Source organism: Pseudomonas brassicacearum (assembly GCF_003732265.1).
Classification (GTDB): Bacteria; Pseudomonadota; Gammaproteobacteria; order Pseudomonadales; family Pseudomonadaceae; genus Aquipseudomonas; species Aquipseudomonas brassicacearum_D.
The window spans coordinates 113,598-344,283 of sequence record NZ_MOBK01000002.1; the positions used below are offsets into that span (position 1 = coordinate 113,598).

Here is a 230,686-nt window from a genome sequence, read left to right on the forward strand (position 1 = left end):
ATCTCCTCGCAAGCCAACATGGCGGAGATTTGATTCAGCTTAGCAGTGCCTTGGCGAGTACGACGCTCTGCGTAACGCGTTGAACGGTGGGCTTAAACCTTTTGCTCGTTGCTTATGCCGTGCGGTACGTGACCGGTGGCGACGACTTCGCGGGCCAATTCGCAATGACCGGCCTGATCGTCGAAAAACACATCGGCGGCGAACGCTTCAAGAAACGCCGATTTGGTCAGGCCACCGAGAAACAGTGATTCGTCCAGGCGAATGTCCCATTCGCGCAATGTACGAATCACGCGCTCATGGGCCGGCGCCGAACGCGCCGTGACCAACGCCGTGCGGATCGGGCAGTCGTCGTCGGGAAACTCACGCTGCAACAGATTGAGAGCCGCCAGAAAGCCTTTGAACGGCCCTCCGCGCAACGGCTCTCGGGCGGCTTCACGCTCGCTGGCCTGAAACGCTTCCAGGCCACCCGACTGGTAGACCCGCTCCGACTCGTCGGAAAACAGCACCGCATCGCCGTCGAAGGCAATCCGCAATTCATCGCTGGCCGCGCGGCTGGCACCGCCCGACAGAATGGTCGCCGCGGCAAAACCGGCCTCCAGTGCGCTGCGTACGTCTTCGGCATGTGTCGACAGAAACAGGTCACAGCCAAAGGCCTTGAGATACGGATAAGGACTGCGCCCGCCGACAAACGCCGCGCGGGAAATCGCCAACCCGTAGTGATGAATCGAGTTAAACACCCGCAACCCGGTGTCGGCGCTGTTGCGCGACACCAGGATCACCTCGACCCGGGCGCGGCCGAGCAGGGTATTGAGGTTGAGGAGTTTCTGCACCAGCGGGAAGGCATCACCGGGTTCGAGGATTTCGTCCTCGTGCTCGATCTGGTATTGCCGGTAAGCCTCGACGCCGCTCGACAGATACACCTTGTGGCTTTCACTCAGGTCGAACAGTGCCCGCGAAGAAATCGCCAGCACCAGTTTGTCGTCGATAGTCTTGGCCATGCCCTTCCCCCCTGATTGATCGACTCAGGTATTGCGTCGATCGATAAAACTCAAACTGCGATACAAGGATTCGATCAACGGCAATTCGCACCCTGCCGCTTTGGCCGCAGCCAGGGGACGCGCGTAAATCGCGGCCAGTTCCAGCGGTCGCTTGTGCAGGAAATCGTGGTACATGCTCGGCCAATAGTCCGGCATTTTTTCGGTCACCATGAACAGATGGTCGGCGTAACCGGCCGGTACGTCGTGACCACAGGCGATTGCGCCCTGCACCACTTCGGCCATCAATGCCTTGATCAGTTCCCGGCTGTCTGCGTCGGCCATCAATGGCGTGGTGCTGGCCCCCAACAGAACCGACAGACCGTTGTACGGAACATTCCAGACCAGTTTTTGCCAACGTGCCTGGTGCAGGTTCGGCATGGCCTGGGAATCGATGCCGGCGCTGCGGAACAGCCCCGCACCCTCTTCTACAATCGCCATGCGCGCCGCTTCATCAGCCGCGGGACCACTGTGGTAGCCGATGTTGACGGCGCCGAGTGCCTGATGGGTAATTTCCCCTGGGCCGGTGCGATGGACACAGATAAAACACAGCCCGCCGAGCAGGTGCAAAGCGTCAGGAAGCAACTCGCGCAGGCTGTCTTCGACGTCCAGCCCATTCTGCAATACCAGCACTTTGGCGTTCGGAGCCGCCGCCTGAATGATGGCGGGGGCCAGGTCGGCATTACTGGTGGTTTTGGCACCGACCAGCAACCAGTCGCAGGCGGGCATATCTTCCGCCGATGAATAGGCCTGAACCGGGTTCAACGTCAGCGCGCCATGCGCCGCGCTGTCGAGTCGCAACCCGCGCTCGGCCACCGCTGAAAATTCACTGCGCAGCAAGAAGTGCACATCGAAGCCGGCACGCGCCAGCATCATCCCGTAGAACCCGCCGATTGCGCCGGTCCCGATCACACCGATTGTCGGCCTGGTCACTGCCCCCATCATGGCAACTCCTCTGCTGTTTTTATCAGCGCCCGACCGACCGCTTCATTGAGTTCGGTACTGGTCAGGCGCGATTTTAATGCCCCGAAGAACTCACCGTCGCGTATGACAAACAGCGCCGGCAAATGAAAAACCTGATAACGCTCGACCACCCCGCCATTGTTCCCGGCATCGATCCAGCACAGTCGATCGACTGTCAGATCGAGCCTTGGCAATTGCTCACGGGCAAATCGGCAACTGGCGCAGCCGACACTGGTGAAAATCACCAGGGAAACGCCACGCATTGCCAGCAGCCGTTGGTCGGCATCGAAATCGGTCAGTTCCAATTCGACCACTATACTGGGGGAAACAATGTCAGATGGCCGACACAGGGAGTCCGTGTTCATGGGACGTTTTATTCCTCATCCTGACGATGTGCCCGTCGAATTAACGTTGCTCACGCATGAGTGCATCTCGCGACAGCGCTTGCACACTATCAGCCTCGGGGGCATGGCTTGCAATTATCACCGGGCCTGGCGCCATGGCACGGCGCTCGAAGTGCGCATGCCGAGCCTTAACCCCGATTTGCGCTATCTGGGCTATGTGGCCTGGTGCCTGCGGCGCAAACGCGGCTACCTGGTGGGCATCGCTTTTGTCGACGAGCAGATGCTGTTCAGTGCCCGCATGGGCGAGCAAGTGTGCCAGATCGAACGCTATTGCCGCCTGCATGACGCGCACGACGACTTGCAGGGTATTCAGGCGCTGGCCCTCGAATGGGTCCAGGCGCATGCCGACGAGTTCTCTCACGACACCGTGCGCAAGGCATTTGCACAGGCTGTGCTGGATTAAACAGGCGTGTGCCCATTGTCGAGCAGGCGCCTAACGCGCTAAGGTTCGGGTCCCCGACGCGCTTAATTTGCTGTGCTCCGCCGCGCGGGTTCGCTGGCGGCCGGCACCCGTGACCTGACGAGTAAACGATGGCTGATTTACCGATCAACGACCTAAACGTCGCCTCCAACGAGACGCTGATCACTCCTGATCAGCTCAAGCGTGACATCCCCCTGAGCGACGCCGCCCTGCGCACCGTCACCAAGGGCCGCGAAGTCATTCGCAATATCCTGGATGGCACCGACCACCGCCTGTTCGTCGTCATCGGGCCTTGCTCGATCCACGACATCAAGGCTGCCCACGAATACGCCGAGCGCCTGAAGACGCTCGCCGCGGAAGTGTCCGATACCCTGTATCTGGTCATGCGTGTGTATTTCGAGAAGCCGCGCACCACCGTCGGCTGGAAAGGCTTGATCAACGACCCGTACCTGGACGACTCGTTCAAGATTCAGGACGGTTTGCACATCGGCCGTCAGTTGCTGCTGGATCTGGCCGAAATGGGCCTGCCGACCGCAACCGAAGCCCTCGACCCGATCTCCCCGCAGTATCTGCAGGACCTGATCAGCTGGTCGGCCATCGGCGCGCGTACCACTGAATCCCAGACTCACCGCGAAATGGCTTCCGGCCTGTCCTCGGCCGTCGGCTTCAAGAACGGCACCGACGGCGGCCTGACCGTGGCGATCAACGCCCTGCAATCGGTTTCCAGCCCGCACCGCTTCCTGGGCATCAACCAGGAAGGTGGCGTGTCGATCGTCACCACCAAGGGCAACGCCTACGGCCACGTAGTGCTGCGCGGTGGCAACGGCAAGCCGAACTATGATTCGGTCAGCGTCGCGCTCTGCGAGCAAGCGCTGAACAAGGCGAAGATCAAGCCGAACATCATGGTCGATTGCAGCCACGCCAACTCCAACAAGGACCCGGCTCTGCAACCGCTGGTGATGGAGAACGTCGCCAACCAGATTCTCGAAGGCAATCAGTCGATCATCGGCCTGATGGTCGAGAGCCACCTGAACTGGGGCTGCCAGGCCATCCCGAAAGACCTCGCCGACCTGCAATACGGCGTGTCGATCACCGACGCCTGCATCGATTGGTCCGCCACCGAAAACACCTTGCGCAGCATGCATGCCAAGCTCAAGGACGTGCTGCCCAAACGCGATCGCACCTGATCACCGTTATAGCGCACACAAAAACGCCAGGCTTAAACCTGGCGTTTTTTTATGCGTTCGTTTTGGTCACAGCTTGGCGGCGTGCCGCTGGTGACGCTCCATGTAGCGCTCAACGTAGGAGCACGATGGGATGACGGTGTAACCCATTTCATCAGCGTACTCCAACGCCTTCTCGGTCAATGCCGCAGCGATGCCGCGTCCCCGTAGAGCGTTGGGCACGAAGGTGCGATAGATATCCAGGGTCTGTTTTCCCAGATCCATATAGGTCAGGTAGGCACGATGACCGTCCACATTGGTCTCGAACTGATGACCAGCCTGGTCATGGTGGATGGACAACGCCTCGCTCATCACTACTCCTCGCGGGTCTTGAATTCTGACCCCTACCTTACCGATGTTTTTCCGGCGAAGGAACATCTACGCCACCCCGTGCCAATGGACACCGAGAAGAACAGCACCGATCTCGCGCAACCGAGCACGTATCAAATAGTAGGCACCATTGGCGAAAATGCTCAAGGTGCGCTCGTCATCATGCTCAGCCAGCGGGTGCTGCTCCGGGTACGCAGGGACGGCTCGACCGACGGTCTTTACGGGTCGCAAGCCTGAACATTGCCGGATATTGAGACATAAGACGAATCCGCCCTCTTAAAGTCACCTCTAGATGGATAAAGATTATGAGAGCCACTGCGCAAAATTCGAACAGAAGTATGGACGAACTCATTTAGCCAGACTTTAGCCAAGACTGAAAAAAAACCCCGTGAGTGCGCGGAACTTTTTTTGGGCGGCTCGCTCATCTCGGGCCTCGCAGCTGGATATTTTTTAAACAATGCAGTTAAAAGTTGCTCGAAAAAGAATCAACGCCTACAATTTTTTTTGCTTCTTGCTTTACGTCAGTTTACTTACGAGTAGTAATGAGTAGTATGTACGCCGGCTATTTCCTCACTCTGAGGAGACAGCTAACTTAATAGAAAGTCCTTGAAGGGGAACACGATGAACAACGTTCTGAAATTCTCTGCTCTGGCTCTGGCCGCAGTTCTGGCTACCGGTTGCAGCAGCGCATCGAAAGAAACCGAAGCACGTCTGACCGCTACTGAAGACGCAGCTGCTCGCTCCCAGGCTCGTGCAGACGAAGCTTACCGTAAAGCTGATGAAGCTCTGGCTGCTGCTCAAAAAGCACAACAGACTGCTGACGAAGCTAACGAGCGTGCTCTGCGCATGCTGGACAAAGCTAGCCGCAAGTAATAATCCCTCGGGATTGTTATCAAGCCGACCCATTTTTTGGGTCGGCTTTTTTATTGCCTGGTGTTTCCTGCCGGATCGAGTAGGAGGCGGGGTTGCCCCCGCCGTCCTCTCACACCACCGTACATACGGTTCCGTATACGGCGGTTCCTGCCTACTGACAAACAACGTCAGCGAGCTTGGTTCCGTTGATGTGTCGCCTGCGGTATCTAAGCGCCCAGACCGGCCCTCGGAGCTTCCGGCTCCTACCTCCTGATGGTCTCGACCCCCGCTACGCGGAGTTTCTGCTTTACGCCCCAACAGAGATCACACCCGACTATCCACTCATGGCAGGTTCAGCCCTTCATTACTCCGGTTTCGAGCAACTACTACGGCCTCTGCTGACTTCTGTCGCCCATCCCGTCATCTCGCGACGCCGGTAGCACGTGGCAGGCTAAACAGATCTCCCAGGGTAATTCGCGCGACCTTCCTGCTTATGCCTGTCGGATCTACGTCACAGCATTCCGTGCAAGTATTGGGCTTTGAAGATATTGGCCTTCTTACCCCGCTGCACCGCCTAATCCGCTTCCTGTTCGTCAGGCCAGCATTTTGCCTCGGGCTTCCTTCAGATTCGCAGTCACCCGCGACACCCTTGCCTCTGGCTAACACTTCCCCTTGCCGGGTGTGTAGAGGACTTTCACCTCCAAGTCACCAGCGTGGCCACCACAGCCAAGCTGGTTGCGCTTACGCGCAACGCGCCATGCCTGGCGCACCAATAAAAAACCCGTCGACGCGGTGTGCGTCGACGAGTTGTTTTCAAGCCTTACTGCAATGGATCGAGCGGTGCACTCGAGACCATCGGCGCAGTCCCATTAGGTACCGCGATTTCCACCGGCAGACCATCTTCAGCGGCGACCACGTCACGCACCACATCCCAGTTCATGCGCAGGTTGTTGGTGATGTCTTCACGCTTGAGCATCGCGTTGATCACCGAGGTGTGCTTGTCGACCACCGACGGGTTGCCATTGTCATCCAGCGGTGTGTGCGCTTCGAGATACACCTTGCCGCCACTCACGCCAAATTTGTACGGATCGTTGATGATCCGTACCGACGTGCCGACCGGCACCATGCCCGCCATTTCCAGCACGTTATTGTTGAACATGCGGAAGCAGCCGTGGCTGGTGCGCATGCCAATGCCGAATTTCTTGTTCGAACCGTGAATCAGGTAGCCCGGAGTGCCCAGGCTGAACTTGAACGGCCCCAGAGGGTTGTCCGGGCCGGCTGGCACCACATTCGGCAACGGATCCCCATCGGCGGCGTGCTCGGCCTTGATCGACGCTGGAGGGGTCCAGGTCGGGTTAGGCGTTTTCGCGGTGATGGTGGTGTGGGCGATTGGCGAACCCCAACCTTCGCGACCAATCCCCAGCGGGAACGTGTACACCACGTTCTTGCCTTTGGGGTAGTAGTAGAGGCGGTATTCAGCCAGGTTGATCACGATGCCTTCGCGCGGACCCGGCGGCAGGATGAAACGGGTCGGCAGAATGACTTCAGTGCCGGCGCCCGGCAACCATGCATCGACACCCGGGTTGGCCGCGATCATTTCCGTGTAGCCCAGGTCGTAAGCGGTACCAAGGTCGGCGAAGGTATCTTCGTACTTGGCCTTGATCACCTGTACCTGGCCGATGATGTCTTCACCGGGCGGTGGCAGGGGAAACTCCAATGCTGCAACTGGACCGGCCATACAAAGGGCGGCAAGAGACAGGCAGCGGGTGACGGCAGGAAAACGCGGCAACATCCGGAAAGTCCTTCGCATGATCGACAAGGGTATAAAAACGCGATTGTACACCGCCGCCCGGAATTTCGGGGAGTTGGCCGATAGCACGCTATCTTTTAGGCGTTAGAGCTCGAAACGCAGCTCTGGCCAGATCGGCGAGGTGCCGCGCTTTTGTGATTCCAGGATGGCCCGGCACAGCGAGCACAGGCGTTGGTCCTGGAACACCCGACGCTCCACACTCGACCAGCGTGGTTGTGCCGGCAGCAGGCTGCCGCACAAGGTTCGGTCCGCCGAGCCGCCCAGTTCCAGTTGACGGGTTACCAGATGCACCCGCACTTCCTGGCAGGCGAACAGATCCAGCTGTTCGTCAGGCTCGATCAGTTGGTAGGCAAAAAGTGACCAGGCAGGACGCGGCATCGGGGGCTCCAAATCGGGGGCCGCCACCTTAGCCGAAAGCCTGCGCCTAGAAAAGGGTCATAACAGCGGTTTTAGCGTAGGCCAGACATTATCCAGCAACTTGTCCTGAGCCCCGGCCGCCGGGTGTATGCCGTCAGCCTGCATCAAGTCCGGATGACCGCCGACGCCGTCGAGGAAAAACGGCACCAGCGCGATGTTTTTCTCGGCGGCCAGCGTGCTGTAGACCTTGGCAAAGGCTTCGGTGTAACGAACGCCATAATTGGGGGGCAGTTGCATGCCCAATAGCAGAACCTTGGCACCGCTTGCGCGAGAGCTGTCGATCATTGCCGCAAGGTTTTGTTGCAATTGAGTCGGAAGCAATCCACGCAGCCCGTCATTGCCACCCAACTCGAGGATGACGAGTTCCGGTTTATGCTCTGCAAGCAGCGCAGGCAGGCGCGCCTGGCCTCCGGCACTGGTGTCGCCACTGATGGAGGCGTTGACCACTTTATCGTCGAAACCTTCGTGCTTGAGCCGTTGTTCGAGCAGTGAGACCCACCCCAGCCGGGTATCCAGTCCGAAACCCGCGCTGATACTATCGCCAACGATCAGGACAGTACCCGCCGCTGCGTTCTGGGCCATGCACATCAAGGCCAGGCCAGCACTCAAAAACCACACACGCATCGGATTCTCCATGGGCGCAAGCATTCTCACCGCGAAGAACCTCAGCAAAGTGGTTCCCAGCGCGGAAGGTGAACTGACTATCCTGCACGAACTCAGCCTGGAACTGAACAAGGGCGACAGCCTGGCCATCGTCGGCGCGTCCGGTTCCGGCAAATCCACCCTCCTCGGCCTGCTCGCCGGGCTCGACCTGCCCAGCAGCGGCGAAGTCACGCTGGCCGGGCAAGGGCTGAGCACCCTCGATGAAGATCAACGCGCGCGCATTCGGGCCGAGCATGTCGGTTTTGTGTTCCAGTCCTTTCAGTTGCTCGACAGCCTCAACGCCCTGGAAAACGTCATGTTGCCGCTGGAACTCGATGGCCGCAAAGACGCTCGCGAGCGTGCCACCGAGTTGCTGCAACGGGTCGGCCTGGGCCAGCGCCTGACCCATTCACCGCGCCAGCTCTCGGGGGGTGAACAGCAACGTGTAGCGATTGCCCGGGCGTTTGCCGCCGAACCCGACGTGCTGTTCGCCGATGAACCGACCGGCAACCTCGACAGCCACACCGGGGAGCGCATCAGCGACCTGTTGTTCGAACTCAATCAGGAACGCGGCACGACGCTGGTACTGGTGACCCACGACGAACGCCTGGCACATCGCTGCCGGCGCCTGATCCGCCTTGAAGCCGGCCTGCTGGTCGCCCCACTGGAGCCTTGATGGCACGCCTGCCGCTGTTGCGCCTGTTCAGTCTTGCCATCCGCCAACTGCTGCGCGATGCCCGCGCCGGTGAATTGCGCGTGCTGTTCTTCGCCTTGCTGGTGGCTGTGGCGGCGAGTACCGCCATCGGCTACTTCGGTGCCCGCCTGAACGGCGCCATGATGTTGCGCGCCACCGAGTTTCTTGGCGCCGACCTGTTGCTCGAAGGCAGCTCACCGGCGCGACCCGAACAGATCAAAAGCGGCACGGAACTGGGGCTTGAACACGCTCAAGTGGTGGAGTTCTCCAGCGTCATCGCCACCGATAACGGCATTCAACTGTCCAGCATCAAAGCGGCTGACGCGGTCTATCCACTGCGCGGCGAACTGAAAAGTGCCCCGGCGCCTTTTGCCCCGGAAGAACCCGGCGGCGGACCGAAACCCGGAGAGGCCTGGGTCGAGGCACGACTGCTGACGGCGCTGGATCTGAAGATCGGCGACAGCATCGACGTCGGCATGAAAACCCTGAAACTGGCGCGCGTCCTGACCTACGAACCCGACCGGGCCGGCAACTTCTATAGCCTCACGCCACGGGTGCTGATCAACCTCCGCGACCTCGCCGCCACCGGCGTGGTGCAACCCGGAAGTCGGGTCAGTTACCGCGAATTGTGGCGCGGCAAAGCCGAGGCACTGGAAACCTATCGCCAACTGATCAAGCCAGGCCTGGCCGCCAACCAGCGCCTGCAGGATGCCCGCGACGGCAATCGGCAAATTGGCGGCGCGCTGGGCAAGGCAGAGCGTTACCTGAACATGGCGAGCCTGGTCGCGGTCCTGTTGTCCGGCGTGGCGGTAGCGCTGTCGGCCACGCGCTTCGCCACGCGCCGCTTCGATGCCAGTGCGCTGCTGCGCTGTCTGGGCCTGTCACGCCGGGAAACCATGGTGTTGTTCAGTTTGCAGCTGGCGGTCCTCGGGTTGCTCGCCAGCCTCAGTGGCGCCCTCCTCGGCTGGCTGGCACAGCTTGGATTATTCGCGCTGCTGCATGATTTGCTGCCGACCGATGTACCGCCCGGTGGCCTGCTGCCGGCCATCGCCGGGATCGGCACCGGGTTGGTGGCACTGGCCGGATTCGCCCTGCCACCGCTGGCCGCGCTCGGTCGCGTGCCACCCTTGCGCGTGTTGCGCCGGGACATGTTGCCGATTCCGTCCAGCACCTGGATGGTCTATGGCGCCGCCCTCGGCGCGCTCGGCCTGATCATGTGGCGCCTGAGCCTCGACCTGGTGCTGACCTTCGCCTTGCTCGGCGGGGGCGTGATCGCCGCGCTGGTGCTCGGTGGCTTGCTCTTGCTGCTGCTCAAAAGCCTGCGTCGGCTGCTGGCCCGCGCTTCGCTGCCCTGGCGCCTCGGGCTGGGCCAACTGCTGCGCCATCCACTGGCCGCAGCGGGACAAGCCTTGGCCTTCGGCCTGATTCTGCTGTCCATGGCGCTGATCGCATTGCTCAGGGGCGAACTGCTGGACACCTGGCAGAACCAGTTGCCGAAAAACGCACCGAATTATTTTGCGCTGAACATTCTGCCGGCGGACAAACAGGCCTTTACCGATCGCCTGATTCAACTGTCGGCGCAGTCCGCACCGCTCTACCCGGTGGTGCCGGGTCGACTGATCAGCATCAATGGCGAGCCGGTGCAGGACATCGTCAGCAAGGATTCGGCGGGGGATCGAGCGATCCAGCGCGACCTTAGCCTGACATGGGCGGCGGACTTGCCGGCGGGCAACAAACTCACGGCGGGCAACTGGTGGACCGAGCAAACACCGGACGAGGTTCCCGGTGTGTCGGTTGAAGGCAAAGTGGCCGAAAGCCTGAAGCTCAAGCTCGGCGATCACCTGGTGTTTACCGTCGGCGGAGTCAATCGTGAAGCGAAGGTCACCAGCCTGCGAGAGATCAACTGGGACAACTTCCAACCGAATTTCTTCATGATCTTCCAGCCCGGCACCTTGAAAGATTTGCCGGCGACTTACCTGACCAGTTTCTATCTGGCGGCCGGACACGATCAGCAGATTGTCGATCTCTCCCGCAGCTTCCCGGCAGTAACCATTCTGCAAGTCGAAGCCTTGCTGGAACAGCTGCGCAGCATCCTCGCCCAGGTCACGCTGGCGGTGGAATATGTGCTGTTGTTTGTACTCGCGGCGGGGATGGCGGTGTTGTTTTCCGGCCTGCAAGCGACACTCGATGAACGCATTCGCCAAGGCGCCCTGTTGCGCGCGCTGGGGGCCGAACGGCAGTTGCTGGTGAAGGCCCGGCGGATCGAGTTCGGTTTGCTCGGCGCGGTCAGCGGCTTGTTGGCGGCACTGGGTTCGGAACTGGTGAGCCTGGTGCTTTACCGCTACGCCTTCGACCTGCCGTGGCACCCGCATCCATGGTTGCTCGTGCTGCCGGTGATCGGCGCGGTGCTGATTGGCGGCGCCGGGGTGTTCGGTACGCGTCGTGCGTTGAACGCCAGCCCCCTGACAGTGTTGCGCGAGGGTTGATAGACTCGAACCTTGCCCATTACAAGAAGTAGCCATGAGCCGTTATCGTCCACCCCGCCCCGCTGGCACCGCGCTGATCACCCCCGAAGGTGAAGCGCGGATGCGGGCCGAGTTTCATGAACTTTGGCATGTACGGCGACCGCAGGTAACGCAGTCGGTGAGCGAGGCTGCGGCGCAGGGTGATCGTTCCGAGAACGCGGAATACACCTACGGCAAAAAAATGCTGCGCGAAATCGACAGCCGTGTGCGCTTTCTCACCAAACGGCTTGAAGCGTTGAAGGTGGTCAGCGAAAAGCCCAGCGATCCGAACAAGGTCTATTTCGGCGCTTGGGTCACGATTGAAGACGAAGACGGCAAAGAGTCGCGCTATCGCATTGTCGGCCCGGATGAGCTGGACCTGAAACTGGGGCTGATCAGCATCGATTCACCCCTCGCCCGGGCGCTGATCGGCAAGGCGCTGGACGCCGAAGTTCGGGTCCAGACGCCGACCGGTGAGCAATGCGTGTACATCGTGGCGATTGAGTATCCGTAAACCTTAGCGCCGGGTTATCAGGCCTTGTCGGGCAACGCGGGTCAGTTGTTTGATCACTTCTGGCGCGTCTTCGAGGCTCGGTGATTGAATCACCGCCAGGTCAAAGCTGTCGCTGGCAAATCGAGCCAGTGATTCGCCGTCTTCGACAAACTGGATCAGGAAGGCTGCAGGCCCGCCGGTACGACGTGGCCAGCCATCGAGGTAACGCAGCAGCGTCGGCTGATGTTTACCGCCAAGCAGGATTTTTGGATTGCGCTGGGTGAGATGTGCCGTGATCGGCGCGGGACGTACTACGGGGCTAAGTGCGTTCATCAAGTCGTGTCTCTGCCTCAAAATTCTGCATGGCAGGTGAGAGGCAACACCGAACCAGCGCTTTAGCGGTATTTCGAAGCCTGTTTCAAGCTTCTATCGGCAACTGGATGAGTCACCTGGCGCCCCGCAAGTAGCTGTTTAAATCGGCGCATGGGCAACATCCTAGAGAAGCTGACCGGACAGTGTCAAGAATGACGCGCAACAAAAAGGCCCGCGCAATGCGGGCCTTTTCGTTGAGCCAGAGCGGTCAGTCGGTGATGGCGCGGTCCAGCGACAGCTTGCCGGCACCTTCGATCAGTACCGCGATGCTGCCACCGAGCAAGGCCAGGGCGAATTCATAACCGTTGTTGGCCATGAACAGACCGTTATGGATGTGCACCGAGAAAATCGCGACCAGCGAGAGGAAGGTCAGGCCCAGTGCTGCCGGACGTGTCAGCAGACCGATAATCAATGCCAGCCCACCGAAGAACTCGGTACCACCGGCCAGAATCGCCATCAGGTGACCGGGTGCAAGGCCCAGGCTTTCCATGTACTGCGCGGTGCCGGCAATGCCGTAGCCACCAAACATACCGAAGAGTTTCTGCGCGCCATGAGCGGCGAAGATGACCCCGACGACAATCCGTATCGCGGTCAGACCGAAACCGGCGCGGGTAAACAGTACCTTGTTGATCAGTGAGCTCATGCTGTGTCATCCATTGTGAGTGCGTGTTCGTTGGGCGCCATATTAATCGATAAAACAAATGTAAAAAGCGCAATAATTGCGACATAACAATCAGTTTAGTCGATTATTTACGAGAGATCACTTTTTGTCCCTGCGGCTCCAATGACTCCCTCTCACGATCGAACGCCAAGTAATACTTGTTCACGCTATTAACATAGCTGACGGGCCCCATCCCCACCTGCTCCATGGCAATGCGCTCGACCTGGAAGAACCACTGATTGGGATTCAGGCCGCGCCGCCGGGCTTCGGCGCGCATGCCCTGAACCCGCTCCGGGCCAATGTTGTAGGCCGCCAGCACGAACGCCATGCGCTCACGTTCGTTGAGCTTGGGGCTGGCGAAGAACTTGCGGCGGATCATGGCCAGGTACTTGGCCCCGGCCTGGACGTTGGCGTCGAGGTCCTGAATGTTGTTGACCCCCACCCGCTGGGCGGCAGACGGGGTGATTTGCATCAGGCCGGTGGGGCCACCACCGTTGCGGGCGCTGGGTTGCAGAGCCGACTCCTTGAACGCCAACGCCGCCAGGTTCAACCAGTCCATGCCTTGGGCATCGGCGTGCTTCTGCAGCACCGGTCGCAGTTTTTCCAGGCGCTGACGGTCGGCTTTGGCCAGTGGATAGTGCACTTGGTACAGCCGCCGATAAATCCGCAGAAACGCTACGTCCTGGTCCGACGGCTTCTTGTACGTCGTCAAAAAGCGATCAATGCTCGCCCGCAACATTGATGCGTCACGGCGCACAAACCAAAATTCTTCGCCCGGATCACTGATCAACACCTGCTTGTCGAAACGCAATTTTGGCAGGATCTTGCCCCAGCGCTCGGCAATCGGTTGCTCAACGATGGTCAGGTGAAAGATTCCGCCCTGAACCATTTCCAGCACGTCTTCGACGGCCAGACTCGGATCGACCCACTCGATCTTTATCGGTGCCAACTTGTGCAGTGCGAGTTTTGAATTGATCTGGCTCACGGCATCGCCGGCTGCGCTGCCGGTGGGCAACGCCAGGATCTTGCCTGAGAGTTGTTCGACTCGGGTGTAACGCCGCTCGCCCTTGATCCCCACCAGCACCAACGGGATGTTGCTGGCGATCGGTTCGCTGCTGCTGACCGCGTGGCCAGGCTGCAAATCGAGCAACTCCCCGGGCGCGACCAGATCCCCTTCCCCGCGCTGCAAGGCGCCGAGCAGTTGATCCTTGGCTTTGGGGATGATCTTGAGGGTGACTTCCTGACCGTCGCGGGCGTGGCCGTTGAGGTATTGCTCGAAGGCGCGCAAGCGGTGGTATTCGACGCCGATGGCCTGGCCCTGGACTTCGCCGGAGCTGTTGCGGCTTTGATTGACCAGCACCCGCAACACGCGGCTGCTGCGAATCTCCGCCAGGTCGCGCACCTTGGCCGCCGGCACGGCTTGCAGCGGGCCGGCCAGACGTGCGACCGCCGGCATTGGCAGCAGCAACGAACAGCACAGCAGTAGCAAAATCGAGGGACGTGTCATCCACTCTCCGGAAAGAATACTGGGCCGATTTCCAAAAAAAACACGAAATCGAACGTCAGAAACAGAGCGCCATGAGCGCTGGCAAAGTGCGAAAGACTGGCACAGTGATGGCACCTTGACCACCCCGGCCTGTCTCGCGGCATCAAGAGACAGCTTCAACTCGTTGTAGTTCTTGGCTTTTCTTATAAATCTACAGCTCTGATATGCTTTCCGGCCTTTGGTCCGAGGTAGCACCATGCAACTCATCGATATCGGCGTCAACCTGACCAACCCCAGTTTTGCCGACAAACACCAGGCCGTACTCGACCGCGCGTACGCCGCAGGGGTTTGCCAATTGGTCCTGACCGGCACCAGTGTCGAGGGCAGCGAACAGGCCTTGGAACTGTGCCAACAGTTGGACGAAAGCGCTCAACGCCTGTTCGCCACGGCGGGCATTCACCCGCATGCGGCCAGCGACTGGAACGCTGACAGCGCGCAGCGTTTGCGCAGTTTGCTCAAGGAGCCGAACGTGGTGGCCGTGGGCGAATGCGGGCTGGATTTCAATCGTGACTTCTCGCCACGCCCGCAGCAGGAAAAGGTCCTCGAAGAACACCTGGCGATGGCGGTCGAATTGCAGTTGCCGGTGTTTCTGCATGAGCGCGATGCCAGCCAGCGACTGTTGGAAATCCTCCGTGATTACCGTGATCAATTGCCGGCCGCCGTGGTGCACTGCTTCACCGGCGAAAAGAAAGCCCTGTTCAGCTACCTCGACCTGGATTTGCACATCGGCATCACCGGTTGGATCTGCGACGAGCGCCGGGGCACGCATCTGCATCCATTGGTTAAGGAAATCAAACGCGGCCGTTTGATGCTGGAGAGCGATGCGCCTTATCTGCTGCCACGCAGCTTGCGGCCAAAGCCGAAGAATGGGCGCAACGAGCCGGCGTATTTGACTGAAGTGTTGCGGGAAGTGGCGTTGCATCGTGGGGAAAGCGAAGGAGATCTGGCTGATCACACCACTGCCTGCGCACGAGCTTTTTTCGGTCTGCCCACAATCCCCCAATAACCACAACTCAAATGTGGGAGCGGGCTTGCTCGCGAAGGCGGTGTGCCAGTCTATGTAAATCTCGACTGATACGACGCTTTCGCGAGCAAGCCCGCTCCCACATTTGATTTGTGGTGCATATTGACCCATATCAAATTCAGAATCTTCGATAGCGGCACAATGATGGCACCTTGCCAATGCTGTTTCCGCTATCAGAGAAGACCTCCATGGGTGCCTGGCTTAGCAACATTTCGCTGAAATACAAATTCTGGGCGGTCAACGCGGTCGCTTTCTTCACCACCCTGTTGCTGGTGCTGTACGCCGTGCAACTCGAACAACAAGCCCGCAGTCACGCCGCACAAGCGTCCGCCCAGGCACAGGCGCGACTGCTCAGTGCCTGGCCCTCCGGACAACCGCTGCCCAAGGCCGACAACCTCCTGACCTTCGGGCGCGGACAGGCGCCATTGTTGAACGGTCAGCCTCTCCTGGAACTGACCGACAACCACGGCTGGGTCGAGATCAACTCACTGCCGTTGTTCGGCGACAACCCGTTGATGGGGGCAGAGATGTTCACCCGTGCTGACGGCCAGCAAGTCGCGGTGATCGCTTTGGCCCCGAGCCTGAACCAAGTCTTCAGCGAGCGTTTTGCCAACTACGCGGTGGCCGTCTTCATCCTGATGCTGGCGATGTTGGGCGCTTCGCAACTGTTGATCCGCTTCCTGCTGAGTCAGCTCAACACGTTGAAAGATGTGATGCTCCACGTCGAAAAAACCGGTGACCTGTCCGCCCGTGTGCCGCTGGCCGGCAAGGATGAAGTCGGGCAGATGGCCAACGCCTTCAACGCGATGCAGGCCGGTTACCAGCGGGTGGTCAACACCGTTGCCAGCACGGCCCGGCAACTGGATGTCGGTGCCGCGCGCCTGGCTTCGAGCATGAACGAAGTGCGCCACGGCATGCTCGGCCAGCAAAGCGAAACCGATCAGGCCGCCACGGCGATCAATGAAATGACCGCCACCGTCTATCACATCGCCCAGCACGCCGGCGCCACCCGCGACCTCTCGCAAACGGCGGACTCATTGGCGGGCAGTGGGCAGCAGGTGGTCAGTCGCGTGCAAAAGTCGATTGCCGGGTTGTCCAGCGGTGTGCAGCAGACGGCGGAGATGATTCAGCGCCTGGCCGAGGACAGTCAGAAAATCAACGGCGTGGTCGGCGTGATTCACAGCATTGCCGAGCAAACCAACTTGCTGGCCCTGAATGCGGCCATCGAAGCGGCACGGGCGGGTGAAATGGGTCGGGGCTTTGCAGTGGTGGCCGATGAGGTGCGTAACCTGGCCAAGAGTGTGCAGACTTCCACCGACGAGATCACCCTGATGGTCTCCGCCTTGCAGGCCGGGACCCGGGACGCGGTGGACTTCATGCAGGAAAGCTCCTTCAAGGCCGATGACTGCGTGAAGCAGGCTCAAGAAGCTGGCGCCGCGCTGGCCGAAATCACCAGCGCTGTGGCGCAAATGCGTGAAAGCAATACGCAGATTGCGGTGGCGGCCGAGCAGCAAAGTCAGGTGGCGGAGGAGATGAATCGGGCAGTGGTGAGCATTCGTGATGTGACCGAGAACACTGTGCAGCAGACCATTAATTCCGCGACCACCAATCATGAGCTGGCGGCGTTGGCTGGGGAGTTGAGCAAGGCAATCGGGCAGCTCAAACTCTGAGGGCCCCTTCGCGAGCAGGCTCGCTCCCACATTTAATCGCATTCACCTGTAAGAACTCGGTCAACTGTGGGAGCGAGCCTGCTCGCGAAGGCGTCAGCCCGGTCAACATCAATCCCGAACTATCACCCCCATAGCCAACCTCGATTCGCCGACCGCCCTGCCCCCACCTATTCTTCAATCATACGGTCAACACGGATTGAGGAGTTTCAACATGGGCAAACGTCACCCCAACCTACCCGCCTGGCAATGGCGCGCGTACCCGAACAATCACCAGCACCCGACCAACCTGGTATTGCACCTGATTGCCGTACCGCTGTTCATCGTCGCGTTTCTGCTGATTGTTTCCGGGGTGTTCAGCCTGAGCGTGTTGAACATCGCCATCGGCGTGATCGGCCTGCTCGCGGCGCTGGGTCTGCAACGTCACGGTCACAGCCTGGAGGTGCAAGCCTCCGAGCCGTTCAGTGATCGCAAAGACGCGGTGTCACGCTTGCTGGTCGAGCAGTTCCTGACCTTCCCGCGGTTTTTCCTCAGCGGCGGCTGGTGGCGCGCCTGGCGTGAGCGCCATCGTCGGCACTGATCAGGCGAAAATCGTCACCGTCTGCCGGCTCATGGCGATCAACCGTCCGTCCGCGCTCCACAGTTTCGCCGCCGCATGACCGTAGCCGTCTGCAGCATGCTCGGTTTCGACCAGGTATTTGCACCAGTCCAGCGTGCTCAGTTCCAGCAACGGCTGAACGAATTCAATGGTCCAGGTCAGGGTGCTGCCCATCGCGGTTTTTTTCAGGTGCGGCAGCAAGGACGGCGGCCAGGCATCCACCAGCGCGAGGATATGCGACTCGGTGACAGCCTCTTCCTTCACATCCCCACGCAACCGAACCCAACCGCCCATTTGACGAGAAGTGTTGCCGGTGAACGGCATGCCGCCGACAGCCCAGCGCATTGCCAGATGGCGCATGAACTCCGGAATCACGCCGGGGATGAAGGGCAATTCCTGACACTCATCCCAGTGCTTCATATCTGGAGCAGGCTCGGCAGTGACCGCCACCTCGGAAGGTCGCGAGGCGCCGAAGCTGCCCTGAATCAATGTCACCACTTGCCCCTTCTGCATTGCCCGGCCCAGCACCTGGCTGACGGCTTTGCCTTCGCGCAACACCTCGACTTCAAAGCTGACGGGCACTTCAGGCTCGACCGGGCCGACAAAGGTGATCGCCAGCGAACGCACTGGCCGGTCTGCCGGGACTTTTGCGCGCATGGCTTCGTATTGCAACGCCGCCACCAAACCACCAAAACTGGCCCGCCCCTGGGCCCATCCGGCCGGAATAGACAGCTCCAGCGGTTGCTGGCGGACGGCGTCGAGCAGATCGCAAAAGCGCATGAAGACCTCAGAGACTGGAAAAAGAAGAGAGAATCTTACCCAGCCAGCGATGTGGATACAGCACCTGTTCCGGCCAAAAGTACTGACAGAAAAGCCGCACCCGAGATTCCAAACCCGACACACAAACAATGTGGGAGCGGGCTTGCTCGCGAAAGCGATGTGTCAGTCGACATAGATGTTGAATGAAACACCGCTTTCGCGAGCAAGCCCGCTCCCACATTTCTATTTGTGGTGTTTTCAGGATTTGAAGCAGGTGGCGCTGAGTTTGTCGAGAACACGGTCGGCGCGGGCTTCAGCGTCAGCCATGGTGGTTTTCCAGACCGCGACACAAGGCTGCAAGTCCGCCTCCTCTTGCGCCCTGGCCAGCCATTGCCAACTGTCGTGCCAATCACCCAAAGCCCCCTGCGCCGATTTCAATCGGGGCAAGGCAGCCTTCGGCAATCGGTCCAGCTCGGGATAGGCCTCGATGCCATAGCGCACACGCTTGATCAACAGGCGCAAGCGATGACGGTCGTGGGCCGGGTCGTGCAGGGCAACGTCGAGTTTCTTCCACTGTTTGCCCAAGCGTTTTTCAATGCGCTTGCGCAGCCCCTTGAGCAACCCCTGACGCTGGGATGCGCGTAAAAAACGCGGAAAGGCATCGAAGATCATCAACAACTGCGCCAACTCGGGACTGACCGCCACCGCCGGATACGCCTCAGCCATCAGCGCCATGCGCCGGTGTGCGGCTTCAGGTTGACCGTGCTCAAGCAAATACGCCGCCAGCACCTCGCGATCGCGCAACGGCGTGGTCAGCTCGCCAACCCGGGACGCCGCCGCTTCCACCTGCTCGACACCGGGCAGGCCGCGCAAGGGTCGCAACAGGCTGCGCAAACGGCGAACCGTGGTGCGCAGGTCGTGCAACGCTTCAGGGTCAGTGCGGGCAGTCAAACGCGCCTGACAGGCCAACAAGCGGACTTCAAGGCCCAGGACATGAGCCACCAACCGATCAACCAAATCAGACATCGTTTACTCCCTGAATCGAGTGTCCTCTATATCACCGCTTCAACGACCGGCACGCGACTCGCGAATGTAGAAGCGCGCTTTCTCGGCCTTGCTGGTGCAGCCTTCGTAGGCTTCGAATTGTTGCTGGGTCTTGGCGCCCGTCAGCAACGACAGGGCCTTGGAGTAGCTGACAGTCCCGGCGAAACCTTCGGCCTTGGCCAAGTCTAGCTCATGCCACGCGGCGTCAATCTGGCTGCCGCAGCTTTCGCGGTAAGCCGTTTTGCCGGCGCAACCGGCGAGCGCCAGCGCAATCAAAGGTACGCAAATCCAGGCTTTCATCAATACCACCTCAAGATAGGTCAACAGTCGTGCAGGTAAGACGGCCCGGCGCGTGAAAAGTGCCTTGGCCGCACACAGCAAACTCACTATAACGCGCGCAAGAATAGCCAAGTGCCGCCATGGAGTGTCGAAAAAACGACGCCCTCGGCCCATCGAGCGACCTTGGCGATTGAAGCTCGCCCCTTGATGGGTGCATTGTTGAACCTTGTCAGACGAGGGCGATTCATGAAAAAGCGTATCGCACTGGTACTGGGCTCGGGTGGAGCCCGGGGCTATGCCCATATCGGTGTCATTGAAGAGCTCGAACGGCGTGGTTACGACATCGCCTGCATTGCCGGTTGTTCCATGGGGGCGGTGGTCGGCGGGATTTATGCGGCTGGCAAACTTGACGAATATCGCAACTGGATCGAAAGCCTGGATTACCTCGACGTGTTGCGTCTGGTGGACGTCAGCTTTCGGCTTGGCGCGATTCGCGGTGAGAAAGTCTTCGGGCAGATCCGCAAGATCGTCGGCGAGATCAATATCGAAGACCTGCGCATTCCCTACACGGCCGTGGCCACGGACCTGACCAACCAGCAGGAAATCTGGTTCCAGGAAGGTTGCCTGCACCAGGCCATGCGCGCCTCGGCGGCGATCCCCAGCCTCTTCACCCCGGTGATGCAGGGCAACCGGATGCTGGTGGATGGCGGCATCCTCAACCCTTTGCCGATCGTGCCGGTGGTGTCGAGCCATTGCGACCTGATCATCGCGGTCAACCTCAACTCCACCAACCAGCGCCACTATCAACTGCCGGTGATCCAGCGCCCGGCGGCGTTCAAGAGCCGTTTCGACAGCCTGATCAATTCACTGGGTTCGAAGTTGCCGTTCCGGCGCAAACAGGCCGAACAATTACTGCTTTTGGAAAAGGAAGCGTTGATGGCCGAAGCAGCGGACATCAACCCCTGGATCGAATCCGCCGAACCCGAAGCGCAGCAACCTGCAGCCGCTCCCGAGCGCGAAGGCGCGCCGAAGTCGGCCACCGGTTCGTTCATCATCGATAACGTCGGGCCGGCGTCTTTGCTGGACCTGATCAACCAGAGTTTCGAAGTGATGCAGACGTCACTGGCGCAGTACAAGATCGCCGGATATCCGCCGGATATCCTGATCAACGTGCCGAAAAGGGTTTGCCGGTTTTTCGAGTTTTACAAGGCGCCGGAGTTGATCGCGCTGGGACGGGAGATTGCGCGGGATACGCTGGATCGGTATGAGAATGAGCGTGAACCCTGAAGTTCTCGGGTGAATCCAAGGGCCTCTTCGCGAGCAAGCCCGCTCCCACATTTATCGAGTTCCTCAATTGAGAATGCGGTCGAATGTGGGAGCGGGCTTGCTCGCGAAGGGGCCAGATAATCTGGCACAAAACTAAAGACCACCCTCACTCAACAACCGATACCCAACCCCCGCCTCAGTCACGATAAACCGCGGCTGAGTCGGATCATCCGCCAGTTTCTGGCGCAAATGACCGACCACAATCCGCAGGTAATGACTGTCCTCGGTATGCGTCGGCCCCCAGATGTCCTTGAGCAATTGCTGCTGGGTAATCACCCGCCCCGGATGCCGCGCCAGTTGCGCCAGCACCGCGTACTCCTTGCGTGTCAGCGCCACCTCAACGCCATCGAGCAGCACCCGCCGATACGCGAGGTCCACGGTCAACGGCCCGAACGTCAACGCCGCCTGCTGGGCTTCACCGACTGGCGCCTGGCGCAACAAAGCGCGCACCCGCGCCAGAAATTCCTGAATGCCGAAGGGTTTGGTCACGTAGTCATTGGCGCCGCCATCGAGTGCTTCGACTTTCTGCCCTTCACCCGCACGCACTGACAGCACCAGCACCGGCACCGTCGACCATTCGCGAAACTCGCGCAGCACTTGCTGGCCGTCCATGTCGGGTAAACCGAGGTCGAGCACCAGCAAGTCCGGTTTGTTCAGTGCCGCTTGCGCCAGGCCTTCAGCGCCGGTGCCGGCCTCCAGCACTTTGTAGCCTTGGGAGACCAGACTGATACGCAGGAATTTACGGATTTGCGGTTCGTCGTCGATGACCAAAATGGTCGCGGTCTGGCTCATGGTTTCTGATCGCGGCATGGGGATGTCCAAAGGGTATCAGGCTTCACTTCAGCGCTCACTTTCAAAGGCCGGTTGTTCCTGCAAGGGCAAGTGAAGCGTGATGCATGTGCCGTGTCCTTCAATGCCGTCGGCGACGCTGATCCGACCGCCATGCGCACCGACCATGCCCTGACAGATCGCCAGCCCCAGCCCGGTGCCCTGCCCGCCCCGATCACCGCGCGCGGCGGTGTAGAACATGTCGAAAATCTTCGCCCGTTCCTCTTCCGGAATCCCCGGTCCCTCATCACTCACCGAGAAAAACAACTCGTGGTCATCTGCCCCGGCGCGCAATTGCAGTCGCCCATGCTGCGGTGAAAATCGCGCGGCGTTTTCCAGCACGTTGACCAACGCCTGCTCGATCAGCGCCGCGTGGACAAACAGCAGCGGCAACTCCGGCGGCACGTCGGTGCTGACCTGCAACGGCGCCAGCACGGCGCGCAGGCGGTTGAGTGAACTGCCGACAATGTCGGCCGGCGACACCCAATCACGCGCCAGCTTCAGCGCGCCGTGACCGAGGCGGGTCATGTCCAGCAGGTTCTGGATGTAGCGATCGAGGCGCTCGGCTTCATCGCGAGTACCTTCGAGCAGTTCTCGGCGATCCTCCAGCGGGATCGCTTCACCGAGGGCCAACAGGCTGTCGATGCTGCCGCGCATGGAGGTCAGCGGCGTGCGCAAATCATGGGACACCGAGGCCAGCAAGGCACTGCGCAGTTGCTCGGTTTCCCCGTGCAGTCGCGCCGCTTCGAGGTCTTCGGCCAATTGCGCACGGGCCAGCGCCTGCGCCAGCGGTTGGCTCAACGCAGTCAACAAACGCCGACGCTGACCGCTTAACGTCTGGCCCTCTTTGGCGCACACGCCCATCAATGCCAGTGGCCCGTCTTCAACGGATAACGGCCACCACCACCAACGCCCCATGGGTAACGTGCCGGTGCCTGCGCCCGCCGGTTGATCGTGTTGCCAGGCCCAATCGGCCGCCGCGCGTTCGGCTTCGGAAAACTCCAGCGGGCCGCCGGTTTCGACTTTCCAGCCGCCCTGCCCGTCTTGATTGAGCAGGCACAACTGCAAGTCACTCCAGCCGTTGAGGTGCTGGGCGGCGGCGCTGACTACGGCTTGGCGATCGGTGGCGGCGGTCAGTTTGCGCGACAGGTCGAGCAGTTCGGTGGTCTCTTCCTGGGTGTCACGCAATGCCTGCAATTGCCGGCGTTGCCGGGCGGCGAGGTTGCCGGTGAGTGCCGCCATCAGCAGGAAGAACAGCAAGGTCAGCACGTCTTCTTCGCGCTGGATGGCGAAGGAAAAATTCGGCGGAATGAACAGAAAGTCGTAGGTCAGAAACGATAGTGCCGCACAGGCCAGCGCCGGGCCAAGACTGCTGCGCACCGCCACCAGCAGCACCGCAGCGAGAAACACCAGCGAGATATTGGGCAGCGGCAAAATACTCGCCACGCCCCAGGCCAACGCTGAGGCCAGAATCGTCGCGACCAACGCCAGCGCGTAGTCGAACCACACCAGCGATTGTGCCGAACGCTGGCGCGGCTGATGCGGTAAGTCATCGCTATCGAGGACGTTGATTTCCAGTCCGCGCGCATCGCGCAACAAGCGTGAGGCCAAACCACCACCGAACAGGCGCCGACGCCACCGCTGTCGCGACTGACCGACCAGCACCAGACTGGCGCGGCGTTCGGCGGCGTGCTGGATCAGGGTTTTCGCGACTTCGCCGGCACGCAGCAACACCACTTCACCACCGAGGCGCTCGGCCAATTGCTGGGCACTTTGCAGACGCAAACGCGATTGCTCGTCGCGCACACTGCCGTTGTCGACATGCACCAGGCTCCACGGCAGATGCCGACGTTGGGCGACGCGACTGGCGTGACGCACCAGGCGCTCGGCCTGGGCGTCGCCGTCGACCCCCACCAACAGACGCCCGCGTACCGCTGGCGCCGCTTGACCGAGTTGGCGATAACCCTGGGCCAGGTCATTGTCGACCTGCGCGGCGGCGGTTTGCATCGCCATTTCGCGCAGGGCGGTCAGGTTGGTCTGGGTAAAAAATGCGTCGATGGCCGCCCGCGCCTGCTCCGGCACGTAGACCTTGCCGTCGCGCAGACGCTCAAGCAATTCACGCGGTGGCAGGTCGATCAGCAGCAGCTCGTAGGCTTCTTGCAGCACCCAGTCCGGCAGGGTTTCACGCACCTGCACACCGGTGATGCCGCGCACTTGATCGTTGAGACTTTCGAGGTGCTGGACGTTGACCGTGGTGAACACGTCGATGCCGGCGGCGAGCAATTCCTGGATGTCTTGCCAGCGTTTGGTATGGCGGCTGCCGGGGGCGTTGCTGTGGGCCAGTTCATCGACCAGCACCAGTTTCGGCTTGGCCGCGAGCAGTCCGTCGAGGTCCATTTCTTCGAGCATCACGCCCCGGTATTCCGAGCGCACCAACGGCTGCTGCGGCAAGCCACCGAGCAGCGCTTCGGTTTCGGCGCGGCCATGGGTTTCGACCACGCCGGCAATGACTTTCACGCCTTGGCGCAGCTGGGTGTGAGCGGCTTGCAGCATGGCGTAGGTTTTGCCGACACCGGGCGCGGCGCCGAGGAAAACCTTGAGCCGGCCACGGCCATCGCGGGGCAAGTCTGCTAACAACGCGTCGGCGCGGCCGGAGTCACTCATGTTCGGGGATCTCTTTCATTCAGGTGTTATTGGGGTGACTGCTATGCCGTCTTCGCGAGCAGGCTCGCTCCCACAGTTTGGAATGCATTTCCCTGTGGGAGCGAGCCTGCTCGCGAATGGTAGCGCCACCGATCTACAGCTTTTCCAGCGCAATGTTAAGCGCCAGCACATTCACCACCGGCGGCCCCACCAACGGCTGCTCGATGTGCGCGTCCAACAATTGTTGCAGCGTAGACACCGGCAGATTACGCGCGGCGGCAACACGCGCCAGTTGATAGGCAATCGCGGCCGGTGGCAAGTGCGGATCGAGGCCGCTGCCGGAGGTGGTCAGCATGGCCAATGGCACAGGCCCCTGCCCCGGTACCAGCAGTTTGTTGGCATCGTCGATCACCCGTGTTGCCAACGCCGGGTTGCTCGGTGAAAGGTTACTCGCGCTGCTCGACACGGTGGCAAACGCACCGGCGGATGGGCGTGGATGGAACCAGGCGTCACCGACAAAATCCTGGGCAATCAGGGACGAGCCACGGACCTTGCCGTCGGCGTCGCGCACCAGGCTGCCATTGGCTTGATCCGGGAACGCGACCTGGGCGACACCGGTGACCACCAAGGGGTAGGCGACGCCGGTGATCAGGGTCATCAGGACCAACAGGCTCAAGGCCGGACGTATCATTGTGGACATTTCAAAATCCTCGAATTCGGTAAATAACTCAGGTCTGGAATTTGCCACCAAACCCTGTGGCGAGGGGGCTTGCCCCCGTTCGACTGCGAAGCAGGCGCCGACCCGATGTATGCGGTGTGTCTGAATGGTCCGGCTTGGGGGCTGCTGCGCATCCCAACGGGGACAAGCCCCCTCGCCACAACAGCCCACACCACCTAATCGATCATCAAACCAGATGCAGCGCAGTGAGCAGCATGTCGATCGCCTTGATGCCCACGAACGGCACCAGAATCCCGCCCAATCCGTAGATCAACAAATTGCGTCGCAGCAACGCCGCCGCACTCGCCGCTTGCACTCGCACGCCACGCAAGGCCAGTGGAATCAGCACGACGATGATCAAGGCGTTGAACACAATCGCCGACAGAATCGCGCTCTGCGGACTGGTCAGGTGCATGACGTTCAGCACGCCCAGTTGCGGGTAGATCGAGGCGAACAGCGCCGGCAGGATCGCGAAGTATTTGGCCACGTCGTTGGCGATGGAAAAGGTCGTCAACGCGCCGCGGGTCACCAGCAATTCCTTGCCGATCTGCACCACGTCCAGCAGCTTGGTCGGGTCGCTGTCGAGGTCGACCATGTTGGCCGCTTCGCGCGCCGCTTGGGTGCCGTCGTTCATCGCCATACCGACGTCCGCCTGAGCCAATGCAGGGGCGTCGTTGGCGCCGTCGCCGCACATGGCGACCAGGCGACCGTCGTTTTGCTCGTGACGGATGCGCGCCAGTTTTTTCTCCGGCGTGGCTTCGGCCAACACGTCGTCTACGCCCGCTTCAGCAGCAATCGCGGCGGCGGTCAGCGGGTTGTCGCCGGTCACCATGACCGTGCGAATCCCCAGTTTGCGCAGCTCGGCGAAACGCTCGCGGATGCCGGGTTTGACCACGTCCTTGAGGTGAATCACACCGAGCAGTTTGCCGTCGGCGCAGACCAGCAACGGGGTGCCGCCGCTCTGGGCGATCTTGTCGACTTCCCGGGACAGCGATGCGGCCAAGTCAGCGCGCTTCAGGCCGACGAAGGCCAGCAACGAATCCACCGCGCCTTTGCGATACACGCGGCCCTGATAGTCGACACCGGACAGACGGGTTTCAGCGCTGAACGGTACCGCTGTCAGCAACTCGGCGGCGGGTTCTGGTTGTGGCTGAGTGCCGCGCAGGTACTCGACGATGGATTTGCCTTCAGCCGTGTCATCGGCCAGCGAGGCGAACAACGCGCCCTCGGCCAGTTCCTTGGCGGTGACGCCCGGGGCTGGATGCACCGCGGTGCAGCGACGGTTACCGAAGGTGATGGTGCCGGTCTTGTCCAGCAACAGGACGTGTACGTCCCCCGCCGCTTCCACGGCACGACCGGACTTGGCGATCACGTTCAAGCGCACCAGACGGTCCATCCCGGCGATACCAATGGCGGACAGCAAACCGCCAATGGTGGTCGGGATCAGCGTGACCAATAACGCCACCAGGAACACCAGCGGCAAGCTGCCATTGGCAAAGTGGGCGAACGGTTGCAGGGTCACGACCACCAGCAGGAAGATCAGGGTCAGGCCAATCAGCAGGATGTCGAGCGCCACTTCGTTCGGGGTTTTCTGGCGTTTGGCGCCTTCGACCAGGGCGATCATGCGGTCCAGTGTCGATTCGCCAGGGTTGGCGGTGATCTTCACCAGCAGCCAGTCGGACACCAGTCGGGTGTTGCCGGTGACGGCCGAGCGGTCGCCGCCGGACTCACGAATCACCGGCGCGGATTCACCGGTAATCGCCGCTTCGTTGACCGCCGCGATGCCTTCAATCACTTCGCCGTCACCGGGGATCATTTCCCCGGCTTCGACGCGCACCACATCGCCCTTGCGCAGGCTGGTGGCTGGCACCACCTGAAAGGTGCCGTTGCTGGTTTTGCGACGAGCGCTCAAGCCTTCGCTGCCGGCCTTGAGGCTGTCGGCGCGGGCCTTGCCGCGACCTTCAGCCAGGGCCTCGGCGAAGTTGGCGAACAGCACGGTGAACCACAGCCACAAAGCGATTTGCGCGGCGACAAACGTCGGCACGGCGCTGTCGGGAATGAAGCACAGCACGGTGGTCAACACGGCGGTCAGTTCGACCACCAGCATCACCGGCGCACGCTGCAATTGCCGTGGGTCGAGCTTGACGAAGGCTTGCACCAGCGCCGGGCGCCAGAGGGCCGAGATCGCTGTTTTCGATTGTTCCGGCGCCTTGACGACGGCAGTTTTAGTTACGGGCATATTCATCATTGATTCCTCAGAAGCCCATGCTCAAGTGTTCAGCAATCGGACCCAGCGCCAGCGTCGGCAAGAAGGTCAAACCACCCACCAGCAAAATGGTCACGGTCAGCAGGGTCACAAACAACGGGCCATGGGTCGGGAAGCTGTTCTGGCCGATCGGTGCGGTTTTCTTCATCGCCAGGCTGCCGGCCAATGCCAGTACCGGGAGGATGTAACCGAAGCGACCGATCAACATGCCAAGACCGAGCATCAGGTTGTGGAACGCGGTGTTGGCACCGAAGCCGCCGAACGCCGAACCGTTGTTGGCACTGGCCGAGGTGTAGGCATAGAGCAACTGACTGAAACCGTGGGCGCCAGGGTTACTCACCGCCGCGACCGGACCAGGCAGGCTGGCGGCAATCGCGCCGAGCACCAATACGCCAACCGGCATCACCAGCAGGGTCACCACCAGCAATTGCACTTCCCGGGCTTGCAGTTTCTTGCCGAGGTATTCCGGTGTACGGCCAATCATCAGGCCGGCGAGGAACACCGCGATCAACACGTTGAGCAACATGCCATAGAGCCCGGCACCGACGCCGCCGAAGATCACTTCGCCGACCATCATGTTGACCAGCGCGACCATGCCGCTCAGCGGGTTAAGGCTGTCGTGCATGCCGTTGACCGAACCGTTGGATGCAGCAGTTGTGGTCACCGACCACAGCACCGTCGCGGTGGTACCGAAACGCGCTTCCTTGCCTTCCAGCGGCGCGGTCTGTTCGACGGCGACGTTGTTCAGGGTTGGGTTCGGCTGGTATTCAGCCCACAGCGAAGTCGCGCCGCCGATCAGGAACAGCGCCAGCATGCAGGCGATGATCGCGCGGCTCTGACGCAGGTCTTTCACGTAGTGGCCGAAGGTGAACACCAGGGCGACCGGAATCAGAATGATCGAGCCGACTTCGAACAGGTTGCTCCACGCTGTCGGGTTCTCGAACGGGTGCGCCGAGTTGACGCCGAAGAAGCCACCGCCATTGGTGCCCAGTTGCTTGATCGCAATCTGGCTGGCGGCCGGGCCGAGCGGGATCACTTGATCGACGCCTTGCAGGGTCACGGCATTCACGTACTGGGCGAACGTTTGTGGCACGCCCTGCCAGACCAGGTACAGCGCCAGCAGCAGGCACAGCGGCAACAGGCCGTAGAGGGTGGCGCGGGTCATGTCGACCCAGAAGTTGCCGAGGGTCTTGGTCGACTTGCGACCGATACCGCGACACAGCGCAACCAATACTGCCAGGCCGGTAGCAGCGCTGACGAAGTTTTGCACGGTGAGACCGACCATCTGGCTCAGGTAGCTCAACGACGCTTCGCCGCTGTAGGCCTGCCAGTTGGTGTTGGTCATGAAGCTGACGGCGGTGTTGAACGCCAGCGTCCATTCCTGGCCCGGCAGGTTTTGCGGGTTCAGTGGCAGGTGATCCTGGAACAACAGGATCGCGAACAACAGCAAGAAGCCCGCAAGGTTGAAGGCGAGCAAGGCCAGGGTGTATTTCTGCCAGCTCTGTTCAGCCTGCGGATCAACGCCGGCCACGCGATAACAGCCGCGCTCCACCGGCCCGAGAATCGGCGTCAGCCACGTGCGCTGACCTTCCATTACCTTGTAGTAGAAGCGCCCGAGAAACGGCGCCGGGACCAATACCACCGCGAAAAACGCGAGGATCAGCCAATAATCATAACTGTGCATAGCCGCTCCTAGTTCCGGTCCGCGCGCAACAGCGCAACCAACAGATAAATGAACAGCCCCACTGCCAGTAGCAGTGACACTCCGTCCAGAACGCTCATGGAAGTTCTCCGTGTTACGGCGTATTGCCGCGTGTGGAGTCATTGTCGGCAGGGAGGCTGTAAAGGAACGAGATCGAGGGTGCGGGCGGGGCATAAAGAAAGCGTAAAGAGTGGGTTTATGCGGGCGTTACAGCGTGGTTTTGTGGTGGATCGGACGGGCCCCTTTGCGAGCAAGCCCGCTCCCACATTCAACCGCGTTCCATCAGCAGAATTGCGATCGAATGTGGGAGCGGGCTTGCTCGCGAAGGCGGCATTACAGGCAACAACGCTCTGAACTGGCGCACAAAAATGCGCACATCCAGCCGCGAACATCCCCGATACGACACCTTTTTACCCTTTACGACTGCTATGACAACACTGGCACGCCCACTGCAAACACCCTCCCCCGAGCATTCCAAACCGTTCAGGGAGCAACCGCATGAACACACAACTCAAACCCACGCTGGGCACGTTGCACCTGTGGGGCATTGCCGTCGGGCTGGTGATTTCCGGTGAGTATTTTGGCTGGAGCTACGGCTGGGGCGTCGCGGGTACACTGGGCTTTCTGGTGACCTCGTTCATGGTCGCGACGATGTACACCTGCTTCATTTTCAGCTTCACCGAGCTGACCACGGCGATTCCCCATGCCGGCGGCCCCTTTGCCTACAGTCGCCGCGCCTTTGGCGAAAAAGGCGGATTGATCGCCGGACTGGCGACGCTGATCGAGTTCGTCTTCGCGCCACCCGCGATTGCCCTGGCGATCGGTGCTTACCTGAACGTGCAGTTTCCGGCCCTCGACCCGAAACACGCGGCGGTCGGTGCGTACATCGTGTTCATGGGTCTGAACATCCTTGGGGTGAAACTCGCGGCCACATTCGAGCTGGTAGTCTGCGTACTCGCCGTGGCCGAACTGCTGGTGTTCATGGGCGTGGTCGCGCCGGCCTTCAGCTTCAGCAATTTCGCGTTGAATGGCTGGGCCGGCAGCGATGTGTTCGGTGCCCCGGCGATTGCCGGGATGTTTGCGGCGATTCCATTTGCGATCTGGTTCTTCCTCGCCATCGAAGGCGCCGCCATGGCCGCCGAAGAAGCCAAGGACCCGAAACGCACGATTCCCAAGGCTTATATCAGCGGCATCCTGACCCTGGTGTTGCTCGCCATGGGCGTGATGTTCTTCGCCGGCGGCGTCGGCGACTGGCGCACCCTGTCGAACATCAACGATCCACTGCCGCAAGCGATGAAAACCGTGGTTGGTGAGAGCTCCGGCTGGTTGCACATGCTGGTGTGGATCGGTCTGTTCGGGTTGGTGGCGAGTTTCCACGGGATCATTCTCGGCTACTCGCGGCAGTTCTTTGCCCTGGCCCGGGCCGGTTACCTGCCAACCTCCCTGGCCAAGCTGTCGCGCTTCCAGACGCCGCACCGGGCCATCATCGCTGGCGGCGTGATCGGCATCGCGGCGATTTACAGCGACGGCCTGATCAACCTCGGCGGCATGACGCTGACCGCAGCGATGATCACCATGGCCGTATTCGGTGCGATCGTGATGTACATCATGAGCATGCTCAGCCTGTTCAAACTGCGCAAAACCGAACCTAACCTGGAGCGTACCTTCCGTGCGCCGTGCTATCCGCTGGTGCCGATGATCGCGCTGGTACTGGCGGTGGTCTGCCTGGTGGCGATGGCCTGGTTCAACACCTTGATCGGGCTGATCTTCCTCGGCTTCATGGCGGCGGGTTTCGTGTACTTCCTGCTGACCGCGCAATTGCGCGCAGATGCACCGGCGGATGCAATGTTGACCGGGCTGTAAACGGTTCAGGTGCGGTTGGCTTATCAGGCATAGAATGGAACCACTGCGAAAATCCATCGCTCAAAGTGGTATGCACGATCGATTGGCGACCTCCGCCAATCGGCCTGCCCTCAAGGAGAGCCCTATGCCCTGGTATGCCTGGTTGATTCTGGTCGTTGCAATCGGCTCGATCGTTGGTGGCTTGATGATGTTGCGAGACACCGCCACCAAGGTCGACCTGACCGAAGAGCAACGTAAACGCGTCGCTGAACGCAATGCGGAAATGGATGCCAAGGAAGCACAGGACCGCTAACCCGAAAAAACCCTGTCATTCTCTGTGAATGACAGGGTTTTGCGTATTTACTTTTCCCAATCGGCCTTGGCAATGTGCAAGCCATGCAGCCCTTTGTAGGCCGCACGCTCCGGCTGGCTCCAGCCTGCCAGCAAAGACTCTTCCAACCGATAAATCTCCACGCCCAGCGGCCGACATACCGTCAGCGGATCCTGCGCATCCGGCCCCCACATGGCCAGCGACAGATCACCACCTGGACAGGTCGAGAGCGCGCACAGCAAATCGATTTCGGCAAAGAACTCCAGGTAATCGCCCTTCTGCGCCGGACAGGCTTTCATGAAGTACAAGTCGTCATGGTTGAGGCCGGTGCACTGGAAAATGTTCAGCACGTCATGCACGTCGAACTCGGTCAGGCCATGGGACAACACGGCACGGGTCAGGTTGGAGTGGCAGTGATGATGAAAGTCCTCGCCAGTGAGCATTTTGTTCACATAAGGATCGCAGCGGGTGCCGAGTAAATCGTGCAAGCGTCCACCATGTTCGTCGATGCCATAACTCGCCAGGCTGTCGTCGGTAATGGTCACCAGCGGCCGCAAAAAAGGCAGGTTCGACCAGAGCCGGTCGTGGGTGCTGACGTGGGCGCCCTGCAGCTGACGGGTGCGTGCCGCCCACAAGCGTTCCCGTGGGTCGTGGGCATTCCAGACGTTGAAATCTCCCACTTGCGGCCCGACCGGTGTGGTAACGCGAAACACATGGCCTGCCGGCACGTTCCAGGCGCGGCCGGTGCGGATCGGAACTTCGAACTGCTCGATCAGCGTACGCCCTTCCTTCGCATCACGAATCCGTTCGTAGAAGGCTGTATCCACCTGCAACGCCGAGCCTTTGCTGACTTGATAGGCCGCCGGATAGTCTTTGTACATGGCACGAATCCTCGATCAGTGATGGGAAGAAGGGGTACATATCTGCAACAGAAGGTGTTCCGAATCATCCAGGTAAAGGCTCATGGCATCCGCTGCTGCGCGAGTGTCCCCCTCGGCCAGCAAGGCATGGATCTGCCGGTCACGCGCCAGCCATGGCGCCTGAAAACGTGATTCATCGGGAGCGGTGGAGAACACCAGGCGCAATTGCGCGACAACGTTGGTGAAGAACTCATCAAACAACGGACTGCGCAACAACCCGACTATGTGTTGATGAAAGGCCAGGCTGTGAGTGCCGACGGCACGCCAATCCTCGCGTTCCCTGGCCAGCTCGGTGGCTTCCAGGGCCTGGAGCATCCGTTCGGACTGATCGTCGCGCAGCGGTTGGCTGGCGTTGATGGCTTGCAGTTCCAGGGTGCGCCGGACCGTGAACAGGTCCCGCACGTCCACGACGCCTAGCCTGCGCACGCTCACACCTTTGTTGCGGATATACACGGTCAACCCTTCCTGACCCAAGCGGTGCAAGGCCTCGCGGATCGTATTGCGAGAAGCGTTATAGGCAGACACCAGATCGTTTTCCACCAACGCCATACCGGGCACCAATCGACCGCCGATGATGTCGGCACGCAATTCCAGTGTGATGTGGTCAGCCAGGGACTGTCCGTTGCTCATGCGCTTCGCCTTATGATTGTTCAACAATCTCTGGCTAATGAGTAATCACTATCCATGCCAGTTCACGCAGTGTTCAGGACGGAGTTGGACGCATCTGCATGCTGTTTAGAAGTAGAAGTACAGTCACCATCCCATTTTCATTGGTTAAGATGGCGCATTGTTGCGGAGATTTCAGATGCGTTACTCGCAGGACCATAAAGCACAGACCCACCAGCGCATTATCAAGGAAGCGTCAGCGCGATTCCGCCGCGACGGTATTGGTGCGACTGGCCTGCAACCGCTGATGAAAGCGCTGGGGTTGACCCACGGCGGCTTTTACTCACACTTCTCGTCCAAAGACGAACTGGTCGAAAAGGCGTTGCAAGCGGCTGGTGATCAGTGCGACGTCGTCTGCGCCGAGCTATTCGCCCAGGAGCGCCCGCTGGAGACGTTCATCGACACCTACTTGTCTGAATGGCACCAGACTTCGCCGCATGAAGGATGCCCGTTGCCGACCATGTCCTCGGAACTCGGCTTGCGCGGGCAGCCAAGTCCGACCTCGGACGTGGTGCTGAACGCACGCCTCCAACAAATAGAGAGCACCCTTGAAGGCGAAGATGCCGCTGACCAAAGTGTCTTCATCATGTCCGCCCTGGTCGGCGCATTATTGCTATCGCGCAGTGTCGAGAGTCCGGAACTGGCTCAGCGGATTCTCGACGTAACCCGCGCGTTTCTTAAACAGCCTCAGGATTAACCCTGCCAGCGCTTGAACAACACGCTGGCATTGACCCCGCCAAACCCGAAGCCGTTGGACAACGCGTACTCGATAGCCATTGGCCGTGCCTGACCGTGGACGATGTCCACCCCTTGCGCCGCCGGGTCCGGGTTATCGAAATTCAAGGTGGCCGGCACGATCTGATCGCGAATCGCCAACAGCGTGAAGATCGCCTCAATCCCGCCAGCGGCACCGAGCAAATGCCCGGTCGCCGATTTGGTCGACGTCACTGCCACCTTGTTGTCTGAACCGAACAACGACTTGATCGCCGCCAACTCGCCGAGGTCGCCCACGGGCGTCGACGTAGCGTGCGCATTGAGATGTTGCACCTGGGCCGCCGAAACACCGGCCTGCGCCAATGCCAGCGACATCGCCCGGCGCGCACCATTGCCATCTTCAGGGCCCGCCGTCAGATGGTAGGCATCGGCGCTGGTGCCGTAGCCGACCAACTCGGCTAACGGTTGCGCCCCGCGCGCCAAGGCATGCTCCAGGGATTCAATCACCAGCAGGCCCGCGCCCTCGCCCATCACAAAGCCGTCGCGATCACTGTCGAACGGCCGGGATGCACGCTCCGGGGTTTCGTTGAAACCGCTGGACAAGGCACGCGCCGCCGCAAACCCGGCAAGGCTGACCCGATCGATCGCCGCCTCCGCACCGCCGCACACGGCAATGTCCGCTTCGCCGCAACGAATCAGCCGCGCCGCATCACCAATCGCTTGAACCCCCGCCGCACACGCCGTCACGGGTGCGCCCAACGGGCCTTTGAACCCGTACTGGATCGACACATGACCCGCAGCGAGGTTGACCAGGAACGAAGGAATGGTGAAAGGCGACAGTCGCCGCGGACCACGGCTGTCGGTGGTGCGCACTGCATCGGCAATGGCGCCGAATCCGCCGACTCCAGAACCGATGATGGTTGCGGTACGTTCCTGGGCTTGCGGGTCGAGCGCCTGCCAACCCGCCTGCTCCAACGCCTGCCGCGCAGCTTCCATGGCAAACAGAATGAAGCGGTCCATCTTCTTCTGCTCTTTGGGTGGGGTCGCCCGATCCGGGTCAAAACCCGCCTCGGCATCCTCCTCGACAGTCGGCACCACGCCGCCCACTTTCGCGGGTAAATCGGCGACCACCTCGTCCGGCAAATTCCGCAATCCGGAACGCCCGGCCAGCAGACGCTCCCAGACAGCTTCTACACCGCTACCCAATGGAGACACCAGGCCCATGCCGGTGACAACTACTCGACGATCACTCATGCCGTAATTACCTCAATACGATTGAAGGTGTTTCATTTGTAACGTGCGGCGGCGGTACTTTTGGAAAGATTCGGCGCCATGACCAGGCGGGCCTTTACAAAGTCGTCCCACTCGGCGGCGTTTGGCAACGATGGAATGGTGACCAGCTCACCTTGGTCGAGGCCGGATAACGCCGCATCAACCATTTCACCTGCTTCCATGACCATCTCCGCCGGAATCTGGCTGGCGTCAATGCCGGAGCGCTCCCAGATTTCGGTGCGCGTGACGCCCGGCAACACGGCCTGGACCTTGACCCCGGTGCCATCCAGTTCGGCATTCAAGGATTGGGTCAGGCTTAACACATAAGCTTTACTGGCGCTGTAGGTCGCATTGAAGCGCTCCGGAAACAAGGCCACCACCGACGCAATATTGATGATCGAACCCCGTCCCGCCTTGGCAAAACTGGCGGCAGCCGCCGATGCCAGGCGTGTGACCGTGGTGACGTTCAATTGAATCAGCTTTTCCAACTGTTCCATGTCGGCATTCGCCAGCAGACCATCCGACGCGACACCAGCGTTGTTCAACAACAGGCTGATACTCGAATCGCTGCGAAGTCGTTGTTCGATCTTCAGCACATCATCCTTTTGTGTCAGGTCTGCCTTGAGCACTTCTACCTGAACACCGTGCTCGGTGCGCAACTTGCTCGCTGCCGTCTCTAGCCGTTGCTCGTCACGAGCGACCAGCAGTAAATCAAAACCACGCGCTGCCAACCGCTCAGCGTAAATCGCACCGATACCGGAAGATGCGCCGGTGACAAGGGCCGTACCTTGGGACTGGGTGGAAGTCATGACTGTGCTCCAGGGAAATACTTGAGGAAAGTGAGCGTCTGAACATCAGCACGCTTCAGCGGCACGCGAATGAATTATAGGCATAATATTAGAAGCATATGATAGCCATAATTTTTTATCAGCCGATGAAAGGCGTCTCACCACCCTATTGCCAGAATGCAAAAAGGCCGGTCAATGACCGGCCCCTGGCGTTGAGTTACAAGCTTAGTTCACCTGAAGCTTTTCGCGGTTCTTGTCCAGAATCGCTTTGCCTATCCCTTTTACTTCCAGCAGTTCGTCGACGGACGAAAATGGCCCATTACTCTCACGATAAGCAACAATCGCCTTGGCTTTGGCCTCACCGATACCGGACAGCTCGCGCTGCAATGTCGGTGCATCAGCTTGATTGAGATCGACTTTGCCAGACTGCGTCTTAGGGGAAATGTCCAGCACCGAAGGTGCGTTGGCAGGCTCGGGTTTCACAGCTGGCGCGGCGATAGCGGCAATAGAGGCGCTGGTGAGCAGGGCAAAAACCAAAGAGTAGAAATAGCCAGTACGCATAAATGAAGCTCCATAACATCGTTTGAGAAAGCAGCTTTTCCGAAGCTGCCTTCCAAACTTAGGCGATGGGATGGAACTGTCAAAAGTGTGTCGGTTACAGGATGTGAAACAATCAGGGCTCGAGGCGGCGTTGTTGGTAGATCCAGTCGACGATCTCCCCGTCAGGCGTATACCCACTGACGGTTTCGCGCAGGAGCTGGCGAACGCGAGCGTAGTCGTCCTGATCAACGGCCACCAATAACTCCGTCAAACGCCCCTTGAGGATGTCCCAGGGTAAATGGTCCTCATTGGCACTCATGATCATCGGATGCTGGGTGGCCGCGACGTTGTCACCAATCAACAGCTCCTCATAGAGTTTCTCGCCCGGACGCAGGCCGGTAAATTCGATAGAGATGTCTCCTTGTGGATTCTTCTCCGAACGAATGCTCAACCCCGACAGGTGAATCATTTTCTCAGCCAGTTCGACAATCTTCACCGGCTCGCCCATGTCCAGGACGAACACATCGCCACCCTGCCCCATAGAGCCGGCCTGGATCACCAATTGCGCGGCCTCGGGAATGGTCATGAAATAACGAGTTATCTTCGGGTGGGTGACCGTCAACGGGCCACCGGTCTTGATCTGGCGGTGGAACAGCGGGATGACTGAACCCGACGAGCCCAGCACGTTACCGAAACGAACCATGGTGAAACGGGTTTTGTTAACGCGTGACACATTAGCCTTGTCGCCGAACAAGACGGGAGCAATTTCGCGGCTCAGGGCTTGAAGGGTCAACTCGGCGAGACGTTTGGTGCTGCCCATCACATTGGTGGGGCGAACTGCTTTATCAGTGGAGATCAGCACGAAGTTGGAAACACCCGACTGCAATGCCGCCTGGGCTGTATTGAGCGTCCCGATCACATTGTTCAACACGCCTTCGGCAATGTTGTGCTCCACCATCGGCACATGCTTGTAAGCGGCAGCGTGATAGACGGTGTCCACGCGCCAGGTCTTCATGACATCGAGCAGTTTGTGCTGATGACGGATGGAACCAAGGATCGGCAGCAACTTGATCGAAACCGACTCACGAATGCCACGCTGTTCCAGTTCCGAGAGAATGCTGTAAAGGTTGAACTCGCTGTGTTCGAACAGTAGAAGTGTGGTCGGTCTTAACGAGAAGATCTGCCGGCAAAGCTCTGAACCAATCGAACCACCGGCCCCGGTGACCATGACCGTCTTGCCTTTGATACAACGTTCAAGCAAATCGGGTTGCGCCGGCACGGCGTCGCGTCCCAGCAGGTCCGCGATGTCGACTTCCTGAATGTCCTCGACCTTCACTCGACCGCTGGCCAGATCGGTGAAGTTAGGCACGCTGCGCACATGCAGCGGGTAACCTTCCAGCAAATTGAGAATTTCCCGGCGCCTGGCTCGTGTCGAAGATGGCAGCGCCAGCAGAATTTCCTGCGCACCGGTCACGTCGATCATCTGCTGGATATGTTTGGGCTTGTAGACCTGCAGCCCGGAAATAGAGCGGTCGGCAATGCTGGAATCGTCATCGATAAACGCGACCGGGCGCATGACCCGGCCCATCCGCATGGCTGCCACCAACTGATTGCCCGCCACACCTGCACCGTAGATCGCCACTTTGGTCAAACCATCATCGCGGCTGGTGAAGGGGACATGCTGCGCAGCGGTGAACCAGTCACCCATGAAGTACTGACGCATGCAAAGGCGCAGGCCGCCAATGATCACCAGGCTGAGCCACCAGTAGTTGAAAATAATGGAGCGCGGGACGACAGCCTCGTGGTTGCTGTACCAGTAAACCACCAGCGCCAGGATCAACGATGAGAGGCTGACCGCCTTGATAATGGCAACCAGGGCATCGTTGCCAAAATAGCGCATGACCGCACGGTACATGCCGAATCGGATGAACAAAGGAATCGCAACAACCGGAGCGCAGACGAAAAGCCAGAAGTGGACTTTGAAAGGATTGATCATCTCATCAATCCCCAAACGCACGATAAACGCCATCCACAGCGCCATCCAAACGAGAACGACGTCTGTCAGCACCTGAATCAACCGCTTCTGTCGACGCGGAAGTGCCAGCAAAAACATGCGCAGTTTATCCATATACCCCTGTTCCAATCTGCCTACTCCCTTGCTTGACCCGGTAAAACCCATTGTACGTAGGTAGGGTGTGCCATCACAGAAAAAAAACGACGAGAGGGGGTGTCAGTGATAGTGTATCGGGCTCCGTTGTGGCGGACGGTCGATAACCATTTTGAGTTTTGACGACTCAGACAACCATCCCGCTACCTGTTCAAGGTAGCTCACGCGCAACGCACACGACAGGAACGCGCTGCTTTGAAAGCGTAGGTCGGTGAGGTTTCAACTCGCTGACTTCAGGAAGAAAATGTTCTTCTGGTTGATGCGGGGGGAGTCGCAAATGGCTGGAAGGCTGCTCCTGTGCATTCATCCCTGATATTCATGAACAACGCTGTCGAAATGCTCAATCAACTGACTCACCCGAGCAGGGAGGTGAAAATGGCTGAGAAAATATGCTCTTCCACTTTCTCCCATCATTTCAAGCCGCTTACGGTCGCTTCCGTATAACTCCAGTACCGCCTCGGCCAACTGCAAAGGGTTTTCCGCCGCACAATCAAGCCCGGCTTTAGCGTCCGCCAGTACCTGTGCCGTCTGACCGTTGCAACTGGCAATAATAGGTTTGCCGGCAGCCAGATAGCTTTGAAACTTGCTGGGCACCGTTGCCGCCAGAATCGGGTCATCGCGCAGGGTCAGCAGCAAAACGGAAGAAGCGTCGTAAATACTCGTAATTTCCTCCGGCGAAACACGCCCGAGCAACTCGATATTGGACAACTGCTCGTCATGGATCATGTTCGCAATCGTGTTTTCCATACTTCCGCTGCCGACTACAAAAAAACGAATATCTTCGTAAGCCTGTAAAATTCTGGCGGCTTCAACAATGGTCGTACACGACTGGGCTATCCCGATATTTCCAGCAAAAACCACGGAGAAGTGGCTTGAAATGCAGCTGAGTGCCCCCCCCCCCAGATCATTTGCTCCGGTTGATTCCGCAGCCGAGTTAGGGAAAAACTTTATTTTCCCCCGATTGTTGGACAGGCGCTGGACCGAGTCACGAAACCCTTCGGATTGAATCAATATTGAATCCGAAAAACGGTAAATGTATCGGACAACGTACTCTATGATTTTGAGGACGCGGCGATTGTTAACAAAGCCGGTGGCCTGCAAGGACTCAGGCCAAATATCCTGAACCCATAAAACAAGCGGGGCTCGCTTGAGCCAGGACACAAAAATCGCAGGCATTGCCTGAAGCAAGGGTGAAGGTGCGTAGACGAAGACCACATCAAATTTGCGCCCACGCAGTGCCCATGGCCCCAGCAAATAACCCGACGCGATGAACGACAGGTAATTAAGTATCAGCCCCTTGGCCGAGCTTTTTCCTCTGGAACGCAATGGGAGCCTGATTATCTCGACACCTTCACGCTGCTCAATCTGAACGCCCAGGGCGCGGTAACCTGAGAAGATCTCACCATCGGGGTAGTTCGGTTTGCCAGTCAGCACCGTGACGTCTGCACCTTGCCTGCATAACTCAGCAACCACTTGGTTGATATGAAAGTTCTCTGGCCAGAAATATTGTGTCCATACCAGCACTCTCATCGCAGTACTTCTTCCAGAAACGCCTCAGGACCGTGCATCGGTTGAGGGCATTCAGCTATACCGAGATGGCGCTTGACCGCCCGGGCGATAGAGACGTGGGAATCAGGGTTGAAGGTCTCAACCGGTTTGACAACGTCTCGAACGTAATCAAGTTCGGCAGCGATAATAGGTAGATTTCGCTCATTGGCTTCAATCAATGGCAATCCCAGTGACTCGGTTGTAGAGGGATATATCAACGCCGCCGATTGGTCATACAACGCTGAGACCTCAACTGGAGTGAGCTGTCCAAGGTTAGATACGTTTAGCTGCCACTGTAGCGTAAGTTGCTCAATCAGGGTGCAAAGCGATGATCCTGAAGGCACCGTCAGTGCCAGACTCGGACGTATCCCTTGTTCCGCCAACAGACACCACGCTTCCAAGAGTTTATGGTGGTTTTTGTGAGGATCTGCACTGGCAATGTACACAAAATCAAAACGACTACCCTTCGACATACTGGCGCTGTGACCCGAAACAACGAATGGGCAGATAACGACGACTGCCTGCGGGCCCAAATATGTCTTGGCTTGAATCGCCATGGAAGGTGTCTGGACGATAAATTTTTTGACCCTGCGGGACAGCGCCTTGACCAACAGCCTTTCCACGGACAAACGAATTCTCGTCCTGAAAGGGTAGTCTTGCAGCGTGTCCTTGGTCAGAAGAATCCTGTTCTGCAAAAAAACGGTCACCTCACCCTTCAAGGGCAATAACGGTACTAAACCGTGAAAGCACAGCACAACATCCTGATGCGAAACCCGGCACCAAAGGCGCAACTCAGCCACCAGTCTAGAGAGGAGTGTCGGGCGGACAAAGCGTCTTTCTCCTCGAGTAGGTGGCAAATACCCTTCTGCGCGAATATCCAGGTGCTCAAAATCAATGCTCAACTCAGGCGCCGAATACAGAGCCTGCAGAAGCGTCAGCCCTCCACCGACGTGTACATTGGGAGCATGTAAAAACAGCTTTTTCTTAATATTCAAGGAAACTAACGGCCTCGATGGAAAGTCAGCATACGAGCGACAAATCGGCGTATAGCCTGTCTGGCTTGAGGTGAAAATAATGTACGGGCAAGTCGCCTTGCGATCCTGACGCTGGAAGCGACCAATTGTGCGCCAAGAACCCGGACGAAAGAAGCTCCATACTTTCGCGCCATGCCCGCGCAATATTCCGCTGCGCCATGAAACCCTCGCTGCCAAAGCCCTGATGCCAGTCGCAGATAGCTGGCGCCGATCTCTGAAGGCGTATTTCCGGGTACCTCAAAAGGCTCAATCGACTTCACAAACCCCAAGTAAAGATTTCCCGCTTCTTCGAAAGCCAGGTCGGCGATCTTGTGCGTATCCTGATGTGCGTGGCTTCGAGCCCCTACCAGCACCTTGGGAATGTGAACAAAGCGATGGTCAATCGCCATTCGAAACCAAAGCTCGTAGTCCTGTGTCGTTCGTAAACGCTCGTTAAAAAATCCTGCGGTATCGAACGCTGATCGTGGAATCAATAGACTGCAACCGTGTAATGCACTCTCGGAAGTGATCCAGTAGCGAAAGTGCTCAGGGTGCACGCCAGGCATAGTTACCGGTGTAGCGTTCGCCACACGGTTATCGGTGAAAATCGAATAGTCGGAGTAAACGATGGTTCGTGGAATCCCATACGCCGACAGGAATGCGATCTGGGTGGCGATCTTCTCTTTGACGTAAAGATCATCGTGGCTGAGCCAGGAAAAATACTCACCTGACATTTCCTCTATTGCCAGATTCAATGCAGATGCAACACCGCCGTTCTCTTTCGACACGTAACGAATCGCGCCACCAAACGACTGAGCTACGCGTTCTGTTGCACCACCGTCATTACTACCGTCATTGACGACGATAATCTCAATAGCTTCATAGGTTTGGGCAAGAGCACTGTGTATTGCGTCAGCCAGAAAGTTAGCACCGTTATACACGGGTATAACAATCGTAACCAACGGCTTAAAACTACCAGACACAGGATTTGTCTCGCGGGAAAAACTCATAACTGTTACCACCCTGCCCCTGCCCGACATCAAAAATAGCGCACGCAGGATTCATTACTGCGAACTCGTCTTTTTATAAAATTTCGCGTTACTATAAAACATCGAAACGATCATACCGGGAATGTTAACGATCAACATGCCCACTCGAAAACCGAGATAAATCGTTGCAAAAGGAGCAACACGAGCTGAGAGCTCAACGCAAACTCTAGAGAACACAGACTCACCCACTCCGAGCCCACCAGGTGTAATGGGAATAACAGAGAACAGGTTGCCAAAAACACCAGCTATCGCGGTAACCTGCGGGTTTGCAGAGAATGGAAATATAGACGCAATCATTACCATGCCGACGATGACGACACCTGTCGCCAACACTGACAACCCCCAACAAACAATCAAGGTCGGCCATGCGCGAAAATACATAAGAATGGTAACGCCAAAAGGATGCAAGTAATGACGAACCTTGTCAGGAAAATAATCGATTACCGAAAAACGTAAAGCGAAAAAAATGCCGAACATCGCGAGCACTACGCCAGCGACGGAAATACAAACAAGCAACTTCAGTAAACTTATATATTTAAGTACATCGGTGCCAAGTGCAAGCTCAGCCTTGAGGAAAAAGGTTAGGATTGCGGCGATTGAAACCAGGCCTATCATCGCGAAAACACGATCAGTTACGATAGACAGTAACGCAGTGGATCTGCCGCTTTCCAACAGCCGAAAGATTTGCACTCCCTTAACTGCATCCCCCCCAGCAGCCCCGGGCAACCAAGTAGAAAAGAAACTACCTATCAACTGAAGGTTTATAACAACTCCCAGCGGGATGTTGTTGCCTGCGGCTCGCAGTAATAACCACCAACGCAACCCACTGATTAAAATTCCAAAAAAAAGACAGGTTAACGCGGGGATAAAAAAATTCAGGTTTTTGAAAACAACCGATATCGACCCAAAATCCAGCTGACCGCTACTCAGAAGAAAGGAAATCAACACAGCAGCCAGCGCTATTTTGACAATTAGGAAAATGTGGCCTTTTTTTATACAACCCATAAAATCCAGCACTCAATCTTGACATTATTAAAAAACGCAAGCAGAAGATTTGAAGCTACTACGAGAACAAGTCCGATCCTAATCACCCGCCGGACTTTACGGCCGAGTATAGATAAACCGGCTAGGTTTTTCATCTACAAAGTGATGTCTTAACATCACGCCGTCGCCTGATACACTTCAGGGGAATCGTCGGTCGCTCAATCGAGCTACCCTCCCCTGCTCAGGATCGCTCACTGTGCCAGACCCAATCGGCGATGAACGAGTGGATCAAGATGCTTGCGTCGCGCGATCAAAATCATTAGAAGCAACAACGTAGACAACGAAGCAGCAATTGCCCACGGCAAAGTCCGTGGCTGATACTCCATTCGTATAATATATTTACCAGCGGGTACTACCACCCCTCTAAAAGCTTTATTCACTTTTATGATAGGCACTTTCTTCCCATTCAATACAGCAGCCCAATTAGCATGCCAGTTATCCGTCAGCACCACCAAGGACTCTTGTTCAACCTCACCCGAAATAACCACCTCGGCATTTCTATAAGTATCTATAGAAGCAGGAACAAGGTGCTTCCGGTAATCTTCCGACAACACCGCTTCTTCTTTGTCCCCCCCAGCCATTGCGCTGACTGAAAAAACGCGAGGAGCCACATTTCTATTTTCGATAACGACAGTGGCTAAATCTCTATACACCTCATTAAACCCCAGACCCTTGAGTTTTTCCTGATAAGCCGTATAACTCGAAGGCAACAACAAATACTTAACGCCTATGAAATCAATTGACTTCCAGTCAAACGAATTTCGCTCGGGCAAGTCTCGAATCGAAATCAACGACGGAAATGAACCAAGGGGTGCACCGGGATGAGCACCCAGCCTTTGACTACTTTCCAGGTCTATGGATGAATAGAAGAAATCCCTATACGCGGGCAGCCCACCTTGATTAAGAGTAGTCATCTCCTGAATATTAAAGGCCGAGCCGAGCTCAGGATATAAGCCACTCTGCCCAAAATTCAACGTACGATAAACTCCTATATGATTTTTTACGTACTGGAGTGCCGGTGGCATATTATTGAAGAGATCATTTCTTTGAAATCGAATCATTTTTCCCGAGACCAAAAGCTCGGCAAACATTACGACTATAACAATCAATAGCAACGAATATGCAACCTGTGTATTGAACCACCACTTGTGGACTACCAAAAGTATACCAATCAATACCACTAGCATCACAATAGACATCAGCGCGCCTATTTTGTAATCCAGTCGAGGCGACTGAAGGCCGAACATATAATAAATTTTGACGAGCGCACATACTCCGACAAACATCAATACAACGCTCGGCCACATTCTAAAATTTTTAAACTGTAGGTTATTAACACCAACACCAATAAGGACAACCATTGGGAACATAATGACTGGCCACCAATACTGACTGCCGATATTCCCAATAATTGGCAATTTCGAGAAAACCACCTGAATCCATATAGGATCGAACAAACGGACTACTACGAATGCACAGCTTGCCTGGCATAGCACGACCAACCATTTAAACCGTGAAAAACGTTTTGCAATCGCACACCCAGCAAGGCCAATCGCTATAACACCGCTATGAAATACAGTGTTACCCGTGAAAGATAAGCCTGTGCCCTCGAATGAAACAGCGTTGGGCTCTGCCGCATTATAGGACTCGAAAAAATGCGAAGAAGAAAAGAAAGAAGCTACTGCGTTCGGAAACCTGAGACTCGAAAAATTTCTTTTAGAATAATCCTCAAGAGTACCAATACTTCTCAAATTTTCCATTAACGGAAAGTAAAGAGGGGCTAACAATAGAACGGCCGCTAACAAACTCATTCCAAGCATCAAAATTAATGTCAGACCAAGCCTTATCGAATATCGACCACTTTGAACATGACCAATCAAAAACCCGCCGACAATAATCCCGATCGCGATCAGCGACGTGATAGTCGTCGGCATAAAAGTGCAGGAAAAAAATAGTGCAAACGCAAAGACAGCCATACTCCAGCGAAACACTGAAGCACGCTCAATAAACATTAGCGCAGTATAAATGCATACGGGCACATAAAAATAACTTTGGGTTACATTTGAACCAAGATTGGCTGTTATGTACCCATTCAAAAGATAAAATACACTGGCCGCTGTTGCCGCTGCTGGAGAGAGTCCCAGAATTTCCCGCACGATGCGGTAAGTGAAGAATACGCCAAAATACAGCGCCATCAGAATGACAACATTGAAGACCAGCGAACCTCCACCTAGGATCGCATTGACCAGAGTTATCGCTGAAAACTTCTGGTCAACCAGCGCTTCCGGTCCTAAAGCACCTGCCGCCGAATATGGATTCCAATAAGGAGACTCACCAGTTTTAATAGCGTGCACCATGAATTCGATCATGGGTTCCGATTGATAAATGGCACCACCATTATCATTGTACCCAGCCCACCACCCTATCGAATTAGGGATAGGGTAAAACGGACGCAGAGGAATTCCACTAACTGCCGCATATACCTGGTCCGTTAACCGCAGACTGGCATGATTAAATACCACATCAGGAAAAGCGGCCAATATCAGCACAAGCGCAATCGCACAAGCCTCAAGGACACGCCGACTTATTGGTAATCGTTTTAATAACGAGGCGATTAAATTAGGCACCAGACGTCCAATACATTATCCGCACACACCATCAGAACCAATAAACAAGTTTGGTTTTATGCAAAAAGGCTCGAACCAGGCAATATCCGAAACCAAATCCTTCCTTGCGAAAAATAAATTTTGATACCCCACGCTCACGCACACCTTGTGCGCCCGCGATATATTTGACCTCCCCGCCCATAAGAATGGATTTGAAAGTAATTTCCGGGCTGATACTAAATCTGTTTTGGCTGAGTCCTAACCCTAACGTCTCTCTTCTTCGAAACATCTTGAACGCATAAGTCGAGTCAGGAATGTAATGACCCACCGCGATCCGCACTCCGATTCGGAAGAAGAACTGAAAAAATTTGTATTTAAAGGGAATAGTACCGTCATCACCCTCCTGGATATAACGGGAGCATTGCGCTAGTACGGCGCCCCCTTCCATCTCGCGGTAAAGCGCGGGAATCAGGTGGATAGGATCCACCGCATCCGCCGAGACGAAAATGCAGTAGCGGCCAATACCATGCGCCGCACCGTACCGAACAACAGCACCGTAGCCACGGCGATGCAAGGAACGACTGATAACTCGAACAGGAAGTTGATCGCTGTTGGCATCCCCCCAAGCGGAGGCGAGACTGTAAGTCTCGTCATCACTTTTATCATCAACCACGATGACTTCAGTGGTGAATGCCTGGCCGGTGACCGCGGCTTTGACGCTCTCCAGAATGCCTACAATGTTTTCCGCCTCATTCAAGCAGGGGATAACAATAGTCAGGTCAATTGGATCCTCAACGGATGAAGCCGCCCTTGGAAAATTTTCAAGCGGTGAGTGAATCGATTCATTTATGGTCATTTTGCCCCCTAAATTGAACCTGTCCTCAGGTGGCTTCTATTAAAATTAATAGCTACCCCACCAGTTTTGCTGAATACGGTATCAACCGGGTCAGTGCTGCCAGCACCAGACACACCGCAAACGTGGCCAAAGACAAGCTTAGAATCGATGTGACAGTCGACATTGACGCAAGGTTCAAGGTAAATCCGAACATCCCGGCCTTGATCAGGTCGATGACCAACAGATGCATAAAATAGACGGGGAACACGATGCTGGACAAAAACGCCACAGGGCGGATCAAACGGGCGGTCACGCGGATTTTTCTGATCAGATGGAACGCGGCACACGCAGCAATCAACACGTTAGGACTGAAATACAGGAAGGCCGTCTCGTCCGGAATCGGTGACAGCGAATTAAGCCGCCAACTGATGAGAAACGTCACCAGGCTCGCCAAGCAAAAAACCACTGCACTGCACCAGGCGGGCACCTTACTCAAAACATCCGAACGAATGATATAGAAGCCTAACAGGAAGTAACCCGGCCAGTTCAAAAAGCCTGTAAGTGTCAAATGACTAAGGACATTGACTGGGAAATACACGGTCACCGCATTAATCACGAACCAAACGCCAAAAAAATAAGCCGCCAACCGCTTACTGGCCAGCAAAGCCACAGAGATCGGTTGCAGTATTGGCAACAGGATGTAAACACCAATGGTCATGTAGACGAACCACAGGTGATACATCACCGGCCCCTGCAGGGCCTGAAACAGTGCATTCGGAACATTCAGCGGTTTACCGGTCCAGTAGTTGAGCCAGAAAACGTGCAACACACTCCAGAACGCGAGTGGGATAGCAACCTTTAGAACCCTGGACACAATCCCGCCCAGCCCTTTGGACATGTCTCGGCCCAAAAGCAGTGCCCCGGAAAGCATTGCAAACAGCGGCACTGAGACTCTCGAGATCGAGTCGAGGGCATTAGCGACCAAAAAGCTATTCAGTTCTATATTTCTATAGTCATAGAAGATCGGTGCCGAAATATGGATGAGCAACACCCCAAACATCGCAATCAATCGGCAAACATCCGCCCAGGCTAACCGCCCCGGATCTTGTTGTTGTGTCATGGTCGGGTCAGGCCTTAGAGGTAAGAATAATTTTGTCCAACGGAGCTCCGACGATGACGCCGTCGATGCTCGAAGCAACTACTTTGAATAATACGGCGTCGTGCATCCAGTGCAGTTGCACGTGCTCATGCAAAGTACCGTTAGCGATGGCGGCCACGATCGAATAGTCACCCACAGCCAGAATCGGCAATTTGAAATGGAATTCAGCGTCGATGCGCTTGCCTGCAACAACCCGGACCGGCGACTCCTTGTAGGAGTGGTAGGTGTTTCCACCGATTAAAGGCTGCCCAAGACGGTCCTTGATGATGAACCCGATAATAGGCAAATCCACATCGTGAATAGCCTTGGCTGAAACCTTTACGACAACTTCTGCACCGCCTTCACACACCGTCAGCTGACGACCTTTGGCATTGGCGAAGCTGACTTTCTGTATTTCTGCGCCACCGGTCCCGAATGTCGAAGACTGTGGGTTGAAGCCGAAGCTCTCGATCTCTTGAGCCCCTTTGGAGATGGACTCATCATCGTGCATAACGATACGTTGCTCGATAACTTCGTCGGCCGATTCCTCTTCAACGATGTCCTCGACTTCTTCTTCGGTTTCTGCCTCAACGGCCACCGCAGCAGCGCCCTCGGCACCGGTATGTTGCATGTAGAGCTGAGCAAAATACTTTTCACAGACATCTTTCGCGCTGCCGGCATCGCGAACAACACCGCCTTCCAGCCAGATCGCATGATCGCAAAACGCAGTCACCGCAGCGAGATCGTGGCTTACGAAAAGAATCGTGCCCCGCTCCTGGAACTGGCGCAGGAAACGCATGCACTTCTGCGCAAAGAACGCATCGCCCACCGACAAGGCTTCATCGATAATCAGAATATCGGCGTCAACATGAGCAATAACGGAGAACGCCAGGCGAGCCTGCATACCACTGGAATAGGCTTTTACAGGCTGATCGATAAAATCGCCCAGCTCCGAGAAATCAACAATCTTCTGAAACCGCTCTTCAATGCAGGACTTCTTCAACTCGAACAAGCTGGCGTACAGGTAGATGTTTTCGCGGCCACTGAACTCGGGATTGAACCCAGAACCCAGCTCCAGGACCGCAGCCACTTTCCCGTTGATTTTCACCGAGCCTTTAGTCGGCGTCAGGGTTCCGGTCAGCAATTGCAACAGGGTACTTTTGCCGGCACCGTTGCGGCCGATCACGCCCACTGACTGCCCCTTCAGAACTTCGAAGTTGACGTCTTTCAGTGCGAGGAAATCGCGATAGTAATTACGCTTCCAGCCGAGAAAGATCTGCTTAAGGCGATCATGGGGAGCGTCATAGATGTGGTAGGCCTTTTCAAGACCAACAACTTCGATGACTGGCTGCGGCTTAACTTCTGTAGTCATGTCCATACTCATAAAACGTCCGCAAAGCCGTGTCTGACAGATCGGAAGAAGCGAAGACCGAGCCAGCAGACGACCAGGCTCACGCAGGTGTAGATCAGCAGACCCTGGAAATTGGGAATCACGCCATTGATCATCACCAACCGCGCCTGTTCAACGATAAACGACAGCGGATTGAGCATGATCAGTTGACTGGCCCACTGCGGAAGTTTATCGAGCGGATAGAGCACTGGAGAGAAAAACATCAACGCTTGAGTGATCACGATGGTCAACTGCGCAATATCCCGCAGGAAAACCCCCAGCGCACTCAGGAACCACGTTATGCCCAGGAGACACAGAACCATAGGCGCGATGACTATAGGCAGAAAAACGATGGTCCATTGCAAGCTGCCGTTGACGAACAGCGCTATTGCCGCCCATGCAACGATACTCAGGCACAGCTGAAAGACGGCTGAGCCGATGGGCACCCAAACCAGAAGCTCGACCGGGAACACCACTTTCTTGACGAAGTTGGGATTCGAGGTAATCAGATTGGGCGCGCGGTTTACGCACTCGGCAAAGAACGTGAACACGATCAGACCGGGAAACAACATCAACGCAAAGCCTGTGATGCCTTCGACGCCTGGCCAACGAGAAGGCAAGAAGTAGCCAAACACCACGGCGTACATTGCCAACGTCATCAACGGAGTGATCAGCGGCCACAGGACGCCTAACAGCGCGCCTTTGAATCGCATGTCGACGTCGCGTTTGATCAGTTGCTTGATTAAATCGAAATGCCTTACGTGAGCAGTGAGGATATTCTGACTCAATTAGAAATCCCCATTGATGCTTTAGTATGATTCCCCAAAAACGCGAGAAAGGATTCTTTCATGCGTTCCAAAGTGAAATCCTTCATGAAGCAAGAATGGCCATTAGCGGCAAAACGACCGTAAGCCTCGGTGTCCTGAACTGCTTTTTCCAATTGGCTGATGATCGCTGAAGTATCGAGCGACTCGCAGAGAAAGCCAGCCTCATTAGCCTTGATGTACTTTGCCGGAGACGCGTAAGCGGGGGCATGACAGAACACCGGTCGGCCCGCGGCAAAGTAGGTGACAACCTTCGACGGGAAGCTGTTACTGGATTCTTCGTGGTATTCGCCGGAGAACCAGTAAGGCAAATAGAGAAGGTCCGACTCGGACAACAGTCGAATCGTCTCTTCCTGGCTCTGCCAGCCCAGGTACTCAAAGTTCGAGGGGCTCTGAGTGAATACTTTGAAAGCGCCACCCATGACACGCACACGAATCCGTTTGCCGGCAATTTTCCAGTTGCAGGCATTCAGGGCATGTTGCAGGCATTCCCACTCTGTCTGCGCATAAAACTGACCGGCCATCGCAATGATGAATTCATCGCTATCATGCGCTTTGGTCGCTGGCGGCAATGCCAGTTCGCGAGGTAGGCCAGCGATAACCGGTGCATTTACTACACGGTACTTATTCGTGTAGTTCTCGGACATCGCCCACGACGCGGTGGCACAGGAAACGCTGTTCTTGATGACCTCGTCGAACTCTTTAAGCAAACGACGGCGAGTAAAACCGTCGATAAGGTTCGCTTGCAGCCACCAGCCGAACGGATCCCAGACCTGAGTGAGCAGCGGCACATTGAGGGCTTTGGTCAATTGGCGAGCCAGACGCACCATGGTCTGGCCTTGCAATACGACCCACACCGCATCAACTTTTTGTGCTTTGGCGAACTCGACAATTTGCGGCAGCAATTCACGCTGCACGCGACCGGCCTGTACCAACTCAAACGGAAATGCCGACAAGATCCCTGCCTTACGAGGAAGCACGCGAACAGCGGCCTCTCGTGGCTTCCTTAAAATCAGCTTGGGAACCGATTCGAGTTCCGCTGGAATCTCGGGATTTAGCGCAGGATTAACCACGGCACAAATTGCGACCTGATCCTTAGGCAGAAAACCGACCAACCGATCCAGCACCAACCCTGCCGTAAAGTTACGGCAAGGTGGAATATCAGTTAAAAGCAGTACTTTCATTTAGCAGCAACCGTTTTGTATATCTCCGCCAGCCGCTGGGCATACAAGTCGTCACCATAGTGCAACTCGGCAATCTCTCGTCCCTTGCGACCACGTTCTTCACGCTCAGCCGGATTGTCGATCAGGTGTTGCAGAGCGCGGTAGAGTCCTTCTCCATCGTGCATCGGTACCGATACCCCTACCTCAGGAGCAAAAGTTACTTCTGGCAAAGAAGTCCCTTCGAACACGATCACCGGTTTGCCGCACGCGAACGCCTCGATGGCCATTACGCCAAACGCTTCTACGATCGACGGCATCAGGAAGATGTCGGACGCGACAAACGCATCGCGGGCCAATTCTTCATCGTTGGTCCAGCCAAGTTCAACCAGCTGGAATCGATCGGCGAACTGCTCCATCAACCCTTTGCTGTTGAGCGTCAACAGGCAAATTGGCTGATTGGCGCTAATTCGCTCAAGCGCCTGAATGATGTACGGCAGGCCTTTGAACTGGTTATCCACAGCCCGGAAGCAAATGACCAACGCATCATCTGGAATACCGAAGCGTTTACGCGCATCCGGCGAGGCATTTGGATTAAAGAAATCCAGGTCAAGGCCAAACGGCACCTGATGGATATCAACATCCTCGAAAAGAGGAGAAGCCTCGACCATATCGCGCATCCACTTCGAAGCCACGATTACGTCGAACTTGGATTTGTTGTACGCGCGTTTTTTGTACTTGAACAAAAACGCTGTCGTATCCATCAGAAGCGGGAAATGAATGTCCAGGTCCGGGCATTTGCCGCAACCGGTCATCCAGCGCTTGCACTCGAATGGATAAACGCAATGCCCGGTCATAGCCCACGGGTCATGCAGCGTCCAGACCGTCGGTTTACGCCGGGTGATTTCCGGCAGGTCGCCGAGACTCATGTAGCCCGAGTGAATGATGTGCAAATGCAACACATCTGCCTCCTCGAAGGCAGGCATTTTCATCATCTGCTTGGCGTGCGGATACAACACGGACTGCATTGAGGTCAAGCGCTCAACCCGATTGATAATCCGGTTGATTTTCCTTGTATTCTTCCCCTCGAAAGTCAGGACTTCGGGGTTCTGAGTATCCTTCTCCCAAATAAGGTGTCGAGATTCGACATCGTATTTTTTCAGTAGCGGCGTAATGGATAGACCATTAAATCGACGACCTGGTGACTCGTAGCCATTGACCTGAAGTACCTTCATTTCCGAAATGAACCTGCTTTCAGCGCGAGACGGGCAATCATGCTATTGGCAATAATTTGTTCGCGACGAACGAGGTCCGCCTGAATGCCTTTGAGGTTTGCTTCATGATTTGCGAGTTGAGCTTCTTTCTCTGCGACCCACGCTTCACGACGACGAACGTCACTTTCAAGGTCACGCAGGTTTGAATGGTGAGTGTCGAGCTGTGTTTCTTTCTCGATGAAATATTGCTCGCGCTGCTGAATCTGCAATTGGGCCTGCTGAATCTGCAACTCGCGCTCTTCGATATCCGACTCAAGCGCCTCAATACCCAGGTTCTGCAAAAACTCAGGTTTCCATGCAGCAATCGGAAACTCGAAGAGCTCACGAACAGGCTTGAGTTCAGGAGCACTGGAAATGCAAACAATCGAATTGGGCGGATTTTCTTCGGTACGCGTCAGCTCGGTAACGCCATCCAGTCCCTCGTAGAAGAACTCTTTATTTGGATAGGCCTCGAATTGCTCTTCTTTGATCCAGTGAACGAGGTGATGGACGTTACCGTCACCTTCGTTAAATGGAACGTTGACCATCAGACGTTTGCGGCAATCTACTTTCAGCGCAAAATTCAGGCCGTCCACTACGTGCTCCAACGCATGGCGCGAGACAACGTAGTCGAATGACCGCGATTCACGCACGTACGACTCAGCATCGCCGTTCACATACTGAATGTTTTTCGCGCCGTAGTTATCTTTAGCGTACTGAACCGATTCGATGCTCGGATCGATGCCCGTGATCTTCGCGCCTAGAATGTCGCTGAGCATGAATGTGCCATGCCCGGTGCCACACCCGATGTCCAGGATAGTGAAACCGGAAACAAGCATCGACGGATCACGCAAGATGTCGGATTCGATAATGTCACGAAACAGTTGATAACTGCTCTTGTGACGAACCACCTCATCTCGGCCGTGAGTTTCTCCCGGAACCAGACGTTCACCCTCATTGTAAATTGCGTCCAACGTCTGACTATTCGTGCTCATTATTTCTCTCACTAATTTTTTTGCTTGCGCTAAATTCGGATTTACTTCGACCAAACGGTCCGATTAATAAAATCTACGTAACTCAAAACAATCCGCAGCACTTTCTGCGACACCAGCCCGCCTTCATAGTCTGGTACCACACGACGAATAGCACCGGCCTGATCCTGGCTGGTGACGATACGCACAGCATCCAGAACCCGCTCCGATTTCAGGCCGCTCATGATCAGCGTGCCCTGGTCCATACCTTCCGGACGCTCGTGTGCATTACGAATCGTCACGGCGGTCAAGCCCAGCAGCGAAGCTTCTTCTGTGATGGTGCCGCTGTCGGACAGAATGCAGAACGCTTCCATCTGCAGCTTGATGTAATCAAAGAAACCGAATGGCTTGAGGAACTGGATTCTCGAATCCAGACCGTCGAGCCCCAATGCTTCCAGACGCTGACGAGTACGTGGGTGGGTGGAAACAATGACTGGCATGTCATAGGTTTCAACCAGTGCCTGCAGCGTATTCAACAGGTCTTGCAGGTTGGCCGGCGTATCGACGTTTTCTTCACGATGCGCGCTGACAACGAAGAAGTTCTTCGATTTCAGCTCAAGCTTGTCGAGGATTGTGGACCCCACAATCTTGGGTTCGAAATGCTCCAGTACTTCCTGCATGTGAGAGCCCGACTTGATAATACGATCGGGTGGAATCCCTTCATCCAGCAAGTAGCGACGAGCGTGCTCGGTCAACACCAGGTTAATGTCGCTGAGGTGATCCAGGACCTTGCGGTTCAGCTCTTCCGGCACACGCTGGTCGAAGCAGCGGTTACCTGCCTCCATGTGGAACACCGGAATTTTTCGGCGTTTGGCCGCGATCACTGCCAGGCAGGAGTTGGTATCGCCATACAGCATCAGGGCGTCCGGCTTCTCGGCTTCCATGACTTCATCGGCTTTCTCGATCACGCGCGCGATGGTTTGCGCGGCGTTGGCGCCTACCGCGCCGAGGAAGTAATCCGGTTTGCGAATATCCAGGTCATCGAAGAAAACCTGGTTCAACTCATAGTCAAAGTTCTGCCCGGTGTGAACCAGGATGTGCTGGGTATGCGTATCGAACTCGGCGATAACCCGCGACATTTTGATCAGTTCAGGACGGGTCCCGACAATGGTCATTACCTTAAGCATTGAGTTGCTCCTGGATGTACGACAATTTCAGGAGCAGCTCTTTAACGCCTTCGATGTCGAGTCGAGTGGTGTTGTGAGAGGTGTAATCCTCGAATTCGGTAATTTCCATTTCGCCTTCGACGAAGAATTTTGCGTAGTTCAGGTCACGGTTATCGGCAGGTACACGGTAGTACTGCCCCATGTCTTCGGCTTTTGCCAACTCTTCGCGAGACACCAGCGACTCATAGAGCTTCTCGCCATGACGAGTACCAATGATGCGAATTTCGTTGTCTTTGGCGAACAGTTCTTTCAGGGCTTGAGCCAACACTTCGATAGTGGACGCCGGTGCTTTCTGAACGAAAATGTCACCTTGCTCGCCGTGCTCGAAAGCGTGCAGTACCAGATCGACAGAGTCTTCCAGAGACATCAGGAAGCGAGTCATGGTCGGGTCGGTGATGGTGATCGATTTGCCTTCACGCAGTTGTTCGATGAACAACGGAATCACCGAACCACGGGAGGCCATAACGTTGCCGTAACGGGTTGCGCAGAAAACGGTTTCGCCTTCGGACTGCATACGCGCCTTGGCCACCATGAGTTTCTCCATCATTGCCTTGGAGATACCCATTGCATTGATTGGATATACCGCTTTGTCGGTGCTGAGCACAATGACGCGATCAACGCGATTGGCGATCGCCGCTTTCATGACGTTATCTGCGCCCAGGACGTTGGTGCGCACAGCTTCCATCGGGTAGAACTCGCAGGACGGAACCTGTTTCAGTGCCGCCGCATGAAACACGTAGTCGACGCCTTTCATCGCAGAGTGGATGCTGTCGTAGTCTCGAACGTCGCCGATGTAGAATTTCAGCTTCGGATCATTCAAGGCAATCCGCATGTCTTCTTGCTTTTTTTCATCACGGCTGAAGATGCGAATTTCTTTAACGTCTGTCTTCAGAAAACGATTCAGAACGGCGTTACCGAAAGAGCCAGTACCGCCAGTAATCATCAAAACTTTATTATCGAACATTATCTAAACCTTGCGCTTAATTGAAGTCATGCATGTTTTGTACTAAAACCGACCACTCGGGGGCGACGTAACCTGTAGCCTCCCGGAAGCGGTCCGCATTTAACGAACGGTCGATCGTCAACCTGTCCGAAGGGACAATCTCAGTGTCTTTTCCATAAGTTTTCGCCACAAGCTTCAGCAAGTCGTACTTATTTATAGGCTGAGTAGCTACGTGATACAGGCCATGCAGATCAGGACGCGGCAATACGTACTCATTGATCACCCGTGCCAACTCCATGGTTGGCAGACCGGAGAAAATAGCGCCAGTGAACCCTTGAACGGTGTCTTGTTGCGCGAGGAACCAGCCGACCAGGCTGCGATGCCCAGACAGTTCACGACCGATAATCGAGGTACGCAGCGTAATGGCGTGAGGATAATCCACTTCGCCCAACAGCTTGGAACGGCCATAGAGGTCGTAAGCGTCAGGGAAGTCCGACTCCCGGTAGCCACCCTTCTCACCCGAAAAAACACAATCGGTACTGATATGAACCAGGCGTGCACCAGTCGCCTTGCACAAGGCGGCCAGACGATGAGGCAGCAATGTATTGATTGGCACTGCCTGAAGAGGATCATTTGCATCGGCCAGTTGCTTGACCAGGCCCACACAGTTGATCACGACATCAGGTCTTACTGTCCCGAAAGCCTTGATCAGCGAGTCTTGACTTTCGACATCCACGCCCAGAATGATTTTCTCGGCCAAGGCCTCTGAGAAAAACTTCCGGGAACCCTCGCTCCGAGCGGTACCGTAAACGCTCAGATCGGGGTTAGCCGATAACACTCGGTAGGCTGCGTTACCCAGCATTCCGGAAACACCCAACACCATAACTCTCATTGCCCTACTCCTCACTTCCCGGACCAAAAACTCGATCCCATGATCCGGTTGCCACTCATCAGTTGAACGTCTTCACCCGCTGCATCCAGAGGAGCAACAAAAGGGGGACATATCGCGAATCTGTACTCAATGCGGGTTGGAGCCTACTTGCGAAGAGATCCATTCTTGCGGTTTCAACCAACCGTCGGCGCCCGAAAAAACCAAAGACGTTGTTCGAATACCTGCAACAGAATCGCCACCAAGAGCTCGCTGCTCATCCATGCTACCCAGGAAATGCGGGATAGACCGGCGTTAACCCAAGGGGGTTGCCACCACATTACACCCGTAAGCAACACCCCCTTGCATACAGCAACGCTGCGTTGGTCAAGCAAGGGAGTCACATCTGCCAGCGGAGTATTGGCTTTATGCCATCACTCCATAAAAACCAGAGAAGTTTACCATACAATTTTGTGCAATTGAGTGGCGGCGACTGTACGTCCATCCGCGGATTCAGTGCTTTAGAGACCGAGTGGTCGCCGCCGAAGCAAGCGCTTTTTATTCACTGACCTGCGCTGACATCCCCCCAACAAGACCCGCAGCGCACATCATTTTTACGCACCTCGCAAGCAGCCTCACCGACGAATACCCTTCGAATCAGGTCTCAGCCTTGCCTGCGTTGTACATCACCGCCAACACAATAAGAGGCAAATAAGCAATCAGCAGACCGACACTCCCATCCAGTGACCCCCATCCCACCCACAACGCGAGAGGGGCAAGCCACAGCACATTGATCAAAATAACGGCAAGGGTGATTTTCATATGACTGAGATGATGTCGAGAGGCATATTGATAGGCATGACTGCGATGCGCCTCATATACCCTCTCCCCTCGAATCAAGCGATGCAGCATTGTGTAGGTCGCATCCACAATGAAAACCCCCGCCAAAATCAGCCAACTCCAGAGTAATTGCGGGGCGACCCAGGCCGCCTGCAATGCCAGGCCACCAAGGATCAAACCAAGAAAACCACTACCTGCGTCACCCATGAAAATTTTCGCAGGTGGAAAGTTCCAAATCAAAAATCCTGCGCAGGCACTGGCGAGCAGGAGAGGAACCCACAACTCATTCGTGAAACCGCCCAGCCAGTATAAAAATGCGCCGCCCAGGCAGACACAGATAGCCTCAGCCCCTGCAATTCCGTCGATCCCATCCATAAAGTTATACAAGTTCAAAAGCCAGACCAGATAGATGGCGGCCAATGCGCTCCCCCACCAACCCAGGTCGATAATAAATCCAAACAGATTTAGCGGGGCGAGCCCTCCCACGCAAAACAAAAACCACGCCGCCGCCGTAAAGTGCCCCAGCAGCCTCCATCGGGCCGCGATGTGACCATGGTCATCAGCAAAGCCTATTAAAGCCACAACAGCTCCCGCCCCGAACAATCCCGCAAATACGCCCCACGAGATCACTCCGGTCAAAGCGCATACGCACAACGCCCCAAGAAACGAAACAACTATGGATACGCCACCACCCCGGGGAGTAGGAATCGAGTGCGAACTTCGGGCATTGGGGACATCGACGAGACTGTTACGCAAGGCATAGCGTCGCAAATAAAACGTCATCAACCAGGACGCGACAAACACCCCCACCAACAACAACGCAAAGATCATTTGTTTTTAGTATCCAGATAATGTTTCGCCACACCCGCCAGCGCTTGTTCAATACCGACAGGCGGTGACCATTGCAATAACTCACACGTTCGCCGCACATCGACCTGAAGCGAACCACACAAGCGCACGGATAGCGCCTGCTTCCCCAGCAAAACCAACCCCATAGATAGAATCTGTTGCGGAAAAGGAATCAGTACAGAGCGAACACCCAGTGATTGAGCTACACGCTGAAGTAATTGTGTCGTGGACAGATCTTCGCCATCGCTAACGAGAAAGGTATTACCGGGGGCCGAGGGATGCTCGATGCAGCGCTCGATCAAATCAACCAGATTATCCAGTGCGACCATGCTGCGGCGATTGGTAATCGAACCAAATGGCAGGGGCACCCCGCGCTCAACCCATCGAAGCATGCTGAGGAAGTTGGCCTTAACGCCAGGACCATAAACCAGAGGAGGTCGGATTATTACAATCTCCATTCCTGTGCGTGCGCCCAACTCTCTTAGAGCGTCCTCGGCTTCACGCTTGGAGATTCCATAGGCATCGACTGGAGCCGGCAGGTCGGCCGAAGTAAATGGCTGACCCGGATAGGTGTGCTCCCCGTTGACCTTAATTGAACTGATAAAAACAAAGCGCTTTACGCCCGCCTGAGCAGCACTGGTCGCCAACTTGATTGTTCCATCGACGTTGGCCACTCGAAAGGCACTAAGGTCATCCGCCCCCTGCGCCGTCATCACATGCACACGCGCAGCCGCATGCACGACCGCCGTGATACCTGTCAATGCGGCTACAGGAACTTCGGCGCCCAACTCAAAAATTAGATGATCACAGGGAAAGTCCGTTTGGGACGGAGTGCGAACGCCGCACACCACGGAAAATTTCTCGCTCGACAGCAACTTGGTTACAACCGCGGACCCGACAAACCCATTCGCCCCTGTCACCAGGACTTTTGAACAACTCATTTGCTCTTGCCCACCACATTCATCCTGAAAACTTCCATTACGCTTCAGCTGCGAACGCTGAACTTCTTCTCGATTATGAGCGCTTTGTATTCGAGGCGATCAGGTTTGTCTTTTGCTATCCCACGACCAGGTTGTCGCAAGAGGATGCCAGCACTGACGACAGCGGCCACCCAACACAAACCCGCACTGTCGGTTACGGATGAGTCTATCGGCGTTAGGGGCCGCGTCAATGATGTCTTGGGGAATGTGACGAATAACTGCCGAGCGAACGCTCTTGTCTCCTCAGCAGCACTCCAGGGTTTTGACTATCAGACCAGGCGCTTGCGTGTAGCCCGAGCCGCACGCCCCAGAAACCAGCCAAGCATCGGACCGATGACCATGCCGACCAGCAATGCAAGAACCACTACCAGCGACACCGGCAGCTGCGGCCCCGCCCAACCAAGAAACAGCAAGGAAACCGATTGCTGATTCTCTAGAACAAACGCCAGAATTGCCAAAACGAGCAACAACACAAACAAGGCGAGCAGTACGCGCTTTACATTACGCATGAGCGGTTCCTTGAATTATGGCGACCGTCACACCCCTTCCTCCTCATCCTCGTTCACACGATCGCGCAGTTCTTTTCCTGGCTTGAAATGCGGAACGAACTTGCCATCGAGGCTGACGGACTGACCGGTTTTTGGATTACGCCCTACGCGCGGCGCGCGGTAGTGCAAGGAGAAGCTGCCAAACCCACGGATCTCGATACGATCCCCAGTGGCCAGGCATTGGGACATTTGCTCAAGCATGGTCTTGATGGCCAGCTCCACATCCTTGGATGAGAGCAGCCCTTGATGGGTGACAATTCGTTCGATCAACTCCGACTTCGTCATATTTTTCCCTTCTTTTTCAAGCAGCTAGGAAAAGCGCTTCAAAGGTTTTAGCATGCTCGAAAGAATTTGAACAGCCCAGGTTTTGACATATATTTTCAAGCACCGAGGGATGCCATATAACCTGACTCTCCGATAGAGCCCTCCAATCACCGACAGATAACCAACATGGTCCGCGTCAGGTAGCCCGCCGGATTAAAGCCAAAAGGAAATTCGTCTTCGTCCTTGACGTCATCCGACCTGGCCAAGACTTTATACCCTGCGGCCTTACACTCCTTATCCGCACGTTTGCGACATTTTTCCCACCCGGACCCCAGCCCGGAACAGTCAATCTCGATACCGCTGACCCCACGCACGACATGGGTCTTGGCATTAGTGGTACAACCCGCCAATGTCAGTACTGCTATTGCGACAATGAGCTTGTTCATTCACTTCCTTATGCCAGGCGCCTTGCCCGACTGTCGTTCACTTCAGACTAAAGATTAGCTGCAAACAAACGATTGATCCGATTAAAGAAAGAGACAGCTTATCGGGGATATTGGTTTCACAAGCAACCACTGCAGCCAAACAGCATCAGCAGGACCACCAAATCGCAGGCACAAAAAAGGGCGACCGAAGTCGCCCTTTTTCTATGGTCTGACAGAACTTAGTTCTGTTTTTCCATTTGTGCACGCAACAGGTCGCCCAGAGTGGTAGGACCAGCAGAGACTTCAGCAGCAGGCTTGTCTTTCAAGCTCTGGATTGCTTCTTTCTCTTCCGCATCGTCTTTCGACTTGATGGAGAGCTGGATTACACGGCTCTTGCGGTCAACGCTGATGATCTTGGCTTCTACTTCCTGGCCTTCTTTCAGAACGTTGCGCGCGTCTTCAACGCGGTCACGGCTGATTTCGGAGGCTTTCAGAGTCGCTTCGATATCGTCGGCCAGAGTGATGATGGCGCCTTTAGCGTCAACTTCTTTCACGATGCCTTTAACGATTGCGCCTTTGTCGTTCTCTTGAACGTACTCGGAGAACGGATCGCTTTCCAGTTGCTTGATACCCAGGGAGATACGCTCACGCTCTGGGTCAACCGACAGGATAACGGTGTCCAGCTCGTCGCCCTTCTTGAAGCGGCGAACGGCTTCTTCGCCCACTTCGTTCCAGGAGATGTCGGACAGGTGAACCAGACCGTCGATGCCGCCGTCCAGACCAATGAAGATACCGAAATCGGTGATCGACTTGATGGTGCCGGAGATTTTATCGCCCTTGTTGAACTGGCCAGAGAAATCTTCCCATGGGTTAGATTTGCACTGCTTGATGCCGAGGGAGATACGACGACGCTCTTCGTCGATGTCCAGAACCATAACTTCCACTTCGTCGCCGACTTGTACGACTTTCGAAGGGTGGATGTTCTTGTTGGTCCAGTCCATTTCGGAAACGTGTACCAGGCCTTCAACGCCTTCTTCCAGCTCAGCGAAGCAGCCGTAGTCGGTCAGGTTGGTTACACGAGCGGTAACGCGAGTGCTTTCTGGGTAACGGGCTTTGATAGCAACCCATGGATCTTCGCCCAGTTGCTTGAGGCCCAGGGAAACACGATTGCGTTCGCGATCGTACTTCAGAACCTTGACATCGATCTCGTCGCCAACGTTGACGATTTCGGAAGGATGCTTGATACGCTTCCAAGCCATGTCGGTAATGTGCAGCAGGCCATCGACGCCACCCAGATCGACGAATGCGCCGTAATCGGTGAGGTTTTTGACGATACCTTTGACTTGCTGACCTTCCTGCAGGGATTCCAGCAGAGCTTCACGCTCGGCGGAGTTCTCGGCTTCGAGGACGCTGCGACGGGAAACGACAACGTTGTTGCGTTTCTGGTCGAGTTTGATGACCTTGAATTCCAGCTCTTTGCCTTCCAGGTGCGTAGTATCGCGCACAGGACGGACGTCAACCAGAGAACCTGGCAGGAACGCACGGATGCCGTTAACGTCGACAGTGAAGCCGCCTTTAACCTTACCGTTGATAACGCCCTTGACCACTTCTTCGGCTGCGAAGGCAGCTTCCAGAACAATCCAGCATTCAGCGCGCTTGGCTTTTTCACGGGACAGCTTGGTTTCACCAAAGCCGTCTTCAACCGAGTCCAGAGCAACGTGAACTTCGTCACCGACGTTGATGTTCAGTTCGCCAGCGTCGTTGTAGAACTGCTCAAGCGGGATGAGTGCTTCAGACTTCAGGCCAGCGTGAACGGTTACCCAGCGAGCCTGGTAATCGATATCAACGATAACACCGGTGATGATGGAGCCTGCCTGAAGGTTCAGGGTTTTTAGGCTTTCTTCAAAGAGTTCCGCAAAGCTTTCGCTCATTTTAATTCCTGTTGATGAGGGCGAAGACTACGCCCATCTCCACACCCCAGACGGTATGGGTTAGTTTCATTTAAAAGAAGCCACCGCAGGACTATGACTGGTCCCCTGCGGCCCTCTTGGTCACCCGGCGATATCGCGAATGGCGATCTCGCTCATGATGCGTTCCAGCACCTGGTCGATGGATAATTCCGTGGAATCCAGCTGTATGGCGTCAGCCGCCGGTTTGAGCGGGGCTACCGCTCGCTGGGTGTCACGCTCATCGCGGACACGTATCTCATCTAGCAGACTCGACAGACTAACACCATCGACTTTGCCCTTCAACTGCAAGTATCGACGGCGCGCACGCTCCTCGGCACTGGCAGTGAGGAATATCTTCAAGGGTGCGTCCGGAAAAACCACCGTGCCCATATCTCGGCCATCGGCTACCAGTCCCGGCATTTCCTGGAAAGCACGCTGGCGCTGCAGCAGCGCCTCGCGTACGGCGGGCAATGCCGCAACCTGGGACGCGCCGGCGCCGACACTTTCAGTACGAATCACATCACTGACTTCGTCGCCTTCCAGAATGATTCGCTGCAGTTGACCGTCCGTCGCAGCGATGAACTGAACGTCCAGATGCGCCGCGAGCGCCTTCAGCAACTCTTCATTGGTCAGATCAACACCATGATTATGCGCAGCGAACGCCAGCAAACGGTACAACGCACCGGAATCCAGCAGATTCCAGCCCAGACGTTTCGCCAGAATCCCGGCGATCGTGCCTTTACCGGAACCGCTCGGGCCATCGATGGTAATGACTGGCGACTTGTTGATCACGACTGAGCCTCTTCAGCAACCCGGATACCGACCTGCGCGCACAGCGCGAGGAAGTTCGGGAACGACGTCGCGACGTTGGCGCAATCGTGGATGCGGATCGGTGCAGTCGCGCGCAGCGATGCAACGCTGAACGCCATGGCAATCCGGTGATCGCCATGTCCATGCACTTCGCCGCCACCGATCTGGCCGCCGTCGATGATGATGCCATCCGGTGTCGGTTCGCACTTGACGCCCAGCGCCAGCAAGCCATCCGCCATGACCTGAATCCGGTCCGACTCTTTGACCCGCAACTCTTCAGCGCCACGCAACACCGTGCGCCCTTCGGCACAGGCCGCAGCCACGAACAGCACCGGGAATTCGTCGATGGCCAGTGGAACCAGGGCCTCGGGAATCTCGATACCTTTAAGTTTAGCTGCACGTACGCGCAAGTCCGCGACCGGCTCGCCACCGACTTCACGCTGGTTTTCCAGGGTGATATCGCCGCCCATCAGGCGCAGGATGTCGATCACGCCGGTACGGGTCGGGTTGATGCCGACGTGCTCAAGCACCAGCTCCGAACCTTCGGCGATCGACGCGGCCACCAGGAAGAACGCGGAGGACGAGATGTCGCCCGGCACTTCGATGTGGGTCGCGGTCAGCTTGTGCCCGGACTCGACCGATGCAGTCGCGCCGCTGACGCTGACCGGATAGCCAAAACCTTGCAGCATGCGCTCGGTATGGTCGCGCGTCGGTGCAGGCTCGGTAACGGTGGTCTTGCCTTCAGCGTACAGACCCGCCAGCAGCAGGCAGGATTTAACCTGGGCACTGGCCATTGGCATGGTGTAGGTCAAACCCTTGAGCTTGTTGCCGCCACGAATGATCATCGGTGGACGACCTTCAGCAGCGGTCTCGATCACGGCGCCCATTTCACGTAGCGGATTGGCCACGCGATTCATGGGGCGCTTGGACAGCGAAGCGTCACCGGTCAGGGTGCTGTCGAAGCTCTGCGCAGCCAACAGGCCAGACAGCAGGCGCATCGAAGTACCGGAGTTGCCCAGATAGATCGGGCCAGGTGCCGGTTTCAGACCGTGCAGGCCGACACCGTGAATGGTCACACGCCCATGGTGCGGACCTTCGATCACAACGCCCATGTCGCGGAAGGCTTGCAGGGTCGCCAGAGCATCTTCGCCCTCGAGGAAGCCTTCGACTTCGGTGACGCCTTCGGCGAGGGAGCCAAGCATGATCGAACGGTGGGAAATCGATTTATCGCCCGGTACACGAATCCGCCCAGTCAGGCGGCCACCAGGTTGTGCCAGGAAAATCAGGTCGTTGGAGTTCATAGCGTCCACATAGGCCCGGCGGGCCAGGATTTTACTGAAATGCTCGCGGGCAACCCGGGCGCGAGTGAACACGCCCAACAATTGGTGCCCATCCCCTGCATCGACCGCGTCGCGCAAGGCGTCGAGGTCGCTGCGAAATGTATCGAGTGTGCGCAGGACAGCTTCGCGGTTGGCGAGGAAGATGTCGTGCCACATGACCGGGTCGCTTCCCGCGATTCTTGTGAAATCGCGGAAACCGCCGGCAGCGTAACGGAAGATCTCAAGGTTTTCATTGCGCTTGGCCAACGAGTCGACCAAACCGAACGCCAACAGGTGCGGCAAATGGCTGGTCGCCGCCAACACTTCATCGTGGCGCTCGACCTGCATGTGCTCGACATCGGCGCCCAATTCGCGCCACAAACGGTCGACCACTGCCAGCGCGGCCGGATCGGTTTGATCCAGCGGCGTCAGAATCACTTTATGACGACGGAACAGCTCGGCGTTGGAGGCTTCCACCCCGCTCTGCTCGGAACCGGCAATCGGATGCCCCGGCACAAAACGCGACGGCATGCCGCCAAACGCTTCGGTTGCAGCACGGACGACATTGCCTTTGGCACTACCGACGTCGGTCAGAATCGCCGATCCCAGCTCCATTGCCGCCAGGCGTGCCAGCATTTTTTCCATGGCCAGGATCGGGATGGCCAGTTGAATCACGTCAGCGCCCTGGCAAGCAGCGGCCAGGTCTTCTTCGCAGCGATCCACCACGCCCAACTCGACCGCCAGCTTGCGCGACTGCGGATCGAGATCGACCCCGACCACTTCGCGGCACAGGCCGCTTTCACGCAAACCCTTGGCGAACGAACCGCCGATCAATCCCAGACCGACCACCACCAGGCGACCGATCATAGGTGCAGCAGATTGCAGTGCAGTGACATCAACCACGAGCGAGAACCTTGGTCAGCGCCTCTAGGAAGCGGCTGTTTTCCGCCGGCAAACCGATCGTGACACGCAGGTGATTGGGCATGCCGTAGTTGGCCACCGGACGCACGATCACGCCTTCGCGCAACAGGCCCTGGAACACCGGCGCAGCCACGCGACCGAGATCAACGCAGATGAAGTTGCCCTTGGACGGGATCCAGCTCAGCCCCAACTCACGGAAACCGGCTTCCAGTTGCAGCATGCCGGACTCGCTCAGGCGACGGCTTTGCGCCAGGTAATCGAGGTCTTGCAGCGCAGCGCACGCAGCGGCCAAGGCCAGGCTGTTAACGTTGAACGGCTGACGCACACGGTTCAGCACGTCCGCGACCACAGCAGTGGACAAGCCATAACCAACCCGCAACGCCGCCAGACCGTAAGCCTTGGAGAACGTACGCGAAACCAGCAGGTTCGGATAAGCCGCCAGATAATCCAGGCCATCCGGCAAGTCGCTGCCCTCGGCGTATTCGATGTAGGCCTCGTCCAGCACGACCAGCACATGCGCCGGAACATCCTGCAGGAATTCGTCCAGTGCCTCGGCATCGAACCAGGTTCCGGTCGGGTTGTTCGGGTTGGCAATGAAGACCACGCGAGTGTCGGCATCGATTGCCGCCAGCATGCCCGACAGGTCATGCCCCCAGTCTTTGGCCGGAATCACTTTGGCCTGGGCGCCAACGGCCTGGGTCACGATCGGATAGACCGCAAACGCGTGCTCGCTGAACACGGCATTCAGGCCCGGGGCCAGATAGGCACGCGCGACCAACTCCAAAATGTCGTTGGAGCCATTGCCCAGCGTCACTTGATTCAGTTCGACGCGGCACTGCTCGGCCAACAGGGTCTTGAGCGCAAAACCATTGCCGTCCGGATAGCGGGTCAGCTCGGCCAACGCATTCTGAATCGCCGTCAGCGCTTTGGGACTCGCACCCAACGGGTTTTCATTACTGGCCAGTTTGACGATGCTCGCCGGATCGAGGTCCAGCTCGCGCGCCAGTTCGTCCACAGGCTTGCCCGGGACGTACGGCGATAGTTGTTGCACGCCCGGCTGTGCCAGGGCGAGGAAGTCGTCACTCATTTGCTACCCCTTAGAGAACTGCTTTCGGGTAGGAACCCAGCACTTTGAGTGCCACTGCTTCCTGACTGATCTTTTCCAGCACACCTTTGATCAATGGATCGCGATGGTGGCCGACGAAGTCGATGAAGAACACGTAGGTCCATTTACCGCTGCGCGACGGACGCGTCTCGATTCGGGTCAGGTCGATGCCGTTGTCGTGGAACGGCACCAGCAACTCGTGAAGCGCGCCTGGCTTGTTGCTCATCGAAACGATGATCGACGTCTTGTCGTCGCCGGTTGGCGGCACTTCCTGACTGCCGATCATCAGGAATCGCGTGGAGTTATCCGGGCGATCCTCGATTTTCTCGGCCAGACGGGTCAACCCGTACAGGCCTGCGGCCATGTCGCCGGCAATTGCCGCCGAGTTCCACTCACCTTTAACCCGCTTGGCCGCTTCGGCGTTGCTGGACACCGCCACGCGCTCGACATTCGGGTAGTGTGCGTCCAGCCACTTGCGGCACTGGGCCAGCGACTGGGCGTGGGAATAGATGCGACTGATGCTGTCGGTCTTGGTGTTTTCACCGACCAACAGGTGGTGGTGAATCCGCAACTCGACTTCGCCACAGATGACCATGTCGTGTTCGAGAAAACTGTCGAGGGTGTGGTTGACCGCGCCCTCGGTGGAGTTTTCCACCGGGACCACGCCAAAGTTCACCGCACCAGCCGCCACCTCGCGGAACACTTCATCGATCGCCGCCATCGGCTTGCTGATCACTGCGTGGCCGAAGTGTTTCATGGCCGCCGCTTGAGTGAACGTGCCTTCAGGGCCGAGGTAAGCCACTTTCAGCGGCTGCTCAAGGGCCAGGCACGAGGACATGATTTCGCGGAACAACCGCGCCATCTCTTCGTTGCCCAGCGGCCCCTGGTTACGCTCCATCACGCGCTTGAGCACCTGAGCTTCACGCTCAGGACGATAGAACACCGGCACTTCGCCTTCGGCCAGCGAGGCCATCTTTACTCGCGCAACTTCCTGGGCGCAGCGTGCGCGCTCACTGATCAGCTCCAGGACTTTAGTGTCCAGGGCATCAATGCGAACGCGCAGTGCCTTGAGTTCTTGCTCAGACATTAGCCGTGTTCCTTCTCGAACTCTGCCATGTACGAAACCAGTGCGTTGACCGCAACGATGTCGACGGCGTTATAGATGGAGGCGCGCATGCCACCCACGGAACGGTGGCCCTTGAGGTTCAACAGGCCACGTTCGTCGGCACCGGCCAGGAACGGCTTGTCCAGACGGTCGTCAGCCAGACGGAACGGCACGTTCATCCAAGAGCGATCCGACGGGTTGATCGGGTTGCTATACAAGCCGCTGGCGTCGATGAAGCCGTACAGCGTGCGCTGCTTCACTTCGTTGAGCTTGCCGATGGCTTCGACGCCGCCCTGCTCTTTCAGCCACTCGAACACCAGGCCGGACAAGTACCAGGCCAGGGTCGGCGGCGTGTTGTACATCGAGCCGTTGTCGGCCGCGACCTTGTAGTTGAGCATGGTCGGGCACAGGGAACGGGCGTGACCCAGCAGGTCTTCGCGAACGATGTTCACGACGATGCCGCTCGGGCCGATGTTTTTCTGGGCGCCAGCGTAAATCATGCCGAAACGCGAAACATCGACCGGACGCGACAGGATGTCCGAAGACATGTCGGCTACCAGCGGAACGTCACCGGTTTCTGGAATCCACTGGAATTCCAGGCCGCCGATGGTTTCGTTCGGCGCGTAGTGAACGTAGGCCGCGTCTTTCGACAGGTTCCATTCGTTCTGACCGGGAATAGCGAAATAGTCGTAAGGCTTGGCGGTCGCGGCGACATTCACGTTGCCGTAGCGCGAAGCTTCTTCGATGGCTTTCTGCGACCAGATACCGGTGTCGATATAGTCGGCAGTACCGTTTTCCGGCAACAGGTTCAGGGGAATCTGAGCAAATTGCTGGCTGGCGCCGCCTTGCAGAAACAGCACTTTATAGTTCGAGGGGATATTCAGCAGATCACGCAGATCCTGCTCGGCCTTGGTGGCGATGGACACGAACTCATCACTGCGATGGCTCATTTCCATGACCGACAGGCCCTTGCCGTGCCAGTCAAGGAGTTCACCCTGGGCGCGCTGCAGGACAGCTTCAGGAAGTGCCGCAGGACCGGCACAGAAGTTATAGGCTCTCTTGCTCACATCCAATCTCGCTCTGATTTGGTAGGTCATGCAAACTTATCAGTCGACGCAGATCCAATGTGGGAGCGGGCTTGCTCGCGAAGGCGGTGTAACAGACGACATCGATGTTGAATGTCAGTCCGTCTTCGCGAGCAAGCCCGCTCCCACACTCGATCTCTATGGGCGCCGAAATTTCATTACGGACAAACAACAAGGGGGCGAATTTTCATCCGCCCCCTGTTTGTTCGCTTACTCTTGTGGCTCTTCGTCAGCGGCGGCATCGAGTTGCTGATCATCAACAACGTCGTCGATCACGACTTCGCCGATGAACTCTGCACCTTCTTCACCTTCCAGCTCTTCACCTTCGACTTCCGATGGCTCCTGAACCCGCTCCAGACCGACCAGTGTTTCATCGCTGGCCAGCTTGATCAGGGTCACGCCCTGGGTGTTACGACCCAGGCTGGACACTTCGTCGACACGCGTACGAACCAGGGTGCCCTGGTCGGAAATCAGCATGATTTCCTCGCCATCGAGCACCTGGACCGCGCCGACCAGACGGCCGTTACGGTCGTTGCTGACCATGGCAATAACGCCCTGACCGCCACGCTTGTACTCAGGGAACTCGGTGATCGCAGTACGCTTGCCGAAACCACGCGCCGAAGCGGTGAGGATCTGGCTGCCTTCTTCCGGGATCAGCATGGAAATCAGCTTCTGCCCTTCCGGCAGACGCATGCCGCGCACACCACGAGCGGTACGGCCCATGGCGCGAACGTCGGTTTCCTTGAAGCGAGTGACCTTGCCGCCGTCGGAGAACAGCATGACTTCGCGCTCGCCATCGGTAATGGCGGCAGAAATCAGTACGTCACCTTCGTCCAGCTCCAGCGCGATCAGACCAACGCTGCGTTGACGGCTGAAGGATTCCAGCGGGGTCTTCTTCACGGTGCCTTTGGCGGTCGCCATGAAGATGAAGTGACCTTCGGTGTATTCCTCGACCGGCAGCATGGTGGTGATGTATTCATCACTGTCCAGCGGCAGTAGGTTGACCAGCGGACGACCACGGGCAGCGCGGGACGCTTCCGGAATTTCGTAGGTTTTCAGCCAGTACACTTTGCCTTTGCTGGAGAACAGCAGCAGCGTGGTGTGGCTGTTGGCGACCAGCAGGTGAGCGATGTAGTCTTCATCTTTAACGCCGGTCGCCGACTTGCCTTTACCGCCACGACGCTGAGCCTGGTACGCAGCCAACGGCTGGGTCTTGGCATAGCCACCGTGGGAGATGGTCACGACGCGCTCTTCTTCCGGGATCATGTCACCCAGGGTCAGGTCGAGACGGGCATCGAGGATCTCGGTGCGACGCACATCGCCGTATTCGGCGCGGATCACTTCCAGCTCTTCGCGGATCACTTCCATCAGGCGCGTGGCGCTGCTGAGGATGCGGATCAGTTCGCCGATCTGGTTGAGGATCTCTTGATACTCGGCCAGCAGTTTTTCGTGTTCCAGACCGGTCAGACGGTGCAGACGCAGTTCCAGAATGGCTTGCGCCTGTTCTGGCGACAGGAAGTACTTGCCGTCGCGCAGACCGTATTGCGGGTCCAGGGTCTCCGGACGGCAAGAGTCGGCACCGGCGCGTTCAACCATGGCCACCACGGCGGAGGATTCCCAGGCAGTGCTGATCAGCGCTTCCTTGGCTTCCGACGGGGTTGGCGAGGCCTTGATCAGGGCGATGACCGGGTCGATGTTCGACAGGGCAACCGCTTGACCTTCCAGAATGTGACCACGTTCGCGGGCTTTACGCAGTTCGAACACGGTACGGCGGGTAACGACTTCGCGACGGTGACGAACGAAAGCTTCCAGCAGGTCCTTGAGGTTCAGGATCCGCGGACGGCCGTCGATCAGCGCAACGATGTTGATACCGAACACCGCTTGCAACTGGGTCTGGGCGTAGAGGTTGTTGAGGATCACCTCAGGCACTTCGCCGCGACGCAGTTCGATCACGACGCGCATACCGTCCTTGTCGGACTCGTCGCGCAGCTCGGTGATGCCTTCAAGCTTCTTCTCTTTGACCAGCTCGGCGATCTTCTCGATCAGACGGGCCTTGTTGAGCTGGTAAGGGAGTTCGGTGATGACGATCTGCTGACGGCCACCGACTTTGTCGATGTCTTCGATCGTCGAGCGGGCGCGCATGTAAATGCGGCCGCGACCGGTGCGGTAGGCTTCGATGATGCCGGCGCGACCGTTGATGATCGCAGCGGTCGGGAAGTCCGGACCGGGGATGTATTGCATCAGCTCATCGATGGTCAACTCAGGGTTGTCGATGAGGGCCAGGCAACCGTCGATGACTTCACCGAGGTTGTGCGGCGGAATGTTGGTCGCCATGCCCACGGCGATACCGCTGGAGCCGTTGACCAGCAGGTTGGGAATACGGGTCGGCATGACCGCCGGGATCATTTCGGTGCCGTCGTAGTTCGGCACCCAGTCCACGGTTTCTTTGTGCAGGTCAGCCAGCAGCTCGTGCGCCAGCTTGGTCATGCGCACTTCGGTGTATCGCATGGCCGCGGCGTTGTCGCCGTCCACCGAACCGAAGTTGCCTTGACCGTCTACCAGCAGGTAACGCAGCGAGAACGGCTGCGCCATGCGGACGATGGTGTCGTACACCGCGGTATCGCCGTGCGGGTGATACTTACCGATGACGTCACCGACAACACGGGCAGATTTCTTGTACGGCTTGTTGAAGTCGTTGCCCAGCTCGCTCATCGCGAACAGCACACGCCGGTGCACGGGCTTCAAGCCATCGCGCGCATCCGGCAGGGCCCGCCCGACAATTACGCTCATTGCGTAGTCGAGGTAGGACTGCTTCAGCTCGTCTTCGATATTGACCGGGAGGATTTCTTTGGCCAGTTCGCCCATGAGAAGCTCGATTCCTTTTTCTGGTGAAACTTCGTCACATCCATATGGGACGAACGAAGCTCGCCGCTGCAGGCTGAGTGCCATACACCGACTTACGACAAATCAACAAGATTAACCATGGATTTGCGCAGTAAAGACAACCCCGCGGGACTGCCTCGGAAAACGCCGGATGTTATCACAAGAGCCGCCACGCACCTATCCCCCAGACGCGCATGGAGCATAGTTAGTTGACCGGTGACAGGCTTGAGGGTGACGAGAGGGGCTTAGAGCTGCAATGAATGCAAATTTTGCAGTTAAATAGGGCTGTTTGGTGGCTGTCAGGGCCTCTTCGCGAGCAAGCCCGCTCCCACATTTGATTTATGTGAGCCACGGATCTCAGGCATATCACAGAACCAATGTGGGAGCGGGCTTGCCCGCGAAAGCGATTTCTCAGGCGCCAGAAATTATTAATGCAGACGCTTACGGCACATCAACTGCGCCATCTTCGCCGTATCCGGTCGCTCGACAATGCCCTTTTCGGTAACGATCACGTCGATCAGGTCCGCCGGGGTCACATCGAACACCGGGTTGAACGCATCGACATCCGCCCCGATCCGCTTGCCCCCAACCTCCAGCAATTCACGACCATCGCGCTCTTCGATCGGAATTTCATCGCCACTGGCCAGGTTCATGTCGATGGTCGAACTCGGCGCCACCACCATAAAGCGCACGCCGTGGTGCATGGCGTTGACCGCCAGTTGATAGGTGCCGATCTTGTTCGCCACATCGCCATTGGCAGTGATGCGGTCGGCGCCGACGATCACCCAGGTCACGCCTTTGGTCTTCATGATGTGCGCAGCGGCGGAGTCGGCATTCAGGGTCACAGGAATACCTTCATTGGCCAGTTCCCACGCGGTCAGACGCGAACCTTGCAGCCACGGCCGGGTTTCATCGGCGTAAACCCGCTCGACCATGCCTTCGATAAAGGCCCCACGAATCACGCCCAATGCCGTGCCGAAGCCGCCAGTGGCCAGCGCACCAGTATTGCAGTGAGTCAGGATTGCCTGGGCATTACCCTGGTGCTTGCGGATCAAGTCCACCCCCAGTTGGGCCATGGTCAGGTTGGCTTCGCGATCACTTTCATGAATGGCCATGGCCTCGGCCTCCAGCGCCGCCAGCGGGTCTGCGTCTTCCTTGAGGCGATCCAGCCGGTCGCGCATGCGACTCAGCGCCCAGAACAGGTTGACCGCGGTTGGACGGGAATCGGCCAGTACCGCGTAATCCTCTTCCCACGCAGCCTGCCAGTCACCGCCCTCGGCAATCCGGGCGCGGGCCGACAGCACCATGGCATACGCCGCGCTGATGCCAATCGCTGGCGCACCGCGCACCACCATCGAACGAATGGCCTCGGCCACACCGGCTGCACTGGTGTAGGCAATCCAGGTTTCTTCGAAGGGCAAAACACGCTGATCCAGCAGGTACAGGGCGCCATCACGCCAATCGATGGCCTTCACTTTCTCCGCAGCCAACAGTCGATCGCGCATCCCACACCCCGCACTCAAGCACAAAAGCCGCCGATTATAGCGATCCCCCCGCGAAGACGCTCGGGTATACTTCGCCATCCTTTACAAAAGCACTGGAACCGACCCTCGATGCCGAACACTGCCGCTGCGCTCGACCTGTTATTGCTGCCGACCTGGCTGGTACCCGTCGAACCCGCTGGTGTTGTCCTCAAAGAGCATGGCCTGGGTATCCGTGACGGACGCATCGTCTTTATCGGCCCGCGATCGGCTGCGTTGAAGCTTAACGCAACTGAAGTGCGCGAGTTGCCGGGCATGCTGCTCAGCCCCGGCCTGATCAACGCCCACGGTCACGCCGCCATGACCCTGTTTCGTGGCCTGGCCGATGACCTGCCGCTGATGACCTGGCTGGAAAACCACATCTGGCCGGCTGAAGCCAAATGGGTCGATGAAGATTTCGTGCGGGATGGCACAGACCTCGCCATCGCCGAGCAGATCAAAGGTGGCATCACCTGTTTCTCTGACATGTATTTCTTCCCGAAGGTTGCCAGCGAGCGCGTGCACAACAGCGGTATACGCGCGCAAATCGCCATTCCGATCCTCGATTTCCCGATTCCGGGCGCCAGCACGGCGGACGAAGCCATTCGTCAGGGCGTGGAATTGTTTGGCGATCTAAAGCACCACGAGCGCATCAAAATCACTTTCGGCCCCCATGCGCCTTACACCGTGGGCGATGAAAACCTGGAGAAAATCCGGGTGATCGCCGAAGAGCTGGACGCCTCGATCCACATGCACGTGCATGAAACGGCTTTCGAAGTGCAGCAATCGGTCGAGCAGCGCGGTGAGCGCCCGCTCGCCCGCCTTGCCCGCCTGGGCTTGCTCGGGCCGCGCTTCCAGGCCGTTCACATGACCCAGATCAGCGATGAAGACCTGGTGATGCTGGTAGAAAGCAACACCAACGTGATTCATTGCCCGGAATCCAACCTGAAGCTGGCCAGCGGATTTTGCCCGGTCGAGCGCTTGTGGCAGGCCGGCGTCAATGTGGCCGTCGGCACCGACGGCGCCGCCAGCAATAACGACCTGGACCTGTTGGGTGAAACCCGCACCGCGGCGTTGCTGGCCAAGGCTGTCGCCGGCTCCGCCACCGCACTGGATGCGCATCGCGCCTTGCGCATGGCCACGCTCAATGGCGCCCGCGCGCTGGGGATCGAGGCTGAAACCGGCTCGCTGGAAATCGGCAAAGCGGCAGACATCGTCGCGTTCGACCTGTCCGGCCTTGCGCAGCAACCGGTCTACGACCCGGTTTCGCAATTGATCTACGCCACCGGCCGGGACTGCGTGAAACACCTGTGGGTCGCCGGCAAGCAGTTGCTGGATGATCGACGCCTGACCCGCCTGGATGAAGAACAGCTATGCGCCACCGCCAAGGCCTGGGGCCAGCGCATCAGCGGCCGTACCGAATCGTAAGATCCCCGGACCATAAAACCGGGGCAACAGGATTTTTCAAGTTTTAGAGGACTGAACCATGAGCAACGTCGACTACGCCGAAATCGCCAAATTCGAAGCCCTGGCCCATCGCTGGTGGGACCGTGAAAGCGAGTTCAAGCCGCTTCACGACATCAACCCGCTGCGCGTCAACTGGATTGACGAACGGGTCAATCTGGCCGGCAAGAAGGTACTGGACGTCGGCTGCGGCGGCGGGATCCTGAGCGAAGCCATGGCCCAGCGAGGCGCCACCGTCATGGGCATCGACATGGGTGAAGCGCCGCTCGCGGTCGCGCAACTGCATCAGCTGGAATCGGGCGTGAACGTCGAGTACCGGCAGATCACCGCCGAAGGCCTCGCCGAAGAAATGCCCGAGCAATTCGACGTCGTCACGTGCCTGGAAATGCTCGAGCACGTACCGGATCCGTCGTCGGTCATCCGTGCCTGCTTCCGCATGGTCAAGCCCGGCGGCCAGGTGTTCTTCTCCACCATCAACCGCAACCCGAAGGCGTACCTGTTCGCTATCGTCGGCGCTGAATACATTATGAAGCTGCTGCCACGCGGCACGCACGATTTCAAGAAGTTCATCCGCCCTTCCGAGCTCGGTGCCTGGAGCCGCATGGCCGGCCTGACCGTCAAGGACATCATCGGCCTGACGTACAACCCGCTGACCAAGCACTACAAACTGGCGGCCGACGTGGACGTCAATTACATGATCCAGACCCTGCGCGAGGAGTAAGCCGATGCGTATCAGAGCAGTCCTTTTTGACATGGACGGCACGCTGCTCGACACCGCGCCGGACTTTATTGCCATCTGCCAGGCAATGCGCGCCGATCGCGGCTTGCCGCCAATGAATGACAAGCACATCCGTGACGAGATTTCCGGCGGCGCCAAGGCGATGGTCGCCGTGACTTTCTCGATGGACCCGGAATCCCCAGGCTTTGAAGAGCTGCGACTCGAGTTCCTTGAGCGTTATCTGGCCGGTTGCGCGGTGCATAGCAAGCTCTTCGACGGCATGGGCGAATTGCTCGCCGACATCGAGAAGGCCAACCTGATCTGGGGCGTGGTGACCAACAAGCCGCTGCGTTTCGCCGAGCCGATCATGCAGCAACTGGGGCTGGCTGAGCGTTCCGCGCTGCTGATCTGCCCGGACCACGTGAAGAACAGCAAGCCAGACCCGGAGCCGCTGATTCTGGCGTGCAAGATGCTCGACCTGGACCCGGCCAGCGTGTTGTTTGTCGGCGACGACCTGCGCGATATCGAATCGGGCCGCGATGCCGGCACCAAAACCGCTGCAGTGACTTACGGCTACATTCACCCCGACGACAACCCGCGTCACTGGGGTGCGGACGTGGTGGTGGATCATCCGCTGGAGTTGCGCAAGGTACTCGATAGCGCGCTCTGTAGCTGCTGAGCTGAACACCGCAGGTTGCTTTTGTGGCGAGGGGGCTAGCCCCCGTTAGAGTGCGAAGCGCTCCCCTGCATTTTCCAGCGACACCGCATTTGCCGGTTTGCGACTGCTTCGCAGCCGAACGGGGGCAAGCCCCCTCGCCACAGGCTCCCCCTACAAGGGATAGCGTTTGACCTGAAGAATTTTTGTTGAGGTTTCTTATGTTTGATTATTGCGCTCGCCCCGAATTGCTCAAGGACCGGGTCATTCTGGTCACCGGTGCCGGCCGCGGCATCGGCGCGGCGGCTGCGAAAACCTACGCAGCCCATGGCGCCACCGTGTTGCTGCTGGGCAAGACCGAAGCCAACCTGACTCAGGTGTATGACGAAATCGAAGCAGCCGGGCATCCTCAGCCGGCGGTGATTCCGTTCAACCTGGAGACCGCCCTGCCCCACCAGTACGACGAACTGGCGGCAATGATCGAGACCGAGTTCGGCCACCTCGACGGCTTGCTGCACAACGCCTCGATCATCGGTCCGCGCACGCCGATCGAACAGCTGTCCGGCGAAAACTTCATGCGTGTCATGCAAGTCAACGTCAACGCCATGTTCATGCTCACCAGCACCCTGCTGCCCTTGCTCAAGTTGTCGCAAGACGCCTCGGTGGTGTTTACCTCCAGCAGCGTCGGCCGCAAGGGCCGCGCGTACTGGGGCGCCTACGGCGTTTCCAAGTTTGCCACCGAGGGCCTGATGCAAACCCTGGCCGACGAAGTGGACACCGTGGCTCCGGTCCGCTCCAACAGCATCAACCCGGGCGCCACGCGCACCAGCATGCGGGCCCAGGCTTACCCCGGGGAAAACCCGCTCAACAACCCGACCCCGGAGGAGATTATGCCGGTCTACCTCTACCTGATGGGGCCGGACAGCACTGGCATCAATGGCCAGGCGTTCAACGCCCAGTAACACCGTGCGTCGCTTTTGTGCCGTGCCGATTTTCCGGCGCGGCACTCAAAGTGAGTCGTAACTACCCCCCTCCCAGTCAAACAACCGACACCCCCTTTCGTTAAAAAAACGCAAAGTAAAACGCATCTATATGATTTTTATGGTTTTTTATTCGAATGAACTGAATGGCACGACTTTAGCTCTAAATTTGCTCAGACACGCAGTGTGAAGCAGACGGGCAGACGCTGGAGTCGATAGGTTACTAATCTTCGACAAAGCGGACTAAACTTGCGCCAACTGTCCCACGGGACTGATGGACCAGTATGACGCGCAGCCCAAAGCCGCTCTCACCCAGCCTGTAAGACAGCTTTACCGCTTAGGGGCACGCCATATGAAATCACCTTCCCAGACCAACGCAGTTGACTTCGATAGCGCCAAATTGCAACGCCTGGGATTTGGTCAGCAACCTCCTCTTCTGGAACGGCCCGTCAGCCTTGCGCAATTGCGCCAGCAACTGGGTCAGCAGTTGCAAACCAGCCTCGAGCCACAACGCATTCTCGGTCTTTTCTTCCGCGAAGTTCAGCGCCTGGTGCCACTGGATGCCTTGAACTATCGGCATCAGGCCAGCGACCTGCGCCTGGAGTTCGGTCAACGCGGCCATCACTCGGTCAGCTACAGCCTCAGCCATGAAGGCGAGCAACTGGGCGAACTGGTCTTTCGCCGCAATCAGCGATTCAGCGAGCTCGATCAAGGCAATCTGGAGTCGTTGTTGTCTGCACTGCTGTTCCCGATGCGCAACGCCCTGCTTTACCGGGCGGCCACGCAAAGCGCATTGCGCGACCCATTGACCGATACCGGCAACCGCATCGCGATGGATCAGACCCTGGAACGCGAAATCGAGATGTCGCGACGCCACTTGATGCCTTTGTCACTGCTGATGCTGGACATCGACCACTTCAAAAACGTCAACGACAGTTATGGCCACAATGCCGGCGATGACGTGCTCAAGGCAGTCGCCACCGCGATCAAGAACCAGTTGCGCAATGTCGACATGGTGTTCCGGTTTGGCGGCGAAGAGTTTCTGATCCTGCTGTCCAACACCACTCGCGAAGCGGCGGCCATGGTCGGCGAACGACTGCGGGCGGCGGCTCAGGCCGAGGATTATCGGGCGGATGGCAATGCGGTTGAGCTGACGGTCAGCCTTGGCTGTTCAACCCTGCTGCCGGGTGAGTCTGCCGAGAGCCTGTTGCGACGAGCAGACAGCGCGTTATACGTCGCCAAGCGCGAGGGGCGAAACCGGTTGACGATGGCAGGTTGAGTTTTCGCAACACCGCATAACCAATGTGGGAGCGGGCTTGCTCGCGAAAGCGGTGTATCAGTCGAAATTTTTATCGCCTGACACACCGCTTTCGCGAGCAAGCCCGCTCCCACATTTGGTTTGTGTTGCCTATGGATCAGCTTTCCGCCAGCACCATGCGCTCACGCGCCACCGGTGCTTTTTCCGAATGCTCCAGCTGCATGCAGCGCTCCAGAAACAGGTGCATGTAGTCGTAGCTCTTGCAGACCGCCTGACGCAGTTCCACTTGCAATGACTTGCTCGGGTTCATACCCGCCAGGGTGCAGATGATTTCCAGCGCCTCCCACGGATGGGCGTCGTCGTACTGGGCGTGCATCTTCAACCACTTCATGGCCCGTTTGCGATCTTCTTCCGGGAACGCCGCGGCGTAGACGCCACTGGAGCAAACCAGTGCCGACCACTCGCCGGTCGCGCCCTCGATGGCGTAGTTGGTCGCCGCGATGGCGACGATCAACGAATCCGCCGAACTGGTATGCCAGCACCAATGGCTCAGGGCGTGAAGTTCAGGAGCCACCTGCTGCTCCTGCAAATCTTCAAGGCTGACGCCATGCGCCCGACTCCAGTTCACCCAGTAATCAGCATGGTTCAATTCCACGCGAATATTGCGCATCAGCCAGCGACGCGCCATGTCTTCGCCAGGATGGCGGGCAAAGCGGGTCTTGGTCAGGTTTTGTGCCATGTATAACGCGAACTGTTCAACGACCGGCCAGCCACCAATAAGGTACTGACGCATGGTTTTTGCGCTGAGTTTGTTATCTCGCATGCGCTGATACAGTTCGTGTTCGACAACCCGGCGCTTACTCTCGCTGCAATCCTTGATGAGCTGTTGAGCCCAGGCGGGATAACTTGCAGCTTCCATGAGTGGTCCGGTTCGGTTGAATGTGTCGATCACTGTCGGGCTCCTTTTGATTGTGATTGTTCGGATCAGCAAGAGATTTCAACGGAACGTGCCAGGGGCCTTGAACAACAAAGGCTGGGGCCTGGCAGGACGACTTTGCAAACTATCGCAGGTAAACAGATGCGGGCGTTCAATCACATACCCTTGAGCGAAATCGACCCCGATTTCGAGCAATGCCTGCTCGATCTGGGGTGACTCTACAAACTCGGCAATCGTGCGCTTACCCATGACATGGCCGATGTGGTTGATCACTTCGACCATGGCGCGGTTAATCGGGTCGTCCAGCATGTCCTTTACGAAACTCCCGTCGATCTTCAAGAAGTCTACAGGCAAATGTTTCAAGTAAGCGAATGAGGACATTCCGGCACAAAAGTCATCTAACGAGAAGTGACAACCTAAACCTTTGAGCTCATTGATAAATCTGATTGCACTGCCCAAATTGGAAATTGCACTGGTTTCAGTGATTTCAAAACAAATCATTTCAGGCGGAATTGAATAGTTAACAAACTGTTCACGCAGGAAGTCCAGAAACGCCTCATCTCCGATAGTAGTGCCTGACAGATTAATCGCACACATGGCCAGCGGCCCCTTGCGCTTTTCCGCCATGCATTGGGCAATGATCTTGAAGACGTTCTCCACCACCCAACGATCGAGTGCCGTCATCAGCCCATAACGCTCCGCCGCCGGGATGAAACTGTCCGGCAGGATCATGCGGCCGGCTTCGTCATGCAGACGCAACAGAATTTCGATATGCCCGCCCCCGCGCTCGGTATGCCCTAGCGGTGCGATTTCCTGGGAGTACAGGCAAAAGCGATCCTCCTCCAGCGCCATGTGCAGACGCTGGACCCAAGCCATCTCGCCAAAGCGCAGTGACAGTTCCGAGTCATCGGCGTGATAGACCTGAACCCGGTTGCGCCCTTTTTCCTTGGCCATGTAGCACGCCATATCAGCGGCACGCAGCGAGGCCTCAAGGGAGGTTGGCGTTTGCGCAAGATGAACCAGCCCGATGCTCACCGTCGTCACGAAGGGCCGGCCTTTCCAGACAAAGTGCAGGTTCTGGACGGTCTGGCGCAGGCTCTCGGCAATCTTGTCAGCCGCTTCCGGCGCGCAGTTTTCCAACAAAATGCCGAACTCGTCGCCGCCCAGACGCGCCAAGGTGTCGCCTTCGCGCAAGCCCGATTGCAACAGCGCGCAGATATGCCGCAGCAACTCGTCGCCCGCCGCATGGCCGCAGGTGTCGTTGACCAGTTTGAATTGATCCAGATCGAGAAACATCAGGGCATGACGCCCGGAATGCCGCGTCAGGTTGTGCAGTGCCTGCTCCAGCCGAAACTCGAACTCTCGGCGGTTGGCCAGCCCGGTCAAGGCGTCATGAGTCGCCTGCCAGGACAGATTGGCAATGTATTGGCGCTCTTGAGTCATGTCATGCAACACCAGCACGGTGCCGCTGACCTTGCCCGCATTGCGAATCGGCGAGCCAACCAGCGTCACCGACACCGTGCTGCCATCCAGACGCTGAATCAGCTTTGAATGTTCGCTGCCCCCGCTCAGCTGACCGCTCAAGATATGTTCGATCAACGTGAAACCATCAGCCTGAGCGTTTTCATCCAGCAAATTGAACAGTGCAGCCAAAGGCAAACCCGTCGCCTGATCGGCTTTCCAGTGGGTCAGCGCCTCCGCGGCGGGATTCATGTAGGCGATAGCGCCTTCGACATCCGTGGTGATGACCCCGTCGCCAATGGATTGCAGGGTGATCTGCGCCCGGTCTTTCTCCAGTTGCAGCGCCTCGGCGAACTCATGGCGCTGCCTGAGCAACTTGTGCGTACGTAGCAACGCCAGCGCGATCAGGCCCAGCGCCGTGGCGAGGTTGGTCACCAGCAGCAACCGGAGAATCAGGCGCGAGCCCTCGCCCAACGCATCGCTGAACGCTTTGGCCGCGGGCGTTACTGCATCGTTGATGGTGAATATCCGATCCTTCCAGCGCCAGATATCAGCGGTGGTCGCCTGACCTTCGGTAATGCGCCGGTGCATCTCTTGCGCAACTTCATTGAGTTGCAGCAGGTACGCGTCGCCCACCGTCCAGCGGTCGATGGCTTTTTCGAGGTAGGTGAAATGACGGAAATTGAGGTAGAGCCAGATCAGGCTGGAAACGTCGTCGGGGTGATTGCCCCCTTTGAGGATCGCCACTCGCGCGGCCTCGATATCCGGCGGCTGGAGATCCAGCGCCACACGCAATTCGTGGCCACCCTGAGGGACGGCAATGGCGTTCTGGTATTTGAGGAAAATCGCCTCGTCGCGATTGTCCGCGTAGAGGTTGAGGTAATAGATGGCGTCCTTTTGACCCTTTGACCAAAGGCTTTCACCGGCAACATAGCCGCGAACCGCCGACAAAACGTAAAGGCTGACGCCACCCAACAGGGCCTGAAACAGCACGACGGCAATAAATGGCCAGACGATGCCCAACAGCCGTGGCGTTCCGAGAGTCCGGATTTGATTCATGAGGTCCCTTGTTTTAGCACTGCCAGATCATCATCCCAACGTGATCGCTATAGCTAGACTAGGGTGCGTTCTCGATCCCGGCAAGCGAGAAGCCTGCCAGGACGGACAAGTCCTTGATTAATCGCCAAGATGTTCCCGGCGACGCATGAAGCGCAATAGAAAAGGGACTGCACATCGACGCTAAAGTTGCTGCAAATGCCCATAGAGCTTTGCGTACAAACCACCCTCGGCAATCAGTTGTTGATGGTCGCCATCCTCGGCAATCTGTCCGCCATCGAACACCAGCACCCGATCAGCCTGTTTCACCGCCGACAACCGATGCGCAATGATCAGCGTGGTGCGGTGGCTGAGAAACCGCGCCAGTGCCTGATGCAGGTTGTATTCGGTGGCGGCGTCCAGCGCCGAGGTCGCCTCATCGAGAATCACCACTTTGGGTTCGGCCAGCACCATCCGCGCAATCGCCAGGCGTTGGCGCTGGCCGCCGGACAACCGCACGCCGGAGCGTCCGACGATGCTGTCCAGGCCATTGGGCAGCTCTCGAACCGTGTGGTGCAGCTGGGCAATTTCCAGTGCCTGCCAGCAAGCATCGTCGCTGCGTACACGGCCCATCGTCAGGTTGGCGCGGATGGTGTCATTGAACAGGGCCGGATGTTGCAGGACCACGGCGACGTTTTCGCGCACGGTTTCCAGACCGATCTCCTGCTGGGTCGAGCCACCGAAGCGGATGGTCCCGGCCGACGGCGTGTACAAGCCCAGCAACAGTTGCACTAGCGTACTTTTGCCGCCGCCACTGGCGCCGACAATCGCGACTTTTTCACCGGGGGCGATGGACAGGTCCATCTTGTTCAACACCAACTCATCGCCGTAACCGAAGCTCAGGCCCTGCACTTCAATGCCCACAGTGTCGCGACCCTGGAACGGGTCGACACCACCGGGGTAATGCGGCTCATCAGCCCGCGCCAACAACTCGTTGATCCGCGACAGCGCACCGCCAGCCGCGTAGTAGGCGTATTGCAGATTCAGCAGCTGCTCCACCGGGCCGATCATGAACCACAGGTAGCTGAACACCGCCAGCATCTGGCCAATGGACAGGTCGGAGAACAGCACGGTGAGCATCGCCGCCGCGCGAAAAATATCGATGCCGAACTGGAACAGCAGGCCGCTCGCCCGGTTCGAGGCATCGGTTTTCCATTGCGAGCTGATCGCGTAATCGCGCACTTCCCGGGCCCGCAGGCCAAGGCGACCAAGAAAGAATCCCTGACGGTTGCCGGCACGCACTTCCTGGATCGAGTCGAGGGTTTCGGTCAACGCCTGGGTGAAGCGCGAGGTGCTGTCGTTCTCGAGTTTCTTCAGGTGCTTGACCCGCTTGCCCAGCTGCACCGTGGCGTAAATCACCAACGGATTGAACAGCATGATCAGCAGCGCCAGCTTCCAGTGCATCCAGATCAGAATGCTCGCGGTGCCGACGAGCGTCAGCATCGCCACGAGGAAACGGCTGAGGGTTTCGCCGACGAATTTGTCCAGTGTGTCCAGGTCGGTGACCAGGTGCGTGGTCACCGTGCCGCTGCCCAGGCTTTCGTATTCACCGAGGGAAATGCGCTTGAGCCGCTCGATCAGCCGGGTGCGAATGCGATAGACGATGTCCTTGGCCAGCGCCGCGAACAATTTTGCCTGTATCACGTTGAACAACAAGGCGCCGCAGCGCAGCAGCAACGTCACGAACAACATCAGGCCGATGTAGCCGGCCGCTTTCTGCCAGCCTTCGGGCAGGGCGTGGTTCATCACTTTCAGCGCGGCGTCACCGTGGCCCAGCAACACTTCATCCACGAGCAACGGCAGCAGCAACGGAATCGGCACGCTACACAAGGTCGCCAGCACGGCGACGCCATTGGCGATCCACAGGGATTTTTTATGGTGCAGGGCCAGTCGGCGGATTTCGGCCCAGCTCAGCCGATCGACACGCGTGGGAGCCGGGGCGTCATCAGGTCCCTCATGCACAGGCAGCGCGCTCCAGCCAGCGGCCGAGCAACGGGGACAATTCACTCAAGGGCTGATAGCCATTGGTCAGCAACGCCAATTGACCATTGCGCTCCGCCAGCAAGGTTGGGAAACCGGCGATACCCAGGTCCTGGACCCAGGTGAAATCGGCTGCCGTGGCGGCGTGCATATCGGCACGATCAAACGCGGCAGCGAATTCGATGCGCGGCAGACCGGCCTGCTCGGCCAGTTCCACCAGCACGCTGGCGTGGGTGACGTCGCGACCTTCGGCGTAGAACGCATGCTGGATCAGGCCCAGCAGTTTCCATGCGCAATCCGGTGCCAGGGCACGCGCGGTCACCAACGCCCGGCAGGCCGGCTCGGTGTCGTACACGAAACCTTCCGGCAACGCGCCTTCGGTCTTGAACGGTTGGCCGGTGGCCTCGGTGACCGCCTGCCAATGTTCAAGAATGTAACGCCGGGTGGTCGGCTCCAGCGCCGCACCACTGCCGGTGCGTAACCCCCCGACGATCAGATGCAGCTCTACGCCCGCCGCGTGCGCCTGTTCGACCAAGGCATTGGCCACTGGCGCAAACCCCCAACACCAGGAACACATCGGATCCATTACATAGAGCAGGCGGCGCGCAGACATGGTTCAAGCCTCGGAAGGAGTTTGCTTGTAGTTGTAGCCGATCGGGTGCGGCAAGTTGCGCGCCTTGGCCAGTTCGATCTGCTTCTGCCGATCGATGGCACTGCGCCGGGTCTTCTCGCTCAGCGTATCCCAGCAATGCGGGCAGCTGATACCGGCGACGTAATGCTCGGAGGCACGGTCTTCGACGCTGATCGGCGTACGGCAGGCATGACATTGATCGTAGTCGCCTTCGCTGAGGTCATGACGCACGGTCACGCGGTTGTCGAACACGAAGCAGTCGCCCTGCCATTTGGTTTCTTCCTGCGGCACCTCTTCGAGGTACTTCAGGATGCCGCCCTTGAGGTGATATACCTCATCGAAGCCTTCGCTGAGCATGTAGCTCGACGCCTTCTCGCAGCGGATGCCGCCGGTGCAGAACATCGCGACCTTCTTGTGCACGGCCGGGTCGAAGTTGGCTTTGATGTAGTCGGGAAATTCGCGAAAACTGGTGGTTTTCGGGTCGATGGCGCCTTCGAAGGTGCCGATCGAGACTTCGTAGTCGTTACGGGTGTCGATCAACAACACTTCCGGATCGCTGATCAGCGCATTCCAGTCCTGTGGATCCACGTAGGTGCCGACCTTTTTGTTCGGGTCCACGCCTTCAACGCCCAGGGTAACGATTTCTTTCTTGAGCTTGACCTTGGTGCGGTAGAACGGCTGATCGTCGCAGTACGACTCTTTGTGATCGATGTCGTCCATGCGTGGGTCGTTCTTGAGCCAGGCCATCAGCCCGTCAATGCCTTCGCGGCTGCCGGACACGGTGCCGTTGATGCCTTCTTCAGCGATCAGCAGCGTGCCTTTGATGCCGTTGTCGACCATCGCTTGCAGCAGGGGCTCGCGCAGGGCGACGTAATCTTCCAGGGTGACGAACTTATACAGTGCCGCCACGACAATCTGTTGTGTCATGGGTATTTCTCCAGGTGGCTACCCTCGCAAAGGGTGAACCGGATTCAAAAAAAAACGCGCCGGGTGAGCGGCGCGTTGCGGATTCTAGCAAAAAACGCGGGTTTAATGCTTGCTGCCGCCAGCACAGGTCGGCGAGGCCGGAGCCGCGTCGATCTGTGCCCATTCCTCAGGCGTGTAGGTATGCAGCGCCAACGCATGAAACTCGCCCATCAGCTCGCCGAGCGTGCCGTAGACTTTTTGATGACGCTTGACCCGGTTCAGCCCTTCGAACTGCTGGCTGACCACCACGGCCTTGAAGTGGGTCTGCAACCCACGGCTGTGCATGTGGCTTTCATCCAGCACTTGCAGATGCTGCGGCTGTAACAGGCCCAGCGTTGATTCGATGCGTTGTTGCATGGTCATACCGAACTCCGCTTAAGGCTTTTTCTTGGCTGCTGGAGCGGCGGCGCCTTTCGGGTCCAGCTCGGCAGTCATGTCAGCCAACAGTTTGTTGACCACAGGCACCGCGCTTTCCAGCTTGGCTTGAGTCATCTGGGCCGATTGCTGAGTCAGCTGCGGCATTTTTTCCAGGACTTTCTTGCCCAGTGGTGACTGGTAGAACGCTACCAGGTCTTTGAGCTCGGACTCGGTGAAGTTGGTGGTGTAGAGCTTGACCATGTCCGGCTTCAGCTTGTTCCAGCCAATGGCTTGGTCCAGCGCGGCGTTGGCTTTGGCTTGATACGTTTCCAGCAAGGCTTTTTTCGATTCAGGGGCTTTGGTCTGTTCAAAGCGCTGAGCGAACATTTGCTGTACTTGCATGTACACCGGAGTGCCCAATTTGTCAGCGTGCGCCAGGGTCAGGAAAGCTTCGGCACTGGCGTTGTGGCTGGCGGTATCGGCAAAAACTGGGCCGCTGGCGCAAACCAGTGCAACCGCGGTACAGATGGCACGAAGACGAGTCATCGAGTTTCCTTTTCTAGCAGGCGAGGTAAAACCCCAAGGGCGTCCATTCTGCGCCTAAAAAAGTGTGTCACTCAACCCCAAGCCTTGTCAGGCCTGAATTAGAGGGGTTGAAGAGGCAAAAAACCTTCAGATGGAACCACGGCCGACGATCACGGCCTAAACTGCGCTATCAGACCTACAGGAGTGTGCATGATGAGCCGTATCGAAACCGACAGCCTTGGCCAGGTGGAAGTCCCGGATGAAGCTTACTGGGGCGCTCAGACGCAACGCTCGCTGATTAACTTCGCCATCGGCAACGAAAAGATGCCGCTGGCAGTGCTGCATGCCCTGGCGCTGATCAAGAAAGCCGCGGCGCGGGTCAATGACCGTAACGGTGACGTGCCCGCCGACATCGCCCGGCTGATCGAACAGGCCGCCGACGAAGTGCTCGATGGCAGCCATGACGACCAGTTCCCGCTGGTGGTCTGGCAAACCGGCAGCGGCACTCAAAGCAACATGAACGTCAACGAAGTGATCGCCGGCCGCGCCAACGAACTGGCCGGCAACCCGCGCGGCGGCAAGTCGCCGGTGCACCCCAACGATCACGTCAATCGCTCGCAAAGCTCCAACGATTGCTTCCCCACCGCCATGCACATCGCGGCGGCCCAAGCCGTGCAACACCATTTGCTGCCGGCCATCGGTGAGCTGTCGGGTGGATTGGCCGAGTTGGCGGCGCGCCACATGAAACTGGTCAAGACCGGTCGAACGCACATGATGGACGCCACGCCGATCACATTCGGTCAGGAAATCTCGGCGTTTATCGCGCAACTGGATTACGCCGAACGGGCGATCCGCAGCGCGCTGCCAGCCGTGTGTGAACTGGCCCAGGGCGGCACCGCCGTTGGCACCGGCCTGAATTCACCCCACGGTTTTGGCGAAGCGATTGCTTCCGAACTGGCGGCCCTTTCTGGTCTGCCGTTCATCACCGCACCGAACAAATTCGCGGCGCTGGCCGGTCATGAACCGCTGACGACACTGTCGGGGGCGTTGAAGACCTTGGCGGTGACCCTGATGAAAATCGCCAACGACCTGCGCCTGCTGGGTTCCGGCCCCCGCGCCGGTTTCGCCGAGGTTAAACTGCCGGCCAACGAACCGGGCAGTTCGATCATGCCGGGCAAGGTCAATCCGACGCAGTGCGAAGCGCTGTCGATGCTGGCCTGTCAGGTGTTGGGCAATGACGTCGCCATCGGCTTTGCGGCGAGTCAGGGCCATCTGCAATTGAACGTGTTCAAACCGGTGATCATTCACAACCTGCTGCAATCGATCCGTCTGCTGGGGGATGGCTGCAGCAACTTCCAGCAGCACTGCATCGCCGGGCTTGAACCGGACGCAGAGAAAATGGCCGAGCATCTGGAGCGTGGGTTAATGCTGGTGACGGCGCTGAATCCGCATATCGGCTATGACAAATCGGCGGAGATTGCCAAGAAGGCGTATGCCGAAGGGCTGACGTTGCGGGAGTCGGCGTTGCAATTGGGGTATCTGACGGATGAGCAGTTTGATGCGTGGGTAAGGCCGGAGAATATGCTGGAGGCTGGGGCCAAGGGCTGAGATGTGTAGCGCCTGACAGTCAGCCATCGCGGGCAAGCCACGCTCCCACAGGTTCTGAGTCGATCAAGGATATTGTGATCTACACAAAACCTGTGGGAGCGTGGCTTGCCCGCGATGAACGATAACGCGCTTAACCTGCTGCCATTCGTACCTTACGAGCCTTGAGCCCCGCAATCAACGAAGGCCCCAACGCCACCAGCGCCGACCCCAACACCACCAGCACCGCCCCGCCATAACCCAGTCCATTGATCGTCTCGGCATGCACATAGTCGGGCCACAACCACGCGGCCATGGACACCGCGACAAACGTCACCAGCGGCGTGATCGCCAGCGTCGCACTCACCCGCGACGCTTCCCAATGGGCCAGCGCTTCGGCAAACGCGCCATAGGCAATCAGGGTATTCATGCAGCACGCCAGCAGCAACCAGCCTTGCAGCGGGCTCAATTGCAGCGCTTCAAGCGGATGCACCCACGGTGTCAGCAACAGCGCGCAGAACAGGTAGATCACCATCATCACCTGCAACGAATTCCACACCGTCAGCAATTGCTTCTGCCCCAAGGCGTAGAAGGTCCAGACCGTGGACGCCAACAACACCAACAGCACGCCGGTGGTGTATTCGGTCAACGAGGTGAGCAACTCGGCCAGGCGCTGATTGAAGAACAGGGCGAACCCGATCAGCAGCACCAACAGGCCAATCCCCTGCCCCACGCTGAAACGTTCCTTGAATACAAACAGACTGGCGATCAGCAACATGATCGGTCCCATCTGCACCACCAGTTGCGCGGTGCCGGGGCTGAGCAGGTTCAGGCCCATCAGGTACAGCACGTAGTTGCCGACCAGACCAAACACCGCCATCAACACCAGCCAGCCACCTCGCGGGCCGAGGACTTTGCGCGTGGGCAAACGCTTGGTGGCTGCCAGATAAACGAACAGGCAACTGCCGGACACGATCAGGCGAAACCAGGTGACGGTCACCGGGTCCATCACCAGCAGCACTTGCTTGAGCTTGATCGGCAGGATCCCCCACAACACCGCAGTCAACAGGGCCAGAAACAGACCGTAAACCCAGCGACCGGATGAAATGTGCATGCGAACCCCAACAGCCAGATGGCGAGAAACACCATTCTAGGCGCAGCGGCGTCTGGCACACAGGGACAGTTGGCGAGTGGACGCGAATGAAACTGTGCAGGTCGCAGCGGCCGTCGATCAGTTGGCCGGGCACAGTCCGGGGTTCGTGCATAAGCTCAGGGGATTCACCCTCAGGAGATCGCCATGTACGGCATGCGCGCCCAGGACAACGCCCCCGCGACCCACTTTCGCAGTGACCGGTTGTGTCGTGTGAATGGGGAGCTGTATTTCAGTACTCGGGAAAATACGCTCGAAGGGCCGTTTGATAATCCGCAGGCGGCAGAGCGGGAGATTCAGGCGTATATCGAGCGGATGCAGATTTTGAGTACCCGCCGTTAGACCGAGGCGCTACCTTCGCGAGCAAGCCCGCTCCCACATTGGAATGCGATCGAATGTGGGAGCGGGCTTGCTCGCGAAGGTGGCCTGATGATCACCGCAAACGCTTGAGCCTTAACGCACCGCCTCAAACAACCCCGTAGCGCCCATCCCGCCACCCACGCACATGGTGACGACGCCATAACGCAAATTGCGCCGCTGCAATTCCCGCACAAGATGCCCGACCTGACGCGAACCGGTCATGCCGAACGGATGGCCGATGGAAATCGAGCCGCCATTGACGTTGTACTTCTCGTTATCGATCTCCAGCCGGTTACGGCTGTACAGGCACTGCGAGGCAAACGCTTCGTTGAGCTCCCACAGATCAATGTCGGCAATCTGCAAGCCCTTGGCCTTGAGCAACTTCGGCACCGAAAACACCGGGCCAATGCCCATCTCATCCGGCTCGCACCCGGCAACCGTGAAACCACGGAAGAACGCCTTCGGCTTCAGGCCTAGTTCCAGGGCTTTTTCCAGGCTCATCACCAGCGTCATCGACGCCCCGTCGGACAGCTGCGACGAGTTGCCCGCCGTGACCGAACCGTCTTCGGCAAACACCGGTTTCAAGCCGGCCAGGCTTTCCAGCGTGGTGTCCGGACGGTTGCAGTCGTCGCGATCGACGATGCCATCGAGGATTTGAATCTGCCCGGTGGCCTTGTCTTCAACCCGGTACTTCACCGCCATCGGCACGATTTCATCATCGAACAGACCGGCAGCCTGAGCCTGTGCAGTGCGCTGCTGGCTTTGCAGGGCATACAGATCCTGCGCTTCACGGCTGACATTGTAGCGACGCGCGACGATTTCAGCGGTCTGGCCCATCGGGAAATAGATGCCCGGCACCTGCTCTTTCAGCAGCGGGTTGATCAGGTTGTCGGTATTGACGCTTTTCATGGTCAGGCTGATGGACTCGACGCCACCGGCAACGATGATATCGCTGCAACCCGAGGCAATCTGGTTGGCGGCGATGGCAATCGCCTGCAAGCCCGAGGAGCAAAAACGGTTGAGGGTCATGCCGGCGGTGCCGATGCCCAGACGCGACAACACGGCCACGTTACGCCCGATGTTGTAGCCCTGAGCGCCCTCGTTGGAGCCTGCACCGACGATGCAATCCTCGACGCTGGCCGGGTCGATGCCGGTACGCGCCAACAAGGCGTCGACACAATGCGCCGCCATGTCGTCCGGACGGGTCTGGTTGAACTTGCCGCGAAAGGATTTGGCCAGGCCGGTCCGCACGCTGTCGACGATCACCACTTCACGCATGGCATACCTCATTGTTGTTGTCGGTTGAGAGTGGACCGAGCATAAGTCCACCTCATAACCGACCGCGACAATCATTCACCCCGCGTATGCGTAACCATCGCCTCAGTTCTTCTGCTTCTTGGCCTTTTTGTCGGACTTTTCAAACGCGTCCTCCAATGCCCGATTGATCGTGCGCAGGACTTTGACCCGCGCCCAGCGCTTGTCATTGGCTTCCACCAGGGTCCAGGGCGAAATTTCGGTACTGGTGCGATCGACCATATCGCCGACGGCGGCACGGTAAGCGTCCCATTTGTCGCGATTGCGCCAATCGTCTTCGGTGATCTTGAAACGCTTGAAGGGAATTTCTTCCCGGGCCTGGAAACGCTCCAGTTGGGTCTGCTTGTCGATGGCCAGCCAGAACTTGACGACGATGATGCCCGAATCGGAAATCTGCTCTTCGAAGTCGTTGATCTCGCTGTAAGCCCGCAGCCAGTCCGCTGGAGGACAGAACTCTTCGATGCGTTCCACCAGCACCCGCCCGTACCAGGACCGATCAAATACGGTGAACTTGCCCTTGGCCGGCAGGTGGCGCCAGAACCGCCACAGATATGGCTGCGCCCGCTCCTCTTCGGTCGGCGCGGCAATCGGCACGATGCTGTACTGGCGCGGATCGAGCGCCGCCGCGACCCGCCGGATCGCCCCGCCCTTGCCCGCCGCATCATTGCCTTCGAATACCGCCACCAACGCGTGCTGACGCATGCGTTTATCGCGCATCAGGCCGGAGAACCGCGCCTGTTCGGTAATCAACTGTTCTTCGTAATCGTCCTTGTCCAGACTCAGGGTCAAGTCGAGGCTGTCGAGCAGGTTGATCTGATCGATATGGATCGGCAGCGGCGCGGCGTTGACCTTGTCGGGATGGACCTTGGATCGCTTGAGCGCATTTTGCAGGCCTTCGAGCAGGATCTTGCCCACCGCCAGGCTGCGATAGTGGGGATCCACCCCTTCAATCACATGCCACGGCGCGTAGTCGCGGCTGGTGCGACGCAATACGCGCTCGCCGTACTTCACGAACTTGTCGTAGGTCCGGGATTGTTGCCAGTCCAGTGGACTGATGCGCCAGCTGTGCAGCGGATCGTCGGCCAGGGCCTTGAGGCGTGCCTTCATTTGTTTTTTGGACAAGTGGAACCAGAACTTGAAGATCAGCGCGCCTTCGTCGCAGAGCATTTTTTCAAAGCGCTCGGACTGATTGATCGACTGATCCAGCACGGCATCCTTGAACAGGCCATGGACCCGGCCTTGCAGCATCTGGCTGTACCAGTTGCCAAAGAAAATCCCCATGCGGCCCTTGGCCGGCAACATCCGCCAGTAACGCCAGGCCGGTGGCCGCGCCAGCTCTTCGTCAGTCTGCTGGTCGAAGGTGCGGACTTCAATCAGGCGCGGGTCCATCCATTCGTTGAGCAGCTTGACCGTCTCGCCCTTGCCGGCGCCTTCGATGCCGTTGATCAGGATGATCACGGGAAAGCGCTTTTGCTGCTGAAGTTCGAACTGCGCTTCGAGCAACGCTTCACGCAGCGCCGGCACCTCGGCGTCATAGGTTTCTTTGTCGATGGCGTGACCGATTTCGGCGGATTCAAACATGGACGGCTCCCTTTCCAGATTGAGCAAGACTAGCGGATTGGGCTGCTCACCCGCAGAGAAAATTCCCTGCCATGTGGGCTTTTGTGGCGAGGGGGCTAGAATGGCGGCCTTGCCGTTGCCGAGCCTGCCATGAAACCTGTATTGCCTCACGCCCAACTCGACTGGGACGACCAGGGTCGCCCGTATTCGCGAGTGTTCGACGACGTGTATTTTTCGGACAAGTCCGGTCTTGAAGAAACCCGTTACGTGTTCCTCGGACAAAACAATTTGCGTGAGCGTTTTGCGGCGTTGGCGAACGGTGGCCGCTTGGTCATTGGCGAGACCGGCTTCGGCACCGGGTTGAATTTTTTGTGTGCCTGGCAGTTGTTTGAGCAACACGCTGTGGCGGGTGCGCGGCTGCACTTTGTCAGCGTTGAAAAGTACCCGTTGAACGCACCCGACTTGCAACGAGCCCTGGCGTTGTGGCCGGAACTCAAACCGTTCGCCGATCAATTGCTCGCGCAATACTTCGCGATCCATCAAGGCTTCCAGCGACTGATCCTGGATAACGGCCGCGTCACCCTGACACTGCTGATCGGCGACGCACTGGAGCAGTTACCGCAACTGGACGCGCAGATTGACGCCTGGTTTCTCGACGGTTTCGCCCCGGCGAAAAACCCCGACATGTGGACCGCCGAACTGTTTGCCGAACTGGCACGGCTAGCGGCGCCAGGCTCGACCATCAGCACGTTCACCAGCACCGGTTGGGTGCGTCGCCTGCTGAATGCGGCGGGCTTCAAGATGAAGCGCACGCCTGGCATCGGCCACAAATGGGAAATCCTGCGGGGCGTGTTCCTCGGTTGGCCCGAAGACAGCGCCGCACCCGTTAGCGCAAAACCCTGGTTTGCTCGCCCGACGCCGCTGGACGGCGAACGTCATGCGCTGGTAATCGGTGCCGGACTGGCCGGCTGCGCCACGGCGGCAAGTCTCGCTGCACGGGGTTGGCAGGTCAGCTTGCTGGAGCGTCACGACGCGCTCGCGCAAGAAGCCTCGGGCAATCCACAAGGGGTTTTGTACCTCAAGCTGTCGGCCCATGGCACGGCGTTGTCACAGTTGATTGTCAGTGGTTTTGGCCACACCCGTCGGTTGCTCGAGCAGTTGCAACGCGGTGTCGACTGGGACGATTGCGGCGTGTTGCAACTGGCCTTCAATGCCAAGGAAGCGGAACGTCAGGCGCAGTTGGCAGCGGCGTTTCCCGACGACTTGCTGCACCTGCTTGATCGCGAAACAGCCGAGCGCCGCGCCGGTATCTCACTGCAATCGGGAGGCCTGTTTTACCCCGAAGGCGGCTGGGTCCATCCACCCGCCCTGTGCCAATGGCAAGCGAGGCATCCGAACATCCGGATTCTGACCCATCGTGATGTGCTGGAACTACGCCGCGTCGGTGGGCAATGGCAGGCGTGGGATGGTAAATCATTGCTGGCCGACGCTCCCGTGGTGGTGCTTGCCGGCGCCGCCGAGATCAAGCGTTTCCCCTACAGCAGCGAACTGCCGCTCAAACGAATTCGCGGGCAGATCACCCGGCTGCACCAGACATCTGCAAGCCAAAGCCTGAGCACCGTCGTGTGCGCCGAAGGGTATGTCGCTCCGGCACGTTTGGGTGAGCACACCCTCGGCGCGAGTTTCGATTTCCATAACGATGACCTGACACCGACCGCTGCCGAGCATGCCGGCAATCTGCACATGCTCGAAGAAATATCGATGGACCTGGTCGCGCGACTCGGCGCAGACACCTTGCAACCCGAAACGCTTGAAGGTCGCGCCGCGTTTCGCTGCACCAGCCCGGATTACTTGCCGATTGTCGGCCCACTGGCCGATAACCAGGCATTCACCGACGTCTACAACGCCCTGAGCAAGGATGCCCGACAAACTCCGGACATCCTTTGCCCATGGCTGGACGGGTTGTATGTCAACAGCGGTCACGGTTCACGGGGGCTGATTACTGCGCCGTTGTCGGGCGAGTTGCTGGCCGCCTGGCTCGACAACGAACCGCTGCCATTGCCCAGAGCCGTGGCCGAGGCCTGTCACCCGAACCGCTTTGCCTTGCGACGCCTCATTCGGGGTAGATGAACCCACTTAACTGTCCCCCGGCGCGCAAATCCCCAGTTCCGCGATTTTCAAGGCGTCCTGGGTCAAGCGCTCGAAAACGGCATTCTCCGCGGCCTCTTTCTCGGCTTTGATCACCGATACCTGACTGAGGTAGTCGCCTGTCGTCAGACTCTCGGCTTTCTCGAACACCGCCCTCATCCTTGCCGGATAAGTATCGTTAACAGAGTCGAATTGTCGCGGGTAGTTGCGACTCAGGTAATCGGTCCAGAACGTCTGACGAACCAAAAACCTCATGAAATCCGGTGTCAGTTCGGCCGCTTTGACTTTTTGTTCCGCTGTATCGAGCATGGCTTGAGTCACGCCACTCAATGATGCGTAGCGCATGTGCCTGGGCTGACCAGGTAGCTGGAAGGTTTCTGCCAGCCCTGTTCGAAAGGCCAGACTGACTTCCAGCGGGTCGGCCTTGGGGTCCTTCGCAATCCGGGTCTGGGCAATCTGCTCCAGTTGATCTAGTCGAAACAGGCCACGCCCCAATTTCAATAGCTGCTTCGCCCCAGCGCGCGAGGAGTTGGAGGCGCTGACCACCTTGTCCACCTCCACGGCAACTTCCAGGTGGCTGAAGTTAAGTGCTGCCGCATCTGCGCAGTGGATCGGGTTGGCAGCCAACTCGAACAACTGCTCGCGCATCGGGGTGTCGGCTCGAGCCGCGTCCAACACGTTCCAGACTCGCCGGGTCATGTCCTCTCGAACATGTTCGGTATCGGCGGTATGCCCCAACTCGGCCAACAAGTGAAACAGACCGGTGGAGGTGTGATCGTCCTTTATTGCCGTCCAGGAAGCGGTCCGTGCGGGCGACGCCCACTCATTCGGCAACCACAGCTCCCGTGCACGCTGCTCATCCAATCGATCAATGTCATCTTCGAGAAAACCCATGCCGATCCCGACCCGGTCGCGATAGGTATTGAGTTGATTGCGTGTGGGGCTGGAAAGCGGGTTCGTGCGCAAGTTAAGCGTCTCACTGAACCGCCGGGGGGTGCTGAACAACCATTCCGGCAACAGCTTGATTTCATTGTTGCGTAGATCGACCCGATCCAGATTGGGCAGGCGCATCAGGTTGTTCGGTAACTCGGTGGCGCAGGTGTCTCGCAACGACAAGTAGCGCAAATCGAACAACTTGCCGACATCCAGCGTGGCGCCGAGACGGCGATTGGCGCTCAGGTTCAAGGTTTCAAGCGTGCGCATTTCGGACAACTGCGTCAGGCTTGCCACGGTCAATTGCAGATCGTTATTTGCCAGGCTGAGGTGTCTGAGATTCGGCATCGATGAAAGCACTTCAGGCAGCCCGGTCAGCTTGTTGTCGTTCAGTTCCAGCGACTCGATACTTCTGAATGCCTTGAGGAAATCGGCAACGTCGTTGTCCAGGTCCATGTTTTTAAGTGACAGCAACTGCACATGGTCGAAGTTCAATTCAGCGGGCAGTACTGGAAACTTGCCAACGCGCATCCCGTCGAGCTTTAAAGCCGGCACTGAAGCGCCCTTGTCATTACGCAAGAAAGACATGCGCCGCCAACTGTTTTCCAAAAGATCAGACACCTGTCTGCGACTCTGGCGACGCTCGGTTTTTTCCAATCCCAGGCTCAGGCCCGTCTCATCCTTGCTCCAGGCATCGAGCGCCGCTCGCAACGACTTCAATGCCTGCTTTAGCTTTCTGACTTCTTTCGCGCGTGTCAGATGATCATTGCCCAATCCGTCAAGAAACGTCCGGGCCTCTGCGCCGGAAAGCCGTGGATACAGCTTTTTAACCTTGCGGACCAGCGCCCAAGGGTGGGTCGCGGCAGGTACTGGGTCATCTGCCTGTAGACAGTGGACCGGCTCATCAAGCGTCGAGTCAGCCAACGCCCGACCAGCGCTTGCTCGATCCTCACGCCCCTTGTCCAACAGATCACTGCGCAAACGCCAGCCATCGCTTTCCCCCAGAGTGGTGATGCCCATGGCGGTACGCTGATTCTGTGGAATTGCACGCAGCGTCGCGTGGTAGAGACTGTTTGATCCTGAAGCCGCAGCGCCAAGGGATTCACCGTCGCTGCCAAACGCTTCGTGGCCGTTCGCCGTGCTGACGATGATCCGTTTAAGCGCCGCATCTGCTTTGCCGGTACTGGCCGACAACGTACCGCTCACCGAACCTTCACGCAGTTCCAGACGCAAATCATCACTCCAGCCGCGCAGCCCAGGCAGTAATTTAATGGCCAGCTTCTGGGTGTCGGCCTCGCCGATCTCGGGTAGACACAAACCTGTCAATGCCCTGTCCAGGCGCAGGTCGGCCAACGCTTGTCGAATCCTCTGCGCCAACGCCATGGCGACACGACCACTGGTGCGCAGATGCAGACGCTCCCCGCTGGTGGATTGCGCAATCAATTCCTCAGCCAGGCCAACAGGAAGCGCTGGAAAAACACTGCGTATTTTTTGTACGTCGGCGACGCTGCTCTGGTCGTAGCGCTGATAAAGGTGCTTGAACGCCGACCGGCGATCAGTCTTGAGCGCCGCGCCAAGTTTTTTCGCCAGTTCCTTGCTTTCGGAGCCGCGGGCAACCTTCCTTCCCAGCAATGCTTCAACTTCGCGTGGATAGAGGCCAGCCACCACCGTTTCAAGCAGCTCGCCCTGGTTCAACTGCGCTTCGGTCACTTCGACACTCTGTTCTGCATCGTGCACCAGGGTCGATGGCGGGTACATCGCCTTGATCTTGCGCTCGTTATCGAGCACTTCGATGTAACGGTCCGCCGGCCAACCGGGCAAGGACGGCAACGTGTGCAATTGCGTTTGCGCCTGATCGGCACTCCTCCACTGGCCGCTTTCCATGTCCGAAATGAAGTCACTGAGTTTCTGCTCGATCCGGAAACGCTCGATGCAATCCTTCAATCGGGCGGGCAGCCCCCTGTTCTCTTCACCCAGGTGATTCAACTGACTGACCGAAGTACCGGTGATGGTCCGGACGTGTTCCAGTCGCGCTTCATCGATCGCAGCCAGACGCGGATCAATGCGTTTCAACCCATAGAGGCCACTGCTCCATTCCTGGGGATGCTCATGAGCAAAACGCCAACCACCCTCGCCGTTATGTTCGACCACCGGTGAAAAAGCGTCGCGGCGGGCGGGATGCTTGACGCGCCACTTGCCCAAACCTGAATCCAATGCAATTTCATAAGTGGAACCGTCGATTCTGGCGAAACGCTGCTCACCCACGCGATAGATTCCCTCGGCATCAGCGGTCGCATCCACAGCCGTCCTTTGCCGGTACGGTTCCACCTCCGACTTCCAGAGCCTGGGTTTACCCGACGCGTTGTTGATGGCGATGAAGTGACTGAAAAAATCCGGGTGCGCCGCGACAGTCCGCTTGACCAGTGAACCGATGGCCTTGGTACCCGCCGCAAACGCCGCCATCATCGCAATGTTTTCGGCCACATTGAGCAGGTGTGCCATCGCGCCGGCCTTGTCATCATGGCGCCAGTCTTCAATGCCGTCGTAAACCTCACCCAACAACTGCCCGACAGCAACGCCCATCATCAATTGCCCCAGCACGGGTACAAACAGCCCCGCGATATTGGCAATCAGCAGGCCCCTTTCTTCATAACCCAGCAGGCGTTTCTGGCGAACTTCGGCGTCCACCTCCGATGTCGGCACGGCCAACACCGACGCATCGCTCTTCATCTTCGTGACGTGGCTTTGATAAAGGAAAGTGAACAGTGTCGTGGGAATGGCTGGCGTGCCGATCTTCCAGTCCTCCTGCTGCGCCAGAGACTTGAAAAAATCGGTCCTGTTGCTCTCATCGATGTAACCGGCGAAAAAGTCAGCGTAAGCGCTGATCTTCAGTTGCTGGATCAAGTACCACTGGAACAGCGCAAAGGTGGTGTATTCGTAAACCGGCCGGTTGGGGTCGTTCGGCATGTACACCACGCACGCGTCCGCGGGATGCTCCTTGAGCGAACGCTTTGAAAAGATCACCACGCCCCACATGCAGGCGCCGAACATCTCCAGCCCTTGCAGGTGAACCGGTGCGGTGTCGTAAAGGATGGGCGTAACGCCCGAGGCCGTTCCGGCACCGCTGGTCAGCGTCAGCCCTTGCAGCATCTGAAACGCCGAATCGCCAATGTGCCCCTTCAGGCACGCGGCGTGAGCATCGACCTTCAGGGCGCTCACCTTGAGCTGACGGATATCAGGGTCGAGCGCGGCAGGTTTGAAGGTGTCCGTGAAATGAGTCTGGTACTTGCGCCCCAGGTCCAGGTCGCGACAAACCTTGGCAAACGCCATAGGTGTCAACCCGGGCACGCCATCCGGCGTTGAAGCCACGCGTACAATCGCGCCCGCAGGAAATCCATCGTCCTGCGTTTCATCCTCGGTAAAGTTATGCATGGCAGCCTCTAGCAGGCTACGTCGGGCAATCACGTTCTGTTTGACAACATCGTCGGGCTCGGTTGATCCGGGGCAACCACAGTCAAACCCCGGCAACTCAACGCGGTCTTGCTCTACATCGAATACCACGTCGTATTGCCGCGTCAGCTCCTCCGTCAGTTCAACGCGGCAGAACTCATGCAACGGCTTAAGTCGATCAAGCGTCGGTTGGACTTTCAGCTGACAGGCTTGAAGCTCACGCATCGCGGCTGCAAACGCCACGATTTTTTCCGGCGTTGCATCGGTGAGCCACGCGGGAAGAGTCTTTTGAAGCGACTCGGCGGTTTCCAGATCGCCGGTCATCTGCATGAGGGCGGCGAGCTTGTCCGTGGAGGTGAACGGCTTGATCGCCGCCGTAACAGGGGTCTGCACTGGCATACGCAATGTTCCTTATTGCATACAAGAAAGCCCCTGACGTTAATACCTTCTCTGCCCCATGAAAAACTCAAAATCCAAGGGTTTTCAGCGGCTTAAGCAGCAGCATTTTCTATGTTTAACCTAACTATGTACCGCACATGGACCGCGATTTTAAGTTAATGGCGCACGCCTGCTTATTCCTTCTTATTACTTATCGATCTAAAACTCCCACGGTCCCACCGGGTCAGTTTCTGAGTACCCGCCGTTTTGGCCGGGTATCGATTGACCCTCCCCAACGGAAAAACCGGTAAGGATTTTATGTGCGGATTAGCTGGCGAGTTACGCTTTGATCATCAACCTGCGGACCTCGCGGCCGTTGAACGAATCACCCATCACCTGGCCCCTCGCGGCCCGGATGCATGGGGTTTCCATGCCCAAGGGCCGATTGCCCTGGGCCATCGTCGACTGAAAATCATGGACCTGTCGGACGGCTCGGCGCAGCCGATGGTCGACAACCAACTGGGCCTGTCCCTGGCCTTCAACGGCGCGATCTACAACTTCCCGGAATTGCGCACCGAGCTCGAAAGCCTTGGTTATGCCTTCTATTCCGGCGGCGACACCGAAGTGCTGCTCAAGGGCTATCACGCCTGGGGCGAAGCCTTGCTGCCCAAGCTCAACGGCATGTTCGCCTTCGCCATTTGGGAACGCGATACCCAGCGCCTGTTCATCGCCCGCGACCGTCTCGGCGTCAAGCCGTTGTACCTGTCGCGCACCGGCCAGCGCCTGCGATTTGCCTCGGCACTGCCGGCATTGCTCAAGGGTGGCGACATCAACCCGATACTCGACCCGGTGGCGCTCAATCATTACCTGAATTTCCATGCTGTGGTCCCGGCACCGCGCACCTTGCTGGCCGGCATTGAAAAACTGCCGCCAGCCACCTGGATGCGTATCGAAGCCGATGGCCGCACCGAGCAGAAAACCTGGTGGACTCTGCCCTACGGCCCTCGCGCCGACGAAATGAACCTGACTCTGGAAGACTGGCGCGACCGGGTGCTCGACAGCACCCGCGATGCGGTGGCAATTCGTCAGCGGGCGGCGGTCGATGTCGGCGTGCTGTTGTCGGGCGGCGTCGATTCGAGTTTGCTGGTCGGGCTGTTGCGGGAAGTCGGCGTGGAAAACCTGTCGACCTTCTCCATTGGTTTCCAGGATGCCGGCGGCGAGCGTGGCGACGAGTTCCAGTATTCGGACCTGATCGCCAAGCACTACGGCACCCGGCACCATCAATTGCGCATCGACGAAAAAGAGATCATCGAACAACTGCCCGCCGCGTTCCGTGCCATGAGCGAGCCGATGGTCAGTCATGACTGCATCGCCTTTTATCTGCTGTCCCGCGAAGTGGCCAAACATTGCAAAGTGGTCCAGAGCGGCCAGGGCGCGGACGAGTTGTTCGCCGGGTATCACTGGTATCCGCAAGTAGACGGCGCCGCCGATCCGTACACCGCCTATCGCGAGGCGTTCTTCGACCGCAGCTATGACGATTACGCCGCCACCGTGCAGCCGAAATGGCTGACAGCGAATGACGCTGCCGGTGACTTCGTGAAGGAACATTTCGCACAGCCCGGCGCCGATGCGGCGGTGGACAAAGCCCTGCGTCTGGACAGCACGGTGATGCTGGTGGACGACCCGGTCAAACGCGTCGACAACATGACCATGGCTTGGGGCCTGGAAGCACGCACGCCGTTTCTCGACTATCGACTGGTGGAGTTGTCGGCCCGTGTGCCGGGCAAATTCAAATTGCCGGACGGTGGCAAACAAGTGCTCAAGGAAGCGGCGCGCCTGGTGATTCCGAGTGAAGTCATCGACCGCAAGAAGGGTTACTTCCCGGTGCCCGGCCTCAAGCATCTGCAGGGCGATACGTTGAACTGGGTACGCGAACTGCTGCTCGATCCGAGTCAGGATCGCGGTCTGTTCAACCCGGCGATGCTCGACCGTTTGCTGACTGACCCGCAGGGTCAATTGACTCCGCTGCGCGGCTCCAAACTGTGGCAACTGGCGGCCCTGAACCTGTGGCTCAGTGAGCAAGGAATCTGATTGATGAAACCCCACGCCACGGCTTACAGCCAACGCTTGTTGCGCGGCCAGACACCTTCCTATGAACGCTTGCAGGCACGTCTCGCCGAAGACGGCAGCGAACTGAGTGCCGAACCGATTGCCGTGCATTGCGGCTGGGGCCGGTTGCTGATCGGGCACACCTTCCCGGATCCGGCCAGCCTCGCCCAGGAGTTGCTCAATGAGCAGCCGGGCGAGCGCGACATTGCGTTGTACGTTGCCGCGCCGCAGCAGATTCTGGGGCTGGAACCAGCGCAGCTTTTTCTCGATCCGTCCGATACCTTGCGTTTGTGGTTCAGCGATTACCGTCAGGCCACTCGCGTGTTTCGTGGTTTCCGTATTCGTCGTGCACAAAGCGATGCGGACTGGCAGGCGATCAATCAGTTGTATCAGGCGCGCGGCATGTTGCCGATCGATGCCAACCTGCTGACCCCGCGTCATTTGGGCGGGCCGGTGTATTGGCTGGCCGAAGACGAAGACAGCGGAGCGATCATCGGCAGTGTCATGGGCCTCAATCACCACAAGGCCTTCAACGATCCAGAGAACGGCAGCAGCTTGTGGTGCCTGGCGGTCGATCCGCATTGTTCGCGGCCGGGTGTCGGTGAGGTGTTGGTGCGGCACTTGATCGAACACTTCATGAGCCGTGGCCTGAGTTACCTGGACTTGTCGGTTCTGCATGACAACAGACAGGCAAAAAGCCTTTACGCCAAGCTCGGTTTTCGCAACCTTTCGACCTTTGCGATCAAGCGCAAGAACGGCATCAATCAGCCGCTGTTCCTCGGGCCTGGGCCGGAAGCGGAATTCAATCCGTATGCGCGGATCATTGTGGAGGAAGCCCTTCGACGCGGCATTGATGTGCAGGTCGATGACGCCGATGCCGGCCTGTTCACCCTCAGCCATGGCGGGCGCCGGGTGCGTTGCCGCGAATCGTTGAGCGACCTGACCAGCGCCATCAGCATGAGCCTGTGCCAGGACAAGAGCCTGACCCACAAAGTCCTCAAGGCCGCAGGGTTGAACCTGCCGTCGCAACAACTGGCCGGCAACGGCGATGACAACCTGGCGTTTCTCGATGAGCACGAGCGGGTGGTGGTCAAGCCGCTGGATGGCGAGCAAGGCCAGGGCGTTGCCGTGGATTTGCAGACCATTGAAGAGGTGCAACAAGCCATCGAAGCCGCCCGCACGTTCGACAGCCGAGTGCTGCTGGAAAGCTTTCACGAAGGCCTGGACCTGCGGATTCTGGTGATCGGGTTTGAGGTGGTGGCGGCGGCGATTCGGCGGCCGGCCGAGGTGGTCGGCGACGGTCAGCATTCCATTGGCGCGTTGATCGAAGCCCAGAGTCGACGGCGACAGGCTGCCACCAGCGGCGAGAGCAAAATCCCGCTCGATCATGAGACCCAACGTACGTTGCATGCGGCGGGTTACGACTACAGCAGTATTCTGCCGGCGGGTGAGCATTTGTTCGTACGGCGTACGGCGAATCTTCATACGGGCGGGGTGCTGGAGGATGTCACCGCGATTCTGCATCCGACGTTGATCGATGCGGCGGTGCGGGCTGCGCGGGCGCTGGATATCCCGATGGTCGGACTCGACTTGATGGTGCCAGCGGCCGATCAGCCGGAGTACGTGTTTATCGAAGCCAATGAGCGCGCCGGGCTGGCCAACCATGAACCGCAGCCGACGGCTGAGCGGTTTGTGGATTTGTTGTTTCCGCACAGTCAGCCGGCTGCCCTTTAGATCTGTAGTGCTTGAACTGGCCCCTTCGCGAGCAAGCCCGCTCCCACAGGGATACGCGGTCAAATGTGGGAGCGGGCTTGCTCGCGAAGGCGGCGTGCCAGGCACCAAAAATCTAACTTATCCCCCTCATCGAAACCATCGATGTTCTGTACCCATCAGGAGTTTCCATGACCAGCAAAATCCCTGAACCGGATCTCAACTACCTGCAAAAAGTCCTGCTGGAAATGCTCGCCATTCCCAGCCCTACCGGGTTCACCGACACCATCGTGCGCTATGTCGCCGAGCGCCTCGAAGAGCTGGGCATCCCCTTCGAAATGACTCGTCGCGGCACCATCCGTGCAACCCTCAAAGGCAAGAAAAACAGCCCCGACCGCGCGGTGTCCGCGCACCTGGACACCATCGGTGCGGCGGTTCGCGCTGTGAAAGACAACGGACGCCTAACCTTGGCGCCCGTCGGTTGCTGGTCCAGCCGCTTTGCCGAGGGCAGCCGGGTCAGCCTGTTCACCGACAACGGCGTGATTCGCGGCAGCGTGTTGCCGTTGATGGCTTCCGGACACGCCTTCAACACGGCCGTCGACGAAATGCCGATCAGTTGGGATCACGTCGAACTGCGCCTGGATGCCTATTGCGCCACCCGCGCCGACTGCGACTCGCTGGGGATCAGCGTCGGTGATTTCGTGGCCTTCGACCCCTTGCCGGAGTTCACCGAAAGCGGCCACATCAGCGCCCGCCACCTGGACGACAAGGCTGGCGTTGCGGCGTTGCTCGCGGCGCTGAAAGCCATCGTCGACAGCGGCGAGGAGTTGATGATCGACTGCCATCCGCTGTTCACCATCACCGAGGAAACCGGCAGTGGCGCGGCGGCCGCGTTACCGTGGGATGTCAGTGAATTCGTCGGTATCGACATTGCGCCCGTCGCGCCCGGCCAGCATTCCAGCGAACATGCGGTGAGCGTGGCGATGCAGGATTCCGGCGGGCCCTATGACTATCACTTGTCGCGACATTTGCTGCGCCTGGCCAGTGACAACGAGTTGCCCGTGCGCCGCGACCTGTTCCGTTATTACTTCAGCGATGCGCATTCGGCGGTGACTGCCGGACACGACATTCGCACCGCCCTGCTCGCCTTCGGTTGCGACGCCACGCACGGTTATGAGCGGACGCACATCGACAGCCTGGCGGCGTTGAGTCGACTGCTCGGCGCCTACATCCTGAGTCCGCCAGTGTTTGCCAGTGATGCGCAACCGGCGAAGGGGTCGCTGGACCGGTTCAGTCATCAGATCGAACATGAGACGCAGATGGAAAGTGACACGCGGGTGCCTTCGGTGGACAGTCTTGTCGGGCAGCGCACCGATAGCTGACTCCGAGCTTGGTATCTTTAGTGGCTGACAGATCGCCTTCGCGAGCAAGCCCGCTCCCACATTTGACCGAGTTCCTCCTGAAGGAACGCAATTGAATGTGGGAGCGGCGGTGCGACGACTCGACTTGCTCGCGAAGGCGTCCGCACAGGCAGCACATCAGCCCGAGGCTAGCCGTCACCGATCATTCGCCGTAGCATCCCGACATTGTTTTAGCCGAGGTGCCTATGCTGATTCCCTACGACCAACTTGAAGTCGACACCCTGACCCGCCTGATCGAGGATTTCGTGACCCGTGACGGTACGGACAACGGCGATGACACGCCGCTGGAAACCCGCGTATTACGGGTTCGCCAGGCATTGACCAAAGGTCAGGCACTGATCGTTTTCGATCCGGAAAGCGAGCAGTGCCAGTTGATGCTCAAGCACGATGTGCCCAAGCACCTCTTCGACTGAACGGCTCAGCGCCCCTTGGTCTTGGCCAGTTTGACCTGGATGCGTTCATAGACCTCGGCGCGATGCACATTGACGTTCTGCGGCGCTTCGACGCCGAAGCGCACACTGCCGCCGCTGACGTTGAGGATGCGCACTGAAATGTCGTCACCGATGGAAATCATCTCGCCCACAACGCGACTGAGTACAAGCATGGTATTGGTCCTTGAGGATTACCGGCCCTTGAAGATGCCCGGCGTTTAGCGGGTCTTCAATGCGATGGCGGCAAATCAGTCCAGCCCTACAGCACTGGACGAACCCTCCTGACGGAAGCGTCCGACAAATCGATTGAATGCAGGACCGATCCTTCAGGATGCGGAAAAGCGCGGGCCAAACAGAATGACACTCGCGCCGATCACACACAGCGCCACTCCGACCCAGTCCGAGCTCAATGGACGAATCCGCTCGACCACGGCCAGCCAACCAATCGAGGCGATGATGTAGATCCCGCCGTAGGCGGCGTAGGCGCGCCCGGCGTAGGTGGCTTCGACTCGGGTGAGCAGGAGCGCGAACAGGGTCAGGCTGAGCAGCGCCGGCAACACCCACAAAACGCTTTTGCCTTGGCGCAGCCACATCCAGAACGCGAAGCAGCCGGCGATTTCGAACAGCGCCGCGAGGAAAAACCACAGGTAATTGAGCATGCAGGTGTCTCGTTAGAGTGACCGATGGCGGCCACCCTAACGACGCTGTTGCCTGCGGGCAAGATCAGCCTGCGCTTTGTTTGGCCTTGGCGCGCATTTTGTCGGCCATGAGGGTCATTTCGTTGTAAAGCAGTTGCGGGTTTTTCTGCTTGATCGCCCAGGCCATGCGGCCTTGTTCGTGCGGCAGGATCATGAACTCGCCGGCAGCCACCTGGTTGTAGATGTAGTCGGCGATGTCGGTGGCGGTGATTGGCGAACTTTCCAGCAGTTTGCCGACCTGGGCTTTCATCGCCGGAGTCGGGCCACGGAAAGAATCGAGCAGGTTGGTCTGGAAGAACGACGGGCAAACCACGTGCACGCCCACTTCCTGTTGCGCCAGTTCGATCAACAGGCTTTCGGACAATGCCACCACGCCGGCCTTGGCCACGTTGTAGTTACTCATGGCCGGGCCTTGCATCAGGGCAGCCATCGACGCGATGTTGATGATCTTGCCTTTGCTTTTTTCCAGCAGCGGCAGGAACGCCTTGCAGCCCTTGACCACACCCATCAGGTTGATCGCGATCTGCCAGTCCCAGTCTTCCAGCGACAGTTCGCTGAAGAATCCGCCCGATGCGACACCGGCGTTGTTGACGATAACGTCGATGCCGCCGAGCTTTTCTTCGCAGGCCTGAGCGAATGCGGTCAGCTGGCTGTAGTCACGTACATCGCAACGCTGGATAAAACCATCGCCACCGGCGTCGCGAACCAGCTTCAAGGTTTCTTGCAGACCGGGCTCGCTGACATCCGACAAGGCCAGTTGCCAGCCTTCACGCGCCCAGCGCAGCGCGATTTCGCGACCCAGGCCCGAGCCCGCGCCAGTGATCATCATGCGATTTTGCATAGCAAACAGCCTTGTGGTTCCGGGAAAGATGCGCTGAGTGTAGCGAAGGTCCTTGCCCGACCCACGCTCCATCAGATTGATGAATGGCCCGAACAAACCGTGGACGCGTGTGGTTCAACTAATTCTGAAAAAAACGAAATAAACAGGTCTCCAAAAAACATTAAAAAAACATGGAATTTTCCGACTCGCGCACCAGTCGGACGTTGTAAGCAGCTTGAATTAATAACCTTCCAGCTGACCGTTAAAAGACAGGTCAATCCAGAACACTTCCAACAAGGAAATAGACATGGGCACAATTCTGATCGTTATTCTGGTCCTCTTGCTGATCGGTGGTCTGCCGGTTTTCCCACACTCCAGAAGTTGGGGTTATGGCCCGTCGGGTATCATCGGCGTCGTGCTGGTAGTGCTGTTGATTCTGCTGTTGCTTGGCAGGATTTAACGGATATAACGAATTAACCGACAAAAAAAGAGGCCCTTGAAAAAGGGCCTCTTTTTATTGCGCCGAAATCTTAGTCCGGCTTGCCGTCGACAACACCGGCGGTATTGTCGAGCAGGCTCTTGGTCGCCGTTTGCAGGAACGACTCAAGCTTGAGCTTCAACTCGGCAGTGCGTGGATCGTTAGGCACGATCTCGGCATTCGGCTTGGCGCCCAGTTCATAGCGGTACATCTTCGGCTCCATTTCCTTCTCTTTCGGCAGCACCAGAATCTGGTCAGCGGTGAGAATGGCCGTGGTCTGTTCGCTGCCCGACGGCTTGATCACACCAAAACCGGTGTCGCCTTCCGGCAGGTTGAGCAGGTCACGTCCCCAGCACTGATGGCGCACTTCGCCACCAATACGCCCCATGATGGTCGGCACGATGTCGATCTGAGTGCCCACGGTGTGGTCACGCTGGCCGAACTTTTCCTGGATACCCGGTGCGATCATCAGCATCGGCACGTTGAAACGGCCCAGGTCCATTTCGGTGATTTGCTGTTCGTTACCGAAACCGTGGTCACCCACGATCACAAACAGGGTTTCCTTGAAGTACGGCTCTTTACGCGCCTTCTCGAAGAACTGGCCCAACGCCCAGTCGGAGTAACGCATGGCGGTCAAGTGTTCGTTGAGGTTGCCGCGATCGGTCACGCGCTCGACCGGCAATGGCGTCGGCAAGGCATACGGCGTGTGGTTGGACAGCGTCTGCAACAGGGCATAGAACGGCTTGCCGTTTTCCCGGGCCTTGAGCTCTACCAGGCCACGGTCGAACATGTCTTGGTCGGACACGCCCCAGGTCGGATCGGAGAACACCGGGTTGACGAAGTCGTTACGACCAATGAAGTTGGTCATGCCCTGGTTGCTGAAGAAACCCGACTGGTTATCCCAGGCGAAATCGCCGTTGTAGACGTACACGTCGTCGTAGTCACGGGCGCTGAGCAGCTGTGGCAGGCCGGACAGTTTGTGGCTGCCTTCCGGGGTCTGCATCAGGTATTCGAAACCGGGCAGGTTCGGGAAGCACGCCATGGTGGCGAACATGCCCTGGTGGGTATGGGTGCCGTTGGAGAAGAAGCGGTCGAACAGCAGGCCTTCCTTCGACAGTTTGTCGAGGTACGGCGTGATGTTGCCCGGGCCGCCCAGCGCGCCGACCGAGTGACCGGCCATGCTTTCCATCAGAATCACAACCACGTTCTTGATCGGCAGGGTCTTGTCGGCCGGTGGCGTGTAGTCGCGACGCACAGCGGCAGTTTCAGCATCCACCAGTTTTTCGTCTTTCATCACCAGCATGTCACGCACGGTCTGCTGGGCCAGAGGCTGCGGCAGTGTGGCTTTCCAGATGTTGTCGCGATCTTCGGACATCCGGCTCTTGGCCGCCGCGATCAGCGACAGCGTGCCGTTGAGACCCAACTGGTTGGCGAAGTTCGAGTCGGTGGTGTAGACGTCACCCCAACGCAGCGGCGGGCCCTGACGCAGGGTGCCACGCGCGGCGACCACGCAGACCAGCAGGCAGACAACGAACACGCCGATGCGTGCATACCACGGGGCGATCTGGCGCGTGCCGATGCTGCCGCCGCTGAACGGGCCACGAGGCCGGGTCGCACGATCAGCGCCCTTGAACGCCAGGGTCAGGATCAACGTGCCAACGGCCCACGCCAGCAGATAACGAACCACCGGAAAACCGTACCAGAGCATGCTCATCACGGTTTTCGGGTCTTCCTTCACATACTGGAAGACCAGGCCGTTGAGGCGCTGGTGGAACTCGCGGTAGAAGTCCATCTCCATCAGGCCGAGGAACAGCGCGATGCTCGACGCGATGGTCAGCCAGAAGCGGAAGAACCCGCGAGCAGCCATGGCCCGCGCGCTGAACAGTGCCAGCAGCAGCGGAATGCAGAGGTAGACCACCAGGCGCAGGTCGAAACGCAGGCCGTTGGCGAACGCTTCAAGGAACGTCGAAGCCGGGGTGTCGAGGATCATCGAGCGGTTGTAGACCAGCAGCGCAACACGCAGCAGGCTGAACATGACCATCATGATCAAGGCGCACAACAACGTGTAGGCCAGATGTGATTTGACGGTCGGTTGCAGCAGGCGACTAGAAGCTCGCTGCTGATTCAGGGCGTCCGGGTTTGCCATGTCGTTTTAGGACCCATTGGAAGTTGAAGTTTCAAAAATACAGCGGCGCCCTGCCCTCTATTGGCCATTACTTGGCCCCGGGGCTTGCGCGGTGCGCAAATGTTGCACGATCACCCGCCTCATTGCCATTGATTACTGTTTGGCTGACGGATGCGGGCGGATTGTCTTGGAGGCTTTGTGAAAATTTCGTGCAACGTATATCCGGAAACACAATAAAGCCGCGCACGAGCAGAAACGCAAACGCCCCGAACCAGTCGGGGCGTTTTGCAGAACAACGCAGCGATTACTTCTCGGCGCGTTCTTTCAGGGCTTTCAGGGTATTGAACGGTGCATCGACCACGAACTTGTTGGCGATCATCGATGGCACGCTGCCGCCTGGCTCGGTGTGCACCTGATAGGTCACTTCGACCTGGTCACCCTTTGGGACGAACTTCCAGAACCCGTCGACTTTGGTGACGCGTACAAAGCCTTTTTCTTCCGGAATGTACTTCGGCACACCTTCGAGTTTGCGGGTCAGGCTGCCATCGGTGCCTTCAACGGTGGTGATGTGCAGCACCGAATCACGCGCGGTGACAGGCCACGGGGTATTGAATTGGGTGTAGGTCCAGCTCTGGTCGCCTTCGTGCTTGAGCAGCTTCTGCATTTTGCACTCGTGAATCCAGGCACAGGCGCCGGCCACGTCTTCCTGCAATGCACGTAGTTTGGCGACGGTGGTCTTCATCAAGGTAACGCCCTGATAGGACTTGTAGTCCGAACCCGGCACTTCGGCCAGAGAGATCTTGATGCCGTCTTCGTTCTTGGCGACTTTCCAGTCTTCAGCCTGGGCGGCCGTAGTGGCCAACACGGCGGTCAACCCACACAACACAGCGATACGATGCAGCGAACCCATGGTTTTATTCCTTATTGTTGAAGTTCCGTTGTTTGAACACATCACGCCGCCGTCATCTGCTCCCACCATCCCAGCAGTTTGATCGCCTCGTCACTGCTGCTGCCGCACACTTCGATATCGGCTTCAAATGCCGAACACACTGCGGGGCGTTCGGGCTTGCCGAAGATGTTGCACAGGTTATCGACCGAAAGTTGCACGCAACGTTCACCAGCGGCTTTGCCATTGGGCATACCGGGAATCGGTGAACTGATGGAAGGGGCAATGCAACAGGCGCCACAGCCTTCACGGCATTTCATGACGACGAGCTCCTCACGAGGTGTGATGTGTAAAAGGACGGGACACAGAGTAACCGCTAAAACAGTTGTTTAAAATTACCCGGACCGGGGTTTTTTCGTTCAAACCAGCGTGACTGACCAGTCTCCGACAAAGCGTCTGGCCAGCGGCTCACGGATGGGAACGATTTACTGCTTGAACTCGAAATCCAGTGCCGCGCCTTCAACTTCCCGGCGCTCTTCATTGCGCAGCTGTAACTGCATTTCGTTACTGAGCAGCCGACCGTTGAGCTGAAACGGACTACTGCCAGACTTTTCGCCAAACATCTGTGGCAGCACCGCATCGTGTCTGGGCAGCGGCACGGTGCCGATCGGTTTCAGTTCCTGGGCCATTTGCGGCGGCAGTCTCAAATCAAGTTTGACCGGAGGCAGTTGGGTTTTCACCACTTCGCTGGGCGCTTTCGACTTGGAGGCGATAGGCGGACGCTTTTTCACCGCCGGTGTTGGCTTTTTCACGGCCGCGGCTTTTTTGGCAGGCACCGTTTTTTTCTCGCTTGCGCTGGCGGCAGGTTTTTCCTGGGCAGCCGCTGCCATGACGCCTTCAGCGTGAACGGTCATCAGCAGGCAAAGAAACAGGCAGACGGCAGGAAAAATCGGCTTCATGAACCCAACAGCAATAACGGCAGAGGGCCATATGCTCGCCTGTTGCGCGCCACATGACAAGCTCCGCCGAGAACGAGCCACCCGACTGCTCAGAAGCCGCCGGCCGTCTCCTGGCAAAGTTGCGTCGCCAGCATGCCCAACGTCATCAACGCACGCTCGGCTTCACGGTTCCAGGGTGTGCCGCAGTTGAGCCGAATGCAGTGATTGAACTGCTCGGTGTTACTGAAGATAAGCCCCGGCGCAATACTGATGCCTTGCTGCAACGCCCGTACGTGCAATTCCTGGGTGTTGACGCGCCCCGGCAAACTGACCCACAAAATGAAACCACCGGTAGGCCGGGTCATCTGCGTGCCTTCGGGGAAGTATTGCTGGACGGCCAGCTGGAAGGCGCTGAGGTTCTTGCGGTATTCCTGGCGGATGTAGCGCAAATGTCGGTCGTAACCACCGTTTTCCAGATACGCCGCAATGCCCATTTGCGTGACGCTGCAGGCCGAATGGGTACTGAACGTCTGCAAGCGCTGGATTTCCTGCTGGTATTTGCCGGCAATCATCCAGCCGATCCGCACGCCCGGCGACAGGGTTTTGGAGAAGCTTGAACAATAGATGACCCGATCCAGCCGGTCATAGGCCTTGAGCGATTTGGTGCGTCCCTGCTCGAACATCAGTTCGCCGTAGATATCGTCTTCGACAATCTGGATGTCGAAATCCGACGCCAGGCGCAGCAATTGTTTCTGCCGCTCCTCGGGCATGGTCCCACCCAATGGATTGCTCAGGCGCGTGGTCAGCACCAACGCCTTGATCGACCATTGGTTGGCCGCCAGTTGCAGCGCTTCAAGGCTCATGCCGGTGGCGGGATCACTGGGGATTTCGATGACTTTGAGGCCGAGCAAGTCAGCCAGTTGCAGCAGACCGTAATACGTCGGCGATTCGGCGGCAATCAGATCGCCCGGCCGGGTCAATACGCGCAGTGACATCTGCAACGCATCGACGCAGCCATGGGTGATGACCACTTCGGAAGGATCGACCACCACACCGGCATCGCGCATGCGGATCGCCACTTGTCGGCGCAACGGTTCAAACCCGGGGCTGAACATGTAGCTGAAAGCACGCGGGCTATGGAAACGGGTGACTTTGGCCAGTTGCTGATGCAGCGCCCGCACCGGCAAGTAATCGACACTGGGCACTGCGGCACCCAACGGAAAAACACCCTCGCGGCGGGACTCGACCAACACTTGTTGAATGATGCTGCTGCGCGTGACCAGCCCAGGACGCTCGACCCGGGCGATGTCCGGTGTCGGCGCGGTCAGGGCCGGCGTCTGGTGAACGTAGTACCCCGACTGCGGCCGGGCGCGGATCAGCCCCTGATCTTCAAGATTGGCATACGCCTGCAACACCGTCGCATGGCTGACGTTGAGCTGCGAGCTCATCTTGCGCACCGAAGGCACGCGCTCCCCCGGTTGATAGACACCACGGCGGATGTCTTCGGCCAGTTGTTGAGCAATACGTTGGTAGAGCAAGAGATTGGTCATGACGCAGCACTCGATTTCACGGGCATTTTATTCTTGTGTGAAACAATACCGGAACAGTTTAGAAGTGTACTGGGACAGTTGCCACAATAGTCGACCGTACAGTGCAGTGTCAGCAAAATCTGTACTGCTTTTTGCGATAAACCTAGCAAATAGCAGACGAAAAAAAACCCGGCGCTGTCTGGCAGGCCGGGTTTTCCAGTGACGCAACCCTTAGCGGGCGGCGCCGAGCTGGCCTTTTTCGTCGGAGAACACAATTTCCACCCTACGGTTCTGCGCACGTCCACGCTCGGAAGCGTTCACGTCCACCGGGTATTCATCGCCGTAGCCTTCGACCTGGATGCGTTTATCATCGATGCCCAGGTCCATCAGGACGTCAGCCACCGATTGCGCACGGTCACGGGACAGCTTGAGGTTGTCCTGCTTGCCGCCGGTGCTGTCGGTATAACCTTCGATCCGCACCACGCGTTTCGGATTGAGCTGCAGGAACTGAACAATCTTCAGCACCACACGGTTCGCCGAATTTTTCAGCTCGGCTTCGCCGGTATCGAACAGCACATCGCCCAAGGTCATCACCAGACCACGATCCGTCTGGGTGGTCGCCAGCGCGACAATCTGCTCTTCGAGCCACTTGCCCTGCTGCTGAACGCTGAGCAGTTTGGATTCACGCAGCGCCAGTTGCAGACGCTGACGCTCCAGTTCAAGCTTCGCCGCGCGCTCTTCGTTGAGCACCAGATTGGTGTGTTCCCGGGCAATTTCGCTGTAGCGCTGGCTCAGGTAGGCGTAATGCACCACGTCCGAACCGCTGCCCCAATAGCTGGACAGACGATCGGCGCGGGCCAGCGACTCACCGGCGCGGATCACGTCTTTTGGAGCGATGCGCAGCACATTGGAATCTTCCTTGACCTTCTGGAAGTCGGCGCCCGCTTCTTGCAAAGCCGCTTCACTGTGCTGGCCGGCGCAGCCATACAGGCTGGCGCAACCGGCAAGGATCAAGCTGCCGAGCGCTTTAGACTTGAGGCTCATTGGGCATCTCCCAGTTGCTTGCGCAGACGAGTGATGCGGGTATTGAGCACGTTCAATTGCTCCTCGCTCTTGAGGGTCAGCACCTTGGCTTCGGCCAGGCGCGCGTCCAGCTCGGCCTGCTCGGCCCGCATGCGCGCATGTTTGTAGGACTGCTCGGTCATGTTGCTTTGGGCACGGGCGAATTTTTCCTCGGCCAGTTTCATTTCCGGCATGTCGTCGGCAGTGGCGCCCACGGCTTTGGCCTGGACGAGTGCCTGTTCGGTCAGGCGAATCTGTTCATTCGGCGCCGGATCGGCTGCACAACCCGCCAGAGCCAGAACGGCCAGGGCAGCGAAAAGAGGTCGAATACTCACAAAGAATCCCTACTGTTTTGGGGCACTGACAGGTTGTTGCTGCTGCTGTTGCTGCGCTTTCCAACGCTCGATATTGCGTTGCAACGCGGCGTCCGTCAGTCCTGAGGCGGGCAATTCTGTCATCTTTTTGGCCAGCTGTCCGCGCAACCACGGATCGTTGCAGGCGGAGTTATGGGAAACCGCGAGGTACAGACCGGGTTTATCAATCGGCTCGGCACGGGGGATCAGGTCGTTGGCCATACTTAGCGCCTGCGCGGCTGCCATGCCGGAGTAGCGTCCGGCGAGAACAAATTCGACCTCACCCAAGAGCAATTTCTGAAAGGCCTGGGTCAGGTTGGGCGTACGGGTGAGGGTCAATTGCTGATCGGCAAAAGTGCCGAATGCCGGGGTCATTCGAGACTTTTCCGACAATGCGCCGGGATGGCCGTGGAGGTCCTGGGCCTGGTTGTAGACCAATGCCGAGTCTTTGCGGGTCCAGACGAGGTAGTCGTTTTCCAGCAGCGGTGGATGAATGTAATCCAGGGCTTCCAGTTCGCTGACGGTCAACGGCGCGTCGGCCAGCATGTCCATGCGCCCGCTGCGTACTTCGTCGAGCGCCTGGGAGCGTTTGCCGGCATACAGCAACTCGACCTTGATACCCAACTCCCCCGCCACTTGCTGCAACAGGTCAGCACTGGCACCGATCAGCTTTTTAGGATTTTGCGGGTCTTGCCACAAATACGGTGGCGCGTCCGGGCTGCCGGTCACGATCAATCGATCGCACTTGCCCGCGGCATTGGACAAGGTCGGCAACATCGTCAGGCCCAGCAGTAACGACCAGCCACACACGCGGCGCAGATCCATGGCGACACTCTCCCACTCAAATCCGGAACAAAAAAAAGCCCGACCAAAAGGACGGGCTCTTTATAAGTCAGGCCGCTGGATTAGACCAGCTTCTCGAACTCGGGGATTGCTTCGAACAGGTCTGCCACCAGGCCGTAATCGGCCACCTGGAAGATCGGCGCTTCTTCGTCCTTGTTGATCGCAACGATCACTTTGGAGTCTTTCATGCCGGCCAGGTGCTGGATCGCGCCGGAGATACCGACCGCGATGTACAGCTGTGGAGCAACGATCTTGCCGGTCTGACCGACCTGCATGTCGTTGGGTACGAAACCTGCGTCGACCGCGGCGCGGGAAGCACCGACAGCAGCGCCCAGCTTGTCAGCCAGGGCGTACAGGTGTTTGAAGTTGTCGCCGTTCTGCATGCCACGACCGCCGGAAACGACGATTTTGGCAGCGGTCAGTTCCGGACGATCGGACTTGGCCAGTTCTTCGCCAACGAAGCTCGAAGTGCCAGCGTCGTGAGCAGCAGCAACGGATTCAACGGCAGCCGAACCACCTTCAGCAGCAACCGGGTCGAAACCGGTGGCACGCACGGTGATGACTTTCACCGAAGCGTTGGACTGAACGGTAGCGATGGCGTTACCGGCGTAGATCGGACGCTTGAAAGTGTCAGCGCTTTCGACCGAGATGATCTCGGAGATCTGGTCAACGTCCAGCTGAGCGGCAACGCGCGGCAGGATGTTTTTGCCGTTGGAAGTCGCGGCAGCCAGGATGTGGCTGTAGCCCTTGCCCAACTCTGCAACCAGCGGCGCTACGTTTTCCGGCAGTTGGTGAGCGTAGGCAGCGTTGTCAGCTACCAATACTTTGCTCACGCCAGCGATTTTCGCAGCGGCTTCAGCCACGGCGCCAACGCCCTGGCCTGCAACCAGAACGTGGATGTCGCCACCGATTTTGGCAGCGGCAGCCACGGTGTTCAGTGTGGCCGGGGCCACTACTTTGTTGTCGTGTTCAGCAATAACCAAGATAGTCATTTAGATTACCTTCGCTTCGTTTTTCAGTTTCTCGACCAGTTCAGCCACCGACTTGACCTTGATACCCGCGCTGCGTGCAGCAGGCGCTTCGACTTTCACGGTCTTGTTGGTAGAGGCGGTGGAAACGCCCAAAGCGTCCGGAGTCAGCACTTCGAGAGGCTTCTTCTTGGCTTTCATGATGTTTGGCAGGGACGCGTAGCGCGGCTCGTTCAAACGCAGGTCGGTGGTGACGATGGCCGGCAGTTTCAGGGAAACTGTCTGCGCGCCGCCGTCGACTTCGCGAGTCACGGCAACGCTGTCGCCGCTGATTTCGACTTTCGAAGCGAACGTGCCCTGACCGTAGCCGCTCAGTGCAGCGAGCATCTGGCCAGTCTGGTTGTTGTCGCTGTCGATGGCTTGTTTGCCAAGGATCACCAGCTGAGGCTGTTCCTTGTCGACAACAGCTTTCAACAGTTTGGCAACGGCCAGCGAAGTCAGGTCTTCGGCAGATTCGACGAGGATGGCGCGGTCGGCACCCAGAGCCAGCGCGGTGCGCAGTTGCTCTTGAGCAGTGGACGGGCCGACGGAGACGACGACGATTTCAGTCGCAACGCCTTTCTCTTTCAGGCGTACGGCTTCTTCCACTGCGATTTCGCAGAACGGGTTCATCGACATCTTGACGTTGGCAAGATCGACGCCGGAATTGTCCGCCTTGACGCGGACCTTGACGTTGTAATCCACAACGCGTTTGACAGCTACAAGAACCTTCATGGATTCCTCGTTACTCTCCGGTGAAAAGAAAGTCGCCTAGGCGAACCTGGCGGTTGATGCTCATCGGGCGCAAGGGCACCTCTAAAAACGCCGGCAAACGTGTCAAGTGACCATCGCTCATGAAGTGCATGACCGTTCGTCAGTGGTGACCAACGAGTCATTCAATATCGCGGCGTGTAAACTGCGAGCCAAACTTGCGCTGCGCATCACTTCCCACTGCCATCGCCCTGTCTTTAGAGGTGCTCTTGAAACCAACAGTCAGCCTACGGCGAGCGCAAAACCGACCGTATCTTGACCGGAACGCCTATTCCGGTCAATACGGCAAAATGGCCGTTCGTAAGCCGCGTGACTTTGATTTCTCTGGCTTTGAGCCAATTCAAACAAACGTTTGTATTGGACGCTAGGAGTGGTGTAGATATAATGCGCCACCCAGAGAGAAAGGTGACTAATCGATTGTCCCCTCCCAGCATTGCGCTGGGATTCATGGATGCGACACCAAACCTCCAATTAGAAAAAAAACTGTTGAGCCTTGAGTAGGAGATAACCTGTGGAACGCGAATACATGGAATTCGACGTCGTCATCGTCGGTGCCGGCCCCGCTGGTCTTTCCGCTGCCTGCCGCTTGAAGCAGAAGGCTGCTGAAGCCGGTAAGGAAATCAGCGTCTGCGTGGTCGAAAAAGGCTCCGAAGTCGGTGCTCACATCCTGTCCGGTGCCGTGTTCGAACCACGCGCCCTGAACGAACTGTTCCCGGACTGGAAAGAACTTGGTGCGCCGCTGAACACGCCGGTCACCCGCGATGACATCTTCGTTCTCAAGAACGCTGAAAGCGCGCAAAAGATTCCTGACCTCTTTGTGCCCAAGACCATGCACAACGAAGGCAACTACATCATCTCCCTGGGCAACCTGTGCCGCTGGCTGGCTCAGCAGGCCGAGAACCTGGGCGTAGAAATCTACCCGGGCTTCGCGGCCCAGGAAGCGCTGATCGACGAGAACGGCGTGGTTCGCGGAATCATCACCGGTGACCTGGGCGTTGACCGCGAAGGCCATCCGAAAGAGGGCCTGTACACCCCGGGCATGGAACTGCGTGGCAAGTACACGCTGTTCGCCGAGGGCTGCCGTGGCCACATCGGCAAGCAACTGATCAAGCGTTTCAACCTCGACAGCGAAGCCGACGCCCAGCACTACGGCATCGGCCTGAAAGAAATCTGGGACATCGACCCGGCCAAGCACCAGCCAGGCCTGGTGGTTCACACCGCCGGTTGGCCGCTGGACATCATGGGCACCGAGAACACCGGGGGCTCGTTCCTCTATCACCTGGAAAACAACCAGGTGGTCGTCGGTCTGATCGTCGATCTGTCCTACAGCAACACTTACCTGTCGCCGTTCGACGAGTTCCAGCGCCTCAAGCACCACCCGGTGCTCAAGCAGTACCTGGAAGGCGGCAAACGCGTCAGCTACGGCGCCCGTGCCATCTGCAAAGGCGGCCTGAACTCGCTGCCGAAAATGGTCTTCAAGGGCGGCGCGCTGATCGGTTGCGACCTCGGCACCCTGAACTTCGCCAAGATCAAAGGCAGCCACACCGCGATGAAGTCCGGCATGCTCGCCGCTGAATCCGTGGCCGAAGCACTGTTCGCCGAGAAAGACGGCACCGAAGAGCTGACCTCTTACGTCGACGCGTTCAAGAAGAGCTGGCTCTACGATGAACTGTTCGCCAGCCGCAACTTCGGTCCGGCGATCCACAAGTTCGGCGCCATCGTCGGCGGCGGTTTCAACTGGCTGGACCAGAACATCTTCGGCGGCAAACTGCCGTTCACCTTGCACGACACCAAGCCGGATTACGCTTGCCTGAAGCTGGCGGCCGACTGCAAGAAAATCGACTACCCGAAACCGGACGGCAAGATCAGCTTCGACAAACTCAGTTCGGTGTTCATCTCCGGCACCAACCACGAAGAAGAACAGCCTTGCCACTTGAAGCTGACCGACCCGAGCATCCCGATCAGCAAAAACCTGCCGCTGTACGATGAACCCGCGCAGCGTTACTGCCCGGCCGGCGTGTACGAAGTGATCACCAAAGAAGACGGCGAGAAGCGCTTCCAGATCAACGCCCAGAACTGTGTTCACTGCAAGACCTGCGACATCAAGGACCCTGCACAGAACATCACCTGGGTGACACCGGAAGGTGCTGGCGGCCCGACTTACCCGAACATGTAAGTTGAACGCCTGAACATCAAGGCTCCCGAAGTGGGGGCCTTTTTGTTGCCCGCGATTCCGATGACACCACAAAAAAAATGTGGGAGCGGGCTTGCTCGCGAAAGCGGTTGATCATTCAACATTGATGTCGACAGACACACCGCATTCGCGAGCAAGCCCGCTCCCACATTGGATTTTCGGTGGATCACGCAGCGCGTTCGTCTCCCGGATTACGCTCAAAGTAGCGCTTGTACTCCCGACTGAACTGCGACGTGCTCTGATACCCGACCCGATGCGCCACCTGCGCCACGCCCAGGCCCTCGGACACCAACAACTGCTGCGCCTTGAGCAAACGCAAGCGCTTCAGATACTGCACCGGCGACAACAACGTGCTGCGTTTGAAATGCTCATGAAACGTCGAAGCACTCATGTTCGCGCAACTGGCCAGCGTCTCGACATTCAGCGGTTCGGTGTAGTGCGCATGCAGATGACTGAGCGAAGCCGCGACCCGGGCGAATTGCCCCTGCTGCTCCACCAGTGCGCGCAACACATCGGCTTGCGGCCCGCGCAACGCGACGAACAACAACTCACGCAATCGCGCCTGGCCCATGACCTGGCATTCCAGCGGATCGTGCAGGCAGCGCAGCAACCGTTCCACACACCCGCGCATCGCGTCGTCGAGCACCGTCGAGGTCATCGACTCCAGTGTCTGCGCCGCAATAGTGCGCCCCGCCACCAACCCCATGGCCAACACCAATTCGCCGAGCAACGTCCGGTCGATCGCGATGGAAATCCCCAGCATTGGCCCTTCCGGCGCGGCAAAGGTTTCGCACTCGAACGGCACCGGCAACGCCTGGATCAGATAATGCCCGGCGCCATACTCCAGCGTACGCGGCCCCAGGTACGCCAGTTTGCTGCCCTGGACGATGATGACCAGGCTCGGCTCATAGATCTGCGGACCACGGGCCACATCGCAACTGGCACGCAACACCTGCACACCCGGCAACGCGGTGGGCGCGAAGCCGTCGCGAGTGGTCAGCGGCTGGATCAGCGAAACCAGCGTGGCATTGGCATCGAGATGACGGGTCAACAACATGGGAGCTCTTCACAAAAATGTCGCGGAAAAAGGGATGAAAGCATCTTCGCAGGTCTGACCGCGCATTTGATCAATCCAACGTGGATGCCGGAGGAATAGGCATGACACCCGGAGGAATCGCCATGGCCGGTGCCAGGTGCGGCGCCCAGAATGCACCGCCTCACCTGTCACTGCTTTTGCGAGGTTCCTCATGTACACCGCCATCGGATACGCCGCCCAGTCGGCCACCACTCCCCTCGCCCCCGTGAAATTCGAACGCCGCAGCCCTCGGGCCGATGACGTGGCGATCGAAATCCTCTACTGCGGCGTCTGCCACTCCGACATCCACCAGGCCCGCAACGAGTGGGGCATTGCCGTTTACCCGCTGATGCCCGGCCACGAGATCGTCGGCAAAGTCACCGCCATCGGTGCGAACGTGACCCGGCACAAAATCGGCGATCTGGTCGGTGTCGGCTGCATGGTCGATTCCTGCCGCAGCTGCGAAGCCTGCCAGTCCAACCTCGAGCAATACTGCCTCGAAGGTCCAACCATGACCTACGCCACCCCGGACCGGGTCGATGGCAGCAACACCATGGGCGGCTATTCCGACAGCATCGTGGTCAGCGAGCACTTTGTCGTGCGCATCCCGGAAAAACTTGCGCTGGCCAGCGCCGCGCCGATCCTCTGTGCCGGCATCACCACCTACTCGCCGCTCAAGCACTACGGGGTCAAGGCCGGTGACAAGGTCGGGATCCTCGGCATGGGCGGCCTCGGCCACATGGGCATCAAGTTCGCCAAGGCGATGGGCGCCGAAGTGACGCTGTTCACCCGCTCGGCGAGCAAAGCCGAAGAAGGTCGTCGCCAGGGTGCGGACCACGTGATCGTGTCCACCGATGCCGAGCAGATGAAAGCCGCTGCCGGCTACTTCGACTTCCTGCTCGACACCATTCCGGTGCAGCACGACCTCAATCCGTACCTCGACACCCTGCGTTTCGACGGCGTGCACATTCTGGTGGGCCTGATCGAACCGATCGATCCACCAGTCCACGCCGCCAAACTGGTGTTGGGCCGTCGGGTACTGGCCGGTTCGCTGATCGGTGGCATTGCAGAAACCCAGGAAGTGCTGGATTTCTGCGCCGAACACAACATCACCTGCGACATCGAAATGCTCGATATCCGCCAGATCAACGAGGCTTACGCCCGCATGATCGCCGGAGATGTGAAGTACCGCTTCGTGATCGACATGGCGACCTTGAAGGTCTAAACCTTCAAGCCAAGCTCTGCCGAGAGCCGGGCTGTGACCCCCTTGATCAGGGGAATCAGCTCGGCCATTTTTTCCAGCGGCATATATGGCACGGTGCTGGCGATGCTGATGCCGGCGACAATACGCTTGCTGGCATCACGGATCGGCGCCGCCACACAACGGATCGACGGTTCGTTGTCTTCCAGATCGAAGGCGTAACCGCCCGCCACATACTCGACCATGCGCTGCTGAAACTGCTCCCAGGATTGCTCCGGGTGCTGCGGCCAAAACAGATTTTTCCCACCCGCCGGCAAGCTGACTTCGTACAGCCGCTGCCATTCTTCCTGCGAGTCATCGAGCATCAAGGCCTTGCCGATCCCGGTGCGCGCCAACGGCATGCGATGGCCGACCCGCGAACGCATTTCCGGGCCGTTGCGCCCAGGATTCTTGTGCAGGTACAGCACCTCGTCGCCTTCGCGGATCGCCAGGTGAATGGTGTCGCCGGTCAACGCCGACAGCTCATCCAGATACGGCCCGGCCAACGTCACCAGCGGCAACTCTTCGCGCGCCTGGAAACCCAGTTCGATCAGCTTCGGCCCCAACAGATAACCGACTTGTGGCACCACACGCAGGTAACGCTCGTCCACCAGGCAACTGGCCAGACGATGGGTGGTGCTGCGCGTCGTGCCGATCAGCCGGGCGATTTCCTTGAGATCGCGGGCGCCACTGGCCACGGCCTGAACCACACCCAGACCACGAAGCAGGGTCTGGGTGCCGGTCGGGGCGGCGTCCTTGGCGATTTTTGGGGCGTCTTCCTGCATATCCAGCCTTTACCGTTGAGCGAGTGAACGGGCGGCATTATGGTCGCCCGATGCCTGCCACTACAACTTGATACGCTCGACTTTGCCCACCAGCAAGATGTAGGAAAGCGCGCCAATCAATGCCAGCACCGAGATGTAGGTAATCGCCGGGGCAAACGAATCACCGGTCGCCAGGAAACCGATGACAATCGGCGTGGTAATCGCCGACAGGTTGCCGATGAAGTTGAACACCCCACCGGTCAGTCCCAGCAAACGCGCGGGTGCCAAGGTTGAAACCAGTGACCAGGTGATCGACGCCAGCCCGTTGCCGAAGAACGCCAGTGCCAGAAAGGCAATCACCAACGGCGTCGACTCGACGAAGTTGGCGCCGATGATCGAGGTGGAAATCAGCAGGCCGCCAATGATCGGCAGCTTGCGAGCGAAACCCACCGTGTAGCCGCGACGGATCAGGAAGTCGGAGAAGAACCCTGAGCACAACACGCCGACGAAGGCCGCGAGAAACGGCAGCGACGCCAGCAGGCCGGACTTGATGAAGTCCATGCCGCGATACTTCACCAGGTAGGTCGGGAACCACGTCAGGAAAAACCACAGCGTCGAATTAAGGCAGAACTGGCCGAGGTAGATGCCCCACAGCTTGCGTTTGGTCAGGACAATGCCGAGGTCGGTCCAGCTGAATTTCGCTTTGACCTTGGCTTGCTCGGCCTGGATATCCACCAACCCGCCGCCCTCGCGGATCAGGTCGATTTCAGCGTCGTTGGCGCCTTTGAAATCCCGGGGCTCGCGGTACACCGCGTACCAGATCACCGCCCACAGAATGCCCACCGCACCGGTGCTGACGAATACCATGTGCCAGCCGAATTCATGCTGAAGCCATGCCAGAACCGGCGTCAGGAAGGCCAGGCCGACAAACTGCCCGGAGGTGTAGAAACCGATGGCCGTGGCGCGTTCGCGTTCGGGGAACCAGGTGGTGACCACGCGGCTGTTGATCGGGTACGCCGGCGCTTCCAGGGCACCGACCGCCATGCGCAAGACGAACAGCGCGATGAAGCTGGCGGCGAAACCGAGCATCACGGTAGCGATCGACCACAGCAGCAAGGCGACGCTGTAGAGGATGCGCGGCGGCACTCGGTCCACCAGCCAGCCACCGGGGATCTGCATGGCGGCGTAGGTCCAGCCGAAGGCCGAGAAGATCAGCCCGACGTGGATCGGATCGATGCCCAGTTCGCTGGTCAGCGCGGGGGCCGCGATGGAGAGGTTGCTGCGGTCCAGGTAGTTGATCACCACGGTGATGAACAGCAGGACCATGATGAAAAATCGCTTGCGACTGGGCGTCACCAACGACGCTTGCCCGGTAAGGGTTTGCGGTTGCATGAGGAGTGCCTCTTCTTATGTTTATTGAGGTCGATGTGAAACTGGGTGAACTCAGATCTCCCTGTCCATGGAGATCAAACTGTGGGAGCCAGCCTGCTGGCGATAGCAGTGTGTCAGTCACCCTAAATGCTGATGTTCCGACCAAATCGCGAGCAGGCTCGCTCCCACAGGGGTTATGTGTTGTTGAGTCGGATAGCTCTCACCACTCAGCAAAACTGCCATCGGCATGGCGCCAGATCGGGTTGCGCCAGCGGTGGCCGACCGCCGCGCGTTCGATCACGTATTCCTCGTTGATCTCGATGCCCAACCCCGGGCCATTCGGAATCTTCACGAAGCCTTTGTCGTAATCAAACACCCGCGGATCTTTCACATAATCGAGCAGGTCGTTGCTCTCGTTGTAGTGGATGCCCAGGCTCTGTTCCTGGATGAACGCGTTGTAGCAAACCGCGTCCAGTTGCAGGCACGCCGCCAGCGCAATCGGCCCCAACGGGCAATGCAGCGCCAGCGCCACGTCGTAGGCTTCGGCCATGTTGGCGATCTTGCGGGTCTCGGTAATACCGCCGGCGTGCGACGCATCCGGCTGGATGATGTCGACGTAACCTTCGCTGAGTACACGCTTGAAATCCCAGCGCGAGAACAGCCGCTCACCGAGGGCAATCGGGGTGCTGGTCAGCGGCGCCAATTCCTTCAGTGCCTCGTAGTTTTCGCTGAGCACCGGCTCTTCGATGAACATCAGTTTGTACGGATCGAGTTCCTTCATCAGCACCTTGGCCATCGGCTTGTGCACCCGTCCATGGAAGTCGACGCCGATGCCGACGTTCGGCCCGACCGCGTCACGCACGGCCGCGACGTTGGCCAGGGCCAGGTCGACTTTCTCGAAGGAGTCGAGGAATTGCAGTTCTTCGGTGCCGTTCATTTTCACCGCCGTGAAACCACGGGAGACCGCTTCTTTCGCCGCACGCGCGGTGTCTGCTGGTCGGTCGCCGCCGATCCACGAATACACACGAATCTTGTCGCGCACCTGGCCACCGAGCAAATCGCTGACCGACACGCCCAGGGCCTTGCCCTTGATGTCCCACAGCGCCTGATCGATACCCGCCAACGCGCTCATGTGGATTGCGCCGCCCCGGTAGAAACCGCCGCGATAAAGCACGGTCCAGATGTCTTCGATGTTGCGTGGGTCTTTGCCGATCAGGTAGTCGGACAATTCTTCAACGGCAGCCGCAACGGTGTGGGCTCGACCTTCAACGACGGGCTCGCCCCAACCGGTCACGCCCTCGTCGGTTTCGACCTTGAGGAAGCACCAGCGCGGCGGAACGATGAAGGTGGTCAGTTTGGTGATTTTCATTGTCTTGTCTCTCTTATTAGAGGCAGCGCTCACAGCGCCAAAAAGTCTTAGCGAAGGGCTTTCCAGGCAGCCACGTAGGCCTTGGCATTGACGGCCACGTCCTCTGGGGTCATTCCCGGTTTGAACAAGCCGGAACCGAGACCGAAACCTTTGACGCCCGCGTCGATAAACACCTGCATGTTGTCCGGCGTGATCCCGCCGACCGGCGCCAGAATGGTTCCGGCCGGCAATACCGCGAGCCAGGCTTTGACGACCGCCGGCCCCATCTGCTCGGCGGGGAACATCTTCAGCACATCCGCGCCTTCGGCCAATGCGGCGAACGCTTCGGTCGGTGTCGCCACTCCCGGCGACAGGAACAACCCCGCCGCTTTCGCTGCGCGCAGCACTTTCGGATCGCTGTGCGGCATGACGATCACCTGGCCGCCAGCGGCTTTCACCTGCTCGACCTGCTCCGGTGTCAGCACCGTGCCGGCGCCAATCAGGCAATCGGCGGGCAAGGTACTGCGCAGGACGCGAATACTTTCGTACGGTTCAGGGGAATTGAGCGGCACTTCAATAACGCGAAATCCGGCGGCGTACAGGACTTCGCCGATGGCTGCCGCTTCTTCCGGGCGCAGGCCACGCAGGATCGCGATCAGGCCGTTTTGCGCCAAGGCGTGTTTGAGCATGTCAGACCTCCAGTCAGGTTTAACGGGATGGGTTGGAAGTGATCAGTCCGGCGGCGAGCGCCAACTGCCACAACCCGCGTTCGGTGGCTTGATCGGCCAGCGTCACCCGGGCAAATCCGCAGGCGTCGAGAGCCCGGCTGTAGCGAGCACAGAGTTGGGCATTACCGATGAGGATGATCGAAGGCAGGTGCACGCGGTTGCGCCGACGCCGCTGGGCCGTCGCCAGCGCCGAGAGCTCATGACCGATCAACAAGCCCGACAAATAATCCGCCTGGGCCGTGGCGCTCAGTTCGCCGGTCAGCCCAAGGCTTCGGGCACTGAACACCGTCGACAGCGGACCGATTTCGCCGTCCGCCGACAAGGCCACTTGCACGCCACGATCAAAGGCCTGGCCATCGAAGGACGCGCCCTGCTGCTGAGTGCGCCCCAGAATGCTGTGTTCGCTGAGTACGGCGAAGATTTCGCCGGTCATGAAGGTATCGAAGTGCACGATGCAGCCGTCGGCCACCTCCACCCATTTCGAATGACTGCCGGGCAGGCCGATCAACAGGTCGTTGCCCGCCTCGCTCGTCAAGGTTTGCAGAACACCCAAGACCTGGGTTTCTTCGCCGCGCATGACATTTGGCAAACGCGACCGCTGAATCACACCCGGCACGATGTGCACATCGACACCGCGAAGGCTGCGTACTGTTTGCAGGGAAGTGCCGAGATTGGCGACGTTCGCCGGCGTATCGCGGTAAGCCGCTTCGCGCCAGCCCTGGGCGCTGCCGACCATGCCGCAGGCAATCACCGGCAATTCCGGCTGCGCGTCGAGCCAGTCACCACACGCCTCATCGAAGGCCAGTTCAAAACCGTCGGCGCATTCCTGACCGTTAATGATTCGCGGCGTCCGCGGCAGCTGCATGATCCCCGACGACAGCGAACGCTGTTCGAGCACCTGGCCACCCGCGGCGAGTTTGTAAGCACGTAATGAGGTTGTCCCCCAATCGAGCGCGATCAATTGCGCCAGCATCGCTTCACCTGTTTTGTTATTGGCAGTGAGTGAGCCGGACTATAAACCCGGAAGCGGGACAATCTCAATATATAAATATCACTCCCACATATCGGGATACGCGCAAAAAAAATCGCAGCTCATGGCTGCGACCTTTTAACCGGCAAGGCTGACGATCAATTGCCCTCGGCAAACTCGCGCAACACCTTCCCATCCATTCGATACCGCACCCACTCTTCCTGCGGCTGCGCACCCAGCGATTTATAAAACTCGATCGCCGGTTTGTTCCAGTCCAGCACGCTCCACTCAAAGCGGCCGCAATCATTGGCGCAGGCGATTTTCGCCAGGTGGCGCAGCAAGGTTTTGCCGGCCCCGCCGCCGCGTTGTTCGGGGGTGATGTAGAGGTCTTCGAGGTACAGGCAGTTGCTGCCGAGCCAGGTGGAATAGCTGAAGAAGAACACCGCGAAGCCGATCGGCAGGCCGTTGCGCAGGCAGATCAGGCCGTGGGCGGTGGCGCCTTCGCTGAACAGGCTGCGCTCGATGTCGGCGACGCTGGCGATGACTTCGTGGCGGGCACGTTCGTAGTCGGCCAGTTCAGTGATGAACCCGAGGATTTGCGGTGCATCGCTGGGGGTCGCCGGGCGGATCTCGATCGTCATGGGGACGTGCCTTCGTCAAAGGTTGAAAACGCCATACTAAGTTGCCACGCTGCGTCCGTCACATGGGAAATTGATCCTGAATCATGGCCCATCACCTGTAGCAGCTGGCGAAGCCTGCGTTCGGCTGCGTAGCAGTCGTGAAACCTGCACACGCGGTTTGCCTGTAACACCGCAGCGTTTGGATTTACGACTGCTTCGCAGCCGAACGCAGGCTTCGCCAGCTGCTACACAGGGTTGTGTGGCGGATGAAAACTTTTTCACTTAACAGGATGTTTATGAACACTGATGCTTTCGCGCCTCTGCACACCCTCGCCGCTGACTTGCTGCCCCATGCGCTGGAACCCTCAGAGGACGGCGCCCATGACCTGTCGCACTTGCAGCGGGTCTGGCACAACGCGCGCACGATTCATACGCAGGAAGGTGGCGATCTTGAGGTGTTGCTCGCGGCGGTGCTTTTGCATGATTGCGTGGCGGTGGAGAAGAACTCGCCGCTGCGTTCGCAGGCATCACGACTGGCCGCCGAAAAGGCGTCTGGCGTGTTGGCCGACCTGAACTGGTCAGGCAGCAAAATCAGCGCAGTGACCCACGCCATCGAAGCTCACAGCTTCTCCGCCAACATTCCCGCGACATCGCTCGAAGCGCAGATCATGCAGGACGCCGACCGCCTCGATTCCCTCGGCCTGCTCGGTGTCGCGCGCACGTTCTACGTTGCCGGGCGCATGGGCAGCGCGTTGTACGACCCGCAGGACCCGCAGGCACAGCGCCGCGACTACGACGACAAACGCTTTTGCCTCGACCATTTCCAGACCAAGCTGCTGCACCTGGCGAACGGTTTCCAGACCCCGACCGGTCGCCACATGGCGCAGATCAGGCATGAGCGCCTGAAGGGTTTCATGGAGCAGTTCAAGGAAGAGATCGGCGTCTGCTGAAGGCGATACTCCGGCGAGCACTGATCCTGAAATCAGTAACCACAGACCTAAAGTCGGCGCCCTCCATGATAGATAGAGGACGCTCACTTCTATCGGGTCAAGGAACCGCGTCATGTCCAGCGCAACACCCCCAGTCTCCAGCCGGTTGTTCGGCCTGTTTTGCCTCGCCAGCTATTTGCTGTCGCTGTCCTATGGCGCAACCTTTTTACTGTCATTGCTGATCGGCTCACGCGGTGGCAATGAACACGATGCCGGCAGTGTGATTTCGGCAGCCATGCTCAGCACCTTTGCGGCGGTGATCGTCTCCGGGCATTTGTCCGACTGGCTCGGTGCTGCGCGGTCGATTGCCTTGTTCGGCGTGTTGCTGGTGGCGGCCAGCCTCGGCTTCGCCCTGACCCCGGGCTTCGGCAACCTGCTGCTGTTTTTCGGACTGTTGCTGGGGCTGGGTTGGGGCGTGTTCTACACCCTCGGGCCGATCATCGTCGCCAGCCTGGTGACGCCGGCCCAGCGCGCCAAATACTTTGCGTTGCTGTCGGGCAGCATGATGACCGGGATCGGCAGCGGCCCCTTGCTGGGGCGTGCCGCCAGTGCCCTCGGCTATCCGGTAACCGCGGCGTTTTACCTCGCCGCGCTGGCCAGCCTGATCGGCGCTTTACTGTTCTGGCGACTGGATGCACACCTCAAGAAAACGCCCGCCACCTCGGTCGCGCGGATTTCCTGGCGCGCAACGGCTCAAGTGCTGTCGTCCCGGGCTGTGTTCCCGATCATCATGGTCGGTCTCGGCGGGTGCGTATTCGGCGGTCTGTCGAGCTTCCAGACCAGTTACGCCGCATCGCGTTCGCTGGATTACTCGCTGTTCTTTTTCGGCTTCATGGGCGCGGCGATCAGCAGCCGCATGCTGATCGCCGGCATCGTGGTCAAGCGTGATCCGCTGCGCGCCTCCTGCCTGTTGTCGGCGCTGATGATGGGCTCGATCGCGCTGTTTGGGTTCGTGGTCGACAGTGGGTTCAGCTATGTTTTGGCGGCGATGATGCTCGGCGTCGGATACGGGCTGACCTATTCAGTGATCAATGGCCTGGCGGCCAACGAAGCGCCCCACGGCACGACCTCGCAAGCCTTGCTGTTGTTCAGTCTCGCCTACTTCATCGGCGTATTTGGTTTCCCCTTGCTGGCGGGGAAAATCATCGTCGAACACGGGATGCCGACGCTGCTGCTGACCGTACTGGCCGTGGCTGTCCTGAACTGGCTGATCACCGTGGGCCGGTTGATCTGGCGTCGGCTTGCGCAGGCTAAAACTGTGCAGCAGGCCTAGACCGTTCGTCGTTCATCAGGCACCAAAGCCAATCGCGGGCAGACCAACAACAGGTAAGGACTCTATTAAACGGAGACGATGCCATGTTCATGTCCAGGTTGACCGCCCTCGCCCTCACCACGCTGCTGTCCTCTGCCGCATTCGCCGCGACACTCGCTGAAGGAACCGGCCCGACCAACCCGGTCGAGGGCCCGAAAGCGCCCGCCATCCAGAGCGCACCCGGCATGAACACCAACGGCTCCAGCATCGATAACAGCCTGCCGCCCTCCACGGGCACTGACCCACGGACTCAAGGCAACGACGCTGGCCGTCAAGGCGGACTGAACCAGCCGGACACCGGCACACCCGATAACGCCGGCAGCGGCATCGGCTCGAAAACCACCACCGGTGGCTCGGGTTCCGAGGGCGGTGCCAATCAATAGCTCGCCGCCGCGAGCAACCTCTCCACAGCCATCAAGAGGTAACCATGAACGACGATAAAAATCTGGAAAAAGAAGTCCTGACCCGACTGCTGCACGCCCACCCAAGCGGCTTGGGCAAGGAGGTCCTGGACAATTATCGCGGGGAGAAAGTCGTGGCCAGCGCCCTCGCCGCCCTGCAGGAGCGTGGGCTGATTCATCACGGGCATGTGACGTGCAATGAGGCGGGTGAGCACTCACTGAACTTGCCGATCAAACTGAGTGCCGCGGGGGTCGAGGCGGCGCGCAGGCTGGATAGCTGAGGATTGTTATTGAATTGACTGGCCCCTTCGCGAGCAAGCCCGCTCCCACATTTGTACGAGTTGTCTGAACTGACTCGGTTAAATGTGGGAGCGGGCTTGCTCGCGAAGACGATAGATCAGGCACCGAAAGTCTTACGGATCAACGCATCCACCTCAGCACTCCCCGGCGAAGTCGCCGGCCCCCACCGAGTAACGGCCAACGCCGCCGCCGCATTCGCCCGCCGCGCGGCTTCGACCGCAGACAACCCGTGCGCCAACCCGGCCACAAACACCCCGGCATGCGCATCACCCGCGCCGTTGCTGTCCACCGCCGTCACCTTGAATCCCGGCACATGCTGGCGCTCGCCACGCTGGCTGATCCAGCACCCTTGCGGGCCATCGCGCACCACCATCAACATCTCGGTGGGCAAGTGATCGACCAAACGATCCAGCGCCTCGGCAATGTCCGATGCACCGGTAAATCGCAGCACCTCGACACTGTTGCTGGTCCAGATATCGATGCGCGCCAGCAAGGCTTGCATCAAGGGCTCATCCGGCGAGTCCACCAGCGGCCCCGGATCGAACATCACGTTGATGCCTTTGGGTAACTCCAACACCCAATCCACCAGCGCCTGCGCCTTGCCGACATGCAGCAGGCTGTAGCCGCTGACGTAGACATAGTCGCCCGCCTCGACCGGCACACTGGCCAGATCGTCTGCGGTCAGTTCGCCTTCGGCGCCGATGTAGGAAATGAAACTGCGTTCGGCCGAGGCATCTGTTACCGCCACGCACAATCCCGTGTCCCGTTCGGCGGGGTGGGCGATGCCGATCCGGATGCCTTCCGCGAGCATTGCCTCACGCGCCAGATCGCCGAAACGCCCGGTGCCATGGCGCCCGAGGTAGACCACGGGCAAGCCATTACGCTGGGCAGCGGCCATCACATTGAAGCCGCCGCCGGCTTCGAAACTGGCGGACTTCGCCAGCACGTCGCCGCCGGTTTGAGGCAATTTATCCACGGCCATGACCAGGTCGATGATGACCTGGCCGGTGTGCAGCAAATTAGGCATGAGCATTCTCGGTCATGGCGGCGCGGCGATCCCTGGCGCCACCGAGTACAAAGTAAATCCCGCCGGCCACCAGGAACGTGACGATCCAGCCCAGGCCGTTGTGGCCCAGCCACGAGTCGGACAGGAAACCACGGAACCACACCGTCTGTTCGGTGGTGCCGATGGTGGTGAAACTGAAGCCCAGCACAATCGCCACCGCCCACGCACCGAATGCACGCCATTCGATACCGCCGCTGTACCAGTAAGCGCTGCTCGGGCTGACGTCCAGCAGGTCTTTGGGGCTGTAGTAATGACGGTGAATCAGGTCGACGACGAAGATCCCGACCCACGCGGTAATCGGCACTGCCAGCAAGGAAATGAAGGTGATGAACGGACCGTAGAAGCTGTCGGCGATCAGCATGAAGTAGATCGAACCGGCGAAGATCGCGACGATATCGACCACCACCGCGTACACACGCTTGACCTTCAAGCCGAGGGTGAGCGTGGTCAGGCCGGCCGAATACACCGACAGGTTATTCGACAGCAGCAGCCCGCCGAATGCGGTGATCAGGTACGGCACGGCCATCCAGGTCGGCAGCATGTCGCGGATCGCGATGATCGGATCAGTGGCAGAAGCCAGATCGTTATTCCCCACCGACAGCAGGCCGCCGAGGGTGATCAGCAACACCAGTGGAATCCCCGCACCGAACGCGGCCGACGCCACGAGGCGCACGGCTTTGACGCTGCGATGCTGATAACGCGACATGTCGGCGCCGGCATTGGCCCAACCAATCCCGGTGCCGGCAGCCATGGTGCCGACGCCAATGATCATCGCGCTCAACGGTGCAGGCGTGGCGTTGAACACGGCGCTCCAGTCGATGGTGGCGCACAGGAAACCGCCGACCACAATGTTCAGCGCGCCGAACACGTAGGTCGCCCACTTCTGAATCACCAGCAGCGTGGCGTGACCGAGGCCGGACACCGACAACGTCAGCAGCACGAAAATCGCGATAAACAGCAATGTCAGGACCGGTGCGCTTTTGGCTTCTACCGGCGAACCGAACAGGATCGAGCACAGCGACAGCAACACGAACGCGGCAGTGGTGGTGTTGACGGTTTCCCAGCCCAGGCGCGACATCAGCGACACCAGGGTCGGGCCGATATTGCCGCGTACGCCGAAGATTGCGCGCGACAGCGTCAGGCTCGGCGCACGGCCACGACGCCCGGCGATGGAGATGATCCCGACCACTGCGAAAGAACCGGCGGCACCGAGGATCGCCACGATGATTGCCTGCCAGATCGCCAGGCCACGAAACGCCACCAGCGTGGCGCCCAGCGGCAGGCCGAGGATGGAAATGTTGGCGGCAAACCAGACCCAGAACAGTTGCAGCGGATGCCCGTTGCACTCCGCCTCCGGTACCGGCTCGATGCCGCGTGTTTCCAGTTGCCCGGCACTTTGCCCGGCGTTTGACGAACTCATGAAAATACTCCTGTTGCCATTTTTGTGGTTGTGGGCAATTGCGGAAGTCGAGACAACATCCCGGCTGTCCTGGCCGTTTTCGTGCTTTCCGTTGCGGGTGAATATTTCAGGTCGGCGGCGCGGCCTTCGCGAGCAAGCCCGCTCCCACAGGAGATCTATGTCGTTCACAGATCCAGTGTGGGAGCGGGCTTGCTCCGGGCGGCGTTCCGACGAAGGCGTCAGCCCAGTCAACGCAAAGCCAGAAGCCCTTGCACCAACGGCTCCAACTCCAGGCCATTCACAGCTTTGACCTTGTCGATCATCGCCACCGGCCAACTCTCAAGGCCCAGGCAGGCCCCCAGCATCGCGCCGAGAATCGCCGCAATCGTATCGGTGTCACCGCCCAATCCGGCAGCCATGCACACCGCTTCGAAGGCACTCATTTCGCCAATGGCTACTTGCTGCGCCAGGGCAAACGAGACCACCACCGATTCCTGCGAGGCCACCGAGGTGCCGATTACGTCGTACATCAGATCCGCCAGCAGCGCCTTGTCGCTGTCGACACTGATGCTGCGCGCCCAGCTGATGCGCGAGGCAATCCGTCCGCCCGCCACCCAGTGACCATGACTTTCGGCCTGTTGCGCGATGTGCTGGCCGAGGTTCAACGCCTCGCCCAAATCCATGCCATTGATCCCGGCGGAAATCACCGCCGCCACCGCCGCCGCGCTGGAGATACCCAGCGTGGTGTTATGGGTGACCTGACAGGCTTGCACCACCGCCTTGATGAAACGCTCAGGGTCGGCGACATCTGCCGCAATGCCAACCGGCGTAATGCGCATCGCCGCGCCATTGGTGGTGCCGTATCGCCCCGCCTGTTCCGGCGAATGCCCGGCGAGGATCATCTCGATCGCCCGTTTGGTCGAAGGCCCGAGCAAGTCCTGCGAGCCCTTGGCCTGCATCTCGGCTTCCCATTCGATCAACCGTTGCGCCAGTACCGACGGATCGATCCAGCCTTCGCCTTCAACCAGCAACTGGCCGACCAGAATCGCCTGTTCGGTGTCGTCGGTGATCGAGCCCTTGGGCATGTTGGCGGCGATCGGTTGATCGGGGCCGGCGTCTTCCAGATCGGTGATTTCACCGAAGCGCGCCTTGATCTCGGCGCGGCTCAGGGATTGGGTCGGCATGCCCAGCGCATCGCCCAGGGCCAGTCCGTAGAACGCGCCCAGGGCACGGTTGAGCGCAGTCATTTCGGGGTTCCAAATTGCAGGTGCAAACGAAAGTGCACAGGATCGAGCAAGCTTTCGACTTGCTCCATGAAGCGGTTTTGCCGGTCGTAGGTGGTCCGCAGCGCCTTGAGGAATACGGTGCCCACCGGACGTCCCAGCAACTCGGCGTCTTCGGCATTCAGGGGTTCGGCGCCGATCCATTGATCGCCGCGCTCACCGATGTAGCCGTAGGCGGCCAGGGTGATGGTCAGCGAATTGTCGATCAGGCCAACGCGCGGCAGGCTTTCCAGGCCGCCGGTCGCGGGCATCAATGAGCGTTCGAGGGAGACCAGCGTGCCGTCGTTGGAGCGGCGACGCCGGTCGAGGGTGATGAACTGGTCGGTACCGAAACGCGGCATCAGGTCCGCACGCGTCACCGCTTCCAGCCGCAGCACTTCGGTGTTGACCAGCGCTCCGCTGTCGGCCAGCGCCTGGGCCCAACCGCTGCGCTGATCGAGCACCACACCGTCGAAGGTGACGATGGAACCGACACCGCTTTGCGTCGCGATGTAGTTGCGTCGCTTCAACTCGGCGAGTGCTTCACGCAGCGTGCCTCGGCTGACTTTGAATTCTTGAGCCAACTGATGCTCGCCCGGCAGCAGAAAGCCGTCCACCATGAGGCCGCTTTCAATGCGCCGGATGAGTTCGTCGACCACCCGTTGTTTCTTGTCAAATCGTACCTGTCTAATCATGTACAAAGTGATAACCGAAACGGGGTTGGGCGAGCAAGGAATATTTAGAGGAACTGACAGAAGGATGGCCGCCGATAGTGACTTCGGCGCGATCTAGTGTGGGAGCGGCGGTGCGACGATTCGACTTGCTCGCGAAGGCGGTGTGTCATTCAGTGATTATGTTGACTGACACACCGCTTTCGCGAGCAAGCCCGCTCCGACATTGAACACAGTGCTTACCTATAGAATTTGTGCAGGTGCAGGCTGGTCAGCGTTGTTTGAGGCGGTCGATGACGACGGCCAACAGCAAGATCGAACCACGAATCACATACTGGTAAAACGTGTCGATGTTCTTCAGGTTCATCGCATTTTCAATAATCGCCAGAATCAACACCCCGGCAATCACATGCCGGATCATGCCGATCCCGCCGCTCAACGACACCCCGCCCAGCACGCAAGCCGAGATCACCGTCAGCTCGAAACCCTGGCCAATCATCGGCTGCCCGGAGGTCATGCGCGACGCCAGGATCACCCCGGCCAACGCGCCAATCACACCATGCACGGCGAAGATGAGGATCTTGGTCCGGTCAACGTTGACCCCGGCCAGCAACGCCGCTTCCTGGTTGCCGCCGATGGCCATGGTGTTGCGCCCGTAGGTGGTGTAGTTCAGCAGCCAGCCGAAAAACAGGAAGCAGACGATGGTGATCAGGATCGGCACCGGCACGCCAAACAACTGGCCGTTACCGAAGACGAAGAACTGCTCTTGCGAGACGCCGACCGCTTTGCCGTTGGCAAAAATGTAAGCCAGACCGCGAACGATCTGCATGGTCGCCAGCGTGGTGATCAACGCGTTGACCCGCAGCTTGGCAATCACGATCCCGTTGATCAGCCCGACAATCAGGCCCATGAACAGCGCTGCCGTCACCCCGAGAAAGACGCTGTCGGTGTCGCGCATCACCACCGCTGCGACCACGCCGGCACAGGCAATCACCGAGCCAACCGACAGGTCAAAGTGCCCGGACGCCAGGCAATACAACATGGTGCACGCCGCAATCCCCGTCGTCGAAATCGCCAACCCGAGGCCGCGCATGTTCAATGGCGAGAGGAAGTTGTCGATCAGCAACGTACAGAGCACGAAGATCCCGACGGCTGCCAGCAGCATCACCCAATCATCGAGAAAGCGCCGCAGGTCCAAGGGTTTGCGCTCGGTAGGCAGCGCGTTGTTTTGGGTTGTCATCATAGTCACCTCTCAGTTCGCCACGCCGTCAGCGCGTTGGCGCGGCAAAGCCAGTTGCAGCAGGTTGGATTCATTGGCCTCGGCGCGAGACAACTCGCCGCGCATCGCGCCTTCGCAGAGCACCAGAATGCGGTCGGAAATACCCATCACTTCCATCAGGTCGCTGGACACCACGATCACCGCGATGCCGCTCTCGGCCAGGTTATGGATGATCTGGTAAATCTCGGCCTTGGCCCCGATGTCGATGCCGCGAGTCGGTTCGTCGAGCAACAGGACTTTCATCGGCATCGACAGCCAGCGACCAAGAATGGCCTTCTGCTGATTGCCGCCGGACAGGTACATGATTTTCTGCTCGGCACTCGGCGTCTTCACCTTCAGCGCCTTGATGTGTTTGTCGGCATTGCCCTTTTCCCACAGGCCACGCAACAGGCAGCCGAAGGTGGAATGCGCGCCGCGTGCGCTGATGTTGATGTTCTCGGCGACACTGGCGAGGGGGATGATGCCCTCCTTCTTGCGGTCCTCGGGACACAGCAGAATCCCGGCCGCAATCGCATCGCGCGGTGAGCGCAGTTTCAGTTCATGGCCGCGTAATTCCAGGCGTCCGGCCGTATTGCGCTCCAAGCCGCTGAGCAGGCGGAACAGCTCGGTGCGCCCGGCACCGACCAGCCCGAACAACCCAAGGATCTCGCCTTTGTGCGCCTCGAAACTCACCGGTTCGCGCAAGCCTGGGCCGAGCAAACCATCGACCTTGAGCGCCACCGCGCCACGTTGTCGAGGGCGGTAATCGTAGATGTCCTGAATGTCGCGACCGACCATGCACGTCACCAACTGGTCGTGAGTCAGCTCGCTCATGTCCTCGAAGGTGCGCACGTAGCGACCGTCCTTGAACACCGTCACCGCGTTGCAGATGCGGAACACTTCTTCCATGCGATGGGAGACGTAGAGCACCACTTTGCCTTCGTCGCGCAGGCGTCCGATGATCGCCATCAAGCGATCGATCTCGCGCGCCGACAGGCTGCTGGTCGGTTCGTCGAACGCAATCACATGGGCGCCTCGGGACAACGCCTTGGCGATTTCCACCAGTTGCCGCTGCCCGAGGGAAAGGCGCCCGACTTTCTCTTGCGGGTCGATTTCATCGGCCAGGCCTTTGAGGCAAGCCAGTGCCTGTTGGCGCAAGGCGCCACGATTGATCAGACCGAAACTGGCCGGCAGGTGCCCGAGAAACAGGTTCTCCGCCACGGTCATTTCCGGCACCAGGTGCAATTCTTGATGGATCACCGCGACGCGGCTGGCGATGCTGTCGGCGGTGGATTTGAACGCCATCGTCTGCTCGCCGATCTGCAGGTCACCACTGCTCGGCGTGTAGGCGCCGCCGAGGATTTTCAGCAGGGTCGATTTGCCGGCGCCGTTCTCGCCCATCAAGGCGTGAACCTGCCCCGGGTGCGCGACGAAGCTGATGCCATCCAGCGCCTTCACGCCGGGAAAGGTCTTGCCGATCCCATTGAAGCGCAGGCTGCCGCCGACGCTGTGCTCATGTGTCTGTACTTGCGCGTGCATAAACCACCTCTTCACAGATCAGGCAGCCCCGTCGCCGGGGCCGCCGTTGAAATCAACCGCGCCTCAGTTCCAGAGGCCGATCTTTTCCAGTTCCTGCTTGAAGTTCTCGCGCGTGATCAGCGTCACGTCGTCCATGGCGGTGAATTTGGGTGGCTCTTTGCCGGTGGTGACCCACTCAAACATCATGCTGGCGGTGTTGTAGCCTTCGATGTGCGGGCTTGGCAGCATCGAGCCAAAGAAGCCGCTATTGGGCTTTTTCAGTTCGCCGATAGCGTCCGTACCGTTAATGCCGATACCGATCACGTTGGCCGCTGCAAATCCGGCGGTTTCGGTAGCGCGCACGCCGCCCAGCACCGTGTTGTCGTTCATGCCGCCGATGATCAGGTTTTTCGCGCCACTGGGCAGTTTCACCAAGGCAGAGTTGGTGGCGTCCATGCTGCCCGGGACGTCGAGGGTTTTCTGCGCCGTGAAGAGAATGTGGTCTTTCGGGAAACCCGCGTCTTCCAGCGCCTTGACCGAACCGTCGGTGCGCTTTTTGCCGGTGTCGAGTTCGTTGAAGGTGTTGATCACCGCGTAGGTGTCTTTCCAGTCCCAACCGCGTTTCTTCGCTTCGGTGGCCATCGCCGCGCCCTGTTTCTGGCCGACTTCAAAGGCGGCCATGCCGAGGTAAGGCACGTCTTCCATGAACTTGCCGTTGGCATCGACAAAACGGTCATCGACCGCCATCACTTTCAAACCGTTGGCCTTGGCCTTGGCCACGATGGCCGGGCCGAGACCGACGTCCGGCGGGCAGATCACAAAACCCTTGGCGCCGTTGGCGGCAAGGCTGTCGATGGCGGAGAGGGTTTTCTCGCCGTCAGGCACGGCGATCTTGATAACGGTGAAGCCCTTGTCTTTACCGGCCTTTTCAGCGAAGGCCCATTCGGTCTGGAACCAGGGCTCTTCCGCTTGCTTGACCAGAAAACCGATTTTCACTTCCTCGGCTGCCAGCAGCGTACTGCTCAGGCTAACCGCGGTGACCGCCAGAGCGGCACAGCACAGAGAACGGATCCCACGACGATTCATAAGCTGACTCCTTGTTATTTTTTTTGAGCGTTATTTGAAAGCCGGTGCAAACATTGAAGCTAATAGTCATATCGTATGATGATTGGCTTTCAGACGGAGTTCCGCGCCTGAAAGCGGTTTTATTCAGTCGTGGTACATCACCGAGCGCCCACCATCGATGGTGATGCACGAAGCATTGATGAACGGTGCTTCATCGCTGGCCAGGAACACGGCGGTCATGGCCACTTCCATCGGCTGACCGATGCGACGCGGCGGATGCAAATCCAGGGCGCGTTGGCGCTCGGCATGCGGGTCGGCAAACCCGTTCCAGTAATCCACGTTCAGTTGGGTTTCGATGTAGCCCGGTGCGATGGCGTTGACGCGAAGGCCTTTGGCCGCGTATTCGATGCCGAGCGCACGGGTCAGGCCGAGCAAACCGTGCTTGGCCACCGGGTACGGAAAGCAGCCCGGAATGATGTGGCTGGAATGGGTCGACGCAATGTTGATGATGCTGCCGATGCCCTGCGCGATCATTTGCGGCAGCACAGCCTTGCAGCCGTACCAGGCGCCGTCGAGGTCGATGGCGAAGCAACGACGCCAGTCTTCTTCGGTCATTTCCAACGGATCGCGGAACACGTTGACCCCGGCGCAGTTGACCAGGACGTCGATGCGGCCATGCAGGTCGATCGCCAGCCTGGCCATGGCGTGCAGGTCTTGCTGGTGCGAGACGTCAGCCTTGATCGCGACCACGTCCGCGCCTTGTTCACGCCAATGCGCCGCGACTTTCTCGACTTTTTCCGCCTGGATATCGCTGATGATCAGCTTGGCCTGCTGGGACGCGAACGTCGCGACGATGGCCTCGCCGATGCCTTGGGCAGCGCCGGTCAGCAACACCACCTTGTTCTTCAGGCGCTCGCCTTTGGGCGGTTCCGGCACCGCTGGCAAAGAAAGAGGTTCAGCCATGAATCAAGACTCCTTTTGCGGACACGACAAAAACCGGGCATCTGTCGATGTCCGGTCAAAAGGCTTTCTGGAAAATCGCTGCATCACTTCACCTGTTTTGTTTTTTTAAGTGTGAGTGCGTGTAACTGATGGCCGACTATAAACCTGCCCGGCAAATAATCTCAATATATAATTTTACATCCCATATTTTGGGATTTATCCCGCGAACCGCGTGCAAGGATTTCCGGCGACATCTACGCGAAGCGATAACACCGCGCCATCCAGTGGATGGTTTAGCGGGCTCGCCGCGCTGGTGATGTACAGGGTTTTCAGGTCTTCGCCGCCGAATACGCAACTGGTGGGACGGCTGACGGGCAGTTCGATGATTCGATCGACGTGACCGTCCGGGGTCAGTCTGATCAGGCAACTGCCATCCCAGCGGGCGTTCCAGATGTAACCTTCGGCGTCCATGGCCGAGCCGTCGGGGACCCCACGTTTATCGGGACCGAACCAGACGTAAGCGGTGTCCAGATTGCCATCGGCGTGGATGAAGTAGCGGTACAGCGTGGCATCGAGGCTGTCAGCGAAAAACAATGTTGTCGCGTCATCGCTCCACAGCAGCGTGTTGGGAATTCCCAGCCCGCGAAGCAGCGGCGTGACCCGGGCATCGCGGTCGATGCGAAACAAGCCGCCGGAGCGACGAGTAACCGGCAAGTCTTCGCCGTTTTCGCCGATGTTGTTCTGCATGGTGCCGAGCCAGAGCCGACCCTGTGCATCGCAACGGGCTTCGTTGGGGCGGTTGCCGGGTTGCGGGTCGGCCATGCAGAGCAAGGTCAGGCGTGGTTCAAGGCCCGGTGAGTCGAGGTCCAGACGATAGACGCCGCTGCTCAACGCGACCAGCGCATCCCCGCTTTCACAGGGGATGAAAGCGGAGACGTGTTCCGGCATTTCCCAGATCTGGACGTTGGCGCCGATCAGCCGCAGCGCTTGTTTGCCGGCGATGTCGACCCAGTACAGCGCCTGCGTCGGGGCATCCCAGAACGGGCCTTCGCCAAGCCGCGCACGGTGCTGGGTCAGCGCTTTCAACGTCATGAAACCTCCTGCCTTGTTCTTGTATTTATGGGGAATGTGTGTGGTCAGCCGGTTTTTTGTCGGCCATGACCTGAGGGTAGAAGCGTTTGATCGCCAGGTCTGCGTTGTCGATCAGGGTCATGCACGCCCACACCCCGCGCGCGGCGTCGCGGGCGGCGATGGCTTCGGCCATGTCTTTGTGGATGGGCAACGTACGGCGCAGTTCGTCGGGGTCGGCAGCGGACACTTCGAACGACACCGCCAGCAGCGCGCCGAGCGCCGGGACCATTTGTTCGATGAATTGATTGTGGCTGGCGGCGAGGATGCACTCGTGGAACACCCGGTCGGCGCGGTTGTAATCGACGCCGCTGTCCACGGCCCGCTCCAGCGCGTTGTAGGCCAGGAGGATGGCCTGCACTTGCTCGACCGTCGCCCGTTCACAAGCCCAGCGCACGGCCATCGGCTCGATGGTGCGGCGCAGGTCGAGCAAGTCGTCGACGAAGTTTTCCGGCAAACCGCTGCGTGACAGCCAACCGACGACTTGCGGATCGAAGAGGTTCCAACGGCGCACCGGCAGCACCCGTGTGCCGACCTTTGGCCCGACTTCAAGCATGCCTTTGGCGACCAGGGTCTTGATGGCTTCACGGATGACCGTTCGGCTGACACCGAGCTGCTCGCCCAAGTCGGCTTCGACCTTGAGGGTTTCACCGGGCTTGACCTGGCCAGCGGCAATCCAGCAACCCAGCCAATCGACCGTTGAGGCGTGAAAACTGCTGGACATGGAAACCTCAAAACCGCGCGCGATGGAGCGATACGCTAATCATCATATGATTGGGTGTCAATTGGATTCGTCGGGAAATGTGGCGATCAAATGTGGGAGCGGGCTTGCTCGCGAATGCGGTGTCACAGGCAACTTATTCGTTGAATGTTGAACCGCTTTCGCGAGCAAGCCCGCTCCCACGCTTAATCAGCTCAAGGCTCGAGACCGATGGGGAAGAACTCGCCGCCACTCCACACGCCAAGCCAGCGTTGCCCGTCGATTTCACGGGTCACGGCCAGTTCCACCAGTTGGTAGAACACATTGCGGTGAATCAGCGCTTCAAGGTTGGTGCGCACATGCACATACGGCGCGGGCTCTTGAGTGACCGGATCGATGACCACGCGAATCGGGTGTTCCGCGCCTGCCTCGGCCGTTTCATCCACGTTGGTGGTAAACCGCAGGAGCTGAGCCTCCCCCTCGCCTTCCACATCGACGGCAATCGCCACGAACGGCGCATCGTCGACCTTGATCCCGACTTTCTCGACCGGTGTGATCAGGAAGTAATCATCGCCATCGCGACGAATGATGGTCGAGAACAATTTGACCATCGGCTTGCGCCCGATCGGCGTGCCCAGGTAATACCAGGTGCCGTCGCGGGCGATGCGCATGTCGATGTCGCCACAGAAATCGGGGTTCCACAGGTGGACCGGCGGCAAGCCTTTGGTCTTGGGGATTTGCCCCAACAGGTCGTTGGCTTTTTGCGGGCCACTCATGGTGTTCTCCTTTAAATTACTGGTCGCTGATCCCGATCAGGCTGCGCGCGTATTGCTGCAGCGGTGGGCCGATCAGGTCCTCTGGCGAGTTGTCATGGAACGTCAGTAAACCGCCACGACTTTTGATGCGTGCAGTATCAATCAAATACTGGGTGCTGGTCTCGATCAACATGATTTGAATCACGCCGCTGTCGATGCCGAGTCGGTCCACGTATTCCTGATCGAGCCACTCATCGGAGTTACCGATGCGGTCGTCAGCCTTGGCGAACCTCGTGTAAAGCAGGTAATGGGCACCGGCAGCACGGGCTTCTGCCATGGCCTGGTCGAGGCCTTCAGGTGCACGGGCACGGCGTACCATCGGGAAGTATTCGATAAAGCCGTTAAAGGCTTCTTCGGCCACCACGTTTGGACGCGGATAAGGATTGCCCGGTGGCGAAAAGGCACCTTGGGCAATGTAGATGAACGAGTCCGGCTGGATCCGCAGGTTGTTCACCCGACGGCTGTCGCTGTGATCCAGTAACCCAGCGTCGCTCATCTGGTAGCGAGTCCCTTCAGCCATGTCGCTGACATTCATGCAGCCACCAAGCGCCAAAACGGCCAGCAGCAAAACCAGGCTACGCATCCTACCCTCCAGAGGCCGGTGACGGAAAACCGGCGAATGGCCATGGGATGCAGCTTCCGCGCCAGTCTTGAGCTGAGGGATGCTTGCAAATAGATAACGCAAATTTGTGGCGAGGGAGCTTGCTCCCGCTCGGTTGCGCAGCAGCCGTAAATTCTGAGGAATGCAGTGTCTTTGGAAATTCGGGGGCCGCTTCGCGCCCCAACGGGAGCAAGCTCCCTCGCCACAGGGCGTGTCAGCCGCCAATAATCTTCATGACCGTCGCACCACCGGAGAACGCCACTTCCTGCTTGTCACCCAAGGCCTTCACCAGCAGCCGCTGCAATGCCGGCAGCGCTTGATGGCGAGGCTTGTCGAGCAAGTCGCCGACATAATGGCGATTGCTCGACGACAGGCAGCCGTGCAGCCAACCCGTGGACGACAGACGCAAGCGCGAACAGGTACGGCAGAACGGAACGCTTTCATTGGCGATCACGCCGAAGTGCCCCTGCCCCGGAATTTCATAACGCACCGCAGTGGCATCGACCGGCGCATCGGCCTGCAGATACTCATAACGCTCGCCAATCAGGCTCAGCAACTGCTGGAGGCTGACGAACTGTTGCAGGAACGCATTGGAGTCGGTGGCCAGGTGGCCCATGCGCATCAGTTCGATGAAGCGCAACTCATAGCCGCGTTCCAGGCAGTAATCGAGCAGCGGCATCACCTGATCAAGGTTCTGTCCGCGCAGCGGCACCATATTGACCTTGATCTTCATGCCCGCCGCGCTGGCCTGATCCATGCCGTCGAGCACGGTCGCCAGATCGCCGCCGCGGGCAATGCTGCGAAAGGCGCTGGCGTCCAGGGTGTCGAGGGAGACGTTGATACGTCGAATACCGGCGTCCACCAGCAACGGCAGCTTTTTCGCCAGCAACTGACCATTGGTGGTCAGGCTGATGTCTTCCAGGCCCATTTGGCCGACGGCAGTCATGAAGGCTTCGAGTTTGGGACTGACCAGCGGCTCGCCGCCGGTGATGCGCAACCGCTCGATGCCGGCCGCTTCGATCAAATACGCCACGCCGCGCGCCATGGCCTCGGCCGACAATTCATCCTGCGCAGCCACCAGCCGCTTGCCGTTGGGCACGCAGTAGGTACACGCGTAATTGCAGGCTGAGGTCAGACTGATCCGCAAATTGCGAAAACGCCTGCCTTGACGGTCAACGATCATGGATCACTCCGGCGATGGACAAGTGGAACGCGCAAAACTTGACTCAGAATTCAAGTTTTGGCAAGTCCCAAGCCTGAGTATATTCCTGCGGTACTGCGCCATATAGCGAAATCATGGCGCAATCAGGCAGCTGAATGGTTCAGCTGTTCGGAGTGTCGGTGTCGCGCTTGCGCTTGTTGCCCATGCGCACGCCGATGTCCATCAGGAACTGGAAGAAGCCTTCCTGATCTTCCAGCACATTGCTCCAGAACGGCGAGTGATACAGAGCAACAGCGCCATGCACCAGCGCCCAGGATGCGCAGTAATGGAAGTACGGCGGCACGTCTTCGAGCTTGCCTTCGCTGATCCGGCCTTTGATCAGCAGGGTCAGGCGTTCGAAGTTCGAGGCGCGGATCTTGTGCAGTTCCTCGACCATCTCGGGCACTTGATTGCCCTTGACCACCTTCTCTTCCAGGCGGTCGAACAACCGATAACGTTGCGGATCGCGCATGCGGAATTCGAAGTAGGCCCGGGACAGCGCTTCCTTGTCCTTGTCGACATCGGCCGAATGCAACAGCTCGTTCAAATCACGCTCGTAATCAAGCATCAGGCGCAGATAGATCTCTGCCTTGGATTTGAAGTGCTTGTAGATCGTGCCTTTGCCGATACCGACGGCATCAGCAATCATCTCGACGGTGACACTGTCTTCACCTTGGTCGAGGAACAGCTTGAGCGCGGTATCGAGAATTTCTTGCTCGCGGCGACGAAACTCACGGACCTTACGAGGTTCTTTATGCATAAGAAAAGGTCTGTTGGGGGTCAAAATTCGAAGCCGCGTATTATGCCTAACTTACGCAAAAATGCACGGATCATCCGACCATATCTGTGTTTCTTGATGATTTCCCGCAGGCTCGCTCATTGATGAGAACTCTTCCGAAGCGGGCGTATTCCAAAATTGTTTAAAAACCGGTGCCCGTAAACTGGACTAGGCGCAATAGTGATCAATACTTGAACTGTCGGCGAGACATCTCCCCCAAGTGTTGCGCCGATATTGGTACCAACGGACCGCGTACCATTGTTTTACTCCTAATGGTCTTAACCCGGATTCACCCCCCAGAACCCGGGTTTTTTTTGCCTGCGATTTGACCCTGCGCAGCGAGCCTGCCCGCGATGGCGGCATTGAGTTCTAAACCGGTTTCACATGCGCCAAAGGGAACAGCCGCTTGAAATTCTCGGTGGTCTGCTCGGCAAATCGCTCGTAAGGCTCACCCCGCAACATCGCCAGAAACTCCGCGACTTCCCTGACGTACTGCGGCAGGTTCGGCTTGCCGCGATACGGGATCGGCGCGAGGTAGGGCGAGTCGGTTTCCACCAGCAAGCGGTCGGCCGGCACTTTGCTGGCCACATCGCGCAGCGCGTCGGCATTGCGGAAAGTGACAATACCGGACAAAGAAATGTAATAGCCCATGTCCAGCGCGGCCTTGGCCATGTCCCAGTCTTCGGTGAAGCAATGCAGCACGCCAGCCTGTGGCAGCGCCGCCTCTCGCAGCAAGCTTAAAGTATCGGCACGGGCGCCACGGGTGTGGATGATCACTGGCTTGCCGGTCTGCTGCGCTGCCTGCAAATGAAGGCGGAACGACTCCTGCTGCAACTCGGCCGCTTCCGGTTCGTAGTGATAATCCAGACCGGTTTCACCAATCGCGACGACGCGCGGGTGGTTGAGCTCGCGCAACAACCAGTCCAGCGCTGGCGCAGCGCCCGGTTGCACGTCCAGCGGATGCACGCCGACCGAACAATCGACGTCGTCATAACGTTCGGCCAGGGCTTTGACGTCGGCGGCGTTGTCGACACTGACGCCGATGCACAGAAAGTGCCCTACCCCGCGCTGACGGGCAGCGTCGAGCGCAGCATCCAGGGAGCCGTCGTGGGCGGCGAGGTCGAGACGATCAAGGTGACAATGGGAATCTACGAGCATAAAAGGGCTGCAACTTACATCGTATGAGTGGGACGGTCGGATTTGAGGGCTCCGGCCAGGTGGGTTTCGATTCGACTGCGCGCCGTGTTGTCGCCGTCGTTGAACTGCACGCCGACCCCGGCGGCACGGTTGCCCTGAGCGCCTTTGGGGGTGACCCAGGTGACTTTGCCCGCGACCGGAATCTTTTCGGCTTCGTCCATCAGGTTCAGCAACATGAAGACCTCATCGCCCAACTTGTAGCTTTTATTGGTCGGGATAAACAGGCCGCCGTTCTTGATGAAGGGCATGTAGGCCGCGTACAGCACGGACTTGTCCTTGATGGTCAGGGACAAAATGCCGTTACGCGGCCCCGGGTTGACGAGTTCATTCATGCGGACCTCCACTGCTGATGCACAGAGCATAGGCGCAGACGATCACTTCTGGGTAGGCAACGAGGCCCATTGCACCAGCAGCGCTTCCAGCAACAGCGCCGGATTGAGGTTGGCCTTGCTCATCACCTTCTGACGTTGGGCGAGGATCCAGTCCTGGATAGTCAGGACTTTATCCTGAGCGGCTTTCTGCGCCAGGTACTGAATCACCTTACGCATGTCCGTCAATCCCAGACCGTCTTCATCCTGGGTCAACTGATAGCGCAGGATCAGGCTCGACCAGTCGCAAAACCAGTCGAACAGCAGCAACTGCGGAATGGTTTTCCACTCTTCGGCCAATTGCGTCGGCGATTGCTGTTGCTTGAGCAACTTCTTCACGCCCTCCACCACCAGTGCGCGCTGTTCGCGCACACCCTGGGCCTGCAACTTGACCGCGCCCAGCGGAGAACCGGCGGCCAGCGTCAGCAGCTCGACGCGCTCTTCTTCCGAGCTGTCCGGCAAGGCCTTCGCCAGCCACGCAAGGCTCATTGCTTCGCTCGGCAGCGGGCAGGCCTGCTGCACACAGCGGCTCTTGATGGTCGGCAACAGACGACTGGTCTGGTGACTGACTAACAGCAGAACGGTATCGCCCGACGGCTCTTCCAGGCTTTTGAGCAAGGCGTTGGCGGCGTTGACGTTCATCGACTCGACCGGCTCGATCAACACCACTTTGCGCCCGCCCATCTGCGAGGTCTGCACCACGAAGCTGACCAGGTCGCGGACCTGATCGACCTTGATCGCCTTGTCGGCTTCTTCCGGCTCGAGGATGTAATGGTCGGGATGGCTGCCAGCCTTCAGCAGCAGGCAAGATTTGCATTCACCACAAGCGTCCTGCGCGGTTGGCCGCTGGCACAGCAGGCTGGCCATCAAGCGTTCCGCCAGCGCGCGCTTGCCGATCCCGGCCGGGCCGTGCAGCAGATAGGCGTGAGCGTGCTGCTTTCGACCGGCCAGCTGTTGCCAGAGACTGTCCTGCCACGGATAGGCTTCAGCCACGGGTCAACTCCAGCAGACGCGGCAACAAGGCGTCCAGCGATTGTTGAACCTGTGCCAGCGGCTGGGCGGCATCGACCAGCACATAGCGCGCCGGATCCGCCTCAGCGCGCTTGAGGAACGCACTGCGCACGGCATCAAAAAAGGTTCGGCCTTCGAGTTCGAAACGGTCCAGGCGACCGCGAGCACTGGCGCGGGCCAGGCCCACTTCCACCGGCAGGTCGAAGATCAACGTCAGGTCCGGGCGCAGATCGCCCTGGACGAAGGTTTCGAGCGTCGCGATGCGCTCCAGCGACAAACCGCGACCGCCGCCCTGATAGGCGTAAGTGGAATCCGTGAAGCGATCACACAACACCACCGCACCACGGGCCAGCGCCGGGCGAATCACTTCGGCCAGATGCTGAGCGCGTGCGGCAAACACCAGCAGCAGTTCCGTGTCGGGGTTCATGACTTCATCAACCGGGGCCAGCAGCACTTCGCGAATCCGCTCGGCCAACGGCGTACCACCCGGTTCGCGGGTCAGCACCACTTCGATACCGGCAGCGCGCAGGCGCTCGGCCAGGTATTCGCGATTGGTGCTTTTGCCGGCGCCTTCCGGGCCTTCCAGGGTAATAAACAAGCCAGTCACGGGCAGTCCTTATCAGAAATTATTGCGGGCTTTGCGGAGCGACAGCTTCCGGCGCGGGCTCAGATGCAGGTGGAGGTGCAACTTCAGGTGCCGGAGCAGGTTCAGGCGTCGCTTCTTGCGGCGCTACGGAGGGCAAAGCCTCGGGATCAGGATTCGGCGAAGCCGCTGGAATCGGTGCCTCGGCTTCCGGTGCTTCGCCATTCACCGCCTCTGGCGCAGAGATCGGCGCCGGGCTGGAACGATAATCGGCGCGACGCTTGAGCTGGAACTCGCGCACTGCGTTGTTATGGGCATCCAGATCATCGGAGAACACATGGCTGCCATCGCCGCGCGCGACGAAGTACAGGCTGTTGCCGGCCACCGGGTTCAAGGCGGCATGGATGGCTTCGCGGCCAACCATGGCAATCGGCGTCGGTGGCAGGCCCGAGATCACGTAAGTGTTGTACGGGGTCGCTTCCTTGAGATGGGCGCGAGTCAATTTGCCGCTGTAGCGATCACCCAGGCCATAGATCACCGTCGGGTCAGTCTGCAGCAACATGCCAATGGCCATGCGTCGAACAAAGACCCCGGCAATCTGCCCACGCTCTTGCGGCACGCCCGTTTCCTTCTCCACCAGCGAGGCCATGATCAGCGCCTGATAGGGTTCGGTGTACGGCGCATCAGCAGAACGTTGATCCCACTCTTTGGCGAGGACCTCGTCGAGGCGGTCATAGGCTTTTTTCAGCAGATCGACGTCGCTCATGCCACGCACGAAGCGATAGGTGTCGGGAAAGAAACGACCTTCCGGGAAAATCCCGCGGTGACCGAGTTTCTCCATGACCTGGCTATCGCTCAAACCTGCGATTGTCTGCTCGAGTTTTTCATCTTTGGCCAGGGCGGCGCGGACCTGGCGGAAATTCCAGCCCTCGACCAGCGTCACGCTGTACTGAACCATTTCGCCGCGTTTCCACAGGTCGATCAGCCCTTCTACCGTCATGCCCGGAAGCATGCGGTATTCGCCACTGTGCAACGGTTGCTTGGGCAGATTGAAGCGCCAGTAAACGCGCAGCCAGAACGCGTCCTTGATGACGCCGTCAGCTTCGAGTCGATAGAAGGTGCGGGTGGGTGTCGTGCCTTTGGGCACGTCCAGCAGCTCTTCCTGGGTGATGTTCAGCGGTTGTTCCAGCGCCGAATGGATTTTCCAGGCAGAAGCGCCCAGACACAGCCCCGCCAGTACCAATCCGGTTTCCAGCAGCAGCAAGAATTTACGTCTCACGTATCAAGCATCCAGTAGCGCGCGGGCAATGGTTTGGAGTTTACGGGTGAGCGGCCCAACCGGCCAGCTCAGCGCAGCATAGGCGCGCACCGGCCAAACGCCATACACGCTGTTGCAGACAAAGACTTCATCGGCCCATTGCAGCTGTTCGAGCGTGATGTCGCTCACTTGCGTGGGGATCCCCGATGACTCGGCTTGAAACAATAATTCGGCACGCATCACACCGGCCACGCCGCAGCGTTTCAAATCGGCGGTGATCAGCACGCCATCGCGCACCAGGAACAGATTACTGAACACGCCTTCGATCACGCGACCGGCCTGATCCAGCATCAAGCCTTCGGCATGTTCGGTGTCATGCCATTCGGAGCGGGCAATCACTTGCTCAAGACGGTTCAAGTGTTTGAGCCCGGCAAGCAAGGGTTGTCTGGAAAGTCGTGTGGTACAGGGGAACAATCGAACGCCCTGCTCGGCGTGCCCAGCCGGATAAGCCGCGGGCGGATTGCCTTGCAGAATGCGTCGGGCTTGCGCCGAAGGATCAGGTGCATAACCGCGCAGACTGTCGCCGCGCGTGAGGATGAGCTTGAGCACGCCCTCACCAAGCGCTGCGGCATAGGCCAGCAATTCGTCGCGAACCAGGTCGTGATCCGCCGTGATCGCCAGGCGCGAACAGCCTTGCGCCAGACGCGACAGATGCCGGTCCAGCAACAGCGGCTGCCCACCGTGCACGGCAATGGTCTCGAACAGACCATCACCGTAAGCCAGGCCGCGATCCTTCAGCGACAGAGCGTCAGCCGGCTGACCGTCGACCCAGCTGTCCATCAGTCAGCGAACCGGCGGAACACCAGCGAGCCGTTGGTCCCGCCAAACCCGAAGGAGTTCGACAACACCACATCGATGTCCATGTTGCGCGCCGTGTGCGGCACGAAGTCGAGGTCGCAACCTTCGTCCGGTTCATCGAGGTTGATGGTCGGCGGCGCGACCTGGCTGTTGATTGCCAACACGCTGAAGATCGCTTCGACGGCGCCCGCCGCACCCAACAGGTGACCGGTCATGGACTTGGTCGAACTGACCGCCAGCTTGTAGGCGTGATCGCCGAACACCGACTTGATCGCGCAGGCTTCGGCAAGGTCGCCGGCCGAAGTCGAGGTGCCGTGGGCGTTGATGTATTGAACCTGATCAACGTTGACCTTGGCATCGCGCAGGGCGTTGGTGATGCAACGTGCAGCACCCGCACCGTCTGCCGGTGGCGACGTCATGTGGTAAGCGTCGCCACTGGTGCCGAAGCCGATCAGCTCGGCATAGATGGTCGCGCCGCGCGCCTTGGCGTGTTCCAGCTCTTCTAGAACCAGAGCACCGGCACCGTCGGACAGGACGAATCCGTCACGGCCCTTGTCCCACGGACGGCTGGCACGGGTCGGCTCATCGTTGCGGGTCGACAGCGCGCGGGAAGCACCGAAGCCGCCCATGCCCAGGCCACACGCGGCCATTTCGGCGCCGCCGGCAATCATCACGTCGGCTTCGTCGTACATGATGTTGCGGGCTGCCATGCCGATGCAGTGCGTACCGGTGGTACACGCCGTGGCGATGGCGTAGTTAGGTCCCTGTGCACCCAGGTGGATGGACAGGAAACCGGAAATCATATTGATGATCGAGCCTGGCACGAAAAACGGAGAGATCCGCCGTGGGCCGGAATCATGCAGGGTGCGGCTGGTTTCTTCGATATTGGTCAGACCGCCAATACCCGAACCCATGGCCACGCCGATACGCTCGCGGTTGGCGTCAGTGACTTCCAACCCCGAGTTACGCACCGCCTGAAAACCTGCGGCCAGACCGTATTGAATGAACAGGTCGAGCTTGCGCGCTTCCTTGACCGACAGGTATTCCTCGACATTGAAGCCCTTTACCGAGCCGCCAAAACGGGTGGAATAGGCAGAAAGGTCGGTGTGTTCGATCAGACCAATGCCACTGCGGCCAGCCAGAATGCCCTGCCAACTGCTCGGCACATCCGTGCCCAGTGGCGACAACATACCCATACCGGTGACTACGACGCGTCTACGCGACACAGCACTCTCCTTTTTTCAAATGACGACTTTGCATCAGGCCTAAAGAAAAAACCGCACGCCGTGATGGCAGTGCGGTTTTTCCATGACAGCAAGCAACGATTACAAGCTATTAAGCCTGGTGGTTAGTAACGTAATCGATTGCGGCTTGTACAGTAGTGATCTTCTCAGCTTCTTCGTCAGGGATTTCGGTCTCGAATTCCTCTTCCAGAGCCATCACCAGCTCAACGGTGTCAAGGGAGTCGGCACCCAGGTCTTCAACGAAGGAAGCAGTGTTAACCACTTCTTCTTCTTTAACGCCCAGTTGCTCAGCAACGATTTTCTTGACGCGCTCTTCGATGGTGCTCATACCTTGTTTTCACTCCTAATGGACAAATTCAGGCAGCTGGCCAGTGGGTAAGTGTATAGAAAGACTTTTCAGCTTTTCAACTGAAAGCTTCACTCCTCAAACCCGACAGCCCTCTGCCTATAAATAGATTGCAGCTTTATAACGGATTTTAGACAGCTCGTATGACATTTTTTTGAAGCGATCCGTCACATTTAACTCATGTACATCCCGCCGTTCACCGGGATTGTAGCCCCAGTAACGTAAGCCGCACCGTCCGATGCAAGAAAAGCGACCACAGACGCGATCTCTTGTGCTTGTCCCAGACGGCCCAGCGGAATCTGCGTCTGCAAGGCTTCACGCTGCGCCTCGGGCAATTCGCGAGTCATATCGGTGTCGATGAACCCAGGGGCCACCGAGTTTACCGTAATCGAACGCGAACCGACTTCACGCGCCAGTGCACGGCTGAAACCTTCCAGACCGGCCTTGGCGGCAGCGTAGTTTACTTGGCCTGCGTTGCCCATGGCACCCACAACCGAGCCGATACTGATAATTCGTCCCCAACGGGCTTTGGTCATGCCGCGCAAAACGCCCTTGGAGAGGCGGAACAGACTGTTCAGGTTGGTATCGACAACGTCATGCCACTCGTCGTCTTTCATGCGCATCATCAGGTTATCGCGGGTGATACCGGCATTGTTGACCAGGATCGCCGGCGCACCAAACTGTGCAGTGATGCTCGCCAGTACCGCAGCAACAGATTCGTCGCTGGTGACGTTGAGCTCAAGACCGGTGCCTTGAATACCGTTTTCTTTCAGGGTCGCGGCGATGCGCTCGGCACCGGAAGCGGAGGTCGCGGTGCCAATCACGATGGCGCCCTGACGACCCAGTTCCAGGGCGATGGCCTGGCCAATGCCACGGCTCGCGCCGGTGACCAGTGCAACTTTACCTTGCAGGCTCATGCAAGTTTCTCCTGATTCAGGCCAGCGCTGCGCGAGCGGCAGCGAAAGCGTCTGGGGTATTGAGGTTGGATGTCGACACGCCTTCGGCGCAACGCTTGTTCAGACCGGCCAGCACTTTGCCAGGACCGCATTCGACCAATTGGGTCGCGCCCTTGGCAGCCAGTGCCTGGACCGATTCAACCCAGCGCACGGGCTTGTAGAGTTGCTCAAGCAGATCACGCTTGAGGGTTTCCAGATCGGCCGGCACATTGGCGCTGACGTTCTGTACCACAGGGATCTGCGGCGCCTGCCAATTGATGGCGGCGATGGACTCGGCGAAACGCTCGGCTGCCGGACGCATCAGTTCACAGTGCGACGGCACGCTGACCGGCAATGGCATGGCGCGCTTGGCCCCACGAGCCTTACAGCCTTCGATGGCGCGCTCGACCGCTGCCTTGGCACCGGCGATGACCACCTGGCCCGGGGAGTTGAAATTCACCGCGCTGACCACTTCGCCTTGCGCCGCTTCGGCACAGGCTGCCAGCACATCAGCATCTTCCAGACCGAGGATAGCGGCCATGCCGCCCTGCCCGGCCGGAACGGCTTCTTGCATCAACTGACCGCGACGCTCTACCAGTTTCACGGCGTCACCCAGACTCAAGCTGCCAGCAGCGACCAGGGCGCTGTATTCGCCCAGGCTGTGACCGGCAACATAAGCCGGACGCGCGCCACCTTCGGCCAGCCACAGACGCCACAAGGCGATCGAGGCGGTGAGAATGGCCGGCTGGGTTTTATCGGTTTGATTGAGTTGCTCTTCCGGCCCTTGCTGGGTCAGTGCCCACAGGTCGTAACCCAGGGCATCGGAAGCTTCTTTGAATGTTTCGAGGACAACCGGATGTTGCGCGCCCAACTCGGCCAGCATGCCGAGGGACTGCGAACCCTGTCCTGGAAAGACGAATGCGAGGGAAGCAGACATGTAACGAGCCCCTAATGATCTTGTCGTCGGAGAAATGACGTCCCGCTTGGGGACGCAAGAAACTGACAGTTGGATGGCCAATTAAACTGAGCGGTCACATTTAAGCATTGTCTGACAAAAACGCCTAAAGCAACAAATCCTCCAGACGACCGTGTATCCGTTCCGGCAGGTTTTCCTGAATCTCGATGAGCGCGCGGGAAATGGCGCTCTGGAAGCCCTGCACCCCCGCCGAACCATGGCTCTTCACCACAATCCCCTGCAATCCCAGGAAGCTGGCACCGTTATGCCGTGCAGGCGCGAGATCGGCTTGCAGACGTTTCATCAACGGCAATGCCAGGGCGCCGACCATTTTCGAGGCGAGGTTTTTCTTGAACAAGTCTTCGATGCGCCCGGCAATCATGGTTGCCAGACCTTCGCTGGACTTGAGCAGGATATTGCCGACAAAGCCGTCACACACCACCACATCCGCCTCGCCACGGTACAAACCGTCACCTTCGACAAAACCGATGTAATTGATGCCCCGGGCTGCCTGCAACAAGGTGGCGGCCAGCTTGACCTGCTGATTGCCCTTGATGTCTTCGGTGCCGATATTCAGCAACGCGACACGCGGGCGAACAATGCCGAGCGTCTCCGCCGCCACCGAACCCATCACCGCGAACTGCAACAAGTGCTCGGCACTGCAATCGACGTTGGCGCCCAAGTCGAGCAACTGGCAGTAACCCTTCTGCGTCGGAATCGCCGCCACCATCGCCGGACGGTCAATGCCCGGCAAGGTCTTGAGCACAAACCGCGACAACGCCATCAGCGCGCCGGTATTGCCGGCACTGACACAGGCCTGGACCTTGCCATCACGCAGCAACTCCAGCGCCACACGCATCGACGAATCAGGCTTGCCACGCAGGGCCTGCGCAGGCTTTTCGTCCATGGTGATGACTTCGGTTGCGGGCACGATCGACAGGCGCGAGCGATCCACAGCCGATTGGCCAGAGAGCAATTCTTCAAGTAGGGAGGGTTGACCGACGAGGGTCAGGTGCAGCGAGGGTGTAGCAGACAGGCAAGCGAGGCTGGCCTGAACAATGCTGCGGGGACCGAAGTCCCCGCCCATTGCGTCAATCGCGATGACTTGAGCGGACAAGTGATTACTCGTCAGCGCCCTTGTCGATCACTTTACGGCCACGGTATACGCCTTCTGGCGATACGTGGTGACGCAGGTGAACTTCACCGGTGGTTTTTTCTACAGACAGGGTGCTAGCCTCGAGAGCGTCGTGCGAACGACGCATGTCACGGGCGGAGCGGGATTTTTTGTTCTGCTGAACAGCCATAATTGATTAACTCCTAAACGTTTGGGTCACGCTTTAACTGCGCCAATACACTGAACGGGTTGGACCGCGTTACCTCGTCCTCGCTCGGTTCGGGCTCATCGAGACCCGCCGGCTGCTGGCATTCTTCCGGATGATGAGCAGGCACAATGGGCAAGGCGAGCAGAAGCTCCTCCTCGATCAGTGACTGCAGATCCAAAGGATCTTCGCCCAGTTCCAGCACGTCATAACCTTTCGGCAACGACTGGGTATTCGCACCCTCCTTCACCACAGCATAACTGCATTCGCTATGGATCGGCAGGGTGACCAGCTCAAGACAACGCTGGCAAACCATTTTGACTTCGGTGTCGATAAAGCTGTGAATGACCACAGATTTACGTTCATCTCGTTCAAAAACGAATTTAGCCTGCACCGTACCGACAGTGTCGGAAAGCGGGTCGCAGAGTCTCTCCAAATCGGCCAGCAGCAGTTCACCTTGAAGGGTGGTGCCACGGTCAGCCAATTTGCGCGGGTCAACGTGAGGTGGAATCGGGTCATTCAACATAGGCGCAGCATTATAGGGATGCACCCAGCCATGTCAAAGGAAATTCAGCCCTGTCCGTCACTTGCAAGCCTCCGCTAGAATTCGTGCCTGACTTTTGGAGTTGCGCATGCTGCCTTTATTACTCGCTTCAAGCTCGGCGTATCGCCGGGAATTGCTGGCCCGCTTGCAGCTGCCGTTCACCTGCAGCTCGCCGGATATCGACGAAAGCCACCGACCGGGCGAGCCGGCTATCGAACTGGTCAAACGCCTCGCCAAAGAAAAAGCCCAGGCACTTGCGGGCAGCCATACCGCTCATCTGATCATCGGCTCCGACCAGGTCGCAGTACTCGGCGACCGCATTATCGGCAAACCCCACACCTTCGAAAAGGCCCGCGAGCAACTGCTGGCCTCCAGCGGCGCCAGCGTGACTTTTCTCACCGGCCTGGCGCTGCTCAACAGCCAGACCGGCGAATGCCAGGTCGATTGCGTGCCGTTTACCGTCAACATGCGCACCCTGGATCAGGCACGCATCGAACGCTACCTGCGCGCCGAACAGCCCTACGATTGCGCTGGCAGCTTCAAGGCCGAAGGTTTGGGGGTGAGCCTGTTTCAAAGCACCGAAGGCCCTGACGCCACCAGCCTGATCGGCCTGCCGTTGATTCGCCTGATCGACATGCTGCTGGCCGAAGGCGTGCAAATTCCCTGACCATAAAAAAACCGGCCACGTAGGCCGGTTTTTTATGCCGCCACCGAATCAGCGCATCGATGGACCGTGAAAGCCCATCCACATCGCCAACTGCTCGGCAACGCTGGCGCCGAGCTTTTTCGAGAAGCGATCGAACGGCGATTCCTGAACAGTGAAGTCCACCAGTTCTTTCTCGCCAATCACGTCACGAGCCACCGAACTGGCATTGCCCAGACCATCGATCAGACCGAGCGGCAGCGCTTGCTCACCGTTCCAGACCAACCCGGAGAACAACTCCGGATGCTCTTTGTCCTTGAGGCGATCGCCACGACCCTTCTTCACGCTGTTGATGAACTGCTGGTGCGTAGTGTCCAGTACACCCTGCCAGAACTGAGTTTCCTCAGGCTTCTGCGGCTGGAACGGATCGAGGAACGACTTGTGCTCGCCCGACGTATACGTCCGGCGCTCCACACCCAGCTTCTCCATGGTGCCGACAAAGCCGTAGCCGGCCGCCGTCACACCAATGGAACCCACCAGGCTCGCCTTGTCGGCGTAGATCTGGTCTGCCGCACTGGCGATGTAGTAAGCGCCGGAAGCGCCCAGGTCCGAGATCACCGCATACACCTTGATCTGCGGATGCAAGCCACGCAGACGGACGATTTCGTCATACACGTAACCCGACTGCACAGGACTGCCACCCGGGCTGTTGATGCGCAGAATGATGCCTTTGACCTTATCGTCCTCGAAGGCCGCGCGCAGGCTGCCGACGATGTTGTCGGCGCTGGCCGACTCTTTGTCGGCGATCATGCCAACCACGTCGATCAACGCCGTGTAGTTGGAGCTGCGAGTCGCACTCTTTTCCATATCCATCAGCGGCGTGAACAGGATCAGCGCCACAAACAGATACACGAACGTCAGCAACTTGAAGAAAATCCCCCAGCGACGGGAGCGACGCTGTTCCTGCACGCCGGCCAGCAGGGTTTTTTCCAGCAGCTTCCAGCTTTTTTCGTCACCGCTCTCTACGCTCGCCTTGGCGGGCGCTTTCCATTCGTCGGTCATGACATCTACCCCAGCAAAAACCTGTTAAGCCCGCTGATTCAGCCAGGCATGCAATTCTGAAAAACGATCAATGGCCAGTGCCGGCTCGAACAACTTCAACGCCTCGATCGATTGCGCGCCGTAGCTGACCGCCACCGAATCCATGCCGGCGTTGCGCGCCATCTGCAAGTCGAAGGACGAATCGCCCACCATAAGCGCCTGCTCGGGGCGGACCTCGCAATGCGCGAGAATCTGCTCAAGCATCAGCGGATGCGGTTTGCTGGCGGTTTCGTCGGCGGCGCGGGTGATATCGAAATAATCTTCCCAACCGTGGGATTTCAACACCCGATCCAGCCCGCGACGGGCCTTGCCGGTCGCTACAGCCAGATGATAACCCTCGGCACGAAACGCCTCCATCGACTCGACGACACCTTCGAACAACGGCGAAGGCACCGCCTCGGCGGCGATGTAGTGATCGGCATAGTGCTGACGGAACGCTACAAGCTCGGTATCGCCAATCTCGGGATACAAGGTGCGAATCGCCTCAGGCAAACCCAGGCCGATGATGCCCTTGACGGCAAAATCATCGCGCAACGGAAATCCGGAGCGCTCGGAGGCAACATGCATCGCCTCCACAATCCGACCAATGGAGTCGGCCAACGTGCCATCCCAATCGAAAACCAGCAGCTTGTAATCAGATTGGCGCACTCAGTCGCTCCACGGTCTTGGACCACATCTCATCCACCGGCGCCTGCAATTTCAGCTCGCTACCATCCGGCAGCGGCACGGTCAGCATGTAGGCGTGCAGGAACAGGCGCTTGCCGCCCAGATCACGGATTTCCTTGCTGAAACCTTCGTCGCCATACTTGGTATCGCCGGCAATGCAATGCCCGGCGTGCAGGGTATGGACGCGAATCTGGTGAGTGCGGCCGGTGATCGGCTTGGCTTCGATCAAGGTGGCAAAGTCGCCGAAGCGGCGCAGGACCTTGAACACGGTCACCGACTCTTTCCCCTCCTCCTCGTCGACTTCGACCATGCGCTCACCGGAGCGCAGATTGCTCTTGCCCAGCGACGCACGGACCTGCTTGATCGAGGCCGCCCAGTTACCGCGGACCAGCGCCATGTAGCGCTTGTCGACGCCATCACCGCGCAATGCCGTGTGCAAATGGCGCAACATGCTGCGCTTCTTGGCGATCATCAGCAGACCGGAGGTATCACGGTCGAGACGGTGAACCAGTTCGAGCTCCTTGCAATCGGGACGCAACTGACGAAAGGCTTCGATCACCCCATAGGTCAGGCCGCTGCCGCCATGGACCGCGATGCCGCAAGGCTTGTTGATCACGATCAGCGCTTTGTCTTCGAAGACAATAGAGGCTTCGAGGCGTTGCAGCAGGCCCAGGGCCAGCGGCACCGGCTCGTCGCGCTCAGGCACGCGAACCGGCGGCACGCGCACGATATCGCCCGCCTGCAGCTTGTATTCGGGCTTGATCCGACCTTTGTTCACACGCACTTCGCCTTTGCGCAAAATGCGGTAAATCAAGGTCTTGGGCACGCCTTTGAGCCGAGCGAGAAGGAAGTTATCAATACGTTGGCCGGCATATTCCGGCGAGACCTCCAGCAGTTGTACGGCTGGGGTCGAAGGGGTTGTAGTCGTCATGGCGCGGATGATAACAATTTTTTATGGAATTGAAGCACTTAATCATTGCTGCTATAGTCGCGAACGCCGCCAAAAGCGGCCTGGACAGCGGACCAACGGTCAAAAACCGGCCCTGACCAACGCAATTCACCAGGACGCGAGGCCGTCCTACGGGGCTTTCGCTACGTAACGGTGGAGTTTGCAGCTGTAACGAGCGCAGGTGACATGAGGCCTGAATCAAGCCGCAAAGCAGAGTTTTAACTCGCCTTGCGAGCCAATATTCACGGCCAGTTCACAAAGTGCAGTCAGCCACGAACGACCCTGAGCGAACGCTTCGGAAACAACGCCTAAATTAGCCATGATGCGTGACCTCCCCCTTCGGAGCTCACGGTAAATGCCAACCCGCTGCGGATTCTGCGCGCGGCAGCACCCGAATTATCAGGGATACGTGTAGGGTGGAGATGCACAACCGCTGGACTGTGTAGCAATAGGCTTTATCAAGACGCTTCATCTCGTCCACAGCCGCTGGTTGATTCCTCCTCCTGACTGAGTGCTTAAGTAGCCACAGCAAGCAGGACGCGTACGTCGCGACACCGGCCCAATTGGTCGGGGTTCGCTAGACACTGGAGTGGCCAACCACTCCTGACGCACCTGACACCGACCGTGAGAAGTCGTGTGTGCCGAACGCCGTTTCCGGCAGCCCGGAAACCGACGGTACTACATGAAAAGAATGCTGATTAACGCAACTCAACCCGAAGAGTTGCGTGTTGCACTGGTAGATGGCCAACGCCTCTACGACCTGGACATCGAATCCGGTGCACGCGAGCAGAAGAAGGCCAACATCTATAAAGGCCGGATTACTCGCATCGAACCAAGCCTTGAGGCTGCCTTTGTCGATTTCGGCTCCGAGCGCCACGGCTTCCTGCCCCTCAAAGAAATCTCCCGCGAATACTTCAAGAAAGCCCCCGAAGGCCGCGTCAATATCAAGGACGTCCTGAGCGAAGGCCAGGAAGTCATCGTTCAGGTCGAAAAAGAAGAACGTGGCAACAAGGGCGCCGCCCTGACCACCTTCATCAGCCTGGCCGGTCGTTACCTCGTTCTGATGCCGAACAACCCGCGTGCCGGCGGTATCTCCCGTCGCATCGAAGGTGAAGAGCGCAACGAACTGCGTGAAGCCCTGAACGGTCTGGTTGCCCCGGCCGACATGGGTCTGATCGTGCGCACTGCCGGCCTTGGCCGCAGCAGCGAAGAAATGCAGTGGGACCTCGATTACCTGCTGCAACTCTGGACCGCCATCAAAGAAGCTTCGCTGGATCGTTCCGCGCCATTCCTGATCTACCAGGAAAGCAACGTGATCATCCGCGCCATCCGCGATTACCTGCGCCAGGACATCGGCGAAGTGCTGATCGACAGCGTTGAAGCCCAGGACGAAGCCCTGACCTTCATCCGCCAAGTGATGCCGCAGTACGCCAGCAAGATCAAGCTGTACGAAGACAGCGTTCCGCTGTTCAACCGTTTCCAGATCGAAAGCCAGATCGAGACCGCTTTCCAGCGCGTCGTTGAACTGCCTTCCGGCGGCTCCATCGTTATCGATCCGACCGAAGCCCTGGTGTCCATCGACATCAACTCGGCGCGCGCCACCAAAGGCAGCGACATCGAAGAAACCGCCCTGCAGACCAACCTTGAAGCCGCCGAAGAAATCGCCCGTCAGTTGCGCTTGCGCGACATCGGCGGCCTGATCGTCATCGACTTCATCGACATGACCCCTGCCAAGAACCAGCGCGCCGTGGAAGAGAAAGTCCGCGAATGCCTGGAAGCCGACCGCGCTCGCGTGCAAGTCGGTCGCATCTCGCGCTTCGGCCTGCTGGAAATGTCGCGTCAGCGCCTGCGTCCATCCCTGGGCGAAAGCAGCGGCATCGTTTGCCCGCGTTGCAACGGCACCGGCATCATCCGTGATGTTGAATCGCTGTCGCTGGCGATCCTGCGCCTGATCGAAGAAGAAGCCCTGAAAGACCGCACCGCCGAAGTCCGCGCACAAGTGCCGATCCCGGTGGCCGCGTTCCTGCTCAACGAAAAACGCAACTCGATCACCAAGATCGAACTGCGCACCCGTGCCCGCATCGTCATTCTGCCGAACGATCACCTCGAAACGCCGCACTTCGAAGTTCAGCGTCTGCGCGATGACAGCCCGGAAGCCGCCGTCGGCCAGTCCAGCTACGAAATCGCTGCTGCCGCTGCCGAAGTCGAAGAAGTCCAGCCAGCCGCTGCGACCCGCACCCTGGTTCGCCAGGAAGCCGCGGTCAAGACTGCTCCGGCCCGTGCCAACGCTCCGGTTCCGACCGAAGTCGTCGCTGCCGCGCCAGTGGCCGCACCGGTTGCCGCGCCTGAGCCAAGCCTGTTCAAAGGCCTGGTGAAGTCGCTGGTCAGCCTGTTCGCGACCAAGGAAGAGCCCGCTGCTCCGGTTGTGGTTGAAAAACCAGCGACCACCGAGCGTCCGCCGCGTAACGAAGAGCGTCGCAACGGTCGTCAGCAGAGCCGCAACCGTAATGGTCGCCGCGATGAAGAACGCAAGCCTCGTGAAGAACGTGCACCCCGTGAGGAACGTGCACCGCGTGAAGAGCGCGCACCTCGTGAGCCACGCGAAGCCCGCGAAGAAACCCCGGCCGTAGCCCGCGAAGAACGTGCTCCACGTGAAGAGCGCGCACCTCGCGCCCCACGTGAAGAACGTGCACCGCGCGCTCCACGCGAAGACCGCAAGCCACGTGGCGATCGTGAAGAGCGTCCGGTTCGTGAACTGCGCGAGCCTCTGGATGCCGCTCCTGCCGCTGCCGCCGCGACGGCTGTCGCTGAAGAGCGTCCGGCTCGCCAGCCACGTGAAGAACGTGCTCCACGCCCACCGCGTGAAGAACGTCAGCCACGTGCAGAACAAGCCGCTGCTGCAGTCTCTGAAGAAGAGCTGACCTCCAACGAAGAGCAGCTGCCGGAAGACGGTCAGGAAGGCGCTGAAGGTGATCGTCCACGCCGCCGCTCCCGTGGCCAGCGTCGTCGCAGCAACCGTCGCGAGCGTCAACGCGACGCCAACGGCAACGTGATCGAAGGTTCGGAAGAATCCGAAGGTAACGAAGCTGGCGAAAGCAACGAAGCGCCAAGCACTGCTGATCTGGCCGCCGGCCTGGCTGTTACCGCAGCCGTTGCCAGCACCGTGATCAGCGCGCCGGCTGAAGCACAAGCTCACGAGCAAGCTGAACGCGCCACGGCGTCTGTTCAGGAAACCGCTCCGGTTGAAGCGCCAGTGGTTGAAGCAACGACTCCGGTCGAAGCAACCGCAGCTCCGGAAATCGAAGTAGCTCCGGTTCGCGAAGCGTTTGTTCGTGAAGAAGCCCAAACCGTGGTTGAAGCGGCTGTCGTCGCCGAGCCAGTGGTTGCTGCCGAGCCTGCTGCCGAAACCGTCACTGAAACCGTGACCGAAGCTGTCCGCGAAGTTCGTGAAGAACAAACCGCGTTCAACTGGGTTGCCGAGCCGGTTGCTGTTGTAGCGCCTGCACCGGTGGCTGAAGCTGAAGTGGCTGAAGCGAAGGTTTCCGAGCCAGTGGTTGTGGCTGCCGAACCTGCTCCAGTCGTTGAAGCACCGGCTCCGGTTGTTGCCGAAGTGGCTGAACCAGCCGTTGAAGCAGCCCCGTCCAGCGCCCTGACGCCAAGCGGCCGTGCGCCGAACGACCCACGTGAAGTGCGTCGTCGCAAGCGTGAAGCCGAACGCCTGCAGAAGGAAGCCGAACTGGCTGCCGCTGCTGCACCGGTTGAAGCGCCTGCTGTCGAACCGGCTCCGGTTGTTGCTGAAGTGGTCGAAGCGGCACCTGTTGCCGAGTCGGTCATCGAAGAAGCACCGAGCTCCGTTCAGGAAGCCGTAGAGCAACACGAACAAGCCCAGGAAAAAGAGCACGAGCCTAAACCCCTCGTCTAACTCCTAGGCCATAAAAAGCCCCGCTTGGTCACCCAGGCGGGGCTTTTTTATGCCTCTCTGAACATCACCGCAAATCCCCTGTGGGAGCGGGCTTGCTCGCGAATGCGGTCTCTCATTCAACATTTTTGTTGGCTCATCCACCGCATTCGCGAGCAAGCCCGCTCCTACAGGGGATTTATGCAGGTCTGAAGGTCAGTGATTCAGGCACATCGACGTCCCATAACACTCCGGGATCATCCACCACCACTTCAACCACCCTACCCTGCGCAAACAGCGGCTTGGCCCCGCGATCACCCGACAACCCCATCAACCCCGGTCCAAAACTGCGACCAAACCCCACCGGATGCCCAAACTCTCCTCCCAGCACCGGCACGCTGATCGCATCATCGGCCACACCCGCCAGCACGCTCTCAACCGTCGATGGCAGGATAAACGGCATATCCCCCAGCACAATCAACCAGCCATCCAGCTGCGGACACGCCGCCACACCCGCCGCAATGCTGTCGCCCATGCCCGTCGAGTCGATCAACGCAATCTCGCAGCCATACGCTTGTGCCATGCGAATCACCTGCGGGCGATCTTCAGTCGTCACCAGCACACGCTTACCCAGAGAAGCCGGCAAACTCACCAACACCTGCTCGATCACCGAACGAACCGCGCTGTCGCGCCCCGTGCAGTCGGCCAACAACTTGTCTTTCTCAGCCCCGGCGACCTGACGAAAACGACTGCCCTGCCCGGCCGCAAGCACAATGACGCCGATGGATTCACTCATATAGCCTCCTGCAACGGCTTCTTTTGCTTCAGTTCGACGCCGTTCTTGATCGCCACAATTTCGGCCATCAGTGACAAGGCGATTTCCGCCGGACTGTGGCTGCCAATGTGCAAACCGACCGGGCCATGCAGACGCTTGATAGCGTCTGGCGACAAGCCCAGTTCGGCGAGGTTTTCCCGGCGCTTGAGGCTGTTGACCCGCGAACCCAGCGCACCGACATAAAAGGCCTTGGAGTCCAGGGCCGTGAGCAGCGCCATGTCATCCAGGCGAGGATCGTGAGTCAGGGCGACGATGGCCGTGCGTTCGTCAGTCTGAATGTTCAGCACCGCCTCATCCGGCATGCCCGAGACAAAACGACCGTGCTGCTCTTCCCAGCCGTAGACAAACTCGGTGCGCGGATCGCAGATCAATACTTCGAAATCCAGCAACCGCGCCATCTCGGCGACGTAACGGGACAATTGCCCCGCGCCGATCAGCAACAGGCGCCAACGCGGGCCATAAATCGCGCGCAACGTGGTGCCGTCAAAACTCAACACATCGGATTTGCTCGCTGACTGCACGACGACTTCACCGGTCGCAATATCCAGCGAACGAGCGACGATTTCATGAGCCTCACAGCGCGCCAGCAATTCGGCCACCCAATGCGGATCGCCGACCCGCTCCTCGGTCAGGCGCAGCGTACCGCCGCAGGGCAAACCGAACCGCGCGGCCTCTTCGCGAGTGACGCCGTAGGTGATCAACTGCACCGGCGGCCCGTCCGCCGGGATACGCCCGTCGTGCAACCGGGCAATCAGGTCATCCTCGACACAACCGCCCGACACCGAACCGATCACCACGCCATCTTCACGCAAGGCCAGCATGGCGCCAGGTGCCCGGGGCGCGGTGCCCCAGGTCTGGACCACGCTGTACAGCACCACCCGCTGACCGGCGCGGCGCCATTCGAGCACGCTGCGCAGGACATTCAGATCGACGCTGTCCATCAGGCTTGCGCCTTCTGCCAACCTTGCAGCTGAAAGCGAACAGGCAGGTTACGGATGCGCTTGCCGGTGGCGGCGAAGATCGCGTTGCACAGCGCCGGTGCGATCGGTGGCACGCCGGGCTCACCGACACCGCCCAAAGGCACAACACCTGGCGGGGTGACCAGATGCACCGCGACTTCCTTGGGCGCCAGTGACATGCGCGCCACTTCGTACATGTGGAAGTTGTCCTGCTGGACCTTGCCGTCCTTGAAGCTGATTTCCCCCAGCACCGCATTGCCCAGGCCCATGACGCAGGCGCCCTCGAACTGCGAGCGGATGCGCTCGGGGTTGATCTGCGGCCCGCAATCCACGGCGATGTCAGCCTTGTGCACAATCAACGTGCCATCATCTTTGACTTCGACCTCGATCACCGCCGCCACATAGGTGACGAAGCTGTAATGCACCGCCAGCCCCAGGCCTCGGCCCTTGGGCAATTCACGTCCCCAACCCGCGGCTTTCGCGGCAGTTTCCAGCACCGTGCGCAAGCGGCCGGTATCGATCGGATAGCGCTCGGGAGATTCGCCGTAGTTCCACTCTTCACTCAACGTGCGCGGGTCAATCTGACGGTCCGGGCCGAGCAACTTGACCTGGTACTTGAGCGGATCCTGACCGGCCTTGTGCGCCAGTTCATCGACGAAGCTCTGAATCGCAAAGCCATGAGGGATGTTGGAAACCGAGCGATACCAGCCGACGCGGGTATGCACCGTCGCCTCCGGGTTTTCCAGGCGCACGTTGGGAATCGCGTAGGCCATGTTGGTGAACCCCATGCCCAGCTCAAACGCCGCCTCGTGGTTCATGCCCGGTGCAAACAGCGCAGTGATGCTTGGCGCCACGGTGCGGTGCAGCCAGCCGGAGGGCAAGCCGTCCTTGTTCAAGCTGGCCTTGAGGTACTCGGCCGACACCGTGTGGAAGTAGGAACAGTGGATGTCATCTTCGCGAGTCCATTGCACCCGTACGGCCTTGCCGGGGAACTCTTTGGCGAGGATTGCCGCTTCAATGATGAAGTCAGGCTTGGATTTGCGACCAAAACCGCCACCGAGCAAGGTCACGTTAAACGTGACGTTATCGAACGGGACGCCGAGGCGCTCGCCGATCCGCGTGCGGGTGACCTGCGGCGCCTGACTCGGCCCCCAGGCTTCGCAGACGCCGTCCTTGAAGCGGGCAATGGCGACCATCGGCTCCATCGGTGCCTGCGCCAGGTGCGGCAGGTAATAGGACGCTTCGAGGGTGCTGTCGGCGCTCTTCATCGCTTCGTCGATGCTGCCGGTATTGCGCACCACTTTGCCGGGTTTGAGGGACGCGGCCTCCAGCTCCTTGCGATAGGCAATCGAGTCGTAACTGGCGTTCGGGCCGTCATCCCACTCGATCTTCAGCGCTTCACGCCCCTTGATTGCCGCCCAGGTGTTGCTGGCCACCACAGCCACACCGCCCAACGGCTGAAATTCGGACGGCAGCGGGCTGCCTTCGATCTGCACGACCTTGATCACGCCGGGGACTTTCAGCGCAGCGCTGGAGTCGACGGATTTGACCTTGCCGCCGTACACCGCCGGGCGCGCAATGGTGGCGTAGAGCATGCCGTCGAAATGCACGTCGGCCCCGTAAATCGCACGGCCGTTGACGATGTCGGCACCGTCGATGGCTTTGGTGCCTTCCTTGCCGATGTAGCGAAACTGCGACGGATCCTTGAGCCGTACGCTGTCACGCGCGGGCACTGCCAGCGCACCGGCCGCTACGGCCAATGCGCCGTAGCCCAATTCACGACCGGACGGCTTATGGATAACTTTGTGCAGTTGCGCATGGCACTCGGCGACCGGCACTTTCCATTGCTCGGCAGCGGCCTGTTCGAGCATGGTGCGCGCGGCGGCACCGCAGCGGCGCATCGGCTCGTACCAGTGACGCATGCTGCGCGAACCGTCGGTGTCCTGGTTGCCGAAACGCACTTCGTCGCCCGGCGCCTGTTGCACTTTCACCATGGCCCAATCGGCGTCCAGTTCATCGGCCACCACCATCGTCAGGCTGGTGCGTACACCCTGGCCCATTTCCGAACGGTTGCAGACCACGGTCACCGTGCCATCGGCGGCGATGCTGACGTAGACCTTGGGATCATCAATTGCGCCGTGGGGCATGCCGTCGGCGCCGAACTTCTTCGAAACCTCTTCAGCGAAAACGTCCTGCCAGCCCCAACTGGCCGCCAGCACCAAGGCACTGGTCGCGCCAACCCCTTTGAGGAAACCGCGGCGGCTGAAGTTGCTGAGGTTGCTCAGGGCAAAATCATTCGGTAACTGGCTCATGCCTTGGCCTCCTTCAAGTGAGTGGAAGCCTGGCGGATGGCCGTCTTGATGCGGTTGTAGGTCCCGCAGCGGCAGATGTTACCGACCATCGCCTCTTCGATCTGCGCATCCGTAGGGTTGGGGTTGGTCTTGAGCAGCGCCGTCGCCGACATGATCTGCCCGCCCTGGCAAAAACCGCACTGGGCCACGGCGGTGTCGAGCCAGGCTTGCTGGACCACTTGCCCGACCGGATCGGCGTGCAGGTTATCGATGGTGGTGACGTTCTGCCCGACCACCGAACCAATCGGCGTGATGCAACTGCGCGCCGGTGATCCGTCGATGTGAATCGTGCAGGCACCACACAGGCCCATGCCGCAGCCGAATTTGGTGCCGTTGTAACCGGCGACGTCGCGGATAGCCCAGAGCAGCGGCATGTCCTCGGTGACGTCGAGTGGATGGTCTTGACCGTTGAGCTTCAGGGTAATCATGGGCACGCCCGCATAGATCTTGGGTTATGGGGTCGAGCAATCTGCCGTGGGATCTTGATTCGTGATACGCAGATCGACTCAGGCTAAAGAGGCTCTCTTGTGCGACGGGAAGGTCTGCACCGGGCCTTTGATGGAGCAAATGCTTGCATCGTTAGGTGGCTAAGTTAACCCAGCATTAACAAAAAAGCCCTGCACAGTGGAAGTGTGCAGGGCTTTGAGATCAGTCCTGAAAGCTTAGCTTCAATACTGATTGGGCTCCATTTCCAGATCGACATGGAATCGTTCTGAAATGTCTTTCTGGATTCGCTGCGCCAGGTTGAGCAATTGCAGGCCCGTGGCACCGCCGTAATTGACCAGCACCAGCGCCTGTAACTTATGCACGCCCGCATCTGCGTCACGGAAACCCTTCCACCCTGCCCGCTCGATCAACCAGCCTGCCGCCAGTTTCATTTGCCCGTCAGGTTGCGCATACGCCACCAGATCCGGGTATTCGCCCTTGAGCCGGGCGACCAGCGCCGCCGGCACCAACGGGTTTTTGAAGAAGCTGCCGGCATTGCCCAGCACCGCCGGGTCCGGCAGCTTTTCGTTGCGGATGCTGCAAATTGCCTGGCTGACATCCGTGGCCGTCGGTTGCTCGATGCCTTGCTCGGTCAGGCGCTGGCGCACCGGGCCGTATTCCAGGTGCAAGTGCGCGGCGCGGTCGAGGGTGAAACGAACGCGCAGGATCAACCAGCGACCCGGTTCCTGCTTGAACAGGCTGTCGCGGTAAGCAAAGTTGCACTCAGCCAAGGCGAAATCCCGCAGCTCGCCGGTCTGGCGATCCAGCGCGGTCAGGCCGGAGAACACGTCCTTGATCTCGACCCCGTACGCACCGATGTTCTGCATCGGTGCCGCACCGACCGTGCCGGGGATCAGACTGAGGTTTTCCAGGCCCGACAAACCCTGCGCCAGGGTGTGTTGCACGAACGGATGCCACGGCTCGCCGGCCTCGGCTTCGATCACGACTTTGCTGCCGTCATCACTGAGGATACGAATCCCGCGCGTGGCCATGCGCAGCACCAACGACTGGATATCGGCGGTCAGCAGCAGATTGCTGCCGCCGCCAATCACCAACAACGGCACGTCATGCTCTGCGGCGTAGGCCAAGGCCTCACGCACGTCGGCATCGCTATGCGCCTCGGCGAACAGGCGAGCCTGGACGTCGACACCAAAGCTGTTGAACGGCTTGAGCGAAACCTGTGATTGAACCTGCAAACTCATAGCCGTCCCTTCAATTCGATCACCAGCAAGTCACTGGCGCGCTCGATCAGGTCCAGCACCTGTTCGAAGCCCTGGTCACCGTCGTAGTACGGGTCCGGCACTTCATCGAGTTCCGACTGGTAGCGACGCAGGAACAGGTCCAGCTCGGCCTTGCCCTTGGCCGGTTGCAAGGCCTTGAGGTGGCGCAGGTTGCTGTTGTCCATGGCCAGGATCAGGTCATAAGTGGCGAAATCGGCGCGACTGACTTGCTGGGCGCGCTGGGCGGACAGGTCGTAGCCGCGCAGTTTGGCCGCGGCCTGGCTGCGTTTGTCCGGCGCCTTGCCGACATGCCAGTCACCAGTGCCGGCGGAGGCGACTTCAATCTGATCGGCCAGCCCCGCTTCGCGCAATTTATGCCGCAGCACGCCTTCGGCCGTTGGCGAACGGCAGATGTTGCCCAGGCACACGAACAGAACGCGCATCAGGCCTCCAGCAGGCGACGAACGCGCTCAAGGTCTTCAACGGTGTCGACCCCGGTAGGCGGTGCGATCAGCGCGTCGGCGACGTGAATCCGCACGCCGTGCCACAAGGCACGCAGTTGTTCCAGGGATTCGGTGTTTTCCAGCCAGCACGGGCCCCAGCTGACGAAGTCATGCAGGAAACCGGCGCGGTAGGCATAAATGCCGATGTGGCGACGGTACGGCACGCCTTCCGGCAAGTGCTCGCGGCTTTTGGCGAACGCATCGCGGGCCCACGGCAAGGTCGAGCGACTGAAAGTCAGCGCCAGACCATTAAGGTCGCTGACGACCTTGACCACGTTGGGGTTGAACAGGGTTTCCACGTCTTCGATCGGCTCGGCCAGGGTGGCCATGCGCGCCTCGGTGTGGGCCGCGAGGTTAGCCGCGACCTGATCGATCACGCTCGGCGGGATCAGCGGTTCGTCACCCTGGACGTTGACCACAATGGCGTCGGGCGCCAGGCCCAGTTTCGCGGCGACTTCGGCCAGACGGTCGGTGCCGGAATTGTGGTCCTCGCGGGTCAGCACCACTTCAGCGCCAAAGCCGTTGCACGCCTCGACGATGCGCGCATCGTCAGTGGCAACCACCACGCGCTGGGCGCTGCTTTTGCTCGCCTGTTCCCAGACGTGCTGGATCATCGGCTTGCCGGCGATCAGCAGCAGCGGTTTGCCCGGCAAGCGGGTCGAGGCATAACGCGATGGAATGACAACGGTAAAGGCTGTGGTCATTTATCCAGACGCTCGTCGGTGGTCAGGGTGCGGGCTTCGGTTTCGAGCATCACCGGGATGCCATCGCGAATCGGGTACGCGAGGCCGGCGCCCTTGCTGATCAGCTCGGTCTTGTCGGCGCTGAGCTTGAGTGGGCCTTTGCAGACCGGGCAAGCGAGGATGTCGAGCAATTTGGTGTCCATGAGCATTCCCTGGATAAAAACGGAGTTAAGGCAAAAGACGAGCCGGCAACAGGCGCATCAGCTGCGTATCGAACCAGGCCACGAAGGCCGGCGATGGCACAGCATCGACCGCCAGGTACCACCAATCGGCGGCGGCGAAGGCACGGCACTTCACCGCGTCCTTTTCAGTCATCACCAACGGCAATGACGGGGTGAAATTCAAGGCCTGCACGCTGTATTCGGCGTGGTCGGCAAACGCGTGCGGGACAGGTTTGCAGTGTAGCGTTTCGAGGGTGGTGAAGAAACGCTGCGGATTGCCGATTCCGGCCACGGCATGCACCGCCTGACCTGCGGGGAAGTGGTCGAGGGGACGTCGTTCACCGCGAAGTAAATTGATCAGGGCGGTCGGTTGCAGCTGGAAGGCAAACCCGCCGTCGCGATCCTCCGCGGCGCCGTTGTAGAGCACCGCATCGACGCTTTGCAGGCGTTCGACCGGCTCGCGCAGCGGTCCGGCCGGCAGGCAACGCCGGTTGCCCAGGCCTCGGGCGGCGTCGATCAGTACCAGTTCGAGGTCGCGGGCCAGGCGGTAATGCTGCATGCCGTCATCGGAGAGGATCAGGTCCAGCGGCTCGCTCGCCAGCAACGCTTTAACCGCGCTGCTGCGGTCCGGGTCGATCATCAACGGCACGCCGGTACGCTGGACGATCAACAACGGTTCATCGCCCGCAACATCCGCGCTTTGGTCAGCTTCGACCCGCCACGGCAACTGCGGCGGCTTGGCGCCGTAACCACGACTGACCACACCGACGCGCAACCCGCTGCGCTGGCAATGCTCGATCATCCACAGGATCAGCGGCGTCTTGCCCGTGCCGCCGACGGTGATATTGCCGACCACGATCAGCGGCACGGGCGGTTGATAGATCTCGCCCTCACCCGCCAGGAATCGCTTGCGCTTGTTCATGACCACCCGCCGATACAGCCACTCCAGTGGCTGCAACAGCTTCAGGGCCGGATGACCTTCGTACCACGCGGCGAGCAAGCGATCAGACATGGCCATCAATGCGCGGGCGCCGCCGCCTCGACAGTGGTCATGCGCAAGTGGCTGAAACCGAGCTTGCCGGCGGCGTCCATGGCGGTAATGACAGACTGATGTTGAGTCTTGCCGTCAGCGCTGATCGACAGCGGCAGCTTGGTATCGCCGTTGGATTCTTTTTGCAGCGCGTCCATCACGGTCGCCAGGTCGCTCTTGGGCAGCACTCGATTGTTCACCGAGAACACGCCTTCGGCGTTGATCGCAATGTCCAGTTGCTTGACCGGTTGATCGTCAGCCGACGCGCCGCTGACCGCTTCCGGCAGTTCGACGCGCAACTGGGTTTCTCGGGTAAAGGTGGTGGTCACAACGAAAAACAGCAGCAGGACAAACACCACGTCGATCAGCGACACGAGATTGATGTCCACGTTCTCCCGTTGCTTGCGGCGGAATTTCACGCTTTTTTGCCCTCGGACAGGTCCACGTCACGGTCACCCTGTACGACCTCGACCAGTTTGATCGCTTCCTGCTCCATCCCCACCACCAGCTCATCGATGCGCCGTTGCAGGAACCGGTGGAAGAACACCGCCGGGATACCGACGATCAGGCCCGAAGCCGTGGTGATCAACGCTTTGGAAATACCGCCGGCCAGCACGGCGGCGTTGGTGGTCATGCCCGTGCCCATGAACGAGCTGAAGATATCGATCATGCCCAGCACCGTGCCGAGCAACCCGAGCAACGGGGCCATGGCGGCGATGGTGCCCAGGGCGTTGATGTAGCGCTCCAGTTCATGGACGACCCGGGCGGCGGCCTCTTCGATGCACTCTTTCATGATCTCGCGACCATGCTTGGAGTTGGCCAGGCCTGCCGCGAGGATCTCGCCCAACGGCGAGTTGGCGCGCAGTTCCTTGAGTTTTTCTTTATTGAGCTGTTTGTCCTTGATCCAGACCCAGACCTGGCCGAGCAAGTGCTCGGGCGTCACGCGGCTGGCACGCAGGGTCCACAGACGCTCGGCGACGATTGCCATGGCCGCGATGGAACTCAGAATGATCGGCAGCATCATCCAGCCGCCGGATTTGACCAATTCCCACACAGTGAAGTCCCCTCGAAAAAGTGCGACACTCTAACATAGGGGGTCGGCGCACCGAAGAGCGTGATGTCGCATCCGGTCGGGCTTTGATAACTCTCGGCTATTTATTGACGGGCGGTGGATCGCGCCAGAAACGCCGGTCCAGACGCATCGTCCACGGCGGCTGGAAACGCCCCAGCTGCAGATGAATGGCACCGTGCTCAGCACTGTCGTAAATCGCCATGCCGCGCTTTTGATAACGCGCCACGACCGTGGGGTGAGGATGCCCAAAGGAATTGCCCTGCCCCCGGGAAATCAATACGGCCTTGGGTTGCAACGAGCTCAACAGGGCCATTGACGAGGAACTGCGGCTGCCGTGATGCGGTGACTGCAACCAATCGGTGGCCACTGCCAGCGGACTCTCCAGCAAGGCCCGTTCCGCAGCGGTGTCGATATCACCCGTCAGCAACAGTCGCTCGCCGCTCGCTTCTATTTGCAGGACGCAGGATTTCTGATTGCTGTCATGGGCCGACGTCCATTGCCACAACTGGAAGTTCACACCGTCCCAGGTCCATTGCCGGCCGCTGTCACAGCCTTGGGCCTGCAGTTCGGCCGGTAAACCCTCGGGATCGCCACTGAGTACCTGTTTGACCGGCAGGCCATTGCTCACGGCTCGCGCACCGCCGGCGTGATCGGCATCGGCGTGACTGATCAACATCAGGTCCAGGCTCTTGACCCCGAGTTTGCGCAACGACGGCAGCACCACCCGCGCCCCCATGTCCATATCACCGAAACGCGGCCCGGCGTCATACAACAGCATGTGATGGCGGGTCCGCACCAGGATGGCCAAGCCTTGGCCGACGTCCAGTTGCCAGACATCGGCCCTGCCTTCCGGCAACAGCGGCCGAGACGCAAACACCAGCAACAACAGCAGCGGCCAGCCCAATGGGCGCAATGGCACACCTCGCGGCAACAGCAACAGGAAAGCGCCCAGCGTGCCTAGCGCCCAACTCCACCACGGAACCGCCACCGGCACCCACGCGGGCAATTGCCCGGCCATCATGGTCAGCGCCTTGAACATCCAGTCGATCAAGCCGCCCGCCAGCCACAGCAACCCTTCGCCCACATAAGGGACGGGCAACAACAATGTCCCGAGCAAGGCTGGCGGCAACACCACCAGGCTGATCCAGGGCACTGCCAGCAGATTGACCAGCGGCCCGCTGAGGCTGATCGGCAAGCCGAGCACCAGCAACAAAGGACACAGGCCGATCGCGATCAGCCATTGAGCCCGGGTCCAGGTTTGCCACCACCGCCAGGGGCCCAGTCGCCCGCCAAAGGTGAAGATCAGCACCGCAACGGCGGCGAAGGACAACCAGAACCCCGGTTGCAGGCTGGCCAACGGATCCAGCAGCAAAACACCATTGAGCGCCAGCAGCAGCGGCCACCAGGTGCCGAGGTGACGAAAGCGCAGCCGCCACAGCAGCACCAAGCCGATCATCACGCAGGCGCGCTGCACCGGAACGTCGAAGCCGGCCAACAACCCGTAAGCCAGCGCCGCCGAGAACGCCAGCCCGCATGCCCATGGCAGCCACGGTAAACGGCCTGGCCACAGGCCAAAACGCGCCAACCCGGCGATCAGCAGGTAGACCAGCCCCGCCAACATGCCGATGTGCTGCCCGGAAATCACCAGCAGATGCACGGTGCCGGTGTCTTGCAGCACCTGCCATTCCTCACGGCTCAGCCCGGCGCCATCGCCCAGTACCAGCGCGGTCAACGCAGCGGTTCGGCCTTGGGCGTCGACCGCGAGTAAACGCTGACGGATGCCGTCGCGCCAGGCCCATCGGGCTTCGACGAGTCGCTCACCGTCCTTGACCGTGCCGGTTGCGCCGATACGTTGAGCCAGCAGCCAGGCGTCGTAATCGAAGGCATGCGGATTGAGCAGCCCGGCGGGACGCTTCAACTTGACCGCCAGTCGCCAGCGTTCGCCGCTGCTGACGGGCGACCCGCCATACCAGGCCAGGCGCAAACGCTTGGGCAGCTTCGTCCGCCTTGATTGACTGTCCGTCAGTTCGAATCGCACCACGCCGTCGGCATTTTGCGGCAACCCCGTCACCCGCCCTTCAACCCAACGGGTTTCGCCATCAAGTTTTTGTGGCAGCCGATCATCAAGCGCCCACTGCGCATTCGCGCACGCCCAACTGAAGCCGAACAGGAAAAACGCCAACGGATACGTCCGAAACGGCAACAGCATCAAAGCCGACAGTGGCAGCAACAGCCATAACCAGACCGGCGGTAAAACCGGCAAAAAACGCAGGGCCAACAAGCCCAGCGCCAGCGCCAACATCCCAGTGCGCATACACTCATCCTTGAGAGTCTCCACCTAGGCATAGTCGGCCAACCGCACCGGCGCCGATATCAATTGTCACAAAGTCTGAATGGGCGGTTCGTAGAATCCAGACATACTTGCCGCCTTAACCGACCGAGAAGCCTTATGCCCCGGCGCTTATTCAAACGCTACATGCCAGACCCGACCAGCATCAGGGAACACAAATCCTTACGCTTTCTCGGCACCCTGCTGCATGACCCCAACCTCTGGCACCTCAACCGTCACTCTGTGGCGCGGGCGATGGCGGTCGGCCTGTTCGCGGCGTTTTTGCCGATCCCGTTGCAAATGCTCCTGGCCGCGGTGCTGGCGATCATGGTGCGGGGCAACATGCCGATTGCGGTGAGCCTGGTCTGGCTGACCAACCCGATTACCATGCCGGCGGTGTTTTTCTGCACGTACCAGACCGGGGCGTGGCTATTGGATGTGCCCACTCGTCAGTTGCCCGACTCACTGTCCTGGGAATGGGTCCGCGGCGAATTGTCGACGTTATGGCAACCGTTTTTGCTGGGTTCGGTGGTGACGGGGCTGGTGTTGGGGGCGCTCGCTTACTTCCTGACCATGATGTACTGGCGGTGGTGGGTGGCGCGGCAGTGGAAGCGGCGCAAGAAAAACCGGATGTAGGAATGCAAAACGGCCTCCAGTGTGGAGGCCGTTTTTTATGTGGTGTTTGTGCTCGCGAAGAGAGCGACTCGGTATCCCTTAGGTACGCATCCCGCGCCCACTGACCAGCAACCGTGCACAACCGACATACAACACAATCGTCGCCACCAGCATAAAGGTGATGGCAATGCTGATCTTGATGTCCGAAACCCCAAGGATGCCGTAACGGAAGGCGTTGACCATGTGCAGCACCGGGTTCGCCAGCGATACGGTCTGCCAGAACGGAGGCAACAGGGAGATCGAGTAGAACACCCCGCCCAGGTACGTCAGCGGTGTCAGCACGAAGGTCGGGATGATCGAGATGTCATCGAAGTTGCGTGCAAACACGGCGTTGATGAAGCCCAGCAGCGAGAAGATCGTCGCCGTCAGCACCACCACCAGAATGGTCACGCCGAGGTGATGTACCTGCAAATCGGTGAAGAACAGCGACAGTATCGTCACGATGATCCCGACCATCAGCCCGCGCAGCACGCCGCCCAGGGTGTAGCCGACCAGAATCGTATGCGGCGACACCGGTGACACCATCAGTTCTTCGATAGAACGCTGGAACTTGCTGCCGAAGAAACTCGACACCACGTTGCCGTAGGAGTTGGTGATCACCGACATCATGATCAGCCCTGGCACGATGTATTCCATGTAAGTGAAGCCACCCATGCCACCAATCTGCTTGCCGATCAGATTGCCGAAAATCACGAAATACAAAACCATGGTGATGGCCGGCGGCAGCAACGTCTGCGGCCAGATCCGGGTAAAGCGCCGGACCTCACGGTAAACGATGGTATTGAGGGCAACGAGGTTGGGCTGCAGCTCGGAACTCATACCGCCACCTTCGACAGATTTTTCTCCACCAGGGACACGAACAACTCCTCGAGGCGATTGGTTTTGTTACGCAGGCTCAGCACTTCGATGTTTTGCTGCGCCAGTTGTGTAAACAGCGCGGTAATGCCCATGGCCTTGTCGACCTGGACTTCCAGTGTGTGACCATCGAGCAGACGGGTCGGGTAGCCGAGCAACTGAGGCGCACTGGTCAAGGTGTTTTTAATGTCGAGCAGGAAGGTTTCCACATGCAGTTGGCTGAGCAACTGTTTCATGCTGGTGTTCTCGACAATGGTGCCGTGGTCGATGATGCCGATGTTGCGGCACAACTGCTCAGCCTCTTCCAGATAATGCGTGGTGAGGATGATGGTGATGCCTTTCTGGTTCAGCTCGGTGAGGAAGGTCCACATCGAGCGACGCAACTCGATGTCCACACCCGCCGTTGGTTCGTCGAGGATCAGCAGGCGCGGTTCGTGGACCAGCGCACGGGCGATCATCAATCGACGTTTCATGCCGCCAGACAGTGAACGCGACGGCACATCGCGTTTGTCCCACAGCCCCAGTTGGGTCAGGTATTGCTCAGCGCGTTCCTTGGCGATTTTCGGCGGGATGCCGTAATAACCGGCCTGGGTCACGACGATGTCGAAGGTCTTTTCGAACTGGTTGAAGTTGAATTCCTGGGGCACCACGCCGATGGAGCGCTTGAGCTGTGCAGGATTCTTGTCCAGGTCGTGACCGAAGATATTCACCGTTCCGCTGGTCTTGTTCACCAGGGTCGAGAGAATGCCGATGGTCGTGGATTTGCCGGCGCCGTTAGGGCCGAGCAAGGCGAAGAAGTCACCTTCGGCAACGTCCAGATCGATACCACTCAGGGCCTGGAAACCGTTGCCGTAGGTTTTGGTTAGCTGCCGGATGGACAGAGCGGAACTCATATCGGATTACGCACCAAGAAGGAAAAAAGGGATAAAAGACGGCCGGCGGCGACTGGAACAACCACGGCACATGAGCGCAATGGTGCTTGTCGCCGCCACACAAGTACAGTCAAGTGTGTCGATAGTGAGTATTAAGTCAACGCGGTCATAACGGCTTTTTGATACGCCGGACGCTGTTTCAACCGGGCGTACCACGCCTCAAGATGTGGCAGTGACCGGCGCTCGATCGGCATTTCGAACCAAGCATAAATAGCACTGCCGAGCGGAATATCGCCCATGCCGATTTCATCGCCGGACAAGTACGGCGTGACGGCCAGTGCCTGATCGGCGATCGACAGCAAGTCCTCGCATTCCTTGATCGCGGCATGGATGGCTGGCCAGTCCTGCTTGTCGGCCGGCGTGCGCAATACCCCCCAGAACACGGTGCGGAACGGGCCGGCAAGGCTTGAAGTGGCCCAGTCCATCCATTTGTCGGCCGCAGCGCGGGCTTGCAGATTCGCCGGATACCACGCCGTGCCGCTGGCGTGACTGGCCAACAGGTAACGCACGATAGCGTTGGATTCCCACAACACAAAACCGTCGTCCTCGATCACCGGAATGCGACCGTTGGGGTTCATCGCCCGGTACTGCGGCGTATCGACGACACCAAAGGCGCCGCCCGCATCGATGGCCTCGTAGGCCAGCCCCAGCTCTTCGGCGGCCCACAAAGGTTTTCTGACATTCGACGAGTTTTTACGACCCCAGATCTTCAGCATGACCGCCTCTTTTTCGACAAGTGGGCAGGCAGCATACGCCGGATCAGGCGCGACTCAAATCGCTCTGCATATCCCCCAGCAGGGCCGGCAGTGTGTCGCTGAACAGGTGCGGGTAGCACTTTTCCAGGTGCTCGAAAAAGAACGCTTCCGGCACATCGGTGAACTGGCCGTGATCGACCAGGTACTCCATCAACTGTGCGCCATCGCGATTGAACGGATGAAAGACGCTGTCGTTGATCCCGTCGAATTCCAGCGGCGCGACATTGAACAATTCACAGAGTTGCTGGTTGAACGCCGGCGTGGCCTTGACCCAGCGGTCGTTCAGATACAGCTCGGTGTAGCCGTGCATGGCGAACACATCGCTTTTCAGCAGTTCGAGCAAACGCGGGGTCGACAGGTGATTGCGCACATCGGCCAGGCCGATCCGCGCCGGGATCCCGCAATGTCGCGCAGCACCGGCCAGCAACGTGGCTTTGGGCACGCAATAGCTTTCGCCGGTGGCCAGCGCATAACTGCCGCGCAGAGTCTCTGGGTCGCGGCTGAACGTGTAGGGGTTGTAACGCACGGCTTCGCGCACGGCGTAATAGAGGTTGATCGCCTGCTCAAGCGGATCACGACTGGTGCCGCGGTGTTTTTCGGCGAACTCCACCACCGAGGGGTGGTCACTATCGATGAAGCGGCCGGGACTCAAGTACTCGTGCATGAGATCAATCTCCTGGGGAAGTCCCGAGTCTAGCGACAGGTTCAGCACAGAGATAACGACGTTTCGGCCAAACTTGGGCGCATTGTCGCGTAGGAAACGAACGAATTCCCCAGCGTGTTGCCAACCGAGCCTACAAATCTCATCCAAGGTTTCCCACGATTTCAATCACCTCGCTCTGACCACCCTGATTGGCGGATGCCGTCTAAGCTCTGAAGGTTGGTTTTACCCTGGTTCACGGAGGATTAAATATGCTGCTGTTGTGGATACTGGTTCTGATTGTCGGGATAGCCTGGTTAGCCCATCGTCGCACCGCCCCCCTGCCCGCCCTGTGCATCGTTGCCGTCTACATCGTCGCGATGGGGGCTTTCAGCCGCGCGCCCGGTTGGCTGCTGCTGGTGTTCTGGGTGTTGATTGCAGCCGTTGCGGCGCCATTGCTGCTGCCCGACCTGCGTCGCAAGTTCTTCAGCGCGCCGCTGTTCAGCTGGTTCCAGAAAACCCTGCCGCCGATGTCGCAAACCGAGCGCGATGCCATCGACGCCGGCACCGTGTGGTGGGACGGCGAATTGTTCAGCGGCCGTCCGGACTGGGACAAATTGCTGTCCTATCCGAAGGCTCAGCTGACTGAAGAAGAACAGGCTTTCATCGACGGCCCGACCGACGAACTCTGCGCCATGGTTACCGACTGGCAGATCGGGCAAGACATGGACCTGCCCGCCGAAGCCTGGGCGCACATCAAGGAAAACGGCTTCTTCGCACTGATCATTCCCAAGGAATTTGGGGGCAAGGGCTTCTCCGCCTACGCCCACTCACAGGTCGCGATGAAACTGGCGACCCGCAGCGGCGATCTTGCGTCCACCGTGATGGTCCCCAACTCCCTCGGTCCGGCCGAACTGTTGCTGCATTACGGCACCGATGAACAACGCAATCATTACCTGCCTCGGCTGGCGCGTGGTGACGACATTCCGTGCTTCGCGCTGACCGGTCCGCTGGCCGGTTCCGACGCCGGGGCCATGCCCGACACCGGGGTGATCTGCAAAGGTGAATGGGAAGGCAAGGAAACCCTCGGCCTGCGCCTGAACTGGGAAAAGCGTTACATCACGCTCGGCCCGGTGGCGACCCTGCTCGGCCTCGCCTTCAAGGCCTATGACCCGGACCACTTGCTGGGTGACAAGGAGGACCTCGGCATCAGCCTGGCGCTGATTCCAACCGACACGGCCGGTGTTGAAATCGGCCGCCGTCACCTGCCGCTGGGGGCCGCGTTCATGAACGGCCCGAACTCCGGCAAGGACGTGTTCGTGCCGCTCGACTTCCTCATCGGCGGCCAGGAAATGCTCGGCAAAGGCTGGATGATGCTGATGAACTGCCTGTCGGTCGGGCGTTCGATCTCGTTGCCGGCAGTCGGCACCGGCGCGGCCAAGTTCACCAGCCTGGTGACGGGGCAGTACGCTCAGGTCCGCGAGCAATTCAACGTTCCATTGTCAGCGTTCGAAGGGATTCAGGAAGCCATGGCGCGCATCGGCGGCAACGCCTGGATGATGGACGCGGCGCGCATGCTGACCGCCAACGCGGTGGATCTGGGTGAAAAACCGTCGGTGCTCTCGGCGATTCTCAAGTATCACCTGACCGAACGCGGTCGCGAGTGCATCAGTCACGCGATGGACGTTCACGGCGGTAAAGCCATCATCATGGGGCCGAACAACTACCTCGGTCGCAGCTGGAATGGCGCGCCGATTTTCATCACCGTGGAAGGCGCGAACATTCTTTCGCGCAACCTGATGATCTTCGGCCAGGGTGCCATTCGCTGCCATCCGTTCGTGCTCAAGGAAATGGCCCTCGCCGGTCGTGAAGACAAGGATCAGGCTCTCACCGAGTTCGATGGCTTACTCCTCAAGCACATTGGTTTTGCCGTAAGCAACGCCGCCAGCACGCTGGTGCTGAACCTCGGTTTCGGGCACTTCGAACACACGCCGGGCAACACGCTCAGCCAGGGCTACTTCCGCGCGCTCAACCGTCAGGCCGCCGCGTTCGCCATGTTGGCGGACCTGAGCATGATGCTGCTGGGCGGTGAACTGAAACGCCGCGAACGCCTGTCGGCACGCCTCGGGGACGTGCTCAGCAACCTGTACCTCGCCTCTGCCGCCCTCAAGCGTTACCACGATCTCGATTCACCGGAGCACATGGCGCCGCTGTTTACCTGGGCCATGGAGGAAAGCCTTGGCCAGTCGGAACGGGCACTGGATGAACTGCTGACCAATTTCCCCAACAAGGTCCTGGGTTGCCTGTTGCGGGTGATCGTGTTCCCGTTCGGCCGTCGACACAAAGGGCCATCGGACAAACTCGGCGCCGAAGTGGCTGCCGTGATTGGTCGCGCCAAGTGCGACCCGACGCTCGAAGAGTTGCTGGGCGGTTGCTACCGTCCGCAATCGGCCGAGGATGCTGTCGGTGCTTTGCAACACGCCTGCAATCTGTTGAACGCGGCGCAGCCGCTGCAGAAAAAACTCCACGTTGCGCTCAAGAGTGGCCAGGTCAAGCCGACCGCCGGGGAACACGTCATCGATGCCGCGCTGGAAGCGGGCGTATTGCAGGCAACGGAAGCGCAGACCCTGCGGGCCGCCGAAGCGGCGCGGCGCAAGGTGATCGACGTCGATGATTTCGACAAAGAGGAGCTGGCGCTGGCACCAGGAAAGGTCCGCTGATCCAGTGCCCCCATGCAAAACGGGCGCAGGGGCTTTATACTCCCGCGCCCGTTTTGCTCTTGAGGACTTATCTCGTGTCCAACGTCGTTGCCGACCATCTCGTCTTGCTTGACCACTTGCGCAGCATCCTGGTCGCCGTGGGTGAGGCCGAACAGGTTCCCGAAGAAAGCCATGCCTTGTTCCTGGAGCGCTTCGATGAATTGCGTGCGTTGCTGCCGGTCGATCCGATCGAAAGCCAATACCTGGGCCAGGACATCCTCTGCCAGGTGATCACCCGCTACCCGCAAATTGCCCACCTGGTCCCGCGCGACCTGCTGTGGTACTTCGCCGGTGACTGCCTGCATTACATGCCCGATGATGAAATCGATCTGTATCAGGCGCTGGAAGAACGTCGTTTCGAAGCTGAACAGAACGACGAACCGTTTGACTGGAACCAGGAAAAACAACTGCTGGCGATGTCGAACGACGACAGCAAGCACTGATTACCGATCAGTAATGCAAAAGGCCCGCATGGTTGAACATGCGGGCCTTTTTTTGTGGCTGGTAATGTGGCGCCTGGGGGGACGCCTTCGCGAGCAAGCCCGCTCCCACATTTGACCGTGTTCCAATGTGGGAGCGGGCTTGCTCGCGAAGGCGCCAGTCAGAGCAGCCCATCACTCTCAGGAAACTCATACTCCGCCGCGACCTTGCCGGCCTTCCCCGGCTTGCTCAACGTTGGCTCCTGCTCCAGGCACTCAACCAGATAATCAATAAACACCCGCAACTTCGGTGGCAGATACCGTGTCGGCGAATGCAGCAACCACGCGCCACCATGGTACGAAGCCAGAAACGTCCAGTCTGGCAACACCTGCACAATCAGCCCCTGTTCCAGCGCATAACGCGCGGTGAAATACGGCAGGCTGCCAATGCCGATGTGCTGCAACACCGCACCCAACCGCACACCCGTGTGATTGGCGGCATACCGCCCGCGCACGCCAACTGTTACCGCTTTGGTGCCTTTCTTGAATTTCCAGCGCGCATCACTCGGAGTTTCGCCCAGGTAGATACAACTGTGATTGAGCAGATCGTGGGGATGGGTGGGCGTGCCGTGCTCGGCCAGGTATTGCGGCGTGGCACAGAGCAAATGGTCGATGGTCAGCAATTGCCGTCCGACCAATCCAGCAGGCGGCCGGTCGGTAATACGGATGGCGAGATCAACGTTGTCGTCGATCAGATCCACCTGCCGATCCTCAAGCAACAACTCCACGTCAACTTTGGGATAACGCCGCAGAAATTCCGGCATATGCGGGTGAATCACAAATCGCCCCACGGCCTTGGGCACACTGACCCGCACCAGCCCTTCGGCTTCATGGGTGAACTGCCCGCTGATTTCCATCACCGATTTGGCCGCGCTGACCATGTCCTGGCAACGCTTGAACACTTCTTCGCCACCGTCGCTCAAGCGCAATTTGCGTGTGGTTCGTTGCAGCAAGCGCGTGGCCAGCGCCTTCTCCAGCCGCGAAATACTGCGACTGACCGCCGAAGGTGAAGAACCCAGTTGGCGGGCCGCCTCGGAAAAGCTGCCGGTCTCGACAACCTTGACGAAAATCGCCATTTCCCCAAGCAGCGGCAGTGGAAGATTTATGCTCACAGCGCAACAGTCCTTTGATGTTTGAACGGATTATCACGCAATTCCACGCTTCATATAATAAAAACAGAAACTTTAATAAGGGCATGGAATATGACGCTTCGCCTCTTTTTCCATAGTGATGACCTCAAGGCCAATGTGGAAGTCCTGGATTGCACGCCCCATGAGAACGAATTTGCGGTAGTGCTGCGCGCCACGCTGTTCCATCCCCAGGGTGGCGGACAGCCCTTTGATACAGGCTCCATTGGCGATAGCCAGGTACTGCGGGTCATCCAGGATCCTGAGCGGATCATTCATTTTGTCGACCAACCGGTAAAATCCGGCATGACCCAGATTCGCGTGGACGGCGAGCGACGCCAGTTCAATACGCGCATGCATTCGGCCGGGCATCTGATCGGCCACTTCGTCCAGGCCAAGGGCTGGATGCCGATCAAGGCGCATCACTGGCCGGGCGAAGGGCGGGTGCAGTTCAAAGCGCTGGAAAGCGCACAGGACGTCGATGCCCAAACCGTTCAACTAGGCATTGAACAGTGGATCGCCGAGGATTTTCCGCGCCTGACGTCATTGCGCGAAGGCGCCCGGGAAATAGGCTTCGGTGCACTGCCCGCCTACGGTTGCGGCGGCACCCATGTACGTAGCCTGAAGGAATTGGGCACGGTCACGATCGCCTCCCTTTCATTGAAGAAGGGAACGCTGTCAGTCCACTACACCGTGGATTGAGCATTTGGGCGATGGCGGCACGGTCATCGCCTGACGCCGGGGAGCCTGCGCTCGCGGGTTCTGTTGACTATCTGATAGATGGACCTAAGACATGATGCTTGACGTCGAGCGTCTCGATGAGACGTGCATAAAAAAACTGGCCAATGAAGAAGTCCTCGCCATCCGCGTCAAAGGCCTGTTGCCCCAGCCGCTGGCGATTCAGATTGGCGACAAGATCCTCGCCCCCGGTTTCGAAGGCTATATCAATGCGCCGAGCATCGGCCGCATCGGCATGGCGTTTTATGAAGCGGAAAACCAGCCGCTGCTGATCGAGGACTACTTCGAACGCGCCACCCGCAACATTGCGGAATTGCGTAACCGTTGCGCGCCCTACTCGTCCCCGGTCGACACCCTGCGCTGCATGCTCGACGAATCCTGGCCGGCAGGCGCGCACCTGGAAAACCTCTACGGTCGCAAGATGTATGTCGGCCTGTCCCGGGTGGTGAAACCGGGGGTGTGCTTCCTCGCCCACCACGACATTTTCGCCAAGGACGCCCCGGACAGTTACCAGGCCAGAAGCCTGGAAGCGCAGTTCGCCTGCAACGTGTACCTGAACATGCCGACCGAGGGCGGCACGTTGCAGATGTGGGACGACGACATTTCTCCGGACCAGTTCGACGAAATGCGCGGCGACAGCTACGGCATCGACCCGGCCCTGCTCGGCCCTCCGACCTTGGAGATACGCCCCGAGCCGGGCGATTTCATCATGTTCAATTCGCGCTGCATGCACTCGGTGACACCGGGCGTGGCGGATCCGCGATTGAGCCTTTCGTTCTTTGTCGGCTACCGCGGCAATGCTTCACCCCTTACCTTCTGGAGTTGAGATGCTTTCGAATTACCTGGGCGAGTTTCTGGCGCTGGCAACCATTCACTTCCTGGCCGTGGTCGCACCCGGGCCGGACTTTGCCGTGACCATCCGCCAGAGCGTGCGTTTCGGCCGATTGGTGGGCATCTGCACGGCGCTGGGCATCGGCGCGGGGATTTCCGTGCACGTGCTTTACACCCTGCTCGGGGTCGGCGCGCTGATGCATACCACGCCGTGGTTGTTGACCGTGGCCAAGGTCGTGGGCGGCGCCTACATTTTGTACCTCGGGATCAGCCTGTTGCGCAGCAAACCCAAGTCCGCGCTTGAGGGCGATAAAGTCGCGGACGAGCCTGTCGTCGAACAAACGCTGTTGAAGGCGTTCACCACCGGGTTTCTGACCAACGCGACCAACCCCAAGGCGACGCTGTTTTTCCTGGCGATTTTCACCACCATTATCAGTGCCACGACACCGCTGAAGATCCAGGCGCTGTATGGGGTCTGGATGTGTTTTGTGAATGCGTTGTGGTTTGTGATCGTCGCGCTGTTCTTTTCCAGCGCCCGGGTGCGCATGCTGTTCATGCGCATGGGGCATTGGTTTGAACGGACGATGGGGGTGATTCTGATCCTGTTTGCCGGTCGCCTGATTCTGTCGATGTAAAACCTGCGCCCACGTAAAAGGCCCGCCGAGTCTCACTCGCGGGCCTTTTTCATATCTGCGTCGCTTTTGCGTTTCTGTGCGACAGATCCCACGTCAGGGACTCCCCTTTCACGCCTACGTGGTGTTAGGTTGGAAATGTTTCTGACCAATCGATCAGACACTTCCCACAAACTGCCTGCAAAGGAATGCCCCAAGCAATGGACTTTTCATTCAAGCACCTGGCTGCGTCGACCCTGATTCTGGCCAGCCTTTCGTCGTTTGCCGTCGCCGCGCAAACCAACATTACACCGCAACAGAGCGCGACCATTCTCAAGAATTTCAGCGACGCCTCAGCCATGGATTTCAGGCAGTTCCTGGCAGGCGTGGCCAAGAGTGACCTGGCCAAAACCGCCGACCTCGGCCCGGCCATCAGCGCTTTCCAGGACAACAAGACGCTGACCCCTGAACAGCAGAACGAGATCCATCGTCTGCTGGGCCTCTACGCACGGGTGAAATACGGCGCGGCGGCCACCGAGACCTTGCGTGAGCTGGTAGCAATCCCGACCTTCCAGGTGGAGGGCGTTGCTCAGCACGACAATCCCGAATTCATCAAGATCGCCGACAAAATCAAAAACCTTGCCCAGTCCTTCAACCTGAATTTCCGCAACATCGACAACCGCGTCTATGAAATCTCCCTCGAGGGCAGCGGTGATGAAGTGGTGGGCATTCACGCGCACGCCGACGTGGTGCCGGTGACGCCGGAGAACTGGGTCCTGAAAGACGGCACCCGCCTGGATCCGTTCAAGGTCACCCTGATCGGCGACCGCATGTATGGCCGCGGCACCGAGGACGACAAGAACGGTATCGTCGTGGCGCTCTACGCCATGAAAGTCATCAAGGAAGAGAAGCTGCCGCTGGCGAGGAACTTCAAGCTGCTGGTCGACACCACCGAAGAAACCACCGGCGACGCCATCCCCTATTACTTCGAACACAACCCGACGCCCAACTACAACCTGGCGCTGGATGGTGGCTACCCGGTGGTCATCGCCGAAAAAGGCTACGGCACGGTGATGGCCAGCTTTGCCCGGCGTAACGGCGAGGGCCAGGGCGCGGAAATCACCTCTATGACCGGCGGCTTGGCCACCAACCAGATTCCGTCGGCTTCGGTCGCCACATTAGTGACTGACAAACCTGCCGAACTGGCCGCCAGCCTGCAAAAGGCCGGTAGCGAGTACGCCAAGCGCAACGGTGGAAACTTCGAGGTGACTGCCAAAGTCGTCGACAAAGATGTCAAGCTCACGGTGACCGGCGTTTCCGCCCACTCCTCCGAGCCCGAGTCTGGCGTTAACCCGGTAGCGAGAATGCTGGACTTCATCAACAGCCTCGACGGAAAAATCGCACTCAAGCACAACCACATCACCGACGCTGCCCGCTACGCCGCCGACAACTGGGGTCTGGATTACCTGGGCGGGAAATTGGGTGTCGGTTTTGCCGATGACTTTATGGGCCCGCTGACCACATCCCTGACGTTTGTCGGGATGGACGACAAAACCTTCAAGCTGGCGGTCAATCTGCGCGTGCCGAAGGGCAAGTCCCCGGAAGCGCTGAAGGCCGAAATCGCCGAAAAAATTGGCGCCTGGAGCAAGAAGAGCCACGTAGCGGCAACGTTCGACTACTCGATCGCTGAGCCGATGTACCGCAACCCTGAAGGCGAATGGGTCAAGGCACTGTTGGCCGTGGCCAGCGAAAACCTGGGCATGGAAAACAAGTACGGCACCTCTGCCGGCGCCACCTCGGTGCATGAACTGCCCAATGGCGTGCAATTTGGCCTGGCCCGGCCGGAAGTGAAGTACACCGGCCACACGGATAACGAGTTCAAGACGGTTGACCAGTTTCTGCTGGACCTGCAGATCGTGACCGAAATGATGGGGCGCATCGGGCAGTTGCCGAAGCTCTGATCGCTTGCCGGCCCCGCCATGCGGCGGGGCCTAACAAAAAAGGACCCGAAGGTCCTTTTTTGTTGCGCCATAAAAAACGCACAAACAAAAACGCCGCTCATTGCTGAGCGGCGTTTTCGTTAAATATGGAGCGGGAAACGAGACTCGAACTCGCGACCCCGACCTTGGCAAGGTCGTGCTCTACCAACTGAGCTATTCCCGCAAATGGCGTCCCCTAGGGGACTCGAACCCCTGTTACCGCCGTGAAAGGGCGGTGTCCTAGGCCACTAGACGAAGGGGACACGCTAACTGAAACACATGGTGTGTATTTCAGTGCCCAAATCCGTATCCGAAGATATCGGTTCTGGTTTCACTCAACGCCGCCCGAAAGCAACGCTGCTTAAAAATGGAGCGGGAAACGAGACTCGAACTCGCGACCCCGACCTTGGCAAGGTCGTGCTCTACCAACTGAGCTATTCCCGCATTGGCGTCCCCTAGGGGACTCGAACCCCTGTTACCGCCGTGAAAGGGCGGTGTCCTAGGCCACTAGACGAAGGGGACACACGTACAACATTCACTCCCTACCTCGTTTCGCTGTGTGCTTTACGCTGTAAGTGGCGCGCATTCTATGGATGGATTGAGGGGTCGTCAACCCCCAGATATAAATTTATTTAAATCAATGACTTCGCCCTGCTTTCAGACGCGTTTCGGGCTTTTCCGCAGACTGGGGCCCCACGCCTATATTCCGGCCTCCTTCAAGACGTTATAGTCCACGCCATCAAGATGATGGCAATCTGAAATATCTTCGCCACCATTTATACAAGCAGAGCAACGGCCGATACATTTATGGCCATAGCTGATTCAAGTCGTCGAGCGGCCTATGCGCCCCAATGGCAAGCCACTACACTCGAACGCAAACCCTATAAAGAGGTCTTACCGGTGACACCACTCATGATCACCCTGCTAGTTGTAGCCGGGATCGCACTATTGATCGCCATTGGCTACATGAACCATGTGGTGGAAAACAACAAGCTGGAAAGGGCCCGCACCAAGGTTGAGCTCAACGACCGCCTGCGTCGCTGCGGCGAGATCACCGAAACCTTTCCCGGCCAGTTGATGACACCGGCGCTCAAGCTGCTGTTGACCCGCTTGGAGCTCAACGTCTGCCAGCGCCTGCTCAACCTGGAAAAGACCAGCGCCAACCTCAGGGCGCGGATCACCGAACTGGAGGCCCTTGCCGCCCAAGGTGAGTCGATCCCGGTCAACAACCCGCCGGCACCGATCCAGACCGAAGCCAAGGCCAAGGACGTACGTTTCCTGCTGGAAGCCCTGCATGGCCAGATCACCCGTGCTGCCCAGGATGGTTTCCTGCCGACCAACGAAGCCAAGCGCTGGATCCGCGAAGTCCGCCATATCCTGGTGCTGCTGCACATCGAATTCTTCAACAACCTTGGCCAGCATTGCTTGCAACAGAACCAGCCGGGCCAGGCGCGTCTGGCGTTCGAACGGGGCGTGCAGTACCTGCGCAAACAGCAGGAGCCGCAGGTCTACTCCGAGCAGCTGGAATACCTGGAGAAACTCCTGGCCCGCGCCAACGCCATGGTGATGGACAACATCGCTGCCGTTGAGGGCGAGGCAAACCAGTTGAACGTAGGCCTCAAACAAGTCGACGCCGATGCCGACTGGAAAAAGAGAGTGATCTACGACTGATCAGCGAAAACAGAAAAGCCACCTGAGAAGGTGGCTTTTTTTTGGGTTGAGTTGGGTGGGCTCTTCAGAGCCGGAAGTGCCCCACCATCCCTTTCAGCTCAAGCCCGAGCTGAGCCAGCTCAATGCTGGACGCCGCGTTGCCCTGCATCGCCAGCGATGACTGATCCGCGCTCGCGCGAATGCTCGTGACACTGCGATTGATTTCCTCGGCCACCGAACTCTGCTCCTCGGCTGCCGCGGCAATTTGCTGGTTCATCTGCTGAATCAACGACACCGCTGCCGCAATACTCCCCAGCGCACTCTCGGTCTGCAATGCATCGCTGACCGCCAGTTTCACCAGTTCGCCGCTGTTCTGAATCTGCTGCACCGACGACTGAGCGGCCGAGCGCAAGGCACTGACCAGTCGTTCGATCTCCTCGGTCGATTGCTGAGTACGCTTGGCCAGCGCCCGGACCTCATCGGCCACCACGGCAAAACCCCTGCCCTGCTCGCCTGCCCGCGCGGCTTCGATCGCCGCGTTGAGCGCCAACAGGTTGGTCTGCTCGGCGACACTTTTAATCACGCTGAGCACCGTGCCGATGTTCTGGATCTCTGCGCTGAGGCTTTCGATGCTGGAACTGGCCGACGTCGCCGAATCCGCCAGTTGCTCGATGCGCGCCATGCTCTGGCGCACCACTTGCTGACCGCTTTCAACCTTGCCATCCGCGGTCTGTGCGGCCTGGGCCGCCTCTTCGGCATTGCGTGCAACGTCGTGCACCGTCGCGGTCATCTGGTTCATCGCCGTGGCGACCTGCTCGGTTTCTTCTTTCTGGCTGCTGACTTCCAGGTTGGTCTGCTCGGTCACCGCCGACAGCGAGTGTGCTGAACTGGCCAGTTGCTCGATACCGGCCTGCAAGCCACTGACGATGCTGCTGAGCCCGTCACCCATCTGCTGCATCGCCTGCATCAATTGGCCGATTTCATCACGGCGGGTCACCTCGACCGTCGCACTCAAATCACCCGCGGCAATCTGCTGGGCAACCTGAATCACACTGCGCAGCGGTGCCACAATCAACCGGGTAATCACCCACGCCGCCACCAGCCCGACCAGCAACGCCAGGGCTGAGGAGCCGATGATCAGCAGCGAGTTCTTTTTCAGTTCGGCCTGCATCGACTGGTCTTCGGCGACATAGGCCTGATCCACCCGCTCGACCACTTGCGCAGCGCGCTGATGCAGTTGTTCGTAGACGGTTTTCTCCTGCACCAACAGACCGGTGTACTCCGTCAGTTTTTCGCTGAAACTGCCGATGTGGCCGCTCACTTCATTGAGGACCGTCTGATAGCCCTCATCCTTGACCGTGGTTTTCAGCTGTTCGGCCTGGGTCAACGCCTGGTCCGCCTGCTCGATCTTGCCCTGGCCCGCGCTGTCGTCGCCCTTGCGGCTCTGGTCCAGACGCACGCGCGCCTCATTCATGGCCTGCAACATCAACCGCGAGACCTGGCTGACCTGACTGGCCTGCTCGAGGAATTGCCCGCCATCCTTACCCTCGGATTGCTTCAAGGTGTAGGCGCCGTCATCAGCCAGGCCGGCTTGCAGCACATCAAGGTTATTGGCCACGCTGGACACCGACCAACTGGCCATTTCCAGTGCCAGGTCCTTGGCCTGACTCAGCGAGACAAATTCATCGAACGCCTTGCGATAGGCACCCAGCGACTGCTCGACGTCATTCATCACCGGCACGTTAGCCGCGGATGCTGCCTTGAGCTGGGTCGCCAGAGCGATCAGGCCATCAACGCCCTCGTGCAGGGCATCGGCGGTTTTCGGGTTGCCGTGCAAGGCGTACTCCTGCTCAAGCAGACGCACCTTGAGCAAACCGCTATTGAGCGACGACATCTGCTTGAGCCCATCGAAGCGATGACTGATGGTTTGCAGGGACCATACGCCGATGGCTGCCACCAATGCGGTCAGCAGCAGCACCAGGACAAACCCGACACCCATTTTTTTTGCCATACCGAGGTTGGCAAAACGTCCTTGCACGGCCGAAATCATTGCACTTAGTCCCCTGACATAGTCTGTTGACGCAGATTCGCAACGGGCCTGTGCCAGCACAAGTCTCTGGCGTCGGAATAATGGCAAAAAGCTACGCCTGCGTCGTTTTCAGAACGCTTGAGGTCGATTCAGAGTGGTGGCCTGAAAAAATGCCCGGGCGCGTGGATCACAGGCGCACGCCACGTTGATGCGCTGCCAGTCCGTGGCCTCACCGCGAGGATTGAATGCCGTGGCAGAAGACAACAACACGCCGAAGCGGCGGGCTTGCGTGCGCACCTGAGCGTAGTCGGACATTCGGGATCGCGCCCAGATGAACAGCCCGCCCGCCGGTTTGCCGAAAACTTCCCAATCGGCATCTTCGAGTATTTGCAAGGCGGCCTCTCTGTCGGTGTTCAATCGCTGGCGCTGGCGCTGGACCAATTTGCGATACGCGCCGCTGGCCAGGAGGCAAGCCAGTACCGATTCGCAGAACCTTGAGGCGCCCATGCTGCTGGTCATCTTGACCTCGGCCAGTCGCGAAACAACCGCGACACTGGCGACGACAAAGCCGACGCGCAATGAACTGCTGAGGGTTTTGGAGTAGCTACCGACGTAGATGACATTGTCGTCGATCCCCAGCGCCGCGAGGCGAGTGCCGGGGCCGCGGTGCAAATCGGCAAAGACGTCATCTTCGATGACCAGCACACCGTGGTCTCGGGTCAGTTGCAGCACCTGCTGCGCCACGGCGGGTGCCAGGCTGCTGCCGGTCGGGTTGTGGTAGAAGCTATTGATAAACAGCGCACGGGGCCTGTGCTTCAGCAGCAACGCTTCCAGCGCCTGCGTATCAGGCCCGCGCGGGGTACGCGGCACCTCGATCATCGTCACGCCGTTGAGCCTGAGCAGGTCGAACAACAACGAATACCCCGGACTTTCCACCACCACGCAATCCCCCGGCCTGAGCAACGTGCGCACGATCAGATCAAGCCCGTGGGTCGCCCCGGTGGTGGTCAGTATCCGTCGCTCATCCACTTCGATGTCGAGTGGCTGGAGACGCTTCAGGATCTGCTCACGCAAGGCAGGCAACCCCAGGGGTGTGCTGTAGCTGAACAAACCGGCCATGTCAGTGCGGCTCACCTGGCGAATGGCGTAGCTCAAATCGTCGGTTTCACGCCAGCTTTCGGGCAGGCTGCCACAGCCCAGCTGGAGTTCGCCGGGCACACCCTTGTGCGTTACGTCAGCCCCTTCGAACCAAGGGCAACCCTGTCGCCGCCCAGCCCCCTGCGCAGGATGGGCAACCATGAAACCGGTGCCCTGACGCGGCGCCAGCATGCCTTGCGCCACCAAGCGCTCACAGGCTTCGACGACACTGGATTGACTGAGCAGATTGACCCGTGCAATTTGCCGCGCTGAAGGCAAGCGCGTCCCCGGCAGCACCCCTTCCTGACGGAGCCAGCCAGCCAACGCGTCGACGATTTGCTGCACGACCGGCACCAATGCCTGTCGATCGATTCTCAATTCCATGAGCAAGCAAACTCCTGTCCGTTTTGCGGGAAACAGTTAATCACAGGAGCGCTGGAGAGGATGTGCGACAACGCCGCCAAAACCTTCGGTTCTAACCCTTTGAAACACATTGATCAGCCCCGTCCCGGAACTGTAAAAATGCCCGCGAAGGTGCGGGCTTTTTCCTACATCGCGGCGACTGACTTCAAAACGCGGTAACGCCACCATCCACGGCCAGCGAATGACCGGTGGTGAACGCCGCACCGTCGCTGCACAGGTACAACACCGCGCTGGCGATCTCCTCCACTTTGCCGATGCGACCCACCGGGTGCATGGCGTTGGCAAACTCGCCCTTCTTCGGGTCTGCTTCATAGGCACGGCGGAACATGTCGGTGTCGATCACCGCCGGGCATACCGCGTTCACGCGAATCTTTTTCTTGGCATATTCGATGGCCGCCGACTTGGTCAGGCCGATCACCGCGTGTTTGGACGCTGCATAAATGCTCATCTTCGGCGCAGCCCCCAGGCCCGCCACCGAAGCGGTGTTGACGATCGCCCCGCCGCCCTGGGCCAGCAACAAGGGCAATTGATACTTCATGCACAGCCAGACGCCTTTGACGTTGACGCCCATGATCGCGTCGAACTCATCCAGCGTGCCGTCGGCGAGTTTGCCTTTTTCGATCTCGATACCGGCGTTGTTGAAGGCATAGTCGAGGCGGCCGTAGGTGTTCACCACTTCGTCCATCAGATTTTTTACATCGCTTTCCAGCGTGACGTTGCAACGCACGAAGGTCGCTTCGCCGCCTAACGTACGAATCAGCGCCACGGTGCCTTCACCGCCGGCGGTGTCCATGTCGGCCACCACCACTTTCAACCCTTCGGCAGCGAATGCCTGGGCCGTCGCACGGCCAATACCGTTGGCAGCGCCGGTCACCACGGCGACCTGACCGGAAAACGTCATGCTCATTGTTATGTCCTCGAGTACGGGGGGAATACGTAATTTCAGTCTAGCCACAGAGGGCTGCGCCACGGCAGCACTATCAGGTGGCCGGTTGGGCGCCCATGCGTGGCAGTGATAGAACGACCGTGCCAACTATCACTGCACTGGATCGATATGCATTCGCCGCATCAGCCAAACTTGCGGCATCGAGCCTGAAGGGCTATCAACAAGGCTTCATTCATCTTGAGTGCCTGACATGACTACCCAGACCAATCGCCAGTTCCTGCTCGCCAAACGTCCGGTGGGTCCCGCGACCCGCGAGACTTTTACCTATCAGGAAGTACCGGTCGGCGAGCCGGCGGCAGGTCAGATTCTGGTGAAAAACGAATACCTGTCCCTGGACCCGGCCATGCGCGGCTGGATGAACGAGGGCAAGTCCTACATTCCGCCGGTCGGCCTGGGCGAAGTGATGCGCGCCTTGGGCGTAGGCAAAGTCGTTGCGTCGAATAACCCGGGGTTTGCAGTCGGGGACTACGTCAACGGCGCCCTTGGCGTGCAGGATTACTTCCTCGGCGAACCGCGCGGTTTCTACAAGGTTGATCCGAAACTGGCGCCTTTGCCGCGCTACTTGTCCGCCCTGGGCATGACCGGGATGACGGCCTACTTCGCCCTGCTCGATGTGGGCGCGCCGAAGGCCGATGACACGGTTGTGTTGTCGGGTGCAGCCGGCGCAGTGGGCAGCATTGCCGGGCAGATCGCCAAGATCAAAGGCTGCCGCGTGGTCGGGATTGCCGGCGGCGCGGACAAGTGTCAGTTCCTGATCGACGAATTGGGTTTTGACGGTGCCATCGACTACAAGAACGAGGACGTCATCGCCGGTCTTAAACGCGAATGCCCGAAAGGAGTCGACGTGTATTTCGATAACGTCGGCGGCGACATTCTCGACGCCGTGCTGAGCCGACTGAACATGAAGGCACGCGTTGTGATTTGCGGCGCGATCAGCCAGTACAACAACAAGGAAGCGGTCAAGGGCCCGGCCAATTACCTGGCGCTGTTGGTCAACCGCGCGCGCATGGAAGGTTTTGTGGTGATGGACTACGCCGCCCAGTTCGCCGCCGCCGGGCAGGAAATGGCCGGCTGGATGGCCAAGGGGCAACTCAAAAGCAAGGAAGACATTGTTGACGGGCTGGAGACATTCCCGGAGACACTGATGAAATTGTTCAGCGGCGAGAATTTCGGGAAGTTGGTGTTGAAGGTCTGATCCAACATTTGAAGTAACCACAAAACCAATGTGGGAGCGGGCTTGCTCGCGAAGGCGGTGCGTCAGTCGACATCAAAATTGACTGACGCTCCGCCTTCGCGAGCAAGCCCGCTCCCACATTTGATTTTCGGTGTTGGGTCAGGCGAGTTCGGCTACCACAGCGGCCAGCGCCTTGGCCGGATCAGCCGCCTGGCTGATCGGACGGCCAATCACCAGATAATCGGAACCGGCGTCCAGTGCCTGGCGCGGGGTCAGGATGCGGCGTTGATCGTCTTGCGCACTGCCCGCCGGACGAATGCCCGGGGTCACCAGTTGCAGCGACGGGTGCGCCGACTTCAAGGCCTGGGCTTCCAGCGCCGAGCACACCAGACCGTCCATCCCGGCTTTTTCTGCCAGCGCGGCCAGGCGCAACACTTGTTCCTGCGGCTCGATGTCCAGACCGATACCGGCCAGGTCTTCACGTTCCATGCTGGTCAGCACGGTCACGCCGATCAGCAGCGGTTTCGGCCCGGTGCGCTGGTCCAGCACTTCACGGCAGGCCGCCATCATGCGCAGACCGCCGGAGCAGTGGACGTTGACCATCCACACGCCCATTTCCGCAGCGGCCTTGACGGCCATGGCGGTGGTGTTCGGGATGTCGTGGAATTTCAGGTCCAGGAACACTTCGAACCCCTTGTCACGCAAGGTGCCGACGATTTCCGACGCGCAGCTGGTGAACAGTTCCTTGCCGACTTTTACCCGGCACAGCTTCGGGTCCAACTGGTCGGCCAGCTTCAGTGCGGCGTCACGGGTGGGGAAATCCAGGGCGACGATGATAGGAGTCTGGCAGACGGACATGTGCGGGCTCTCAGGCAGGACGAAATCGGCGCGCATTGTAGCGGAACCAGCGGCGCTGCGGGACCCGATGATCGGTAATTCGTCATCGGTGCTCAGCCAAGACTAGTCCTTTGGCCAATTGTGTCGAGGCCGATACACTCATGACACGCTCACAACATCCTTCATCGCTACCGTCGGCAGCCGCAACACGTCCTTACAGCACTTCCCGCCTCCGGGCCGGACGCCTATGCTGAAGCCACAACCTCGCAGCCCATCTTTGTGGTTGGCAGCCTCTCTGGCAGATGAACGCACGCATGCACAACACCCAAGCCCCTTTGAACGACGATCAAAAAGCGCCCGGCGATGACAAACGCTGGAGCATTCGCGCCCTGATCGTCGACGATGACGTCCCGATTCGCGAATTGATGATCGACTACCTCGCCCGGTTCAACATCCACGCCAGCGGGGTCACCGACGGCGCGGCGATGCGCCTGGCGCTGCAGGCCGAACATTTCGACGTGGTGGTGCTGGACCTGATGCTGCCGGGCGAAGACGGTTTGTCGCTGTGCCGCTGGCTGCGTGCCGAGTCGGACATTCCGATCCTGATGCTCACGGCCCGCTGCGAACCGACCGACCGGATCATCGGCCTGGAACTGGGCGCCGACGACTACATGGCCAAACCATTCGAACCCCGTGAACTGGTGGCGAGGATCCAGACCATTCTGCGTCGGGTACGCGATGATCGCACCGAACAGCGGGCGAACATTCGCTTCGACAACTGGCGCCTGAACAGCGTGTTGCGCCAGTTGATCGCCGCCGACGGCCTGGTGGTGCCGCTGTCCAACGCCGAATTCCGCCTGCTCTGGGTGTTTATCGAACGCCCGCGCCGGGTACTCAGTCGCGAGCAGTTGCTGGACGCTGCACGTGGCCGTTCGATTGAAGCCTTTGATCGCAGCATCGACCTGCTGGTCTCGCGCCTGCGCCAGAAACTCGGTGATGACCCCAAAGCCCCGCAGTTGATCAAGACCGTTCGCGGCGAGGGTTATCTGTTCGACGCCAGAGACATCGGCTGATGCGTGCGCGCTTCGATACGCTGTTCGGCCGCCTGTTCGGCGTGCTGTTGCTGGCGATCTTCCTTGCGCACCTGTTGGCATTTGCCTGGTTTCACCATTACGGCCCGCCCCCTCCTCCTCCACCGCCGCCGGAGTTTTCCCAAGGCGATGACGCAAAGCGCCCACCGATGGACCCACGCTTTGAGAACCGCCCGCCTCGGCCATGGTTTGGCGGGCCGTTGGTGCCGCTGACCTTTCAATTGATCTCGCTGGTCATTGCGGCCTGGTACGGCGCCAAACTGCTGAGCCGGCCTATCCAGCGCCTGAGCGATGCCGCCGAGCGCTTGAGCGAAAACCTCGACAGCACGCCACTGGATGAGTCGGGCCCACGGGAAGCGCGGCAAGCGGCCTACACCTTCAACTTGATGCAAAAACGCATCATCGAACAGGTGCAGCAGCGCTCGCGGATGCTCGGCGCGGTGTCCCACGACCTGCGCACGCCGCTGTCGCGGCTCAAATTGCGTCTGGAGCAGATCGACGACGAGAAGCTGCAAGGTCAGATGCGTCAGGATCTGGACGACATGATCAGCATGCTCGACGCCACCCTGACGTATTTGCACGAACAGCGCACCAGCGAGGCCCGGCAATGGATGGACGTGCAGGCGCTGGTGGAGTCCTTGTGTGAAAACGCCCAGGACCAGGGCGCCGATGTGCAGGCCAGCGGTCACTGCGCGCCGCTGCAAGTCCAGCCGATGGCGTTGCGTTCGTGCATCAACAATCTGCTGGATAACGCGCTGCGCTATGCGGGACAGGCGTTGATCACACTCGAAGACAGTCGAGAGACTTTGGTGATTCGGGTGATTGACCATGGGCCGGGCATTGCGGCGGATAAACGAGAGGCGGTGTTTGAGCCGTTCTTTCGGCTGGAGGGCTCGCGCAACCGCAACTCCGGCGGTGTCGGCCTGGGCATGACCATCGCCCGTGAAGCGGCGGAACGCCTGGGCGGGCAATTGAGCCTGGAAGAAACGCCGGGCGGTGGTTTGACTGCCGTCATTCACCTACCCCGCGCCTGAGCCTGTGTGTACTTGCCGGTACAAACCTCACATACCCACGACACCTTGCCCCTTGAGGCTGCATAAGCCGGTGTACCCACCGGTTTTCCATTCCAGGGAGTGAGCACAATGATCGGTAGCGTCAGCAACTACACGAGCTATATCAGCACCAGCAGCACCACAACCAACACCGCCCGCAGCCAGCAGTTCCAGAAAGAACTGCTGGCCAAGCTCGACACCAACAGCGACGGCGCGGTGGATCAGGACGAGCTGAAAAGTGCCTTGTCGCAAAAATCCGACGATGGCCTGTTGGTCAGCCTGAGCAAAAACTTCGCCGACCTCGACAGCGATAACAGCGGCAACCTGAGCAGCGAAGAAATGGCCGCGATGGCCCCGCCGCCACCGCAACATGATCAACCACCGAGCACTGAACTCGCCGATGCCATGATCAGCGCCCTGGATACCGACGGTGACGGCGCCATCAGCAGCGATGAACTGAGCACTGGCCTGACCAGCGCCGGCAGCAGTGCCGACAGCAAGGAAATCTTCTCGGCCCTGGACAAGAACCAGGACGGCACCGTCAGCAAGGACGAACTCGCCGCCAGCCTGGCCCCGCCGCCACCACCGCCGCAGCAGGTGTCCAGCGAGGAACTGTTCAGCCAGCTCGATACCGACAGCGATGGCAGCGTGACCGCCACCGAACTGAGCAGCGCGCTGCAAGCGGGCAACAGCACCTCATCGACCAGCACCGACACCAGCGCCGCACTGCTCAAGGCACTGGACAGTGACAGCAGCGGCGGTGTCAGCAGTGATGAATTGAAAGCAGCCTTGCAAGCGGGTCGTGAGAAGACCAGTGACAGCTCCACCGATCAGTTCAACGTCAACGAAGCGCTGCACAAGATGATCGCCAATCTGAGCAAGCAGTATTCGCTCGATAACGTGGCGACGGTGGGCAAGTACCTGAACGTCGCGACCTGAAAATCCAAAGCTGCGCGAGCCGGCTCGCTCCCACAGGGAATTTGTGAACGACGCAGATCCAATGTGGGAGCGAGCCTGCTCGCGATGGGGCCTTAAGCCTCAATACAAAACTTTAAGGCCGGCGATCTTCTACCCGCGCCTGACTCTTGCTCCAGTCCGTCAGCAAGCTGTAAGCCACCGCCAACAACGTCGGCCCGATAAACAGCCCGATAAAGCCAAACGCAATCAACCCGCCAAACACCCCTAGCAGCACAATCACCAACGGCAGATTCCCGCCCCGGCTGATCAGGTACGGCTTGAGCACGTTGTCGACGCCGCTGATGATGAACGTGCCCCAGATCCCGAGGAACACCGCCATCCCGTACTCGCCTTTCCAGGCCAGCCACGCCGTGGCCGGAATCCACACCAGCGGCGGTCCCATCGGAATCAGGCTGAGCAAGAAGGTCACGATGCCCAGCACCAAGGCGCCCGGCACCCCGGCAATCAGGAACCCGATCAGTGCCAGCACGGCCTGCGCCGCTGCCGTACCGATCACGCCGTTGACCACCCGCTGCACCGTGCCCGCCACCAGATCGATGTAATACCCGGCGCGCTGACCGATCAGACGTTCCAGTAACCCATGAACAAAGGTCGCCAGACGCGGGCCGTCGCGGTAGAAAAAGAACACAAACACGATGCTCAGCGTCAGCTCGAGAATCCCGCCGCCGATCTGCGCACTGCGCGCCAGCAGCCAGTTACCTACTTGCCCCAGATAAGGCTTGAGCGCCACCATCATCGCCGCGCCCTGCTGATCGATGCTGTTCCAGATCACCACCAGCCGTGCGCCCACCAGGGGAACACCGTTCAACCAGGCCGGAGCTTCTGGCAGGCCTTCGACCTGCACATCCTTGATAAACACAGTGGCGTCACGCACGTGGTCAGCCAGGTTGAACCCCAGCCAGACCAGCGGCACCGCCACCAGCAACATCCAGCCGAGGGTCAGCAGCGCTGCCGCCAGGGATTCGCGGCCATTGAGCCAACGGGTCAACAAACGCATCAGCGGCCAACTGGCAAACGCCAGCACCGCGCCCCAGAACAGCGCCGACCAGAACGGCGCCATCACCCAGAAGCTCGCGCCAAACAGCACCAGGAGCAGAATCTGCACCAACAGCCGATCATTATTGGGCATGTAAAGTCTCGAAAAAATCAGTCAACAAAGGGTAGACGAATGCGCCGTGCGCATTCGCCTGTGCAGCTTATCGCAACAGTTCGATGTGCAGGCCAGAGCCTTCGACGGTACCGGTTTCGAGTCGCGCCGCACGCACGCCCTGAGTAATCAATGCCTGACGCCATGCCTCAGCCTTGGCACCGGAAACACTGACACGCAAGGTAGTGTCCAGGTTCAGTCCGCGTGAAATCAGACGCAGCCATGTGTCGTCGGGATCAGCATTCAGTTTTGGAAAATCGAGTTCACCGGTGCTTTTAAGCTGACGCAGCAGAGTGGCCGACGTCGGCAACAAGTCGCCCAACGGCGCGGCTGCGTCGAATTGCTCGACATGCAGGTAGGCTTTGCGGTTGCCGCGAGTGATGCTGTATAGCGCCACCAGCGAATTGTCCTGCGGTGCCGCCAGTCTCAGCAGCAAATACGCCTGTTGATCGTCGGCACCGTAGAGCTTGGCATTGCCAAAGACTTCGTTGGCCCACAGGCTGCTTTCGCCGCAATCGCGGGCCTGGCACCAGAACAGCAACTCGGCGCCCTGCTTTTGCAAGGCTTCGCGCGCAGCAGTAAAGGCTTCGGTGGAAGAATGCTCAGGCGGCAACTCGTAGGTGACCGAAGTGGTTTGCCCGCGTGCCGTGACCTGACCGTCAAAGCGCAACTGGCCGCTGATCTTGCGGATCGAACCCAAGGGGTAGATCCGTTCAAGCTCGACGGCCGGACGATAATCAACGATCTGCGCATCTTCCATGCGCGGCAGGATCGGCAAGTCCTGACTGCCCGGGACATCAGCGGCAAACGATAAGGGACTGAAACAGCACAGCAACAGCAGACTGAGTGAACGCATGGACAGGCTCATCGGATCAGCATGGCCTGAGCCCCTTTTGACTTCCGTTCCTTTTTGTCGAAACCCGGCGCATGCAGGCCGGGTTCCTCGAGCACGATAGAGACCTTGTGGCCATCCGGGGTCGCAGCGGTATAGCGATCTATCATGGTTGTCTCCCATTTCAACCCGCCCAGCCTCGACAGTTGCCCGGCGCAAGTCAAGGAACGGCGAAGAACCGATTGAAACAGTCTGCGACAAGGTCGGCGCCGGTTTCGTCATTCAGGTGCAAATGATGACCGCCTGGCAGCTGTTCACGGCTAAAGGGTAGACGCTCCAGCAACTCGGAATGTTTGGCGAGCATGCCGTCGGCCGCGACCACCAGTTTGGCCGGACAACTGATCCGCTGGACAAACGCCATGGCCTGCTCGGTGGTCAGGCGCAGCGGCGAGGGCAGCGTCAGGCGGTTGTCGGTGCGCCAGGTGTAGCCGCCCGGTACGGGCATCAAGCCGCGCTGGGCCAACAGCTCGGCGGCTTCGCGACTGACCGCCACCAAGCCCTTCATGCGTGCTTCGATGGCGCGGTCGAGGGTGTTGTAGACCGGCTTTTGTTTGTCCCGCAGATCCAGCTGCGCTTGCAGGGCCATGCCCATGCGCTCGGCCGCATTTTCGCCTTTGTCTGTAGGAGGAATGATGCCGTCGATCAAGGCCAGGTGAGTGACGCGCTCCGGCATCGACCCGGCAATGATCAAGGACGCGATGGCGCCCATGGAGTGCCCCATCAGTGCAAATCGCTTGAGGCCCAGTTGCTCGGCGACTTGCAACACGTCATGGGCGTAATCCCACATCGCGTAACCGGCACCGGGCGGGCGATGCCCGGAATGACCGTGACCGGCCATGTCCAGGGCGATGATGCGCAGGCCTTTGAGCTTGGGCGCCAGACGGGCAAAGCTGTTGGCATTGTCCAGCCAGCCATGCAGCGCAATTACCGGCAAGCCGTCTTCAGGACCGAACAAGTGCGCCGCCAGTTCGATGTGCGGCAGGCTCAGACGGACTTCTTCGACGGCATTGCTCATGCGCAATCCTTTTGGCTGCGACCGTCCCATCGGCTGAACAGGGTTTTCAGCAGTGTGGCCGTGTCGTGTGGGCGTTCGAGAGGAAACATGTGACCGCCGGGCAGGGTCAGGGATTCACCCTGCGGCATGCGCCCGACAGCGCTGGCATGATGACGCATCACCACGCGGCTCTTGTGCCCGCGCACCACCGCCAGCGGCACTTGCAGCTGACGCGTGCGACCGGGGCTGGTGTGGGGCACGCCACGGTAGATGCTGATTTCCGTGGCGGGGTCGAAGCGCAGGCGCAGTTTGTCACCGACCTTGTGCAAACCGTGTTGCAGGTAGGCATCAAAGCATTCCGGGTCAAAACTGCGGAACAGGGTCTTGCCCGAGAAATAGCTACGGGCGCTTTCGAGGTCGGCGAATTCTTCCCGACGCCCCAGGGTGCGGCCGGCCGGGGTCAAGCGGTCGATGAAGCCGAAACGCTTGGCGGCGCGAATGACCCATTGATCGGTGCGGGTCAGCACCGGTGAATCGAGCATCACCACGCCGCGATACAACTCGGGGCAACGCAGCGCCGCGTGCAAGTGCAGCACACCACCAAAGGAATGTCCGACACCCCACACCGGTTCCGCTTGCTGCTTGAGGTGATGGATCAGTTCGTCCACCAGGTTGTACCAATTGTCGTCCGCGGGAAAACGCGGGTCATGAGCGTGCTGTTCCAGATGCGTCACCTGATACTCGGGCGCCAGCGCCGCGAACAACTTGCCGTAGGTCCCGGAAGGAAAGCCATTGGCGTGGGCGAAAAATATCTGTTGCGACATACCGGCAAATCCATGAGCGAGAACAGGCGTTGATTGTCCGTAAGACGACGGCTGACAGCAATGACTGTAAGTGACAGGAATGATGACAGTCCGGTCAGGACGATGCCTGAAACGCTGATGCAAAGCCCTGTAGCAGCTGTCGAGCCTTGGCGAGGCTGCGTCCGCGGTCACCCTGAAACACTGCGTGGGTAGATTCCACGACTGCTTCGCAGCCGGACGCAGCCTCGCCGGGGCTCGACAGCTGCTACACGGGGCGGATGCAGCCATTGTTTAGCGCGCTGGTGGGTTCTCGCCCAGCGGCACGACCGCCATGGTCAGGCGCGACACGCAACTGGCCTTGCCTTCGTCGCTGGTCAAGCGGATATCCCAGACGTGTGTCGTACGGCCAATGTGGATCGGCGTGGCCACAGCGGTCACCCGGCCACTGCGCAGGCCGCGCAAATGGTTGGCGTTGACTTCCAGGCCTACGCAGTAAAACTTGCTGGCGTCGATGCACAGGTAGCTGGCCATCGAACCGACCGATTCGGCCAGCACCACCGAGGCGCCGCCATGCAGCAGGCCGTAAGGCTGGTGAGTGCGATGGTCAATAACCATGCTCGCGGTCAGTGAGCCTTCGTCAAACGCTTCGAAGCGAATATCCAGCACTTCGCCGATGGTGTTTTTCTGGATCGCGTTCAACTGCTCGATGTTGGGAGTGGTTCGCCACAGACTCATCGCTGCTTTCCTATGGTGGTTTTGTTCGTGGCTCAATCCTGCCACAGCACCGCCTCGCTACGCTCGCTCCATTCTTCGAAGCGGTCGCCGTAAGCTGCTTCGATCACGTTGCGCTTGATCTTCAGGGTCGGCGTCAGGAAGCCGTTTTCCACGGCCCAGCTGTCCTTGACCACCACCAGGCGCCGCAAACGCTCGTGTTTGTCGAGGACGCCATTGACCTCATCCAGGAGTTTTTCCAGGCTTGAATGCAGCCCCGCCCTCGCCGTGCCGGTGGCGTCCTGCTGCCCGACCGCCGACAGCACACACAGCCCCAGCGGTGCACTCAAACCATCACCGACCACGCACACTTGTTCAATCCGCGAATGCACCGCCAAGCGATTTTCGATCGGTGCCGGCGCGACGTATTTGCCCTTGCTGGTCTTGAAGATTTCTTTCAGGCGCCCGGTCAGGCGCAGGTTGCCTTCGGCGTCTTGCTCGCCCTTGTCGCCGGTGCGCAGGAAGCCGTCCTCGGTGATGGTTTCGGCAGTTTTCTGTGGTTCCTTGAAGTAGCCGAGCATGGTCGCGCCGCTGCGCACCATGACCTCGCCCGATTCCGCGATCCGCACTTCCACCTCAGGGCATGGTTTGCCGATCCAGCCGGGCTTGTTCTCGCCGAGGCGGCAAATGTGCGAATAGCCGCAGCTCTCGGTCATGCCGTAGACCTCCAGCACGTCCAGCCCCAGTTTGCGGTACCACAGCAGCAAGGTTTGTGGCACAGGCGCAGCGCCGGACAAGGCGACGCGCAATGCATCTAGCCCCAACCCGGCCAGGACTTTATGCCCGACCCGTTTGCCGATAAAGGGCAGGCCTAGCAGAAAATCCAGGCGCTTTTGCGGGATCTTGCTGTACACGCCCATCTGGAATTTGGTCCAGATTCGCGGCACACCGAACAAGGCAGTAGGCCGGGCGCGCTTTAAATCGGTCAGGAAGGTGTCGAGGCTCTCGGCAAAGAACACCGTCTGCCCGGTGTAAATCGAGGCCAGTTCGACGAACATCCGCTCGGCCACGTGGCACAGCGGCAAATAGGACAGCAATCGGTCCGACTCGTTGAGGCCAAACAGCTGCGTACCGCGGGTGGTGGCGAAACCCAGATTGCCGAAACTGTGCATCACGCCTTTGGGCAGGCCGGTGGTGCCGGAGGTGTAAATGATGGTCGCCAACTGATCGGCCGCCGGCGTGGGGTTATCCTGGATGGGCGAGCAGCGTTGCAGGTCGGCCCAGCTGAAATCGAAGGTGCCCGGTGGGTGCAACGGCAGACTGATCGTCGGCAAGTCAGGCCTGACGCCGCGGGACATGCTCGGCCAATCATCGAGCTTGCCGATAAACGCCAGCGCCGCTTCGGAATGGTCGAGTACCTGGGCCACCGATTCGGCGGTGAGGTTGGGGTACAACGGCACCGAGACATGCCCGGCCATCCAGATCGCCAGGTCGGCGATGATCCAGTGGGCACAGTTTTTCGAGATCAGTGCGATGTGGCTGCCTTGCGGCAGTTCGCGAGCCCTCAGCCAATGTGCCGCACAACGCGCCTGATGGCCGACGTCGGCCCAGGACAGGGTCTCGACCTGCCCGCCGCCCGTGGGCTGGACCAGAAAACGCTGGCGTGGATGACGGGCCTCACGCTCGTAGAAGACATCCAGCGGCAAACGAAAAGCAGCAGACATGCGACGCGCTCCTGAATTTTTGTTCTGGAGCAAGCGTAGTCAACCAAGCGGTTGCTTGGTTGGCTATTTCATTACAAAAATCAGCAACCCCACAATATCTCTGTACCAGCAGAATGATCAGGGGTGTTTGATGCCCTTGAGTTTCATGGCGCCGGCCAGCGGCAGGTCACCTTCGAGCTCTGCCAGGCCGGCGGTCTTGACGGTTTCCGGCGCTTGCACGTGACCGTGCTGCAGGTAACCGAGCAGATTGCCCACCAGCGGGTTGTGACTGACCAATAGCGCGTAATCCACCGACACCAACTGCTCCGACACCGCTTGCGGGCGGTTGTCGGGGGTCAGCCACTCGACGGTGCGGATGTCCGGTTCAAATCCCAGCGCCTCGCGCACCAACTGCGCGGTCTGTTGTGCACGCCGGTAAGGGCTGGCGTAGATCGCGGTGATCGGCTGACCGATCAACTCGGCCGCACTGCGCAGTACTTCTTCGCAACCGTGAGGGGTCAGTGCTCGCTCGGAATCAGGACGCGAGCCATACGGTTCGGCTTCACCATGACGCAATACCCAGAGTTTCATAGCTTGGGTTCCTCATCTCGGGCCGGATGCGGCGCGGGCGCCACAACATGCGGCGCTTCACCTTCCGGTGTACGCGGCGTCGGCCAGTCGGCGAACGGCCAGGGTTTCTGGTCGCTGTGGAAGCTGCCGAAACGACCGATCTGCGCCAGGAACTGGCTCAGGCTGTCGCCGAAGTTCATCAGGCTGGCGCTCGGGGCGCCATAGAACAAACGATAGATCAGTTGCACCAGCACCACCGCGCCAAGGATGAACTGCGCCACTTGCCAGACCAGCACGAAGACGATCATCCACAGCACCCGCAGCAGGATGGACTCGTACTTGGTTTCGATTTTCGGATCGTTCATGTCGTGCTCCCGGATGCTCAGTTGAAACCGCTGGTAGATATAAAGTCGACATCGGTTTTCGGTTCGCCGCGCATCAACAGCTCAATCACTTGATTGAGCGTGCGCCCTTCGAACAGGATCGCGTGCAGCCCGGCGACCAGCGGCATATAGACGCCCACCTCCTGAGCCTTGGCCTTGAGCACTTTCAGCGTGTTCACGCCTTCGGCGACTTCGCCCAGACGCGTCACCGCGTCTTCCAGGCTCAGGCCCTGGCCGAGGGCAAACCCGACCTGGTAGTTACGGCTTTTCGGCGACGAGCAGGTGACGATCAAATCGCCCACCCCGGCAAGCCCGAGGAAAGTCATCGGGTTGGCGCCCTGATTCACCGCAAAACGGGTCATTTCCGCCAGCGCGCGGGTGATCAGCATGCTCTTGGTGTTTTCGCCCATGCCCAGCGCCACGGCCATGCCGGCAATGATCGCGTAAACGTTTTTCAGCGCCCCGCCCAACTCGACGCCAAAGCGGTCGGCGCTGGCGTACACGCGAAACGTTCGGCCATGTAGCGCTTCCTGCACCCGCTGGCACAGCTCTTCGTCTTCACTGGCGACCACCGTGGCGGTCAGCGCGTGTTCGGCGATTTCACGGGCCAGGTTCGGTCCCGACAACACGCCGATGCGCGCTTGCGGAGCGATTTCCTCAAGGATTTCGCTCATCAGCTTGAAGGTGTGGGCTTCGATGCCTTTGGTCAGGCTGACCAGCAGTTTGCCGCTCAACTGAGCGGCATGCGGGACCAGGACCGAGCGCAGCGCGCTGGAGGGCAGCGCGACGAAACACAGGTCGCAGGCGTCCAGCGTGGCTTGCAGGTCGGTCACCGGTTCTACCGCCGGGAGAATCTTGATGCCTTTGAGGTAACGCGGGTTCTCGCGATTGACCCGAATGGCCTCGGCCTGTTCGGGGTCACGCATCCACTGCCGGACCTGATGACCGTTTTCGGCCAGCAAATTGGCCACGGCGGTACCAAAACTTCCGCCTCCCAGGACCGCAATTGGGCGCTGTTCAGTCATATGCAATCCGTTAATCCATACCAGTGGCGATGTCGGCATTATACGGAGCGCCCCCGTGGCGGCCAGCCCCCGCGTCAATTACCGACACTTGTAGGAAGAAGACCAATAAATACGAGGAAAATGCCGGCATCGTGAATGGAAAAGTTACCGCGCTCGGTTAACATGCGCGCCAACTCCTCACGATCAAAAGGTATGACGTGTCGCTTGGTTCTCCATCACCTCACTCGCCGCTGGTCCTGGCGCTGATGTTCAGCCCGTCCTTGCTGGCCGACGACTTGTTCCTCGACAACGAACCGCTCCCGCAAGTGCTGACGGCGACTCGCCTGAAGCAATCGCCGGCGGCGGTTCCGGGGAGCATGACGGTGATTGACAGCGAATTGATCAACAACAGCGGCGCACGGGACATCAGCGAATTGCTGCGACTGGTGCCGGGCATGATGGTCGGCAACATCAGCGGCAACCAGGCCGCCGTGAACTACCACGGCACCAACGCCACCGCCGCCCGACGCATGCAAGTGTTGATCGACGGTCGCTCGGTGTACCGCGCCGGCCTGGCCACGGTGGACTGGAGTGACATTCCGGTGGCCATGGAAGACATCGAGCGCATCGAAGTCTTTCGCGGCCCGAACACCGTCAGCTATGGCGCCAACGCGCTGATGGCGGTGGTCAACATCATCACGCGCAACCCGGCCAACAGCCATGGCACCCGCGTGAAAATCACCCGTGGCCAACGCGGCATCAACGACTATTACGCCAGCCAGGGCACCGGTTGGGATGGCGGTGACTTGCGCCTGTCACTGTCCGGGCAGCAGGACGACGGTTTCGATTCGGACCGCAACGGTGCCGATTATCGGGACAGTCGTCGCCTGAATCGCTTCAACCTCGCGGTCAGCCAGACGCTCGCGGAAAACCAGAGCATCGACTGGCAACTGAATGCGAAGGAAGGCACCAACCAGCAACCCTATACCTACCGCCCGGTGTTCCCGGGGATTACTGCCGCCGGGGACAATTCCGACGTCGCCGCCAAAGATTACGCCGGCTCGCTGCGCTGGAACCTGGACCTCAATCCCGATCACAGCCTGTATGTCCAGGGTTCGGCCCAGCATTGGGATCGCCAGCAAACCTGGCGCGCCTGTGATGCCGAAGCGTCGTTCAGCCCGGAGCTGACCCAACTCTGGCAACTCAACCCCAATTACACCGAACGCCTGGCGCGCAACATGGACCGCTTCACCGGTCCCGGCGCACCTCTGGGCACGCCAGCTGAACAAGCGCTGGCCAATCAGGTGCTGGGGCAATGGAAAAACGGCGCCCGGCAGACGCTCTGTGGCGACATCGACCAGAGCGCCCGGGAATCGCGCTACGACCTCGAAGTGCAGGACACCCTCAGCCTGTCCGACAGCCTGCGACTGGTCAGCGGCATGAACTATCGTTACGACCGGGCCGATTCCGAGACCTACTTCAATGGCACGCTCGACGACACCACCTGGCGCACATTCGGCCAACTGGAATGGCGTGCCACCGAGCATTGGTTGTTGCAGGGCGGGGCAATGTTCGAAGACACGCAATTGACCGGCAGCTCGTTGACCCCGCGTGTGGCGGTCAACTACCTGATCAACCCGCGTCATGGCTTGCGTGCCGTGTACTCGGAAGCGATTCGCTCACCGGACATGTTTGAGAACAACGTCAACTGGAGTTACCAGGTGACCAACCTGCGGCCCAGCGCTTACGGCCAGACCAGCGCCCGCTATTTCGTCAAGACCCGTGGTCCCGGCGATCTCGACAAGGAACGCATGCGCTCGCGAGAGCTGGGCTACAACGGCTACTTCGTCGAGCTGGGACTGAGCGTCGATGTGAAGCTGTTCTACGACGAAATCAGCGGCATGATCAGCGAACCCCTGCGCAACAATCAGTACATCGCCAGCAACTCCAACAGCGCACGCTTCACCGGAGCGGAAACGCAACTGGACTGGCGCCTGGGCAGCGCCGACCGCCTGCGCCTGACTTATGCCTACGTGGACGCGGACGCGAGTAATCCGCTGGATGAGCAACAGACCGCGCGCAACAGCGGCTCCGCCGGTTGGCTGCGCAACTGGGGACAGGGCTGGAACAGCGCCCTCTTCTACTATGGCGACGATGCGCTCAACGGTTACCGCTTCGAGCGGGTCGACACGCGCATTGCCAAACGCATCGGCTTGGGCAAGGCCAACCTGGAACTGGCCGGCATTCTTCAGCAACGCCTGGACAACCAACCCACCACCTTCGTCGACAACAACTACGACGAGCGCCGCGTGGTTTATTTCAGCGCGGAGCTGACGTTTTAAATGCGCCGTTACCTGTCATGGAAGTCGCCGCCACTGGGCCGCCTGCTGGTCGGGTTGTGCCTGGCGGTTGGCTGCCTGCTCGGCGCCCTGCCGATACAGGCTGCGGACATTCTGTTGACCGGCACCGAAGACAGCCCCGGCGTGCAATCCTTCGTCCGTGCATTGAGCGAGATGCGTCCGGCCGACAGCGTGCGTTTCCAGCCACTGGCGAGCCTCCCCTCGCCTGGCAAACTGCCCGTCGCCACGCGCCTGATTCTGCTCGATCTGCCGAGCCTCGACTGGCGCCAGCAAGAGGCCCAGGGCCCGGCGACGCTGGTACTGCGCATCAGTCGCCTGCAAGCCCAACAACGTTTCGGCGTGAACTTTCCGCCGCACCTCAGCCTGCTCTGGAGTGATCCGCCACTGGATCGGCAATTGCGTCTGACTCGACTGGTCCTGCCCCAGGCGCGGCGCGTTGGCGTGCTGTACGACGATCACAGCGAATTCCTGTTGAAAGAAATGCGTCTGGCCGCCCTGGGGGAAACGCTTGATGTGGTTGCCGAACGTTGGGACAACACCCATGACAGTCGCCCCTTGCAGGACTTGCTGAAAAACTGCGACGTGCTGCTGGGCCTCGACGATCCCGACCTGTACAACCCGAAAACCGCGAAAAACCTGCTATTGAGCAGCTATTCCCGACAACTGGCCTTGATCGGCCCGAATGCCGCGTTCGTCAAGGCCGGCAGCCTGGCCAGCACGTACAGCGATCAGAGCGACTGGTTGCAGGTGCTCGACGAATTGCTCGATCTGCCACCGGCGAGCTGGCCGCGCGCCCTTTACCCGCAACACTTCAAAGTCTCAAGTAACCCGCAAGTGGCTCGTTCATTAGGTATTGAGCAGATTGATGACGCGTCTGCCGCCCTGCAGTTGGCTGAAGGAGAAAGCCGCCCATGACCTTCCGGCGCCCTTGGGACATCAACACCCGAACGCAGATGATCAGCCTTGGCCCGGCCTTGTTGCTGACGCTGCTGCTGATCAGTTTTTTTACCTTCGTGCGGATTCAGGACCTGCGTCAGGAGCTCAACCACACCGGGCAGTTGATCGCCAACCAATTGGCTCCCGCCACCGAATACGGGGTGATTTCAGGAAACAACGAGGTGCTCGAAAGCCTGCTCAAGGCAACGCTCGCCACGCCGAATGTGCGCTTCCTGGAGGTCCAGGACAACGCCAATCGGATTCTGGTGTACGTCGAGCAGCCGTCGGAAACCCACCGGCGCTCGCAGCAGGTCGAAGTGTTCCAGGCACCGGTGCGGCTGCAGCGGATCGCGCTGAACAATGATTTTTTCCAGGGTTCCAAAGCCGCGAGCGTCGGCCCGTCCGAGGACTATCTGGGCCGGGTGATCGTCGGTCTGTCGAATGACGCCTTCAACCAGCGTCAGCAGGAAATCCTGTTGAAAGCCGCGATCCTCGCCCTGTTCGCCCTGCTGTTTACCTTTCTGGTGGCACGGCGCCTGGCGGGCAGCCTGTCGCAACCGATCCGCGACATTGGCAACGCGGTGAAGGCGATCCAGGAAGGTGATTACTCACGCCCCTTGCCGATTGTCGACGACACCGAGTTGGGCGCGCTGTCGCAACACATCAACAACCTCGCCAGCGGCCTCGAACAAGCCAGTCGCGAACAACATCAGGCGATGGCGCAGTTGATCCAGACACGCGAGGAAGCGGAAAAGGCCAACAATGCCAAGTCTGATTTCCTGGCGATGATGAGCCATGAACTGCGCACGCCAATGAATGGCGTACTCGGCATGCTGCAATTGCTCGAAACCACCGACATGACCGAAGAGCAGGTCGAATACGCGGCGCTGGCCTCGGAGTCCACCGAACACCTGCTCAAGGTCATCAACGACATTCTCGACTTCTCGCGCATCGAGCGTTCGGAGCTGGAACTGGAGCACATCCCGTTCAACCTCGCGGACCTGATCGTCAGTTGCGCCCAATCGTTCCAGCACAGCGCGGCGCAACGGGGGCTCGATCTGCATTTGCTGATTCCCGACGACATGCGCGCGCTTCAGGTTCAAGGCGATCCAACGCGCATCCGGCAGATTCTGGTCAATCTGGTCGGCAATGCCTTGAAGTTCACCGAGCACGGCCGTGTCAGCATCGAACCGCAGTGGCAATCGCTGGATCACGAACTGCTGTGGTTCACCTGCACCGTGCGCGACAGCGGCATCGGTATTTCCGCTGAAAGCCTGGAGCTGATGTTCAACGCGTTCCAGCAGGCCGACAGTTCCATTTCACGCCGTTACGGTGGCACCGGCCTGGGCCTGCCGATTGCCCGCACCCTGGCGGAACGCATGGGCGGCACCTTGCGGGCACAGAGCGAAGAAGGCCTGGGCTCGGTGTTTACCCTGGAAATCCCGCTGGCGCTCTATAAACAGACGCTGCCGGTGCTGACCCCCAGGGCGCAAACCGGCAATGAGGATGGCGTCGGGCATAACGTGTTGCTGGTCGAAGACAACCCGGTCAATCAGACCGTGATCGAGGCAATGTTGCGCAGCCTGGGCTTTACTGTCAGCGTCGCGACCGATGGCGCGCAGGCCGTGCGCAGCGCCGAAAGCCTGATTTTTGAAGCGATCCTGATGGACTGCCGACTGCCGATCGTCGACGGCTACGAAGCGACCCGACAGATTCGCCAGTTGCCCGGCTGCGCGGACTTGCCGATCATCGCCTTGACCGCCAATGCGTTGCAGGGTGATCGCGAAGCCTGTTTGTCGGCGGGCATGAACGATTACTTGGCCAAGCCGTTCAAACGAACTGATTTGCAGCAAATTCTGCAGCGCTGGGTGCAGTAGTACAGGCCTTTCGACCATCTGCGACTGGCGTGAAAGGCGAAAGTGCGGCAGTCTTAGGCACCCGAACAGGCCCGAAAAGGGGCTTGAATAATAATTTCAGTGCACAAGTGTACATTCATGTCCTTGGTGCTGTGACTTTCACCACAACGCAATAGTCTATGAGTAGGCTGCTGACTCGAGGCATGAACGCCTCGATCGGCCGGGAGATTTGCCCCACCCTGCCGCATGGGACTATTGAGGAGCTCGCATGACCCAACAAAACGCCTTTACTCGGGAAGACCTGCTGCGCTGCAGTCGCGGTGAGCTGTTCGGCCCAGGTAACGCACAACTGCCCGCCCCGAACATGCTGATGGTGGATCGCATCACCCATATCAGTGCCGAGGGTGGCAAGTACGGCAAAGGTGAATTGGTCGCCGAGCTGGATATCACTCCGGACCTGTGGTTTTTCGCCTGCCACTTCGAAGGTGATCCGGTGATGCCAGGCTGCCTGGGCCTTGACGCCATGTGGCAACTGGTCGGCTTCTTCCTCGGCTGGCAAGGTCTGCCGGGCCGTGGCCGTGCGCTGGGTTCGGGCGAAGTGAAATTCTTCGGCCAGGTCCTGCCAACCGCCAAGAAAGTCACCTATAACATTCAGATCAAGCGCGTGTTGAAAGGCAAACTGAACCTGGCCATTGCCGACGGTTCGGTCAGCGTCGACGGCCGCGAGATCTACACCGCCGAAGGCCTTCGGGTCGGCGTTTTCACCTCCACTGACAACTTCTAAGGGTTATCCGCATGCGCCGCGTCGTTATCACTGGTCTGGGCATCGTTTCGTGCCTGGGCAATGACAAAGAGACCGTCTCCGCTAACCTGCGTGCAAGTCGCCCTGGCATCCGGTTCAACCCGGAATATGCCGAAATGGGTCTGCGTAGCCAGGTTTCCGGCTCCATCGACCTTCCCCTCGAAGAATTGATCGATCGCAAGATCTATCGCTTCGTTGGCCACGCGGCGGCTTACGCCTACCTGGCCATGAAAGACGCCATCACCGACTCCGGTCTGACCGATGAGCAAGTCTCCAACCCGCGTACCGGCCTGATCGCCGGTTCCGGTGGCGCCTCCACGCTGAACCAGATGGAAGCGCTGGACATCCTGCGCGAGAAAGGCGTGAAGCGCGTTGGTCCATACCGCGTGACGCGGACCATGAGCAGCACCGTTTCCGCTTGCCTGGCCACCCCGTTCAAGATCAAGGGCCTGAACTACTCCATCGCTTCTGCCTGCGCCACCAGTGCTCACTGCATCGGTACCGCCATGGAACAGATCCAGATGGGCAAGCAGGACATCGTGTTCGCCGGCGGCGGTGAAGAAGAGCATTGGAGCCAGTCGTTCCTGTTCGACGCCATGGGCGCACTGTCCAGCCAGTACAACGAAACCCCGGAAAAGGCTTCCCGTGCCTACGACGCCAAGCGTGACGGTTTCGTCATCGCCGGCGGTGGCGGCATGGTCGTGGTCGAAGAGCTCGAACACGCTCTGGCCCGCGGCGCGAAGATCTACGCGGAAATCGTTGGCTACGGCGCGACCTCCGACGGCTACGACATGGTCGCCCCAAGCGGCGAAGGCGCCATCCGCTGCATGCAGATGGCCATGTCCACCGTTGACGCTCCGATCGACTACCTGAACACCCACGGCACCTCGACTCCAGTCGGCGACGTCGCAGAAATGAAAGGTGTGCGTGAAGTGTTCGGCGACAAGGCTCCAGCCATCAGCTCCACCAAGAGCCTGTCGGGTCACTCCCTGGGCGCCGCCGGCGTTCACGAAGCGATCTACTGCATGCTGATGATGGAAGGCAACTTCATGGCGGGTTCCGCCAACATCGACGAACTGGACCCGGAAGTGGCAGACATGCCGATCCTGACCAAGACTCGCGAAAACGCCACCATCAACACCGTGATGAGCAACAGCTTCGGTTTCGGTGGCACCAACGCCACGCTGGTACTGAAGCGTTGGGCAGGTAAGTAATACCTCGCCGTCTCGCTGCACACAAAAACGCCCCGACTGGTTCGGGGCGTTTTTTTTGTGCCTGAATAATGGGTAGACCACGTTCCCCTGTGGGAGCGGGCTTGCTCGCGAAGAGGCCATCAGAGCCAACACAATGGGTGACTTTCATGCCGCCTTCGCGAGCAAGCCCGCTCCCACAGGTACGGTGACATCCTGCGAATTTCGTTTTCATGAACATGAAGCTTTTGTCATAAAACTCAACGCCCTGCGACCGAATGTCGCGTGTTACGCGGGCCCCAGGACTTTTGCAGAATCGGCAATTGTTCGTTACCAATCCCGAGCGTTTACTTAGCAAGCTAACAAAACGTATAACAAAGACCTGCACACGCCTTGGTGCAGTTAATTGAGATTGGAGCTAGCAGATGACTGTAAAAGTAACTGAACGCGACGATTCACATAAATCCCATGAGGGTGTAGCCGCCGGTATCCGCATTTGGGATGTCCACCAACAAGACCTGCTGGTAGGGATGTTTCACTCCGAGACTGACGCGCACAACTACAAATCCGAACTGGAAACACTGGAGCAGCAAAGGGCGTTGCGCTGCGCTTGAGCAACTACAGCATTGAAAACGACAAACCCCGCCATGAGCGGGGTTTGTCGTTGTTGCAGCCGTTAACGGCTTACCACATCAGATCATCCGGAATCTGATAGGCGGCGTACGGATCGTCCTCGGCGGCCACTTCTTCAGTCTTCACGTTCATCTGCACGATGCGTTGCGGATCACGCTCCTGGATCTTCAGGGCCGCTTCACGCGGGATCACTTCGTAACCGCCGGCGTGGTGCACGATGGCCAGGAAGCCATTGCTGAGCTGGTTACGCATCAGCGTGTTGACGCAGAGGCGCTTGACCTTCTTGTCGTCAACGAAGTTGTAGTAATCCTCGGTGGTCAACTTCGGCAGGCGCGAAACTTCGATCAATTGCTTGATCTGCGCGGCGCGGGCCTTGGCCTCGACCTTTTCCTGCTGCTGACGGTTCAGCTCCTGGTCACGCTTGACCTTCTCGGCCTTCGCTTCCTGCGCCGCACGCTGCTGCGAGTCATCCAGTTCGATATGGCCTTTGTGGGCCAGGCGCTGTTGTTTCTGCTTCTCTTTGCCGACCTGTTTGGCCTGCTTCTGGTTGACCAGCCCTGCTTTGAGCAACTGGTCGCGAAGGGAAATGCTCATGGTGCTTGTTTCTCACTTAGGCAACTGCTCAACCGCAGCTGGTCAAATTCTTTTCCTGACGTTTGGCTTCGCCCCATAAGGCGTCCAACTCTTCGAGGGTGCAATCTTCTATGGGACGGTGGGTGTCGCGCAATGCCTGTTCGATAAAACGGAAGCGTCTTTCGAATTTACTGTTGGCGCCCCGCAGCGCGGTTTCCGGATCAACCTTGAGATGACGTGCCAGATTGACCACGGAAAACAGCAGGTCACCGACTTCATCGGCAATCGCTGCCGAGTCATTGTCGGCCATCGCTTCGAGCACTTCATCGAGTTCTTCGCGAACCTTGTCCAGTACCGGCAAGGCGTCCGGCCAGTCGAAACCGACCTGCCCGGCGCGCTTCTGCAACTTGGCCGAACGAGACAATGCAGGCAGCGCGGCGGGCACATCGTCGAGCAAGGACAGTTGTTGCGGCGCCGCAGATTTTTCGGCGCGCTCCTCGGCCTTGATCTCTTCCCAGCGCTGCTTGACCTGTTCTTCGCTCAGGCGCGGGATGTCCATGGGCGCATACAGATCACCGGTGGGGAACACGTGAGGATGGCGACGGATCAGCTTGCGGGTGATGCTGTCGATCACACCGGCGAATTCGAAGCGCCCTTCTTCCCGTGCCAGCTGGCTGTAATAAACCACCTGGAACAGCAAATCCCCCAACTCGCCCTGCAAGTGATCGAAGTCACCGCGCTCGATGGCGTCAGCGACTTCGTAGGCTTCCTCAAGGGTGTGCGGGACGATGGTGGCGTAGGTTTGCTTGATGTCCCACGGGCAACCGAACTGCGGGTCGCGCAGACGGTTCATCAGGTGCAGCAGGTCTTCAAGTTTGTACATCAGTCACTCTCACCACAGACTCCTTGTGGGAGCGGGCTTGCTCGCGAAGAGGGAGTATCCGTCGACATCTATGTTGTCTGACACACCGCTTTCGCGAGCAAGCCCGCTCCCACATTTGATCGGCGCCAACCATACACTCAAGGCGTACGGTTACGGCGGGTTTCGATGATGTTCGGCAACTGGGAAATCCGTCCCAGCAACCGCCCCAGCGCATCCAGCCCCGGAATCTCGATGGTCAGGGACATCAACGCGGTGTTGTCCTCTTTGTTCGAGCGGGTGTTGACCGCCAGCACGTTGATCCGCTCATTGAGCAGCACCTGCGAGACGTCACGCAGCAAACCGGAGCGGTCGTAGGCGCGGATGACGATGTCCACCGGATACGTGAGCACCGGCACCGGGCCCCAGCTGACCTGAATGATCCGCTCTGGCTCGCGCCCGCCCAGTTGCAGCACCGAAGCGCAGTCCTGACGGTGAATGCTCACGCCGCGGCCCTGGGTGATGTAACCGACGATGGCATCCCCTGGCAACGGCTGGCAGCAGCCGGCCATTTGCGTCATCAGGTTGCCGACGCCCTGGATCTGAATGTCGCCGCGCTTGCCCGGTTTGTAGCCGGTGGCTTTGCGCGGGATCAGCTCCAGCTGTTCGTTGCCGCGTTCCGGCTCGACCAGTTGCTGCGCCAGGTTCACCAATTGCGCCAGGCGCAAATCACCGGCGCCCAACGCTGCGAACATGTCCTCGGCGGTCTTCATGTTGGCCTTGTCGGCCAGCTTGTCGAAGTCCACCGCCGGCAGGCCCAGGCGATTGAGTTCACGCTCGAGCAGGGTTTTACCGGCCGCGACGTTCTGGTCACGCGCCTGCAATTTGAACCAGTGGACAATCTTCGCCCGCGCCCGCGAGGTGGTGATGTAACCCAGGTTCGGGTTCAGCCAGTCGCGGCTCGGGGTGCCGTGCTTGCTGGTGATGATCTCGACCTGTTCACCGGTTTGCAGGCTGTAGTTGAGCGGCACGATCCGGCCGTTGATCTTCGCGCCACGGCAGTTATGGCCGATTTCGGTATGCACGCGGTACGCAAAGTCCAGCGGCGTCGCGCCTTTGGGCAAGTCGATGGCGTGACCGTCCGGGGTGAAGATGTAGACCCGGTCCGGCTCGATATCGACCCGCAGCTGTTCCGCCAGACCGCCGATATCACCCAGTTCTTCGTGCCACTCGAGGACCTGACGCAGCCAGGAGATTTTCTCTTCGTAGTGGTTGGAGCCGGATTTGACGTCGGTGCCCTTGTAGCGCCAGTGCGCGCATACGCCCAGCTCGGCTTCCTCGTGCATGGCGTGGGTGCGGATCTGTACTTCCAGCACCTTGCCCTCGGGGCCGATCACCGCGGTGTGCAGCGAGCGGTAGCCGTTCTCTTTCGGGTTGGCGATGTAGTCGTCGAATTCTTTCGGGATGTGCCGCCACAGGGTGTGGACAATGCCGAGCGCGGTGTAACAATCGCGCATTTCCGGCACCAGCACGCGAACGGCGCGAACGTCGTAGATCTGGCTGAATTCCAGACCCTTGCGCTGCATTTTGCGCCAGATCGAATAGATGTGTTTGGCCCGGCCGCTGATGTCGGCATCGACGCCGGTGGCCTGCAATTCGTTCTTCAGCTGGCTCATCACGTCGGCGATGAAACGCTCGCGATCCAGACGCCGTTCATGCAACAACTTGGCAATCTGCTTGTACTGGTCAGGCTCAAGGTAACGGAAGGACAAGTCCTCCAGTTCCCACTTGATGTGACCGATACCGAGCCGGTGCGCGAGGGGCGCATAGATGTCGAAGACTTCACGGGCGACGCGATTGCGTTTTTCGTCGTCGGCGGTTTTCACCGCTCGAATCGCGCAGGTGCGTTCAGCCAGTTTGATCAGCGCGACGCGAACGTCGTCGACCATGGCGACCAGCATCTTGCGCAGGTTTTCGACCTGGCCCTGAGTGCCCAGCACCAGGGATTTACGCGGGCTCAGGCTGTCGCTGATCGCCGCCATGCGCTGCACGCCGTCGATGAGCTTGGCCACCACCGGACCGAAGCGCTGGCTGATCGCAGGCAACAGGATCTGACCTTCGCGCACGCCACGGTACAAGATCGCGGCGACCAGTGAATCCTGATCGAGTTTGAGGTCGGCGAGAATCTCGGCGATCTCAAGGCCCGTGCGGAAACTCGACGTCCCTTCGGACCAGAGATTCTTCGCCGCATTGGCCTGCTGTTCAGACGTACGAGCGAACTCGCACGCTTCCTTCAAGGCTTCGCGATCCAGTGCCGGATCGACACTGACCGCATGATCGAGCCAAGCCTCGAGATTGATACTGCCGTCTGTATTGATCGGCTGGTGTGCTCTCACCTGTACCATCTTGCTTACCTTCCCTACGACGCAGATTCAATGCGTCAAATCGCTGACCTTCGTTGCCCGCTTGCGCTCGCGGGGCTCATGCGAGCGCTGCACGGGCGGGACAGTCGGACCAGACGAGCCGTCCTAGCTCGCTTCAAATAACGCCATGGCCTCGACATGTGCCGTTTGAGGAAACATATCGAGAATCCCGGCACGTTTTAACCGGTAGCCCTGCTTGATCAATTCAACCGTGTCGCGTGCCAGCGTTGCCGGGTTGCACGACACATACACCAACCGCTTGGCGCCCAGGGACGCCAGCTTGCGCACGGCCTCGAAAGCACCGTCACGCGGTGGGTCCAAGAGTACCGCACAAAAGCCTTCGCGCGCCCATTCGGCGTCGGTCAAAGGCTGGGATAAATCGGCCTGAAAAAACTTCGCGTTATGCAGATTATTGCTAGCCGCGTTTGCGGCGGCGCGCTCGACCATGGCCTGCACACCTTCCACCGCCACGACTTCGCGAACGATCTTGGCCAGCGGCAAGGCAAAGTTACCCAGGCCACAAAACAAATCCAGAACCCGCTCATCCGCCTGCGGTTTCAGCCAGTCCAGCGCCTGGGCAATCATCGCTTCGTTGACCCCGGCATTGACCTGAACGAAATCCCCCGGCCGGTAGGCCAGTTCCAGGCCCCACTGCTCCAGGCGATAACCCAGCGACGCATCGGCCTCGACCGGTTGCGGTTCACCTTCCCCATGCAGCCACAACTGGGCTTCATGGACGGCGCAGAAATCCTTGAGAATGGTCATGTCGGCGTCAGACAACGGCGCCATGTGCCGCAGCAACACGGCCAATGACGAACCGCTGAACAACTCCACATGCCCCAGCGCCTGGGGTTTGCTCAAGCGACGGAGCATCTCCGGCAAGCGGGTCATGATTGGCTGCAAGGGCTGTACCAGCACCGTGCATTCGTTGATCGCGACGATGTCCTGACTGCCCGCTGCGCGGAATCCGACGTCGAGTTTTTTCGCTTTCATGTCCCAGCGCACCGCCACACGGGCGCGACGGCGGTAACCGAATTCCGGACCGCTCAACGGCGCTGCCCACTCTTGCGGTTCGACGCCGGCGACCTTGGACAGTTGCTCGGCGAGCATGCGTTGTTTCAGGGCGAGTTGTTCAGAATGAGGCAGATGCTGCACGCTGCAGCCGCCACAGCGACCGGCATGCGGGCACGGTGCCGGGCGACGCAGTTCGCTGGCCTGGAACACGCGCTCGGTGCGCGCCTCGACCACTTTGCCGTGGGCGCCCAATACTCGCGCCTCGACTTCTTCACCGGCCAAGGCGCCGATGACGAACCAGGTGCGACCTTCGAAAAAGGCGATACCGCGACCGTCATTGGCCAGGCGCTCGATGCTCAAGCGCTGCTTTTTGCCGGTCGGGATTTGTGGGGCCTTGCTGCCGCCCGTGGGTTGGAAGCGCAGGCCTCTCTCGTGCTTGGCCATCAGTTAGGCGCGTCGAAAATGCCGGTCGACAAGTAACGGTCGCCACGGTCGCAGATGATCGCGACGATCACTGCGTTTTCAACTTCTTCGGACAGGCGCAGCATCGCTGCCACCGCACCGCCCGAGGACACGCCACAGAAGATGCCTTCTTCGCGGGCCAGACGACGGGTCACGTCCTCGGCTTCGCTTTGCGCCATGTCGACGATGCGGTCGACGCGATCCGCCTGATAAATCTTCGGCAGGTATTCCTGCGGCCAGCGACGGATGCCCGGAATCGCCGAGCCTTCCATCGGTTGCAGGCCGATGATCTGCACGCCTTCGTTCTGTTCTTTCAGATAGCGCGAGACACCCATGATGGTGCCGGTGGTGCCCATCGAACTGACGAAATGGGTGATGGAGCCCTCGGTCTGACGCCAGATTTCCGGGCCGGTGGTGGTGTAGTGCGCTTCGGGGTTATCCCCGTTGGCGAACTGGTCCAGCACCTTGCCACGGCCTTCGGCTTCCATCCGCTGAGCGAGGTCGCGGGCGCCTTCCATGCCTTCTTCCTGGGTAACCAGGATCAGCTCGGCACCATAAGCCGTCATCGCGGCTTTACGTTCGGCGCTGGAGTTGTCCGGCATGATCAGGATCATCTTGTAACCCTTGATCGCGGCGGCCATCGCCAAGGCAATCCCGGTGTTGCCGGAAGTTGCTTCGATCAGCGTGTCGCCAGCGTGGATCTGCCCGCGCAACTCGGCGCGGGTGATCATCGACAGCGCCGGACGGTCCTTGACCGAACCCGCCGGGTTATTCCCTTCGAGCTTGAGCAAAAGGGTATTGCTGGTGGCGCCAGGCAGGCGCTGCAAACGGACCAGCGGAGTGTTGCCGACGCAATCGGCGATGGTTGGGTACTGCAAGGTCATGGCGTATTCGCAATCCAGACTGCGGGGGCGCCTATCATACCGGCAAACGTTCGCAGGCCATATCACGCAAAGTGCGGTGCTTATGGCTTATGGGAATAAGCAGCCTGGGCGGGTTCAGGATTCCTCTATTTGCGCGATATTCAGTGCATAGAACTCATGCAATTTGGCCTGCAACAACTGTTTGTCCGGTAGCTGGACTTGATACTCAGCGATCAGTGCAGGCGACAGGCTGCGGTTAAGCGCATATTCGACCACCTCGTCCTCTTTACTGGCGCAGAGCAATACGCCGATGGAGGGGTTTTCGTGGGGTTTGCGCTCATTGCGATCCAACGCTTCCAGATAAAAGTCCAGCTTGCCCAAATACTCCGGCTCAAATCGCCCCACCTTTAGCTCTATGGCCACCAGGCAATTGAGGCCACGGTGATAGAACAATAAATCCAGAGCAAAATCACGACTGCCAACTTGCAGTGGGTATTCAGAACCGACAAAGCAGAAATCGCGGCCGAGCTCGCTCAGGAAATCCTTGAGGCGTACCAGTAACCCTTTATGCAGATCAGTTTCGGCATGGCCACCCGGCAGGTCGAGAAACTCGAGCATGTAGGCGTCGCGGAAAATCTCAAGCGCTGCTGGGTGAGTTTGTTTAAGCACCGAAGAGGTTTTTGCCGGTTGGGTCACGCTTCGCTCGAAAAGTGCGGTCTTGAACTGACGCTCCAATTCTCGCGTCGACCACTTTTCCTGGACCGCGAGGCGCAAGTAGAACTCACGCTCTTGGGGGCGTTTGCTCTGACTCAGAATGAGCAAGTTGTGGGTCCAAGGTAATTGTGTCAGCAGTGCTGACACTTTCTCATCTCCCCGGTAAGCCTCGTAGAACTGGCGCATACGGAACAGATTACGCCGGGTAAAACCACGCAACCCAGGTTGAGTCGTGGCCAGATGTTCAGCCAACTGACTGACCACGGAATCACCCCATTCGGCTTTTTCCAGCTTGCGACTGATGTAAGCACCCACCTGCCAATAAAGCTCAATCAGCTGGGTATTCACCGCCTGCATGGCCTGCTGTTTGGCACTTTTAATCAGCGCAAGCACTTCATTGAAGCGGTCGTCGGTTGCATTGTCGGGGACGCTGGATGCATTCATGCCGGACTCCTGAGGACGAGGAAAAACGCGAGTCTATTCCGTCGAGTCAGGTTGAAGGTGTCGGTATTACGCTTTAGGAAAGGTCGTACAAATAAACGGGAACGCTCCGGCAAATCCGGCTTTTGGGTGGCTGGGGGCCTCATCGCGAGCAGGCTCACTCCTACAGGGGGATCGGGGGGATCACACCATCTGTGGGCGACACACATCTACTGTGGGAGCGAGCCCGCTCGCGATGGCGTCATCACTGACGCCGTCAACTTCGGCCACCAACCGCATATTCAGCTGCAACCCCACCCCAGTGTTCTCAGCCCACAGCTGCCCACCCTGACGCCGCACCGCATTCCTCGCAATGCTCAACCCCAACCCGAACCCGCCATTCCCCGGTCGCGAGCCGTCGAGCCGTATGAACGGACAGAAGATCCGATCCAGATCAGCCTCAGCCACCCCGCCGCCCTCATCCTCCAGCCATAAATGCCAGAAATCGCCATCGCGCTGTCCGCCCAGACTCACCACACCGCCCTCGGGCGAATGACGAATGGCGTTGCGCAGGATGTTTTCCAAGGCCTGAGCCAAAGTGTTGAGGTTACCGCGCACCCAGCACGACGAGTCCACCGTGCAGCGCAATTGACTGCCCGGCCAGCCGCTTTCATAGCAGGCATTTTCCGTGAGCATTTCCCATAAGGCCTGGACCTGAATCGCTTCGTCAGGCAACGGCGCTCGCTCGGTATCGAGCCAGGCCAGTTGCAGCGTGTCCTCAACCAGACGCTGCATGCCATCGACCTCCCGCCCGATACGCTCGCGCAACGCCGTCAGCCCCTGCTCGCTTTCGCTGGCCACCCGCAAGCGGCTCAACGGCGTGCGCAGTTCGTGGGACAGGTCGCGTAGCAATTGCTGCTGCAAGGCCACGGTGCTCTGCAGGCGCTCGGACATGTGATCGAAGGCCCGGCCCAGCTCGCCGAGTTCATCCGAGCGATTGGTGGTGCTGCTCGACAGGCGTACGTTTAATTGGTCCGCGCGCCAGGCATTGGCCTGTTCGCGCAGACTGTTCAACGGCACGACCAGCAGTCGATACAGGCCAACGCATAACAGCAGTGTGAACAATCCCGGAATGATGCCGTTGGTGATCACGCGCCAGAACAGCCGGTATTGCCCCGGTACAAAACGTTGGGGCAGCTCGATCACCAGACTGCCCGCCGCCGGGTCGTTCGGAAAAGGGATTCTCAGCCATGGCAGGCCTTTGGTATGGCGACTGGTGGGCCAATCCAGCCCACGCAAAAAGGTCAGGCGCTGAATTTCTTTTTCCGCCAGTGGATAGCTGCTCAACGACTGCAAATCAGCGCCGATGACACCGACCCAGGATGTCTCGCGCTTGCCGATACCCTGCAGCCAGACATCGACGCCGGCACTCTGATGTTGATTCCAGGCTTGCTCGGCTTCGGCGGCGTAGCGGGTCAGGGTGATCCGGGCCTCTTCGGACAAGAACAGGTTTTTCTGTTCCATGTACCGGCCCCACGACCAGCTCAGCCAGATCATCAGCAGACAAAACGCGACCAACAAGCAAGCGAGTTTCCAGAACAGCGAGTGCCGCCCAGGTACGTCAGACCATTTCATCGACGGCACTCAAAACGTAGCCTTTGCCCCAGACCGTACGCACTTCGCGCTCGGTATAGCCGATGCCCTTGAGTTTGCGGCGGATCTGACTGATGTGCATGTCGAGGCTGCGGTCATGGGCGGCGTAACCCCGTTGCAACGCATGCTGATAAAGGAAGGCTTTGCTCAACACTTCATCGCCATTGCGATTGAGCGTTTCCAGCAGTCGATACTCGCTGCGAGTCAGGCCGGCGGCGTGCTCGCCATGGAAAACCTCACACAACTCATCATCGAAACGCAGGCTGTGCACCTCGCAGGCCAACGGCTGCGGCGCCGGTCGACGGTCGAGCGCCACCCGCCGCAGGATAGCTTCGATGCGCACGCGCAACTCGGCCATGCTGAAGGGTTTTGGCAGGTAGTCATCGGCACCCAAGCGAAAGCCGCTGATGCGATCCTCCTCGGCACCCAGTGCGGACATCAGCACCACCGGTGTGGCATGGCTCTGGCGCAACTGCGTCAACACATTGAGCCCGTCCAGACCCGGCAACAGAATATCCATCAACACCACATCGAAGGCTTGCTGGCGCGCGATGGCCAGGCCTTCCTGGCCGTTCTGGCACCAGGTCACCTGAAAACCGCAACGGCCCAAATGCTCGTGCACATACGCACCGAGCACGAGGTCGTCTTCGATGGAAAGGATGCGGGGATGGCCAATCGGGATGGGAGTCATCAGTATCTGCAAATAATTCTCAGTTGAGCGATTATTCAAGATTGCCTGCCGATGGGCAACCCAAGGTTTGCCCAAGACGCAAAAGCAGCTCGCCGGCCGACGAATGACGACATCAATTTTACGAAGATTGCCTGCCTGCAAGTCGCTACACTGCCCGGGTGGCGCGTACTGGATGTACCCGCAGGTCAATCAATCGCTGGATGCAGGAGAGATGCGTGCTCAAGAAACTGGGAATTAAAGGCCGCGTGCTGTTGCTGACCCTGTTGCCGACCACTTTGATGGCCTTGGTCCTGGGCGGCTATTTCACCTGGATGCAGCAGTCCGACCTGCAATCCCAACTGATGCAGCGCGGCGAGATGATCGCCGAGCAGCTTGCACCTCTCGTGGCCCCGGCCATGGCTCACAAGGACAATGAGCTGCTGGAGCGTATCGCCACCCAGTCGCTGGAAACAGCCGACGTACGCGCAGTGACCTTCCTCGCCCCCGACCGCACGCCAGTGGCCCACGCTGGCCCGACCATGCTCAATCAGGCACCGCTGGGCAATGGTTCGCAGATGTTGCGCCGCAGCGGTAACGATGCGACGCGTTATCTGCTGCCGGTATTCGGCAAACACCGCAACCTGGCCGGCGACTTGATTCCCGATGAAGCCGACCGCCTGCTGGGCTGGGTCGAACTCGAGCTGTCGCACAACGGTATGTTGCTGCGTGGTTACCGCAGCCTGTTTGCCAGCCTGATGATGATTGCCGCCGGTCTGGCGGGCGCGGCGCTGCTGGCCCTGCGCATGGGCCGGACCATCAACCGGCCGATCAGCCAGATCAAACTGGCGGTGGCGCAACTCAAGGACGGGCATCTGGAAACCCGCCTGCCGCCCCTCGGCAGCCAGGAACTGGATGAACTGGCGTCCGGCATCAACCGCATGGCCGGCACCCTGCAAAACGCTCAGGAAGAATTGCAACACAGCGTCGATCAGGCCACCGAAGACGTGCGCCAGAATCTGGAAACCATCGAGATCCAGAACATCGAGCTGGACCTTGCGCGCAAGGAAGCCCTGGAAGCGAGCCGGATCAAATCCGAGTTCCTGGCCAACATGAGCCATGAAATCCGCACGCCGCTCAACGGCATTCTCGGCTTCACCCACCTGCTGCAAAAAAGCGAACTGACGCCGCGCCAGCTCGACTATCTGGGCACCATCGAAAAATCCGCCGACAGCCTGCTGGGGATCATCAACGAGATCCTAGACTTCTCGAAAATCGAGGCCGGCAAACTGGTGCTCGACAATATTCCGTTCAACCTGCGCGATTTGCTGCAGGACACGCTGACCATCCTCGCCCCTGCCGCCCACGCCAAACAGCTGGAGCTGGTGAGCCTGGTGTACCGCGACACGCCGTTGTCGCTGGTGGGCGACCCGCTGCGACTCAAGCAGATCCTCACCAACCTGGTCAGCAATGCGATCAAGTTCACCCGCGAAGGCACGATCGTCGCCCGCGCCATGCTCGAAGAAGAACACGAAGACAGTGTGCAACTGCGCATCAGCATTCAGGACACGGGCATCGGCCTGTCGAGCCAGGACGTGCGCGCGCTGTTCCAGGCCTTCAGTCAGGCCGACAACTCGTTGTCCCGGCAACCCGGCGGCACGGGTCTGGGGCTGGTGATTTCCAAGCGACTGATTGAACAGATGGGCGGCGAGATTGGCGTCGACAGTACGCCGGGCGAAGGTTCGGAATTCTGGATCAGCCTGAGCCTGCCCAAGACCCGCGATGACGCTGAAGACTTGCCCAGCGCTCCCCTGCTCGGCCGCCGCGTGGCGGTGCTGGAAAACCATGAACTGGCGCGGCAGGCCTTGCAGCATCAACTGGAAGATTGCGGCCTGAGCGTCACGCCGTTCAATACCCTGGAAAGCCTGGCCAATGGCGTGACCGGCGCGCATCAGACCGATCAGGCCATCGATCTGGCGGTGCTCGGCATCACCAGCAACGACATGCCGCCCGAGCGCCTCAACCAGCACATCTGGGACCTCGAACACCTGGGCTGCAAAGTTCTGGTGCTGTGCCCGACCACCGAACAGACGCTGTTCCATCTCTCGGTGCCGAATCCACACAGTCAGCTTCAGGCCAAACCGGCCTGCACCCGAAAACTGCGTCGGGCCTTGTCCGACCTGGTCAACCCGCGCCAGCAGCGCAGCGAACCCGGCGAACCGGTGTCGAGTCGTGCGCCGAAAGTGCTGTGCGTCGACGACAATCCGGCGAATCTGTTGTTGGTGCAAACCCTGCTCGAAGACATGGGCGCCAAGGTGCTCGCCGTGGAAAGCGGTTACGCGGCGGTCAAAGCGGTGCAGAACGAAACCTTCGACCTGGTGCTGATGGACGTGCAAATGCCCGGCATGGACGGACGTCAAAGCACCGAAGCGATCCGCCAGTGGGAAAGCGAGCGGCATTGCACTCCGCTGCCGATCGTCGCCCTCACCGCTCACGCCATGGCCAATGAAAAACGTGCACTGCTGCAAAGCGGCATGGACGATTACCTGACCAAACCCATCAGCGAGCGGCAACTGGCGCAGGTGGTGCTGAAGTGGACAGGCCTGGCCCTGCGTAACCATGGGCCGGAACGTTCCAGCGACAGCCACGTTGGCGGGCATGATTTGCAGGTGCTCGACCCCGAGGAAGGTTTGCGCCTGGCCGCGGGGAAGGCGGATCTGGCGGCGGACATGCTGGCGATGTTGCTGGCCTCGCTTGAAGCCGACCGCGAAGCCATCCGGGTTGCCCGGGAAAGCAATGACCAGAATGCACTGATCGAACGCGTCCATCGCTTGCACGGGGCCACCCGTTATTGCGGCGTCCCGCAACTGCGCGCCGCCTGCCAGCGCAGTGAAACCCTGCTCAAGCAACAGGACCCGAAAGCGCCCGGCGCTCTGGAAGACCTCGACCGGGCGATCAATCGCCTGGCCGCACATGCCCGCATCAACGCTTGATGCAGCGCAACGGCGCTGACTACCCTCAGCGCTAAGCTGCTTCATAAAGCCTGACCGAGTTATCCAGGGGGATTCATGCGCACGATTCTTTTCAGCAGCCAGACCTACGACCGCGACAGTTTTCTGGGCGCTGAGCTGCCTGCCGGCATCGAACTGCACTTTCAATCGGCGCGGCTGAGCCTCGATACCGTGGCGCTGGCCGAACATCACGAGGTGGTCTGCGCCTTCATCAATGACGACCTCAGCGCCCCGGTGCTGGAACGTCTTGCCGCGGGCGGTACGCGCCTGATCGCCCTGCGCTCGGCCGGTTACAACCATGTCGACCTGTCCGCAGCCAAGCGCCTGGGTCTTGCGATCGTGCGCGTCCCGGCCTATTCGCCACACGCCGTGGCCGAACACGCGGTAGCGCTGATCCTGGCCCTCAACCGCCGCTTGCACCGCGCCTACAACCGCACCCGCGAAGGCGACTTCAGCCTGCACGGGCTGACCGGCTTCGACTTGGTGGGCAAGACCGTCGGCGTGGTCGGCACCGGGCAGATTGGCGCAACGTTCGCCAAGATCATGAATGGTTTCGGCTGCCAGTTGCTCGCCTACGACCCCTTCCCCAATCCGCAAGTCGAAGCCCTTGGCGCTCGCTACCTGAGTTTGCCGCAGCTGTTGGCGCAGTCGCAGATCATCAGTCTGCATTGCCCGCTCAACGAGCAGAGCAAGCACCTGATCAACCGCGAATCACTGGCGCACATGCAAACCGGCGCGATGCTGATCAACACCGGGCGTGGCGGACTGGTGGACACCCCGGCGCTGATCGACGCCTTGAAGGACGGACAATTGGGTTATTTGGGGCTGGATGTTTATGAAGAAGAGGCGCAGCTGTTTTTCGAGGATCGCTCGGACCTGCCGCTGCAGGACGATGTGCTGGCGCGGCTGCTGACCTTTCCGAATGTGATCATCACCGCGCACCAGGCCTTCCTGACCCGTGAAGCCCTGGGCGCGATTGCCGCGACGACTTTGCAGAACATCGTCGCCTGGGCCGCTGGAACGCCGCAGAACCAGGTCGAAGGCTGATTTTTCTCAGGCTTTGGACAACAGGATCATCAGTCCCAGCCAGCCAAAGCCGAGCAGGCGCTGCCCCACTGAATGCCCGCGACGCAGCAGGAACCAGACAAAAAACGGCGGCAGGAAGAAAATCATCAGCTTCAGCCAGAGCTCTACCGGTCGCGTCCCGTTCACCACGGGGATCGGTGCCGGTGCTGGAGCTTCGGCTTCAACCTGGTTTTTTCGCTTACGTCCGAACGCGGCCGGCGTCACCCTCGCCACTTTCTCGTCCTCCGGCAAACGCCCGAAAGAAATCGGTGCCTGCACGGGCGCTACTGTCGAAGTGGCCGCTTGCACCGTTGCCGCCGGTGCACCGCAATGAATGCAAGCAGGCGCTGTAGAGCTGATGCTTTGCTTGCACTCATAACATTCGATTAACGCCATGTCCGTTCCCTAGAGGTGTAAAAGCGGCAGTGTGCCATGAGTCGACCGGTAATTTGAACCTGATCGAAGGTCATCTCCCCGCCCCATGCTGCGTGCAGGCCCGTGATAGCATACCGCGCATATTTGGAGGACCCATGGTCGAACACGATTTCCGCTACACCCTGATGAGCCCGCAACACACCCTTACCGAATGCCGCGCCCTCGTGCCGGGGCGTTATCAAGTCACCGGCAACGGCGGCTCGATCCGGATTGGCGACGTGCTGGTAGTGACCCTCAAAGGCAGCAAGGACTTGTCCATGCGCCTGACCGTCGAAACGGTTCGCCACTTGATCAACCCGCCCGGCCAATGGGTCGCGGTGAGCAGTGGTCCGGTGTTCGGCGAGTTGGGGATCCACACCTGGGAAGTCAATTGCGACAGCTGCGCCAAAGCGCTGAGCTTTGAGTTCGCGGTCGACGCCAAACTGGGCAACAAGGCTGAAAAACCGGCTGCTACCGCGCGGATTGCCGAGTTGGGCTGGACCACCGTCGGTGAGAAACACCTGTGCCCGACATGCCGGGAGTCTGTGTGATGAAACGCCTCGCCCTGACCTCCCTGGTCGGTGCCAGCCTGCTGGGCTGCGCCGCCGAGCCGGTGCAACTGCAACAAAACCGCAGCTACATTCTGGAATGGATTGGTGAACGTCCGTTGATGGACTACAGCCACCTGACCATCACCCTCGGTGAAGACGGCCGGGCCTATGGCAACGGCGGCTGCAACCATTGGTTCGCGCCGTACACCCTGGACGGCGACAAGCTGAGCTTCGGCCAGATCGGCAGCACCCGCAAGCTGTGTGCGCCAGCGGTCATGGAGCAGGAAAAACGCTTCTTGCAGGCGCTGGAAGGCGTGCAGCGCTGGGACATTTCCCCGATCGAGCAGATGCGCTTCTGGCCGGCCGAAGGCAAGCCGCTGCGTTGGTGGCTTGAAGAGGGTTGATCACCCCTGTGCCACCTGAAAACAACTGTGGCGAGGGGGCTTGCCCCCGTTGGGCTGCGAAGCGGCCCCAAAATCTCTGATATACCAAAGATCTTGTGAGCGCTACGCACTCAAACGGGGGCAAGCCCCCTCGCCACAACAGCTCCCTCGCCACAAAATCCCGTCAGGCACAGACCTGCATCCGATCACTTTATCGCCTGCAACGCCTCAAGCTTGGCCATCACCCCCGCCGCTGTCTGTTCGCCCATGAGTTGTTCGCGGACCTTGCCCTTGTTATCGATGATGTACGTCACCGGCAAGGCTTCACTGCGTGGCAGTTCAAAAAGATCGGCCGGGTCTGAAGCCAGTACGGTGAACTTGATCCCCAGTTTCTCGCTGGCGCTCTTCAGCTCTTCACCCTGCACGTTGTCGAAATTGACCCCGAACACGCCGATCTTCTTGTCCTGCAATTGATCAGCCAATGCATTCAACTGCGGGATTTCGGTCCGGCACGGGCCACACCATTCAGCCCAGTAATTAAGCACCACCCATTGTTTGTCGAGGCGCTCGGAGGCCACTTTCTGGCCGTTCTGGTCGACGCCATAGTCATTGCCGCAGCCCCCCAGCATCAACGCCCCGAAAATCGCCAATGCCGCTGCCAGTCGCCGTGTCATGTCGTAATCCTTGCTCAAAATTGAATGCGCCTGCGACCCATCGCCTCGCAAGGTTCTGGATTGCGCGCTGCACAGTTAGAATAGCCGCCACTTTACGCAAGAAGCGACCCGCACATGACCGATCTGACGCTTTATCACAACCCGCGCTGCTCGAAATCCCGCGGTGCGCTCGAACTGCTCGAAACCCGTGGCCTGACCCCGACCGTGGTCCGCTACCTCGAAACCCCACTGGACGCAGCACAAATCCAGAGCCTGCTGAGCAAGCTCGGCCTCAGCGCCCGGCAACTGCTGCGCACCGGTGAGGACGAGTACAAAACCCTCAACCTGGCGGACAGCAGCCTGAGCGAAGCGCAATTGATCGCGACCATCGCGGCGCATCCGAAACTCATGGAGCGCCCGATTCTCGAAGTCGGCGACAAAGCCGTCATCGGCCGTCCGCCGGAGCACATCCTGGAGTTGCTGCCGTGAGTGCGCCGTACATTCTGGTTCTGTATTACAGCCGCAGCGGCTCGACCAATGAAATGGCCCGGCAAATTGCCCGCGGCGTCGAGCAGTCCGGGATGGAAGCGCGCCTGCGCACCGTGCCGGCGATTTCCACCGAATGCGAAGCCGTGTCGCCGGACATTCCGGACGAAGGCGCGCTGTATGCCAGCCTCGACGACCTGAAGAACTGCGCGGGCCTGGCCCTGGGCAGCCCGACCCGTTTCGGCAACATGGCCGCGCCGCTCAAGTATTTCCTCGATGGCACCAGCAACCTGTGGCTGACCGGCGCGCTGGTGGGCAAGCCGGCGGGCGTGTTCACCTCCACGGCAAGCCTGCACGGCGGCCAGGAAACCACGCTGCTGTCGATGATGTTGCCGCTGCTGCACCACGGCATGCTGATCACCGGCCTGCCTTACAGCGAGTCGGCGTTGCTGGAAACTCGTGGCGGCGGCACACCGTACGGCGCCAGTCATCACGCCGGGGCCGATGGCAAAAGCGGTTTGAATGAACATGAAGTGGCGCTGTGCCGGGCCTTGGGCTTGCGGCTGGCGAAGACTGCGCAAAAGCTGGGGAACTGACGTGGCCAAGAAGCCGAAGATTCTGCCGTCCATCGAATGGCTCGAACCGCGGGTCCGGGCGATGCGCGCCGTCAGCCTGCTTTGCTTTTTCGGCCTGGTGGGGCTGTTGTGCGCCTACTACCTGGTGTTCGCCGACCTGCATGGCGCGCGGCCGTGGGTGATTCTGCTGATCGAACTGGTGCCGCTGCTGTTGCTGGCGCCGGGGATGATCATCGGCAGTGCCCGCGGGCATTCGTGGATGTGTTTTGTGGTGAACCTGTATTTCATCAAGGGCGCGCTGGCGGCGTATGACCCGAATCGGCAGTTGTTTGGGTTGCTGGAAATGGGGGCGAGTCTGGCGGTGTTTTGCTCGGCGTTGCTGTATGTGCGGTGGCGGTTTCAGTTGAATCGCAAGCTGGCTGGCGAGGGCGAGATCTCTATTGCCTGATCTGGCCCCTTTCGCGAGCAAGCCCGCTCCCACATTAAACCGGGTTCCTTTAGTTGGAATGCGGTCAAATGTGGGAGCGGGCTTGCTCGCGAATGGGGCGACTCGGTCTCAATGATTCACTGTGTAGGCGAGCATCATCGAAATCTGGCTCATCGGCCGCCCGCCACTCTGTTCATGCCACTGGTTGAACACATCCTGCACCAAGGCCAGGTCGCGCAAACTGGTCGGCACCTTGTCGACGATCTTCTGCGCATTCAACGCCGCGACCACGTCGTAACTCGGCACAAACGTGTCCTTGCCGACCATGCGCAAGAAACGCGGTGCCGACAGCCCGCCCAATTGATGGCCGCGTTTTTTCAGGTACGTCCACAGCCCGACGATATCCGTCACCGGCCAATCGGCAATCAGCGCACCAAAGCTACCCTTCTCATGCGCGACGTCCAGAATGAACTGCGCATTGCGCGGCACGCTTTT

General features: G+C 59.2%; 215 protein-coding genes, 4 tRNA genes and 2 pseudogenes (1 of these 221 running past the window's edge). 60 read left to right on the forward strand and 161 right to left on the reverse strand.

Going from position 1 to position 230,686, the window contains the following annotated elements:
• Window positions 1-92: 92 nt before the first annotated feature.
• Genes BK660_RS06610 through BK660_RS06620 form a run of 3 tightly spaced genes read right to left on the reverse strand, consistent with a single transcriptional unit; the run spans window position 93 to window position 2,362 of the window.
• Complete coding sequence (locus tag BK660_RS06610) at window positions 93-998, reverse strand: 5'-nucleotidase (RefSeq protein ID WP_123432643.1); 906 nt, start codon at window positions 996-998, stop codon at window positions 93-95.
• A gap of 24 nt (window positions 999-1,022) precedes the next feature.
• Window positions 1,023-1,979: a putative 2-dehydropantoate 2-reductase gene (locus BK660_RS06615; RefSeq protein ID WP_123432644.1), complete on the reverse strand. Its 957-nt coding sequence runs from the start codon at window positions 1,977-1,979 to the stop codon at window positions 1,023-1,025.
• Window positions 1,976-2,362, reverse strand: a complete 387-nt coding sequence (locus tag BK660_RS06620; protein ID WP_123432645.1) for a thioredoxin family protein — start codon at window positions 2,360-2,362, stop codon at window positions 1,976-1,978. The genes BK660_RS06615 and BK660_RS06620 overlap by 4 nt, the downstream gene beginning before the upstream one ends.
• On the opposite strand from BK660_RS06620, the gene BK660_RS06625 reads away from it, so the two are divergent.
• Together BK660_RS06625 and BK660_RS06630 are read left to right on the forward strand one after the other, a co-directional pair.
• The gene (locus tag BK660_RS06625) at window positions 2,361-2,804 is read left to right on the forward strand and encodes a PilZ domain-containing protein (protein ID WP_123432646.1); all 444 of its coding nucleotides are present in this window, start codon (window positions 2,361-2,363) and stop codon (window positions 2,802-2,804) included. The two genes, BK660_RS06620 and BK660_RS06625, sit on opposite strands and share 2 nt — an antisense overlap.
• A 128-nt stretch (window positions 2,805-2,932) precedes the next feature.
• Window positions 2,933-4,009 (forward strand): 3-deoxy-7-phosphoheptulonate synthase, encoded by a 1,077-nt coding sequence (locus tag BK660_RS06630; RefSeq protein ID WP_123432647.1) that lies wholly within the window; start codon window positions 2,933-2,935, stop codon window positions 4,007-4,009.
• A 66-nt stretch (window positions 4,010-4,075) separates the two neighbouring features.
• Here the strand turns inward: BK660_RS06630 and BK660_RS06635 are convergent, their stop codons facing one another.
• Window positions 4,076-4,357 (reverse strand): GNAT family N-acetyltransferase, encoded by a 282-nt coding sequence (locus BK660_RS06635; protein ID WP_027925705.1) that lies wholly within the window; start codon window positions 4,355-4,357, stop codon window positions 4,076-4,078.
• Between BK660_RS06635 and BK660_RS32570 the strand changes: the two genes are divergently transcribed.
• Together BK660_RS32570 and oprI are read left to right on the forward strand one after the other, a co-directional pair.
• On the forward strand, window positions 4,289-4,612 hold the full coding sequence (locus tag BK660_RS32570; protein WP_185045041.1) for a hypothetical protein: 324 nt from the start codon (window positions 4,289-4,291) through the stop codon (window positions 4,610-4,612). The genes BK660_RS06635 and BK660_RS32570 overlap by 69 nt on opposite strands.
• A gap of 384 nt (window positions 4,613-4,996) precedes the next feature.
• Window positions 4,997-5,248 carry an outer membrane lipoprotei OprI gene (oprI, locus tag BK660_RS06640; RefSeq protein WP_003199355.1) on the forward strand — a complete coding sequence of 84 codons (252 nt, stop codon included), beginning with the start codon at window positions 4,997-4,999 and terminating at the stop codon, window positions 5,246-5,248.
• Window positions 5,249-6,047: 799 nt separating this feature from the next.
• Here oprI and BK660_RS06655 read toward each other — a convergent pair.
• From BK660_RS06655 to BK660_RS06665, 3 genes are all read right to left on the reverse strand, one after another.
• A complete protein-coding gene (locus BK660_RS06655) occupies window positions 6,048-7,019 on the reverse strand; it encodes a L,D-transpeptidase family protein (protein WP_123432650.1) in 972 nt (323 codons plus the stop codon).
• A gap of 102 nt (window positions 7,020-7,121) precedes the next feature.
• Window positions 7,122-7,415, reverse strand: coding sequence for a hypothetical protein (locus tag BK660_RS06660; protein WP_123432651.1), 294 nt, complete (start codon window positions 7,413-7,415; stop codon window positions 7,122-7,124).
• Window positions 7,416-7,472: 57 nt separating this feature from the next.
• Window positions 7,473-8,078 carry an arylesterase gene (locus BK660_RS06665; protein WP_123432652.1) on the reverse strand — a complete coding sequence of 202 codons (606 nt, stop codon included), beginning with the start codon at window positions 8,076-8,078 and terminating at the stop codon, window positions 7,473-7,475.
• Between the two features lie 10 nt (window positions 8,079-8,088).
• Between BK660_RS06665 and BK660_RS06670 the strand changes: the two genes are divergently transcribed.
• From BK660_RS06670 to greB, 3 genes are read left to right on the forward strand one after another with little or no spacing between them, the layout of a single operon-like run.
• Window positions 8,089-8,772, forward strand: coding sequence for an ABC transporter ATP-binding protein (locus BK660_RS06670; RefSeq protein ID WP_007943616.1), 684 nt, complete (start codon window positions 8,089-8,091; stop codon window positions 8,770-8,772).
• The gene (locus tag BK660_RS06675) at window positions 8,772-11,276 is read left to right on the forward strand and encodes an ABC transporter permease (protein ID WP_123432653.1); all 2,505 of its coding nucleotides are present in this window, start codon (window positions 8,772-8,774) and stop codon (window positions 11,274-11,276) included. Before BK660_RS06670 ends, BK660_RS06675 begins: the two co-directional genes overlap by 1 nt.
• A 34-nt stretch (window positions 11,277-11,310) precedes the next feature.
• Complete coding sequence (gene greB, locus BK660_RS06680; RefSeq protein WP_123432654.1) at window positions 11,311-11,808, forward strand: transcription elongation factor GreB; 498 nt, start codon at window positions 11,311-11,313, stop codon at window positions 11,806-11,808.
• Window positions 11,809-11,811: 3 nt separating this feature from the next.
• On the opposite strand, the gene BK660_RS06685 is transcribed toward greB, so the two are convergent.
• The 3 genes from BK660_RS06685 to BK660_RS06695 all read right to left on the reverse strand — a co-directional run bounded on the left by BK660_RS06685 (window position 11,812) and on the right by BK660_RS06695 (window position 14,327).
• Window positions 11,812-12,120 carry a hypothetical protein gene (locus BK660_RS06685; RefSeq protein ID WP_027925699.1) on the reverse strand — a complete coding sequence of 103 codons (309 nt, stop codon included), beginning with the start codon at window positions 12,118-12,120 and terminating at the stop codon, window positions 11,812-11,814.
• 247 nt (window positions 12,121-12,367) lie between these two features.
• On the reverse strand, window positions 12,368-12,802 hold the full coding sequence (locus BK660_RS06690) for a DoxX family protein (protein WP_123432655.1): 435 nt from the start codon (window positions 12,800-12,802) through the stop codon (window positions 12,368-12,370).
• Window positions 12,803-12,905: 103 nt separating this feature from the next.
• Complete coding sequence (locus BK660_RS06695) at window positions 12,906-14,327, reverse strand: MltF family protein (RefSeq protein WP_123432656.1); 1,422 nt, start codon at window positions 14,325-14,327, stop codon at window positions 12,906-12,908.
• 235 nt (window positions 14,328-14,562) lie between these two features.
• Between BK660_RS06695 and BK660_RS06700 the strand changes: the two genes are divergently transcribed.
• The 3 genes from BK660_RS06700 to BK660_RS06710 all read left to right on the forward strand — a co-directional run bounded on the left by BK660_RS06700 (window position 14,563) and on the right by BK660_RS06710 (window position 17,637).
• Entirely contained in the window at window positions 14,563-15,372 is an 810-nt protein-coding gene (locus tag BK660_RS06700) for a TatD family hydrolase (RefSeq protein WP_123432657.1), read from the forward strand.
• A gap of 206 nt (window positions 15,373-15,578) precedes the next feature.
• The gene (locus BK660_RS06705; protein WP_123432658.1) at window positions 15,579-17,060 is read left to right on the forward strand and encodes a methyl-accepting chemotaxis protein; all 1,482 of its coding nucleotides are present in this window, start codon (window positions 15,579-15,581) and stop codon (window positions 17,058-17,060) included.
• Window positions 17,061-17,271: 211 nt separating this feature from the next.
• The gene (locus BK660_RS06710; RefSeq protein WP_123432659.1) at window positions 17,272-17,637 is read left to right on the forward strand and encodes a terminase; all 366 of its coding nucleotides are present in this window, start codon (window positions 17,272-17,274) and stop codon (window positions 17,635-17,637) included.
• On the opposite strand, the gene BK660_RS06715 is transcribed toward BK660_RS06710, so the two are convergent.
• The 3 genes from BK660_RS06715 to BK660_RS06730 form a co-directional block, all read right to left on the reverse strand.
• On the reverse strand, window positions 17,638-18,435 hold the full coding sequence (locus BK660_RS06715; RefSeq protein WP_123432660.1) for an acyl-CoA thioesterase: 798 nt from the start codon (window positions 18,433-18,435) through the stop codon (window positions 17,638-17,640).
• A gap of 237 nt (window positions 18,436-18,672) precedes the next feature.
• Window positions 18,673-19,440: a CHAD domain-containing protein gene (locus BK660_RS06725; protein WP_123432662.1), complete on the reverse strand. Its 768-nt coding sequence runs from the start codon at window positions 19,438-19,440 to the stop codon at window positions 18,673-18,675.
• A 39-nt stretch (window positions 19,441-19,479) separates the two neighbouring features.
• Entirely contained in the window at window positions 19,480-19,758 is a 279-nt protein-coding gene (locus BK660_RS06730) for a hypothetical protein (protein ID WP_027925691.1), read from the reverse strand.
• Between the two features lie 225 nt (window positions 19,759-19,983).
• Here BK660_RS06730 and BK660_RS06735 point away from each other — a divergent pair, with 225 nt between their 5' ends.
• Window positions 19,984-21,024 (forward strand): patatin-like phospholipase family protein, encoded by a 1,041-nt coding sequence (locus BK660_RS06735; RefSeq protein ID WP_059182394.1) that lies wholly within the window; start codon window positions 19,984-19,986, stop codon window positions 21,022-21,024.
• 132 nt (window positions 21,025-21,156) lie between these two features.
• Here the strand turns inward: BK660_RS06735 and BK660_RS06745 are convergent, their stop codons facing one another.
• From BK660_RS06745 to kdpF, 6 genes are all read right to left on the reverse strand, one after another.
• Window positions 21,157-21,855 (reverse strand): response regulator, encoded by a 699-nt coding sequence (locus BK660_RS06745; protein ID WP_123433022.1) that lies wholly within the window; start codon window positions 21,853-21,855, stop codon window positions 21,157-21,159.
• A 48-nt stretch (window positions 21,856-21,903) separates the two neighbouring features.
• A complete protein-coding gene (locus BK660_RS06750; RefSeq protein WP_123432664.1) occupies window positions 21,904-24,555 on the reverse strand; it encodes a sensor histidine kinase in 2,652 nt (883 codons plus the stop codon).
• 133 nt (window positions 24,556-24,688) lie between these two features.
• Complete coding sequence (gene kdpC, locus BK660_RS06755; protein WP_123432665.1) at window positions 24,689-25,234, reverse strand: potassium-transporting ATPase subunit KdpC; 546 nt, start codon at window positions 25,232-25,234, stop codon at window positions 24,689-24,691.
• 205 nt (window positions 25,235-25,439) lie between these two features.
• Window positions 25,440-27,497 carry a potassium-transporting ATPase subunit KdpB gene (gene kdpB / locus BK660_RS06765; RefSeq protein WP_123432666.1) on the reverse strand — a complete coding sequence of 686 codons (2,058 nt, stop codon included), beginning with the start codon at window positions 27,495-27,497 and terminating at the stop codon, window positions 25,440-25,442.
• A gap of 10 nt (window positions 27,498-27,507) precedes the next feature.
• On the reverse strand, window positions 27,508-29,202 hold the full coding sequence (kdpA, locus tag BK660_RS06770; protein ID WP_123432667.1) for a potassium-transporting ATPase subunit KdpA: 1,695 nt from the start codon (window positions 29,200-29,202) through the stop codon (window positions 27,508-27,510).
• A gap of 8 nt (window positions 29,203-29,210) precedes the next feature.
• Complete coding sequence (gene kdpF / locus BK660_RS06775; RefSeq protein ID WP_007899818.1) at window positions 29,211-29,300, reverse strand: K(+)-transporting ATPase subunit F; 90 nt, start codon at window positions 29,298-29,300, stop codon at window positions 29,211-29,213.
• A 418-nt stretch (window positions 29,301-29,718) separates the two neighbouring features.
• Here kdpF and eat point away from each other — a divergent pair, with 418 nt between their 5' ends.
• Together eat and BK660_RS06790 are read left to right on the forward strand one after the other, a co-directional pair.
• Window positions 29,719-31,083, forward strand: a complete 1,365-nt coding sequence (gene eat, locus BK660_RS06785) for an ethanolamine permease (RefSeq protein WP_123432669.1) — start codon at window positions 29,719-29,721, stop codon at window positions 31,081-31,083.
• A 124-nt stretch (window positions 31,084-31,207) separates the two neighbouring features.
• Window positions 31,208-31,375, forward strand: coding sequence for a DUF2897 family protein (locus BK660_RS06790; RefSeq protein ID WP_081744012.1), 168 nt, complete (start codon window positions 31,208-31,210; stop codon window positions 31,373-31,375).
• 47 nt (window positions 31,376-31,422) lie between these two features.
• On the opposite strand, the gene BK660_RS06795 is transcribed toward BK660_RS06790, so the two are convergent.
• Together BK660_RS06795 and BK660_RS06800 are read right to left on the reverse strand one after the other, a co-directional pair.
• Window positions 31,423-32,274 (reverse strand): urea carboxylase-associated family protein, encoded by an 852-nt coding sequence (locus tag BK660_RS06795; RefSeq protein ID WP_123432670.1) that lies wholly within the window; start codon window positions 32,272-32,274, stop codon window positions 31,423-31,425.
• Window positions 32,275-32,289: 15 nt separating this feature from the next.
• A complete protein-coding gene (locus BK660_RS06800) occupies window positions 32,290-32,943 on the reverse strand; it encodes a GntR family transcriptional regulator (RefSeq protein WP_123432671.1) in 654 nt (217 codons plus the stop codon).
• Window positions 32,944-33,118: 175 nt separating this feature from the next.
• Here BK660_RS06800 and BK660_RS06805 point away from each other — a divergent pair, with 175 nt between their 5' ends.
• Window positions 33,119-33,676 (forward strand): TetR/AcrR family transcriptional regulator, encoded by a 558-nt coding sequence (locus tag BK660_RS06805; RefSeq protein ID WP_123432672.1) that lies wholly within the window; start codon window positions 33,119-33,121, stop codon window positions 33,674-33,676.
• On the opposite strand, the gene fabF (BK660_RS06810) is transcribed toward BK660_RS06805, so the two are convergent.
• From fabF (BK660_RS06810) to mtnA, 32 genes are all read right to left on the reverse strand, one after another.
• Window positions 33,673-34,947 (reverse strand): beta-ketoacyl-ACP synthase II, encoded by a 1,275-nt coding sequence (fabF, locus tag BK660_RS06810; RefSeq protein ID WP_123432673.1) that lies wholly within the window; start codon window positions 34,945-34,947, stop codon window positions 33,673-33,675. The genes BK660_RS06805 and fabF (BK660_RS06810) overlap by 4 nt on opposite strands.
• A 32-nt stretch (window positions 34,948-34,979) precedes the next feature.
• The gene (locus BK660_RS06815) at window positions 34,980-35,774 is read right to left on the reverse strand and encodes an SDR family NAD(P)-dependent oxidoreductase (RefSeq protein ID WP_123432674.1); all 795 of its coding nucleotides are present in this window, start codon (window positions 35,772-35,774) and stop codon (window positions 34,980-34,982) included.
• 204 nt (window positions 35,775-35,978) lie between these two features.
• Window positions 35,979-36,314: a ComEA family DNA-binding protein gene (locus tag BK660_RS06820; protein ID WP_123432675.1), complete on the reverse strand. Its 336-nt coding sequence runs from the start codon at window positions 36,312-36,314 to the stop codon at window positions 35,979-35,981.
• A 112-nt stretch (window positions 36,315-36,426) separates the two neighbouring features.
• Complete coding sequence (locus tag BK660_RS06825; protein ID WP_123432676.1) at window positions 36,427-38,421, reverse strand: polysaccharide biosynthesis protein; 1,995 nt, start codon at window positions 38,419-38,421, stop codon at window positions 36,427-36,429.
• Window positions 38,422-38,763: 342 nt separating this feature from the next.
• Window positions 38,764-39,990 (reverse strand): glycosyltransferase family 4 protein, encoded by a 1,227-nt coding sequence (locus BK660_RS06830; protein ID WP_123432677.1) that lies wholly within the window; start codon window positions 39,988-39,990, stop codon window positions 38,764-38,766.
• Entirely contained in the window at window positions 39,987-41,003 is a 1,017-nt protein-coding gene (locus tag BK660_RS06835) for a glycosyltransferase (RefSeq protein WP_148057430.1), read from the reverse strand. Before BK660_RS06835 ends, BK660_RS06830 begins: the two co-directional genes overlap by 4 nt.
• Before the next feature lie 5 nt (window positions 41,004-41,008).
• Window positions 41,009-42,031, reverse strand: a complete 1,023-nt coding sequence (locus tag BK660_RS06840) for a glycosyltransferase (RefSeq protein WP_185045015.1) — start codon at window positions 42,029-42,031, stop codon at window positions 41,009-41,011.
• 54 nt (window positions 42,032-42,085) lie between these two features.
• On the reverse strand, window positions 42,086-43,087 hold the full coding sequence (locus BK660_RS06845) for a lysylphosphatidylglycerol synthase transmembrane domain-containing protein (RefSeq protein WP_148057431.1): 1,002 nt from the start codon (window positions 43,085-43,087) through the stop codon (window positions 42,086-42,088).
• 218 nt (window positions 43,088-43,305) lie between these two features.
• Window positions 43,306-45,741 carry a hypothetical protein gene (locus BK660_RS06850; RefSeq protein ID WP_148057432.1) on the reverse strand — a complete coding sequence of 812 codons (2,436 nt, stop codon included), beginning with the start codon at window positions 45,739-45,741 and terminating at the stop codon, window positions 43,306-43,308.
• Window positions 45,742-45,772: 31 nt separating this feature from the next.
• Entirely contained in the window at window positions 45,773-46,576 is an 804-nt protein-coding gene (locus BK660_RS06855) for a glycosyltransferase family 2 protein (RefSeq protein WP_123432682.1), read from the reverse strand.
• Between the two features lie 52 nt (window positions 46,577-46,628).
• Window positions 46,629-47,675 (reverse strand): acyltransferase, encoded by a 1,047-nt coding sequence (locus BK660_RS06860; protein ID WP_123432683.1) that lies wholly within the window; start codon window positions 47,673-47,675, stop codon window positions 46,629-46,631.
• Between the two features lie 7 nt (window positions 47,676-47,682).
• The gene (locus BK660_RS06865; protein WP_123433023.1) at window positions 47,683-49,065 is read right to left on the reverse strand and encodes an ABC transporter ATP-binding protein; all 1,383 of its coding nucleotides are present in this window, start codon (window positions 49,063-49,065) and stop codon (window positions 47,683-47,685) included.
• An 8-nt stretch (window positions 49,066-49,073) separates the two neighbouring features.
• Window positions 49,074-49,871 (reverse strand): ABC transporter permease, encoded by a 798-nt coding sequence (locus BK660_RS06870; protein WP_259698489.1) that lies wholly within the window; start codon window positions 49,869-49,871, stop codon window positions 49,074-49,076.
• The gene (locus BK660_RS06875; RefSeq protein ID WP_123432685.1) at window positions 49,868-51,091 is read right to left on the reverse strand and encodes a glycosyltransferase; all 1,224 of its coding nucleotides are present in this window, start codon (window positions 51,089-51,091) and stop codon (window positions 49,868-49,870) included. The genes BK660_RS06870 and BK660_RS06875 overlap by 4 nt, the downstream gene beginning before the upstream one ends.
• Entirely contained in the window at window positions 51,088-52,302 is a 1,215-nt protein-coding gene (locus BK660_RS06880) for a glycosyltransferase family 4 protein (RefSeq protein WP_123432686.1), read from the reverse strand. Before BK660_RS06880 ends, BK660_RS06875 begins: the two co-directional genes overlap by 4 nt.
• A complete protein-coding gene (locus tag BK660_RS06885; RefSeq protein ID WP_123432687.1) occupies window positions 52,299-53,315 on the reverse strand; it encodes a class I SAM-dependent methyltransferase in 1,017 nt (338 codons plus the stop codon). Before BK660_RS06885 ends, BK660_RS06880 begins: the two co-directional genes overlap by 4 nt.
• A 41-nt stretch (window positions 53,316-53,356) precedes the next feature.
• On the reverse strand, window positions 53,357-54,478 hold the full coding sequence (gene wecB / locus BK660_RS06890) for a non-hydrolyzing UDP-N-acetylglucosamine 2-epimerase (protein WP_123432688.1): 1,122 nt from the start codon (window positions 54,476-54,478) through the stop codon (window positions 53,357-53,359).
• A complete protein-coding gene (locus BK660_RS06895; protein WP_123432689.1) occupies window positions 54,471-55,481 on the reverse strand; it encodes a polysaccharide biosynthesis protein in 1,011 nt (336 codons plus the stop codon). Before BK660_RS06895 ends, wecB begins: the two co-directional genes overlap by 8 nt.
• A gap of 16 nt (window positions 55,482-55,497) precedes the next feature.
• Window positions 55,498-56,352, reverse strand: coding sequence for a dTDP-4-dehydrorhamnose reductase family protein (locus BK660_RS06900; protein ID WP_123432690.1), 855 nt, complete (start codon window positions 56,350-56,352; stop codon window positions 55,498-55,500).
• Window positions 56,353-56,985: 633 nt separating this feature from the next.
• The gene (locus BK660_RS06905; protein WP_123432691.1) at window positions 56,986-57,999 is read right to left on the reverse strand and encodes an MraY family glycosyltransferase; all 1,014 of its coding nucleotides are present in this window, start codon (window positions 57,997-57,999) and stop codon (window positions 56,986-56,988) included.
• Window positions 57,996-58,958, reverse strand: coding sequence for a UDP-glucose 4-epimerase family protein (locus tag BK660_RS06910; protein ID WP_123432692.1), 963 nt, complete (start codon window positions 58,956-58,958; stop codon window positions 57,996-57,998). Before BK660_RS06910 ends, BK660_RS06905 begins: the two co-directional genes overlap by 4 nt.
• Window positions 58,959-59,266: 308 nt before the next feature.
• On the reverse strand, window positions 59,267-59,506 hold the full coding sequence (locus BK660_RS06915; RefSeq protein WP_123432693.1) for a lipopolysaccharide assembly protein LapA domain-containing protein: 240 nt from the start codon (window positions 59,504-59,506) through the stop codon (window positions 59,267-59,269).
• A 27-nt stretch (window positions 59,507-59,533) separates the two neighbouring features.
• Window positions 59,534-59,830 carry an integration host factor subunit beta gene (gene ihfB / locus BK660_RS06920; protein WP_003218804.1) on the reverse strand — a complete coding sequence of 99 codons (297 nt, stop codon included), beginning with the start codon at window positions 59,828-59,830 and terminating at the stop codon, window positions 59,534-59,536.
• A gap of 146 nt (window positions 59,831-59,976) precedes the next feature.
• Window positions 59,977-60,255: a hypothetical protein gene (locus BK660_RS06925; RefSeq protein ID WP_123432694.1), complete on the reverse strand. Its 279-nt coding sequence runs from the start codon at window positions 60,253-60,255 to the stop codon at window positions 59,977-59,979.
• A 218-nt stretch (window positions 60,256-60,473) separates the two neighbouring features.
• On the reverse strand, window positions 60,474-62,165 hold the full coding sequence (rpsA, locus tag BK660_RS06930) for a 30S ribosomal protein S1 (protein WP_123432695.1): 1,692 nt from the start codon (window positions 62,163-62,165) through the stop codon (window positions 60,474-60,476).
• A gap of 120 nt (window positions 62,166-62,285) precedes the next feature.
• Complete coding sequence (gene cmk, locus BK660_RS06935; protein ID WP_027924112.1) at window positions 62,286-62,975, reverse strand: (d)CMP kinase; 690 nt, start codon at window positions 62,973-62,975, stop codon at window positions 62,286-62,288.
• Window positions 62,972-65,179: a bifunctional prephenate dehydrogenase/3-phosphoshikimate 1-carboxyvinyltransferase gene (locus tag BK660_RS06940; RefSeq protein ID WP_259698491.1), complete on the reverse strand. Its 2,208-nt coding sequence runs from the start codon at window positions 65,177-65,179 to the stop codon at window positions 62,972-62,974. Before BK660_RS06940 ends, cmk begins: the two co-directional genes overlap by 4 nt.
• A gap of 28 nt (window positions 65,180-65,207) precedes the next feature.
• Window positions 65,208-66,320, reverse strand: coding sequence for a histidinol-phosphate transaminase (hisC, locus tag BK660_RS06945; protein WP_123432697.1), 1,113 nt, complete (start codon window positions 66,318-66,320; stop codon window positions 65,208-65,210).
• Between the two features lie 10 nt (window positions 66,321-66,330).
• Window positions 66,331-67,425, reverse strand: a complete 1,095-nt coding sequence (pheA, locus tag BK660_RS06950) for a prephenate dehydratase (RefSeq protein ID WP_028620536.1) — start codon at window positions 67,423-67,425, stop codon at window positions 66,331-66,333.
• Complete coding sequence (gene serC, locus BK660_RS06955) at window positions 67,425-68,510, reverse strand: 3-phosphoserine/phosphohydroxythreonine transaminase (protein ID WP_123433024.1); 1,086 nt, start codon at window positions 68,508-68,510, stop codon at window positions 67,425-67,427. Before serC ends, pheA begins: the two co-directional genes overlap by 1 nt.
• Window positions 68,511-68,738: 228 nt before the next feature.
• Window positions 68,739-71,393 carry a DNA gyrase subunit A gene (gyrA, locus tag BK660_RS06960; RefSeq protein WP_027924108.1) on the reverse strand — a complete coding sequence of 885 codons (2,655 nt, stop codon included), beginning with the start codon at window positions 71,391-71,393 and terminating at the stop codon, window positions 68,739-68,741.
• Between the two features lie 446 nt (window positions 71,394-71,839).
• Window positions 71,840-72,916: an S-methyl-5-thioribose-1-phosphate isomerase gene (gene mtnA, locus BK660_RS06965; protein ID WP_123432698.1), complete on the reverse strand. Its 1,077-nt coding sequence runs from the start codon at window positions 72,914-72,916 to the stop codon at window positions 71,840-71,842.
• 108 nt (window positions 72,917-73,024) lie between these two features.
• Here mtnA and BK660_RS06970 point away from each other — a divergent pair, with 108 nt between their 5' ends.
• The 5 genes from BK660_RS06970 (at window position 73,025) to BK660_RS06990 (ending at window position 78,027) form a co-directional block, all read left to right on the forward strand.
• The gene (locus BK660_RS06970; RefSeq protein ID WP_123432699.1) at window positions 73,025-74,359 is read left to right on the forward strand and encodes a TRZ/ATZ family hydrolase; all 1,335 of its coding nucleotides are present in this window, start codon (window positions 73,025-73,027) and stop codon (window positions 74,357-74,359) included.
• Window positions 74,360-74,417: 58 nt separating this feature from the next.
• Complete coding sequence (gene ubiG / locus BK660_RS06975) at window positions 74,418-75,116, forward strand: bifunctional 2-polyprenyl-6-hydroxyphenol methylase/3-demethylubiquinol 3-O-methyltransferase UbiG (protein ID WP_007945809.1); 699 nt, start codon at window positions 74,418-74,420, stop codon at window positions 75,114-75,116.
• A gap of 4 nt (window positions 75,117-75,120) precedes the next feature.
• Entirely contained in the window at window positions 75,121-75,792 is a 672-nt protein-coding gene (gene mupP / locus BK660_RS06980; protein WP_056744070.1) for an N-acetylmuramic acid 6-phosphate phosphatase MupP, read from the forward strand.
• Window positions 75,793-75,989: 197 nt separating this feature from the next.
• Window positions 75,990-76,730, forward strand: a complete 741-nt coding sequence (locus BK660_RS06985) for a YciK family oxidoreductase (RefSeq protein ID WP_123432700.1) — start codon at window positions 75,990-75,992, stop codon at window positions 76,728-76,730.
• 370 nt (window positions 76,731-77,100) lie between these two features.
• Window positions 77,101-78,027: a GGDEF domain-containing protein gene (locus BK660_RS06990; RefSeq protein WP_123432701.1), complete on the forward strand. Its 927-nt coding sequence runs from the start codon at window positions 77,101-77,103 to the stop codon at window positions 78,025-78,027.
• 136 nt (window positions 78,028-78,163) lie between these two features.
• Here the strand turns inward: BK660_RS06990 and BK660_RS07000 are convergent, their stop codons facing one another.
• The 7 genes from BK660_RS07000 to BK660_RS07030 form a co-directional block, all read right to left on the reverse strand.
• Window positions 78,164-78,958 carry an iron-containing redox enzyme family protein gene (locus BK660_RS07000; protein ID WP_123432703.1) on the reverse strand — a complete coding sequence of 265 codons (795 nt, stop codon included), beginning with the start codon at window positions 78,956-78,958 and terminating at the stop codon, window positions 78,164-78,166.
• A 45-nt stretch (window positions 78,959-79,003) separates the two neighbouring features.
• Complete coding sequence (locus BK660_RS07005) at window positions 79,004-81,463, reverse strand: EAL domain-containing protein (RefSeq protein WP_123432704.1); 2,460 nt, start codon at window positions 81,461-81,463, stop codon at window positions 79,004-79,006.
• Window positions 81,464-81,643: 180 nt separating this feature from the next.
• Window positions 81,644-83,461 (reverse strand): ABC transporter ATP-binding protein, encoded by a 1,818-nt coding sequence (locus tag BK660_RS07010; protein WP_123432705.1) that lies wholly within the window; start codon window positions 83,459-83,461, stop codon window positions 81,644-81,646.
• Window positions 83,454-84,056, reverse strand: a complete 603-nt coding sequence (locus BK660_RS07015; protein WP_185045031.1) for a DsbA family protein — start codon at window positions 84,054-84,056, stop codon at window positions 83,454-83,456. Before BK660_RS07015 ends, BK660_RS07010 begins: the two co-directional genes overlap by 8 nt.
• Window positions 84,057-84,095: 39 nt before the next feature.
• Window positions 84,096-85,037, reverse strand: a complete 942-nt coding sequence (gene trhO, locus BK660_RS07020; RefSeq protein WP_027924099.1) for an oxygen-dependent tRNA uridine(34) hydroxylase TrhO — start codon at window positions 85,035-85,037, stop codon at window positions 84,096-84,098.
• Between the two features lie 102 nt (window positions 85,038-85,139).
• Complete coding sequence (locus BK660_RS07025) at window positions 85,140-85,439, reverse strand: BolA family protein (protein WP_008151216.1); 300 nt, start codon at window positions 85,437-85,439, stop codon at window positions 85,140-85,142.
• 12 nt (window positions 85,440-85,451) lie between these two features.
• Window positions 85,452-85,979: a DUF2059 domain-containing protein gene (locus BK660_RS07030; RefSeq protein ID WP_027924097.1), complete on the reverse strand. Its 528-nt coding sequence runs from the start codon at window positions 85,977-85,979 to the stop codon at window positions 85,452-85,454.
• Window positions 85,980-86,171: 192 nt separating this feature from the next.
• Here BK660_RS07030 and BK660_RS07035 point away from each other — a divergent pair, with 192 nt between their 5' ends.
• The gene (locus tag BK660_RS07035) at window positions 86,172-87,566 is read left to right on the forward strand and encodes a class II fumarate hydratase (protein WP_123432707.1); all 1,395 of its coding nucleotides are present in this window, start codon (window positions 86,172-86,174) and stop codon (window positions 87,564-87,566) included.
• 130 nt (window positions 87,567-87,696) lie between these two features.
• On the opposite strand, the gene BK660_RS07040 is transcribed toward BK660_RS07035, so the two are convergent.
• Window positions 87,697-88,656 (reverse strand): DMT family transporter, encoded by a 960-nt coding sequence (locus BK660_RS07040; RefSeq protein WP_123432708.1) that lies wholly within the window; start codon window positions 88,654-88,656, stop codon window positions 87,697-87,699.
• A 183-nt stretch (window positions 88,657-88,839) separates the two neighbouring features.
• Here BK660_RS07040 and BK660_RS07045 point away from each other — a divergent pair, with 183 nt between their 5' ends.
• Window positions 88,840-89,034: a DUF6316 family protein gene (locus tag BK660_RS07045; protein WP_123432709.1), complete on the forward strand. Its 195-nt coding sequence runs from the start codon at window positions 88,840-88,842 to the stop codon at window positions 89,032-89,034.
• A 111-nt stretch (window positions 89,035-89,145) separates the two neighbouring features.
• On the opposite strand, the gene BK660_RS07050 is transcribed toward BK660_RS07045, so the two are convergent.
• Both BK660_RS07050 and pap read right to left on the reverse strand, forming a co-directional pair.
• The gene (locus tag BK660_RS07050) at window positions 89,146-90,330 is read right to left on the reverse strand and encodes a thiolase family protein (RefSeq protein ID WP_123432710.1); all 1,185 of its coding nucleotides are present in this window, start codon (window positions 90,328-90,330) and stop codon (window positions 89,146-89,148) included.
• A gap of 102 nt (window positions 90,331-90,432) precedes the next feature.
• Window positions 90,433-91,947, reverse strand: coding sequence for a polyphosphate:AMP phosphotransferase (pap, locus tag BK660_RS07055; protein ID WP_123432711.1), 1,515 nt, complete (start codon window positions 91,945-91,947; stop codon window positions 90,433-90,435).
• A 129-nt stretch (window positions 91,948-92,076) separates the two neighbouring features.
• Here pap and mnmC point away from each other — a divergent pair, with 129 nt between their 5' ends.
• Window positions 92,077-94,056 carry a bifunctional tRNA (5-methylaminomethyl-2-thiouridine)(34)-methyltransferase MnmC2/FAD-dependent 5-carboxymethylaminomethyl-2-thiouridine(34) oxidoreductase MnmC1 gene (mnmC, locus tag BK660_RS07060; RefSeq protein ID WP_123432712.1) on the forward strand — a complete coding sequence of 660 codons (1,980 nt, stop codon included), beginning with the start codon at window positions 92,077-92,079 and terminating at the stop codon, window positions 94,054-94,056.
• A gap of 6 nt (window positions 94,057-94,062) precedes the next feature.
• Here the strand turns inward: mnmC and BK660_RS07065 are convergent, their stop codons facing one another.
• Window positions 94,063-98,856, reverse strand: coding sequence for an NEL-type E3 ubiquitin ligase domain-containing protein (locus BK660_RS07065; RefSeq protein ID WP_123432713.1), 4,794 nt, complete (start codon window positions 98,854-98,856; stop codon window positions 94,063-94,065).
• Between the two features lie 297 nt (window positions 98,857-99,153).
• Between BK660_RS07065 and BK660_RS07070 the strand changes: the two genes are divergently transcribed.
• The 4 genes from BK660_RS07070 (at window position 99,154) to BK660_RS07085 (ending at window position 104,488) form a co-directional block, all read left to right on the forward strand.
• A complete protein-coding gene (locus tag BK660_RS07070; protein ID WP_123432714.1) occupies window positions 99,154-100,926 on the forward strand; it encodes an N-acetylglutaminylglutamine amidotransferase in 1,773 nt (590 codons plus the stop codon).
• Window positions 100,927-100,929: 3 nt separating this feature from the next.
• Window positions 100,930-102,678: an N-acetylglutaminylglutamine synthetase gene (gene ngg / locus BK660_RS07075; protein WP_123432715.1), complete on the forward strand. Its 1,749-nt coding sequence runs from the start codon at window positions 100,930-100,932 to the stop codon at window positions 102,676-102,678.
• 167 nt (window positions 102,679-102,845) lie between these two features.
• The gene (locus BK660_RS07080) at window positions 102,846-104,036 is read left to right on the forward strand and encodes an osmoprotectant NAGGN system M42 family peptidase (RefSeq protein WP_123432716.1); all 1,191 of its coding nucleotides are present in this window, start codon (window positions 102,846-102,848) and stop codon (window positions 104,034-104,036) included.
• A 224-nt stretch (window positions 104,037-104,260) separates the two neighbouring features.
• Window positions 104,261-104,488 carry a YheU family protein gene (locus BK660_RS07085; protein WP_007945785.1) on the forward strand — a complete coding sequence of 76 codons (228 nt, stop codon included), beginning with the start codon at window positions 104,261-104,263 and terminating at the stop codon, window positions 104,486-104,488.
• A gap of 5 nt (window positions 104,489-104,493) precedes the next feature.
• Here the strand turns inward: BK660_RS07085 and csrA are convergent, their stop codons facing one another.
• The 3 genes from csrA to BK660_RS07100 form a co-directional block, all read right to left on the reverse strand.
• The gene (gene csrA, locus BK660_RS07090; RefSeq protein WP_123432717.1) at window positions 104,494-104,679 is read right to left on the reverse strand and encodes a carbon storage regulator CsrA; all 186 of its coding nucleotides are present in this window, start codon (window positions 104,677-104,679) and stop codon (window positions 104,494-104,496) included.
• 153 nt (window positions 104,680-104,832) lie between these two features.
• Window positions 104,833-105,165, reverse strand: a complete 333-nt coding sequence (locus BK660_RS07095; RefSeq protein WP_123432718.1) for a YnfA family protein — start codon at window positions 105,163-105,165, stop codon at window positions 104,833-104,835.
• 64 nt (window positions 105,166-105,229) lie between these two features.
• Entirely contained in the window at window positions 105,230-106,045 is an 816-nt protein-coding gene (locus tag BK660_RS07100) for an SDR family oxidoreductase (protein WP_027924084.1), read from the reverse strand.
• 280 nt (window positions 106,046-106,325) lie between these two features.
• Between BK660_RS07100 and BK660_RS07105 the strand changes: the two genes are divergently transcribed.
• Window positions 106,326-106,484 (forward strand): DUF3309 family protein, encoded by a 159-nt coding sequence (locus tag BK660_RS07105; protein WP_185045033.1) that lies wholly within the window; start codon window positions 106,326-106,328, stop codon window positions 106,482-106,484.
• Between the two features lie 70 nt (window positions 106,485-106,554).
• On the opposite strand, the gene BK660_RS07110 is transcribed toward BK660_RS07105, so the two are convergent.
• The 10 genes from BK660_RS07110 to BK660_RS07155 form a co-directional block, all read right to left on the reverse strand.
• Entirely contained in the window at window positions 106,555-108,648 is a 2,094-nt protein-coding gene (locus BK660_RS07110; RefSeq protein WP_123432720.1) for an LTA synthase family protein, read from the reverse strand.
• A gap of 283 nt (window positions 108,649-108,931) precedes the next feature.
• Complete coding sequence (locus BK660_RS07115) at window positions 108,932-109,537, reverse strand: START domain-containing protein (protein WP_123432721.1); 606 nt, start codon at window positions 109,535-109,537, stop codon at window positions 108,932-108,934.
• Window positions 109,538-109,578: 41 nt separating this feature from the next.
• Window positions 109,579-109,833, reverse strand: coding sequence for a YkgJ family cysteine cluster protein (locus BK660_RS07120; RefSeq protein ID WP_123432722.1), 255 nt, complete (start codon window positions 109,831-109,833; stop codon window positions 109,579-109,581).
• Window positions 109,834-109,998: 165 nt separating this feature from the next.
• Entirely contained in the window at window positions 109,999-110,472 is a 474-nt protein-coding gene (locus tag BK660_RS07125) for a translation initiation factor 2 (protein ID WP_123432723.1), read from the reverse strand.
• 89 nt (window positions 110,473-110,561) lie between these two features.
• Window positions 110,562-112,001, reverse strand: coding sequence for an aminotransferase-like domain-containing protein (locus BK660_RS07130; RefSeq protein ID WP_123432724.1), 1,440 nt, complete (start codon window positions 111,999-112,001; stop codon window positions 110,562-110,564).
• A gap of 210 nt (window positions 112,002-112,211) precedes the next feature.
• Window positions 112,212-113,024, reverse strand: coding sequence for an OmpA family protein (locus tag BK660_RS07135; protein WP_123432725.1), 813 nt, complete (start codon window positions 113,022-113,024; stop codon window positions 112,212-112,214).
• Window positions 113,021-113,377, reverse strand: coding sequence for a DUF4398 domain-containing protein (locus BK660_RS07140; protein WP_027924077.1), 357 nt, complete (start codon window positions 113,375-113,377; stop codon window positions 113,021-113,023). The genes BK660_RS07135 and BK660_RS07140 overlap by 4 nt, the downstream gene beginning before the upstream one ends.
• A 9-nt stretch (window positions 113,378-113,386) precedes the next feature.
• Window positions 113,387-114,220 (reverse strand): substrate-binding periplasmic protein, encoded by an 834-nt coding sequence (locus BK660_RS07145; protein ID WP_123432726.1) that lies wholly within the window; start codon window positions 114,218-114,220, stop codon window positions 113,387-113,389.
• 80 nt (window positions 114,221-114,300) lie between these two features.
• Window positions 114,301-115,230 carry an electron transfer flavoprotein subunit alpha/FixB family protein gene (locus BK660_RS07150; RefSeq protein WP_123432727.1) on the reverse strand — a complete coding sequence of 310 codons (930 nt, stop codon included), beginning with the start codon at window positions 115,228-115,230 and terminating at the stop codon, window positions 114,301-114,303.
• On the reverse strand, window positions 115,231-115,980 hold the full coding sequence (locus BK660_RS07155; protein WP_007945693.1) for an electron transfer flavoprotein subunit beta/FixA family protein: 750 nt from the start codon (window positions 115,978-115,980) through the stop codon (window positions 115,231-115,233).
• 547 nt (window positions 115,981-116,527) lie between these two features.
• On the opposite strand from BK660_RS07155, the gene BK660_RS07160 reads away from it, so the two are divergent.
• Window positions 116,528-118,192, forward strand: coding sequence for an electron transfer flavoprotein-ubiquinone oxidoreductase (locus tag BK660_RS07160; RefSeq protein ID WP_123432728.1), 1,665 nt, complete (start codon window positions 116,528-116,530; stop codon window positions 118,190-118,192).
• 184 nt (window positions 118,193-118,376) lie between these two features.
• Here the strand turns inward: BK660_RS07160 and BK660_RS07170 are convergent, their stop codons facing one another.
• Window positions 118,377-119,267 carry an AraC family transcriptional regulator gene (locus BK660_RS07170; protein WP_123432729.1) on the reverse strand — a complete coding sequence of 297 codons (891 nt, stop codon included), beginning with the start codon at window positions 119,265-119,267 and terminating at the stop codon, window positions 118,377-118,379.
• Window positions 119,268-119,457: 190 nt separating this feature from the next.
• Here BK660_RS07170 and BK660_RS07175 point away from each other — a divergent pair, with 190 nt between their 5' ends.
• On the forward strand, window positions 119,458-120,510 hold the full coding sequence (locus tag BK660_RS07175) for an NAD(P)-dependent alcohol dehydrogenase (protein ID WP_123432730.1): 1,053 nt from the start codon (window positions 119,458-119,460) through the stop codon (window positions 120,508-120,510).
• Here BK660_RS07175 and BK660_RS07180 read toward each other — a convergent pair.
• From BK660_RS07180 to BK660_RS07205, 6 genes are all read right to left on the reverse strand, one after another.
• Window positions 120,507-121,310, reverse strand: coding sequence for an IclR family transcriptional regulator (locus BK660_RS07180; RefSeq protein WP_123432731.1), 804 nt, complete (start codon window positions 121,308-121,310; stop codon window positions 120,507-120,509). The genes BK660_RS07175 and BK660_RS07180 overlap by 4 nt on opposite strands.
• Before the next feature lie 60 nt (window positions 121,311-121,370).
• Entirely contained in the window at window positions 121,371-122,681 is a 1,311-nt protein-coding gene (locus BK660_RS07185; RefSeq protein WP_123432732.1) for an MFS transporter, read from the reverse strand.
• A 199-nt stretch (window positions 122,682-122,880) separates the two neighbouring features.
• A complete protein-coding gene (gene dgoD, locus BK660_RS07190; protein WP_007903915.1) occupies window positions 122,881-124,029 on the reverse strand; it encodes a galactonate dehydratase in 1,149 nt (382 codons plus the stop codon).
• Between the two features lie 47 nt (window positions 124,030-124,076).
• Window positions 124,077-124,697 carry a 2-dehydro-3-deoxy-6-phosphogalactonate aldolase gene (locus tag BK660_RS07195; protein ID WP_123432733.1) on the reverse strand — a complete coding sequence of 207 codons (621 nt, stop codon included), beginning with the start codon at window positions 124,695-124,697 and terminating at the stop codon, window positions 124,077-124,079.
• A 19-nt stretch (window positions 124,698-124,716) separates the two neighbouring features.
• Window positions 124,717-125,709: a 2-dehydro-3-deoxygalactonokinase gene (locus BK660_RS07200; RefSeq protein WP_123432734.1), complete on the reverse strand. Its 993-nt coding sequence runs from the start codon at window positions 125,707-125,709 to the stop codon at window positions 124,717-124,719.
• Between the two features lie 155 nt (window positions 125,710-125,864).
• Window positions 125,865-126,347, reverse strand: coding sequence for a GNAT family N-acetyltransferase (locus BK660_RS07205; RefSeq protein WP_123432735.1), 483 nt, complete (start codon window positions 126,345-126,347; stop codon window positions 125,865-125,867).
• A 275-nt stretch (window positions 126,348-126,622) separates the two neighbouring features.
• Here BK660_RS07205 and BK660_RS07210 point away from each other — a divergent pair, with 275 nt between their 5' ends.
• The 4 genes from BK660_RS07210 (at window position 126,623) to BK660_RS07225 (ending at window position 129,309) form a co-directional block, all read left to right on the forward strand.
• Window positions 126,623-127,276, forward strand: coding sequence for an HD domain-containing protein (locus BK660_RS07210; protein ID WP_123432736.1), 654 nt, complete (start codon window positions 126,623-126,625; stop codon window positions 127,274-127,276).
• 112 nt (window positions 127,277-127,388) lie between these two features.
• Complete coding sequence (locus tag BK660_RS07215; protein WP_123432737.1) at window positions 127,389-128,588, forward strand: MFS transporter; 1,200 nt, start codon at window positions 127,389-127,391, stop codon at window positions 128,586-128,588.
• A gap of 83 nt (window positions 128,589-128,671) precedes the next feature.
• Complete coding sequence (locus BK660_RS07220; protein ID WP_123432738.1) at window positions 128,672-129,010, forward strand: hypothetical protein; 339 nt, start codon at window positions 128,672-128,674, stop codon at window positions 129,008-129,010.
• Between the two features lie 44 nt (window positions 129,011-129,054).
• The gene (locus BK660_RS07225; RefSeq protein ID WP_123432739.1) at window positions 129,055-129,309 is read left to right on the forward strand and encodes a hypothetical protein; all 255 of its coding nucleotides are present in this window, start codon (window positions 129,055-129,057) and stop codon (window positions 129,307-129,309) included.
• A 116-nt stretch (window positions 129,310-129,425) separates the two neighbouring features.
• On the opposite strand, the gene BK660_RS07230 is transcribed toward BK660_RS07225, so the two are convergent.
• From BK660_RS07230 to BK660_RS07370, 27 genes are all read right to left on the reverse strand, one after another.
• Entirely contained in the window at window positions 129,426-130,355 is a 930-nt protein-coding gene (locus tag BK660_RS07230) for a PfkB family carbohydrate kinase (RefSeq protein WP_123432740.1), read from the reverse strand.
• On the reverse strand, window positions 130,348-131,814 hold the full coding sequence (locus tag BK660_RS07235) for a purine-cytosine permease family protein (RefSeq protein ID WP_123432741.1): 1,467 nt from the start codon (window positions 131,812-131,814) through the stop codon (window positions 130,348-130,350). The genes BK660_RS07230 and BK660_RS07235 overlap by 8 nt, the downstream gene beginning before the upstream one ends.
• A 227-nt stretch (window positions 131,815-132,041) precedes the next feature.
• Entirely contained in the window at window positions 132,042-133,040 is a 999-nt protein-coding gene (locus BK660_RS07240; RefSeq protein ID WP_123432742.1) for an ADP-ribosylglycohydrolase family protein, read from the reverse strand.
• The gene (locus BK660_RS07245) at window positions 133,037-133,750 is read right to left on the reverse strand and encodes a GntR family transcriptional regulator (protein ID WP_123432743.1); all 714 of its coding nucleotides are present in this window, start codon (window positions 133,748-133,750) and stop codon (window positions 133,037-133,039) included. Before BK660_RS07245 ends, BK660_RS07240 begins: the two co-directional genes overlap by 4 nt.
• A 247-nt stretch (window positions 133,751-133,997) precedes the next feature.
• Window positions 133,998-134,966, reverse strand: coding sequence for an L-arabinose ABC transporter permease AraH (gene araH / locus BK660_RS07255; protein WP_027924057.1), 969 nt, complete (start codon window positions 134,964-134,966; stop codon window positions 133,998-134,000).
• A 12-nt stretch (window positions 134,967-134,978) separates the two neighbouring features.
• Complete coding sequence (gene araG / locus BK660_RS07260) at window positions 134,979-136,523, reverse strand: L-arabinose ABC transporter ATP-binding protein AraG (RefSeq protein WP_123432744.1); 1,545 nt, start codon at window positions 136,521-136,523, stop codon at window positions 134,979-134,981.
• A 63-nt stretch (window positions 136,524-136,586) separates the two neighbouring features.
• The gene (locus BK660_RS07265) at window positions 136,587-137,588 is read right to left on the reverse strand and encodes a substrate-binding domain-containing protein (protein ID WP_123432745.1); all 1,002 of its coding nucleotides are present in this window, start codon (window positions 137,586-137,588) and stop codon (window positions 136,587-136,589) included.
• Window positions 137,589-137,711: 123 nt separating this feature from the next.
• Window positions 137,712-138,530 (reverse strand): SDR family oxidoreductase, encoded by an 819-nt coding sequence (locus BK660_RS07270; RefSeq protein WP_123432746.1) that lies wholly within the window; start codon window positions 138,528-138,530, stop codon window positions 137,712-137,714.
• A 195-nt stretch (window positions 138,531-138,725) separates the two neighbouring features.
• On the reverse strand, window positions 138,726-139,601 hold the full coding sequence (locus BK660_RS07275) for an SMP-30/gluconolactonase/LRE family protein (RefSeq protein ID WP_123432747.1): 876 nt from the start codon (window positions 139,599-139,601) through the stop codon (window positions 138,726-138,728).
• Window positions 139,602-139,626: 25 nt separating this feature from the next.
• Window positions 139,627-140,361 (reverse strand): FadR/GntR family transcriptional regulator, encoded by a 735-nt coding sequence (locus BK660_RS07280; RefSeq protein WP_123432748.1) that lies wholly within the window; start codon window positions 140,359-140,361, stop codon window positions 139,627-139,629.
• 191 nt (window positions 140,362-140,552) lie between these two features.
• Entirely contained in the window at window positions 140,553-141,113 is a 561-nt protein-coding gene (locus tag BK660_RS07285) for a DUF1285 domain-containing protein (protein ID WP_027924051.1), read from the reverse strand.
• 16 nt (window positions 141,114-141,129) lie between these two features.
• Window positions 141,130-141,735 carry a DUF4823 domain-containing protein gene (locus BK660_RS07290; RefSeq protein WP_123432749.1) on the reverse strand — a complete coding sequence of 202 codons (606 nt, stop codon included), beginning with the start codon at window positions 141,733-141,735 and terminating at the stop codon, window positions 141,130-141,132.
• 232 nt (window positions 141,736-141,967) lie between these two features.
• Entirely contained in the window at window positions 141,968-142,936 is a 969-nt protein-coding gene (locus BK660_RS07300; RefSeq protein WP_123432751.1) for a GTP 3',8-cyclase MoaA, read from the reverse strand.
• A gap of 139 nt (window positions 142,937-143,075) precedes the next feature.
• Window positions 143,076-143,714 (reverse strand): TetR/AcrR family transcriptional regulator, encoded by a 639-nt coding sequence (locus tag BK660_RS07305; protein WP_123432752.1) that lies wholly within the window; start codon window positions 143,712-143,714, stop codon window positions 143,076-143,078.
• Window positions 143,715-144,101: 387 nt separating this feature from the next.
• Window positions 144,102-144,890, reverse strand: a complete 789-nt coding sequence (locus BK660_RS07310; RefSeq protein ID WP_059182344.1) for a TatD family hydrolase — start codon at window positions 144,888-144,890, stop codon at window positions 144,102-144,104.
• A 14-nt stretch (window positions 144,891-144,904) separates the two neighbouring features.
• On the reverse strand, window positions 144,905-145,261 hold the full coding sequence (locus tag BK660_RS07315; RefSeq protein ID WP_123432753.1) for a PilZ domain-containing protein: 357 nt from the start codon (window positions 145,259-145,261) through the stop codon (window positions 144,905-144,907).
• 42 nt (window positions 145,262-145,303) lie between these two features.
• A complete protein-coding gene (locus BK660_RS07320; RefSeq protein ID WP_123432754.1) occupies window positions 145,304-146,290 on the reverse strand; it encodes a DNA polymerase III subunit delta' in 987 nt (328 codons plus the stop codon).
• Window positions 146,283-146,915, reverse strand: a complete 633-nt coding sequence (tmk, locus tag BK660_RS07325; RefSeq protein WP_008152325.1) for a dTMP kinase — start codon at window positions 146,913-146,915, stop codon at window positions 146,283-146,285. Before tmk ends, BK660_RS07320 begins: the two co-directional genes overlap by 8 nt.
• A gap of 19 nt (window positions 146,916-146,934) precedes the next feature.
• Window positions 146,935-148,170, reverse strand: coding sequence for an endolytic transglycosylase MltG (mltG, locus tag BK660_RS07330; RefSeq protein WP_123432755.1), 1,236 nt, complete (start codon window positions 148,168-148,170; stop codon window positions 146,935-146,937).
• A 3-nt stretch (window positions 148,171-148,173) separates the two neighbouring features.
• Window positions 148,174-148,989: an aminodeoxychorismate lyase gene (gene pabC / locus BK660_RS07335; protein WP_123432756.1), complete on the reverse strand. Its 816-nt coding sequence runs from the start codon at window positions 148,987-148,989 to the stop codon at window positions 148,174-148,176.
• Window positions 148,989-150,233, reverse strand: a complete 1,245-nt coding sequence (gene fabF, locus BK660_RS07340) for a beta-ketoacyl-ACP synthase II (protein WP_027924042.1) — start codon at window positions 150,231-150,233, stop codon at window positions 148,989-148,991. Before fabF (BK660_RS07340) ends, pabC begins: the two co-directional genes overlap by 1 nt.
• A 109-nt stretch (window positions 150,234-150,342) precedes the next feature.
• On the reverse strand, window positions 150,343-150,579 hold the full coding sequence (gene acpP, locus BK660_RS07345; protein ID WP_003442511.1) for an acyl carrier protein: 237 nt from the start codon (window positions 150,577-150,579) through the stop codon (window positions 150,343-150,345).
• Between the two features lie 191 nt (window positions 150,580-150,770).
• Entirely contained in the window at window positions 150,771-151,514 is a 744-nt protein-coding gene (fabG, locus tag BK660_RS07350; RefSeq protein ID WP_027924041.1) for a 3-oxoacyl-ACP reductase FabG, read from the reverse strand.
• Window positions 151,515-151,530: 16 nt separating this feature from the next.
• Entirely contained in the window at window positions 151,531-152,469 is a 939-nt protein-coding gene (gene fabD, locus BK660_RS07355; RefSeq protein WP_123432757.1) for an ACP S-malonyltransferase, read from the reverse strand.
• 124 nt (window positions 152,470-152,593) lie between these two features.
• Window positions 152,594-153,604: a phosphate acyltransferase PlsX gene (gene plsX / locus BK660_RS07360; protein WP_123432758.1), complete on the reverse strand. Its 1,011-nt coding sequence runs from the start codon at window positions 153,602-153,604 to the stop codon at window positions 152,594-152,596.
• Between the two features lie 4 nt (window positions 153,605-153,608).
• A complete protein-coding gene (gene rpmF, locus BK660_RS07365; protein WP_003179396.1) occupies window positions 153,609-153,791 on the reverse strand; it encodes a 50S ribosomal protein L32 in 183 nt (60 codons plus the stop codon).
• 13 nt (window positions 153,792-153,804) lie between these two features.
• Window positions 153,805-154,332, reverse strand: a complete 528-nt coding sequence (locus tag BK660_RS07370) for a YceD family protein (protein WP_004371317.1) — start codon at window positions 154,330-154,332, stop codon at window positions 153,805-153,807.
• Window positions 154,333-154,438: 106 nt separating this feature from the next.
• On the opposite strand from BK660_RS07370, the gene BK660_RS07375 reads away from it, so the two are divergent.
• A complete protein-coding gene (locus BK660_RS07375; RefSeq protein WP_123432759.1) occupies window positions 154,439-155,017 on the forward strand; it encodes a Maf family protein in 579 nt (192 codons plus the stop codon).
• 48 nt (window positions 155,018-155,065) lie between these two features.
• On the opposite strand, the gene BK660_RS07380 is transcribed toward BK660_RS07375, so the two are convergent.
• Genes BK660_RS07380 through rluC form a run of 3 tightly spaced genes read right to left on the reverse strand, consistent with a single transcriptional unit; the run spans window position 155,066 to window position 157,691 of the window.
• Complete coding sequence (locus tag BK660_RS07380; protein ID WP_123432760.1) at window positions 155,066-156,055, reverse strand: S49 family peptidase; 990 nt, start codon at window positions 156,053-156,055, stop codon at window positions 155,066-155,068.
• 24 nt (window positions 156,056-156,079) lie between these two features.
• Entirely contained in the window at window positions 156,080-156,742 is a 663-nt protein-coding gene (locus BK660_RS07385) for an HAD-IA family hydrolase (protein WP_123432761.1), read from the reverse strand.
• Window positions 156,729-157,691: a 23S rRNA pseudouridine(955/2504/2580) synthase RluC gene (rluC, locus tag BK660_RS07390; RefSeq protein ID WP_123432762.1), complete on the reverse strand. Its 963-nt coding sequence runs from the start codon at window positions 157,689-157,691 to the stop codon at window positions 156,729-156,731. The genes BK660_RS07385 and rluC overlap by 14 nt, the downstream gene beginning before the upstream one ends.
• 700 nt (window positions 157,692-158,391) lie before the next feature.
• Between rluC and rne the strand changes: the two genes are divergently transcribed.
• A complete protein-coding gene (gene rne / locus BK660_RS07395) occupies window positions 158,392-161,631 on the forward strand; it encodes a ribonuclease E (protein WP_123432763.1) in 3,240 nt (1,079 codons plus the stop codon).
• A gap of 175 nt (window positions 161,632-161,806) precedes the next feature.
• Here the strand turns inward: rne and BK660_RS07405 are convergent, their stop codons facing one another.
• From BK660_RS07405 to BK660_RS07460, 12 genes are all read right to left on the reverse strand, one after another.
• On the reverse strand, window positions 161,807-162,403 hold the full coding sequence (locus BK660_RS07405) for a nucleotidyltransferase family protein (RefSeq protein ID WP_123432764.1): 597 nt from the start codon (window positions 162,401-162,403) through the stop codon (window positions 161,807-161,809).
• Window positions 162,400-163,383: an XdhC family protein gene (locus tag BK660_RS07410; RefSeq protein WP_123432765.1), complete on the reverse strand. Its 984-nt coding sequence runs from the start codon at window positions 163,381-163,383 to the stop codon at window positions 162,400-162,402. Before BK660_RS07410 ends, BK660_RS07405 begins: the two co-directional genes overlap by 4 nt.
• On the reverse strand, window positions 163,383-165,713 hold the full coding sequence (locus BK660_RS07415; RefSeq protein ID WP_123432766.1) for a xanthine dehydrogenase family protein molybdopterin-binding subunit: 2,331 nt from the start codon (window positions 165,711-165,713) through the stop codon (window positions 163,383-163,385). The genes BK660_RS07410 and BK660_RS07415 overlap by 1 nt, the downstream gene beginning before the upstream one ends.
• Entirely contained in the window at window positions 165,710-166,180 is a 471-nt protein-coding gene (locus BK660_RS07420; protein WP_027924030.1) for a (2Fe-2S)-binding protein, read from the reverse strand. Before BK660_RS07420 ends, BK660_RS07415 begins: the two co-directional genes overlap by 4 nt.
• Window positions 166,181-166,420: 240 nt before the next feature.
• On the reverse strand, window positions 166,421-167,440 hold the full coding sequence (gene murB, locus BK660_RS07425; RefSeq protein ID WP_123432767.1) for a UDP-N-acetylmuramate dehydrogenase: 1,020 nt from the start codon (window positions 167,438-167,440) through the stop codon (window positions 166,421-166,423).
• Window positions 167,437-167,901: a low molecular weight protein-tyrosine-phosphatase gene (locus BK660_RS07430; RefSeq protein ID WP_123432768.1), complete on the reverse strand. Its 465-nt coding sequence runs from the start codon at window positions 167,899-167,901 to the stop codon at window positions 167,437-167,439. Before BK660_RS07430 ends, murB begins: the two co-directional genes overlap by 4 nt.
• Window positions 167,901-168,665, reverse strand: coding sequence for a 3-deoxy-manno-octulosonate cytidylyltransferase (gene kdsB, locus BK660_RS07435; protein WP_123432769.1), 765 nt, complete (start codon window positions 168,663-168,665; stop codon window positions 167,901-167,903). Before kdsB ends, BK660_RS07430 begins: the two co-directional genes overlap by 1 nt.
• Window positions 168,662-168,847, reverse strand: coding sequence for a Trm112 family protein (locus tag BK660_RS07440; RefSeq protein WP_007945752.1), 186 nt, complete (start codon window positions 168,845-168,847; stop codon window positions 168,662-168,664). Before BK660_RS07440 ends, kdsB begins: the two co-directional genes overlap by 4 nt.
• A gap of 25 nt (window positions 168,848-168,872) precedes the next feature.
• A complete protein-coding gene (gene lpxK, locus BK660_RS07445; protein ID WP_123432770.1) occupies window positions 168,873-169,883 on the reverse strand; it encodes a tetraacyldisaccharide 4'-kinase in 1,011 nt (336 codons plus the stop codon).
• Window positions 169,883-170,314: an ExbD/TolR family protein gene (locus tag BK660_RS07450; protein ID WP_123432771.1), complete on the reverse strand. Its 432-nt coding sequence runs from the start codon at window positions 170,312-170,314 to the stop codon at window positions 169,883-169,885. The genes lpxK and BK660_RS07450 overlap by 1 nt, the downstream gene beginning before the upstream one ends.
• Complete coding sequence (locus BK660_RS07455) at window positions 170,311-170,949, reverse strand: MotA/TolQ/ExbB proton channel family protein (protein WP_123432772.1); 639 nt, start codon at window positions 170,947-170,949, stop codon at window positions 170,311-170,313. The genes BK660_RS07450 and BK660_RS07455 overlap by 4 nt, the downstream gene beginning before the upstream one ends.
• Before the next feature lie 97 nt (window positions 170,950-171,046).
• Window positions 171,047-173,281 (reverse strand): DNA internalization-related competence protein ComEC/Rec2, encoded by a 2,235-nt coding sequence (locus tag BK660_RS07460; RefSeq protein ID WP_123432773.1) that lies wholly within the window; start codon window positions 173,279-173,281, stop codon window positions 171,047-171,049.
• 135 nt (window positions 173,282-173,416) lie between these two features.
• Between BK660_RS07460 and BK660_RS07465 the strand changes: the two genes are divergently transcribed.
• A complete protein-coding gene (locus tag BK660_RS07465; RefSeq protein ID WP_123432774.1) occupies window positions 173,417-173,932 on the forward strand; it encodes a DUF2062 domain-containing protein in 516 nt (171 codons plus the stop codon).
• A gap of 78 nt (window positions 173,933-174,010) precedes the next feature.
• Here the strand turns inward: BK660_RS07465 and BK660_RS07470 are convergent, their stop codons facing one another.
• From BK660_RS07470 to BK660_RS07485, 4 genes are all read right to left on the reverse strand, one after another.
• Entirely contained in the window at window positions 174,011-174,790 is a 780-nt protein-coding gene (locus BK660_RS07470; protein ID WP_123432775.1) for an ABC transporter permease, read from the reverse strand.
• Window positions 174,787-175,719, reverse strand: coding sequence for an ABC transporter ATP-binding protein (locus tag BK660_RS07475; RefSeq protein ID WP_123432776.1), 933 nt, complete (start codon window positions 175,717-175,719; stop codon window positions 174,787-174,789). The genes BK660_RS07470 and BK660_RS07475 overlap by 4 nt, the downstream gene beginning before the upstream one ends.
• Before the next feature lie 131 nt (window positions 175,720-175,850).
• The gene (locus tag BK660_RS07480; RefSeq protein WP_123432777.1) at window positions 175,851-176,474 is read right to left on the reverse strand and encodes a glutathione S-transferase family protein; all 624 of its coding nucleotides are present in this window, start codon (window positions 176,472-176,474) and stop codon (window positions 175,851-175,853) included.
• A gap of 43 nt (window positions 176,475-176,517) precedes the next feature.
• Complete coding sequence (locus BK660_RS07485) at window positions 176,518-177,177, reverse strand: transglutaminase-like domain-containing protein (RefSeq protein ID WP_123432778.1); 660 nt, start codon at window positions 177,175-177,177, stop codon at window positions 176,518-176,520.
• 248 nt (window positions 177,178-177,425) lie between these two features.
• Between BK660_RS07485 and BK660_RS07490 the strand changes: the two genes are divergently transcribed.
• Together BK660_RS07490 and BK660_RS07495 are read left to right on the forward strand one after the other, a co-directional pair.
• Window positions 177,426-179,873 carry an acyl-CoA dehydrogenase gene (locus tag BK660_RS07490; protein ID WP_123432779.1) on the forward strand — a complete coding sequence of 816 codons (2,448 nt, stop codon included), beginning with the start codon at window positions 177,426-177,428 and terminating at the stop codon, window positions 179,871-179,873.
• Window positions 179,874-179,947: 74 nt separating this feature from the next.
• Window positions 179,948-180,355, forward strand: coding sequence for a PA2817 family protein (locus BK660_RS07495; RefSeq protein ID WP_027924016.1), 408 nt, complete (start codon window positions 179,948-179,950; stop codon window positions 180,353-180,355).
• Window positions 180,356-180,513: 158 nt separating this feature from the next.
• On the opposite strand, the gene BK660_RS07500 is transcribed toward BK660_RS07495, so the two are convergent.
• Window positions 180,514-181,503 (reverse strand): LysR family transcriptional regulator, encoded by a 990-nt coding sequence (locus tag BK660_RS07500; protein ID WP_123432780.1) that lies wholly within the window; start codon window positions 181,501-181,503, stop codon window positions 180,514-180,516.
• A gap of 90 nt (window positions 181,504-181,593) precedes the next feature.
• Here BK660_RS07500 and BK660_RS07505 point away from each other — a divergent pair, with 90 nt between their 5' ends.
• The 4 genes from BK660_RS07505 (at window position 181,594) to BK660_RS07520 (ending at window position 185,659) form a co-directional block, all read left to right on the forward strand.
• Entirely contained in the window at window positions 181,594-182,220 is a 627-nt protein-coding gene (locus tag BK660_RS07505; protein WP_123432781.1) for an alanyl-tRNA editing protein, read from the forward strand.
• 91 nt (window positions 182,221-182,311) lie between these two features.
• Window positions 182,312-183,082 (forward strand): 2OG-Fe(II) oxygenase, encoded by a 771-nt coding sequence (locus BK660_RS07510; RefSeq protein WP_123432782.1) that lies wholly within the window; start codon window positions 182,312-182,314, stop codon window positions 183,080-183,082.
• A gap of 1 nt (window position 183,083) precedes the next feature.
• The gene (locus BK660_RS07515) at window positions 183,084-183,722 is read left to right on the forward strand and encodes a LysE family translocator (RefSeq protein ID WP_123432783.1); all 639 of its coding nucleotides are present in this window, start codon (window positions 183,084-183,086) and stop codon (window positions 183,720-183,722) included.
• 197 nt (window positions 183,723-183,919) lie between these two features.
• Window positions 183,920-185,659 (forward strand): dipeptidase, encoded by a 1,740-nt coding sequence (locus BK660_RS07520; protein WP_123432784.1) that lies wholly within the window; start codon window positions 183,920-183,922, stop codon window positions 185,657-185,659.
• A gap of 126 nt (window positions 185,660-185,785) precedes the next feature.
• Here the strand turns inward: BK660_RS07520 and BK660_RS07525 are convergent.
• The 4 genes from BK660_RS07525 to BK660_RS07540 form a co-directional block, all read right to left on the reverse strand.
• Window positions 185,786-185,861 (reverse strand) — tRNA-Gly (locus tag BK660_RS07525).
• Window positions 185,862-185,864: 3 nt separating this feature from the next.
• A tRNA-Glu gene (locus BK660_RS07530) sits at window positions 185,865-185,940 on the reverse strand.
• A gap of 105 nt (window positions 185,941-186,045) precedes the next feature.
• Window positions 186,046-186,121: transfer RNA gene (locus BK660_RS07535), tRNA-Gly, on the reverse strand.
• 2 nt (window positions 186,122-186,123) lie between these two features.
• Window positions 186,124-186,199: transfer RNA gene (locus BK660_RS07540), tRNA-Glu, on the reverse strand.
• A 378-nt stretch (window positions 186,200-186,577) separates the two neighbouring features.
• Between BK660_RS07540 and BK660_RS07545 the strand changes: the two genes are divergently transcribed.
• Window positions 186,578-187,348: a hypothetical protein gene (locus BK660_RS07545; protein ID WP_123432785.1), complete on the forward strand. Its 771-nt coding sequence runs from the start codon at window positions 186,578-186,580 to the stop codon at window positions 187,346-187,348.
• 64 nt (window positions 187,349-187,412) lie between these two features.
• On the opposite strand, the gene BK660_RS33565 is transcribed toward BK660_RS07545, so the two are convergent.
• The 4 genes and pseudogenes from BK660_RS33565 to BK660_RS07560 form a co-directional block, all read right to left on the reverse strand.
• A complete protein-coding gene (locus tag BK660_RS33565; RefSeq protein WP_404942939.1) occupies window positions 187,413-188,294 on the reverse strand; it encodes a methyl-accepting chemotaxis protein in 882 nt (293 codons plus the stop codon).
• A pseudogene (locus tag BK660_RS33570) lies at window positions 188,274-189,377 on the reverse strand (HAMP domain-containing protein); the annotation flags it as partial. The gene BK660_RS33565 and the pseudogene BK660_RS33570, both read right to left, overlap by 21 nt.
• Before the next feature lie 108 nt (window positions 189,378-189,485).
• Entirely contained in the window at window positions 189,486-190,877 is a 1,392-nt protein-coding gene (locus BK660_RS07555) for an aminotransferase-like domain-containing protein (RefSeq protein ID WP_123432787.1), read from the reverse strand.
• 184 nt (window positions 190,878-191,061) lie between these two features.
• Window positions 191,062-191,823 carry an SDR family oxidoreductase gene (locus BK660_RS07560; RefSeq protein WP_123432788.1) on the reverse strand — a complete coding sequence of 254 codons (762 nt, stop codon included), beginning with the start codon at window positions 191,821-191,823 and terminating at the stop codon, window positions 191,062-191,064.
• 229 nt (window positions 191,824-192,052) lie between these two features.
• Here BK660_RS07560 and BK660_RS07565 point away from each other — a divergent pair, with 229 nt between their 5' ends.
• A complete protein-coding gene (locus tag BK660_RS07565; protein WP_123432789.1) occupies window positions 192,053-193,057 on the forward strand; it encodes an NADP-dependent oxidoreductase in 1,005 nt (334 codons plus the stop codon).
• Between the two features lie 138 nt (window positions 193,058-193,195).
• On the opposite strand, the gene pyrF is transcribed toward BK660_RS07565, so the two are convergent.
• Window positions 193,196-193,894 (reverse strand): orotidine-5'-phosphate decarboxylase, encoded by a 699-nt coding sequence (gene pyrF / locus BK660_RS07575; RefSeq protein ID WP_027924005.1) that lies wholly within the window; start codon window positions 193,892-193,894, stop codon window positions 193,196-193,198.
• Window positions 193,895-194,187: 293 nt separating this feature from the next.
• Between pyrF and BK660_RS07580 the strand changes: the two genes are divergently transcribed.
• The 3 genes from BK660_RS07580 to xopAW all read left to right on the forward strand — a co-directional run bounded on the left by BK660_RS07580 (window position 194,188) and on the right by xopAW (window position 196,955).
• Window positions 194,188-194,946, forward strand: a complete 759-nt coding sequence (locus tag BK660_RS07580) for a response regulator (protein WP_027924004.1) — start codon at window positions 194,188-194,190, stop codon at window positions 194,944-194,946.
• Window positions 194,946-195,998 (forward strand): sensor histidine kinase, encoded by a 1,053-nt coding sequence (locus tag BK660_RS07585; protein WP_123432790.1) that lies wholly within the window; start codon window positions 194,946-194,948, stop codon window positions 195,996-195,998. Before BK660_RS07580 ends, BK660_RS07585 begins: the two co-directional genes overlap by 1 nt.
• A gap of 108 nt (window positions 195,999-196,106) precedes the next feature.
• A complete protein-coding gene (xopAW, locus tag BK660_RS07590) occupies window positions 196,107-196,955 on the forward strand; it encodes an EF-hand domain-containing protein (RefSeq protein ID WP_123432791.1) in 849 nt (282 codons plus the stop codon).
• Between the two features lie 112 nt (window positions 196,956-197,067).
• Here xopAW and BK660_RS07595 read toward each other — a convergent pair whose 3' ends face one another.
• The 10 genes and pseudogenes from BK660_RS07595 to BK660_RS07640 form a co-directional block, all read right to left on the reverse strand.
• Window positions 197,068-198,123 (reverse strand): AI-2E family transporter, encoded by a 1,056-nt coding sequence (locus BK660_RS07595; protein ID WP_123432792.1) that lies wholly within the window; start codon window positions 198,121-198,123, stop codon window positions 197,068-197,070.
• Between the two features lie 67 nt (window positions 198,124-198,190).
• Window positions 198,191-198,997, reverse strand: a complete 807-nt coding sequence (locus tag BK660_RS07600; RefSeq protein ID WP_123433025.1) for a DUF4892 domain-containing protein — start codon at window positions 198,995-198,997, stop codon at window positions 198,191-198,193.
• A 38-nt stretch (window positions 198,998-199,035) separates the two neighbouring features.
• Window positions 199,036-199,143: pseudogene (locus BK660_RS07605) on the reverse strand (thioredoxin domain-containing protein); the annotation flags it as partial.
• A gap of 50 nt (window positions 199,144-199,193) precedes the next feature.
• Entirely contained in the window at window positions 199,194-200,048 is an 855-nt protein-coding gene (locus BK660_RS07610) for an alpha/beta hydrolase (protein ID WP_123432793.1), read from the reverse strand.
• The gene (locus tag BK660_RS07615) at window positions 200,045-200,851 is read right to left on the reverse strand and encodes an alpha/beta fold hydrolase (protein WP_123432794.1); all 807 of its coding nucleotides are present in this window, start codon (window positions 200,849-200,851) and stop codon (window positions 200,045-200,047) included. The genes BK660_RS07610 and BK660_RS07615 overlap by 4 nt, the downstream gene beginning before the upstream one ends.
• A 270-nt stretch (window positions 200,852-201,121) precedes the next feature.
• The gene (locus BK660_RS07620; RefSeq protein ID WP_123432795.1) at window positions 201,122-201,565 is read right to left on the reverse strand and encodes a hotdog fold thioesterase; all 444 of its coding nucleotides are present in this window, start codon (window positions 201,563-201,565) and stop codon (window positions 201,122-201,124) included.
• 32 nt (window positions 201,566-201,597) lie between these two features.
• The gene (locus BK660_RS07625; protein ID WP_123432796.1) at window positions 201,598-203,265 is read right to left on the reverse strand and encodes an AMP-binding protein; all 1,668 of its coding nucleotides are present in this window, start codon (window positions 203,263-203,265) and stop codon (window positions 201,598-201,600) included.
• A gap of 117 nt (window positions 203,266-203,382) precedes the next feature.
• The gene (gene sixA / locus BK660_RS07630; RefSeq protein ID WP_123432797.1) at window positions 203,383-203,835 is read right to left on the reverse strand and encodes a phosphohistidine phosphatase SixA; all 453 of its coding nucleotides are present in this window, start codon (window positions 203,833-203,835) and stop codon (window positions 203,383-203,385) included.
• The gene (locus BK660_RS07635) at window positions 203,832-204,179 is read right to left on the reverse strand and encodes a DUF4389 domain-containing protein (RefSeq protein WP_123432798.1); all 348 of its coding nucleotides are present in this window, start codon (window positions 204,177-204,179) and stop codon (window positions 203,832-203,834) included. Before BK660_RS07635 ends, sixA begins: the two co-directional genes overlap by 4 nt.
• A 17-nt stretch (window positions 204,180-204,196) precedes the next feature.
• Window positions 204,197-205,222 (reverse strand): NAD(P)H-dependent glycerol-3-phosphate dehydrogenase, encoded by a 1,026-nt coding sequence (locus BK660_RS07640; protein ID WP_123432799.1) that lies wholly within the window; start codon window positions 205,220-205,222, stop codon window positions 204,197-204,199.
• Window positions 205,223-205,419: 197 nt separating this feature from the next.
• Between BK660_RS07640 and BK660_RS07645 the strand changes: the two genes are divergently transcribed.
• From BK660_RS07645 to BK660_RS07670, 6 genes are all read left to right on the forward strand, one after another.
• On the forward strand, window positions 205,420-207,543 hold the full coding sequence (locus BK660_RS07645) for a TonB-dependent receptor plug domain-containing protein (RefSeq protein ID WP_404942936.1): 2,124 nt from the start codon (window positions 205,420-205,422) through the stop codon (window positions 207,541-207,543).
• Window positions 207,544-208,476, forward strand: coding sequence for an ABC transporter substrate-binding protein (locus BK660_RS07650; protein WP_123432801.1), 933 nt, complete (start codon window positions 207,544-207,546; stop codon window positions 208,474-208,476).
• Entirely contained in the window at window positions 208,473-210,374 is a 1,902-nt protein-coding gene (locus BK660_RS07655; protein WP_123432802.1) for an ATP-binding protein, read from the forward strand. The genes BK660_RS07650 and BK660_RS07655 overlap by 4 nt, the downstream gene beginning before the upstream one ends.
• 247 nt (window positions 210,375-210,621) lie before the next feature.
• Entirely contained in the window at window positions 210,622-211,137 is a 516-nt protein-coding gene (gene fabA, locus BK660_RS07660) for a 3-hydroxyacyl-[acyl-carrier-protein] dehydratase FabA (protein WP_008148022.1), read from the forward strand.
• An 11-nt stretch (window positions 211,138-211,148) separates the two neighbouring features.
• Window positions 211,149-212,369 carry a beta-ketoacyl-ACP synthase I gene (fabB, locus tag BK660_RS07665; RefSeq protein WP_123432803.1) on the forward strand — a complete coding sequence of 407 codons (1,221 nt, stop codon included), beginning with the start codon at window positions 211,149-211,151 and terminating at the stop codon, window positions 212,367-212,369.
• 401 nt (window positions 212,370-212,770) lie between these two features.
• Entirely contained in the window at window positions 212,771-212,959 is a 189-nt protein-coding gene (locus BK660_RS07670) for a hypothetical protein (RefSeq protein ID WP_123432804.1), read from the forward strand.
• 70 nt (window positions 212,960-213,029) lie between these two features.
• On the opposite strand, the gene BK660_RS07675 is transcribed toward BK660_RS07670, so the two are convergent.
• The 8 genes from BK660_RS07675 to BK660_RS07710 all read right to left on the reverse strand — a co-directional run bounded on the left by BK660_RS07675 (window position 213,030) and on the right by BK660_RS07710 (window position 222,650).
• Window positions 213,030-213,572: a DUF2058 domain-containing protein gene (locus BK660_RS07675; protein ID WP_059182324.1), complete on the reverse strand. Its 543-nt coding sequence runs from the start codon at window positions 213,570-213,572 to the stop codon at window positions 213,030-213,032.
• A gap of 28 nt (window positions 213,573-213,600) precedes the next feature.
• On the reverse strand, window positions 213,601-214,434 hold the full coding sequence (gene mazG, locus BK660_RS07680; protein WP_123432805.1) for a nucleoside triphosphate pyrophosphohydrolase: 834 nt from the start codon (window positions 214,432-214,434) through the stop codon (window positions 213,601-213,603).
• A 137-nt stretch (window positions 214,435-214,571) separates the two neighbouring features.
• A complete protein-coding gene (relA, locus tag BK660_RS07685) occupies window positions 214,572-216,815 on the reverse strand; it encodes a GTP diphosphokinase (RefSeq protein WP_027923985.1) in 2,244 nt (747 codons plus the stop codon).
• 123 nt (window positions 216,816-216,938) lie between these two features.
• Window positions 216,939-218,291, reverse strand: coding sequence for a 23S rRNA (uracil(1939)-C(5))-methyltransferase RlmD (gene rlmD, locus BK660_RS07690; RefSeq protein ID WP_123432806.1), 1,353 nt, complete (start codon window positions 218,289-218,291; stop codon window positions 216,939-216,941).
• Complete coding sequence (gene cysM, locus BK660_RS07695) at window positions 218,291-219,193, reverse strand: cysteine synthase CysM (RefSeq protein WP_123432807.1); 903 nt, start codon at window positions 219,191-219,193, stop codon at window positions 218,291-218,293. Before cysM ends, rlmD begins: the two co-directional genes overlap by 1 nt.
• A gap of 114 nt (window positions 219,194-219,307) precedes the next feature.
• Window positions 219,308-220,330 carry a PDDEXK nuclease domain-containing protein gene (locus BK660_RS07700; RefSeq protein WP_123432808.1) on the reverse strand — a complete coding sequence of 341 codons (1,023 nt, stop codon included), beginning with the start codon at window positions 220,328-220,330 and terminating at the stop codon, window positions 219,308-219,310.
• Window positions 220,331-220,510: 180 nt separating this feature from the next.
• Complete coding sequence (locus BK660_RS07705) at window positions 220,511-221,941, reverse strand: sensor histidine kinase (RefSeq protein ID WP_123432809.1); 1,431 nt, start codon at window positions 221,939-221,941, stop codon at window positions 220,511-220,513.
• The gene (locus BK660_RS07710; RefSeq protein WP_123432810.1) at window positions 221,928-222,650 is read right to left on the reverse strand and encodes a response regulator transcription factor; all 723 of its coding nucleotides are present in this window, start codon (window positions 222,648-222,650) and stop codon (window positions 221,928-221,930) included. The genes BK660_RS07705 and BK660_RS07710 overlap by 14 nt, the downstream gene beginning before the upstream one ends.
• A 215-nt stretch (window positions 222,651-222,865) precedes the next feature.
• On the opposite strand from BK660_RS07710, the gene BK660_RS07715 reads away from it, so the two are divergent.
• A complete protein-coding gene (locus BK660_RS07715; RefSeq protein WP_123432811.1) occupies window positions 222,866-225,619 on the forward strand; it encodes a response regulator in 2,754 nt (917 codons plus the stop codon).
• 75 nt (window positions 225,620-225,694) lie between these two features.
• Complete coding sequence (locus tag BK660_RS07720; protein WP_123432812.1) at window positions 225,695-226,684, forward strand: 2-hydroxyacid dehydrogenase; 990 nt, start codon at window positions 225,695-225,697, stop codon at window positions 226,682-226,684.
• A 6-nt stretch (window positions 226,685-226,690) separates the two neighbouring features.
• Here BK660_RS07720 and BK660_RS07725 read toward each other — a convergent pair whose 3' ends face one another.
• Window positions 226,691-227,098 carry a hypothetical protein gene (locus BK660_RS07725; protein WP_123432813.1) on the reverse strand — a complete coding sequence of 136 codons (408 nt, stop codon included), beginning with the start codon at window positions 227,096-227,098 and terminating at the stop codon, window positions 226,691-226,693.
• Between the two features lie 134 nt (window positions 227,099-227,232).
• Between BK660_RS07725 and BK660_RS07730 the strand changes: the two genes are divergently transcribed.
• Window positions 227,233-227,667 carry a hypothetical protein gene (locus tag BK660_RS07730; protein WP_123432814.1) on the forward strand — a complete coding sequence of 145 codons (435 nt, stop codon included), beginning with the start codon at window positions 227,233-227,235 and terminating at the stop codon, window positions 227,665-227,667.
• On the forward strand, window positions 227,667-228,071 hold the full coding sequence (locus BK660_RS07735; RefSeq protein ID WP_123432815.1) for an META domain-containing protein: 405 nt from the start codon (window positions 227,667-227,669) through the stop codon (window positions 228,069-228,071). Before BK660_RS07730 ends, BK660_RS07735 begins: the two co-directional genes overlap by 1 nt.
• Window positions 228,072-228,256: 185 nt before the next feature.
• Here the strand turns inward: BK660_RS07735 and BK660_RS07740 are convergent, their stop codons facing one another.
• Window positions 228,257-228,724 (reverse strand): TlpA disulfide reductase family protein, encoded by a 468-nt coding sequence (locus BK660_RS07740; RefSeq protein WP_123432816.1) that lies wholly within the window; start codon window positions 228,722-228,724, stop codon window positions 228,257-228,259.
• A 114-nt stretch (window positions 228,725-228,838) separates the two neighbouring features.
• Between BK660_RS07740 and arsC the strand changes: the two genes are divergently transcribed.
• The 3 genes from arsC to BK660_RS07755 are packed head-to-tail and all read left to right on the forward strand — an operon-like array spanning window position 228,839 to window position 230,212.
• The gene (gene arsC / locus BK660_RS07745) at window positions 228,839-229,192 is read left to right on the forward strand and encodes an arsenate reductase (glutaredoxin) (protein WP_123432817.1); all 354 of its coding nucleotides are present in this window, start codon (window positions 228,839-228,841) and stop codon (window positions 229,190-229,192) included.
• Window positions 229,189-229,785 (forward strand): NAD(P)H:quinone oxidoreductase, encoded by a 597-nt coding sequence (wrbA, locus tag BK660_RS07750; protein ID WP_027923973.1) that lies wholly within the window; start codon window positions 229,189-229,191, stop codon window positions 229,783-229,785. Before arsC ends, wrbA begins: the two co-directional genes overlap by 4 nt.
• Before the next feature lies 1 nt (window position 229,786).
• The gene (locus BK660_RS07755; RefSeq protein WP_123432818.1) at window positions 229,787-230,212 is read left to right on the forward strand and encodes a DUF2069 domain-containing protein; all 426 of its coding nucleotides are present in this window, start codon (window positions 229,787-229,789) and stop codon (window positions 230,210-230,212) included.
• 108 nt (window positions 230,213-230,320) lie between these two features.
• Here BK660_RS07755 and BK660_RS07760 read toward each other — a convergent pair whose 3' ends face one another.
• Window positions 230,321-230,686: the 3' portion of a DNA-3-methyladenine glycosylase I gene (locus tag BK660_RS07760; protein ID WP_008147984.1), read on the reverse strand. 309 nt of this gene lie beyond the right edge of the window; the window shows 366 of its 675 coding nt (coding positions 310-675); the start codon falls outside the window, past its right edge — the gene reads right to left on this strand; its stop codon occupies window positions 230,321-230,323.

Bases quoted from the DNA above. Each gene is read 5' to 3' on its own strand.
- kdpB (WP_123432666.1), bottom strand. From the start codon at position 27,497: ATGAATATGCCCGTAACTAAAACTGCCGTCGTCAAGGCGCCGGAACAA.
- BK660_RS06710 (WP_123432659.1), top strand. From the start codon at position 17,272: ATGGGCAAACGTCACCCCAACCTACCCGCCTGGCAATGGCGCGCGTAC.
- BK660_RS07490 (WP_123432779.1), top strand. From the start codon at position 177,426: ATGCTGCTGTTGTGGATACTGGTTCTGATTGTCGGGATAGCCTGGTTA.
- BK660_RS07170 (WP_123432729.1), bottom strand. From the start codon at position 119,267: ATGTTGTTGACCCGTCATCTCGATGCCAATGCCACGCTGGTTTCGCTG.
- BK660_RS07230 (WP_123432740.1), bottom strand. From the start codon at position 130,355: ATGCCTAATTTGCTGCACACCGGCCAGGTCATCATCGACCTGGTCATG.
- BK660_RS07265 (WP_123432745.1), bottom strand. From the start codon at position 137,588: ATGAATCGTCGTGGGATCCGTTCTCTGTGCTGTGCCGCTCTGGCGGTC.
- BK660_RS07675 (WP_059182324.1), bottom strand. From the start codon at position 213,572: ATGAGCATTTCCCTTCGCGACCAGTTGCTCAAAGCAGGGCTGGTCAAC.
- BK660_RS06610 (WP_123432643.1), bottom strand. From the start codon at position 998: ATGGCCAAGACTATCGACGACAAACTGGTGCTGGCGATTTCTTCGCGG.
- BK660_RS07625 (WP_123432796.1), bottom strand. From the start codon at position 203,265: ATGTCTGCTGCTTTTCGTTTGCCGCTGGATGTCTTCTACGAGCGTGAG.
- BK660_RS06880 (WP_123432686.1), bottom strand. From the start codon at position 52,302: ATGAAGGTACTTCAGGTCAATGGCTACGAGTCACCAGGTCGTCGATTT.
- BK660_RS07515 (WP_123432783.1), top strand. From the start codon at position 183,084: ATGCTTTCGAATTACCTGGGCGAGTTTCTGGCGCTGGCAACCATTCAC.
- BK660_RS07065 (WP_123432713.1), bottom strand. From the start codon at position 98,856: ATGCCAGTGCAGACCCCTGTTACGGCGGCGATCAAGCCGTTCACCTCC.
- BK660_RS07025 (WP_008151216.1), bottom strand. From the start codon at position 85,439: ATGACCATGCAACAACGCATCGAATCAACGCTGGGCCTGTTACAGCCG.
- BK660_RS07285 (WP_027924051.1), bottom strand. From the start codon at position 141,113: ATGAGTGGCCCGCAAAAAGCCAACGACCTGTTGGGGCAAATCCCCAAG.
- BK660_RS07280 (WP_123432748.1), bottom strand. From the start codon at position 140,361: ATGTCCAGCAGTTTTCACGCCTCAACGGTCGATTGGCTGGGTTGCTGG.
- BK660_RS06725 (WP_123432662.1), bottom strand. From the start codon at position 19,440: ATGTCTGATTTGGTTGATCGGTTGGTGGCTCATGTCCTGGGCCTTGAA.
- BK660_RS07290 (WP_123432749.1), bottom strand. From the start codon at position 141,735: ATGCGTAGCCTGGTTTTGCTGCTGGCCGTTTTGGCGCTTGGTGGCTGC.
- greB (WP_123432654.1), top strand. From the start codon at position 11,311: ATGAGCCGTTATCGTCCACCCCGCCCCGCTGGCACCGCGCTGATCACC.
- BK660_RS07005 (WP_123432704.1), bottom strand. From the start codon at position 81,463: ATGAATCAAATCCGGACTCTCGGAACGCCACGGCTGTTGGGCATCGTC.
- BK660_RS07210 (WP_123432736.1), top strand. From the start codon at position 126,623: ATGAACACTGATGCTTTCGCGCCTCTGCACACCCTCGCCGCTGACTTG.
- BK660_RS06685 (WP_027925699.1), bottom strand. From the start codon at position 12,120: ATGAACGCACTTAGCCCCGTAGTACGTCCCGCGCCGATCACGGCACAT.
- BK660_RS06840 (WP_185045015.1), bottom strand. From the start codon at position 42,031: ATGAGTTTTTCCCGCGAGACAAATCCTGTGTCTGGTAGTTTTAAGCCG.
- BK660_RS07135 (WP_123432725.1), bottom strand. From the start codon at position 113,024: ATGAGCCTCAAGTCTAAAGCGCTCGGCAGCTTGATCCTTGCCGGTTGC.
- BK660_RS07185 (WP_123432732.1), bottom strand. From the start codon at position 122,681: ATGCAACCGCAAACCCTTACCGGGCAAGCGTCGTTGGTGACGCCCAGT.
- BK660_RS07730 (WP_123432814.1), top strand. From the start codon at position 227,233: ATGGTCGAACACGATTTCCGCTACACCCTGATGAGCCCGCAACACACC.
- BK660_RS07100 (WP_027924084.1), bottom strand. From the start codon at position 106,045: ATGCAAAATCGCATGATGATCACTGGCGCGGGCTCGGGCCTGGGTCGC.
- BK660_RS07635 (WP_123432798.1), bottom strand. From the start codon at position 204,179: ATGAACGATCCGAAAATCGAAACCAAGTACGAGTCCATCCTGCTGCGG.
- BK660_RS06615 (WP_123432644.1), bottom strand. From the start codon at position 1,979: ATGATGGGGGCAGTGACCAGGCCGACAATCGGTGTGATCGGGACCGGC.
- BK660_RS06730 (WP_027925691.1), bottom strand. From the start codon at position 19,758: ATGAAAGCCTGGATTTGCGTACCTTTGATTGCGCTGGCGCTCGCCGGT.
- BK660_RS07595 (WP_123432792.1), bottom strand. From the start codon at position 198,123: ATGCCCAATAATGATCGGCTGTTGGTGCAGATTCTGCTCCTGGTGCTG.
- BK660_RS07510 (WP_123432782.1), top strand. From the start codon at position 182,312: ATGATGCTTGACGTCGAGCGTCTCGATGAGACGTGCATAAAAAAACTG.
- BK660_RS07720 (WP_123432812.1), top strand. From the start codon at position 225,695: ATGCGCACGATTCTTTTCAGCAGCCAGACCTACGACCGCGACAGTTTT.
- BK660_RS07565 (WP_123432789.1), top strand. From the start codon at position 192,053: ATGACTACCCAGACCAATCGCCAGTTCCTGCTCGCCAAACGTCCGGTG.
- BK660_RS07405 (WP_123432764.1), bottom strand. From the start codon at position 162,403: ATGAGTGAATCCATCGGCGTCATTGTGCTTGCGGCCGGGCAGGGCAGT.
- BK660_RS07310 (WP_059182344.1), bottom strand. From the start codon at position 144,890: ATGCTCGTAGATTCCCATTGTCACCTTGATCGTCTCGACCTCGCCGCC.
- BK660_RS07220 (WP_123432738.1), top strand. From the start codon at position 128,672: ATGTTCATGTCCAGGTTGACCGCCCTCGCCCTCACCACGCTGCTGTCC.
- cysM (WP_123432807.1), bottom strand. From the start codon at position 219,193: ATGACCTTGCAGTACCCAACCATCGCCGATTGCGTCGGCAACACTCCG.
- BK660_RS06695 (WP_123432656.1), bottom strand. From the start codon at position 14,327: ATGACACGTCCCTCGATTTTGCTACTGCTGTGCTGTTCGTTGCTGCTG.
- BK660_RS07555 (WP_123432787.1), bottom strand. From the start codon at position 190,877: ATGGAATTGAGAATCGATCGACAGGCATTGGTGCCGGTCGTGCAGCAA.
- BK660_RS07640 (WP_123432799.1), bottom strand. From the start codon at position 205,222: ATGACTGAACAGCGCCCAATTGCGGTCCTGGGAGGCGGAAGTTTTGGT.
- BK660_RS07460 (WP_123432773.1), bottom strand. From the start codon at position 173,281: ATGCGCACTGGGATGTTGGCGCTGGCGCTGGGCTTGTTGGCCCTGCGT.
- BK660_RS07195 (WP_123432733.1), bottom strand. From the start codon at position 124,697: ATGCTCAAACACGCCTTGGCGCAAAACGGCCTGATCGCGATCCTGCGT.
- BK660_RS07155 (WP_007945693.1), bottom strand. From the start codon at position 115,980: ATGAAGGTTCTTGTAGCTGTCAAACGCGTTGTGGATTACAACGTCAAG.
- BK660_RS07700 (WP_123432808.1), bottom strand. From the start codon at position 220,330: ATGAATGCATCCAGCGTCCCCGACAATGCAACCGACGACCGCTTCAAT.
- rluC (WP_123432762.1), bottom strand. From the start codon at position 157,691: ATGACGACTACAACCCCTTCGACCCCAGCCGTACAACTGCTGGAGGTC.
- ihfB (WP_003218804.1), bottom strand. From the start codon at position 59,830: ATGACGAAGTCGGAGTTGATCGAACGAATTGTCACCCATCAAGGGCTG.
- BK660_RS07415 (WP_123432766.1), bottom strand. From the start codon at position 165,713: ATGAGCCAGTTACCGAATGATTTTGCCCTGAGCAACCTCAGCAACTTC.
- BK660_RS07225 (WP_123432739.1), top strand. From the start codon at position 129,055: ATGAACGACGATAAAAATCTGGAAAAAGAAGTCCTGACCCGACTGCTG.
- BK660_RS07560 (WP_123432788.1), bottom strand. From the start codon at position 191,823: ATGAGCATGACGTTTTCCGGTCAGGTCGCCGTGGTGACCGGCGCTGCC.
- BK660_RS07620 (WP_123432795.1), bottom strand. From the start codon at position 201,565: ATGAGTCTGTGGCGAACCACTCCCAACATCGAGCAGTTGAACGCGATC.
- BK660_RS07585 (WP_123432790.1), top strand. From the start codon at position 194,946: ATGCGTGCGCGCTTCGATACGCTGTTCGGCCGCCTGTTCGGCGTGCTG.
- BK660_RS06745 (WP_123433022.1), bottom strand. From the start codon at position 21,855: ATGAGCCAGACCGCGACCATTTTGGTCATCGACGACGAACCGCAAATC.
- BK660_RS07735 (WP_123432815.1), top strand. From the start codon at position 227,667: ATGAAACGCCTCGCCCTGACCTCCCTGGTCGGTGCCAGCCTGCTGGGC.
- BK660_RS07465 (WP_123432774.1), top strand. From the start codon at position 173,417: ATGCCCCGGCGCTTATTCAAACGCTACATGCCAGACCCGACCAGCATC.
- BK660_RS07110 (WP_123432720.1), bottom strand. From the start codon at position 108,648: ATGGCAAACCCGGACGCCCTGAATCAGCAGCGAGCTTCTAGTCGCCTG.
- BK660_RS07015 (WP_185045031.1), bottom strand. From the start codon at position 84,056: ATGTGTTCCTGGTGTTGGGGGTTTGCGCCAGTGGCCAATGCCTTGGTC.
- lpxK (WP_123432770.1), bottom strand. From the start codon at position 169,883: ATGGCCATGTCTGATCGCTTGCTCGCCGCGTGGTACGAAGGTCATCCG.
- rlmD (WP_123432806.1), bottom strand. From the start codon at position 218,291: ATGGCCAAGCACGAGAGAGGCCTGCGCTTCCAACCCACGGGCGGCAGC.
- BK660_RS07175 (WP_123432730.1), top strand. From the start codon at position 119,458: ATGTACACCGCCATCGGATACGCCGCCCAGTCGGCCACCACTCCCCTC.
- BK660_RS07655 (WP_123432802.1), top strand. From the start codon at position 208,473: ATGACCTTCCGGCGCCCTTGGGACATCAACACCCGAACGCAGATGATC.
- BK660_RS07600 (WP_123433025.1), bottom strand. From the start codon at position 198,997: ATGCGTTCACTCAGTCTGCTGTTGCTGTGCTGTTTCAGTCCCTTATCG.
- fabB (WP_123432803.1), top strand. From the start codon at position 211,149: ATGCGCCGCGTCGTTATCACTGGTCTGGGCATCGTTTCGTGCCTGGGC.
- ubiG (WP_007945809.1), top strand. From the start codon at position 74,418: ATGAGCAACGTCGACTACGCCGAAATCGCCAAATTCGAAGCCCTGGCC.
- csrA (WP_123432717.1), bottom strand. From the start codon at position 104,679: ATGCTTGTACTCAGTCGCGTTGTGGGCGAGATGATTTCCATCGGTGAC.
- sixA (WP_123432797.1), bottom strand. From the start codon at position 203,835: ATGAAACTCTGGGTATTGCGTCATGGTGAAGCCGAACCGTATGGCTCG.
- pabC (WP_123432756.1), bottom strand. From the start codon at position 148,989: ATGGACAGCTGGGTCGACGGTCAGCCGGCTGACGCTCTGTCGCTGAAG.
- BK660_RS06910 (WP_123432692.1), bottom strand. From the start codon at position 58,958: ATGAGTTGTTCAAAAGTCCTGGTGACAGGGGCGAATGGGTTTGTCGGG.
- BK660_RS06620 (WP_123432645.1), bottom strand. From the start codon at position 2,362: ATGAACACGGACTCCCTGTGTCGGCCATCTGACATTGTTTCCCCCAGT.
- BK660_RS07580 (WP_027924004.1), top strand. From the start codon at position 194,188: ATGCACAACACCCAAGCCCCTTTGAACGACGATCAAAAAGCGCCCGGC.
- BK660_RS07240 (WP_123432742.1), bottom strand. From the start codon at position 133,040: ATGACTGCGCTCAACCGTGCCCTGGGCGCGTTCTACGGACTGGCCCTG.
- BK660_RS07235 (WP_123432741.1), bottom strand. From the start codon at position 131,814: ATGAGTTCGTCAAACGCCGGGCAAAGTGCCGGGCAACTGGAAACACGC.
- BK660_RS07245 (WP_123432743.1), bottom strand. From the start codon at position 133,750: ATGATTAGACAGGTACGATTTGACAAGAAACAACGGGTGGTCGACGAA.
- BK660_RS07200 (WP_123432734.1), bottom strand. From the start codon at position 125,709: ATGCTGGCGCAATTGATCGCGCTCGATTGGGGGACAACCTCATTACGT.
- BK660_RS07470 (WP_123432775.1), bottom strand. From the start codon at position 174,790: ATGAGTTCCGAGCTGCAGCCCAACCTCGTTGCCCTCAATACCATCGTT.
- mazG (WP_123432805.1), bottom strand. From the start codon at position 214,434: ATGTACAAACTTGAAGACCTGCTGCACCTGATGAACCGTCTGCGCGAC.
- BK660_RS06675 (WP_123432653.1), top strand. From the start codon at position 8,772: ATGGCACGCCTGCCGCTGTTGCGCCTGTTCAGTCTTGCCATCCGCCAA.
- BK660_RS06625 (WP_123432646.1), top strand. From the start codon at position 2,361: ATGGGACGTTTTATTCCTCATCCTGACGATGTGCCCGTCGAATTAACG.
- BK660_RS07485 (WP_123432778.1), bottom strand. From the start codon at position 177,177: ATGCACGAGTACTTGAGTCCCGGCCGCTTCATCGATAGTGACCACCCC.
- BK660_RS07145 (WP_123432726.1), bottom strand. From the start codon at position 114,220: ATGGATCTGCGCCGCGTGTGTGGCTGGTCGTTACTGCTGGGCCTGACG.
- araG (WP_123432744.1), bottom strand. From the start codon at position 136,523: ATGCACGCGCAAGTACAGACACATGAGCACAGCGTCGGCGGCAGCCTG.
- BK660_RS07080 (WP_123432716.1), top strand. From the start codon at position 102,846: ATGACCAGCAAAATCCCTGAACCGGATCTCAACTACCTGCAAAAAGTC.
- BK660_RS07180 (WP_123432731.1), bottom strand. From the start codon at position 121,310: ATGCAGGAAGACGCCCCAAAAATCGCCAAGGACGCCGCCCCGACCGGC.
- BK660_RS07030 (WP_027924097.1), bottom strand. From the start codon at position 85,979: ATGACTCGTCTTCGTGCCATCTGTACCGCGGTTGCACTGGTTTGCGCC.
- BK660_RS07085 (WP_007945785.1), top strand. From the start codon at position 104,261: ATGCTGATTCCCTACGACCAACTTGAAGTCGACACCCTGACCCGCCTG.
- BK660_RS06670 (WP_007943616.1), top strand. From the start codon at position 8,089: ATGGGCGCAAGCATTCTCACCGCGAAGAACCTCAGCAAAGTGGTTCCC.
- BK660_RS06860 (WP_123432683.1), bottom strand. From the start codon at position 47,675: ATGACACAACAACAAGATCCGGGGCGGTTAGCCTGGGCGGATGTTTGC.
- BK660_RS07120 (WP_123432722.1), bottom strand. From the start codon at position 109,833: ATGAAATGCCGTGAAGGCTGTGGCGCCTGTTGCATTGCCCCTTCCATC.
- BK660_RS06985 (WP_123432700.1), top strand. From the start codon at position 75,990: ATGTTTGATTATTGCGCTCGCCCCGAATTGCTCAAGGACCGGGTCATT.
- rpsA (WP_123432695.1), bottom strand. From the start codon at position 62,165: ATGAGCGAAAGCTTTGCGGAACTCTTTGAAGAAAGCCTAAAAACCCTG.
- BK660_RS06940 (WP_259698491.1), bottom strand. From the start codon at position 65,179: ATGATCGGTCGCCTGGTGGTGGTCGGTCTGGGATTGATCGGCGGTTCG.
- BK660_RS07615 (WP_123432794.1), bottom strand. From the start codon at position 200,851: ATGTCGCAACAGATATTTTTCGCCCACGCCAATGGCTTTCCTTCCGGG.
- BK660_RS06905 (WP_123432691.1), bottom strand. From the start codon at position 57,999: ATGATCTTTGCGTTGTTGTTGGTGGGGGTGTTTGTCGCGTCCTGGTTG.
- kdpA (WP_123432667.1), bottom strand. From the start codon at position 29,202: ATGCACAGTTATGATTATTGGCTGATCCTCGCGTTTTTCGCGGTGGTA.
- BK660_RS07270 (WP_123432746.1), bottom strand. From the start codon at position 138,530: ATGGCTGAACCTCTTTCTTTGCCAGCGGTGCCGGAACCGCCCAAAGGC.
- BK660_RS06635 (WP_027925705.1), bottom strand. From the start codon at position 4,357: ATGAGCGAGGCGTTGTCCATCCACCATGACCAGGCTGGTCATCAGTTC.
- BK660_RS07305 (WP_123432752.1), bottom strand. From the start codon at position 143,714: ATGCATAAAGAACCTCGTAAGGTCCGTGAGTTTCGTCGCCGCGAGCAA.
- BK660_RS06865 (WP_123433023.1), bottom strand. From the start codon at position 49,065: ATGACTACAGAAGTTAAGCCGCAGCCAGTCATCGAAGTTGTTGGTCTT.
- mupP (WP_056744070.1), top strand. From the start codon at position 75,121: ATGCGTATCAGAGCAGTCCTTTTTGACATGGACGGCACGCTGCTCGAC.
- BK660_RS06800 (WP_123432671.1), bottom strand. From the start codon at position 32,943: ATGAGCAACGGACAGTCCCTGGCTGACCACATCACACTGGAATTGCGT.
- BK660_RS07205 (WP_123432735.1), bottom strand. From the start codon at position 126,347: ATGACGATCGAGATCCGCCCGGCGACCCCCAGCGATGCACCGCAAATC.
- eat (WP_123432669.1), top strand. From the start codon at position 29,719: ATGAACACACAACTCAAACCCACGCTGGGCACGTTGCACCTGTGGGGC.
- BK660_RS33565 (WP_404942939.1), bottom strand. From the start codon at position 188,294: ATGCAGGCGATGCAGCAGATGGGTGACGGGCTCAGCAGCATCGTCAGT.
- BK660_RS06660 (WP_123432651.1), bottom strand. From the start codon at position 7,415: ATGCCGCGTCCTGCCTGGTCACTTTTTGCCTACCAACTGATCGAGCCT.
- BK660_RS07480 (WP_123432777.1), bottom strand. From the start codon at position 176,474: ATGCTGAAGATCTGGGGTCGTAAAAACTCGTCGAATGTCAGAAAACCT.
- BK660_RS06900 (WP_123432690.1), bottom strand. From the start codon at position 56,352: ATGAGAGTTATGGTGTTGGGTGTTTCCGGAATGCTGGGTAACGCAGCC.
- BK660_RS06815 (WP_123432674.1), bottom strand. From the start codon at position 35,774: ATGACTTCCACCCAGTCCCAAGGTACGGCCCTTGTCACCGGCGCATCT.
- pap (WP_123432711.1), bottom strand. From the start codon at position 91,947: ATGTTTGAATCCGCCGAAATCGGTCACGCCATCGACAAAGAAACCTAT.
- acpP (WP_003442511.1), bottom strand. From the start codon at position 150,579: ATGAGCACCATCGAAGAGCGCGTCAAGAAAATCGTTGCTGAGCAACTG.
- xopAW (WP_123432791.1), top strand. From the start codon at position 196,107: ATGATCGGTAGCGTCAGCAACTACACGAGCTATATCAGCACCAGCAGC.
- relA (WP_027923985.1), bottom strand. From the start codon at position 216,815: ATGGTACAGGTGAGAGCACACCAGCCGATCAATACAGACGGCAGTATC.
- BK660_RS06705 (WP_123432658.1), top strand. From the start codon at position 15,579: ATGGGTGCCTGGCTTAGCAACATTTCGCTGAAATACAAATTCTGGGCG.
- kdpC (WP_123432665.1), bottom strand. From the start codon at position 25,234: ATGTCCACAATGATACGTCCGGCCTTGAGCCTGTTGGTCCTGATGACC.
- BK660_RS06830 (WP_123432677.1), bottom strand. From the start codon at position 39,990: ATGAGAGTGCTGGTATGGACACAATATTTCTGGCCAGAGAACTTTCAT.
- BK660_RS06715 (WP_123432660.1), bottom strand. From the start codon at position 18,435: ATGCGCTTTTGCGATCTGCTCGACGCCGTCCGCCAGCAACCGCTGGAG.
- dgoD (WP_007903915.1), bottom strand. From the start codon at position 124,029: ATGAAAATCACCAAACTGACCACCTTCATCGTTCCGCCGCGCTGGTGC.
- BK660_RS07420 (WP_027924030.1), bottom strand. From the start codon at position 166,180: ATGATTACCCTGAAGCTCAACGGTCAAGACCATCCACTCGACGTCACC.
- BK660_RS07440 (WP_007945752.1), bottom strand. From the start codon at position 168,847: ATGGACACCAAATTGCTCGACATCCTCGCTTGCCCGGTCTGCAAAGGC.
- pyrF (WP_027924005.1), bottom strand. From the start codon at position 193,894: ATGTCCGTCTGCCAGACTCCTATCATCGTCGCCCTGGATTTCCCCACC.
- hisC (WP_123432697.1), bottom strand. From the start codon at position 66,320: ATGAGTGACGACTTCCTCGCCCTGGCACAGCCGGGCGTGCAACAACTA.
- mtnA (WP_123432698.1), bottom strand. From the start codon at position 72,916: ATGCGCGATCGACTGTTGGCTGCGGAGAAAGTGAAGGCCATCGATTGG.
- trhO (WP_027924099.1), bottom strand. From the start codon at position 85,037: ATGACACAACAGATTGTCGTGGCGGCACTGTATAAGTTCGTCACCCTG.
- BK660_RS07215 (WP_123432737.1), top strand. From the start codon at position 127,389: ATGTCCAGCGCAACACCCCCAGTCTCCAGCCGGTTGTTCGGCCTGTTT.
- BK660_RS07505 (WP_123432781.1), top strand. From the start codon at position 181,594: ATGACGCTTCGCCTCTTTTTCCATAGTGATGACCTCAAGGCCAATGTG.
- BK660_RS06895 (WP_123432689.1), bottom strand. From the start codon at position 55,481: ATGTTCGATAATAAAGTTTTGATGATTACTGGCGGTACTGGCTCTTTC.
- BK660_RS07040 (WP_123432708.1), bottom strand. From the start codon at position 88,656: ATGCACATTTCATCCGGTCGCTGGGTTTACGGTCTGTTTCTGGCCCTG.
- BK660_RS06690 (WP_123432655.1), bottom strand. From the start codon at position 12,802: ATGAGCTCACTGATCAACAAGGTACTGTTTACCCGCGCCGGTTTCGGT.
- oprI (WP_003199355.1), top strand. From the start codon at position 4,997: ATGAACAACGTTCTGAAATTCTCTGCTCTGGCTCTGGCCGCAGTTCTG.
- BK660_RS06885 (WP_123432687.1), bottom strand. From the start codon at position 53,315: ATGAGCACGAATAGTCAGACGTTGGACGCAATTTACAATGAGGGTGAA.
- BK660_RS07070 (WP_123432714.1), top strand. From the start codon at position 99,154: ATGTGCGGATTAGCTGGCGAGTTACGCTTTGATCATCAACCTGCGGAC.
- BK660_RS07050 (WP_123432710.1), bottom strand. From the start codon at position 90,330: ATGCGTGAAGTGGTGATCGTCGACAGCGTGCGGACCGGCCTGGCCAAA.
- BK660_RS06875 (WP_123432685.1), bottom strand. From the start codon at position 51,091: ATGAAAGTACTGCTTTTAACTGATATTCCACCTTGCCGTAACTTTACG.
- BK660_RS06735 (WP_059182394.1), top strand. From the start codon at position 19,984: ATGAAAAAGCGTATCGCACTGGTACTGGGCTCGGGTGGAGCCCGGGGC.
- arsC (WP_123432817.1), top strand. From the start codon at position 228,839: ATGACCGATCTGACGCTTTATCACAACCCGCGCTGCTCGAAATCCCGC.
- araH (WP_027924057.1), bottom strand. From the start codon at position 134,966: ATGACAACCCAAAACAACGCGCTGCCTACCGAGCGCAAACCCTTGGAC.
- murB (WP_123432767.1), bottom strand. From the start codon at position 167,440: ATGAGTTTGCAGGTTCAATCACAGGTTTCGCTCAAGCCGTTCAACAGC.
- BK660_RS07475 (WP_123432776.1), bottom strand. From the start codon at position 175,719: ATGAGTTCCGCTCTGTCCATCCGGCAGCTAACCAAAACCTACGGCAAC.
- BK660_RS07300 (WP_123432751.1), bottom strand. From the start codon at position 142,936: ATGATCGTTGACCGTCAAGGCAGGCGTTTTCGCAATTTGCGGATCAGT.
- wecB (WP_123432688.1), bottom strand. From the start codon at position 54,478: ATGCTTAAGGTAATGACCATTGTCGGGACCCGTCCTGAACTGATCAAA.
- BK660_RS07725 (WP_123432813.1), bottom strand. From the start codon at position 227,098: ATGGCGTTAATCGAATGTTATGAGTGCAAGCAAAGCATCAGCTCTACA.
- BK660_RS06855 (WP_123432682.1), bottom strand. From the start codon at position 46,576: ATGACCATAAATGAATCGATTCACTCACCGCTTGAAAATTTTCCAAGG.
- BK660_RS06970 (WP_123432699.1), top strand. From the start codon at position 73,025: ATGCCGAACACTGCCGCTGCGCTCGACCTGTTATTGCTGCCGACCTGG.
- BK660_RS06700 (WP_123432657.1), top strand. From the start codon at position 14,563: ATGCAACTCATCGATATCGGCGTCAACCTGACCAACCCCAGTTTTGCC.
- BK660_RS06750 (WP_123432664.1), bottom strand. From the start codon at position 24,555: ATGAGTGACTCCGGCCGCGCCGACGCGTTGTTAGCAGACTTGCCCCGC.
- BK660_RS06990 (WP_123432701.1), top strand. From the start codon at position 77,101: ATGAAATCACCTTCCCAGACCAACGCAGTTGACTTCGATAGCGCCAAA.
- BK660_RS07275 (WP_123432747.1), bottom strand. From the start codon at position 139,601: ATGACGTTGAAAGCGCTGACCCAGCACCGTGCGCGGCTTGGCGAAGGC.
- BK660_RS07130 (WP_123432724.1), bottom strand. From the start codon at position 112,001: ATGACCAATCTCTTGCTCTACCAACGTATTGCTCAACAACTGGCCGAA.
- BK660_RS07315 (WP_123432753.1), bottom strand. From the start codon at position 145,261: ATGAATGAACTCGTCAACCCGGGGCCGCGTAACGGCATTTTGTCCCTG.
- BK660_RS06915 (WP_123432693.1), bottom strand. From the start codon at position 59,506: ATGCGTAATGTAAAGCGCGTACTGCTCGCCTTGTTTGTGTTGTTGCTC.
- BK660_RS07430 (WP_123432768.1), bottom strand. From the start codon at position 167,901: ATGCGCGTTCTGTTCGTGTGCCTGGGCAACATCTGCCGTTCGCCAACG.
- kdsB (WP_123432769.1), bottom strand. From the start codon at position 168,665: ATGACCACAGCCTTTACCGTTGTCATTCCATCGCGTTATGCCTCGACC.
- BK660_RS07150 (WP_123432727.1), bottom strand. From the start codon at position 115,230: ATGACTATCTTGGTTATTGCTGAACACGACAACAAAGTAGTGGCCCCG.
- BK660_RS07115 (WP_123432721.1), bottom strand. From the start codon at position 109,537: ATGGGTTCGCTGCATCGTATCGCTGTGTTGTGTGGGTTGACCGCCGTG.
- BK660_RS06795 (WP_123432670.1), bottom strand. From the start codon at position 32,274: ATGTACAAAGACTATCCGGCGGCCTATCAAGTCAGCAAAGGCTCGGCG.
- BK660_RS06655 (WP_123432650.1), bottom strand. From the start codon at position 7,019: ATGTTGCCGCGTTTTCCTGCCGTCACCCGCTGCCTGTCTCTTGCCGCC.
- fabF (WP_123432673.1), bottom strand. From the start codon at position 34,947: ATGAGTGATCGTCGAGTAGTTGTCACCGGCATGGGCCTGGTGTCTCCA.
- rne (WP_123432763.1), top strand. From the start codon at position 158,392: ATGAAAAGAATGCTGATTAACGCAACTCAACCCGAAGAGTTGCGTGTT.
- BK660_RS06630 (WP_123432647.1), top strand. From the start codon at position 2,933: ATGGCTGATTTACCGATCAACGACCTAAACGTCGCCTCCAACGAGACG.
- fabG (WP_027924041.1), bottom strand. From the start codon at position 151,514: ATGAGCCTGCAAGGTAAAGTTGCACTGGTCACCGGCGCGAGCCGTGGC.
- BK660_RS07375 (WP_123432759.1), top strand. From the start codon at position 154,439: ATGCTGCCTTTATTACTCGCTTCAAGCTCGGCGTATCGCCGGGAATTG.
- kdpF (WP_007899818.1), bottom strand. From the start codon at position 29,300: ATGAGCGTTCTGGACGGAGTGTCACTGCTACTGGCAGTGGGGCTGTTC.
- BK660_RS07740 (WP_123432816.1), bottom strand. From the start codon at position 228,724: ATGACACGGCGACTGGCAGCGGCATTGGCGATTTTCGGGGCGTTGATG.
- BK660_RS07705 (WP_123432809.1), bottom strand. From the start codon at position 221,941: ATGAAATGGTCTGACGTACCTGGGCGGCACTCGCTGTTCTGGAAACTC.
- BK660_RS07670 (WP_123432804.1), top strand. From the start codon at position 212,771: ATGACTGTAAAAGTAACTGAACGCGACGATTCACATAAATCCCATGAG.
- BK660_RS07710 (WP_123432810.1), bottom strand. From the start codon at position 222,650: ATGACTCCCATCCCGATTGGCCATCCCCGCATCCTTTCCATCGAAGAC.
- BK660_RS06925 (WP_123432694.1), bottom strand. From the start codon at position 60,255: ATGAACAAGCTCATTGTCGCAATAGCAGTACTGACATTGGCGGGTTGT.
- BK660_RS07410 (WP_123432765.1), bottom strand. From the start codon at position 163,383: ATGGACAGCGTCGATCTGAATGTCCTGCGCAGCGTGCTCGAATGGCGC.
- fabD (WP_123432757.1), bottom strand. From the start codon at position 152,469: ATGTCTGCTTCCCTCGCATTCGTCTTTCCAGGACAGGGTTCGCAGTCC.
- pheA (WP_028620536.1), bottom strand. From the start codon at position 67,425: ATGTCTGAGCAAGAACTCAAGGCACTGCGCGTTCGCATTGATGCCCTG.
- BK660_RS06790 (WP_081744012.1), top strand. From the start codon at position 31,208: ATGCCCTGGTATGCCTGGTTGATTCTGGTCGTTGCAATCGGCTCGATC.
- BK660_RS07045 (WP_123432709.1), top strand. From the start codon at position 88,840: ATGTACGGCATGCGCGCCCAGGACAACGCCCCCGCGACCCACTTTCGC.
- BK660_RS07650 (WP_123432801.1), top strand. From the start codon at position 207,544: ATGCGCCGTTACCTGTCATGGAAGTCGCCGCCACTGGGCCGCCTGCTG.
- ngg (WP_123432715.1), top strand. From the start codon at position 100,930: ATGAAACCCCACGCCACGGCTTACAGCCAACGCTTGTTGCGCGGCCAG.
- BK660_RS07610 (WP_123432793.1), bottom strand. From the start codon at position 200,048: ATGAGCAATGCCGTCGAAGAAGTCCGTCTGAGCCTGCCGCACATCGAA.
- BK660_RS06665 (WP_123432652.1), bottom strand. From the start codon at position 8,078: ATGCGTGTGTGGTTTTTGAGTGCTGGCCTGGCCTTGATGTGCATGGCC.
- rpmF (WP_003179396.1), bottom strand. From the start codon at position 153,791: ATGGCTGTTCAGCAGAACAAAAAATCCCGCTCCGCCCGTGACATGCGT.
- BK660_RS07035 (WP_123432707.1), top strand. From the start codon at position 86,172: ATGAGCCGTATCGAAACCGACAGCCTTGGCCAGGTGGAAGTCCCGGAT.
- BK660_RS07370 (WP_004371317.1), bottom strand. From the start codon at position 154,332: ATGTTGAATGACCCGATTCCACCTCACGTTGACCCGCGCAAATTGGCT.
- fabA (WP_008148022.1), top strand. From the start codon at position 210,622: ATGACCCAACAAAACGCCTTTACTCGGGAAGACCTGCTGCGCTGCAGT.
- BK660_RS07520 (WP_123432784.1), top strand. From the start codon at position 183,920: ATGGACTTTTCATTCAAGCACCTGGCTGCGTCGACCCTGATTCTGGCC.
- gyrA (WP_027924108.1), bottom strand. From the start codon at position 71,393: ATGGGCGAACTGGCCAAAGAAATCCTCCCGGTCAATATCGAAGACGAG.
- BK660_RS06825 (WP_123432676.1), bottom strand. From the start codon at position 38,421: ATGGATAAACTGCGCATGTTTTTGCTGGCACTTCCGCGTCGACAGAAG.
- BK660_RS06805 (WP_123432672.1), top strand. From the start codon at position 33,119: ATGCGTTACTCGCAGGACCATAAAGCACAGACCCACCAGCGCATTATC.
- BK660_RS06820 (WP_123432675.1), bottom strand. From the start codon at position 36,314: ATGCGTACTGGCTATTTCTACTCTTTGGTTTTTGCCCTGCTCACCAGC.
- mnmC (WP_123432712.1), top strand. From the start codon at position 92,077: ATGAAACCTGTATTGCCTCACGCCCAACTCGACTGGGACGACCAGGGT.
- BK660_RS07380 (WP_123432760.1), bottom strand. From the start codon at position 156,055: ATGACCGACGAATGGAAAGCGCCCGCCAAGGCGAGCGTAGAGAGCGGT.
- BK660_RS07095 (WP_123432718.1), bottom strand. From the start codon at position 105,165: ATGCTCAATTACCTGTGGTTTTTCCTCGCGGCGCTGTTCGAAATCGCC.
- BK660_RS07125 (WP_123432723.1), bottom strand. From the start codon at position 110,472: ATGAAGCCGATTTTTCCTGCCGTCTGCCTGTTTCTTTGCCTGCTGATG.
- BK660_RS32570 (WP_185045041.1), top strand. From the start codon at position 4,289: ATGACCGTCCACATTGGTCTCGAACTGATGACCAGCCTGGTCATGGTG.